Genomic DNA, 226,548 nt, shown 5'->3' with positions numbered 1-226,548 from the left:
AGGCCGAGTCGATCACATTGCCGATGGTCTACGTCCGGCTGCCCGAGATGTCGGTGGACGCGGCTACCGTCAGCTACACCAGCACCGGCGACCGCAGCCAGGGCATCAAGTTGCACTCGCCGGTCGCCAAGACAACGGTCACGGTGGACGCCGACGGGTTCATCGTGGACTACCCAGGCTTGGCAGAGCGGATCTGATCACACCGCCGGCTCGGCCCTCGGCGGCTAATTCTTCGCGCCAGTTCTCCGCGCCGATGAACACGGTGACGATATCCGGTCGCGAGAAGCTGTCGTAGCGGGTGCGCGCGGCGTGCCCGCCGTCGACAAGCTCGGCGACCGAGTTGTTGTTGGCCAGCGCATCGCGGGCGCGGGTCAGCAGTTGCAGGGCGCGGTCCAGCGTGGGCAGCAGGTGCTCGGAGTTGGCTTCGCACATCGCGCGCACCAGATCCGGTGCGCTGGCGGCGACCCTGGTGCCATCGCGGAAGGAGCCCGCGGCCAAGGCGAAGGCCAGCGGAACCTCCCCGGCGGTGACGGCGAGCGCCTCGGCAAGCAAGTGCGGCAGATGCGAGATGGCGGCCGCGGCGGCGTCGTGCTCGTCGGATTTCGCGGGTACCACGACCGATCCGCAGTCCAGCGCCAACGTCATCACCATCGACCACACCGCGGGGTCCACGTGGTCGTCCACGGCGATTACCCAGGGAGCGCCGGTGAACAGCCGGGCGTGCCCAGCGGCCCAACCGGAGTGCGCGGTTCCCGTCATCGGGTGCCCGCCCACGAACCGGGCCTGCAGGCCGGCCGCGGTGACTTCCTCGAGGACCGCGCTTTTGACGCTGGTGACATCGGTCAGCGGACAGTTGGGCGCGCACTCGCGGATGTGCGAGAGCATGCTCGGCAAGGCCGGCATCGGAACGGCCAGCACGATCAGCGCGTCGACGTCAGCCGCGCGTTTGAGGGCTTCGTTGATGTCGGTGGTGGCGTCGAAGCCGTCGAATCGTGCCGCCTGCACGCCCTCTACCGAGCGGTTGTAGCCGAACACCTCGTAGCCTGCGGCCGTGGCTGCCCGCATCAGCGATCCACCGATCAATCCGAGCCCCAGCACGCACATCGGTGTCTTCGCCACGATTCCAGGTTGGCACATTTTTTCGCTGGCGGTCCGACCCCGGCCAGCGCGGCCGAGGTGCTGCCGTTAGCTGGTCAAGCGACCGGCTCAGCGACTAGCGTATGCGCCCATGGGAGCACAACGGGCCTCCGCGCAGGACCCGTCTGCGGACACGCCGGACGGCTTCGGCGTCGCCGTTGTTCGCGAAGACGGCAAATGGCGTTGTTCTGCCATGCGCCCCAAAGTGCTGACCAGTTTGACTGCCGCCGAGACGGAACTTCGCGAATTGCGAAGCGCTGGAGCTGTTTTCGGGCTGATCGATGTCGACGACGAATTCTTCGTCATCGTGCGGCCGGCGCCGTCGGGAACCCGGCTGTTGTTGTCGGATGCCACCGCGGCGCTGGACTACGACATTGCCGCCGAGGTTCTGGAGAACCTGGACGCCGAAATCGATCCGGAAGATCTCGAGGACGCCGAACCGTTCGAGGAAGGCGATCTCGGGTTGCTCTCTGACATCGGCCTACCGGAGGCGGTGCTGGGCGTCATCCTTGACGAGACCGACTTGTACGCCGACGAGCAGTTGACGCGCATCGCGCAGGAGATGGGTTTCGCCGACGAGCTGTCGGCCGTGCTCGAGCGTCTCGGTCGGTGATCGCAAGCGCGGCGGAGCCGGGCGCAGCGGGTCGCCGCCATCAGTCCGAGTCGGTGATCGCAAGCGCGGCGGAGCCGGGCGCAGCGGGTCGCCGTCGGTGATCGCAGACGAGGACTTGATCCGAGCCGCGCTCGTGGTCGCCGCCACCGCGGGTCCGCGTGACGTCCCGGTCGGTGCGGTGATCATGGGCCCTGACGGAACGGAGCTGGCGCGCGCCGTCAACGCCCGCGAGGCACTCGGTGATCCGACGGCGCACGCCGAGATTCTGGCGATGCGGACCGCCGCCACTGTGCTCGGCGACGGTTGGCGATTGGAGGGCACCACGCTGGCCGTCACCGTCGAACCGTGCACGATGTGCGCCGGCGCCTTGGTGATGGCGCGGGTGGCGCGGCTGGTGTTCGGGGCATGGGAACCCAAAACCGGAGCGGTTGGCTCGCTGTGGGACGTGGTGCGGGATCGACGGCTCAACCATCGCCCGGAGGTGCGGGGCGGCGTGCTGGCCGACGAATGCGCGGCGCTGCTGGAGGCCTTCTTTGCCCGGCAGCGATTGGGGTGATCGGCTTCTTGTTGGGTAAGCTGCTCGGCGGTGGTGTGTCCGAGCGGCCTAAGGAGCACGCCTCGAAAGCGTGTGACGGGTAACCCCCGTCCGAGGGTTCAAATCCCTCCGCCACCGCCATTTTTATCTGCGCATCGCCTCAGTCAGGAGCTGCTTCAGCATGCGCATATGTGCTGGGGCCTGCACGGATTACTAACTGCGAGGCTGAGTAGCCGAGGTCCAGACCCGACCATCGAAGTAGCGCACCGAATTGGGGTGGTTCTGGTCGGGGTACCAGCCCGGCGCTAACCCGCTCGTCTGTATGGGTTGTTGCACGACAGGTTGATGGTGGACGACGGGTGGTTCGCTGGACGCTGGCGGGCCTTCCCTCGGCGCCACCAGCGCCCGCACCACCACCACGACCGCGGCAATAATGAGAATCAGGACCAGAAGCCAGACCAGCGAGTTCAGCGAGTTGAGGACGTTGGTCATCGCGGCACCTCTTTCTTACGTGGTCGGATGGCCCGGCACACCGCCGGAGCAGTGCGGTCTGGCGTTAACCGACGTGCGCGGCCGGATCGAGGCCAGGGTGCATTACTCCTACTGGCACCGACCCGCGATGCAGCGTCGTGGAAACGTCCGGCTCAGACGTTTGCTGGCCGGTCATCACGATTTCGGGGCGGCAGAAGAAGCACACATCCGGGCCGATCGTCGGGTAGCCGCACGCGGGACAGACGTCGACGGTCACGATCCCGCACCTCCTATGGGGCATGTGTTTAGTGCCGGCGAGATACCCCGGTCCCATGCCATCCAAACCGTCACACCGCCAAGGCTGGTGCGCCACGGTGGGCTACAGCTCTCCCTAACTCGAAGTGGTGCCACGTCACAGCTAATCGTCGGCGCGGCAACGGTTCCAAGCCGTAATCGCGAAGTTTATGGTCGACGGGGGAGGGGTATAATTGGCGGTTGTACCGCGGGGGAGTCAGCAAACTCTTGGAGGAGCGGTGGACATCGTAATGGGTGTGTCGATGGCACCTGAGAATGTCCGCATGGTGCTGGTTGAAGGGGAAAACGCCGACGGCGCCACCGTCGAGGAAGACACCATTCCGATCAGCACTGACGGAAATAACCAAGAGCCGGCAACCTTGACCGCGCCAAATCAGGTCGTGTCGGCGATCCTGGGCACCCGAGAAAGCGCAACCCAAGGCGGTCACCAGGTGACCTCCACTGGGGTGACATGGACCGATCCGGCAGAGGCGGCGGCACTGCGTGACCTGCTGGCCGCGCACAAGATGGAAAACGTCATGCTGGTCTCGGCCTTCCTGTCCGCGGCCGCGCTAACTCAAACGGTCGGCAACGCGGTCGGTTACGACCACACCGCGCTGCTTTTCGTGGAACCGGATACTGCGACCTTGGCGGTCGTCGACACGGCCGACGGGTCCGTCACTGATGTGCAGACACGGCAGTTGCCGGCTGATGACGAGGCCGCCGTAGCAGCGCTCACCGAGATGGTCGCCGGCGCAGAGGTGTTGGACTCCCGACCGGATGGGATTTTCGTGGTCGGCTCCGATGTCGATGTCGCCAAGATCAAGCCGCAGTTGGAGGCGGCGACCTCGCTTCTGGTGAATGCCCCCGACGAACCTGAGATGGCGCTGGCGCGCGGCGCGGCACTGGCCTCGGCGCACGCGCCTTTGTTCGAATCGTCCACCGCCGCACAGGCTTACGCGCAAGTTCCAGGCGCGGGCGTCGTCGAGCCCGGCGCGCCTGCTGAGGCCACGATGGCTGCTCCCGGATATGCGGCGTTTGTGGGCCAGGGTGACTATGACGCCACCGAAATGACGCAAGCCCTGGCCTACAGCGCCGATCCGGACAGTGCAGCCAACGCCTACACCGCTGTGGCGGGCGCGGAAGGCGCCGGACTGGCCGCCGCGGATGCGGCCGACGTCCACGAGGAAGAACGGCCGACACGCAAGCCTTTCGTGGTGGCGCTCGGCGTATTGACGATCTTTGTCGTCGGTGTTGCCGCGCTGGCGATCGCGTTGGCGCTTGATATCCGGCCGAAAGTCAACGACCGGCCCAACCTCGGACAGCGGATGGTGGTACCGACCAACCAAGCGCCGGCACCGCCGCAAGCGCCTGCGCCGACAGCGCCGGCTCCAGCAGCTCCGGCGCCTGCCCCCGCCGCGCCCGCACCTCCGGCGCCCGCTCCGGCAGCTCCGGCGCCGGCTCTCCCGGCACCTCCGCCGGTCGCGCCCGCACCTCCACCGGTCGCACCGCCGCCGGCTCCGGTTGCACCGCCACAGCTACCCGTGCCGGCCAATCCCATCCCTGCGCCGAACGTGCCCGGTCCCGGGATTCCTGGCCCGAACATCCCGGGCCCGCCCGTCCCGGGCATCGGCCACGGCGGCGGAGGCCCAGGCATTCCAGGGCTTGGTGGCGGCGGCATTCCCGGCATACCGCACTTCTAAAGTCTGAGGCGCGTGCCGAAACTCAGCGCAGGCCTGCTGCTCTATCGCGTGCAGGACGGCGTCGTCGAAGTTCTGATCGCCCACCCGGGCGGACCGTTTTGGGCCAAGAAGGACGACGCGGCATGGTCAATCCCCAAGGGCGAGTATGTCGAAGGTGACGATCCCTGGGTCGTCGCTCAGCGCGAGTTCGTCGAGGAAATCAGCCTTGATCCGCCTGCTGCGCCACGGGTCGAATTGGGAACGCTGAAGCAGCCCAGCGGCAAAGTGGTGATCGTGTTCGCCGTCCAGGGCGATCTGGATATCACCGATGCCCGCAGCAACACCTTTCAGCTGGAGTGGCCGAGAGGTTCGGGAGTCGTTCGCGAGTTCCCCGAGGTCGATCGCGTCGGCTGGTTTCCGGTGGCACACGCAAGGAACAAGCTGCTCAAAGGACAGCGCCCGTTCCTCGACCGCCTGATGGCTCATCCCTCGCTGGCGGGCTTGCGCGAAGACCGCTGAAACCGCCCGGTGCACCTGGCGTATGTTCACAGCCATGCAGACATTGCGAACGCCCGACGAGCGGTTTGCCGATATTCCTGAATTCCCTTACGCACCAAGGTATTCCGACATCGCAGGCGGTGACGGCGGGCAGCTGCGGGTGGCCTGGGTTCAAGACGGCCCGGACGACGCTGATCCCGTGCTCATGCTGCACGGCGAACCGTCGTGGTCGTTCCTGTACCGCAAAATGATCCCAGTCCTGTCCGCCGCCGGGTATCGCGTGGTGTGCCCGGACCTCGTCGGCTTCGGTCGCTCAGACAAGCCGGCCCAGCGCGAAGACCACACCTACGCGCGTCACGTCGAGTGGATGCGGGCGCTGGCGTTTGACGTCTTGGACCTGCAACGTGTGACGCTGGTCGGGCAAGACTGGGGCGGGCTGATCGGATTGCGGCTGGCCGCCGAGCATCCGGAACGGTTCAGCCGACTGGTCGTCGCCAACACGGGACTGCCAACCGGGGACCACCCGATGCCCGAGATCTGGTGGAAGTTCCGGGAGACCATCCAGACCAAGCCGTCGCTGGACATCGGCGGCTTCATACAGTCGGGTTGTCGACGCCCGCTCAGCGACGCGGCACGCGCGGCCTACAACGCTCCATTTCCCGACGACACCTACTGCGCCGGCCCGCGTGCCATGCCGGGCCTGGTCCCGACCGCGCCCGATGACCCCGCGACACCGGCTAACCGGTCGGCGTGGCAAAAGCTCTCTGGGAGTCCGACACCGATGCTGGTCGCATTCAGCGACGGCGACCCGATAACGGGCGCTATGGCGCCGATCTTCAAACGTGAAATGCGCGGCGCGCAGGGCATCGACCATCCCGTCGTGCGCGACGCCGGGCATTTCCTGCAAGAAGACGCCGGTGAAGAACTGGCCGACTACATCGTGGAGTTCTTACGCAGCTGAGCCCTTACGCGGCGTAGGCAGGCCCGTCGGGCAGCAGATGGTGGCGGACCAGTTTGCGCCAGCGCCGTTGCCGGTAGCGGTAGATGCCGACGGCGATCGCGGCGACCACCGCGGTGGCGCGCCCAGTATCGACCTAGAGGTGCTGCTGGACGGTTGTCTGCGCGGTGTAGCGGCAGGCGCGAGCTCGCCGGCATTCAACGGGGTGGCTGACGCGCCCAAATGAGCGGCCTTGGCCTGGCCGTTTCAAGATTCAATGATGCGGCAGATCGTGGCCGCCTCTCCGCGACGTTGATCACTGCGGGCTGACTGTAGGGCAGCGGCCAGGGTAGTGCGTAGGGCGCGCAAGTCGGCGATGGTGCGGTCGATGTCGCGAATGTGCTTGTCTAGCAGCGCAGTGACCTGCTCGCAGGGCGCCGTGCCGTGGCGATGCAAGTCGAGGATGACTTTGATCTCCGATAGCGTCAAGCCGAGGGTTCGGGCACGCAGAATGAAACGCAGGATCGCGATGTCGTCGTCGGTATATAGCCGGTAGCCGGCTCGGGTGCGCGCAGCCGGCGGGAGCAGCCCTTTGGCTTCCCAGATTCGGATGGCCTTGGCTGAGACGCCGACGGCTTTGGCGGCGTCACCGACGGTGTGCGTCACCAGGCTTCGCTCACGGATGGGTTCCGCCAGTGATGACGCTTTTCGAGCGGCAGCATTCATGCGTACCAATGCGAGTCCCGGATCCAAGCGCGCTGATCATTCGTTAGGGGCTTCGGTGCCAGCGTTGCAGGTCCGTTCCCCTTATCCTTTATAGCCCAACTACCGATGTTTCCGGCGATGCCTGACTCGATTGGACTCGCGACGGGCATCGCCGACGGTGATACTAACGTTGGAAATGGCCCTCGGGGCAAGGCCAAGCCGCCGCGGTCGGGCACACGAAAACCGGCTCAGTGTCCCTCGGCAGTGAATTTCGATGACAAATGCATGGCAGGCCAACGACGTTCGTCTAAACTTCGGGGGCTAGCCGCCTAAGTAGTTGCCTCGCAACATATTTCGTCACTGCGATGCGTTCGAATGATCAATGGTGCACTGAGGGAAGCGGCGAATTATCCCTGAATCCAGCTACTCGACCGCCGGAGTTGCCTAGCACTTGACCTTGCCCCTGGGGCAACCTCTTACGTTGACGGTTGTCGTTAGCTAAGGGGATACGCCGAGTCTCGCGTTGCAGAGCGCTGAGCGGTTTGACGCGAACGTTGAAGTCCAGCTGACGGGACCGGTCCGCACGGGTCAGCGACCAGTAGGTATCGACTTGACGACCACTCGAGCGTGATTCGCCGGACGAGGGGAAAGGAGCATTCGAGATGGCTTGGCATGGACTCGTGGGGAAGGCGGCGCCCAAGGTGGTGCCCCACCTGGTGGCTTTTGCGGCGTATGAGGCGCTACACCGGGTGGTGGCGAAGGTTCCGTGGCGGGAGGCGACGGTTAGCGCTCTCGCCTGTGGTGTCCGCGGTGTCCGCAAGGCCGAAGTGAGCACCGAGCGGGCTCGACTGACGGCCGCCGACATGTTCGCCGAGGCGATAGAGCGCAGCGGGGAGGGAGTTCCACCGTCAGCGGCGGCGGAGGAGAAGGTTTCACCCCGGAAGCGTGCTGCGAAGGCGAAGACCACCGATGCTGACCGTTGATGCTGACCGTGATGCCGGGCTGACCGTGGCATCGGCCGCGGCCGGCCGGATGCGTGTGCACACCAACGGGTTTCGTATCGACGGGGTCCGCTCCGCCGCGATCGAGGAGGCGGTCGGCAAGCTGACCGGTGTGCGCGCCGTGCGTGTCTATCCGCGAACGGCATCCGTTGTCATCAGGTATTCGCCCGCGGTCTGCGACACCGCTGCCATCTTGTCGGCGATCAGCGATGCAGAGCACACCCCTGCCGCGTCGGTGCCCGCGCGTGCCCCGGGCTCGACCGATACCGGCAGCGGCGGCATCGTGGGTAAAGTCATCGGCGGGATAGGGCAAGCGCTGCTAGGTCTAGGCCGTGACGTCCCAGACCATCCGCCGGAGATCGAGAGGCTGCGGGATGCACTCGCCAGTCTTGGCTGCCACGTCAAACCGGTAACCCCCGGCCAGTCGTCCCCGGGCGATGCAAATAGACGCGAGCGACGAAGGTGGCTGCGGCGGGTGTGGCTGGCCTGGCCGCTCGGGCTTGTGGTGTTTGGCGCGACAACGTTTTTCGGCGGTTATCCGTGGGCACGCTGGTTGGCCTTCGCTGCGACGGTGCCGGTGCAATTCGGTGCTGGCTGGCCATTTCTGAAGGGGGCCGCAGAGCGAGCGCGGAAGTTGACCGCGAATATGGACACGCTTATCGCCCTGGGCACGTTGACTGCCTTCACCTACTCCACGTTCCAGTTGTTCACCGGTGGACCGCTGTTCCTCGACACCTCCGCATTGATCATCGCGGCCGTGGTGCTGGGCCGCTATTTCGAGGCCCGAGCCCACGGCAAGGCACGGGAGGCGATCAGCAAGCTGCTGGAGATGGGCGCCAAGGAAGCGACGCTCCTCGTCGACGGCCAAGAGCTTCTAGTCCCGGTCGACCAGGTTCAAGTCGGCGATCTGGTGCGGGTGCGGCCTGGCGAGAAGATCCCAGTCGACGGCGAGGTCATCGACGGCCGCGCTGCCGTCGATGAGTCGATGCTGACAGGCGAGTCCGTCCCGGTCGAGAAAGCGGCGGGTGACCATGTCGCGGGGGCAACAGTCAACGTCGATGGGATGCTGACCGTGCGCGCCACCGCTGTCGGGGCAGACACCGCGCTGGCTCAGATTGTGCGCCTGGTGGAGCAGGCACAGGGCGGCAAGGCCCCGGTACAGCGTGTGGCGGACCGGGTCTCGGCGGTGTTCGTGCCGGCTGTCATCGGGTTTGCGATCATGACATTCGCGGGGTGGACGTTAATCGCAGGCAACCCGGTCGCCGGCATGACCGCGGCGGTGGCGGTGCTGATAATCGCGTGCCCGTGTGCACTCGGCCTGGCCACCCCCACGGCGATCATGGTCGGCACCGGCCGCGGCGCAGACCTGGGGATCCTGATCAAGGGCGGCGAGGTGCTGGAGGCCTCGAAGAAGATCGACACCGTGGTGTTCGACAAGACCGGCACTCTCACCCGCGCCCAGATGCAGCTCACCGATGTTATTGCCGGCAAGCGGCGCCATCCCGATCTGCTGCTGGGCATTGCCGCCGCGGCCGAGTCGGGCTCCGAACATCCCATCGGCGCGGCGATCGTCGCCGGTGCGCGCGAGCGGGGATTGGAGATTCCGGCCGCCACAGCGTTCACGAACCTTGCCGGGTACGGGGTGCGGGCCGAGGTGGAGGGCTGGCCCGTGTTCGTTGGGCGGCGCAAGCTAGTCGACGAGCATGATTTGGGTCTGCCTGACCACCTCGCTGCCGCGGCCGCGGAGCTGGAAGACCAAGGCCGCACCGCGGTGTTCGTCGCCCGGGATGGCCAGGTCGTGGGTGTGCTCGCAGTGGCTGACACGGTCAAGGACGACGCCCGCGACGTGGTCCGTCAGCTGCACGCCATGGGGCTGCAGGTTGCCGTGATCACTGGGGACAATGCCCGCACGGCTGCCGCCATCGCCAAGCAAGTCGGGATCGAGCGAGTGCTGGCCGAGGTGTTGCCGCAGGACAAGGTAACCGAGGTTCGGCGACTGCAGGACGAGGGCCGAGTGGTCGCAATGGTGGGCGATGGCGTCAACGACGCGCCGGCCCTCGTACAAGCCGATCTTGGCATTGCGATCGGCACCGGTACCGATGTGGCGATCGAGGCCTCCGATATCACGCTGATGTCGGACCGCCTCGACGGTGTCGTGCATGCCATCCAGCTATCGAGGCGCACCCTACGCACGATCCATCAGAACCTTGGCTGGGCTTTCGGCTATAACACCGCCGCGATCCCACTTGCTGCGCTCGGCGTGCTGAACCCCGTCATCGGAGGCGCGGTGATGGGGTTCTCGTCGGTCAGCGTGGTGACTAACTCGCTGCGGCTGCGCCGGTTTGGCCGGCATGTTCGAGGCGGTTTTCGATAATGCGATGTCTCAATCCTTGATCGACGGCCTCGCGCTGCCATTGGCGGTTACCGTCCTCTTCGGCGCCAGCTTCGCGACACACGTGTATATCCTTGTCGCGCAAGACGGTCCATGGACATCCACGGTCGAGCGCTTGTTGCACATAGTGATGTGCGCAGCGATGGTTGTAATGGCTTGGCCCGTCGGGATGGAACTCGCGCCACTTGGGCCGATAATCTTCTTCCTCGCCGCAACGGTCTGGTTCATGCTGGTGGCTGCCCTCGTATTTTCCGGCACCGCGGAGCGACTGATCAACGGGTACCACGCCATAATGATGGCGGCGGTGGCTTGGCTGTACGCGGTCATGAACGGAGGCCTGCCGGGCCAGCACAGTCATTCTCCTGACCACACGATGTCGAGCGCGCCGGGCGTGCAGATGCCCGGTATGAACATGTCCTTGTCCGAGACAGCCCAACCGGTGTGGGTCACCACGGTCAACTGGATTGCGACCGTCGGATACGCAACTGCGGCGGTGTATTGGCTGTACCGGTATTTCGCTCAGCGTAAAACCAACCCGGCCTTGCAACGCGCTAATCTCGCGGATCTAGGCCTGCCATGTCAGGCGTTCATGGCCGCCGGTATGGCCGTCATGTTCGGCGCAATGCTGTAGTACCCGGAGAAATGGCCCGCCCGCAGCGGGGGGTGCTCGTGGGAGACAGTGTTATCTCTAACGGCGTCACCGACTTGGCCCGCGCCTGATCTGCCCGGTCCAGGACCGCAGAGGGTCGTACGGCTTTATGGGCCGTTATCGCTCGGCGCCGGCACCTCAAATAATTACCCGCGATTCAAGGTATTTGGTTACCCGCGCCTTTCACGCAGCCCAGCGCGGCGAGGATCTACTCGGCGGTGGGCAGGTTCAACCGGCAGCAGGGGTTGTCCGCGAGCGGTGCGCCGGTGACGACGTCGACCCCGTCGATCAGCAGTGTCGGCGAGTGGCCGGGAGTAGTTCGGCGATGAGGGCGCGCACGTGATCGCCGATTTCGTCGCGGATCGCGCGAACGGCGTCGAGCGGTTGGCCGGCGGGGTCATCGAGCTCCCAGTCCCGGTAGGAGACTCCAGGAATATAGGGGCAGGTGTCGCCGCAGCCCATGGTGATCACGACGTCGCTCGACTGCACCGCATCGCCGGTGAGGATTTTCGGTGTGTTGGCAGTGATATCGATGCCGAGTTCAGCCATCGCTGCGATGGCGGTGGGGTTGAGCTGGTCGGCGGGTTCGGTTCCGGCGGAGCAGACCTCGATGCGGTCACCGGCGAGATGGGTGAGCAGTGCGGCGGCCATTTGGGAGCGGCCGGCGTTGTGGACGCATACGAAAAGGACGCTGGGTTTATCGGTCATAGCTGAGCGCTTCGTCGTCGACGGCGCGGCGAACCAGCCTGGGCCGCAAGGCTAGTGATACATAAACCAGGGCGACAAGAACGGGGACTTCGATAAGCGGTCCGACGACGCCGGCCAGCGCTTCCCCGGAGGTGACGCCGTAGGTGGCGATCGCCACGGCGATGGCCAGTTCGAAGTTGTTGCCGGCAGCAGTGAACGCCACCGTGGTCGTGCGTTCGTAGCCCAGCTTCAAGGCCGAGCCCAGCAAGAAGCCGCCGCCCCACATGATCCCGAAGTAGGCCAGCAGCGGGAGCGCAATGCGGGCAACGTCCCAAGGCCGGGTCGTGATCTGCTCGCCTTGCAGCGCGAAGAGGATCACGATGGTGAACAGCAGGCCGTACAGCGCCCAAGGCCCGACTTTGGGCAAGAACCGGTCCTCATACCAGTGACGCCCCTTGGCTTTTTGACCCCATCGTCGAGAGACGTATCCAGCAGCCAGGGGGATGCCCAGGAAGATCAGCACGGATTTGGCGATCTGCCACGGGGAGGTGGAGATGGTGGTTTGGGGCAGATGTAACCAGCCGGGCAGCACCGAAAGGTAGAACCAGCCCAGCGCGGCGAACATGACGACCTGGAAGATCGAGTTGAGCGCGACAAGGACTGCGGCGGCTTCTCGGTCACCGCCGGCCAGGTCATTCCACACGATGACCATGGCGATGCAGCGGGCCAGCCCGACAATGATTAGACCGGTGCGGTATTCGAGCAGATCCGGAAGCAGCAGCCAAGCCAGAGTGAACATCACCGCCGGCCCCAGCGCCCAGTTCAGCAGCAGCGAGCTGATCAGCAGTCGCCGGTCGGCGGTGACGGCGTCGAGCCGGTCGTAGCGAACCTTGGCCAGCACCGGATACATCATGATCAACAAGCCCGCGGCGATCGGCAGCGAGATCCCGTCGATCTGCACGCGCTGCAAGGCGGTATTCAGCCCGGGCGCCCAGCGTCCGAGCAGCAGCCCGGCGGCCATCGCTACCCCGATCCAGATCGGCAGCAGGCGATCCAGTGCGGAAAGCCTTGTCACCGCAGATGAGTCGGCGACGTTGGTGGTGTCGGTCATTGGTGTTCCGGTGATGGGCGTTGTCTCCATGGTCAGCAGCACGACCCCGTCGCCCCGCCGGCGGTGGCGGTCACACCACGGCACACACTCTCGTTCTGTGTGGTCTCGGGGCGATTGGGGCTGGTGCCGAAGGCGTCGGAGTCGCCCAGCACGGTGTAAACCTCCCAGCGCTCGCCGCCGGGTCCGGTGACCCAGACCTTGTCCTGAGTGGCGAAGCAGCAGGTGGTGCCGATCTCCTTCTCGGTGAACATGCCGGCCTCGGCCAGCCGGGCGATCTCGGTGTGCACGACCTCGCTGGAGTCGACCTCCACACCAAGGTGGTTAAGGGTGCCGCTCGAGCCGGGGCTTTCCAGCAGCACCAGCTTTAGCGGTGGATCGGCGATCGCGAAGTTGGCGTAGCCGGGCTTGCGTTTGGTGGGCTCGGTGTTAAACAGCTTGGAGTAGAACGTGATTGCCTCATCTAGGTCGTCGACATTAAGAGCGAGTTGAACACGCGGCATGGGAGCCGACCTCCAAGCTGTGAGACATATATCGAACTAGTGGCCAGCCCAAGCATGCCTACCTTTTCGATATATGTCAACACATGTGGCAGGATGGTGTAATGCCGAAAGCGTTGCCGGTCATCGACACGACCGCCCCAGTAGGTTGCGCCCCGGTGGCCTCGGGCCCGATGAGTGATGCCGATGCGTTGGCGGTTGCGTTGCGTTTGAAGGCCCTGGCTGATCCGGTGCGGGTCAAAATCGTGTCGTATCTGTTCAGTTCCTCGGCCGGCGAGGAGATCTCCGGGAAGCTGGCCGCGGTGCTGGACCTCAGCGAGTCAACGGTCAGCCATCACTTGAGCCAGCTGCGCAAGGCCGGTTTGGTGGTCTCAGAGCGTCGAGGAATGAATGTATTTCACAGGGTCCGGCCGGAAGCCTTGCAGGCGTTGTGCGCGGCGTTGGACCCCAACTGCTGCGCCTAGCGTGGGCTAAGACCGGGAACGATCTCGCCGACGCTGAACGTGATCGGACGCTCCAGCTGTTCATAAGTGCACGAGCGTGGGTCGCGGTCGGGGCGCCACCGGTTGAATTGCGCGGTGTGGCGGAACCGTTCGCCTTCCATGTAGTCGTAGCGCACCTCGACCACCCGCTCAGGTCGCAGCGGCACGAAGGAGAGGTCCTTACCGGCGTTCCACCGGGAGAACTCGTTCTTGCGCGGGGTGCGTTGACCTGCTTCGTGGGCGGCCCAGTTCCACGGATGGTTATCGAAGGTAGTGACAAGAGGCTGTAATTCGCTGAACAGCCGCCGTCGCTCGGCCATCGGGAGCGCGCCGATGACACCGACCGACGCCAGGGTCCCGTCGTCCTTGTAGAGCCCGAGCAGCAGCGAGCCGATCGCGTCGTCGCTGGACTTGTGTACCCGGTAGCCGGCGACCACACAGTCGGCGGTGCGCTCGTGTTTGATCTTGAACATGACGCGTTTGTCCGGTTGATAGGTGAGGGTCAGCGGCTTCGCGACGATCCCGTCGAGGCCCGCTCCCTCGAACTCCTCGAACCAGCGCTGTGCCGTCCCGAGGTCGGTGGTCGCCGGTGTGACGTGGATCGAGGGACCGGAGCCGGCCAACGCGTCGACGAGGGCGGCGCGGCGTTCGGCGAACGGTCGGCGGGTGTAGTCGTTCTCGCCGAGGGCCAGCAAGTCGAACGCAATGAAGGCGGCGGGCGTCTTCTCAGCGAGCATGTTGATGCGGCTGGCCGCTGGGTGGATGCGCTGTTGCAGCGCCTCGAAATCCAAGCCGTGCGCGGTGGCGATGACGATCTCTCCGTCGATCACGCAGCGTTCGGGCAACTCTGCTTTGCAGGCGGCGAGCAGCTCCGGGAAATAGCGTGTCATCGGCCGCTCGTTGCGGCTGCCCAGCTCCACCTCGTCGCCGTCGCGGAAACAGATCGACCGGAATCCATCCCACTTGGGCTCATACGACGCCCCGGGTGGGACTGTCGGAACCGATTTGGCCAGCATCGGCGAGACCGGCGGCATCACGGGAAGCTCCACCGGCTCATTGTGCCGTCTCGGCGATCAACTAGTTGCGTCCTACGCGCGTTGGCTTCTAGCGGCCAGGCCGAACGCGTAACTTCAAAGCGTGAGCGCACTGCAATCGGACGCCGCTCGGCGCGCCTGCGAGTACCGGACTGAGTCCGGCCGGCCCGACGTACCGGAATCGTAATGCCAAGCGCTGCAGAAGAACTCGACGTCGACGGGATCATGGTCCGGTTCACCAACCCGGACAAGGTGTATTTCCCGAAGCTCGGCTCGTCCGGCACCAAGCGCAGGCTCGTCGAGTATTACTTGGCCGTCGCTCGGGGACCGATGCTGACTGCGCTGCGCGATCGTCCCACCCATTTGCAACGCTTCCCCGACGGCATCGACGGCGAAGAGATCTACCAAAAGCGCGTACCGCCGCACCACCCCGACTACCTGCAGACCTGCCGGGTCACGTTCCCGTCCGGGCGGACCGCCGACGCCCTGAAGGTCACCCATCCGGCGGCGATCGTGTGGGCCGCGCAGATGGGGACCGTTACCCTGCACCCGTGGCAGGTGCGCTGCCCCGACACCGAACACCCCGACGAGCTGAGGGTTGACCTGGATCCGCAACCGGGCACGGGCTTCACCGAGGCCCGGACGATCGCCGTCGAGGTGCTCAAGCCGCTGCTCGACGAGCTGGGATTGATCGGCTATCCCAAGACGTCCGGTGGCCGCGGTGTCCATGTATTCGTGCGGATCGCAACCGACTGGGATTTCATCGCAGTGCGCCGCGCCGGGATCGCACTGGCCCGCGAGGTCGAACGGCGCGCACCGGATGCGGTCACCACCTCCTGGTGGAAGGAGGAGCGGGGGAAGCGGATCTTCGTCGACTACAACCAGAACGCACGTGATCGCACGTTCGCGTCGGCGTATTCGGTGCGGCGTACCGCGATCGCGACCGTGTCGACCCCTTTGACGTGGGATGAACTGGCCGTCGCCGATCCAGACGACTACACCATGGCCACGGTCCCCGACCTGGTGGCCCGGCGCGAAGATCCGTGGGCCGGGATGGACACGGTCAAGCAGTCGGTTGCTCCGCTGTTGGAGATGGTCAAGGCCGATGAAGAACGTGGTCTGGGTGACCTGCCCTATCCGCCGAATTACCCGAAGATGCCGGGGGAACCGAAGCGGGTGCAGCCGAGCAGGGATAGAGACTTGACCACGAGGAATAAGGGCTAGGGACGCCCAAGATCGAATCTGTGCGGTTGGCACTCGTCATAAAACCGTTGCATCATGCCGCTCTGCGAGACCCCGCGAAGTCGCCGGCCGCTGAATCGGACTTGCGTACGGTCTGGGGGAACGACTGCCTATACAAAACTATGAAGGAAGTCAAGTATGGCGTTTAGCCCGCTTCCCGGGGCTGGTCCGACGTCCATCGGCGTCAAAGCTGCTAGCCACCAGCGCGATGCCGAGCGTCACGCCGTTGACACTAGTCATGCGCCGCAAGCAAACACCCAGCCAAAACACATCTGGGTGTCAGCTTGACGGACCACAGTTTAAATTAGCCTGAAGTAGGGTTTAAATCAGCCTGAGTAAAACGCGCAAAAGGAGCGCTCCGTGAAACCGCGGCCACAAAGGTCGGTGGCTCACACGCCGGGGTTTGAGGAAAACGCCCAAGTCCTGAACGACGAGCACCACACACAGGTGACCCCGTTCGGCGGCTGGGTCCGCGACGAGCGCAGCGGCCGTCTCCGGCCCGTGGAGACCGCCCCGCATATCGGCGGTTTTGGCCCGCCGAACACCGGCAAGACACGCAAGTGGTTGTCCCAAAGCGCGGTGCTTTGGCCCGGCCCGGCGTTGGTGTCCTCCAGCAAGGATGACCTGATGCAGCTGGTCGCCTCACGCCGCTATGGGCGGGCGGCGCTGCTGGACTTGCGGCCGAACAGCAAATCGTATTACCCGGCCGAGTTCATTCGCTACCGCTTCGATCCCACAACCCTGATCAGCACACTCGAGGACGCCGAAGCTGTCGCCGAAACACTGCTGAGCATGTCGACGGTGGTGTTGAGAGGGGGCTCGCTTCGCAGCGCCGCCGATCCCCGGCCGTGGGATGAGTTGGCGTTCGCCCCGTTGACGTGCCTGTTGTTTGCGGCCAGTCCAGCTTGCACTGGTGGGGGGATTGAGTGGACGCTGGAGGCCGCCGAGGATGTGGCGAAACCCCGCAATGGGCTGGGCTACCAATGTACGACCCCGTCGTGGGCGTCCGCGGCAGCGTGGTGCGACAGCAGGTTGTTTGAGGCGCGGGTGCGCGGGGTTTTGGATATGGCGCCGCGCCTGCGTGATTCGGTGAAGATCACGGTGACCAAGGTATTGACGGCGTGGCTGCGCACCTGGTTGCGTGACCGCGAGCTGTCGAGTTTGGATCTGTCGTTCCTCGATGAGCACCACGCGACGGTGTACCTGCTGACTCCCGATGACGGCACCATGGCTGCGCAGGCGATCACGTTGATGGACCAAGTGATTAACCGCCAGCGGGTCAAAAGCGCTCAATGGGACGAATTCCCGCGGGTGGGCATGTTTTTGGATGACATCACCAACACGCCGCTGCCGCGGCTGCCGCGGTATCTGGCCGAAAGCCGCGGCTTGGGGGTATCGATATGTTTTGCGGCTCAGTCAACTTCGCAGCTCGACGCGATCTATGGGCCACTGCAGGGCCGCGCGATTCGCGATGCTCTGCCCGCGTCGCTGATCATGTACGGCGCCCCTGAAGACGACCTGATGGAGGCAGCGACGTTATGGGCGGCCAAAACCACCCGCAGCCAGCAGTCCCATAACCACAACGGCGACGACAAAACCACCCATCGGGTGATCAGCAACGAGCAGGAACCCGGAGAACTGGTTCCGCACAATGAGAATCAGGCCCGGCTGATCGTACGGGGAACAGCCGGGCGGATGGTGAACCTTTTGGAATGGAGCGAGTTCGTCGCCTACCTTGATGAGCTGCGCGGGGGCCGCCAGCGTCAAGCGCTCAAATCGGCAGTAGCGCGATTGCACAGCGAGTTCGCCGACACCTTCAATTCGGAGACCATTGAGCGGGTCCTGTACTCGTCCTACGACCAGCTCGCCATCTCCGCTACCGTTCAAGAATTTTTGGCGCTGCTCGCAGAGCGCTTCGCGCGGCAACGACTTCGCGCCCTGGCGAAGGTGGAAGGCAAATCAACCGACGACAAGCCGGTGGTGTTGTTCTTGTGCAACCACAACGCGGGCCGATCCCAAATGGCCATGGGTTTTTTCAGCCGTCTCATCGGGGACGCGGCCGTGGCGTGGTCTGGTGGTTCAGCGCCCCACGGCCAGATCAACCCAGCTGCCATCGCCGTGATGGCCGAGCACGGGATCGACATCGCCGACGAATACCCCAAACCGTGGAGCTACGAGATCATCCAAGCCGCCGACGTGATCATCAGCATGGGCTGCGGCGATGCTCCCCCAACGTTGCCCGGCCGCCGTTACGAAGACTGGGACCTCGACGACCCAGACGGTAAAGATGTGGCGGCAGTACGGCTCATCCGCGACGAAATTGAAGGCCGTGTTCGCCGGCTGGTCGCCGAACTAGCAATATCCCCACCCCAGCCTGAGCGCTGATGCTCGCGCCCTGAGCTCCCTCAGAAGCCTGTACCGGCTACTGGGCTTGCGCCCATTCCCTCTGACATACGGCGCAGTGCCGAATAATCGCCGCCCAACTCGGATCGGACTCGCTGGGTCTACGGGCCGGATGAACAGTCAAATCGCCGCAGCTTGGACACGCCGAAATCGCGCTAAATGGTTCCGGCGCTTGGGATGCCATGAACCAGCGGTTCTCCTCAGCCGTGAACGCCACCGTGGCCGGCGGTTCCAGCTCGGAATAGGGCAACGGCGAGGGACCCCACCAGACCCGGAGACAAAACACCGACGCCATCAACAGGAGGCCGGTGGCCATCGCCGCCACAGTTGTCGCCGAAGGGATCAACGCGGCCGTAATGCCAGCGACGACGGCCAGCCCAAAGCACGTGAAACTAAGGTGACGGGCCAGCCGGTGTCCGCCTCGATCCATTGCCTCCCAGTCGGCACTCGCCTCCTGGAGCTGGGCGAGGTCAACCATCGTAGGGTGCCTCCAGGCCCATGACGCGGCCACGCGGCATAGTTTAGTCCTGCCCTGTCAATTGCAAACACCCCGCAACATCGACAGGCCCATGGGACGGGCATTGCTGATCGGGTCTTCACCTCGGGGTGCTAATGGTTCGGACGAAATCGGCGTGTGGGGACCCTTCCTCTGCGCGTTTTCGCTGATGTTTGGGGCTCTGGCCCGCCGCATGCTGGCTAGCATGAGCGAGATCGATCCACGCGCGGACACGCCGCTGGTGGACTGGAGTGAGCTTGGCGTGAGCGGGCTTTTGCCGACGGGCACGGTGACGCTGCTGTTGGCTGACGTCGAAAACTCCACCGGGTTGTGGGAGAGCCGGCCCGAGCAGATGACGGCGGCGTTCGCGCGGCTCAGCCTTTTGTCGGCCGTGCGGTGGAAAACGCGGACTAGTGCCGGGCCGGATCGCATATTTGCGCTGGATGCGGTGCCAAACATGCGCGTTTCCGCTGATGTTTTACAGGTCGCAGTGACCCCATGCTGGCTAGCATGAGCGACATTGATCCACGCGCGGAGACGCCGCTGGTGGACTGGAGCGAACTAGGCGTGAGCGGGCTGCTGCCGACTGGCACCGTGACGTTGCTATTAGCTGACGTCGAAGGCTCCACGCGGCTGTGGGAGACCCAGCCGGAGGAGATGACCGCCGCGTTCGCACGGCTGGATCGCAAATTAACGGATCTGCTTGACGCCCATAGCGGGGTCCGGCCGGTGGAGCAAGGTGAAGGCGACAGTTTCGTCATTGCGTTCGCGCGGGCCAGCGACGCGGTGGCGTGCGCGCTTGACCTGCAGCGGGCACCATTGGCGCCGATCAGCTTGCGGATCGGCGTGCACACCGGCGAGGTCCAGTTGCGCGATGAGGGTAACTACATCGGTCCGACGATCAATCGCACAGCGCGGCTTCGGGATCTGGCCCACGGCGGGCAGACGGTGCTGTCGGGGGTGACCGAGGCATTAGTTGTCGACGCGCTTCCACCCGATGCGTGGCTGACCGATCTGGGGACCCACGAGTTGCGTGGTGTTCCGCGCCCCGAACGGGTCGTGCAGCTGTGCCATCCCGATCTCCGCAATGAGTTCCCACCGTTGCGAACGCCTAAAAGCATTGCTGCGCACAATATCCCGTCGCAGTTCACCAGCTTCGTCGGTCGCAGCGAACAGTTGACCGACGTGCGAAAGCTGTTGGCGCAGAGCCGGTTGGTAACGCTGACAGGCGCTGGCGGGGTGGGCAAGACGCGCCTGGCCATAGAAGTCGCGAACCAGTTGGCCGCCGAATACGCCGATGGGGTCTGGTACGTGGATTTGGCGCCGATCACCGATCACGCTGTGGTGTCGGTAACTGTGGCGCGCGCGCTGGGTCTAACCGACCAGCCCGGCCGCTCGACGATGGACATACTGCTTCGTTTCATTCGTGACCGCCACATGCTGGTGGTGTTGGACAACTGCGAGCATCTGCTCGATGCTTGCGCCGATCTGGTCGCCTCGCTGTTGGGTGCGGCGCCGGGGCTGACGCTCCTGGCGACCAGTCGGGAGCCAATCGGCGTGACGGGTGAGGTGACGTGGCGGGTGCCGTCACTGTCGACGGCCGACGAAGCGATCGAGTTGTTCGCCGACCGGGCTCGGCTGGCCCAGACCGGCTTCGCCATTACCGACGACAATGCCGCTACCGTCGCGGAAATCTGCCAGCGGTTGGATGGAATGCCCTTGGCGATCGAGCTCGCGGCCGCGCGGGTGCGGGCGCTGTCGGTGGCCGAGATCCTCCACAGCCTGCATGACCGGTTTCGCCTGTTGACCGGCGGCGCGCGCACCGCGGTTCGCCGCCAGCAGACGCTGCGCGCTTCGGTGGATTGGTCGCACGCGCTGCTCACCGAAACCGAACGCATCCTGCTCCGTCGAGTGGCCGTGTTCCTCGGCGGGTGCGACATCGACGCAGTCCAGGCTGTCGCAGGCGCCGACGGACTGCAGCGCTACCAAGTCCTCGATCAACTCACCCTACTAGTCGACAAATCGTTGGTAGTCGCCGAAAACACCCGAGGCCGAACGCGATACCGATTGCTCGAAACGGTCCGACAGTACGCCCTGGAAAAGCTCGGCGAGTCCGGCGAGGCCGACACCGTGCGCACCCGCCACCGCGATCATTACACCGCACTCGCGGCCCTACTCGATCAGCCATCCGACACCGACTACGAGCAGCGACTCGATCTGGCCCAAACCGAGATCGACAACCTGCGCGCCGCATTCGGGTGGAGCCTCGAACGTTCCGATCTCGAGTTGGCGTTGGCGCTGGCGTCCTCGCTGCAGCCGTTATGGCAAGCGCGTGGGCGCCTCCGGGAGGGGCTCGTGTGGTTCGACACCGCGCTGGCCGACCTCGACGCGCGGCACGACGACGTCGCCGCCTCGGTGCGGGCACGGGCACTCGCCGACAGGGCCATGCTGGCCATCTGGATGGGCGCCGCCGACAGCTTGGATCAGGCTCAGCAAGCCCTGGCGATCGCCCGCAAGGTCGGCGACCCGGCCCTGCTGGCGCGGGCGCTGGCCGCCTGCGGCTACATCGTCAGCGTCGTCAGCGCCGACTCGGCCCGGCCGTACTTCGCTGAGGCGCTCGGGCTGGCCCCAGCCTTGCAAGACCGGTGGCTGCTGAGCCAAATCCTAACCGCGCAGGCGGGCGCAGAGCTGAACGGCGGTGATCCGGCCGCTGCGTGCGCGCCCGCCGAACAAGGGCGCGACCTCGCCGTCGCGATCGGCGACCGATACGGCTCACACCGGTGCCGCTACATCCTCGGATGGGCACAGATGTATCTGGGCGAGCTGGCTGGCGCCGCCGCACAATTCGCCGAGCTGGCGACCGAGGCCAAGGCAGCTCACGACGAGCTCAGCGAGGCGCAAAGTCTCGCGTTGCACGCAGTCGTGCTGGCCTTCCAGGGTGACCCGGCTGCGATGAGGGCCGCGGCCGACGCGGCCACCGAAGCGGCCGCCGATGCGGGCGGGCTGTTCTCAGCGATGGGCTACGCGGCGGTGGTCGTCGGGGCCTTGGCCGCCGGGGATGCTGCGACGGCGCTGGGCGCGATCGAGGCCTGGCCGCACTTGCGTGCCCGGCAGCAGACGACGGGTGTGCAGCTGCTGTACAGTGCGGAAGCCGCGCTCGCGGGCGGGAACCTGCTCACAGCGCGTAGCCGGGCCAACGAAGCCGTTACCGCCGCGACTGGCTTTGTCTTGTCGCGGGCGCTAACGACCCGCGCCCGCATTGCGATCGCGCAGGGTGACCCGGAGCAGGCCGAGCGTGACGCCCGTGACGCGCTCACGCGTGCCGCTGAACTCGAGTTGCACCTGTTCATCCCAGACATCCTCGAATGCCTCGCCGTTCTGGCCGGCGAGGCCGATCGTCATCATGAAGCGGCGCGGCTGTTGGGCGCGGCGTACGCCATCCGGCAGCGCATGGGTTCAGTGCGCTTCAAGGTCTGGGATGCGGGCTACGAAGCGTCGGCCGTGTCGTTGCGGGACGCCTTGGGCGACAGCGAGTTTGATTCGGCTTGGGCGGAGGGCACGGCGTTGTCCACCAAGGATGCGATCACCTACGCCCAGCGTGGCCGCGGCCAACGCAAACGACCCAGTAGCGGCTGGGCCTCGCTTACCGCGACGGAACATCAAGTGGTGCAACTGGTCAGCGAAGGACTGGCCAACAACGACATCGCCACAAGGCTTTTCGTCTCACCCCGCACGGTGCAATCGCATCTGACCCATGTCTACACCAAACTCGGCCTGACCTCCCGTGTGCAGCTTGTCCAGGAAGCAGCCCGTCACGCCTGAATGTCAGCAGCCACTGTCGAATTCGAGCGGCACACTGATCGGGCCGACGATTCCGGTCATCGCCTTCCATTGCGCGGGCTGGGTACGGCGGGGGTTGGGCATGCGCTGGGTGATGATGCGCAGCGCCTCGGTGAGCTCGAGCCGGGCCAGGTGTGCGCCCAGGCAGTAGTGCGTTCCGCCGCCGAAGGTCAGCATGGCGGGCGGATCGTTGCGGGTGATGTCGAGGCGATCGGGTTCGTCGTAGACGGCGGGATCGCGGTTGGCCGAGGCGGTGTTGGCCAGCACCAGGGTGCCGGCGGGGATGGTGACCCCGGCCAATTCGATGTCTTCGGCGGCCTTACGGGGGACCCCGAAAACGATCGGGCAGTGGCGCATGAGCTCGTGAACGGCGTCGGTGGCCAGTTCGGGATGTGCTGCAAGCATTGACCATTGGTCGGGGTGGTCGGCCAGCACTTGTACCGCGGCGGCCAGCTGATTGCGGGTGGTGTCGGTGCCGCCGATCAGCAGGGTGCTGGCCAGCCTGACGAGTTCGACATGGGTGAGGCGGTCGCCGTCGTATTCGGCGCGGATCAGGTCCGAGATCAGGTCGTCGGTCAGGGTGTGGCGCCGGCGCTCGATCATGTCCTCGAGGTAGGCGTCGAGCTGCTCCCAGGCTGTCAGGATCACCGGCCCGTCATTGGCGACGTTCCAGTCGAAGACTTTTTTGATGTCGTCAGCCCAGGTGGAAAACAGCGGCCAGTCTTCGCGCGGCGTGCCCAGCAGGGCGCAAATGACCGGCGTTGGGTACCCGCGGGCGATGTCGCTGACCACGTCGCAGCGCCCGGCTCGGGTGAGCGGGTCGACGAGTTCGGTAATGACCTCGATGGCCAGCGCGCGCAGGCGTTCGGCGCCGCGCGGTGCGAACGACTTGGAGACGAGTCGGCGCAACCGGTGGTGCGCCTCGCCGTCGAGGCTCAGGATGCTGGTGATCGCCCGCTCCCACAGCGGGCCCGACGTGATGCCCTGCAGGTCAAGGCCGACTCCGCTGGCGGTGACGAAGCGCGGGTCGCGCAGCACGGCGCGCACCAGTCCATAACTCAATACTTCGGGTGCATAGCGTCCCATGGCGATCGGCGCCTGCTGGCGCGCCGCGGCGATCACGCGGTGCGCATCGAACGGGTCATGTAAGTGCAAGTAGTCAACCGAGGGCAGGCCCGCTTCGAAAACGCTCGGGCAGCGGGTCGACGTCTCGGTGTTCTTCTCGATGGTCTTCTCGATGGTCTTCTCGATGGTCACTGTGGCCTCCGTGGCTCGGTTCTGAGTCGACTATCGGCTGACGGCGGGCCCACGCCATCGGGCGAAATACGGAGATCCGCGCGCCCGGGGTCGGAAATGTCAGCGTGTAGCGCGGTGCACGCACCGATAAACCAACACGGTTGTGGCGGGTCGAATCACGCATTTGCGCTGCACAAGGTGTCGAAGATGCGCGTTTCCGCTGATGTTTTCTGCTTGCTGCGGCCGCACGCTGGCTAGCATGAGCCAGATCGATCCACGCGCGGACATACCGCTGGTGGACTGGAGTGAGCTTGGCGTGAGCGCGCTTTTGCCGACGGGCACGGTGACGCTGCTGTTGGCAGACGTCGAAGGCTCCACGCGGCTATGGGAAACCCAGCCCGAGGAGATGACCGCGGCGTTCACTCGGCTGGATCACGCGCTGTCCGATCTGCTCACGTCTTTTGGCGGGGCGCGCCCTGTGGAACAAGGCGAGGGTGACAGCTTTGTGGTGGCATTCGCGCGGGCTAGCGATGCGGTGGCATGTGCATTGGAATTGCAGCGGGCGCCGCTGGCCCCAATCAGGCTGCGGATCGGCGTACACACCGGCGAGGTCCAGTTGCGCGATGAGGGCAATTACATCGGCCCGACCATCAATCGGACGGCGCGGCTGCGGGATTTGGCTCATGGTGGCCAGACCGTGCTTTCGGGCACGACCGAGGATCTCGTCGTTGACGCGCTGCCCGCCGACGCTTGGCTGACCGGCCTGGGCACGCACGAGCTGCGTGGCGTCGCTCGCCCGGAACGGGTTGTGCAACTGTGCCATCCCGATCTGCGCAACGAATTTCCGCCGCTGCGCGTCGCCAAAGCCACGGTGTCACAGCATCTTCCGGCCCAGCTAACCAATTTCATTGGCCGACAAACCGAAAGCATCCGGTTGCGGCAGATCATCGCCGACAACCGGCTTGTCACCTTGACCGGGGCCGGTGGCGCCGGAAAGACGCGACTGGCCGTGCAGGTCACCGCCGGGCTCGTCGGCGAGTTTCCGGACGGCGTCTGGTTCATCGACCTGGCACCGGTCACCAATCCCGTCGCGGTGCCGTTGACCGTCGCCCGCACGCTTGGCCTACCCGATCAACCGGGCCGCTCGACCATGGAAATACTCCTGAGTTTCGTCGGCGACCGCAAAATGCTGCTGCTTCTTGACAACTGCGAGCACCTCCTCGACGCGTGCGGCCAGATGATCGGCGAGCTCTTCGATGCCTGCCCGCAACTGACAATTCTGACCACCAGCCGCGAACCGCTCGGCCTACCCGGTGAGCTGACCTGGCGCGTGCCATCGCTATCAGTGGACGAAGAGGCCATCGAGCTGTTCACCGACCGGGCCCGGCGAATCCGACCCGACTTTCGTGTCAGCGACGACAACGTCGGCCTCGTCACCGAGATCTGTCGGCGGCTCGATGGCATGCCGCTGGCCATCGAGCTCGCTGCGGCACGCACCCGTGCGTTGTCGCTGACGCAAATCGTCGACAGCCTCCACGATCGGTTCCGGTTACTGACCGGCGGAGCACGAACCGCCGTGCGGCGCCAGCAGACGTTGCGGGCTTCGGTGGATTGGTCGCATGCGCTGCTGACCGAGCCCGAACGGGTGTTGTTCCGCCGGCTGGCGGCGTTCATGGGCGGATTCGACCTGGATGCCGCCCAGACGGTCGGCGCCAGCAGCGATGTGGAGGGCTACCAAATCCTTGACCAACTGAGCCTGTTGGTCGACAAATCCCTGGTGGTCGCCGAGGAGGCCGGCGGCGGCATGCGGTACCGGTTGTTGGAGACGGTGCGCCAGTACGGGTTGGAGAAGCTCAGCGAATCCGGGGAAGCCGTCGATGTGCGCACCCGTCACCGCGACTACTACACGCAAGCCGCCGCCGCGCTGGAATCGCAGGTGCAGGCCGGCGATGAGCGGCTGGTGCAGTGGGCGGACGTCGAGATCGACAATCTGCGCGCCGCGTTCGCCTGGAGCCGGGAGAATTCCGATGTCGAGACGGCGTTGCGGCTGGTGTCGTCGCTGTATCCGTTCTGGGAACGGCGCGGACGTGTCCGGGAAGGATTGGCCGGGTTCGACGCCGTCTTAACCGATGAGCGCCACCCGGAGGTGGCGCCGGCCGTCTGGGTGCGCGCGGTCGCGGACAATAGCTTCCTCGCGGCGTCGACGGGCGTCGCCGCGAGCCTGGATCAGGCGCGGGAAGCCCTGGCCATCGCCCGTGAGCTCGACGACCCGGGATTGATCACTCGAGCCCTCATGGCGTGCGGGATGCTTGGTGCCTACACCGCCGAGGTGGCCACACCATACTTCGCCGAGGCGATCGACTTGGCCCGCGCGGCCGGTGATCGTTGGACGCTATGCGGAATCCTCCTGTGGATGGCGGGCACCGCTGGTATTGCCGGCGAGCCGACGGCAGCGCGCGCGGCCGCCGAGGAAGGACGAGACCTTGCCGACGCGCTGGGCGACCGGTTCCTGTCGGGGAACTGCCGCGCGTGGTTGGGCTTCGCGATGGCGGCGCAGGGAAATCTCGCTGACGCCAGCCGGGTTCTCCGTTCGTCAGCCGAGGATGCGCAGGCGGCTGGCCACCTGATCACGGCGGTCCTTGGTTATGTGAGCCAGGGCCTGGTGCTCGCATACCAAGGACACGCGGTCGCCGCGTACGCCGCGGCCCAATCCGCACTCGCCGTCTCGGATGCGATCGGCGGGGTCTACCGCGACGCGGTGTATGCAGTGTTCGCCCAAGCCGCCCTGGCCGGCGGCGACACTGCTGCCGCGAGGCAGGCCTGCGAGGTGGCCTGGCGGCACACCGTTCCGCAGCGCGAGGTCTTCATCCGGGGCGCCAACCCGCTGGCCGAGGCTGCCCTGGCGTGCGGTGATCTGGCCGCTGCTCGCCGGTGGGCTGACGACACCGTCGCGGTGGTACCGGGCTGGTACCAGATGGTCGCGCTGACGGCGCGCGCCTACGTGGCGATCGCCCAGGGTGAGCCGGAGCAGGCCGAGCGCGACGCGCATGAGGCCCTGGCGATCGCCGCCCGCACCCACGGATATCTGCGCCTGCCCGACACCGTGGAATGCCTGGCCCGGTTGGCCGCCGACGGCGCCAACCATCACAACGCGGCGCGGCTGTTCGGCGCGGCCGATGCCATCCGGCAGCGCACCGGGCAAGCCCACTTCCCGATGTATCAGGCAGGCTACGACGCCGCGGTGGCGGCAGTTCGGGACGCGTTGGGGCAGCAGGATTTTGACGTCGCCTGGGCCGAAGGTGCTGCCCTCTCGATGGAGGAAGCGATCGCGTATGCCCAACGCGGTCGCGGCGAGCGCCGACGCTCCACCAGTGGCTGGGGATCGCTGACTCCGACCGAGCGCGACGTCGTCCGATTGGTCGGCGAAGGGCTGCCCAACAAGGACATCGCCACAAGGCTTTTCGTCTCACCGCGGACCGTGCAATCCCACCTCACCCACGTCTACAGCAAACTCGGCCTCACCTCACGCGTGCAGCTCGTCCAAGAAGCAGCACGGCACTGAGCGTGTGTCTACACCAACGACTACTTGGGCGTCGAAGTTGTGACGTTCACGGCGAGATCAGCTCGAGGCGGCCAAAGAACGACCGATAGCGGCGGGGATCGCGCGTCAGTAGCGCACGTCCGGTCACCGCGGCGTGGGCACCAATGTAGAAATCCGGCAGCGGCGAGCGCTTCTGGCCTCCCCGTCGCCGATATTCGATGAAGCATTTGCCGGCCAGAAAGGCCGCTTCCCATGGCAAGGCCTCGCGTTGAAGCTCCACTGGCAATGCCTGCTCGAGTTCTTCGATCCGCTCAAAGCCGATTGAGACCTCGGCATAGACGATCGGATTGATCAGCGTTGCCCCACGGTCAAAGGCGTTGGCAAGCCGCACCTCAGACCAGTCACACCAGCGGGGGTCCTCGGTGAACAGATCGAGCAGCACGTTTGAGTCGACGAGCGTACCGGCCACCGGCGAGCTATTCGTCGCCGCGGGTGAGCGCCATGATCTCGTCGGTACTCATCGCGACCGTGCCGCGGCGGCGCATCCGACGGGCAATCGTCTTGCCCCGGGCGGTCTCGGCGCGCACTAGCCGGGCGCCACGCTCGTCGAGTTCAAACTCGACCTCGGAGCCCGGCTCGATCCCGAGCTTGCGCCGCACCACTAATGGAATCGTTACCTGGCCTTTACTCGTCACCCTCATATGAGCCAGCCTATCAAATGGTAATACCATGTGGTAATACCAAAGTTATCGAGGTGGGGGCCATAGTTTACAAAGCCGCGCTCTAGAACACACTTCTACGCGTTTTTGCCGATGTTTTGCGGCCCGTGGTGGCCGCATGGTGGCTAGCATGAGCGAACGCGCGGACACACCGCTGCTGAACTGGAGCGAGTTGGGCGTAAGCGGGCTTCTGCCCACCGGCACGGTGACGCTGCTGTTGGCAGACGTCGAAGGCTCCACGCGGCTGTGGGAGACGCAGCCTGAGGAAATGACGGACGCGATCGCGCGCTTCAACCAAGTCGTGTGCGATGTCGTCGCGGCTCATGAGGGGGTACGCCCGGTCGAGCAGGGCGAGGGCGACAGCTTCGTGGCGGCATTCGCCCGGGCCTCGGATGCGGTGGTTGCGGCGTTGGAGCTGCAACGTGCCCCGTTGGCGCCGATCCGGTTGCGCATCGGTGTGCATACCGGCGAGGTGCAGCTGCGCAATGAGGGCAACTACGCGGGCCCGACGATCAATCGGACGGCGCGGCTACGCAATCTAGCCCACGGCGGTCAGACCGTATTATCTGCGACCACAAGCGATCTGGTGGTGGATCGACTGCCGGACGGTGCATGGCTGACCGATCTGGGCACCCATCCGCTGCGAGACCTGCCGCGCCCCGAGCGGGTGGTGCAACTATGCCACCCTGACCTCCGCAACGACTTCCCACCGCTGCGTGTTACCAAGACCGTTGCTTCCCAGCATCTTCCCGTGCAGTTGAGCAGATTTGTCGGCCGCGATGCGGAGTTGGCTCAGGTGCGGGAATTGTTGGCGCACAACCGGCTGGTCACTTTGACGGGCACCGGAGGGGTGGGCAAAACCCGGTTGGCGGTGCAGATCGCGGCCCGGCTGGCCGAGGAGTTCGCCGACGGGATCTGGTATGTGGATCTGGCGCCGATCACCGATCCCGACGTGGTGCCTATTGCGGTGGCCCGCGCATTGGAGTTACCCGATCAACCGGGCCGCTCCACGATGGACACCCTCACCCGTTTCGTCGCCGACCGGCAGATGCTATTGGTGTTGGACAACTGCGAGCATCTACTGGATGCCAGCGCGGCAATGGTCGTTGCTCTGCTGGGCGCAGGTCCCGACGTGACGGTGTTGGCTACCAGCCGTGAGGCGATCGGGGTTGCCGGTGAAGTCGGTTGGCGGATGCCGTCATTGTCGCTGGCCGATGAAGCCGTCGAGTTATTTGAGGACCGGGCTCGACGTGTTCGGCCCGACTTCGCTGTCTGCGATGACAATGCCGCGACGGTCAAGGAGATCTGCACACGCCTCGATGGCTTACCTCTGGCGATCGAGCTTGCTGCGGCACGTGTGCGCGCCCTATCGCTGGATGAGATCCTCGACAGCCTGCACGACCGATTCCGGCTGCTGACCGGTGGTGCGCGGACCGCGGTGCGCCGCCAACAGACCTTGCGCGCCTCGGTGGATTGGTCGCACGCGCTCTTGACCGAACCTGAGCGGGTGCTCTTCCGTCGACTGGCAGTTTTTATGGGTGGATTCGATCTCGACGCCGCCCAAGCGGTAGCCGGATCCGGTGATGTGGAGCGCTTCCAGGTTCTGGACCTGCTCACCCTGCTGGTAGACAAGTCCCTTGTCGTGGCTGAACACGCCAGTGGCGCAACGCGATTCCTTTTGCTGGAAACGGTGCGCCAGTACGCCCAGGAAAAACTCGTAGAGTCCGGCGAGGCCGACACCGTGCGGACGCGTCACCGTGATTACTACACGGCGATGGCCGCCCCGCTTGACGCGCCAGCAGGCAGTGATTACGAACAGCGCCTTGAGCAAGCCGAAACCGAGATCGATAACCTGCGCGCTGCGTTCGCCTGGAGTCTGGAGAACCACGACATCGAGCCGGCGTTGGCGTTGGCGTCGTCGCTGCAGCCACTATGGCAAGCGCGGGGTCGCGTCCGGGAAGGGCTGGCCTGGTTCGACGCCGCGCTTAGCGATCTCGACGTCCAGCGCGCGGAGGTGGTGCTCGCGGTGCGGGCGCGGGCACTCGCCGACAGGGCCGTGCTCGGCGTCTGGTTGGGCGATGCCGACAGCCCGGATCAGGCCCAGCAGGCCCTGACGATCGCGCGCGAGATCGATGACGCGGCGCTGCTGGTACGGGCGCTGACCGCCTGCGGCATTGTCGCCGCCCTCAGCGCCGAGGCGGCCGGGCCGTACTTCGCCGAGGCGATCGGCCTGGCCCGAGATTTGGGCGACCGATGGCGGCTTAGCCAGATTCTCGCCGGGCAGGCACGCGCAGCGAACCACGCCGCTGACCCGCTCGCGACGCGCGCGCCCGCCGAAGAAGGACGCGACCTCGCCGATGCCATCGGCGACCGGTACAACTCGCGCATATGCCGCTACTGTCTCGCTTGGGCACAGATACATCAGGGCGAACTCGCCAGCGCGGCCACACAACTCGCCGACCTGCTGGCCGACGCCCGCGCCGCCCACGATGGGCTCATGGAGCTGCAATGCCTCGGGGGCCAGGGCGTCGTGCTGGCGTTGCAAGGTGAAGTGGCCGCGGCCCGAGCCGCCGCCGAGGCGGCCGTCAACGCTGCCGCCGAGGTTGGCGGGGCGTACGCAGCCTACGGATACGCGGCGCTGAGTTTCTCGGCCATGGCCGGCGGCGATGCAGCGGCGCTGCAGGACGCGGCCGACGCCTGGCCGCAAGTGACTACCCTGCCGCAGATGGCGGCGCTGCAGCGCACGTACAGTGCTGCGGCCGCGCTGGCGGGCGGGGATCTGGTCGCGGCCCGCCGCTGGGCCGACGCTGCCGTGTCGACCTCCTGGGGCGGCTTCCAGGCGGCGGCGCTGTTGATGCGCGCCCGCGTTGCGATCGCAGCGGGTGAGTTTGAGCAGGGCGAACGTGATTCACACGAGGCTCTCTCGCTCGCGGCGAGCACCGGTGCGCACCTGAACGTTCCTGACATCCTCGAATCTCTCGCCGCTCTCGCCGGCGAGGCCGGCAGCCACCCCGAAGCGGCGCGGCTTTTCGGCGCAGCACAGGCAATCCGGCAGCGTATGGGCTCGGTGCGCTTCAAGATCTACGACTTCGCCGACGAAGCCACGGTGGCACTGCGAAATACCATGGGCGACAATGACTTTGAAGCCGCCTGGTCAGAGGGTGCGGCATTGTCCACCGAGGAGGCGATCGCTTACGCGCAGCGCCGCCACGGTGAACGCAAACGGCCCGCCAGCGGCTGGGCCTCGCTCACCCCGACCGAACGTGACGTCGTACGACTGGTCAGCGAAGGACTGGCCAATAACGATATCGCCACAAGGCTTTTCGTCTCTCCACGTACCGTGCAGTCCCATCTCACCCACGTCTACACCAAGCTCGGCCTGAGCTCCCGCGTGCAGCTCGCCCAAGAAGCGGCCAGGCACGTCTAGGGTTGGTCCAACAACCGCAGCGGATGCAAGCCGTCGACCGCGCCGACGAACGGCGGATGGATGCTGTAGCCCAGCATGCGGCGAATGTCGTCGGACACCGCTCGAGCGATCTCGCGTGATACCGACAGCGTGAAGGCCTCCATCGGTCGCAGCCACGGCTGGCAGTATTGCGCGGTGACGGCGAGGCGGTCGCGCGCAGTAGTGTTAGCCCCTCCGCCATGCCACAACGTGCCGACGAAGAACACGCACGAACCGGCGGGCATCACGACAGGTAACGCGGGATCGTCTGGGCCCGGCCGCCGCTTGCCCCAACGGTGGCTGCCCGGGTAGAGAACTGTGGCCCCGTTGTCCGCGGTGAAGTCGTCGATCGCCCAGATCGTCGCGGCGGCCAACGGCTCCCGGGGACGGGGGATCGGGTAGAACCCGTCGTCGTGGTGAGCCAGCTGCGCGGACTCGCCCGGTTGAATGTTGATGGCCTGCAACGCGGAAAGTAGGTAGTTGGGCATCAGCAACCGGTCGAGCACGGCCAGCACCCGCGGATGATCGACAAGCCGGTCGCACAGCCGGGTCCGGCTCAGCACGCTGTAGACGCGCTGAGTGCGCTTGCCCTCGAACGAGTTCCGCCCGGTGTGCCCCAGCCAGGGCCGCACAACGTCACGAATCTCCCGGCAGTCTCCGGCGCTGAGTAGGTTCTCCCAAATCACGTAGCCGTCGCGGTCCAAGGCCGCCATGTCGGCATCAACAACCGATGGGTCGACGGAGGCCCCGCTGCTCGGTGTCCACTTGTACCGTTGCGCCAGATCGCCTCTGAGGTCCTCCAGCGTTGTCACGGATTCGTCGTCGACGTTCATCTGTGCTCGTCCTATCCCGCTGGCACATCGACGGTACCACCGTGGCCCGCTTCAGCGGGTCGTGGTCTTTCAGTCAGCGGTCTGATTGCTCGATCTCGTCAAGCTGCCTGTCGATGTCTGCCAACTCCTTCGCCAGGCGGCGCATCTCGCGTGCGACTGCTGCGCGACGCTGCTCAAGCTGTGCGCGGCGCTCTTCGCGCCCCGTGTCGTTGTGCGCGTCTGCCTGCATGGTGTCGCCCCCTGGTCCGGCTCTGAGGTTGCCGACTACCCGCAGTGTGTACTGACTGCACCCAGGTGGCCACCTCGCGTCGAGGCTGAGAGCACAACTGACGACCAACTGACACCTGTCTGTGACCGGCTATCACACAGCGGTATCGACTGCTTCTGGATCGAGCGTGTCGGCTAAGACTGGTGCCACGCGCGAGACAGTAAATAAAGCGCGACCGGGACACACCCCAGTCACGGAAAGGAACGAGAAAGCTGGCTCTCAGTTTCAACGACGTCATCCAATCCAAGTACCTGCTCTTGACGACGTTCACCAAGGATGGACGCCCCAAGCCCACACCCATCTGGGGCGTGCCGGACGGCGACCGGCTCCTCGTCATACCGACGATTACTCGTGGAAAGTCAAGCGAATTCGCAACGCTCCTAGAGTGACGATCGCCAAGAGTACGGCGTTGGGCAAACCCAAGGGCGAACCGGTCGAAGCGATCGCCCGGGTCCTACCGAAGTCGGAAACCCGCCACATCTACAACGCCGTACTCAAGCGGTACTGGTATCACGCATGGTGGTTTTACGCGCACTCGATCGTGCGCGGCGGCATCGACAGGGTGCACGTCGGCATCGAGGTCAAAGCGGCCGGGAGTTAGCGCCCGGCTGTCACCATGGGTGATATGGCCACCGCGATTATGGTGACGCTCGCGCTGGTGGGGCTTGGCATCGCGATCGATCAGCTGGCTCGGCTGAGGAAGTGGTTGAACAAGCCGTCCTCTGACGGACAAGAAGTCCCAAAGCCTCCTGAGCGGACCGACTGAGCGGCTGCAGCGGAGAACCCGCACGCCGTGTGCCGAGGCGTGGGGCCGGGTACCCGCAAGCCATGCCCAACATGCGCCGGCTTCAGGGCCGCAAAATTGCCATCCTCGCCGCTGACGGTTTCGAGAAGATCGAGCTCGTCGTTCCGTTGCGGGCTCTGCAGTTGGCGGGCGCCAAGGTCGACGTCGTCTCGTTGCGCCACGGGCGGATACGTGGTGTCAATCTGCATATGCCGGCCACCCGGGTCGGCGTCGACAAGACCGTCAGCGAAGCCCATTCCGGCAACTACGACGGGCTGCTGTTGCCCGGTGGCTTCATCAACCCCGACCTGTTGCGGCAGTCAGCGCAGGCGCGGGAGTTCGTGCGCGGGTTCGCCGAAAGCGGCAAGCCGATTGTCACGTTGTGCCACGGGCCCTGGGTGTTGGCGTCGGCGGGAATTCTCAACGGGCGGACTCTGACCTCCTGGCCGGGAATCCGCGACGATTTGGTGAATGCCGGCGCCACGTGGCTCGATCACGAGGTCGTTCGCGACGGAAATCTGGTCACCAGTAGAGGCCCGCAGGACATGGCGGCGTTCGTCCCCGCGATGCTGGACACCTTTGACGCCAAGACCCCGCTGCAGCCGGCGGCCTCCGGTGGGCAGGGCGAGTCCGATCCGCAGCTCAGCGCTCCGCCCGCCGTGGCGGTGGCCGCGCTGAGATGGCTGCCCAAGCCGTCTGCCGTCGCGGCGCTCACCGGCGTCGGTGTGGCCACCTACGTGGGGCTCGCCCTCAACTCGCCATTGGTGAAGATGTTGTCCGCTGTGCCGCGAGCGTTAACCGGACGGAGGCGCGACGCAAGGGCCTGAGGCCACGAACGGCCACTCTCACGCGACGTTACAAGGCAGCCACTACGGGGAACACATGTTGAACAAGGCGCTGGATCCAGGCGCCGTTACGACAGGAGCTGCAATGATCGGAGCAATAATTCTCGCCATCATCGTGGGCGCCATTATCGGTGTGGTGGCACGTCTCATCATGCCGGGCAGGCAGAGCATCGGCATGATCATGACGGTGCTGATCGGTGCCGTGGGTGGCTTGATCGGCTCGGCGGTGGCCAGTGCGTTCGGCTATCACAACGCCAATGGGGGCATCGCCTGGATCCCGCTGATCATCGGGGTCGTCGTCGCCATCATCCTCATCGCGGCTTACGAGGCAGTCACGGGCCGTCGCCGTGGCGGAACGCCTCTTGGTGGGTCGCGCAGGCTTTAACGCGAACGTCTAGCCACATGGACCGGCCCGTCATCCGAATGGATGACGGGCCGAATCCGTGGGCGCAGCTCCTAGCCGGCCACCACCTGCTTCTTGCCGTACACCCGCTCCATCATTGCCGTGTCGGTGTGCACCTGCGCCCGCACCACTTTGTCATCGCGCAGCGTGAACACATCGGCGTCTTGGCCACTTTCCGCGCCAACGGTGATGTCGGTAAGGGCGACGACCAGATCGCCGTCAGCCAAAAAACGGCGTGGCGTGACCCGCAACGACTTCTCGGCGAACCGGGCCAGCAGTTGGCCGAGTTCGCCTTTGCCGTGGTGGGTCCCGCTGATCGCGCTTTCGCCCGGCTGGATCCACTCGAGGTTGTCGTCGAATAGGTTCATCAGCGTTTCGACGTCGCCTGCCGCGAATGCGGCATAGCCGTTTTTGACCAGCTCGATGTTGTGCTCTTGCGCTGACATGTCCAGACTCCCTTCGTGCACACTGCGTTGTTGAGGCCGCGCTCGGCTTGGCCGGTCGGGGGAGTCGCAGCACAGCTCTCGGATCAGTCATACCGTTCGCCGCCGCACTGAATGTAGGCCTGCGCGCATCGGTTTACCAATGATCCGCACGAATGGGGTAGTCGACTACTCGCCCGGTCAACCACTATGTCGATGACGGCTGCAGCCGACTGGCAACAAATGTGGCGGCTTGGTCTGGCATTCCGGACTGGACATACATCAGGTGGGGGACCATGTTTCCGCCTTCGGCGCAGATGATGTCGTCGGGAATGCACAAGTCGATGGTCTTGGGGCGATACGCGGAGTTGACCGCCGGGATTTGACCGTTCGTCAGCGAATTCGCGTAGCTACTCGACGGGTTACCGAAGAGAGCGACTGCAGCGACATGATCGGCCGGCTGGGGCGGCAGCTGGTTGCTGACCAGGTCCATCACGCCCGCGCCCTGCGAATAGCCACCAAGCACCACTTTGGTGTTGGGACAAGTCGCCACGGTGTTCTGAACATGAGCGCTGGCGTCGCTGGCACCGGCCAACGCGCTGTTGACGTAGTCGTTTGTCGCCGGGTAGTTGACCGGGTAGACGCCGATGGATTGCCCCGGGAGTTGGGACTGGAGCGAGTCGACGAACGCTTGGCCCACCCCACCAAGTCCGGGGGGCTCGCCGGTGCCACGAGCGAACACCACCTCACTGTTGGGGCATTGGTCCGCTTGAGCGGGCGGCATGGTGGCGCTGACCAGTGCCCCAGCTGTCACCACAGAAGCAGCGAGCATGCGAGCGATTTCGCGGACAGTCATCTCTGCATGCTGACACACCCGTGGTGTTCGCCGTGACCCGATGGCTGGTAAGACATGGACGCCGACAAAAGTAACCGCCTTAGCGGTCAGAGCCGACCAGCGGCGAACGAAGCGGCCTCGTTGGTCATGCCCGATTGGATGTACGCGACGTGCGCAGCGGGATTTCTGCCCTCCGAACAGATCGGGTCGTCGGCGACGCACAAGGCGATGGTCTTGGGCCGGTACAGGGGGCTGATGGTGGGGAGCCGGCCGCCGCCCAGCGTCCTGGCGAACGTGCTTTCCGGATTGCCGAACAGCGCCACCGCGGCGACGTGGTCGGCCACCTGGGGCGGCATGGAGTCGGTCGCCAAGTCGATGACACCCGCCCCTTGCGAATATCCGCCCAGCACCATTCGAGTGGCGGGACAGCTCGCAGCCATGTTTTCGATATGACCCCGTGCGTCACCGGCACCGGCGTACGAGCTGCTGACGAACGCGTCGGTCGCCGGGTAGTTGACCGCGTAGACGCCGATTGACCGCCCACGTGCTTGCGACCTCAGTGAGTCGATGAACGCCTGGCCGACCGCGCCGACGCCGGGAGGCTCGTTGGTGCCGCGCGCGAACACCACCTCACTGTCTGGGCAGGGATCGGCTACCGCACCAGTCGCGGTGGTCAGCAGCGCGCCAGCCGTCACCGCGGCAGCCGCAACGAGGCACGCGATGATCCGCGCACTCATTTCTCGATGCTGGCATACCGCCAGCGCTTGTCGGGCCTGGTTGGCAGGACCTGGTGGTCGGGTACTATCGCCTGACCGATTCCCCGAGACAGCGCAAAGGGCTTTGTCCGGGCGTTATAGTAAACGGCATGCGTCGCTATTACCGGAAACCCGTTCTCTGCGCGGGCGCGGCTGTGCTCGCCCTCGGCCTCGCCGCGACGGCCCTACCGGGGCGCGCCGCAGCGGACTCCACAGATGACTACCCGATACCTCGGAGAATGATCAACACTACGTGCACGGCCGAGCAAATACTGGCGGCCGCCAGAGACTACGCTCCGGTTTATTACGAGCGGTACATGAACGACTACCACAATCACCAGAATTTCCAGCAGGCGGTCCAAGACAAGGCGCACTGGTTCTTCTCATTGTCGCCCGCGGAGCGCAGGCAGTACTCGGACCACTTGTACGAACCGGGTGTGCGCGATCCTATGTCGATCCAGTGGGTTAACAACTTCAAGATTTTCTTCAACAATAAGGGCGTTGTCGCGAAAGAAACCGACCACTGCGCCGAGTATCCACCGGGTGACATGTCGGTGTGGGACTGGTAGCGGAGTCGCCAGTTTATCCGCAGATCGCCGGCGGCTCAGCTATTAAGCTCTAGTGAGCGGTAACCTACCGGCCCTAGGGGATTCCGCTTGACGCTGTTTTGCGGTTGGCTGTGTTGAAGAAGTATTTAGCGGCCGGGATAGAAGGCGTTGGCGCGGTTATTCTCCGGGGGAGATGAATTTCTGTCGGCGGTGACCGGCGGTGATGAGTGTCCCGCACGCAGGAGAAGGGGCGGCCATGGATAAATTGGCGCTCGATCCGAAAGCGGCGAATCCTTTGCCCCACCGTAAGTTTCGCGGCAGAGGGTTCGACGTCGCGGTCACGATCCCGGCATGATCCGGCGTGCAAGGCGACCGCTGCGACCGGTCATCTAAACCCTAAACAGAACCTCCGGTCCCCGGAGCGGTCAGAACAGCCGCGCCAGGAGATCACCGTCGGCCTCGAAACGCACCCGCGAGGCGGTTCGGGTAGTCGACACTAGCTCCCGAGCGGTAGCGCAACGGCTGCTGTCATAGCGCAACGGCTGCTGTCACGGCGCATCCGCCAGAAGCTGGCGTACCACCGGACGCGGTGGGTATGGCCGAAGCAACTGGCTGGCCGGCCGAACGCGGACCCGTTGCGGCCACCAGAACCAGCGGCCGAGCAGCGCGGCGATGGACGGCGTCATGAAGGAGCGCACCACCAGCGTGTCGAACAGCAGACCAAGGCCGATGGTGGTGCCGACCTGGCCGATGACACGCAGGTCGCTGATCACCATGGACATCATGGTAAAGGCGAACACGAGGCCGGCCGACGTGACAACAGAGCCGCTACCGCCCATCGCGCGGATGATGCCGGTCTTCAGGCCCGCGTGGATCTCTTCTTTGAACCGCGCCACCAGCAGCAGGTTGTAGTCCGAACCCACCGCCAACAGGATGATGATCGACATCGCCAGCACCATCCAGTGCAGATCGAGGCCCACGATGTGCTGCCAGATCAGCACCGACAGCCCGACCGCACTGCCCAACGACAGCACCACGGTGCCGACGATGACGGCCGCCGCGATGATGCTGCGCGTGACGACCAGCATGACGATGAAAATCAAACACAGGGAGGCTACCCCGGCGATGATCAAGTCGTATATGGCGCCGGTGGACAGGTCCTTATACATCGGTGCGGTCCCACCGAGGTAAACTTTCGATCCCTCCAATGGTGTGCCCTTGATGGCTTCGTGCACGGCGTGTTTCATCGGTTCGACGGTCGAGATACCTTCGGGCGACGCGGGATCACCCTCATGGAAGATGATCATCCGGACCGCGTGGCCGTCGGGCGACAGGAACATCTTGATCCCGCGCTTGAAATCGGGGTTGGTGAAGGCTTCCGGCGGCAGATAGAAGCTGTCGTCGTTTTTGGCATCGTCGAACGCGTGGCCCATCGCCTGCTGATCTTTCATCATCTCTGCCATCTGATCCTGCATGCCGCCCATGGTTTGCTGCATGGTTAGCTGCATGACACGCATGTTCTTCATCGTGGCGATCATTGGCGGCATGATCGTGAGCATCTGTGGAATCAGCGTGTCCAGGCGGTCCAAGTCCGGCATCAGATTCTGAATGTCATCGGTCAACGTGTCGATGCCGTCGAGCGCGTCGAATATGGATCGAAGCGACCAACAAATCGGGATGTCGTAGCAGTGTTTCTCCCAGTAGAAATAGCTACGGATAGGCCGCCAGAAATCGTCGAAATTCGAGATTTGATCTCGCAATTCCTGCACGTCGCCGACCATACCGTGAAATTTGGTGACCATGCTGTGCGTGGTTTCCGACATCTGTCTGGTGATGTCGAGCATCTTCTCCATGCTGTTGATCGTGATCTGCATTTCCTCACCCATCCGCAGCATGTCTTTCATGCGGTCCTGCATGTACTTCATGTTCAGCTGCTGGGTGGTGCCCTGCATGCTGATCGCGAACGGGATCGACGTGTGGTTGATCGGGGTCCCCAGCGGTCTGGTGATGGCCTGTACGCGTCCTATGCCGGATGTCCGGAAGACCGCTTTGGCCACTTTGTCGATGACGAGAAAATCGGCCGGATTGCGCATGTCGTGGTCGGTTTCGATCAGCAGCATGTCTGGGTTCATTCTCGCCTGCGAGAAATGCCGGTCGGCTGCCGCGTAGCCCAGGTTCGCCGGGATGTCGCTGGGCATGTAAATGCGGTTGTCGAAGCCTGCTCGGTAGCTGGGCAACATCACCAGGCCGACCAACGCGACCGCCACTGCCGCCGCCAGGACGGGTCCGGGCCAGCGCACGATGGTGGCACCGATCTTTCGCCAGCCGCGGATCCGCATCGCCCGTTTCGGTTCTAATAGACCGAAATGACTCGCCACGACGACGACCGCGGCTCCCAGGGTGAGCGCGGCGAAGACCACGACGAGCATGCCGATCGCGAGCGGGACGCCAAGTGTCTGGAAGTACGGCAGCCGGGTGAAGCGCAGGCAGAAGGTGGCGCCGGCAATCGTCAGGCCCGACCCGAGGATCACGTGGCTCGTCCCACGGTACATCGTGTAGAACGCCGTCTCTCGATCCTCGCCGAGGGTGCGGGCTTCCTGGTAGCGGCCGAACAGAAAAATCGCGTAGTCAGTGGCGGCGGCGATGGCTAACATCACCAGCAGGTTGGTGGCGAACGTCGATAGCCCGATGAGCTTGTAATAGCCGAGGAACGCCACCACACCGCGGGCCGCTGCCAGCTCGACGAAGACCATCGCCAGCACCAGCAACACGGTGACGATCGACCGGTAAACGCCCAGCAACATGACGATGATCACCAGGAAGGTGAGCGCAGTGATCATTTTCAGGCTTCGGTCGCCGGCTATGTGCTGATCGGCAAGAAGTGGGGCTGCCCCGGTGACGTAGGCCTTCACCCCCGGCGGTGCCGGAGTATTCTTGATGATGCTCTGCACCGTCTCGACGGATTCGTTAGCAAGACTCTCGCCCTGATTCCCGGCCAGGTATACCTGGACGTAGGCAGCCTTCCCGTCGGGGCTCTGCGAGCCCGCTGCTGTCAGTGGGTCGCTCCAGAAGTCTTGGACGTTCTCGACGTGTTTCTTGTCCGCCCGCAGTTTGGCGACCAGTCCGTCGTAGAACTTGTGGGCCGCGTCGCCGAGTGGTTGCTGGCCTTCCAGCACGATCATGGCCGAACTGTCCGATTTGAACTCACGGAAGTCGCTGCCCACGCGCTTGATGGCGATCATCGACGGCGCGTCCTTGGGGCTCATCGACACCGAGCGCATCTGGCCAACCGTATCGAGCTGCGGCACAACCACATTCAGGATGACGGTGACCCCGACCCAGACGAGGATCAGCGGTACTGCCAGCCGACGGATCCACTGCGCCAGACGCGACTTAGCCGCTTCGACAGGGGCCGGCAAGACATCGGTCGGTTGCTCGGTTGCGTCGGCGCTCATGCGGACTTCACTATGCAGAAGGTTTCGGCGTTCACGCCGTTTCGGATCCTTTCGTCCTTGACCACACCGTCGACGGTGATACGGCAGCCGATGGTGTCGCTATGGCCTTGCGCCACAATGTTGGGGCTCACAGCAGGGTCGGTTGTCTTTAGCGTGAGCGACCACGGCAGGGGTGCTGAGTCCACCCGCTTGGGGTCGGCACTGAGGTCCAGGTAGTTGATGTCGGCCACCGTGCCGTCGGGGCTGAAGATCTCGTAGACCACCACCTTGGGGTGGAACGGCTTAGTGTCCTGGAATTCGTTGCTGGGGCCGCCGAACGTGCCGTGTGCACCGAAGTACCCGTGGACCCGGTACACCGTGAATCCGCCGACGGCGATGACTACCACGATGAGCAACGGCAGCCATACACGTTTGAGAAAGCTAAACATCGGAACTGTCGCCCCTCTCGTCGCTAGCCTCAATGGCCAACGCTGACGCCCGTGCCGCAGATGTTCCCAGCGCCTCTTGAGCCGTTCGGCGACACCGTGGCGCCATCAGTGCCCAACAGATCCTCCGGCGCACCAGTAGGCCTGCCGACATGCGCGGCTGCCACGGAAATACGACCTCAGCAGCCGAGTCGGCCATGGTTCCCTAACCGCAGCGCCAGGCCTCGTGCCATGTCGAGTGCCCTCCTTACTGACGACATAGATTAGTCGGCCTAATGTACCGATATCATAGGTTAGCGAGGCTAATGTCCCCCATAATGGGACAGGTGGGTAACGACGCTTCGAATCACCGTACGACGCAGGCGGCTACGACGACTCTGAAGGTGTCGTCGATTAGGGACCGGCGGTCTTGCCGCATGCGACGGCATTACGGGTCGAATGCGGAGCGTACGATCCAGCGCATGAAGGCAACCAGGCTGGCGTTCGTCGCCCTCGCCGCCGCGGCCATCGCTTTGGCTGCGCCGGCACACGCGGACGTCGACACTGATTTCGACAACCAGCTGCAGACCTACGGCATCTACGGCCCGCACGACTACAACCCGTACTTGGCCAAGATCGCCTGTCGGCGCCTCGGTGACCATGTGGATCCCGACGCTGCCGCATCGTCTCGTTTCTTGATGCACAACCTGCCGCGGGGCACCACCCAGGTTCAGGCGTACCAGTTCCTCGGCACTGCCATCGGTTATTACTGCCCCGACCTGGCAGGGGTCATGCAGAACATTCCACCCGCGCAAACTTGATCACCTCTATACCCCGCCGCTAGACGGCTGGCCGGCAAGCCGGCGCAACGACGCCGTGCGGCAGCGTCAACGGCAGGTCGTTATATGTGGCGATGCCCGGCGCCGCGGCGACGATGGCGGGGATCGCGTTGATGGTGGGCATCGCCGTCATGATGTGCCCGAGCGTCATGAAGTCGGCGATCGTCTCGGCCTGGAAGTCCGGTGGCGGCAAGAACCCGACGGTGGTTTTCACCGTTGGCCGCCCGTCGATGTGGATGACCCAGCCGTCTTGGTCGATTTTCCAGTCCGGCTCGAGGGTCTGGCCCTTTCGCCACCGGACGTTGAGCTCGACGACGGTTTTGCCGCCCACGATTCCCTGCCAGCTCGCGTAGACCCCGGCGACGCATCCGGCCGCGATGGTCCAGGAACCGAGGTCGAGGTCGGCAGTGGTTTGCGCATACTCCGCCTCGCAGCGCGCCTCGTCGAGCTCGATCCCGAGCGCGTCGCCGACCAGCCGCACCGCCTCACCGAATACCGCCGTGCCTTGCGCCGTCATTGCCGGAAGCTCTGGGTGGTCGATCGGCTTGCCGAACCCGACCGGCAGTTCGGTGGCCGGCGAATCGTAGAACGTGGTGTCGGCGGCCTCGTTGACCGTGACCTTGTCCACCCGGTCGCACACCATGGCCGACACGATTGCCAGCAGCTCGGCGAATCCGGGACTCACCCCGGAGCCGAAGATCGTCGATCCGCCTTTGCGGCAGGCTTCGGCGATACGCTCGCGGCCCGGGCCTAAGTTGTGCCCAGTGATGAACGAGGCCGTCGTCACCACGTTGACGCCCGCGGACAAGATGCGTACCAGCTCGCCGACGTCGATCCACATCGGGTTGTAGACGACGCAGTCGGGTTTCAGCGCCAGCAGTGCGTCGACGTCGTCGGTGGCGGCGACGCCTACTCGGTCGATGCCGCACAACTCTCCGACGTCGCGGCCAACCTTGTCGGGTGAGTAGGCATAGCAGCCGACGAGTTCGAATGCCGGGTTCGCGGCGATCGCCGCCACGGAGCTTTTGCCGACATTGCCGGTGGTCCACTGAAGCACGCGATAGCTGTTTGGCACTCGCTCAGCATAGGCCTACTAGCGGTTGCCGGAGTCGGCGGAACTAATCTTCGACGGCAACTCCGCCGCGCGAGCGTCGGCGCCGGCGCGACGACGATTTACCCGCGGGGCGCCGGTTGCGCAAACCGCCTCTGGGCGCCTCCGCCGCGACGGTGTCCTCAGCGCTTGGGAGTTCGTCGGCTGCGGAATCCTCGGCGGCCGGCTCAGATTCGTCAGCGTCGGTTTGGGCCTGGACAGTTTCGCAGGTCTCGGCGACCTCGGTGGCGTCGGCTTCCTCGGTGGCCTCGGCTTCCTCGCTCTCGGCCGCCCCTGCCTCGGCCTCGCCCGCCTCGGCTTCTTCGTCCTTGCGGCGCTTCTTGCGACGACCCCGCCGCTTGGCTTCCTTCGGCTTGATGGGCTTGGGCGGCGGTGGGGGCAGCTCGGCGACGAACGACAGGTAGAAGGAGAAGATGCCCAGCAACGCGATGGCCGCGGCGGCTCCGTAGATCGCGAACAAATATTGACCGGCGGCGTCCAGGCTGAGCCAGATTTCGCTGATCGCGGTGCCGACGATCAGCACCCCGGCCAGCACGTGTGCCACGATCGACCAGGTCCGCAAGGACAGCGCGAGCTGTGGGGTGCCGTACTCCGGTTTGCGGGTACGCAACAAGGTGAACACCACCGGCAGCGCGGTCAGCCCGATCAACACACCACAGCCGATGCGTGCTGCCGTGCCGAGGGCGTGGGGCGTCTTGCCCATGAGCTCGTACCAGCGAGGGATGGCGAAGAAGAAGTAGAGTGCGCCGGCAGCGATCCAAGACGACGCGTGCCACAGCACGGCTACTTTGCGCCCCATACCCCTCCTCAAGCTGAACCCGGTCCAAGGGCGGCCAAACGCCGACCCATCGTGCCTGGCCGCACCTCGGACCGCGTGCGCGGAGGATGCGGGATTTGAACCCGCGAGGGCTGTTAACCCAACCCGCGTTCCAGGCGAGCGCCATAGGCCACTAGGCGAATCCTCCTCGGTCATGGTAGCTGCCTGGCGGCAATTACCACGGCTTCGGGGTACTACACTCGCGGTGGACCCCGCGCGGCGTCTATCCTGTGAACTCCCCCAGGGCCGGAAGGCAGCAAGGGTCAACGGGCTCTGGCGGGTGCGCGGGGTCCCCCCAGGTCGGTCTCGACCGCTCGGCCCGACCCAGCACCGATCCCACTGGCCCACGGCATTCGACGGTGAAAGGCGTACGGTGTCGTTCCATTCGCTCAGCCGTGAGGAGCTGACGGCTCTGCACGCTCGCCACCAGCAGGACTATGCCGAACTGCAGGCGAAGAAGCTCGCCTTAGATCTCACGCGCGGCAAGCCATCGGGCGAGCAGCTCGATTTGTCCAATGCGCTGCTGAGCCTGCCGGGAGACGACTACCGCGACGAAGAGGGTACCGACACCCGCAACTACGGCGGCCAGCACGGCCTGCCGGGACTGCGGGCCATTTTCAGCGAGCTGCTCGGCATCCCGGTGCCCAATCTGATCGCCGGCAACAACGCCAGCCTGGAGATGATGCACGACGTCATCGTGTTCTCGATGCTGCATGGCGGCGTCGATTCGCCGCGGCCCTGGAAAGACGAACCGACGGTCAAGTTCTTCTGCCCGGTCCCCGGATACGACCGACACTTCGCGATCACCGAGACCATGGGCATCGAGATGATCCCGATCCCGATGCGCGAGGACGGCCCGGACGTCGACCTGATCGAGGAACTCGTCGCCGTCGATCCCGCCATCAAGGGAATGTGGGCGGTGCCGGTGTTCTCCAACCCCACCGGCATCACCTACTCGTGGGAAATAGTTCGCCGTTTGGTCCAAATGCGCACGGCAGCAAGCGATTTCCGGCTGTTTTGGGACAACGCCTATGCGTTGCACACCCTGACCCTGGACTTTCCGCGCCAGGTCGACGTCCTGGGCCTGGCCACTGCCGCCGGTAACCCCAACCGGCCGTACGTCTTCGCATCCACGTCGAAGATCACCTTCGCCGGCGCCGGTGTGAGCTTCTTCGGCGGCTCACTGGGCAACATCGCCTGGTATCTGCAGTACGCGGGCAAGAAGTCGATCGGCCCTGACAAGGTCAACCAGCTGCGCCACCTTCGCTTCTTTGGCGACGCCGACGGGGTCCGCCTGCAGATGCTGCGCCACCAGCAGCTTTTGGCGCCGAAATTCGCGCTGGTGCTCGAAATCCTGGACAAGCGGCTGCGAGACTCCAAGATCGCCTCGTGGACCGAGCCCAAGGGCGGTTACTTCATCAGCCTCGACGTGTTACCCGGTACAGCGCGACGCGCGGTGGCGCTGGCCAAGGACGCCGGTATCGCGGTCACCGAGGCGGGCGCGTCGTTCCCGTATCGAAAAGACCCGGACGACAAGAACATTCGGATCGCGCCGACATTCCCGCCGATTCCAGATCTGCGCGACGCCGTCGACGGGTTGGCGACATGCGCGCTGCTGGCCGGCACCGAAGCCCTGTTGAGCCGCAGCTAGCGCAAAATCGGCAGAAATCGCGCCCCGTGCATTCGCACTCGACGCGCTGGATGCACACTCGACGCCCGCCTAGACCCAATGGGGCCTCACCGTCGTCGGACGGCTCGGTTTGATGGCCCGCCTCCTCCTCGGACACTCTCGGGTCCGCATCGTCAGCGGGCCTAGGTAGCCTGCTGACCGTGGCCCTCTACCGCAAGTACCGCCCGGCAACCTTCGCCGAGGTGGTGGGCCAGGAGCATGTCACCGAGCCGCTGTCGACTGCGCTGGCCGCCGGGCGGATCCATCATGCGTATTTGTTTTCCGGGCCGCGCGGCTGCGGCAAAACATCGTCGGCCCGCATCCTGGCCCGCTCGTTGAATTGTGCGCAGGGACCGACGGCCAAGCCTTGCGGCGTCTGCGAATCCTGCGTCGCGCTGGCGCCCAACGGGCCGGGCAGCATCGACGTCGTCGAACTCGACGCGGCCAGCCACGGCGGCGTCGACGACACCCGTGAGCTGAGGGACCGGGCTTTCTACGCACCGGCCCAGTCGCGCTACCGAGTCTTCATCGTCGACGAAGCGCATATGGTGACCACCGCCGGGTTCAACGCGTTGCTCAAGATCGTGGAGGAGCCGCCCGAGCACCTCATCTTCGTCTTCGCCACCACCGAGCCGGAAAAGGTACTGCCGACGATCCGGTCGCGCACTCATCACTATCCGTTCCGGCTGCTGCCACCGCGCACCATGCGAGCTCTCCTCGAGCGGATCTGTCAGCAGGAAGGGGTGACGATCGACGACGCGGTGTACCCGCTGGTGATCCGGGCGGGTGGCGGCTCACCGCGCGACACGCTCTCGGTGCTCGACCAGTTGCTCGCTGGCGCCGACAGCAACCGGGTGACATACCAGCGTGCGCTGGGATTGCTCGGAGCCACCGACGTCGCGCTGATCGACGAGGCGGTGGACGCGCTGGCCGCCGAGGACGCCGCGGCGCTGTTCGGTGCGGTCGAAGCGGTGATCGACGCCGGCCACGATCCGCGGCGGTTCGCCACCGATCTATTGGAGCGGTTCCGCGATCTCATTGTGCTGCAATCGGTTCCGGACGCCGCCGCTCGCGGGGTGGTCGACGCGCCCGAAGACGTGCTGGACCGGATGCGTGATCAAGCGGCGCGGATCGGGACGGCCACGCTGACTCGCTTCGCGGAGGTGGTGCAGGCCGGGCTCGGTGAGATGCGCGGCGCGACGGCACCCCGGCTGCTGCTGGAAGTGATCTGCGCGCGGCTGCTGCTGCCGTCGGCCAGCGACACCGAGTCGGCGCTGCTGCAACGCCTAGAGCGGGTCGAGAACCGGCTGGAAATCTCGATTCCTACCAGCGAATCACCCAAGCCGTCTGGGCGGCCACGCGAGGCGCCTCAGGTGCGTACCCCGCCCCAACCCAAGCGCAGGGCGCCGGAATCCGTGCACAAGCCGCCGGAACCGGTGCAGGCTGCGCCGGCGACAACTCCGGGCGAACCGGGCGCGGCCGCGGTCCGGACCATGTGGCCGACTGTGCGCGACAAGGTGCGTCAACGCAGCCGCACCACAGAAGTGATGCTGGCAGGCGCCACCGTCCGCGCGGTCGAGGGCAACACGCTGGTGCTGACCCACGAATCGGCGCCGCTGGCTAAGCGGTTGTGCGAGCAACGCAACGCCGACGTCATCGCCGAAGCGCTCAAAGACGCGCTGGGCGTGGATTGGCGGGTGCGCTGTGAGACGGGCAGCGCGACCCTGACAGAAACACCGGCTGCCGAGCCGGATCCGGCTCAGCGCGCCGAAGAAGAGAGCATGCTCGCCGAGGCCGGCCGCGAAAGCGCACCGGAACGCCGCGATCCGGAAGAGGCCGCGCTGGAGCTACTGCAAAACGAACTGGGCGCCCGCCGCATCGACAACGGCTAGGGCTGGATTGCCCGGCTAGGGCTGCCACCACGGTCGCAGCGGCAGGCCGCCGTCATGACCGTATCGGTCGGGCTTGACCGCCAGCACATGGTGCAGCTGAATCTTGTTCTGCTCGAACCCGACTCGCGACGCAGCCATGTACAAACCCCAGATTTTCGCGATGGGCAGTCCGACCTCGGCCACGGCCTCGTCCCAGTGCGCGACGAGGTTACGGCACCAGTCACGAAGCGTCATCGCGTAGTGGTTGCGGAAGTTCTCGTTGTGCAGCACCTCGAAGCCGACCTCTTGGATCTCGGTGATGATGCGGCCCGAGCCGGTCAGTTCCCCGTCAGGGAAGACGTAGCGGTCGGTGAAGCCGCCGCCTCGGAAGGTCGATCTGTTGGAGTGCCGGGTGATGCAGTGGTTGAGCAGCAACCCGCCAGTGCGCAGCTTCTCCTTGAGGAACCCGAAATACGCCGGGTAGTTGTTGACGCCGATGTGCTCGGTCAGCCCGATCGACGAGACGGCGTCGAAACCGCTTTCGCGGACATCGCGGTAGTCGGAGTGCCGCACCTCGGCCAGCTCGCCCAGGCCCTCTTCGTCGATCTTGCGTTGCGCCCACTTCGCCTGCTCGGCCGACAGCGTGGCACCGATGGCGCGCACGCCGCGACGGGCGGCGTAGCGGACCATGCCGCCCCAGCCGCAGCCGACATCGAGCAGCCGGTCACCCGGTTGCAGCCGCAGCTTGTCGAAGATCAGCCGGTACTTGTTCTCCTGTGCTTCTTCGAGTGTCGCGTCCGGGCGGGGGTACACCGCGCAGGTGTAGGTCATCGACGGACCCAGCACCCACTCGTAGAAGGTGTTCGAGACGTCGTAGTGATGGTGGATGGCCTCGGCATCGCGGGTTTTGCTGTGCCGCAGCCCCTCAGCGAGCCGGCGCCAGCGAGGGAGTGCTTCCTGCGGCGGCGGCGCGACGGGCACCAAGCGTTCGACCCCTATCGAGCGGACGATGTTGGCCAGCAACCGCGGCGAGGGCCGCTTGAAGTCGAGCTTTTCCGCCATCGTTTTGAGCAGCTCATACGGGTCCCCGGGGTGAACACCGTGCAGCTCGAGGTCGCCGGAGACATAGGCGCGGGCCAAACCCAGCTCACCAGGAGCGGTGGCCAGATAGGTGGTGCCGCGGGGCGTCAACAGATCGAGGCCCAGTGTGGCGTCGTCGGGTCCGGCGCTGCTGCCGTCGTAGGCGGTGAATTTCAAGTGGCTGCCCTCGGTCAGGATCGCCAAGATCTGGGCCAGGGTCAGCTTGCCATTGACGGGAGCGTGTGCCCCTGCCTCTTTGGTCTCCCTAATTGCTGTCATCGTCGTTGCACCGCCTTCGCATAGAGGTCGAGGAGACGCGAATCGGGGTCGTAGGTCTTCTTTACCGTCTTGTAGGCCTCGCCGCCGTAGAGTTCGTCGAATTCCTCGCGCGTGTAATAGGAGTCCGAATACAGCGATTTGTGTCCGTCCAGCTCGCCGACTTTGGCCTCGATCAGTCGATTCGTGGCGCCTTCGGTCGCGCCCGCCGGCACCGACGACCAGAAGCCGACGTTGACGTAGGTGCGGCCCGGCCGGATCGGATACAGCGGCCAGCCTTCCTGGTCGCGTAACCGCAACGGGCACAGCCAAACCGGCGTGATCGGCACATTTTCGAGGAACCACGCCAAGAACTCCTCGGTCCGCTCGATCGGCACCTCAATGTCTTGCACCACCCGCTCGCGCGGCGGGTGACCTTTGCGCTTCTCGATCCGGTCGGCGATCCCGACCCGCCGGTCGAGGGCCACCAACTTCCAGTAGAAGCTGCTGCGCCGGTAGCGCCGCGGCCACCAGCGTCGCACCCGTGGATTCTGCGCGCCGAATGAGCGTGAGCACCAGAACCAGTCGGTGTCCCAACGCCAGAAGTAGTCGTGAATCGTCAGCCGGTCCTCTTTGATGCCGGCATCGTGCTGGATTGAGCGGTAGTAGATCTGCTGTCCGGTGTAGTCGCTGACGGGTCCCGGTGTGGTTGTCCGCACGCCGACACACAGGTAGCTCTCGTCGGCGGTGAACACCACACCGTCGAGATAATCCACGGGGACACCGTCAAATCCGCCGGTGTCGATGATCCGGTCCATCGCTGCCACCAGCTCGGCCAGCGAATGGAATCGGACGTGGCGCAGCGCCACGAACGGCTTGACCGGCTCCAACTCGATCCGCAGCCTGGTCGAATACCCAAGTGTCCCATAGGAATTCGGGAAGGCACGGTAGAGGTCGGCGTGCTCGTGTGCCGACACCGTGAGCAATTCACCGGCGCCGGTGAGGATGTCCATCTCCAGCACCGACTCGTGGGGCAGACCGTTGCGGAACGACGCCGATTCGATACCCAAGCCGGTGACCGCCCCGCCCAGCGTGATGGTCTTCAGTTGCGGCACGACCAGCGGCGACAAGCCGTACGGCAGCGTGGCCGCAACCAGATCCTCGTACGTGCACATGCCTGCCACGTCGGCGGTGCGGGCATCCGGATCGACCCCGATGACGCCGGTCAGCCCTGACGTGTCGAGGCCCGGTGCGTCGCGTTTGACGCGTGCACGGAACAGATTCGACGTGGGCTTGGCGAGTCGGACGGACGCCGTAGCGGGGATGGAGCGATAGCTCGCCAACAACCGCTCGACCCCCGCCCTGTGAGCCTCCAGTGCGGCTTCGGGAACAGGCACCACATATACCCTAGTCCCCGACAGCGGTCGTCGCAGCGTCACACGCGTAGTGTCAGCACATCCACAGCAGAGGAGTCTTGCCTGATGGGACAGGTCAGCGCCGCCAGCACCGTCTTGATCAACGCCAAGCCGGAAGAGGTCCTCACCGCCGTTGCCGACTACAAGAACGTCCGCCCGAAAATCTTGTCCTCGCACTACCGCGACTACCAGGTGCTGCAGGGCGGTCAGGGGCAGGGCACGGTCGCCAAGTGGAAGCTGCAGGCCACCAAGTCCCGGGTACGTGACGTGCAAGCCAGCGTCGACGTCGCCGGCCACGCCGTCATCGAAAAAGATGCCAACTCGTCGATGGTCACCAACTGGACGGTGGCTCCGGCAGGGCCGGGATCCAGCGTCACCATCAAGACCACCTGGACCGGCGCCGGTGGCGTGAAGGGGTTTTTCGAGAAGACGTTCGCACCGTTGGGGCTCAAGAAGATTCAAGCCGAGGTGCTGGCCAACCTGAAGCGGGAGCTCGAAGGCTAGCCGGCCTTGCCCTGGCTGGCCAGAAAACCTGCGATGCCCTTCACGACGGCGTCGGCGTACTTCTGCCTGCCGGAGGGGGATTCGATGAGCACGGAGTCGGCCGGATTTTTCATGTTGCCCAACTCGACGAGCACTGCCGGATATTGCGCCAGGTTCAGCCCGGCGAGATCCGAACGCCCGTAGAGCCCGTTTTGGCCGATGTAGTTGGCCGGCGGAATTCCGGAGCTTTGCAGTTGGTCGCGCATGATCTGCGCTAACTGCACCGACGGGCCGGCCTGGGCCTGGTTGAGCGGCGGCGCCGAATAGTTGACGTGGAAGCCGCGCCCGGTCGGCGGACCGCCGTCGGCGTGGATGCTGACGATGGCGTTGGGGTGCAATGCGTTGGCCATCTCGGCGCGTTGGTCGACGCATGGGCCGACCGAGGTGTCGTCGCCGCGCGACATGGCGGTTCGCGCCCCCAATGCGTTGAGCGCGGCGCGGATCCGCAGGGTGGTGTCCCAGGTGAAGGTGTGCTCGGGATAGCCGCTGTTGGTCGACGTTCCGCTGGCTTGGCAGTCTTTGGTGCCGCCGCGGCCGTTGGATACCTGACGGCTGATGGAGGCGTCGTTGGCTCCGTTGTGGCCGGGGTCGAGGAACACGATCATGCCGGCGATGTTTGCGGGGACCGCCGTCGCCGCCGGAATCCTCAATGCCGAGAGGATGAGCAGTACACCGCTGGTGATCGCAAACCCGACACGCAGGCAAACTCGTATGCGCACCGCGCCACGGTAGCCCGCAGCCGTCTAGGCTTGGAGTTTCGAACCGCCCAGCAGCGGCAGGCGAGACCAAGTCGAAATCAAGACGCAAGGGGACTGTCATGCAACCTGGAGGCCAGCCCGACATGTCGGCGTTGCTTGCCCAGGCTCAGCAGATGCAGCAACAGCTACTGGAAGCCCAGCAACAGCTCGTCAACTCCGAGGTGCGCGGCCAGGCCGGTGGGGGATTGGTGCAGGTGACCGTGCGAGGCAGCGGCGAGGTGGTGGCCGTCAATATCGACCCCAAGGTCGTCGACCCTGATGACGTCGAGACGCTGCAGGACCTGATCGTCGGCGCGCTGGCCGATGCCTCCCAACAGGTCACCGCCATGGCGCAGCAAAAGCTGGGGCCGCTGGCTGGGGGGATGAGCAGCGCGCTGGGTCTGCCGGAGACCTGATTTGTTCGAGGGACCGGTCCAGGATCTGATCGATGAGCTCGGCAAGCTGCCGGGTATCGGGCCGAAAAGCGCGCAGCGCATCGCCTTTTATTTGTTGTCGGTCGAGCCGGCCGATATCGACCGGCTGACCGCGGTGCTGGCGAAGGTCCGCGACGGCGTGCGGTTCTGTGCGGTCTGCGGCAATGTGTCCGACGACGAGCGGTGCCGCATCTGTGCGGATCCGCGCCGTGACGCCTCGTTGGTGTGCGTGGTCGAGGAGCCCAAGGATGTCCAGGCCGTCGAGCGCACCCGCGAGTTCCGCGGCCGCTACCACGTATTGGGCGGGGCGCTCGATCCGCTGTCCGGCATCGGACCGGAGCAGCTGCGGATCCGCGAGCTGCTGAATCGGATCGGCGAGCGCGTCGACGGCGTCGACGTGACCGAGGTGATCATTGCCACCGATCCCAATACCGAGGGCGAGGCGACCGCCACGTACCTCATGCGGATGCTGCGCGACATTCCCGGGCTGAGCGTGACGCGGATTGCGTCGGGGCTGCCGATGGGCGGCGATCTGGAGTTCGCCGACGAGCTGACCCTCGGTCGTGCGTTGGCGGGTCGCCGCGCCATGGCTTGAGTTTGTCGGTTTCGCCCGGTTCATTCCGCGACACTTAAACGTTTGCGAAGACACGCCGCGCGGCGTCGCAACGGTTTAAGTCTCGCGAACATGTCGGTCGGCCATGACAACGTGCATCCATGAATGACGTGTTCGTGGGCAGCGAGTCGGTACGTGGTGGAAGGGTGAGCCCATATCAGCTGCGGTCAGGGTTTCGCGCTATTTATCCCAACGTCTACGTGACGGACCCCGCTGCGGCGTCCGTTCGAACGCGTGCGGTGGCGGCGTGGCTGTGGTCTGGGAGACGCGGAGTTTTGTCCGGGCTCACCGCCGCGGCGTTGCATGGCTCGAACTGGGTTGACGACGATGAGCCGATCGAGTTGATCTGGCGCAATCCCCATCCACCGGCAGGCGTAGTCACCCGCAATCAGCGAGTCGAGAATGACGAGGTCACGCGCGTTGGCGGTCTCCCCGTCACCACGGTCGCACGCGCCGCATACGACCTAGGGCGGCATTTGCCGCGGGAGCAGGCGGTGGCACGGCTGGACTCCCTGATGCACGCGACGCCGTTCTCGGTCGAGGATGTGCTGTTGCTGGCCAAGCGCTATCCGGGTGCCCGCGGCTTACGGCGATTGCGGGCAGCACTGCCCCTTGTCGACGGCGGCGCTGAATCCCCTTGTCGACGGCGGCGCTGAATCGCCCAAGGAGACGTGGCTTCGGCTGCTGTTGATCGACGCCGGCCTGCCTGCTCCGACGACGCAGATCCCGGTGCTCGACGGCTACTGGCCTGTCGCCTACGTCGACATGGGGTGGGAGAAGTACAAGGTGGCGGTCGAGTACGACGGCGACCAACATCGCAGCGACCGCCGCCGCTACGTCAAGGACCAGCGGCGGCTGCGCAAGCTCGAAGCGATGGGCTGGATCATCCTCCGGGTGATCGCCGAGGACAAGCCCGACGACGTTGTGCGGCGGGTGCGTGCTGCGCTGATTACCAGAGGCTGGCGGCCTTAGGCGCGCAACCGCTCGCGTCGCAGTAGCTCCACCTCCGGCAGCTCCAGGGGCGGCAGCTCACCGACCACCCGACTGAGCAGCAGATCGGCGAGCTCCGGGTTGCGAGCCAGACACGGCCCATGCATGTAGGTGGCGACGACGCTGCCCTGGACCGCGCCGTCGAAGCCGTCGCCCAAGCGGTTGCCCGCACCTTTCCTTACGGCCCCCAACGGCGACGCCGCGGGGCCGAGCACGGTGCCGCCGCGATGGTTCTCGAAGCCAGTCAGCGGCGCTGTCAGACCGGGCAGTAGCGGCGTGCTGACCAGCTCACCGATGGTGCGCTTGGACTGCGGCGACGTGGTCGCATCCAGGAGGCCCACGCCGTCGACGCGCTCGCCCGCCGACGTCTCGTACCAGTGCCCGAGCACCTGGATGGCCGCGCAAATCGCCAGCACCGGCGCGCCGCGTGCCGCGGCGCGCTGCAGGCCCGGGTGCTTGACGAGATGCCTGGTCGCCAGCCGCTGCGCGTAGTCTTCGGCCCCGCCCAACGTGTAGAGGTCCAGGCTCTCCGGCACCGGGTCGGCCAGCGTGATCTCGACGATCTCCGCGGGGATGCCCCGCAGCCGCAGCCGTTGGCGCAGTACTACTGCGTTGCCGCCGTCGCCGTAGGTGCCCATGACGTCGGGCAGCACCAGCCCGATCCGCACGGTCGAGTCAGCCATAGCGCGCCAGCTTTCGCTGCAGCTGCAGGAATGCGGTGTAGTTGGCGACGACCTCGACCCGTCCGGGCGGGCATGACGCGATGGCCGCCATTGTGTCGTGGGCCAGGGTGTGTTGCACGCCCGCATACCCCAACCGCACCGCCAGATCGGTGCCTCGCTCCCCGGCCGCCACGACTGCCGCGTCTTCGAAGTGTTCGAAGCGCACATCCCACAGCCAGGACAGGTCTTCGCCGTCGGGCACCTGGCCGTTGACGGCGATGACCACGCCGGCCGCACGCTTGTCGACCATCGACAGCGCTTCCTGCCAGCCGGCCGGGTTCTTGGCCAGCAGCACCCGCACATCGTGATTGCCGACGCGCACCGTGCGGTAGCGCCCGGCGACCTCGTCGACCCGGGACACGGCGGCCACCGCGGACGACGGGTCCGCGCCCAACGCGACAGCGGCCGCGACGGCCTGCGCGGCATTGCCGCGGTTCACTGCACCCGGGAGGCTCAGCCGCATGGGTATGGCCAACCCGTCTGGCCCGTAGAGAGTGTCCTCGTCGAACCACCAGTGCGGGCTGGGCCGCTTGAAGTCGGTTCCGGTGGAGTACCAGTGCGCCTTGTCTCGGACGATCACCTCGCCGCTGCGCGGGCAGCTGACCGAATCGGCGGCCCATGCGCCGCCGGCCGCCACCCATACCACATTGGCGCAGTCATAGGCAGCCGAGGTCATCAGGACGTCGTCGCAGTTGGCGACCACAACGGTCGACGGGTGCCGGGCCAGGCCGGCGCGCAGCGTGCGTTCGATCACGTTGATCTCGCCGACGCGGTCGAGCTGGTCGCGCGACAGGTTCAACAGGACGACGACCGCGGGCGCGACAGCGTCGGCAACGTGCGGCACATGCATCTCGTCGACTTCCAGCGCCGCGAGTTGGGCGTGCCGGTCGGCGGCCAGCGCGGCGATCAGCCCGGCGTCCATGTTGGCGCCTTCGGCGTTGGTGGCCACCCCAGATCCGAGTGTGGCCAGCGCGGCCGCGGTCATGCGGGTGGTGGTCGACTTGCCGTTGGTCCCGGTGACGATCACCGTGCGCCGACCCGCGCCGAGCTGACGCAGGATCGAGCGGTCCAGAGTCATCGCGACCAGACCGCCGATCATCGCCCCGGCCCCGCGGCCGCTTACCCGCGACGCCCACCGCGCGCCCGCTCCGGCGGCGAGCGCGAGGCGTCCACGGGTGGTGACCACCTTCGGGAGTTTAAGGGCGATCACAAGCGCGGCGCTTTGCGCCGGGCGCAGCGGGTCGCCCTCATCGAACCAACTTGACGACACGAACGGCAGCGACCCGGCGATGTCGGTCCGACATGACATTCTCCATTCATGCAGACCACGTGGGGTCGGCCAGCCGGCGAAGCCGGAGCAGGATGGGCCGTCGTCGACGTAGAAACCTCCGGCTTTCGACCTGGGCCGGCCCGAATCCTCAGCTTGGCCGCGCTGGCGCTCGACGCCGAGGGCCGAGTGGAGCAGTCTGTCGTCAGCCTGCTCAACCCCGGAGTCGACCCGGGCCCGACCCATGTGCACGGCCTGACTGCGGCGATGCTCGAAGACCAGCCGCAGTTCGCCGACCTTGTCGGGGACCTCGTTGAACTGCTGCGGGGCCGCACGCTGGTCGCCCACAACGTCGCCTTCGACTACGCCTTCCTTGCCGCCGAGGCTGAATTCGCCAACGCGGAGCTGCCCATCGACACAGTCATGTGCACGGTCGAACTGACGCGTCGCCTGGAACTCGGAGTGGACAACCTGCGCCTGGAGACCCTCGCAGCGCATTGGGGCGTGACGCGGGAGCGGCCGCACGACGCGTTCGACGACGCGCTGGTGCTGAGTCGCGTGTTGCCTGCGGCTCTTGAGCGGGCCCGCCAGCGCGACGTGTGGTTACCCGTACGCCCGGTCACTCGTCGCCGCTGGCCGAATGGCCGCGTTACCCATGAGGAGCTGCGACCGCTGAAGATGCTGGCATCGCGGATGCCCTGCCCCTATCTCAACCCGGGACCCTACGTTCAGGGCCGCCCACTGGTCCAGGGCATGCGCGTCGCGCTGGCTGCCGAATGCCGCCGCACCCACGACGAACTCGTCGAGCGCATCCTGCACGCCGGGCTGGCCTACAGCGACGCAGTGGACCGGGAAACCTCGCTGGTGGTCTGCAACCTGCCGCGGCCCGAACAAGGCAAGGGGTATCTCGCCCTCGAGCTGGGCGTGCCGCTGATCTCCGACGCGCAGTTCATCAACAGTGTGGGCACCGTCATCCGCGGGACCAGCATTGAGGAATTCACCGATGCCACCGACGCAGACCAGCAACTGGTTTTGTTCTAACCACCTCAGCGACGCGATGCGCGGTTCACCGCCGAGACCACCGCACGCAGCGACGCTGTCGTGATTGATGACGCGATCCCCACGCCCCAGACGGTCTTCCCGTCAACCGAGCCTGATGGGTGCCGACCCGCTTCGCCGGGCTGCGCCGCGCTCGCGATCGTCACCGATGCCTCGACGTACGCCGCGGCCTGCGCTTCCTCGCCCGCGGACATCGCGTGCTCGGAGTAATCCAGCACGTGGACGTGGATGCCGACGTGGCTCAGCGCGTCGACGAACGCGGCCAACGGACCGTTGCCAGCGCCGCTGATCTCGGTCTCCACTCCGTCGATCTTGACGACAGCCTCGATGCGGTCGGTGCCGCCGTCGACCTCCGAGGCGATCACCCGCTGGCGCATCCGCTCCAGCGGGCGCACCGGCGCCAGGTACTCCTCGGCGAAGGCGTCCCACATCTCCTTCGGCGACACCTCACCGCCCTCGCCGTCGGCGATCTTCTGGATCACTTGGCTGAACTCGATCTGCAGCCGCCGCGGCAGCACCAGCCCGTGGTCGGTCTTCATGATGTAGGCCACGCCGCCCTTGCCGGACTGTGAGTTGACCCGGATCACCGCCTCGTAGGTACGCCCCACGTCGCGCGGGTCGATGGGCAGGTACGGCACTTGCCAGAGCATGTCGTCGACATCGCAACCGGCTTCGTCGGCTGCGATCTTCATCGCATCCAGACCCTTGTTGATCGCGTCCTGGTGGCTGCCGGAGAACGCGGTGTAGACCAGGTCGCCGCCGTAAGGATGACGCTCGGGCACCGGCAACTGGTTGCAGTACTCGACGGTGCGCCGGATCTCGTCGATGTTGGAAAAGTCGATCTGCGGGTCGACGCCGCGGGAGAACAGGTTCAGCCCCAGTGTCACCAGGCACACGTTGCCGGTGCGCTCGCCGTTGCCGAACAGGCAGCCCTCGATGCGGTCGGCCCCGGCCTGATACCCCAATTCGGCTGCGGCAACGGCAGTTCCGCGGTCGTTGTGTGGGTGCAAGCTCAATATCACGGAATCGCGGAGTCTCAGATTCCGGCTCATCCACTCGATCGAGTCGGCGTAGATGTTGGGCGTTGCCATTTCGACGGTGGCCGGCAGGTTGAAGATGATCGGGTTGTCCGGGGTCGGCTGGATGACGTCGCCGACGGCGTCGCACACTTGCTTGGCGTACTCCAGCTCCGTGCCGGTGTAGGACTCCGGCGAGTACTCGAACCGCCACTGCGTGCCCGGGTATTTGGCCGCCTGTTCGACGCACTTGCGCGCGCCGTCGACCGCGATCTCTTGTACGGCGGCTCGGTCAGCACGAAAAACCACGCGGCGCTGCAGGATTGACGTCGAGTTGTAGAAGTGCACGATCGCCCGCGGGGCACCTTCGCACGCCTGGAACGTGCGCTCGATCAGCTCAGGGCGGCACTGCGTCAGTACCTGGATGGTGACGTCGTCGGGGATCGCGTCGTGCTCGATGATCTCGCGGATGAAGTCGAAGTCGGTCTGGCTGGCCGACGGGAACCCGACCTCGATCTCCTTGTAGCCCATCCGTACCAGCAGGTCGAACATGCGCCGCTTGCGGGCGGGGCTCATCGGGTCGATCAGCGCCTGGTTGCCGTCGCGCAAGTCGACCGCACACCACATCGGCGCTTTGTCGATGACGCGGTCGGGCCAGGTGCGGTCGGGCAGGCTGATCGGTTCGACTTCTTCGGCGAAGCTGCGGTACCGGTTGATCGGCATCGACGATCCGCGCTGGGTGTTCCAGGCCGGCTGACCGGGATTCGGCGGGCCTGCGGGTTTGGTGATCGCACGCATGGACGTAAATGCGTCGGGGGTGTCGTCCGAAGGACGGGAAACGGTAGTCACGGTGATTGCTCCGGAAGTGAACGAGGGACCTCAGACCGGCGCATCGCGAACGCCCGCGACGGGAAGCCGGTCTGGATCAGACCCCGTCGCGGCGTCCGAGGAGGAGCACCCGCTGCACGGGGACCACTGTACTCCCGGTGGCCCCGCTACCAAAACCGCAGGCAGGACGGGCTCAGGACTGGCCATGCGGCACCTGCTGGACTGCTAATATCGGCGACCGTGGCACGTAACCAGCCCCCGGGTCCGGGAGACGAGCCGACGGCGCGTATCGACCGTGACTACGGGGGACCCGCTGGGCCGCCGCCCACTCCCTGGTATCGCAAGCCCTTGGTGTGGTTGGGCATTGTTTTGGCGATCCTGATCGTCCTGATCATTTGGGGCATCGTCGCGTTGTTCAGCGGCAACCAGGGTGGCGCTCCCTCGGTGACGACCACGACGGTGTCGCCGACGACAACCACCTCGGCGCCGACAACCACCCCCACGACGTCGGGTCGGTTCCATCTGCCCTCGACGATCACCCTTCCGTCGCTTCCGTCGCTCCCGTCGATTACCTTGCCGTCGACGATCACGCTGCCGTCGCTGCCGTAGCCGGCGCGGAGACGCCGCAAGAGGGCAGCCAACCGCACGTATTCTGTCTTCGACCCAAATCCCGAAACCGAAAGGGCAACGATGGCGCTCGTCGTGCAGAAGTACGGCGGATCGTCCGTCGCCGACGCCGAGCGGATTCGCCGGGTCGCCGAGCGCATCGTCGAGACCAAAAAGCAGGGCAACGACGTCGTCGTGGTGGTCTCGGCCATGGGCGACACCACTGACGGCCTACTCGAGCTGGCGCAGCAGGTCTGCCCGGCGCCGCCGCCGCGCGAGCTGGACATGCTGCTGACCGCCGGGGAGCGGATCTCCAACGCGCTGGTGGCCATGGCCATCGAATCGCTGGGCGCGCAGGCCCGCTCGTTCACGGGCTCGCAGGCCGGCGTCATCACCACGAGCACCCACGGCAACGCGAAGATCATCGACGTCACGCCAAGCCGGCTTCAGGACGCGCTCAACCAAGGAAAGATCGTGCTGGTCGCCGGCTTTCAAGGCGTCAGCCAGGACACCAGGGACGTCACCACGCTGGGTCGCGGCGGCTCGGACACCACCGCGGTGGCGCTGGCCGCAGCGTTGGGCGCCGATGTCTGCGAGATCTACACCGACGTCGACGGCATCTTCACAGCCGACCCGCGGATCGTGCCCAACGCCCGCCACCTGGAGAGGGTCACGTTCGAGGAGATGCTCGAGATGGCGGCCTGCGGCGCCAAGGTACTGATGCTGCGGTGCGTGGAATACGCCCGCCGCTACAACATTCCCGTCCACGTCCGGTCGTCGTACTCGGACAAGCCGGGCACCATCGTCACCGGATCGATCAAGGACAAGCCCATGGAAGACCCCATCCTGACCGGAGTCGCGCACGACCGCAGCGAGGCCAAGGTGACCGTCGTCGGGTTGCCCGACATCCCCGGTTACGCGGCAAGGGTTTTTCGCGCGGTCGCCGACGTCGAGGTGAACATCGACATGGTGTTGCAGAACATCTCCAAGGTCGAAAACGGCAAAACCGACATCACGTTCACGTGTTCTCGCGACAGCGGGCCCACCGCGGTGGCCAAGCTCGACTCGCTCAAAGACGAAATCGGTTTCACCCAAGTGCTCTACGACGACCACATCGGCAAGGTGTCGCTGATCGGCGCCGGCATGCGCAGCCACCCCGGGGTGACCGCGACATTCTGCGAGGCGCTGGCCGCCGTCGGCGTCAACATCGATCTGATCTCTACCTCCGAGATCAGGATCTCGGTGTTGATCCGCGACACCGAGGTGGACAAAGCGGTGCTCGCGCTGCACGATGCGTTCGGGTTCGGCGGTTCGGAACCGGCCACCGTCTATGCGGGAACGGGACGCTAAATGGTTGCCATCGGAGTAGTGGGTGCCACCGGGCAGGTGGGCCAGGTGATGCGCACACTGCTGGAAGAACGCAACTTCCCCGCGACATCCGTGCGGTTTTTCGCGTCCGCGCGCTCACAGGGCCGCAAGTTGGCGTTCCGCGGCCAAGAGATCGAAGTCGAAGACGCCGAGACCGCCGATCCGGCCGGTCTGGACATCGCGCTGTTCTCCGCCGGGGCGACGATGTCGCGGGTGCAGGCGCCGCGGTTCGCCTCAGCCGGGGTGACGGTGATCGACAACTCGTCGGCGTGGCGCAAGGACCCCGGCGTGCCGCTGGTGGTCTCGGAGGTCAACTTCGCGGACGCTCGTCGGCGGCCCAAGGGCATCATCGCCAACCCGAACTGCACCACGATGGCCGCGATGCCGGTGCTCAAAGTGCTGCACGACGAGGCGCAGCTGCTGCGCCTGGTCGCCTCGACGTATCAGGCGGTTTCGGGCAGCGGTCTGGCCGGGGTTGCCGAGCTGGCTGAGCAGACCCGCGCGGTGGCAGACGATGCGGAACAACTCGTCTATGACGGCAATGCGGTCGAGTTCCCCGCGCCGAAAACCTATGTCGCGCCGATTGCGTTCAATGTGGTGCCGCTGGCCGGCTCGCTGGTCGACGACGGCTCCGGTGAGACCAACGAGGATCAGAAGTTGCGGGATGAAAGCCGCAAAATCCTCGGTATCCCAGATCTTTTGGTCAGTGGCACCTGTGTGCGGGTTCCGGTGTTCACTGGGCACTCGCTGTCGATCAACGCCGAGTTCGCCCAGCCACTTTCGCCTGAGCGGGCCCGCGAGCTGCTCGACGGTGCGCCGGGTGTGAAGGTAGTCGATGTACCCACGCCGCTGGCCGCCGCCGGTGTCGACGAGTCCCTGGTCGGCCGGATCCGGCGCGACCCCGGTGTGCCCGACGGGCGCGGCCTGGCGCTGTTCGTCTCCAGCGACAACTTGCGTAAAGGCGCGGCGCTCAACACTATCCAGATTGCCGAGCTGCTGGCCGCCGAGCTGTGATCGCCGGGTGAGTTTGGCCCACGCCCGCCGGCTCACTCGATGCTCGGCTGCGTTTGTTGCGAGCCTCCTTGTCCCGCAAGGTATTTGGTCCGCGCATGCCGATCCGCCCGCTCCGCTGCCGGAACCTGTGCTGCAGCCGCTGGCTCCCGGTGAAGTGATACGGATCGGCCCGACTGCCGGCACCGGCACCCCCACCCGCGACTACGGTATCGGCGCCACCGATTTGTGCGTGTTCATGGAGTTTCCCAGCGGTGTGCTGCAGGTCTGCGGCGACAGTTTCCCGGGACAGGGGGTTGGCTTCGGACCTGGGTTCGCGCCGGTCGCGTTGCACGTCGACACCTCATCCGTCGACGACCCGGCCGGCGTGCACTACTTCGGTGTCATGGGTGTGTGGGAGCCGCTGCTGGCCGACCCCACGCCGCCCGGCGCGTCGCAGCTGCCGGCCGGAGTGGTGCAGATCAACCGGCAGAACTACCTGCTGGTGACCACGGCCGCCAACCTGGTGCCGCAAACCTCGCGGCTGGTGAAAGCCGATCCGGTGCAAGCGAATTGGCTGACAGTGCCGGGATCTGTCCGCGACGCCGGCTACCAGGAGGGTCGGCAGTCCCAAATCAGCGGCTACTACGACCCGGTCCCGACAGCCGATTCACCAAGCGGCTGGGTCTACATCGTGGCCGACAGCTTCGACCGCAGCCAGCCGGTGGTCCTCTACCGGGCAACACCCGAGACGTTCACGGACCGGTCGCGATGGCAAGGATGGGCCGCCGGAGCAGACGGCGGCTGGAACAAGCCGCCCACACCGTTGTGGGCCGACCAGGTCGGTGAGATGAGCTTCCGGCAAATCGAGGGCAAAGCGGTGTTGTCGTATTTCAACGCCAGCACCGGCAACATGGAGGTCCGGGTGGCCGAGGATCCGACGTCGTTGGGCGCCGCGCCGGTGACCACGGTGGTGCAACACGACGAGTGGCCGGATCCCGCAGAAAGCCTGCCGCCGCCGTATGACAATCGGCTCGCCCAACCCTATGGGGGGTACATTTCGCCGGGGTCGACGCTCGACGAATTGCGGGTGTTCGTCAGCCAGTGGAACAACGCCGATCCGAGCGCGCGCGCCCCGTATCGGGTCATTCAGTTCGCCGTCAACCCGTATAAGCCGGACGAATAGGCGAGAAGCACTCATAGCTATTTCATAGCTGGAACCTAGCTGCGGCTATTGCTTGCTCACGATATTCGAGGCATGACTGAAACACCTGACACTCCAACCAGACGGACCGCCGTCGCCGCCACGCCAGCCGCCGAGCCTGTCAAACCGTATTGGCTCTACCGGTTGGCGGCATGGGTGGTGATTGTGGCCGGCATCCTGTTCATCGTGACGACCATTTTCTTCGCCGGCTTCCGGATCGCCGGCCACGGTCATCACCGACACCACCACCACGGTCACCACGCCGCCATGTTCCACCAGCGCGGACCTGGCGGTCCGGGCGGACCGGGGGCGGTACGGCCCGGAAGGCCAGGCGGTGCGGGCGGAACCAGCCCCAGTCCTGGGCCGGGCCAGCCGCCGCAGTCCATTGCTCCCTCCACCGCTCCGGCAACCCCGTAGCGTTGGAGTAGCAACCGTAGTGGCTGCAAAACCCTTGTAAGCCTTCGGAAGTCAACGGCTTCCACGGCACTTGTCCATTACCAGAGCCCGGCGCCCCGGGGGGCGCCGGGCTCCGACCTGTAAGGAACTGTCCGTTGCTGATTCGCCGAGCGACTCGCGGATTGAGCTACGGCTCACAGCAATTTCATGGCGCGAACGCCACTGCGGCTCTCGTCGCGCTAGGGCATGATTCGAGACATGGCTGAAACACCTGCACCCCCGGTCACGCAACCGCGCGCAAAGCCGGAACGGCTCTTTCAGATCGCGGCATGGGTCGCGATCGTCGCCGGGGTCGTGTTCATCATCGCGACCGTCCTGCTTTTCATTTGCGCGTTCGTCTGCTGCCGCTAGGCGCACACCCGGCAGGACCGGAATTTCATGTCCCGAACCGTGCACGGCCCTTTGTGGGATGGGCATGATTTAGGGCATGACCGACACACCTGAACCGCCGACCCCCTCGCCGTCTGCAGCGGCGCCGCCGCCACCGCCTGCCGGTCCCCCATCCCGTCCGGCACCGCCGCCGTCCTTGGCCCAGCCGAGCCGGCTTTACCAAGTCGCGGCGTGGGTAGTGATCGTCGCCGGAATCGTTTTCGTGGTGGCGGTCATCTTCTTCTCGGGCGCCGCAGTCGCGGGCCATCGCCACTGCCATCGCCACCATCACCACGGCATGTTCGTCCCCGGCGGGCCGCCGCCCGGCCCCGGGGGATGGGTCATCGTCCCCGGCGGACCCGGGACACCCGGCGCCCCGCCTCCCGGACCCGGCGCCCCGCCTCCCGGACCCGGCGCCCCGCCTCCCGGACCCGGCGGTCCGGGAATGATGCCGGGGCCGGGCATGGTTCCCGGCGGTCCGGGCGGCCCTGGCATGGGTCCAGGTATGCGACCAGGCGGTCCGGGCCAGACACCGCCGCCGTCGCCGCCGCCACCACGAGCGTAGCTGACGGTGCCGAACCGACGGCTACGCGGCACTAAGCCCTTGTGGCTCAGTAACATTCAGTAAGCGCATCCAGATCGCCCGGCGCGCAACGTGATTGGCTGGCCCGCCGGTGGGTCCGGTTGGCGCGACCGGAGCGCTAGTCGACCGGTCTTCTGTTTCGTATGTCTAGTTGGCATGATCGAGCCCTATGAGCATCGAAGCCATCTACACCGCAGAGTCCACTGCCACCGGAGGGGGCCGCGACGGGCACGTGAAGTCGTCTGACGGTCGCCTTGACCTCGAGACACGTCCGCCCAAGCCGATGGGCGGCAGCGGCGACGGCACGAACCCGGAGCAACTGTTCTCCGCCGGCTACGCCTCATGCTTCCTCGGCGCGCTGCGGCTGGTGGCAGGCAGAAACAAGGTCACGCTTCCCGACAACACCGAGGTGACCGTCAAGATCGGCATCGGCCGCACGCCGGAGGGCGGTTTCGGGCTGACGGGCAACATCGTCGGCACCCTGCCCGGGCTCGACCAAAAGGACGCCGACGACCTGATGCACCAGGCCCATCAGGTCTGTCCGTACTCCAATGCCACTCGTGGGAACGTCGACATCGACGTCTCGGCCAAGGTTTAGCCCGGTGCGCGTCGCCGTCGCGGCGCTGGGCGTGGCGTTAGCGATCTCGGCAGCGGCCCCGCTCGCCAACGCGCGTCCCTCCGAACCGGGAGTGGTGAACTACGCGGTGCTGGGCAAGGGCTCGGTCGGCAACATCGTCGGCGGCCCGATGCGCTGGGAGTCGATGTCCACCGATCCCTACCAGGGGTATTGGGTCGACGATCCGGTGTGCAACAACTGGGCGGACATCGGCTTGCCGGAGGTCTACAACGACCCGGACCTCGCGTCGTTCAACAGCGCGGTCACCCAGACGTCGGCCACCGACCAGACCCATTTCGTCAAGCAGGCGGTGGGAGTGTTCGCCACCGGCGACGCCGCGGGTCGCGCATTCCACCGCGTGGTCGACCGCACGGTCGGCTGCTCCGGGCAGACCACCGCGATGCACCTGGACAACGGCACCACCGAGGTGTGGTCGTTCGACGGCGGCCCGGCGACCGGCACCGACGCGGCCTGGACCAAACAGGAAGCCGGCACCGATCGCCGCTGCTTCAACCAGACACGGTTGCGGGAGAACGTCCTGCTGCAGGCCAAGGTGTGCCAATCCGGCAACGGAGGACCGGCGGTCAACGCACTGGCAGGCGCCATGCAGAACACGCTGGGCCAGTAACCGGCCGGTCTGATGGTGGCGACCTGCTGCGCCCGGCTCCGCCGCGCTTGCGACCGCCACGCCGGTCTGATGGTGGCGACCCGCTGCGCCCGGCTGCGCCGCACTTGCGATCGCCACGCCGGTTTGATGGTGGCGACCCGCTGCGCCCGGCTGCGCCGCGCTTGCGATCGCCACGCCGGTCTGATGGTGGCGACCCGCTGCGCCCGGCTGCGCCGCGCTTGCGATCGCCACGCCGGTCTGATGGTGGCGACCTGCTGCGCCCGGCTCCGCCGCGCTTGCGATCGCACGCCGGTCTGATGGTGGCGACCCGCTGCGCCCGGCTGCGCCGCGCTTGCGATCGCCACTACCGACTGCCGGGAATATGTCGGTGCTGTCTGCAAGATGGACTGTGGGTGGCTATCGTCCGGGATAACCGCGCGCAACCACGCTCCGACGACGCACCGTGTTGGGGCCGGGAGGAAACGGTGGATATGGCGGTCGCGTCGCAGCTGGGTGGCACTCGGTTGGCAGAGGCCGAACTGGCCAGCTCCTCGGCCGCCGCACAATGCATCACCGACACCTGCTTATCGGACGGCCCGCTGGGGCGGGTCGGTCTGGAAATCGAGGCGCACTGCTACGACCCGGCCAATCCCCACCGCAGGCCGAGCTGGAAAGAAATCAGCGACGTCTTGGCGGAGCTTCCGGCGCTGCCCGGCGGCAGTGCGGTCAGCGTCGAACCCGGCGGTGCCGTCGAACTTTCCAGCCCGCCGCTGGACGGCGCCCTCCCGGCGATCGATGCGATAACCAGCGACCAGGACATGCTGCGGTCGGCCTTCGCCCGCGCCGGCCTGGGTCTGGTGTCGTTGGGCGCGGACCCGCTGCGCCCGGCCATGCGCGTCAACCCGGGCGCGCGCTACCGCGCCATGGAGCAGTTCTTCGCTGCCAGCCACACCGGCGCGGCGGGCGCGGCGATGATGACCTCGACGGCGTCGATCCAGGTCAACCTGGACGCGGGCCCCAAAGCCGGGTGGGCGGACCGGGTACGGCTCGCGCACGCGCTGGGGCCGACGATGATCGCGATCGCCGCCAATTCTCCGCTACTGGGCGGACAGTTCTCCGGATGGCAGTCGACCCGCCAGCGGGTGTGGGGTCAGCTGGACTCCGCGCGCTGCGGGCCGGTGTTGACGGCAAGCGCCGACGATCCCGGCACTGACTGGGCACGCTACGCGCTGAAGGCCCCGGTGATGCTGGTGCTCAACCCCGACGCAGTGCCGGTCGCACACTATGTGCCGTTCACCGACTGGGCTGATGGCCGGATGCTGCTCGGCGGACGACGCCCGACAGTCGCCGACCTCGACTACCACCTCACCACGCTGTTCCCGCCGGTGCGCCCGCGCCGATGGCTGGAGATCCGCTATCTCGACAGCGTCCCCGACGACACGTGGCCCGCCGTCGTCTTCACGCTGGTGGCGCTGCTGGACGACCCGGCTGCCGCCGATATCGCCGCCGAGGCCGTCGAACCGGTGGCGACCGCCTGGGACACCGCCGCCCGGATCGGATTGGGCGACCGCCGGCTCTACGCGGCGGCCAACCGGTGTGTGGCCGCTGCCGCGGAACGGGTACCAGCCAACCTGGGCGAGGCAATGCAGCGGCTGGTCCAGGCTGTCGAGCAGGGTCGGTGTCCGGCCGACGACTTCTCCGACCAGGTGATCGGCCACGGCATCGCGCCCACGGTCGCACGTCTGGCGCAAGGGGAGTTGTGACGGTACGGGAACAGCTGGCCAGCGACCTGGCGCGGGCGCGCGAGCGCACGCTGCGACTGGTCGATTTCGACGATGCTGAACTGTGCCGCCAGTACGACCCGCTGATGAGTCCGCTGGTGTGGGACCTGGCGCACATCGGCCAGCAAGAAGAACTGTGGCTGCTGCGCGGCGGCGATCTCGACCGCCCGGGCATCCTGCCCGCCGACGTCGAGGGCCTCTACGACGCGTTCGTGCATTCTCGGGCCAGCCGGGTGGTCCTGCCGCTGCTCTCCCCGGGGCAGGCGCGGGCGTATTGCCACACCATCCGCTCGGCTGCGCTGGACGCCCTGGATCGCTCACCCGACGAGCCCGACGCGAACTTCGTGTTCGGGATGGCGGTCAGCCACGAACACCAGCACGACGAAACCATGCTGCAGGCGCTGAACTTGCGCACCGGCCCGGCCCTGCTGAACACGGGCGCCACGCTGCCGGAAGGGCGCCCAGGCATCGCCGGAACATCGGTGCTGGTGCCCGGCGGCCCCTTCGTGCTAGGTGTGGAAGCCGCCAGCGAACCGTTCTCGCTGGACAATGAACGCCCCGCCCACGTCGTCGATATCCCGTCGTTCCGCATCGGGCGGGTCCCGGTCACCAACGGCGAATGGCGCCAGTTCATCGACGACGGCGGCTACCGCGAGCCGCGATGGTGGTCGGCGCGCGGCTGGCAGCACCGTCAGCAGGCCGGGCTGACCGCGCCGCAATTTTGGGACCCGGACGGGCAGATCCGCACCCGTTTCGGTCACGTCGAGCAGATCCCCGCCGACGAACCGGTCCAGCACGTCACCTACTTCGAGGCCGAGGCCTATGCCGCGTGGGCCGGCGCCCGGCTGCCCACCGAAATCGAATGGGAGAAGGCGTGCGCCTGGGATCCGGTGGCCAACGCGCGGCGCCGCTACCCCTGGGGAGCCGACGAGCCGTCCGCCGAGCGTGCCAACCTCGGCGGCGATGCCCTGCGCCCGGCGCCGGTCGGCGCGTACCCGGCCGGGGCGTCGGCCTACGGGGTCGAGCAGATGCTGGGCGACGTCTGGGAGTGGACCAGCTCGCCGCTGCAGCCCTGGCCGGGATTCGTGCCGATGATCTACCGGCGTTATTCGCAGCCTTTCTTCGGCGGCGACTATCGGGTGCTGCGCGGCGGATCATGGGCGGTGGAACCGGGAATCCTGCGGCCCAGCTTCCGCAATTGGGACCACCCCTACCGCCGGCAGATCTTCGCCGGTGTCCGGCTGGCTTGGGACCCCGCCGACTGATGTGCCGTCATTTGGGATGGCTGGGTCGCGACGTCGCGATCTCCACGCTGGTGCTGGATCCGCCGCACAGTCTGCGGGTGCAGTCCTATGCGCCGCGCCGCCAGAAGCACGGCATGATGAACGCCGACGGTTGGGGTGTGGGCTTTTTCGACCGCGCCACCCCGCGACGCTGGCGCAGCACAACACCGCTGTGGGGCGACGTATCGTTCGATTCGGTGGCGCCCGCGCTGCGCAGCCACTGCGTGGTCGCATCGGTGCGTTCGGCGACCATCGGCATGCCGATCGAACTCAGCGCGACCGCGCCGTTCACCGACGGCCGCTGGCTGCTGGCACACAACGGTGTCGTCGACCGCGCCGTGTTGCCGGCCACCGCGTCGGCCGAACCCATTTGCGACAGCACGCTTTTAGCGGCGCTGATCTTCTCCCGCGGCCTCGACGCCCTGGACGAGGTGATCCTGCAACTCGGGGCCGACGACCCGAACGCCCGGCTGAACATCTTGGCGGCCAACGGTTCCCGGATGCTGGCCACCACGTGGGGAGACACCCTGTCGGTGCTGCGTCGCGCCGACGGCGTGGTATTGGCCAGCGAGCCGTACGACGACGACCCGAACTGGCAGGACATTCCGGACCGCCACCTCGTCGACGTCACCCCGGACGGGGTCACGATAACCGCACTGAGAGGATCTCGATGACCCTGTCGCTGTCGAACCACCTGGCCGCGGACTCCGCGTATCACGCACTGCGACAAGATGTGCTCGACGGACTGCGCCGTTCGCCAAAGGAATTGCCGCCCAAGTGGTTCTACGACTCGGTGGGCAGCGAGCTGTTCGACCAGATCACCCGGCTGCCCGAGTACTACCCGACCCGAGCCGAGGCCGAGATTCTCTCCGCCCGCTCGGCGGAGGTCGCCTTGCTGACCGGCGCAGACACCCTGGTCGAATTGGGCAGCGGCACCTCGGAGAAGACGCGCATGCTGCTGGCCGCGCTGCGCGAGCATGGTTCCCTGCGCAGGTTCGTCCCGTTCGACGTCGACGCCAGCGTGCTGCAAGCAGCCGCCACGGGCATCCAGCACGACTATCCGGGCCTCGAGATCGCAGCTGTCTGTGGTGATTTCGAGGAGCATCTGGCGGAGATTCCCGGCGGCGGACGGCGGCTGTTCGTGTTCTTGGGGTCGACGATTGGCAACCTCACCCCCGGACCTCGCGCGCAGTTCCTGGCGTCGCTGGCCGCTGTGCTGCAGCCCGGCGACAGCCTGCTGCTGGGCACCGATCTGGTCAAGGACACCGACCGGCTGGTCCGCGCCTACGACGACGCAGCGGGAGTGACAGCGCGGTTCAACCGAAATGTGCTTGCGGTGATCAACCGCGAACTCGACGCCGATTTCGATATCGACGCCTACGCCCACGTCGCCCGCTGGAATGGGGAAGCCGAGCGCATCGAGATGTGGTTGCGCGCCGACGGGGCACAGCGGGTGCGCATCGAAGCCTTGGATCTGACAGTCGAATTCGCCGCCGACGAGGAGATGCTCACCGAGGTGTCGTGCAAGTTTCGTATCGAGGCGGTCGCCGCCGAACTGGCGGCGGCGGGCCTGCGACGGACCCGGTGGTGGACCGACGACGCCAGCGACTTCGCGTTGTCGCTGGCTGTCAAGTGACCCTGGCCGAGAGGTGGCGCGCGGCGCGGCCACCGGTAGCCGGCCTGCACCTCGACAGTGCGGCATGTTCGCGGCAGAGCTTCGCCGCTCTGGATGCCGCGGCCCGGCACGCGCGGCACGAGGCCGAGGTCGGCGGATACGTTGCGGCACAAGCGGCCACACCGGTTTTGGAGGCTGGGCGCGCCGCGGTGGCCGCGCTCGGCGGCATGTCCGACGCCGAGGTGGTGTTCACCACCGGGTCGTTGCATGCACTCGACCTGCTGCTGGGTAGCTGGCCGCCGGGCGGACGCACGCTGGCCTGCCTGCCCGGCGAGTACGGGCCGAATCTGGCGCTGATGGCTGTGCACGGCTTCGCCCGGCGCCCGCTACCCGTCGACGATGTCGGCCGGGTAGATGTCGACGAAGCTGCGGCTGGCCTGGCCGCCGACCCGCCCGAACTGGTGCACCTGACCGCGGTGGCCAGCCATCGCGGTGTGGTCCAGCTGCTGGCGGCGATAAGGCAGCTCTGCGCTGAGCTCGGGCTGCCGCTGGTGGTCGACGCCGCCCAAGCGCTCGGCCATGTCGACTGCGCCGTCGGCGCCGACGCGATGTACGCGTCGTCTCGCAAATGGATCGCGGGCCCGCGCGGGGTCGGGGCGCTGGCCGTTCGTCCGACGCTGATGCAGCGGCTGCGTCCGCGGCTGCCGCCGCCGGACTGGGTGTCGCCGCTGTCGGTGGCCCAACGGCTCGAACTCGGCGAGGCGAATATTGCTGCGCGAATCGGGTTTTCGGTGGCATTGGGTGAGCATCTGGCCTCTGATCCGCCGCAGATGCGGGCGCGTCTGGCCGACGTCGGCCGAGCCACCCGAACCGTTCTGGCCGAGGTGCCGGGGTGGAGCGTGGTCGAAGCGGTCGACGAGCCGAGCGCTATCACCACACTGGCCCCGACGGACGGGGCGGATCCGAATACGGTGCGCGCTTGGCTGATCGCCGAACGGCGCATCGTCACCACGGCCGCCGGGGTCGAGCGGGCGCCGCTGGAACTGACCGGCCCGGTGCTGCGAATTTCACCGCACGTGGACGCGACCACCGACGATTTGGCGATGTTCGCCGCGGCATTGGCCGACGCGACCGCGGCCGCGTGACAGTACAGCGCTAGCCGGCTTTGTGCGAGGTCAGCAGATAGGCCGGGAACTTCATCCGGCCCTTCTCGTCTCGCTCGTGCGGCGGCATCTCGATCTGTGCGCCAGGCACTTTCGGCACATTGGCATGGATGTGCGCCAGGCCGATCTCGTCGATCTGCCAGTACTTGCTCACCGCGGCGCGCAATTCGTCTTCGTCGACTTCGTTTGGCTTGGTTTCCATTTCGCTCGGGAAGGCGCCCTTGGCGAACACCAGCACGTAGTAGCTCGCGCCGGGAGCCGCCGCGCGGTGCACCGAGCGCAGGTAGTCGTCGCGCTTCTCGACCGGCAGTGAGTGAAACAGCGTGGAGTCGACCACTGCGTTGAAGCGGGCGTCATAGCCGGTTAACGACGTGATATCGGCTTGCACGAAGCTTGCGTTGCTCAACCCGCGTTCCTGCGCCGCCTTGGTGGCGGCCGCGACAGCGGTGGGCGTGATGTCGACGCCGACCACGGTGTAGCCCTCGGCGGCCAGCGCCAGCGATTCCGGCACGAGTTCGTCGGCGGCACAACTAAACCGGTGTGATCTAGCTGGGCACCTCCCACGTGTGCACCGGCTCGTTGCTGTGCATGTGCTGGCAGTACCGCCGCAACATCTCGGCCAGCGCGGCAGGGCGCGGCATGCCGCGCTGTTGCAGCGCCTGCACGGTGGACACCTGCCAGCCCGCGCCGTTGCGGCCGGTCTTAGCGCGGCCCTCGATGACGCCGAGGAAGCGGTCGCGGACCTCCACGGACACATTCCAGCGCCGCAGACCCTCCTCAGCCAGGGGCAGCAAGTGGCGCAAAACCAATTCGTCGGGTGCGACGTCACCCAAGCCCGGCCAGTACAGCCGAGCGTCCATCCCGTGCCGGGCGGCTTCCAGGAAGTTCGCATGAGCCGTAGCAAAACTCAGCTTGGTCCACAACGGGCGATCTTCCTCTGACAGGGTGCGCAGCATGCCGTAGTAGAACGCCGAATTCGCCAGCATGTCCACGACGGTCGGTCCGGCGGGCAACACCCGGTTTTCCACCCGCAGATGCGGACGGCCGACCCCGTTTACTTCCACGACGTCGTAGACCGGCCGATTCCACCGGTACACCGTGCCGTTGTGCAGGCGCAGCTCGGAGAGTTGGGGAGTGCGCCCGGCGGCCAACTCGGCGACCGGGTCCTCGTCGGACACTTCAGGCAGCAACGACGGGAAGTAGCGGACGTTCTCCTCGAACAGGTCGAAGATCGACGTGATCCAGCGTTCGCCGAACCACACCCGCGGCCGCACACCTTGGGCTTTGAGTTCGTCCGGGCGGGTGTCGGTGGCCTGAGCGAACAGCTCGATGCGGGTTTCGGCCCACAGTTGGTGACCGAAGAAGTACGGCGAGTTGGCGCCGAGCGCCAGTTGCGGTCCGGCCAGCACCTGGGCGGCGTTCCAGTTGTCGGCGAAGTCCTCAGGAGAGACCTGAAGGTGCAATTGCGTGCTGGTGCAAGCGGATTCCGGTGCGATCGACGGGTAGTGCAGGCTCAGCGGTTCCGGCCCGCTGATATCGATCTGGATGTCCTCGCCGCGAGCGTTGAAGATGGAGTCATTGAGCGCCGCATACCGTGTCGATTCGCTCATCCAGTCGGTGGTCAGGTGTTCGGGCATCAGCGTGGGCAGGATGCCGATCATGACGATGTGAGCGCCGCCCGCGCTGGCTTTGGTTTCGGCGGCGTTCAAGCTGGCCCGCACGTCGGTCTCCAGATCGAGGTGGGCGCGTCCGGTCAGCGGGCGGGGCGGCACGTTGAATTCGATGTTGTAGGCGCCTAATTCGGTCTGATAAGCCGGGTCGGCGATAGCAGCCAGGACGTCCTGGTTCGACATCGCCGGCTGATAGTCGCCGTCGACAAGGTTGCACTCGATCTCGATACCGGTGAGCGGCTGGTCGAACTCGAAGCTGGATTGGGAGAGCATGGTTTCGAAGACGTCCAGACACAACTGCACCTTGCGCCGATACTCCTGCCGGTGCGCGCTGGTGTAGGTGGTGCGCTTGACCTCTTCTCCCACACCGACGATGCAACCTGCTCAATGACGCTTGCGCAACTGACGCCCGCGCCATGATGCCACGACGACCTGCGGGCGTGGAACCAGCGGGCTGTTGAACGCGCCTCCGCTGCGCAGTTCGACCTCGATCGCCGGGTCGGCGTGGCGGGCCAATGCCACCAGCGCCGACGGACTGTAGGCGCGCAGCGAGCTGATGAACCCGTCGTGCGCGAACGGCACGAGCGGGACCAATGGCAGCATCGCCACCAGCCGTGCGATGTGCAATGGTGCCGGCGGCCGCGGCAGATCGATGATCAGCAGCTTGTCTGCGGCCCGGGTGCCCTCGGCGAAAACCTGGGCCGCCAATGCCGGCGGCAGATGATGAAACGACATCGCGAACACCGCGAGGTCGAAATACCCGTCGGGCGCGTCGATATGGGTGGCGTCCATCTCGCGCACGGTGGCACGCGGATGGTCGCCGAGGTCACCGGCGGCGATGGCGGCCACCGATGTGGGCTCGACGTCGGTCACGGTGACCTGGGCGGTGGGATGCAGGCTCAGCAACGCCCGTGACAGCCCGCCGTGACCCGAGCCCAGTTCGAGGATCTTGGGATCGGGTACGTCGGCGACGTCGTCCAGCGCGAGGCGCGCGAAACGCTCGTGGTGTCCGAAAAAGCGCCCGAATCGGTCCAGCGACCGGACCACGGCACGTTTCCGGTGCTCGACGTCGTCACGGTCCAGATACTCCAGCCGCCGCGTCTGTAACCGACGATCCAGCCACGATGCGTCCGGTCCGCCGCTAGGCATGCTTTCGATGTCGGTGATCTGCGTGCCCATGTAGACCATCATGGACGATGGCCCGTAGTGGGTGCCGTCACGCCGAGGAGGGCAAGTGACCGAGTTCGTTGCGTCGATCGACCAGGGCACCACCAGCACCCGCTGCATGATCTTCGACCACGACGGCACCGAGGTCGCCCGCCACCAGCTCGAGCACGAACAAATTCTGCCGCGCGCCGGCTGGGTGGAGCATAACCCGGTCGAGATCTGGGAGCGCACCGCATCCGTGCTGGTATCGGCGCTCAACACCCGCAACCTGGCACCGAAAGACCTTGCGGCACTTGGGATCAGCAATCAGCGGGAGACAACGCTGGTGTGGAACCGCCGAACCGGCCGGCCGTACTACAACGCGATCGTCTGGCAGGATACCCGCACCGACCGCATCGCCTCGGCGCTCGACCGCAGCGGGCATGGCGATGTGATCCGCCGCAAGGCGGGGTTGCCGCCGGCGACCTATTTCGCGGGCGGCAAATTGCAGTGGATTCTGGAAAACGTCGATGGCGTGCGGGAAGCGGCCGAATGTGGCGACGCGATTTTCGGCACACCCGACACCTGGGTGGTGTGGAATCTGACCGGCGGTCCGCGCGGCGGCGTGCACGTCACCGATGTCACCAACGCCAGCAGAACCATGCTGATGGATCTCGAGACGCTGGACTGGGATGACGAGCTGTTGTCATTTTTCTCGATTCCCCGGGCCATGTTGCCGGCGATCGCGCCGTCGTCGTCCGAGCAGCCGTACGGCGTTACCGCGGAAACCGGGCCTGTCGGGGGCGAAGTGCCGATCACCGGAATCCTCGGCGACCAGCATGCGGCGATGGTCGGTCAGGTGTGTCTGGCCGAAGGAGAAGCGAAAAACACCTACGGCACCGGCAATTTCCTGCTTCTTAACACCGGCGAGAAAATCGTGCGCTCGGCAAACGGACTGCTGACCACCGTGTGCTATCAATTCGGCAACGCCAAACCCGTTTACGCCCTGGAAGGTTCGATCGCGGTCACCGGTTCGGCTGTGCAGTGGCTGCGTGACCAGCTGGGCATCATCAGCGGCGCAGCCCAGAGCGAGGCGCTGGCGCGCCAGGTGAAGGACAACGGCGGTGTCTACTTCGTCCCGGCGTTTTCCGGGTTGTTCGCTCCGTACTGGCGATCCGATGCCCGTGGCGCGATCGTCGGGTTGTCGCGGTACAACACCAATGCACACCTGGCCCGCGCGACGCTGGAGGCGATCTGCTACCAAAGCCGGGACGTAGTCGACGCGATGGAGGCCGATTCCGGTGTGCACCTTGAAGTTTTGAAGGTCGACGGGGGTATCACCGCGAACGACTTGTGCATGCAGATTCAGGCCGACGTACTCGGCGTAGACGTCGTGCGACCCGTGGTCGCCGAGACCACCGCGCTGGGCGCGGCCTACGCCGCAGGCCTTGCGGTCAGGTTCTGGGCCGATCCCGACGACCTGCGGGCCAACTGGCACGAGGACAAGCGGTGGACCCCGGCGTGGAGCGACGACGAGCGCGCCGCCGGTTACGAGGGTTGGCGCAAAGCGGTGCAGCGCAGCCTGAACTGGGTTGAGGTGTCGTGATGCGGCCCATCAACGGCCGGCGCGCTACTCGCTTTCGCCGAGAATGCTGTAAATGTCGCGGCGTGCGTTGTTGACGATGTCGGCGATGCGCGCCTGTTGTTCGGCGGTCGCGATGGCCGTGGATTGCGCGACGGCAGCGGCCAATTGCGCAAAGGCAGAGTTCAGGTCGAGCTGAAACGGCTCGATGCCATCCGCGATCTGCTCCCACGGCGGGGTCTCGGCCTTGTCGGCCGCCGCGCGCCCGTCGTCGGTCAGCTCGAAAAGCTTTTTGTTGCCGTTACTTTCGGTGGCGGCGATCAGACCTTCGTCCACCAGCAGCTGCAACGTCGGGTATACCGACCCCGGGCTCGGACGCCACAGTCCGTTGCTGCGTTCGGCGATCTGCTGGATCATCTCGTAGCCGTGCATCGGCCGCTCGGCCAGCAGCAGCAGGATGGCCGTGCGGACGTCTCCGCGACGTCCTCGGCCGCGCCCGCCGCGGCGCCACACCCGCACGCCGATCCCCGGCCCGAATGTCGGGCCGAAGCCGGGGCCGAACCCGGCGGCGAAGCCGAACGGGAAGTCATGGCGGCCTGCCTGGTCACGTAGCTGCTCTTGGAACTCCTGTCGGGCCTGGCGCCTGGACTCATGAAATGCGCGCCGTTGTTCGGGGCCGAATCCGAATCCTGGCCGACCCGGGAATGGCCCCCCAGGGGTGTCGAATGGGTTGCTCATCGGTGTGGTCCTTCGCTATCGCCTCATCGTGGAGGGGGACGGCGTCGATCGCAATACCGGTCCGTTAGGGCGTTACTGCCCCTTCTCCTCCAAGCCGATCAGGGTCTTGTCGATCAGGTCAAGTATCTCTTGCATCGTGCGTCCAGGGGCATCGTTGAAGGCGGGAAGGCGGGAGCCGGGATGGGCCTCGAAGGAGCGGATAACGACGCCGCTCGGGTACATCTCGGCAATCTTGCCCTCCAGCGCTGTCAGCGCTGCCGACATGGCCGGGCAGCGTTCTGGGCTCCACACTGCTGCCGCAGCGCCTAGCAGGCATCTGCGGCCCGGTGCGTCTAGATAGCAATTCTGGGTCCAGCCGCGCGACTCTAAAACGCCGCGCATCTCTACCAGAACTTCACTCGGTTTCATCCCTTCTCCGTCGCCCGTCAATTCACGATACGTAAACGATATATCGCAATCTATCCCAGATGCAACGTGTTATCTGGGCGTGTTGGCTATCGCCCTGATCAGGTGGATGCGCCGGCGGGTTTGTATCCGGTCGCTGTTGGGTAGCAGTCGTGTGATGAACGAGCATGTTAAGACCGAGAGCACGGTCTCGGCCGACGCCACACCGCCGCCGGCCGGGGAACGTGGTGGACGTCTGAGGTTGTGGGTCAACTGGGTGTTGACACTGTTGACCGTGCCGGCCGCTGCGGCCGTGCTCTTGTTCGGGCTCGGGGCGGTGATGAGCACGGCGGGCTGTAGCGACAAGCAGTGTCCGAATCTGGGCCCAGGCGGTATCGGCTTCGGGGTGTTGTTCTACGGCGCGCCGATCGTGGCACTAGTGGCCATCGTCGCGTCGATTTTCACCGCGAAGCGCCGGTGGGGCGTCGTTGTTCCGCTCTGCGCGCTGGCGTTGTTGATCGCCGACCTCATCGTGCTTGCGGTCACGTTCCGGCAATAGTCGCGGCGTTACCGCGGCGGGCTCCACGATGGCGGCGGCCCGGGTGGCCATGGGCCTGGTCCAGCACCCGGTGGAGGACCTGGTCGTAATCGCGCCAGCTCGCGGCGATGGCGCTCGGCCAGCACCGCAGCCAGCACGAGCTGCGGCGGGGTGCCCGGCGGTGGCGGCGGCGCGATGCGGGACACCACGTCACCGGCTATCCGATAGGCCATCTGCTCACGCAACCGCGGCTCTAGCTGCGGTGCGCGCGAAAGGAATTGGCGGGCAAGCTGGGCTTGGTCCGCGCCCAGCCCGGATAGCTGTAGCGACGACGCCCACCAAGCCAGTGACGGCGGCATCGCCGGCGGCGGCCCGAGCTTCGGCCCCCGCTCGCTGACCACCACTGTGCCGGCGAAGATGTCGCCGATGCGTTTGGCCTTCGGCGACAGCATGCTGCAGATGATCGCGGGGCTGCCCAACAGCATCCAGATCTCTACCACTGATGCCAAAGCTCGAAATAGGGCCTGGCGGAACCGTTCCGGGCCGCCGTCGTCGGACACCACGCGCAGGCCCATCACGATCTTGCCCAGCGAACGACCCCGTGTTGCTGTTTCGAAGACGAGTGGATATCCGACCAGCACCAAGACGGTGAAGATCACCAGCATCGCGGCCGTCGCCGCATCGTCGAACTGTGTCTGGGTGGCCGCCCAAAGCATCAGGGCCAGCAGGTAACCGACGAACACCACCGTGATGTCGATCAGCGCACCGACCGCGCGGACTGGCAGCTGGGCGATCTGCACATCGAGCACCACAGCGTCGCCGGTCACCACCTCCGCCATAATGCGAACGCTACTCGAATTGTCGGGTGGCGACCCGCTGCACTCGGCTTCGCCGAGTTTGCGATCGCCACGTAGCCTGATCGGGGTGGACGTCGACGCTTTCGTGCTGGCGCACCGCGGCACCTGGGACCGGCTCGAGAGGTTGGTCAAGAATCGGCGCCGACTGACCGGTGCCGAAGTCGACGAACTCGTCGAGCTCTATCAACGCGTCTCCACTCACTTGTCGATGGTGCGCTCGGCCTCGTCGGATTCGGCGCTGGTCGGCCGGCTCTCGTCGCTGGTCGCGCGTGCGCGGTCGGTGGTCACCGGCGAGCATGCCCCGCTCGGCCGCGAGTTCGCCCGGTTCTGGACGGTGTCGTTCCCCGTGGTTGCCTACCGTGCCTGGCGCTGGTGGTTGGCGACGGGCGTCGCGTTCTTCGCTGTTGCGGTGGTCATTGCATATTGGGTGGCCGGTAGCCCCGAGGTGCAATCCACCATCGGAACCCCCAGTGAGATAGACGAATTGGTGAACCACGAATTCGCGTCGTATTACCGTGACCATCCAGCCGGCTCGTTCGCGCTCGAGGTCTGGACGAACAACGCCTGGATCGCCGCAAAGTGCATCGCTTTCGCTGTCCTGTTGGGCGTGCCGATCCCGTTTCTGCTGTTCCAGAACGCCGCCAACCTCGGAGTGGCGGCCGGGCTGATGTTTCCAGCCGGAAAGGGTGCCATTCTGCTGGGTTTGTTGCTGCCGCACGGGCTGCTGGAGTTGACGGCGGTGCTGCTGGCAGCCGCCGTTGGTATGCGGCTGGGGTGGTCGGTGATCTCGCCGGGGCATCGGCCGCGCGGACAGGTGCTCGCCGAGCAGGGCCGCGCTGTCGTGGCGGTGGCCGTGGGGTTGGTGTTGGTGTTGCTGGTCTCCGGCCTGATCGAAGCACTGGTCACGCCGTCGCCGTTGCCGACGTTCCTGCGCATCGGCATCGGGATCGCCGCGGAGGCAGCGTTTTTGGTTTACATTGTGCACTTCGGCCGACGAGCCGCACGCGCCGGTGAGACCGGGGACATCGCCGACGCGCCCGATGTCCTCCCGACCGGGTAAACCCGAAAGGGAAGTTATGGCACGCAAATTCGCGAAATATGTGCGTCAAGTGGCCGCTCGACGAGCCGGTCACAGCCGCCCGGTCGCTTTCATCGCCAGATAGCAATCGGCCAGTGCGGGAGCCAGTTCTTCGGGCTCCGCGTCGACGACCTCCACCCCGCCACGGCGCAGCCGGGCCGCGATCGCACGCCGGTCGTTGCGGGCTCGTTCCGCTGCGGCCGCGTCGTACACGGCTGCGGCATCGACTCGCCCACTGGCCATCTGGTCGACGCGCGGGTCGGCGACCGCTGCCAAGATCACCTGGTGCCTTCCCGACAACTGCGGCAGGACCGGCAGCAGCCCCTCGTCGAGAGCAGTCGCATTGAGGTCGGTCAACAGCACGACCAGTGCCCGGCGCCGGGCACGGCGAAGGATCGCGGCAACCATTGCAGCCCAATCGGATTCGAGCAGGGCTGGCTGCAGGGGAGTTATCGCGTCGACCAGTTGCGCGAGCACCTCTGTGCGCGACGCACCGAATACGGCGGCCCTGGTTACCCGGTCGTGGGCGAGGAAGTCGACGTGGTCGCCGGCTCGCGAGGCGAGCGCTGCTAGCAGCAGCGCGGCGTCCATCGACCAGTCCAGCCGCGGCCACCCGCTGGGCTGGCTGACGGTCGGGTCGAACCCGACGCGGCCCGCTGCAGTGCGACCGGTGTCGAGCACGATGACGACGCGCCGGTCGCGTTCGGGTCGCCACGTGCGGACCACCACGTCGGCGCGGCGGGCGGTGGCGCGCCAGTCGATCGAGCGGACGTCGTCGCCGACGACGTATTCGCGCAGCGAATCGAATTCGGTGCCCTGCCCGCGGATCAGGGTCGGCAGCATCCCGTCGATCTCGCGGAGCTTGGCCAGCCGCGACGGTAGATGCTTGCGCGACAAGAACGGTGGCAAGATGCGGACCTGACCGGGTACCTGTTGCGAGCGTTGCCGCCCCGCCAGCCCCAGCGGCCCGATCGAGCGTGCGGTGACCGCGGCCGATCGCTGCTCGCCGCGCCGCGCCGGCCGCAGCTGCGTCTGCACGCGACCGGTGTGTCCGGCCGCGAGGTCGACGGGATGGGCGTGCAGCGTGGCGCGCGCACTGGGCGCCCAGGCGTCGCGCACCTGGCCACGAAACCGTCGGCGCCCGTCGTTGCTGATCACCAACCCGGCGTCGACTGGCTCGCCGAGACGGGCCGACGCCGACCCGAATCGGTCAAACCGCAACGCGCGGGGGCTGGCCGCCCATCCGGCATCGAACGCTACCGCCACCGCCAAGGCCGTCAGCAACACGGCGAAAGATGTTGCAGGCCAGGGAGACAGCGCTACCGGCAGCACGCATATCAGCGCCACCAGTCCGGCGCGTCCGGTCAGGATCACTAGCGGGGCACCGGAACTGAGGCCAGGATTCCGTCGAGCACACCGTCGGGTGTGGCGCCTTCGAGCTCCGCTTCTGGGCGTAGCGACACCCGGTGGCGCAGCGTCGGTCGCGCCATGGCCTTCACATCGTCGGGGGTCACGTAGTTGCGGCCCGATAGCCAGGACCACGCCCGCGCGGTGCCCAGCAGCGCCGTCGCACCGCGGGGCGAAACGCCCAGTCGCAGCGCGGGGGAGCTCCGGGTTGCCGCGACGATGTCGACGATGTAGCCGAGCACCTCGTCGGCAACCCGCACTTGACGGACCGCGTCGCGCCCGGCCGCCAGCTGGTCGGGCCGCGCCACCGGCGTGATCGCGGAGAGGTCGCGCGGATCGAACCCGTGGGCATGCCGGCCCAGGATCGCGATTTCGGCGTCGCGCGGCGGCACCGGCACATTGAGCTTGAGCAGGAAGCGGTCGAGTTGAGCTTCCGGCAGCTGGTAGGTGCCCTCGTATTCGATCGGGTTTTGGGTCGCGGCGACGATGAAGGGGTCAGGCAGTGACTTCGGTTCGCCGTCCACGCTGACCTGACGTTCTTCCATGGCCTCCAGCAGGGCGGCCTGCGTCTTGGGGGGAGTGCGGTTGATCTCGTCGGCCAACATGAGGTTGGTGAACACCGGGCCGGCACGAAACACGAACGCGGCGGTGCGTGCGTCGTAGATCAGCGAGCCGGTGACGTCGCCGGGCATCAGATCCGGTGTGAACTGCACGCGTTTGAACTCCAACTGCAACGCCGCGGCCAGCGCACGTACCAGCAGCGTTTTCGCCACGCCCGGAACACCTTCGAGCAGCACGTGACCGCGGCACAGCAACGCGATCACCAGGCCGCTGACCACCGCGTCCTGCCCGACAACTGCCTTGGCGATCTCGGTGCGCACCGCCAGCAGGGCCTGCCGTGCCTGTTCAGTCATCGCTGTGCGACCTGCCTTTCGATGTCGTCAAGCGCCTGGGCCAGATGTACCAGGTCGGAGTCGGTGACCGGTGGGGGACCGAACAGTATGTGCCCCACAAACTCTGGGCTGGCCGCACTGCGCTGGGCGACGGCCGTCACGACAGCAGCCGCCGGCGCGTTGACGGCGAGTCCGATGCGGGGCAGCAGCCGCTGCAACGTCGCTGTGCGCAGCGCCTCGGCGGCGCGATCCCGCGCCCGCCGGGACCGATACAGCCGGCCACGACCCTCGACCGTCTCGGAAGCCCGAACCACGACCGGCAAGTCCTCCGCGACCACCGGGCCAAGTCGTCGGCCTTGCCACACTGCGAGCAGTACCACCACCACCGCGAGCTGCAATACGATCCAGTCGACTTTGCCCGGGATCGCGTCGAAGATCGTTGCCGACGACGACCTTTCGCCTTCGATGTGCTGAGGTGCGTACCAGATGAGGCGGGGTCGCTGGCCGGCGAGGTTCATCGCCAACGCGGCATTGCCGGCCCGCAACAGGTCGCCGTTGGTCATGAAGCCGGCATTGCCGACGACCGTGACTGTGCGAGCGCCGTCCCGGTAGCGCACCAGCACGCCGTCGTAGCAGCTGGTCAACGGTTGGTCGGCAGTGTAGGTGTTGGTCGGGCCGAACTGCACCGTGCCGGCTCGATTAGCCTCGCGCAGAGCGCAATCGGGCTCGTGGTCGAACGTGCTGGCGCCGCCGATGCGAAGGCCGGGGGTCAACGCGGCACGGGCGCGCGAGGTGGGCTCGACCAGCAGCCGATCGCCCGGGACTTGTGCCAACCGGTCCAGCAGCGCGTCGTCGACCAGGTGTTGCGTTTGCGCGAACAACAGCAGCGTGTCGGGCCGTGCGGCGCGTTCGACGTCGGCGACGCTGCCGGCAACGACGACTTCGACGCCGTGCTCACGCAACAACGCCACCAGCGCGTGCGCACCGTGGCGGCCAGTGGATGCCGGGTCCATCACGCCACCGGGCCGCGGGGCGGTCAGGTACGTGCCGAGGGCGGCGATTGCGGCGAGGGCCACCAGCGTCAGTGCAACCCAAAGCCACGTCCGCGCTCGCGGCGGCCCGGCAAGCGGACGGGTCCGCGGCTCGTCGACGGTCACCGGACCTGGGCCCGGGAACCCGACCGCAGCTGCTCATCGAGGTCGGCGATCATTCGGTAGGCGGCCGGCGTACCGGGGCGCCCACCGTAGGTGACGTCGTTGAAAGCATTTGCGGCCTGCGACATCTCCGATGCGAGATGCGGCAGGCGAACACCGGCGTCATGTGCCAATTCGTTTGCCGTGCGGCCTGGCATCGGACTGATCACACCGCTGTCCTGCAGGCTGCGTGCCACCGCACGCAGCCGGTGTCTGATCGCAGCGGCCCAATCACCTTGAGCGGCAAACTCTTCCGCAGTTGCACGATGCTGGGCAGCGCTGAGCTGGCCGCCGTCGAACACCGGGTGATCGCCGCCGCGGCTGGTGCGCAAGGTGCGTCGGGCAATGTGGATGGTGACGCCCACCCCGACAGCCACCAAGATCAGCAGCACCGAGACGGTGAACCACCCACCGGGCATCGATGCGCCCGCATGCAGCACGCGGTACACCAGATCGTCGAGCCAGTCGTGAAGCCGTTGGATCGGCGACTCTTTGGGATAGATCGCCTTGGCCAATTCGCGTTGGGCAGCTTGGTGTGCGGCATCGCGGTCGATGTCGATGGCGGGCATCCTCAGCCACTCCTCACAGCGGCCGGATGAGCCATAGGCCGTCGGTGGATGCTGTTGCGAAAGGCCCGGCGGCGGCGCCGCTTTGCAATACGAGATCGAACGCCTCGGCGCGAATCCGGCGGTCGGTGTACAACAAAACGAGGACTCCGGCGCTGAACGGGGTAGTGACGATCTGGCCGATCGCTGCGCCGATGGTAGCCACCGTGGCACCGATCAGGGCCGGACCGGTGGAATGCGTCGACGCCATCAACTGCCCAAAGAACGTGAACGGCGCCGCGATCGCGTCAGCGATCACGAGCACCACGACGGCGGTCAGAGCCCGAATACCCAGCACCCGCCAGAAGCTGTTGCGCACCAGCGCAAAGGATCTGCCGATCGCCCGCATCACGGTGAGCCTTTCCAGCACAATCAGCACCGGGGAGAACGACAACATGGTGTAGAGAAAGACCAGGGTCGCGATCAGCGCGAGTACCAGCGGGATACCGAAGATGATCGCGGCTGCGCCGTTGCCGATCGAGCCGACCACAGCCAGGACCACTATCACCAAGCCGACGAGCACAACCACCCCAGCGGCCTCCAACGCCGCCAACCCGATCAACGCCAGCAGCCGCCCGCGAACCTTGTCCCACGCCTCGCCGATGGTGATGGTCGATCCGAATACCGCGCGGCCGACGATTACGGTGAGGATCCCGCTGAGCAGAATGCTGCCCAGCCAGGTGACCAGGCTGCTGACCGCGATCGACAGTGTCCACGCGGCGGTTTCGCCCGATGTCGCTTCGGCGGCAGGGCCGCCGCCCGCCTGGCTGGCAGCCGTCAGCGGTCCGGCTTTGGCGATCAGTGCGACGAGCTGCATGACCACGACGACGACCGCGGTCAGTCCGAGGGTGGTCTTCGGATTGGCCCGGATGTAGCCGACGGCGCCGTTGAAGATCTCGCTCAGGCTCAACGGTCGAAGCGGGATGATCCCGGGCTTGAGTGCCCCCGGCGGCAGTGGTGGCATTCCGCCGTAGGGCGGCGCCATGCCGTAGCCAGGCGTCATGCCGTAGCCAGGCGTCATGCCGTACCCAGGCGTCATGCCGTAGCCAGGTGGCGGGCCGTACCCAGGTGGGGGACCGTAGCCCGGTGGCGGGCCGTACGGCGGACCGTAGCCGGGCGGGCCCGGCGGTGGCGGGCCGCCGTAGCCCGGGGGCGGCGGCCAGTAAGCCTGCGGGCCAGGGCCGTAACCCGGCGGTGGACCGTAGCCCAGCGGCGGGTACCCCGGCGCGGCATACCCGGGGCTGCCGTAACCGGGTGGCGGGTAATCGGGCGCGGGATAGTCCGGGTACTCGGGCGGCGGCGTGCTCACCTGGTGGCGCCGCCGTCGTCGTCGATCATGGTTCCCATCCTGTCGGCCAGCAGTGCAATTCTCAATCTTCTCAAGTGTCTCGCCGGTACCCGAAGTGGCTGCGGCGCGTAGCGTCTTGGTTCATGGCGGAACTGAAGTCGCGATTGCGCGCGGACCTCACCGACGCAATGAAGACCCAGGACAAGTTGCGCACTGCGACCCTGCGGATGCTGCTGGCCGCGATCCAGACCGAAGAAGTCTCCGGCAAGCAATCGCGGGAGCTCTCCGACGACGAGGTGATCAAGGTGCTGGCCAGGGAGTCGCGCAAGCGCGGCGAAGCCGCCGAGATCTACACCCAGAACGGCCGCGGCGAACTCGCGGCGAACGAGCACGCAGAAGCGCGGATCATCGACGAGTACCTGCCGACGCCGCTCACCGAGGGCGAGCTGGCCGACGTCGTCGACACCGCGATCGCCCAGGTGGCCGAGCAACTCGGCGAGCGGCCCGGCATCAAGCAGATGGGCTTGGTGATGAAAGCGGCGACCGCGATCGCCGCGGGCAAGGCCGACGGCGCCCGGCTGGCCGCCGCGGCCAAAGAGCGGCTCTAGAGCCACAGCCGTTTGCGTCCGTCGCACCGGGGTACCCGTGTGCGTATGACCCGATTTGGCTACACGTTGATGACGGAGCAGAGCGGCCCGAAAGACCTTGTGCAGTACGCGATCTCGGCCGAAGAGCGGGGTTTCGACTTCGAGGTCTGCAGTGACCACTACTCGCCGTGGCTGGCGTCGCAAGGACACGCACCTAACGCCTGGACGGTGTTGGGTGCGGTCGCACACGCCACCGAACGAGTCGACCTCTACACGTATGTCACCTGCCCCACGATCCGGTATCACCCCGCGATCGTCGCCCAGCAGGCGGCAACCCTGCAGATCCTCGCCGACGGGCGGTTCACCCTCGGCCTGGGCAGCGGCGAGAACCTCAACGAGCACGTCGTCGGCAAGGGCTGGCCGACGGTTGTGCGCCGCCAGGAGATGCTGCTGGAAGCCATCCAGATCATTCGCGCCCTGCTCAGCGGCGTGATGGTCAACTGGCGCGGCGACTACTACCAAGTGGATTCGGCGCGACTGTGGGATCTGCCCGAGGTGCCGGTCGGCATCGGGGTGGCGATGGGCGGCAAGAAGGCCATCGAGAAACTCGCCACCCACGCCGAGCATCTGATCGCGGTGGAGCCCAACGGTGAACTCGTCGACGAGTGGCATGCTGCGCGGCAGTCCACAGGTCTGGCCGGCGGCGGTCGCGTGGTCGGCCAGATACCGGTGTGCTGGGATCCCGACCGCGACGCCGCGGTGCAGCGCGCCCACGACCAGTTCCGCTGGTTCGGCGGCGGCTGGAACGTCAACGCCGACCTGCCGACGACGGCAGGTTTCGCCGGCGCGACGCAGTTCGTGCGACCCGAGGACGTCGCTGAGAGCATCCCGTGCGGGCCCGATCTCGACACCATCGTCGACGCGGTCCGGCCCTACTGGGAAGCCGGGTTCACCGACGTCGCCCTGGTCCAGATCGGCGGCGAATCCCAGGACCTCTTCCTCAAGGAAGCCGCCGAACCGTTGCTGCAAGCACTGCGCGCTGCCTCCGGCAAGGGTGGTGGCAATGAGTGACGAGCCGTCGGCCCTGGTCAAGGGCCTGGGCGGGGCCAGCTTGGTTCTTGGCGTCACCGAGGTCATGTTGCCGGGCAAGGTCGCTGCGCTCGCGGGGGTGCAGGACAGCGGCCCGGTCCGGCCGGTGATCCGGCTGCTGGGTGTGCGCGAGTGCGGCCACGCTGCCGCGCTGCTGTTCGGGCCCAGCAAGCTGGTGTGGACGAGGGTGGCCGGCGACGCCTTGGACCTGGCACTGCTGGTCGCCGGGCTGGCGACCCGCGCTCGAGGACGGCGCGGGCGCGGCATACTTACGGCCGTTGCCTTGGCCGGGATAGGCGGCGCCGATCTCTACGCCGCGCTGCGCACCACCGGCAATGGCAGCTCCGGTCGGCATGGCAACGCGCCGCGTCATCGGATCCTGCGTGCCGCTGTCACTGTGTGGCGTTCTCCGGAGGAGGTCTATCGGTTCTGGCGGGACCTGGAGAACCTGCCCACGTTCATGTACCACCTCAAGTCGGTCACCGTGGACGCCGACGATCGCTCGCATTGGGTCGCCAACGCGCCGATCGGCCAGTCCGTCCAGTGGGATGCGCAGATCACCGAGGACGAGCCGAACAAACGCATCGTCTGGCAGTCGCTGCCGGGTGCGTTGGTCGAGAACGGCGGCAGCGTCGAATTCGCGCCGACCCCGGACGGCTCGGGCACCGAGGTCCGGGTCACCATGAGCTATCACATCCCGGGCGGCGTGCTGGGCAAGGCGGCCGCAACAGTGTTCGGCGAGTCGCCTGAGCAGCAAGTCAACGACGATCTGCGCCGATTCAAACAGCTGCTGGAGACCGGTCAGGTCATGCGTTCGGACGGTTCCCCGGAAGGGGCCGTCGCCGCCAGACAGATGCACCAGCGGACCGCACAGCCGCACGGAGGCGACCGATGAAGGCCACGATCTGGGCTGGACGCAACAACGTTGAGGTGCACACAGTCCCCGATCCGAAGATCCTCAACGACCGCGACGCGATCGTGCGGATCACCTCGACCGCGATCTGCGGATCGGACCTGCACATCTACGACGGCTACATCCCCACGGTCAAGCGCGGCGACGTGCTGGGCCACGAGTTCATGGGCGAGGTCGTCGAGGTGGGCAAGGCGGTGCCTAACCTGGCCGTCGGCGACCGGGTCGTGGTGCCGTTCCCGATCGCGTGCGGGGCCTGCGCGGCCTGCGAACGCGAGCTGTATTCGTTGTGCGAGAACTCCAACCCCAACGCGGGCATCGTCGAGAAGCTGATGGGTCATTCGCCGGCTGGGCTGTTCGGTTACTCGCACATGTTGGGTGGGTTCGCCGGCGGCCAAGCCGAATTCGCGCGCGTGCCGTTCGCCGACGTCGGGCCGCTGAAGATCGAGGACGACCTCACCGACGAGCAGGTGCTGTTCCTCTCCGACATCCTGCCCACCGGCTACATGGGCGCCGAGATGTGCAACATCCGCCCGGGCGACGTCGTCGCCGTCTGGGGAGTGGGTCCGGTCGGCCTGTTTTCGGTCGTGAGCGCCTATCTCCTCGGCGCGTCGAAAGTCATCGCGATCGACCGCGTGGCCTACCGGCTGGCGCTGGCGGAGCAACAAGGCGCTGTGCCGATCAACTTCGCCGAAACCTCGGTGCTCGAGGCGCTGGCCGACATCACTGCGGGGCGCGGGCCCGACCACTGCATCGACGCGGCCGGAATGGAGGCCCGCAACAGCTCGACCGTCGTGGACGCCTATGACCGGGTCAAGCAAGCGGCGCGGCTGGAAACCGAACGGCCACATGCATTGCGGGAAGCGATCATGAGCTGCCGCAACGGCGGCACGATTTCGATTGTCGGGGTGTACGGCGGGCTGATGGACAAATTCCCGATCGGCGCGGTGATGAACCGGTCACTGATCATCAAAACCGGCCAATGCCATGTGCAGCACTACATGCGGCCGCTGCTGGACCGGATCCGCAACGGCGACATCGACCCGACGTTCGTCATCAGCCACCACTTGAGTCTTGATGACGCACCGCACGGATACGAGATCTTCAAGCACAAACAGGACAACTGCACCAAGGTCATCCTCAAACCCTAAGGAGTACAACATGTCCCATCAGTTGCAGGGTAAGCGAATTGCGTTTCTGGCCGCGGACGGCGTGGAGAAAGTTGAATACGAGCAACCGCGTGCAGCGCTGGAAGAGGCGGGTGCACAAACCGAGCTTTTGTCGCTGAAAACCGGTGAAATCGAAGCTCGCAACCACGATTTGGAGCCGGCGGGAACGTTTCCCGTCGACCGCGCGGTATCCGATGTGTCGGTCGACGAGTTCGACGCGCTGGTGCTGCCCGGCGGCACAGTGAATCCCGACAAGCTGCGCATGGACGATACGGCTGTTGCGTTCGTGCGCGACTTCGTCGGCTCGGGGAAGCCGGTCGCCGCGATCTGCCACGGACCGTGGACGCTTGTGGAAGCCGGTGTGGCGGCAGGACGCACGCTGACGTCGTATCAGAGCATCCGAACCGATCTGCGCAACGCCGGCGCCAATGTTGTCGACGAAGAAGTGGTCGTCGACGGCAATATCATCACCAGCCGCTCACCGCGTGATCTGGAGGCGTTCTGCTCGACGATTGTCGACAAATTCGCGCACGCGCCGACCGGCGCGTAATCGCTGGCGGTCGGTTTTAACGCCGCGTTTTGCGGGCATAGTCACGCGAGAAGCCGTGACCGCCGCGGCGACGTGTCGAAAGGCCCCTGTGACCACCATTTACGCCGCCCCCGGCGATCCGCTGACCGCTGAAGGGGTGTATCCGCCGCAAGACGACTCGCTTCTGCTCATCGACACGATGGCGCGCAGCACACTGGTGCCCGGTCGGCGGGTGCTGGACCTGTGCACCGGCACCGGTGTGGTCGCTATCGCTGCAGCCGAGCTCGGTGCGGCCAGCGTCACTGCGTTCGACATCTGCCCGCGTGCGGTGCGGTGTTCTCGGGGCAACGCCGTGCACGCCGGCGTCGACGTCGACGTCCGCGAAGGGTCTTGGACCGGCGCGCTGGGCTACGGGCCGTTTGACCTGATCGTGTCCAACCCGCCCTATGTGCCCACCCCGCCTGTGGATGACAGCGACGAGATCGCTTCGGCGGCCGGCCCGTCGTGGGCGTGGAATGCCGGTCCTGACGGGCGGCTCGTCTTGGATCCACTGTGCGAATCGGCGTCGTACCTGTTGTGCGACGGTGGTTCCCTGCTGTTGGTTCAGTCGGTGATCGCCGATGCTCAACGCTCGCTGCACATCTTGCAGTCGAACGGTCTGAGCGCAGACGTTGTTGCCACTCGATGGATTCCGTTTGGTCCGGTGCTTTCTGCCCGGGCACGCTGGCTGACCGACACTGGTCGGTTGCCGCGTGGCTCCCGGGAAGAGGAACTGGTCGTGATTCGCGCGGACAAGCCATGACCACCGCGAAATCCACTGTGGTGCGGGTTATTCCGAATGGCCCCCTGCTGATCTCCGGACCGGTGCGCATCGAGATGCCCGAGGGCGCCGTCGTAGAGTCCGATCGATTCATGGTGGCCGTCTGCACCTGCCGGCGCAGCAAGAACTATCCGCTGTGCGACACCAGCCACCGGCGATGCCGGCGCGCGGTCTCAGTCCAGCGGTCGTCGTAGCGACGTCTGCCCGGCCTTCCAGGCCCCAATCATGATGTCCGCCAAGCGATCTTCGACGACACCGAACGCCCGCATCCCGAACACCACGTCGCGGTCCAAATGCGGATCCCGGGCCACCACGTCGCCGACGACGTCGATGCGCACCACCTGTTCGTGCACCGCGTCGGCCTCGACGTGCTCGCGGTAGAACGCGATGCATTCGTCCGGCGCGCCGAGCCGCTGCAGAGCCTCCACCAGTCGCCGCGAGCCGGGCGGCGAGGTGATCTCCGTCGCCGCGAAGTGCCCGATGGCCGCCCCGCGCAGCCAACGGTGCAGCCCGAACATCGACATCAGGTTCACCACCGCCAGCGACTCGGCCGGAACCGCGTCGAGATAACCGAGATACGTCGAATCCAGCCCGGCCGCCTCCATCAGATCCGCGAATAGCTGCTGATGCAGGTGTGCGCCACGGCCGCCGCCGTACTCATCGAACTCCACGGCGACGAACGACGCCTTGGCTTGCCCGGTGAGCCGGGGAATCGCCCACGCGTGCGGGTCGCCCTCCTTGAGGTGATACAGCGAGCGATGCACGAAGTACTCGCGCATCTGCTCCCAGGTTCCGGTGTCCCGCAAGTAGTATGACGGGCCCTCGCCGTTGGCGGGTTCCATTGAAAGCGCGTCCATTTCGGCGACGGCAGTGTGGTCCGGTTCGATCGGACCAACGTCTCGACGCACGCCCGCCAGGAAGGCACGCTCCAGTTGGGCGCGCAGATGCAGCAGTGCCGGGCTCCACTCCCACGTCGGGTCGACGCCGGCGAAGCCCCGGTAGTGCAGCTCGTAGCACATGTACAGCGCCAGCTGTAGGTCAAGGCCATACGGGTCCGAATCACTGACCGAGGCACCGATTCGCGTGAGCTGCTCTCGAGGAGCTGGTTCGGTCAGGCAGCGGCGAACCGCCATGGAGAGCGGTCCATGCGCCGCCGGAAGCCGAGGTTCGATTGCTGCCCGAGTCACGCGGGTGTGTACCCGTAATTCGCCATCGGTCAAACGAGGCGAGCTACGGCAGCTCCGTATGCATCAGCATCACGTCGTACGCGGACCACAGCGACAGATTGAAGTACAGGTCTTTGCCCGTCGACCACGGATGCAGCATCGGCGCGTAGATGCCGCCGGGCATCTGGAACGACGACACGAGCACCTGCTCTGGACTCCACGGTCCTTGAGGGGCGGGCGCAGTTCGTGCGACGACGTCGTTGCTGCCACCGTTGGTGTACAGCACCACATATTGCTTTAAGTAGTTGTTGTACTGGCCTGACATTTCGCCGACCGGGCCGGGGAAAATCGGCGTCGCCGCACCTGGATTGTTGGGGACCCATGCGTTGTGGTCGCCGTTCCAGTATTGGTACTTGGTTACGTCCGGCAGGAAATTCGGTGGGACGCGCGACAGGAAGGCCGGACCGCCTCGTCCGGAAGGGGTCCCGAACGAGTAGATGTAACCGTCGTTGCCCCGCATGAACGCGCCCATTTGGAAGTTCTCATTTCCGGGGACGTAGTGGGCGCCCGGGACGCTGTCGGGACTGGACGCGCGCACGGTTCCGGGGTAGATGCCCCAGTTTTGGCCGTTGTCCGGGGACATCGCGATTGCCGAGTAGTTCGTCGACCACTCGCCGTCGCGGCCCCACTGCTTGATGGACATGAAGTTCATGTACTGGGTTCTGCCGATCGAGATGCCGGCCGTCGGGATCATCCCCTCCTGCTGCGCCCACTTGATGCCGGGAATGACCTGCTTGGAAAAGTTCGCTTGTTGCACCGGGGATCCGGAGTATCTGTCGTTAGGAACGCCGGGCGGCACAGTGATTCCGTCGGCCAGATTCTGGTCGCTGCTGCGGAACAGCACGTTATACCGCCATTGCTGGCCTTGGAGCTTGCAGTAGCCGAAGGTGTCGCCGAACGCCATGAGCACTTGACGGGCGCCGGGATCGCCGTTGTCCCAAAGGATCCCGAGGTCGGTACCGGAGATGCCGAAGCGATCGAGGGTTTTGTTGGGGCCGTTCGGCCCCGTCACCCATTCCACCAGCGATGTCGGAGCTCCCGCGATCGAGGCAGGCTCCGGCTGGGGTGCGGCCGCGTCCGGATTCAGCTGCCCCGCATTCGGGGACGGTTGGTTGCCTGCGCCCGGCGGGTTAGGTCCCGGAGGTATCACCGCGGCTTGTTGTCGCACCGGTGCTCGTGGGTGGAGCAAGGAAGAAATGAGCGGGCCCAACTTGGGCAGTGGTGCACGCTCGTTGGCACCGCGTGGCCGGCGCCCTGTCGGTGGGCGGACGACCGGCGCGGGTGGCGGGGCCACCGGTGTCGCGGCAGGAGGGTCGACGTTCGCTTCGGGTGCGCTGCAGGGAAGTGCGGCCGCTGGCGGCGCAGGGACGATGGCAACGACGAGCCCGATCGCGGCCGCCGACACCGCCGATACCGACAAGATTCGAGGGACCGGCGACACGTCACACCTTTCAGCGGGGCAGGACGTCCCAATTGACGTCGGCAGGTAGCTGATGTGACGATAGTGATCGATGTTCTTGTTGTGACCGCTGATGCGTCAAACGGTACGAATCCGTGACCGTGTCGCAACCGGGAATTTCGCCGGGAGTCGGTCATCATGCAGTGCGGCTGAGGCGGGCTTGTTCCCCCGGCGGAGTCAGTTTTGGGGGTTCTTGAGCCGCCGTCGGCCTTTTACACTGAAACGGAAATGGGCGCCTACCAGACCCTGGTGGTCGGCACCGATGGTTCGGATTCGTCGCTGCGTGCAGTGGACCACGCAGCGGCGTTCGCCGCGGAGAATAGGGCGAAGTTGATCATCGCGATGGCGCACCTGCCTCATCCGGACAAGGGAGGTTGGGCGAGACCAGCCCGGCCGGACCGTGTGATTGATCCGCGCGCCGAGTACACCCTTGGAGGCGAGGGGGCCTACAAGATGCACGGGTCGGCCCCCGTCTACGCCATCCTGCGGGAGGCCCACAACCGGGCGAAGATCGCGGGCGCTCAAGACATCGAAGAGCGGGCGGTCGTCGGCGCGCCAGCGCCTGCGCTAGTGAAACTGGCCAAGGAAGTCAACGCCGACCTACTGGTCATCGGCGACGTAGGGCTCAACGTCGCGGGAGGGCAGCTGCTGGGATCGGTCCCAGCCAACGTCTGCCGCAAGGCCAAGACCGACGTGCTGATCGTCCACACAGCCGACTGAGCTCATCGCTGACTCAACTTCAGCGACGAGGACCGGGCCCGCCGCCGTGGGTTGAGCCTGGGCAAACAAGACATCGACGGGATGAGCCCGATCCGGGGCTGGCTGACCCCCCAAGCCCGCGCAACGGTGGAAGCGGTGCTGGCCAAGCTGGCCGCTCCCGGCATGGCCAATCCCGCCGAGGAGGCGCCGTGCGTCGACGGTGCACCCAGTCAACAGGCCATCGACGCCGACACCCGCTCGGCGGCGCAGCGCAACCATGATGCGCTCAACGCCGCCCTGCGCGCCCTGCTGGCCAGCGGAGAACTCGGCCGACACAACGGACTACCGGCGACCATCATCGTCACCACCACGCTGGTCGAGTTGGAAGCCGGTGCGGGTACCGGGCTCACTGGTGGCGGCAGCATCTTGCCGATGAGCGATGTGGGCCGTCTGGCCCGCCACGCGCACCATTACTTGGCGATCTTCGACAAGGGCAAAGCGCTGGCGCTGTATCACACCAAACGGCTGGCGTCACCGGGTCAGCGGATCGTGTTGTACGCCAAGGATCGTGGCTGCACCGCCCCGTATTGTGATGTGCCCGCCTACTTCACCGAGGTGCACCACGTCACTGGCTACGCCACATGCCGCACCACCGACGTCAACGACCTGACCCTGGCCTGCGGCACCAACCACCGCATCGTCCAACCCGGCGGCTGGCAAACCCGCAAACGCCGCGACGGTGCCACCGAATGGATCCCACCACCGCACCTAGATTCGCGGCCAGCCCCGCGTCGACCTCTTCCACCACCCCAAAAAACTTCTCCGCGACGGAGAAGACGACGACGAAGACGATGATGTGGCATAGCTATCGAAATAGCCTGCGGGTCAAGGCCTTATCGTTAGTCGTCAGGTGCGGCTCTTGTCGCGATGCGGCATAAACTCCTGCGCCTTGATCTTGATGCCTTCCTTCATGATGCCGAACGCGTCCTCGTCGCCCTTGAGTACGGACATCGCGGCGGCCTTCATTTGATCGAAGGTGGCGTGCGGCGGCACCGGCGGAATGTTCGGGTCGCAGTGCACGTCGAGCACCGTGGGTCGATCAGCGCGCAGCGCCTGATCCCACGCCGACGCGATCTGGTCCGGCTCGGTCAACGTCGCCGAACCCAGACCCAAGCTCGCGGCGAAGGCAGCGAAGTCGACGCTCGGAAGAGTTTGCGACTCAGGGAATTTCGGCGCGCCAGCCATCGCCCGCATCTCCCACGTCACCTGGTTGAGGTCGTTGTTGTGCAGAACAGCGACCACCAACCGGGGGTCGGCCCACTCCTTCCAGTAGTGCGCGATAGTGATCAGCTCGGCCATCCCGTTCATCTGCATCGCGCCGTCGCCGGCGAACACGATCACCGGGCGGTCGGGATTGGCGAACTTGCCGCCGATGCCGTAGGGCACACCCGGCCCCATCGTGGCGAGATTTCCCGACAGCGAGCCGCGCATGTCGCCGCGGAACTTGAGTTGGCGCGCATACCAATTCGCTGCCGAGCCGGAGTCCGCGGTCACGATCGCGTTGTCGGGCAGCCTCGGCGACAGCTCGGCGAACAGCTTCATCGGGTTGATCGGATCGGCGGCGACGTCGGCTTCCATCGCCATGGTTTCCCACCACCGCTGCACGTTCTTCTCGATGGTTTCACGCCAAGAACGGTCGGACTTGCGCTGGATCATCGGTATCAGCGCGCGCAGCGTCGCGGCGGCGTCGCCCACCAGGTTGACCTCGTTGGGATAGCGCATCCCGATCAACGCCGGGTCGATGTCGATCTGCACGCCACGCGCTTGTCCGAACGGTGGCAGGAACTGGGTGTAGGGGAAACTCGAGCCGACGGTGAGCAGGGTGTCGCAGTCGCGCATCATCTCATAGCTAGGGCGCGTGCCCAGCAGCCCGATCGCGCCGGTCACCCATGGCAGTTCGTCGGAGAGCACGTCCTTGCCCAGCAACGGTTTGGCGGCGCCGGCGCCGAGTAGGTCGGCGATCTCGGTGACCTCCTTGATCGCACCGCGGGCACCGCAGCCCACAAGCATCGCGACGCGTTCTCCCGCGTTGAGCACGTCGGCCGCCTTCTGCAGCCCCGTCTTCGACGGCTCGACGTCGGGCCACTCGAAACCGAGGCTGGAGGGCACATATTTGAATTCGTGCGGCGGCGGCGAGTATTCGAGCTCCTGCACGTCGGCCGGGATGATCACGGCTGTCGGTGCCCGTCTGGTCAGCGCGGTACGGATGGCCCGGTCCAGCACATTGGGTAGCTGCTCGGGCACGGTCACCATCTGGATGTAGTCGCTCGCCACGTCCTTGTAGAGGCTCATCAAATCGACTTCTTGCTGGTAAGAACCGCCCATCGCGCTGCGGTTGGTTTGCCCGACGATCGCGAGCACCGGTACCCGGTCGAGCTTGGCGTCATACAGTCCGTTGAGCAGGTGGATCGCTCCAGGACCGGACGTCGCGGCGCACACCCCGATCCGGTTGCTGAACTTCGCGTAACCGACTGCCTCGAACGCGGACATTTCCTCGTGGCGAGCCTGCACGAACTTCGGCTTATTGCCGGCGCGGCCCCAGGCGGCCAGCAGGCCGTTGATCCCGTCACCCGCGTAGGCGAAAACCTTCTCGACTCCCCAATCGCGCAGCCGTTCCAACACGTAGTCGGCAACCAGAGCGCTTGCCATCGCACACCTCTTCCTAAGTCACAGCCGGACATCCAGGAGAGGTATTACCCACCACTTGGTGGTCTTAGACGGCGAGTCGGGGTGGCGGGATTTGAACCCACGGCCTCTTCGTCCCGAACGAAGCGCGCTACCAAGCTGCGCCACACCCCGCATGAAGCCACGACAGCCTATCGCACCACTCGGTCGGCTGGCCAAACCGCAACTTGAAGTCGGTTCGATGTGGCAGGCGACGGGTACCCGATCTCAGAGGCCGGACCGTTGCGTGCCCTGGATCACACCAGGCGCGGCCGAGGATATGCCCCACATTCCGGCGTGGAACAGACGATTTGTCGGCGACGTTTAGGACACTAACGACAGGCCAAGGGAAGCGAGAACGTCATGACCGTCTTAGGCGCCGTGGTATTCGGTGGCTTGCTCGGGCTTGCGGTGCTGTGGTTGCTACTGACCGCGCCCGAGAGCGAAGTCGACGACGTATGGGATCACTCCCAGCGGCAGGAGCGTTCGAACTCCGACAGCGTCGCCGCTGGCTCGGTCGGGTCCAGGCCCTGCGCGGTCACCCACTCGTCGCAGAAGTAAGTGTCGGTATAGCGGTCACCGCTGTCGGCGAGGAGCGTGACCACCGAGCCGCTGCGCCCGGCAGCGACCATCTCCGCAAGTAGGCCGAAAGCGCCCCACAGGTTCGTCCCGGTCGACGCACCGACCCGGCGGCCCAAAACTGCGCTGGCATGGCGGGCCGCCGCGATCGAAGCGGCATCCGGTACCGACACCATCCGGTCCACCACTTCCGGCAGAAACGACGGCTCCACGCGCGGGCGCCCGATCCCTTCAATGCGCGACGAGGCGGTGACTACAGCGTCATAGCGGCATTCGGCGTAGGCAGGAAAGAACGCGGAATTCTCCGGGTCCACGACGCACAACCGGGTGGCGTGGCGCCGGTAGCGGATGTAGCGGCCGATCGTCGCGCTGGTTCCCCCGGTGCCCGCTCCGACCACGATCCATTCCGGCACGGGGTGTTTTTCCTCCCGCATCTGGACATAGATCGACTCGGCGATGTTGTTGTTGCCCCGCCAGTCCGTCGCGCGCTCGGCGTTGGTGAACTGGTCGAGATAATGTCCGCCGGTGTCGTTGGCGACGCGCTCGGCCTCGGCATAGATCTCGCCCCCGTGCTCGACGAAATGGCAACGGCCACCTTGGGATTGGATCAACGCCACTTTCGCGGCGCTGGTGGATGCGGGCATCACCGCGATAAACGGCAAACCCAGCAGCGCGGCGAAGTATGCCTCCGAGACCGCCGTGGAGCCTGACGACGCCTCGACCACTGTGGTGTTCTCGCCGATCCACCCGTTGCACAGCGCATAGAGGAACAGCGACCGCGCCAGCCGATGTTTGAGGCTGCCGGTGATGTGCGTGGTCTCGTCCTTGAGATAGAGCTCGACATCGACGTCGCCAGCCCACGACGTCGGCAGCGGATACCGCAGGAGGTGGGTGTCGGCACTGCGACGGGCGTCGGCCTCGATCAGCCGGATCGCATCGTCGGTCCAGTCGCGTGACCCGCCGCGGACCGCGACACGGGTCTGTGGCGTCAATGCACCGAAGCGGTCGGCTGCGAGCGGCCGCGGGTGCGACTCGAGTCGCGGCCACCCGTCGGCGTCGCAATCAATGTCAGCAGCGTGGCCTCCGGCCGGCAGCAGAACCGCAGCGGCGCATACGGCGAGGTACCGATCCCTGCCGATACATGCAGCCGCATGCTTGCACCCCAGCGCGACGCCCCCTTCACCCGCGAGCGGTCCAAACCACAGTTGGTGACGACGGCCCCGTAGAACGGCAGGCACACCTGCCCGCCGTGTGTGTGCCCAGCCATCACCAGCTGGTAGCCGTCGGCGGCGAAGCGGTCCAAGACACGCGGCTCCGGCGAATGCGTGAGCCCCAGCCGCAGATTCGCCGCCGGGCTGGCCGGACCGGCGATCGTCTCGTAGCGGTCGCGGTCGATGTGCGGGTCGTCGACCCCGGCGGCCGCAATGTGCAGGCCGGCCACCTCGAACTCGCGGCGGTTGTGGGTGAGGTCGAGCCACCCGCGCTCGGTGAACGCCGCCCGCAAGTCCTGCCAGGGCAGGGGCTCGCCGTGGGTTCGGTGGCCCGGGTTAGTCAGGTAGTTCAGCGGGTTCTTCGGCCGCGGCCCGAAGTAGTCGTTGCTGCCGAAGACGAACACGCCCGGCAGCGACAACAGGTCGCCGAGCGTTTGCACGACCGCGGGCACCGCCTTGGGGTGCGCCAGGTTGTCGCCGGTGTTGACGACCAGATCGGGCTCCCAGGCGGCCAGTTCACGCAGCCACACCTGCTTGCGACGCTGGTGGGGGCGCATGTGGATGTCGCTGATGTGCAGCACCCGCAGCGGCGACGAGCCGGGCGTCAACACCGGCATGGTCAGCTCACGCAGCACGAAGGCGTTGCGCTCGACGATCGATCCGTAACCGACGCCGGCGACGGCGGAGCCGAGCACGACGGCACCGGTAGTTTTCCACGCGGCAGGCATGCAGGCAGCCTACTGCCGTTCGGCAGTGCGCAGCGCCCCGAGCCTCGCGTGAACGCTATGGCGGTGGCGGCGGCTCGCCGGGCGGCGGCGGCGGACCCAGCAGGGGGATGGTGATCGGCGGCAAGCCCGGAATCTCCACAGTGGTCGAGCCGACGGGCGCCGGACCGCCTTCCGGTGGCGGAGGCGGGGCCGGCGGGATGCCGTTGCTTGTCTCGATCGTGATCACCGAACCGGGGATGGTCTGCCCGCTCGGCGAGGTGCCGACCACTTCGCCGTACTTGGCACTGCTGTTGACGGGGGTGGGCTGGTCGGCGACCTGGAACCCGGCCTCTTTCAGACGCTGGCGTGCCTCGTTTACGTCCAGCCCCGCGACACTGGGTACCCGTGAGCCGGGCCCGCCGTCGACGTAGCGGGGATCGATCGGCGGCAGTTTCACGTCGCCGAATTTGGTGGCGATCGGCTTCATCGCGGTGAACCAGGTGCGGGCCGGCTCGTTGCCGCCGAACAGATCACCGCTGCCGCAGCGTCGCAGCGGGAAGGAGCACAGGTCCGACGGCGAACTCGAATCGTCGTAGATGTAGTTGGCCGCCGCGTATTGATTCGTGAAGCCGACGAAGCCCGACGACCGGTGGGCCTCGGTAGTGCCGGTCTTGCCGGACATCGGTAGGTTCCAGCCCGCCGCAGCGGCCGAACCCGCCGCCGTGCCCCCGCCCTGGCTGTCCTTGCTCAGCGCGTTGGCCAGCGTGTTGGCCAGCCCCTCCGGCACCACCTGATCGCAGGGCTCGGTGTTGACGGCGACCTCGTTGCCGTCACGGTCGATGAGCTTGTCGATCGGGTTCGGGGGGCACCAGACGCCGCCCGACGCCAGCGTCGCAGCGACGTTCGAAAGCTCCAACGCGTTGAGCTCGAACGGGCCTAGCGTGAACGAGCCGATGTTCTGCCGCTTGATGAAGTCGGCGAGGCTTTCGTTGCTGTCGGGATCGTAGTCGCGCGCGGTGCCCGGGTCGGCGTAGGAGCGCAGCCCGAGCCGGACCGCCATGTCGACCGCGCGCGGCACCCCGATCTGCGAGATGAGCTTGGCGAACGCGGTGTTGGGCGAGGTGGCGAGCGCGTCGGTCACGTTCATCGAGCCGCGGTATTTGCCCGCGTTGACCACACACCAGGTTTCCTTCGGGCAGCCCTTGGCGCCGCCGCTTCCCAAGCCCTTCGCCTGGAAGCTGCCCGGGACCTCGAGCTGGGTGTTGATGCCCATGCCCATCTCCATCGCCGCGGCGGTGGTGAAGATCTTGAAGATCGATCCGGCGCCGTCGCCGACGAGCGAGAACGGCTGGGGCCGCATGGTTTCACCGGCCTCAGTGTTGAGCCCGTATCTGCGGTTGCTGGCCATCGCCAGCACCTTGTGCGAGTTCTTCCCGGGCCTGATCACGCTCATCACGCTGGCGATACCGTCCAGATCCGGGCTGGCGATGCTGTCGATCGCCTGCTTGACCGGAGCCTGCACGTCGGGGTCGAGCGTGGTGCGAATCAGATAGCCACCCCTGGCGACCTGCTCCTTGCTGATCCCGGCCCGCGCCAGATACGCCTGCACGTAGTCGCAGAAGAAGGCGCGGTCGCCCGCAGCGATGCAGCCTCGGGGCAGCTCGTTGGGTTGCGGCAAGATTCCTAGCGGCTGCGCCTTGGCGGCGCGCAACGCGTCAGCCTCTTGCGGCAGGTTCTCGATCATGGTGTCCAACACCAGGTTTCGACGAGCCAGCGCCCCTTCTGGGTTGGTGTAGGGATTGAGTGCGCTCGTGGACTGCACCAGCCCGGCCAGCAGCGCCGCCTGCTGCCAGTTCAGCTCGGAGGCGTTGACACCGAAATAGGTCTGGGCGGCGTCTTGGACACCGAACGCTCCGTTGCCGAACGAGACCAGGTTCAGATACCGGGTCAAGATCTCCGGCTTGGAAAACGTCTTGTCCAACGTCAGCGCCATCCGGATTTCGCGCAGCTTGCGCGCCGGCGTGGTCTCGACGGCCGCGCGCTTCTCGGCGTCGGTCTGGGCGAGCACCAACAACTGGTAGTTCTTGACGTACTGCTGCTCGATCGTCGAGCCACCGCGGGTGTCGACGTCGCCGGAGGCATAACCTGCCAGCCCCGTCAGCGTGCCCTTCCAGTCCACACCGTTGTGTTCGGCAAACCGCTTGTCCTCGATCGAGACGATTGCCAGCTTCATCGTGTTGGCGATTTTGTCGGTGGGCACCTCGAACCGGCGCTGCGAATACAGCCACGCGATGGTATTGCCCTTCGCGTCGACCATGGTGGTCACTGCGGGCACGTCGCCCTGGACAAGCTGGGCGGAGCCGTTGGCGACGACCTCGGAAGCCCGGTTGGACATCAGCCCGATGCCACCGGCGATCGGGAACAGCAGAGCCGCGACAACCACGGCGGCCAATAGACAGCATCCGGCCAGCTTGAGGACCGTGATGCCGGTCGAAGAGCGCTCCGACATGGGTACTACAGTAGCGACGGTTCCGGGTATCTCCGCCAGTACCGGCTCACGGCCGGGCTGCCGGCGGTTTCGCCGATATTGTCCCCCGGCATCATGGGTCGGCTCAAGATCGGCCTGTCCACGAGTCCTTCGTAATCGTTTCGTGATCGGACGGCACGGTCGTCCCAAAAAAGGTGATATTGAACTGTTGCGCAAATGACATCTGACCACCTAACTTAGACGCACGGTGAGATACAGGTAACACCGACGTAGATAGTGTGGCGTAGATCGCAGTCTGGCCGCACCGGTGGTGGGGGTCGTCAAGGAGCGGCGGCCTGAGGGAAGGGAGCGCTGGTGTCAGCTACACGATCCGCTGCGCGCAAGACGAGCACAGCACCCGCACATAACACTGTCCGCCACACTGATGCCGAGTCCCGTATCGCCTGGGTATCCAAGGCTTTGTGTCGTGCGGCTGACCCCGACGAACTGTTTGTCCGCGGTGCCGCCCAGCGCAAGGCGGCGGTGATCTGCCGCCACTGTCCGGTGATGTTGGAGTGTGGGGCCGACGCGCTGGACAACCGTGTGGAGTTTGGGGTGTGGGGCGGGATGACCGAGCGTCAGCGCCGTGCCCTCCTCAAGCAACACCCCGAGGTGGTGTCGTGGGCAGAGTTCTTCGCTGCTCAACGCAAGCACCGCAACGCTGGCTAAGTCTGGACTAGCCCGCCGTCCGCTCCGCATCGACCGAAGTCATCTGGTCGGCGAGTGCGCGCAGCGCTTCCAGGTCTGAAACCTCGAACGGCAGCGACGGCACGCCGATGATCGGCACGTGCGGATGGGCCCCGGTGAATCGGGACAACAGCCGGATCTCGCGTTTGGCGATCCCCGCCCGCTCGGCGTGGATTCGCAGCACCGCGGTGGCCAGCGCAGTGGAGTCGTCGGGTTCGGCCCCCTCCAACATTTCGGTGCCGTCGACCGCGCGCTCGGCGGGTAGCGTACTCAACATGGGGTGGGTGCGGTTCAAGATGAGCCCAGCCAGCGGCATCTGTTCCCGCGACAGCCGGTCGACGAAGAATGCCGCTTCACGCAGTGCGTCCGGTTCGGCCGCCGACACCACCACGAACTGGGTGCCCCGGCGCTTCAACAGCGCATAGGTGCGGTCCGCCTTCTCCCGAAAGCCGCCGAAGGTTGCGTCCAACGATTGAACGAAAGCTGCTGCATCCGAAAGCATTTGGGATCCGAGGATGGTGGACATGGCTTTCATCGCAAGGCCCACGACACCGGTGACCAGTCTTCCGATCCCCCGTCCGGGTGCGAGCAGCAGCCGCCACAGTCGGCTATCCATGAAGCTGCCCAACCGTTTTGGCGCGTCCAGGAAGTCCAGCGCATTGCGCGACGGGGGAGTGTCGACCACCACCAAGTCCCAACGGTCCTGGCTCAGCAACTGACCGAGCTTCTCCATCGCCATGTACTCCTGGGTCCCGGCAAGCGACGTGGCGACGGTCTGGTAGAACTGGTTGTCCAGAATCGCTTGTGCCCGTTCAGGTCCGGAATACTGGACCACCATCTCGTCGAAGGTGCGGCGCATGTCGAGCATCATCGCGTACAGCTCGCCGGGCACTTCTGGTGCCAGCGGGACACGTTGCGGTGAATTGCCGAGATCCTGGATCCCCAGCGCTTGTGCCAAACGCTTGGCGGGATCGATGGTCAGCACCACGACGGTTCGGCCGTACTCAGCGGCCCGCAGCGCCATCGACGCGGCGGTGGTGGTCTTGCCGACACCGCCGGCGCCGCAGCAGACAACGACCCGATTGGTGGTGTCGGCCAGAATGGCGCCGACATCCAAGGTGGGCGGCTTAACGCTCATCGAACCCCCTGTCTGGCAAGGCTTTCCGACAGTTCGTACAGACTGCCGAGATCGACCCCGTCGGCGATGGTGGGCAACTCCAACCGGGGCACGTTGAGTTCGTCGAGTTGCTCTGCGCTTTCGGCGCGCGCGGTGATCCGGATGGCATGCTGGATGGTTTCGGTGAGCAAGCCGGCGAAGTCGGCGTCGTTCAAATGGATTCCGGCTCGGGCCAAACCGGTGCGTACCGCGTCGGCGTCGATAACGCCCTCGGCCGCCTTGGCCAGGTCGTCGGGCTCGAGGTAGGACGGAATGTTGCGGTTGACGATCACGCTGCCGATGGGCAAGTTCAGTGCGCTCAGTTCGTCGATCGCCTCCAACGTTTCCTGGATCGGCAGCGCTTCGAGCAATGTCACCAGATGGATCGCGGTCTGATCGGAGTGCAGCAGCCGCACCACACCCTCACTTTGCGAATACACCGGGCCGCCTTTGGCGAGATCGGCGACGGCCTTGGTGACGTCGAGGAATCGCGCGATGCGCCCGGTGGGCGGCGAGTCGACGACGACCGCGTCATAGACCGGCTGGCGATTCTTGTCGACCCGAACCACCGACTCCTTGATCTTGCCGGTGAGCAGCACGTCGCGCAGACCGGGCGCGATCGTCGTCGCGAACTCGATGGCCCCGATGCGTCGCATCGCCCGGCCGGCGATGCCGAGGTTGTAGAACATGTCGAGGTATTCCAGGAACGCGGCCTCGATGTCGATCGCGAGCGCGTTGACTTGGCCGCCGTGTTCGGCGGTCGCGATCTTGACCTCCTGGTAAGGCAGCGGCGGAACGTCGAACAGTTGCGCAATGCCTTGCCGCCCTTCGACTTCCACCAAAAGAACCTTGCGCCCGCCGGAAGCCAGCGTCAACGCCAGCGCCGCGGCAATCGTCGACTTGCCCGTACCGCCCTTACCGGTCACGAAGTGCAATCGCGCCCTCTCCAGCCGCGATGGCCAGCCGAGTGAACGCCCGCCGCTTGGTGTGCTCGCCACCACCGCATGCTAGCCCGCGGCGGCAACAACCCGACCGATAAGCTCGATCTATGACGCAACCGACCGCATGGGAGTACGTCACCGTTCCACTGCTGACACACGCCACCAAACAAATCCTCGACCAGTGGGGCGCCGACGGGTGGGAGCTGGTGTCGGTGCTGCCCGGGCCGACCGGCGAGCAGCACGTCGCCTATCTGAAGCGCCCTAAGTGACCGCCTCCGCCCGGCTCCAAGAGCTCGGCGTCACGCTCCCGGAAGTGGCGCGGCCGTTGGCTTCATATGTCCCGGCGGTGCGCACCGGCAACCTGGTCTTCACGGCAGGGCAGCTGCCGATGCAGGCCGGAAAACTGGCGGCGACCGGCAAGGTCGGCGTCCAGGTCAGCCCCGAGCAAGCCGACGCGCTGGCACGGATCTCTGCGCTCAACGCGCTGGCGGCAATACATTCGCTGGTCGGCATCGACGCGGTGACCCGAGTGGTCAAGCTGGTCGGGTTCGTCGCGTCGGCGCCCGGATTCCATGGCCAACCCGGCGTGGTCAACGGCGCTTCGGAGCTGCTGTGCGAAGTCTTCGGTGATAACGGCGCGCACGCGCGCTCGGCGGTCGGCGTCTCGGAGCTGCCGCTAGACGCGCCGGTGGAAATCGAGTTGGTGGTCGAGGTCGGGTGACGGCGGTGACCGTCGATGCGCTGACCCACCCCGCCTACGGCCGGCTGCGGCCGGTCACCGAGACGGCGTCGGTGCTGCTGGCCGACAACCCCGGACTGCTGACGCTGGAAGGCACCAACACCTGGGTGCTGCGCGGTCCGGGCAGCGACGAGTTGGTGATCGTCGATCCCGGTCCCGACGACGACGAGCACATCGCCCGGGTGGCCGCGCTGGGCCGCATTGCGCTGGTGCTGATCAGCCATCGCCATGGCGATCACACCGACGGCATCGACAAGCTGGTCGACGCGACTGGCGCCGTGGTGCGCGCGGTGGGCAGCGGGTTTCTGCGCGGGCTCGGCGGGCGTTTGACCGACGGCGACGTGATCGATGCCGCCGGGCTGACGATCACGGTGATGTCCACACCGGGACATACCGCCGATTCGCTGTCGTTCGTGCTCGACGACGCCGTGCTGACCGGTGACACCGTGCTGGGCCGCGGCACCACCGTCATCGACACCGAAGACGGCGACCTCGGTGACTATCTCGAGTCTTTACAGCGGCTGCAGGCGCTGGGGCGGCGTACCGTGCTGCCGGGTCACGGGCACGAGCTGCCCGACCTGGCCTCCGTCGCATCGGAATACCTGGCCCACCGCGAACAGCGATTGGACCAGGTTCGTTCGGCGCTAGCCGATCTCGGCGACGACGCCACCGCGCGTCAGATCGTCGAACACGTCTATACCGACGTCAGCGAGGAACTCTGGGACGCCGCCGAATGGTCCGTCCAAGCGCAGCTGAACTACTTGCGGACTCAGTAGCGCGAGCAGCTGCCAGGGGGGCTTCGCCCCGCGGTGGAAGATGAAAATTAGCACTGGCCGTTCGGCTGGGTGGGTGGTTGCTTCGCGGGCCGGTGCGGGTTGACGCTTTAGGGGTGTTTCGGTGACCCCGTTGCGTCTGTGTTGCCGGTGAGCACGGCGAGCAGCTTGGTGGCTGGAGGGCACCCCCTGGTGGTTGTGCGGGGGCGGTGGATTGTTGCCTGTGAGCACGTGAGTGAGACTCCTGTTTTGTTTTCGCCCTCTCCGAAACACGCTCCAACACAAGATATCTGGACGGAAAGGGTGTGATCGGCCATGGAGGTGATCCATCCGCGGTGCGCGGGCATTGATGTGTCGAAGAAAGACGCGAAGGTCTGCGTTCGGGTTCAGGGCCGAGGGCGGCGTGGCACGTCGACAACGGTCAGTACGTGGGGGTCGACCACCGGCGAGATCCTGGCGTTACGCGAGCATCTGCTCGCTGAGCGGGTCTCCTGTGTGGTGATCGAATCCACCTCCGATTACTGGAAGCCGTTTTACTACCTACTCGAAGGCCAGCTGAACGTGATGCTGGTCAATGCCAAGGCGGCGCGCAATGTGCCCGGGCGCAAGACCGATGTCTCGGATGCGGCGTGGCTGGCCGATCTGGGCGCCCACGGGCTGCTGCGCGCCTCGTTTGTGCCGCCGGAGCCGATTCGGGTGTTACGCGATCTGACCCGGGCTCGCACCACCATCACCCGGGCGCGCACCAAAGAGATTCAGCGGCTGGAGAAGCTGCTCGAAGACACCGGAATCAAACTCTCCGCGGTGGCCTCCAACATCGTCGGAGTCTCCGGGCGGGCAATGCTAGAAGCGCTGATCGCCGGCCAACGCGATTCGGTGGTCCTCGCTGATCTGGCCAAACAACGGATGCGTCAAAAGATCCCAGCGCTCACCGAGGCGCTGCGCGGACGGTTCACCGAGCATCACGCCTTTATGGTGCGGTTGTATTTGGATCGCATCGATGCCCACACCGCCGATATCGCCCGCCTGGATGCACGCATCGAGGAGGCGATCGCTCCCTTTCGACCCATCCGGGAGTTGCTGATGAGCATCCCGGGCTGGTCGCGGCTGGTGGCCGATGTGTTCATCGCCGAAACCGGTGCGGACATGAGCGTATTTCCCACCGCCGCGCACCTGGCGTCGTGGGCCGGGGTGGTGCCGGGCTGCGACGAGTCAGCAGGCCGGGTCAAATCGGGCGCCACCCGCCCGGGCAACCGTCACCTTAAAGCCGCGCTCGGCGTGGCAGCCCTGTCGGCCGCTCGCACCAAAGACACCTACTACAGCATCCGCTACCGGCGCATCGCCGGCCGGCGCCGGGCCGCCCAATCGCGCAGAGACAAAACCGCCGGTATGTCGATCGCCGGCCAGATCGCCCTAGTCTCCATCGAACACAAGATGCTCACCGACGCCTGGAACATGCTGACCAACGGCGCCTTCTACCGCGATCCCGGCCCCGACTACTACACCCGACACCAGCCCGGCAAAGCCAAGGCACGAGCCATCAAGCAATTGGAGAGCCTGGGATACAAAGTCACCCTCGAGCCACCCACCCAAGCCGCCTAACACCTAATGCCAGCGACTCATCAGCAAGGGGTCGCCTCATTTTCGAGTGAGTGAGACGCGAAAGCCCCTATCTTCTCGGCGTGTCGGGTGCTTTTGCGTCTGCTCGGCCGGAGGACTTACCTCGCTCGGCGGGCCAGTCTCTCCGAGTCGGAGATCAGCACACTCTTGCCCTCCAGGCGAATCCAGCCGCGGTGGGCGAAATCGGCCAGCGCCTTGTTCACGGTCTCGCGTGAGGCGCCCACCAGCTGGGCGATCTCCTCCTGGGTCAGGTCGTGGGTGACCCGCATCGCCCCGCCTTCCTGCGTGCCGAACCGCTGGGCCAGCTGCAGCAGCTGCTTGGCGACGCGGCCCGGCACATCGGTGAAGATCAGGTCGGCCAGGTTGTTGTTGGTGCGCCGCAGCCGCCGGGCCAGCACCCGCAGCAGCTGTTCGGCGATCTCGGGGCGATCGGCGATCCAGGACCGCAGCGCGTCGCGGTCCATCGACACTGCCCGCACCTCGGTGATGGTGGTCGCGCTGGAGGTCCGTGGCCCGGGGTCGAAGATCGACAATTCGCCGAACATGTCCGACGGGCCCATGATCGTCAGCAGATTCTCCCGGCCGTCGGGTGAGCGCCGGCCGATTTTCACCTTTCCGGAAATGATGATGTACAGCCGATCGCCCGGCTCCCCCTCCGCGAAAATCGTGTGTCCGCGGGGGAAGTCAACAGGCTGCAGTTGTTTGGTCAGCGCGGCGACGGCGCTGGGTTCGACCCCCTGGAAGATTCCGGCCCTCGCCAGGATCTCGTCCACGTTGCCCCTTAAGCTCTTTTCAATGTCATTGGCGGTCTTTGGCACAGATCGAATGCCCGGCTTCGCCTCGCGCCGCTAACGGCCCGCATTGTCGCCAGGCTGGCCAACCTCTAACCGGTTAATGAGACTTCAGTCTAAGGTAGGCCATTTGTTCGACGTGCCAACGCTACACAGGATTGGCATGCCGAGTCGGACTAAATTGCGGATTCGCTCGCGAATGCCTATGCCGGCGCGTCGGCAAGCCCGGTTCGTCAGCGACAGCAAACGCCGCCCGGTAGAAGGGGTCGGCGTGGTGCTTGTTTCGGCTGACCGATGCAACCGGTTCATCGGCGATACGTTCACCGCGGCGACGGTGTAAGTGGTTCAAAGCCTCCGGCATGCCTTCTCGGGCCAACGTGCTCATGTCGTCGGCTTCGGCCTGCTCGAGAAACTCAGCGACATCCTTCGCGGTCACCGTGTCGTTGGCCAAGCTCGCTTCCAGCCGCCCCAGCCCGAACGTCGCCAGCATCATCAATGCCGGGACAAAGGCCACGAGCAACCAAGACACAAGGTGCAAGTAAACACCGCGAAGATCTCAGCGAGATTACAAATCAGTACTCTGTCGAAGGTGACCGCGGGTAAGACTTCTCGGCGCTCCGCACCAAGAGTTGCCGCGCCGGCCGCCGCCTCCGACCGACGCTGGGCCGCGGAGAGCCGCACCGCTTTGGTGCGACGGGCTCGCCGGATGAATCGCAAACTGGCAGAAGCGTTTCCGCATGTGTATTGCGAATTGGATTTCACCACACCGCTTGAGCTGACCGTAGCCACGATCTTGTCCGCCCAGAGCACCGACAAGCGGGTGAACCTGACGACGCCGGCGCTGTTCAAGAAATACCGAGCCGCGCTGGACTACGCGCAAGCGGATCGCGAAGAACTGGAAAACCTCATCCGCCCCACTGGTTTCTACCGCAACAAAGCGTCGTCGCTGATCCGGCTCGGCCAAGAGCTGGTCGAGCGGTTCGACGGCGAGGTCCCGGCCACCATGGAGGAGCTGGTGTCGCTACCGGGCATCGGCCGCAAAACCGCGAACGTGATCCTGGGCAACGCGTTCGGCGTCCCCGGGATCACCGTCGACACCCACTTCCTGCGGTTGACGCGACGGTGGCGCTGGACCACCGAAACCGATCCGGTCAAGGTCGAGCACGCCGTCGGCGAGCTCATCGAGCGCCGCGAGTGGACCGACCTGAGTCACCGGGTGATCTTTCACGGCCGCCGGGTGTGCCACGCCCGCAAACCCGCGTGCGGAGTTTGCGTGCTGGCCACGGACTGTCCGTCGTACGGGACCGGGCCCACCGAGCCACCGGTAGCGGCCGCGCTGGTCCAAGGCCCCGAAAAAGAGCATCTATTGGCGCTCGCGGGCCTGTAGACCCGGCCGTGATGCGCGCGCTTGCCGACCGGAGCACCCGCTGGACCATCGCGATCCTCGTGGTGGTGGCGGCGCTGATCGCGGCCCTGGTGCTCGCGCTGCGCCACAGCTCGTCACCGCCCGAGAGCTTTTCGCCGGCCTCTGGACCGCCGAGCGTCGGCCGCGAACACCGTGACGCCGACACTCCGGAGGCGCTGGCCGGGCCTCGGCAGCGCGCCGCGCTGCCGCCGTGCCCTACCGGCACCGGCGATCCGGGAGCGGTTCCGTTGCACGGGGTGGTGGTGGAATGCGCAGCGGACGGCTCCGTCGTCGATGCCGTGCGAGCGCTCACCGGGCGCCGGGTCGTGTTGAACCTGTGGGCGTACTGGTGTGGTCCCTGCGCGACCGAACTGCCTGCCATGGCCGAATACCAACATCGAGTCGGATCGGCTGTGACGGTGGTGACGGTGCATCAGGACGAGAACGAGACGGCCGCGTTGCTGCGCTTGGCTGAGCTGGGTGTGCGGCTGCCGACGTTCCAGGACGGCCGCCGCCGGGTCGCTGCGGCGCTGCGGGTTCCAAACGTGATGCCCGCGACGGTGGTACTGCGCCCGGACGGTAGCGTTGCGCAGACGCTGCCGCGAGCCTTCTCCAGTGCCGACGAGATCGCGGCTGCGGTCGGAGCGACGTGAGGGAGGCGCCGGTGAGCGCAGCGGTTTCGCTGACGCCTGACGTCGGCCCGGCCTGGCTGCGCCCGCTAGTCGACAACATCGATCACGTTCCGGCAGCGGCTCGGCGCCGGCTGCCCGCCGACGTGCTGGCCATGGTGACCGCCGCCAAGGCGACGGCGAAGCTGCGCGGCGACGGCCGCGACGCGGCGGTGCTGGTGCTGTTCTCCGGGCCGGAGTCTGGACCGGCCGACGGCGGTGTTCCCGACGACGCCGACCTGCTGTTGACGGTGCGTGCCTCCACCTTGCGCCACCACGCGGGCCAGGCGGCATTCCCCGGCGGCGCATCCGATCCCGGTGACGACGGGCCGGTCGCGACCGCCCTGCGGGAGGCGCGGGAAGAGACCGGTATCGACACCAGCCGGCTTCATCCGCTGGCGACGATGGAGAAGACCTTTATCGCGCCGTCGGGTTTCCACGTCGTCCCCGTGTTGGCCTACTCACCGGATCCGGGACCGGTGGCCGTGGTGAACGAGGCCGAAACCGCGGTTGTGGCACGGGTTCCGGTGCGCGCCTTCATCAACCCGGCCAACCGGCTCATGGTCTATCGCAGTTCCTTGCACCGCCGCTTCGCCGGACCGGCGTTTCTGTTGAACGAGATGCTGGTTTGGGGATTCACTGGCCAGGTGATTTCGGCGATGCTCGACGTGGCGGGCTGGGCGCAGCCGTGGGACACCACCGATGTGCGGGAGCTGGACGAGGCGATGGCGTTGGTCGGTGGTGAAGACGGGGCAGTGCGATGACCTCGATGACGCCGTCGCAGTGGCTGGACATCGCCGTGCTGGCGGTCGCGTTCATCGCCGCCGTCTCGGGCTGGCGCTCGGGTGCGTTGGGCTCGCTGCTGTCGTTCGTCGGCGTCATGCTGGGCGCGGTCGCCGGTGTGCTGCTGGCCCCGCACATCGTCGCGCATATCAGCGCCCCACGCGCCAAGCTGTTCGCCGCGCTGTTTTTGATCCTGGCCTTGGTCGTGGTCGGCGAGATTGCCGGTGTGGTGCTGGGCCGCGCGGTGCGCGGCGCCATCCGCAGCCGCCCGATCCGGTTCTTCGACTCCGTCGTGGGAGTGGCGCTGCAGCTGGTGGTGGTGCTGGTCGCGGCCTGGCTGCTGGCCACACCGCTGACCCAGTCGAAGGACCAGCCCGCCTTGGCCGCCGCGGTCCGCGGTTCGCGGGTGCTGGCTCAGGTCAACCAAGTCGCACCCAACTGGCTCAAGACGGTGCCCAAGCGGATGTCGTCGCTGCTCAACACCTCCGGGCTGCCCGCGGTGCTGGAACCGTTCAGCCGCACCCCGGTCGTCGCGGTCGCGACACCGGACGCCGCACTGGCCAACAACCCGGTGGTCGCCGCCACCCAGCCAAGTGTGGTCAAGGTGCGCGCCATCGCGCCGAGCTGCCAGAAAGTGTTGGAGGGCAGCGGGTTTGTGCTTTCTCCACAGCGAGTGATGACCAACGCTCACGTGGTGGCCGGCGCGAACAACGTCACCATCAACGCCAACGGCACCCCCTATGACGCCACCGTGGTGTCCTATGACCCGTCGGTCGACATCGCGATCCTCGCCGTGCCCAACCTGCCGGCCGGGCCGTTGGCGTTCGCCGACGGCGCCGCGAAAACCGGTACCGACGCGGTGGTGATGGGTTATCCCGGGGGCGGTGACTTCGTGGCAACCCCGGCCAGGATCCGGGAAGTCATCGAGCTCAGCGGTCCCGACATCTACCGCAACGCGACAGTCACTCGCCAGGTGTACACAATCAGAGCCAGTGTGGAGCAAGGGAATTCGGGTGGACCGCTGATTGACCTCAACGGCAACGTGCTCGGCGTCGTTTTCGGCGCCGCTGTCGACGACCCCGACACCGGTTTTGTGTTGACGGCCAAAGAGGTGGCAGGCCAACTCGCCAGGATCGGCGACACTCAGGCGGTCGGCACCGGCTCCTGCGTCACCTGACCCGGGGTCCGTGCACCTGCTCGAGAAACCGCATCAGGTGCCGGTTGACTTCCTCCGGTGCCTCTTCATGACCGAAATGCCCTACGCTGCCGACAGATACGTAACGGCCATGCGGGACGTAGCGCTGTGTGCGTTCCACCGGGTCGGCCAGCACGTAAGGATCGGCGTCGCCGCGCAGGTGCAAGATAGGGATGCCGGCCGGCCGTTTCATCGACCTCATGAACCGCCTGCCCTCGTCGCGCAGCTGGCTGCGCACCGCCCAGCGCTGATATTCCAGCGCCGAGTGCGCCGCAGACGGAATCTGGATCGCCAGCCGCAGATGGCCGATTGTCTCGGAAAAGTCTTCTGAGGCAAGCCATTTAGCGCAGGCCCGGCTGCGGACCAGCCGTTCCACTTCGTCGGCGTTGTGTCGTGTCAGCGCACGCTCGGGCCATATCGGCACCTGGTAGCGCAGCAGTGTCGGCAACAGGGCAAGAGCCTGATCCCGGTCGGTCAGCACCGATCTGCGCAGCGCCGCGGGATGCGGTGAGCTGACTACCGCGATGGCACGCACCAGCCGCGGATGCAGCACCGAGGTCGCCCAGCACACCAGTCCTCCGTCAGCGTGACCGACCAGTGTCGCCGACGAATGCCCGAGCGCGCGGATCAGTCCCGCGGTGTCGCCGGCGAGCGTCCAGCCGTCATAGCCGCGAGGCGGCTTGTCGCTGCCCCCGTAGCCGCGCAGGTCGACCGCGACGATGCGCGCTCCGCTCAACCCGCGCAGCTGATGACGCCAGGACCACCAGAACGACGCGAACCCGTGCAGCAGGATGACCAGTGGCCGCGCCGACGGCGGCGTAGTCGGATCGGAATCAGTCGGGGTTGCCTCGACAACGTGGAACCGGATGCCGTTGGCGTGCACGTCGAGATGGCGCCATGGCCCGTCGATACGGGTTACCGACGGATCCGGTGGCGCCATCTACCAACCCGATGGATCGGCGGGCGTCCCGCCTTGGGGCGCATTCAACGCCCGGGGCTCGGCTTTGTCGTGGCCGGGCGTCAAAGCGGTGCGCGTCTCCTTGACCGATTCGATTGTCTGGCGCGGCCCGCGAATGCGACGGACCTTCAGGTACCCGAACAGCGCGAGCACTGCGGTGACGACGACCATGATCCCGAACACGATCAGATAGGAAAGCCACCGCCACAGCCAGGTGTTGAGCAGCTCAGCAACGAAGAAGAAGAAAAAGAAGGTCGAGTAAAACAGCACCACCAGTGCCGAGATGAAAAAGACGCTTCCGGTGAGGCCCTTTTTGACGTCGCGGGTGATCTCGGCCCGGGCCAGCTCGATCTCAGCGCGAACCAGCGTCGACACCTGGGTGGTCGCCTCTTTTACGAGGTTGCCGATCGATGGCTCGCCGGCGCTGGCGTGTGGATCCGTCAAGGGAATCGTGGTCAGCGTGCTCGGCACCCCACCCTTACGCTGACCATCGGTCCCGGAGTTCTTACGATCGCCCTTGCTCACACGCGGTCCTCCCGGTTCGCTGCTGTCGCGGTTCATGTTGCCATGCGGTGCAATATCAGACGAGCCCAGTCGAACAGCGGATGAAATCCGCAGACGGCACGGTGCGCGTGATGGTCACGCTAGACTGGCGCAGCGTTCGGGATTCGGGCCCGAACTCATCGACGGGAGTGTTGCTTTGCACAGCGCGCACCGCCGTGTCATGGCGGCGATGGTGGCCATGGCCCTGCTACTGTTGGCCGCCCCGGCCGCGACAAGCAGAGCTGCAGACGACAGGGTTCCGCTCGGCGGGGGCGCGCCTATTGTCGTCAACGGCGATTCGATGTGCACTCTGACCGCCATCGGCACCGACAACACCGGCGCACTGACCGGCTTCACCTCCGCGCACTGCGGCGGGCCCGGCGCCGTGGTCGCCGCCGAGGCGGCCCAGGATCGCGGCACGCTGGGCACCATGGTGGCCGGCAACGACAACCTCGACTACGCGGTCATCCATTTCGATCCGGCGAAGGTGGCGCCGGTGGCGAACTTCAACAACTTTCCGATCAACGGCATAGGACCGGATCCGGCGGCTGGTCAGGTCGTCTGCAAACAGGGCCGCACCACGGGCGAATCATGCGGTGTCACGTTCGGCCCGGGCCAAGATCCCGGCACCATCGTGGCCCAGCTATGCGGCCAGCCCGGCGACTCAGGCGGACCGGTCACAGCCAACGGCATGCTGGTCGGGATGATCCACGGTGCGTTCAGCGAAAACCTGCCGGGCTGCATCACCAAATACATTCCGCTGCATACTCCGGCCGTCGTGGTGTCGATCAACGCGGTGCTGGCCGATCTTGCCGCCAAGGGCCGGCCGGGCGCCGGTTTCGTCCCAGTCGGGACCGCTTCTGCTACTTAGCCCGGCTCCTCAGCGGGCGGTTTACGCCCGCATCGGTCGCCGGGCGCGCTACCTAGCAGCGCGGATCGCCTCGAACACGCCCGGGTCCAGCAGCGTCGAGGTGTCGCCGAGCTCGCGGTTCTCGGCGATGTCGCGCAGCAATCGGCGCATGATCTTGCCGCTGCGTGTCTTCGGCAGCTCGGGCACCACATGAATTTCGCGCGGCTTGGCGATCGGGGAGATCTCTCGGGCCACTTGGGTGCGCAGCTCGTCGATGATCTCTTCGCCCAGCTCCTCGGGTTGGTCGACCTGCAAGACCACGAACGCGCAGATGGCCTGGCCGGTGGTGTCGTCGGTGGCGCCGACCACCGCGGCCTCGGCCACTCCGGAGTGCCCGACCAGTGCCGACTCCACCTCGGCGGTGGAGATCCGGTGCCCGGACACGTTCATCACGTCGTCGATGCGGCCCACCACCCAGATCGCGCCGTCGGCGTCGTAGCGGGCGCTGTCGCCGGCGAAATACCAGCCTTGGTCGGCGAACCGGGACCAGTAGGTTTCGCGGTAGCGGTCCGGGTCGCCCCAGATGCCGCGCAGCATGGCCGGCCACGGCTGGTCCACCACCAGGTAGCCGGTGACATGCTCACCCTCGTCGGGCCCGGGCTCGAGTTGGTTGCCCTGGTCGTCGACGATCTTGGCCGAGATCCCGGGCAGCGGGCGCATCGCCGAACCGGGTTTGGCCGCAGCGACTCCCGGCAGCGGTGAGATCATCGCCGCCCCGGTCTCGGTCTGCCACCAGGTGTCGACGACCGGGGTTCGGCCGCCGCCTATGACGTTGCGATACCAACGCCAGGCCTCCGGGTTGATCGGCTCACCGACCGATCCGAGCAGGCGCAAGCTGGACAGGTCATGGGCGCCGGGAATCTCGCGGCCCCACTTCATGAAGTTGCGGATCAGCGTCGGCGCGGCGTAATAGGTTGTCACGCCGTACTTTTCGATGATCTCGAAATGTCGGTGCTGGTTGGGGGTGTCGGGCGTGCCCTCGTAGATGACTTGCGAGATACCGTTGGACAGCGGGCCGTAGACGCCGTAAGTGTGCCCGGTGACCCAGCCGATATCGGCGGTGCACCAGAACACGTCGGTCTCCGGCTTGATGTCGAAGACGCTGTAGTGGGTGTAGGACGCCTGGGTGAGAAACCCGCCGCTGGTATGCATGATGCCTTTGGGCTTCCCGGTAGTGCCCGACGTGTACAGCAAAAACAGCGGCTGCTCGGCGTCGAACGGCTCGGGGCTGTGCTCGGGTGCCGCGGCGTCGACGACGTCGTGCCACCACAGGTCGCGGCCCTGCGTCCACGGGACGTCGATACCGGTGCGCCGCACCACGAGGACGTGTTCGATCGGGGTATCGGGCTGCCCGACCGCTTCGTCGGCGGATTCTTTCAGCGGTGCCGGTTTGCCGCGACGGAACTGCCCGTCGGCGGTAATCAGCAACTTGGCTTCGGCATCGGCGAGCCGTGCTTGTAACGCCTTCGCGGTAAAGCCCGCGAACACGACGCTGTGCATGATGCCCAGCCGCGCGCAGGCCAGCATCGCGACGATCGCCTCGGGGATCATCGGCATGTAGATGGCGACCCGGTCACCGGCCACCAGGCCGAGATCGGTGAGCGCGTTCGCGGCTTTGCCCACCTCGGTGAGCAAGTCGGAATAGGTCAGGGTGCGGCTGTCGTCGACTGGCTCGCCTTCCCAATGGATGGCGACGCGGTCGCCGTGGCCGGCCTCGACGTGGCGGTCGACGCAGTTGTAGGCGACGTTGAGCTTGCCGCCGACGAACCACTTGGCGAACGGGGCCGCCGACCAGTCCAGCACCTGCTCGAACGGCGTCGCCCAGGAAAGTCGGTTGGCTTGCTTGGCCCAAAACGCCAGTCGGTCTTGCTCGGCTTCGCGGTAGACGTCGTCGGTCACGTTGGCCTGCTCGGCGAACTCCGGGGGCGGCGGATACGACGACGTTGACGGGGCGTGCGTCTCGGTCACGTTTCGAGCCTAATCGGGTAAACGACGTCGACGCAGCCGGAGGACTTAGGGTCGGGCTCATGAATCGGATGCGTGTCGCGGTGGCAATGACCGCCGCTGCGATGCTGGCGCTCACCGGCTGCGGGGGCGGTGGGGTCAGCCCCGACGTGGTCGTCGTCAACGCCGGCGAACCGCAGAACCCGCTGATTCCGACCGACACCAACGACAGCAACGGTGGCCGCATCCTGGATCGACTGTTTGCCGGTCTGATGTCCTATGACCCCAACGGCACACCGTCGCTGGAGGTCGCGCAGTCGATCGACACCACCGACAACGTCAACTACCGGATCGTGCTCAAACCGGGGTGGGCCTTCAGCGACGGAACACCAGTGACGGCGCAGTCGTTCGTCGACGCCTGGAACTACGGCGCCCTGGCCACCAATGCCCAACTGCAACAGAGCTTTTTCAGCCCGATCGCCGGGTTCGACGAGCTGGCCGCATCGAAGCCGACCGCGACCACCATGTCCGGCCTCAAGGTGGTCAACGATCGCGAGTTCACTGTGCGGCTCAAGGCGCCGGCAATCGACTTCAAACTACGACTTGGGTTTTCGCCGTTCTATCCGCTGCCAGCGGCGGCGTTCAAGGACATGGCCACGTTCGGGCAGCGCCCCATCGGCAACGGCCCGTACAAGCTCGCCGCGGGTGACGCCTGGCAGCACAACGTCAAAATCGACCTGGTGCCCAATCCCGGTTACCACGGCAACCGCACACCGCAGAACAAGGGCCTGCGTTTCACGTTCTACGCCAACCTCGACACCGCCTACGCCGATCTGCTCTCGGCCAATCTCGATGTGCTAGACACGATTCCGACCAGCGTGCTGCCGGTCTACCGCAAAGACCTCGGCGAGCGGGCTGTCACCGCGCCCGCGGCGGTCAACCAGACGCTCGACACGCCGCTGCGGCTGCCGCACTTCGGTGGGGAAGAAGGCCGGCTGCGCCGGCTGGCCCTGTCGGCGGCGATCAACCGCGACCAGATCTGCCGGCAGATCTTCGCCGGATCCCGCACGCCCGCCCGCGAGTTCACCGCCAGCTCACTGCCCGGATACGACCCGCACATCCAAGGCAGCGACGCTCTGGACTTCTACCCCGACCGGGCGCGGCGACTCTGGGCGCAGGCCGACGCGATCTCGAAATGGACTGGCCGTTACGCGATCGCCTACAACGCCGACGGCAGCCACCAGGAATGGGTCGACGCGGTGGCCAACAGCATCAAGAACAACTTGGGCATCGACGCGGTCGGCGCGCCGCAGCCGACGTTCGCCGGATTCCGCACCCAGATCACCGGCCGCAGCATCACTACCGCGTTTCGCGCCGGCTGGCAAGGCGACTATCCGTCGATGCTGGAATTCCTTGCGCCGCTGTTCGTCACGAGGGCCAGCGCCAACGATGTCGGCTACTCCAACCTGGATTTCGACGCGGCGCTGGCGAAAGCCGAGGCCGCGCCCAGCCTGGCGGAGTCGTATGCGCTGAGCAACCGCGCTCAACGAATCCTCTTGCACGACATGCCTGTCGTGCCGCTGTGGTACACCGTCACAGCGGCCGGGCACTCGCCTGCGGTGAGCAACGTGAACCTCACCTGGAATGGCCTGCCCGACTACGAACACATCGTCAAGACCTGACATGGGCGCCTATTTCGTCCGCCGCATCGTGGTGATGGTTCCCGTTTTCCTCGGCGCCACGCTGCTCATCTACGGCATGGTTTTCCTGCTGCCCGGCGATCCGCTGGCCGCATTGAGCGGGGACCGGCCGCTCAGTCCCGCGGTGGCAGCACAACTGCGCGCCCAATACCACCTCAATGACCCCTTCTGGCTGCAGTATGTGCACTACCTCGGCGGCATCCTGCACGGCGACTTCGGCCGCGCCTACTCGGGGTTACCGGTCAGTGCTGTGTTGGCCCAAGCATTTCCGGTGACGATTCGGCTGGCGCTGATCGCGCTGGCGGTCGAGGCGATCCTCGGCATCGGCTTCGGCGTCATCGCCGGTTTACGTCAGGGCGGCATCTTTGATGCCGGGGTGCTAATCGCTAGTCTGGTCATCATCGCGGTCCCGATCTTCGTGTTGGGCTTCTTGGCGCAGTTCGTGTTCGGTGTCCGGCTCGGGATCGCCCCCGTCACGGTGGGGGATCAAACGACGTTCGCGCGACTGCTGCTACCTGGCATCGTGCTGGGCTCGGTGTCGTTTGCCTACGTGGTGCGGTTGACCCGCTCGGCGGTGGCGGCCAATGCCCATGCCGACTATGTGCGCACCGCCACCGCCAAGGGACTATCCCGACCGCGAGTCGTCGCCGTGCACATTCTGCGCAACTCGCTGATTCCGGTGGTGACGTTTCTCGGTGCGGATCTCGGGGCGCTGATGGGCGGGGCGATCGTGACCGAGGGCATCTTCAACATCCACGGCGTCGGCGGTGTGCTCTATCAGGCGGTCACTCGTCAGGAGGCGCCGACCGTGGTGTCGATCGTGACGGTGCTCGTCGTCGTTTACCTCGTCACCAATCTGCTGGTTGATCTGCTCTATGCGGCGTTGGACCCCCGGATCCGCTATGGCTGAACGCGTTGCAACCCATGGCTTTTGGCGCGGTATCTGCCACGGTCTGCGCCGAAATCCAAAGTTTCTCGTCGCCGCAGCGCTAATCGTGCTCATCGGGTGGGTGGCCGCGTTCCCGTGGCTGTTCACCAGCATCGATCCCACCTACGCCGATCCCAACCAGAGCCTGCTGAATCCGTCGGCAGCGCACTGGTTCGGCACGGACCTGCAAGGCCATGACATCTACGCGCGCACCGTCTACGGAGCGCGGGCTTCCGTCACCGTCGGATTGGGCGCAACACTTGCGGTGTTCGTTGTCGGCGGCGCGCTGGGCGCGCTGGCCGGTTTCTACGGCGGCTGGCTCGACGCGGCGGTGTCCCGGGCCGCCGACGTCTTTTTCGGGATACCACTGTTACTGGCCGCCATCGTGCTGATGCAGGTCATGCACCATCGCACCGTGTGGACGGTGATCGCGATCCTGGCCTTGTTCGGCTGGCCACAGATCGCCCGCATTGCCCGCAGCGCGGTCATCGAGGTGCGAGGCAGCGACTATGTGCTGGCCGCGCAGGCCATGGGACTCAGCAGGTTTCGGATTTTGCTGCGCCACGCGCTGCCCAACGCCATCGGCCCGGTGATCGCGGTCGCCACCATCGCGCTCGGGGTTTTCATCGTCACCGAAGCCACGTTGTCCTACCTCGGAGTTGGGCTGCCGCCGTCGGTGGTGTCCTGGGGCGGCGACATCAACGTCGCGCAGGTCCGGCTGCGGGCCGGCTCGCCGATCTTGTTCTATCCCGCCGGCGCACTGGCGATCACCGTGCTGGCCTTCATGGCGATGGGCGACGCGCTGCGCGACGCCTTGGATTCGCGGTCATGACCGGCCCGGAATCGCCGCTGCTGGCGGTCGAGGACTTGGAAGTCAGGTTCGGCACCGACGATGCCGTGGTTCGCGGTGTGCAGCTCACGGTCCACCACGGACAGACCGTCGCCGTGGTCGGTGAGTCCGGCTCAGGAAAGTCGACCACCGCTGCCGCGATCCTCGGCTTGCTGCCCGCCGGTGGCCGAATAACCCGAGGGCGCATCGTTTTCGACGGCCTGGACCTAGCCGCGGCCGGTCCGCGGGTGTTGTGCTCGGTGCGGGGCCGGGCGATCGGCTTCGTCCCGCAAGATCCAATGACGAACCTGAACCCGGTATGGAAGGTCGGCTTTCAGGTGCGAGAGGCGTTGCGCGCCAACAACATCAGTGATGCTCAGGCTGTGGACCTGCTCGCTGAGGCCGGTATGCCGGATCCGCTGGCTCAGGCCCGGCGCTATCCGCACCAGCTCTCCGGCGGCCTGTGCCAGCGAGCCCTGATCGCCATCGGGTTGGCCGGACGACCGCGCCTGCTGATCGCCGACGAGCCGACCTCCGCGCTGGACGTGACTGTTCAACGGAAGGTGCTCGACCATCTGCAGCGCCTTGCCCACGAGCGCGGTACCGCGGTATTGCTGATCACCCATGATCTGGCACTGGCCGCCGAACGCGCCGAGCACCTCGTCGTCATGCACCGCGGTCTCGTTGTGGAATCCGGTGCTGCACACGATATTCTGGCGAACCCGCAACACGACTACACTCGACGGCTGCTGGCCGCTGCACCGGCGCTGACGCCGCGCACGACGTCCGCGGCGCAAACCCGTCAGCGCGTCGTGTACGAAGCGGCAGAACACGCCGGTCGGCCGGGCGACGAACTGGTCGTCGCTACGGAGTTGACCAAGGTTTACCGGGTATCCCGGGGAACTCCGTGGCGGCATGCCGAGTTCTGTGCTGTTGACGCGGTGTCGTTCAGGCTGCGGCGCGCTACCACGCTGGGGATTGCCGGCGAATCCGGCTCGGGCAAGTCCACTTTGGCGCGAATGGTGCTTGGCCTGCTGCCTGCGACGTCGGGCACAGTGCTTTTCGACGGTCAGGACATCAGCGCCCTCGACCGACGCCAGACGTTGATGTTTCGTCGACGCATGCAGCCGGTGTTTCAAAACCCTTACAGCAGTTTGGATCCCATGTACTCGGTGTTCCGGGCCATCGAGGAACCGTTGCGTATCCACCGCATCGGTGACCGTCGGCAGCGCGCCGCGACCGTGCGTGAGCTGGCCGACCAGGTGGCGTTGCCGTCGTCGCTTCTGGGCCGGTTGCCGCGCGAGCTGTCGGGCGGTCAACGCCAGCGGGTCGCCATCGCCCGGGCGCTGGCGCTGCGCCCCGAGGTGCTGGTCTGCGACGAGGCTGTGTCCGCTCTCGACGTGGTGGTGCAGGCTCAGATACTGGATCTGCTCGCCGACCTGCAGGCCCGACTCGGCCTGACCTACCTGTTCATCAGCCATGATCTGGCGGTGATCCGGCAGATAGCCGACGAGGTTTTGGTGATGCGCGCCGGGCGGGTGGTCGAGCACGCTGCCACCGAAGACGTATTCACCCGACCTCGCCACGACTACACCCGCGAGCTGCTGGCCGCGATCCCCGCGGTACCGGCGCGCTAGGTCAAATGGCGGCGACCCGCTGCACCCGGCTTCGCCGCGCTTGCGATCGCCGCTAGGTTGGCATCCCGTGACCACTGACCCGCTGGCTCCCCTGCTGGAGCTGCCCGGTGTCGCTGCGGCTGCCGATCAGGCACGCGAGGCGCTGGGCCGGGCGCACCGGCACCGGGCCAACCTGCGGCGCTGGCCGGTGACCGCGGCGGAGGCGGCGCTGCGGGCGGCGCGGGCCTCGTCGGTACTCGACGGCGGACCGTTGAAGATGGACGACTCCGCGGCCGCCGACCCGGTATTCGCGGGGGCGCTGCGGGTGGCTCAAGCGCTGGAGGGCGGCGAGACCAGCCTGGTGGCGGTGTGGCAGCGGGCGCCGCTACAGGCGCTGGCCCGGCTGCACATGTTGGCGGCCGCCGGTCGGGTCCACGACGAACGGTTGGGCCGGCCCCGCGCCGACGCGCACATCGCGCCGCGTCTCGAGCTGCTCGCGGAGGTGGTCAGTGGCGGCACCCAAGCCCCGGCGCCGGTGGTAGCAGCCGTCGCGCATGGTGAGCTGTTGACGCTGGCCCCGTTCGGCAGCGCGGACGGCGTGGTGGCCCGTGCGGTGTCGCGGCTGGTGACCATCGCGAGCGGTCTCGATCCCCACGGGCTGGGGGTGCCTGAGGTGTATTGGATGCGCCGCGCCGCGAACTATCGCCAGGCGGCAGAGGGCTTTGCGACCAGCACATCCGAAGGGATCACGCGCTGGTTGGTGTTGTGTTGCCGCGCACTGCAGGACGGCGCACGCGAGGCATTGGCGATCGCCGACATGTTGTCGGGTCGTTAGCCGGGGAGGCCACGAAAAAGCCCTCAACATATGTGAAGCGGGCGACGATCCGAAGGTCTTCGGCGCGCCGCCCGCTAGCACGGAACTCGGTTACCAAGCGTGCAACTCTGGGCTGCGTGGGTTGGCCTCGGCGATCTTGCAAAGCGATCGGCGGCAGCCCCACCCAAAGGGCCGTCGAAACCGTTCACTCTTCGCAATTACGCAGGCCCGCAACACTTCTGCCATTATCGCGGCTGTGGCTCCGCGTGGGTGCCGGTATCCGTGCTGGGCCGCCCGGCTCGGGAGATCGATTCTTCTCTTCCGAATCGACCTTGGCCTCACCGGGCTTCCGTGACTCCTTTGTACTACGTGACCCCCATCACATCAAGAGCCAAATGTCGCCGCCCAGCCGCAGCGGCACCGCCAGTGTTTGCTGGCGGCTAGAAGGCGAAGCGGCGAAGCAGCGAATAGGTGAGTGCTCCGGCGGCCAGCGCGCTCACGCCCACCGCGGCGGTCGCGGCGACCGCGGCGCTCGATGGCGCGGGGATGCGGTCGCGCAGGGACACCGGCCGCGAGAACGTCAGCACCGGCCAGCCGCGGGCGATCGCCTCTTTGCGCAGCGCTCGGTCTGGGTTGACCACACTCGGGTGCCCGACCACCTCGAGCATGGGCAGATCGGTGATCGAGTCGGAGTAGGCGTAGCAGTGCTCGAGCGGGTATCCCTCCCGCGCGGCAAGCTCCCGGATCGCTTGCACCTTGCCTTCGCCGTAGCAGTAGAACGCGATCTCGCCGGTGTACTTGCCGTCTTCGACCACCATCCGGGTTGCCATCGCGTGCGTCGCGCCCAGCGCACGGGCGATGGGTGCCACCAGCTCCTCGCCGGAAGCCGATACCACGACCACGTCACGGCCGCACAGTTTGTGGCCGGCGATGAGATCGGCTGCTTCGGCAAAGACCAGCGGGCTGACGATGTCGTGCAGCGTCTCGTTGACAATCGACTTGACCTGCTCGACATCCCAGCCGGCGCACATGTTGGTCAGGTGCACACGCATCCGGTCCATCTGGTCATGGTCGGCGCCTGACAGCAGGTAGATGAACTGGGCGTAGCTGGACTTGAGCACCGCGCGGCGGTTGATCAGACCTTGATCGAAGAAGGCTTTACTGAACGCCAGCGTGCTGGACTTGGCGATGACCGTCTTGTCGAGGTCGAAAAAAGCGGCGGTGCGCGGCTGCGAGTCAGGCTGCGCCGGTACGTGCGGGGAGGTTTGCTGCGGTGCGGCCGAATTGGCGACGGTCACCGGCCCAGCATAGGGTGATCGTGCGACAGGCCGCGAAGGGTGTGGATAAAGACCGGCTCGAACGCTGCTGCGGGCGCCTGTGGGTGGCACCGATTCCGCGCCTGAAATTACTAGGGTGTTCTGCTTTCTCTTGCAAGCAGCACTTGCGCCCGCGGGGACTGTCGCGTGTATAGTAAGCATTACTCGGCCTGTGCCGAGGGTGTATCAGCCCGACCCCCCGGGGCTGATACACGACGACCCTCGCCTCCTCCCCCCCTGGCGGGGGTCGTCCCCTTTCCGGGGTTAATCCTTCCGCCAGTGGCGTTCTCGAGCCGCGTCGGCCATCGCGTAATTAGTTCTTCGTGTCTTCTCCGAATTGGTGATCTGCGAGCGGAGTTATGCACAGATCAGCCGTTGTCCACAAATTGCGCTGGGGGACTGGCGGTTCCGGGCGACGGCCGCCAGGGTAGGTGAGTGAGCTCCACTCGAAATCTGATGGGACCGCCCGGCGGAGCCGGCGTGTTGGCCATCGTCGGCCAACCGGCATTGCGCGACGAAATCGATCGCGTCGCCGCAGCAGTCGGTGTGCGGGTGGTTCACGTGAGCGGTACGGCGGCGCTGAACAAAAAGACTTGGTCGGCGGCCGCCGCGGTGGTGCTCGACGATACGGCGGCCGGCCGCTGTCAGCAGCAGGCGCTGCCACGGCGCTCCCATGTCGTCGTGGTCACCGGCACCGAACCTGAGGCGGCGACCTGGGCTGCCGGAATTGCGGTCGGCGCCCAGCATGTGCTGGCGCTGCCCGCGCAGGAGCACGCGTTGGTCCGTGAACTTGCCGACGCCGCAGAGTCGACGCACGACCAACAGCTGCGCGGCGGCGTGGTTGCCGTTATCGGCGGACGAGGCGGAGGCGGCGCATCGGTGTTCGCCGCGGCGCTGGCGCTGACTTCCGACAACGCGCTGCTGGTCGATCTCGATCCCTGGAGCGGCGGCATAGATCTGCTGCTGGGCTGTGAAGACGCACCGGGCTTGCGCTGGCCCGACTTGACCGTCCAGGGCGGGCGGCTGGACTGGTCAGCGCTTCGCGAGGCCCTACCGCGACGCCGGCGCATCAGCACGCTCTCGGGCACCCGCAGCGGATATGAACTGGATCCCGGGACGGTGGAGGCCGTCGTCGACGCCGGCCGCCGCGGCGGCGTAACCGTGATCTGTGATGTTGGGCGCAGGTTAACTGACGCATGCGAAACCGCTTTACAGTCAGCCGATCTGGTGGTCGTCATCAGCCCATGCGATGTACCGGCATGCGCAGCCACCGCGACGATCGCCCCGGTGCTATCCACGATCAACCCCAACGTAGGGCTGGTCGCGCGTGGGCCGTCTCCGGGCGGGCTGCGCGCGGCGGAAGTCGCCGCTGTCGCCGCCGTGCCGTTGTTGGCGTCGATGAGAGCCGAACCGCGAATCGCTGAGCAACTCGAACACGGCGGGCTTCGGTTGCGCCGCCGATCGGCGTTGGCGGGTGCGGCCCGCCGGGTACTTGCCGTGTTGCCCAGCCGACCGGCCGAGCCGGAAGGCGGGGCAGCGTGAGCGGTTCCCTCATCGAACGCGTGCGTGAGCGGTTGGCGGCGGAACCCGTGCCGCTGCGGCCGAATGTGGTGGCAGCCGCTATTCGGGCCGAATCCGGTGGGGTGCTTGGTGATACCGAGGTGCTGTCCAATCTGCGGGTGTTGCAGACCGAGCTCACCGGCGCCGGCATCCTCGAGCCGCTGCTGTGCGCCGACGGGACCACCGACGTCCTGGTGACTGCGCCGGATGCGGTCTGGGTCGACGACGGAAACGGCCTGCAGCGCAGCGAGATTCGATTTGCCGACGAGGCCGCGGTGCGGCGCTTGGCGCAGCGGTTGGCGCTGGCCGCCGGCCGTCGCCTCGACGACGCGCAGCCTTGGGTGGACGGCCGGTTGACCGGTCTGGGTTCCGGGGGTTTCGCCGTGCGGCTGCATGCGGTCCTGCCGCCGATCGCCGCTAAAGGGACTTGCCTGTCGTTGCGGGTGCTGCGCCCGGCTACCCAGGATTTGGCGGCGCTGAGCGAGGCGGGCGCGATCGCGCCGCAGGCCGCTGAGCTGCTCGCCGAGATCCTCGCCGCCCGATTGGCGTTTCTGGTCTCGGGCGGTACGGGCGCGGGGAAAACGACTCTGCTGGCGGCGATGTTGGGCGCGGTGCCCCCCGGCGAACGGATCGTCTGTGTCGAGGATGCCGCCGAGCTGGCGCCCCGCCATCCGCATCTGGTGAAGCTGGTGGCACGGTGCGCCAACGTCGAAGGTGTGGGCGAAGTGACCGTACGCCAACTCGTGCGGCAGGCCTTACGCATGCGGCCCGACCGGATTGTGGTCGGCGAGGTCAGAGGCGCCGAAGTGGTGGATCTGCTGGCGGCGCTGAACACCGGCCACGACGGAGGCGCCGGCACAGTGCACGCCAACAGCCCCGGCGAGGTTCCGGCCCGGTTGGAAGCCTTGGCCGCTTTGGGCGGCCTCGATCGGGGCGCGCTACACAGCCAGCTCGCCGCAGCGGTGCAGGTGCTGTTGCACGTCGGTCGCGACCGGGCCGGCCGGCGCCTGCTGGCCGAGATCGCGATGCTGCGCCAAACTCACAGCGGGCGTGTCGAAGTCGTGACTGTGTGGCACGCCGACCGCGGATTAACCGAGGGGGCAAAGGACTTACGCTGCTTGCTGGACCGCCGGATGTCGGCATGAGCGGCCCGGCTGTCGCTGCGTTGATGCTCGCGCTTGCGTTGGGGGTGTTGCCCTCGTCGCGGCGCCGGCTCACAGCCGCTGGTCCGACTGCGCGGCCGGTGGCGCGTGCAAGCTGGGTCGGCTGGGTTCCACCATGCGCTGCGGTTGTGGCAGCCCTATTGCTGCCGTTGACAACGGTTCTCGCCGCCGCGGTGCTGGTGGCAACGATGGGATTGCGATGGCGGCGGCGCCGGCGTAGCCGGCGCGCTGTAGCGGAGAGTCGGTCGCTAAAAGCCGCGATCGATGTTCTGGTCGGCGAATTACGCTCCGGTGCCCACCCGGTGCGCGCGTTCGCTGTCGCCGCCAACGAAACCGACGGCACGGTTGCTGACCGTTTCCGCACGGTCGCGGCGCGCGCCCGCTTGGGTGCCGACGTCGCCGCCGGTCTGCGCAGCGCTGCCGGGTCCTCGGCGATGCCGGCGCACTGGGAGCGCCTTGCGGTGTGCTGGCAGCTGGCTGCCGAGCACGGACTGGCGATGTCGGCGTTGGTGCGGGCAGCGCAGCGGGATATCGCTGAGCGGCAGCGGTTTTCGGCGCGCGTGCTAGCGAGGATGGCCGGGGCGCGCGCCACCGCGGTGATATTGGCCGCTCTGCCGGTGCTTGGGATGCTGCTGGGTCAACTGATCGGCGCGCAACCGCTGCGTTTCTTGCTGGACGGCCATGCCGGTGGCTGGCTGCTGGTGACCGGGATGGTGCTGGTCTGTGGCGGGCTGCTGTGGTCGGAGCGGATCACCGACCGGGTGGCGCCATGAGCACCGCAGCGGTGTTGTTGGCCCTCGCGGTGTTGACCGGCGCGGGGCCCTCCATCATGCGTGCACGCGCCGGGATCGGTATCCGGTCGGCTGGGCCGGCGCGGCAAACAGCACGTGGCTCAGACCCGCTCGCGGTCGCCTCCAGCCTGGATGTGTTCGCGGTGTGCTTGGCGGCGGGCATGGCCGTGCCGACCGCCGCCGCGGCGACGGCGGCATCGGCGCCGCCGCGGCTGGCCCGCATCCTGCGCCGCGCCGCCGACCTGCTCACGCTAGGCGCGGACCCGGCGACCGCATGGTCGCCACCACCGGACCTGCCGGCGAGTTCGCTCGACAGCCACACCCATGCCTTGCTGCGGCTGGCACGGCGGTCGGCGAGTTCCGGTGCCGCGCTTGCCGACGGGCTCGCCGAGCTCGCCACGCAGTCCCGCCACGACGCCGCGCACACCGCCGAGGCGACCGCCGAGCGCGCCGCTGTGCTGATCGCCGGTCCATTGGGCCTGTGCTTTCTACCGGCGTTCGTCTGCCTGGGCATTGTCCCCGTGGTGGCTGGGCTGGCCGGCGACGTTCTGCGTTCAGGTGTGCTGTGACGCTGTTCATCAAAGGAAGGAAAATCATTAATGCGCAAACTGTTTCGCGCGCTGCAAGCACGGATGACCCTGCTGGCGGTCGACGAGTCAGGAATGTCCACAGTCGAATACTCGGCGGTGTAGGGTTTACACCCATGCCTAGAGCATTGATCGTCGTCCGCCTCTCCCGAGTCACCGACGCTACTACCTCACCGGAACGCCAGCTCGACACTTGCCGTGACCTGTGCGACCAGCGCGGCTACGAGGTCGTTGGCATCGCGGAAGACCTAGATGTATCCGCCGGGTCCACCTCGCCGTTTGGCCGGCCGCAGCTCGGAGACTGGCTGTCGAATCGCCTCGGCGAGTTCGACGTGCTCGTGTTCTATCGGGCTGACCGCATCGTCCGCAGGTTGTTCGACCTGGCCGACCTCATCCGGTGGGCGCGTGAACACTCTGTCACGCTGGTATCGGCAACGGAGACGTATTTCGACCTCTCCACCGATTTCGGTGACATCATCGCCTTGTTGGTGGCGAAGGTTGCCGAGATGGAACTGTCGGCCATCTCCGAGCGCAACGCCTCAGCGTTCCGGCACAACTTCAAGGCCGGCAAGTACCGCGGCGGCATACCGCCGTGGGGTTACCTGCCTCAGCAGGACGAGTCCGGTATGTGGCGACTCGTCCAAGATCCGGTACAGGTCGAGGTAATCAACGAGGTTGCCCGTCGTGTGCTGGATGGGGAGCCACTGCGAGCGATTGCCCACGACTTGTCCGCTCGCGGTGTGCTCACTCCGAAGGATCGCTTCGCACAGACTCAGGGACGTGAGGTCAAGGGCTACGAGTGGCACTCCAGCCCGCTTAAACGCTCTCTCACGTCTCCGACGCTGCTCGGGTACGTGGTGACTAGGGAACCGCTCACCGACGCTCAGGGCCGCGTACAGCGTGACACCAAGGGACGGAAGGCGTTCGGACCCGAGAAGGTCGTCCGCAACGATGACGGCTCGCCCGTGGTCCGGGCTCACCCGATCATCACCCGAGAGATATTCGATCGGCTCGGCGCAGAGCTGGCCGACCGGGAGAATCGCAAGGAGCCGACCAAGCGCAGCAGCGCGCTACTACTCCAAGTCATCTACTGCGGCGTGTGCGGGAAGCCCGCATACCGGCTCAAGGGCGGCACCGGGCGTAAGCCCCGGTACCGCTGTGCGTCGGCTCAGTACAAGACGACGTGCGGGAACAAGTCGGTACCGCTGGACTACGCGGACAAGCGCGTCGAGACCGTCATCCTGGGATTGCTCGGTGGCTCCGAACGTCTTGAGCGTGAATGGGAATCAGGCTCGGATTACTCATCCGAGCTGGCCGAAGTTGACGCAACGCTTGCCGACCTAGTGGACCTGCTCGGTACGGGTGAGTTCAAGGCAGGGACTCCCCAGCGAGTTCGGCTCAACCACCGGATCACCGAGCTTGCCGCCCGCCAAGAGAAGCTGTCCAAGGAGACCGTGAAGCCGGCCGGGTGGACGTGGAAGCCCACCGGCGAGAAGTTCGGCGATTGGTGGGCGCGTCAGGACATCACAGGTCGTAACGTCTGGCTCCGTTCGATGAATGTCCGCCTTGAGTTCGACCACGAAGGAGTGAATCTCATCTTGGGCGACGTGTACAAGCTGACGGAGCAGATGAACGCCAGTGGTCAGCCTGTGGCCGGCTGGCAAGAACTGCTAACCGCGATGCGGGATAACGGCATTGCTGGAATGGAAGTCAACGGCGATGACATCGTGTTCCATCATGCGTCGGGCCTTACGGTGTCGGCTGATGAGCTGCACACGGTGTGAGCCGGTTCTTACCGGCGGAGAAGCAGATCAGGGACGCGCTGGCTCACGGTCGCGGCGCGACGCTGACGGCGCAGGGTTGGTTTTCGGCGCAGTGAGCGGCTTATAACGCACCGCAGTCTAGAAACCGCATAAGAACCCCGGCGTGTTGCCGTGTCGTTGCGAAGGATTGTCGGTCCCGTGTGCCACCGTTGATGCCGAGGGACGTGAACCCACGCCCTGGAAACAACCGACCTCGGAATTGCAACGACATGACCAACGACAACAACAACCTGAAATCGCACGTGTTCGGCCTACTAGGCACCTTGCACGAGCTGCCGTCAAAGTTATCGCTTCTTCAGCGAAGCCCACGGCTTGAGAATGTGGCAGGTTCCGACGAGTTCCAGCGCATCGAACGCTGGGCCATCGAACTCAAGACGTTCATCGACCAGACGTTCTCGGAGCTCTACCGACGGATAGCTATGCACACCGATGCCATCGTGCAACTGACAGACGATCGACGGGTGGCGGTACCCGTAAAGAAGCTCGGGAAGTTGACGATGGCGGAGTACGCCGACTTGCGAGAGTGCGCGGGGCAGATAGAGAACGTTTCCGATGTTGGTGACTTTCTCACTTGGGCGCTTAAGTGGGGTGATGGTGCGGCGAAGGCAATACAGGTTCGTCGTGCACAAATTCTCGCCGCAACAGCGGAGCTGGAGACCTACTTCTCTTCGGCTGCATAAACCTTCCACGCTTCGGCGGGGGTCAGTCCCTCCACGGCGTACTTATCCGCGTACAGGTTGCCGAATGCCTTTCGCTCAGCCTCGGTGGAACTGGGCTTACTCTTGGCCGCTTGGTGGTAGCCCATGGCGTACAGAGCGTTCGGTCAGCATGTTCCTGTTCGGTCGTCATTTGTCATTCCGTCCTTCCGTTCGTTGTCAGATTTCGGCAAAGGATGACCGGTGGCCGACTACATGAACCTACGTCGGCGCTTGAACGCCGCTACGTCAGCCTTGGACAGCAGGAACCACTCGCCGTTTCGGCGACGGTCCTTGAATCGGTCGTGCCAGTAGCGTTCGATGCCGGCGGGGTCGTCCGTCTCGAACGAGTGGACCAGGACGTACTTCTCGGGCAACTGAAGCCCTATCTCGTACGACCGCCGACCGACGTGGTTTGACCGTCCAATCTTGTGGAATCGCCCGGATTTGATCAGATAGACAACGCCATTGGGGTGTGTCGAAATCGACGATTGAGAGGGTTCCGGCTCATCATCCGCGACGTTCGTTGCTAATAGTTCATTTACGTCTGCGAGATCGGGTTCGGTCTCTGTGAAGATGCGAAGCCGCGCGAGCTGTGCGGACTTGTCGCCCAGCCGCGCCCGGATGCTACCGCAGCTCGGGAAACTATCGTCAGACCGGCGTTCCAACCTCAGATGCGCCTCGGTGGGGAATCGACCGAGCTTCCGAGCAAGCAGAGCCATGCGTCGCAAGATGTATTCGTCTTCGTGTCGGCGGCTCTGCATCGAGTTTGGCTGAAGGCCTGCCTCAGCGATGGCATCGCTCCAAGAGACCCAGTAGCGCCCGCGCCAATCGCTCTCTTTGATCCCGGTTTCAGCCATGAACCGTTGGCGGCCCAGCGGGACACCGCCGTTCTCAGCGGCGCATCGTCGAATCTCTTCGAGGATTTCCTCCTTAGCGACCGGCATAGGCAGGGATCATAGTGAGGCAGTCGACCTGTCTGGAGACCGTTCGTTGTCAAGTTTCGGACGTGACGTTTCTACCGCTGGGGGGCATAAGCGCAGCACGGGCCTTATCGGTGATCTGCCCACCACGCCGCCCCGGCGTGCGGATCAGGAAGCCATTACGGCTTGCGTGCCACAGGTGACTCTTGATCGCGGCCGGTGACTTGCCGGTGATCTCGGCAAGGTATTCGACCGGCCCACTGTCGGGCTTCTCTTGGCTGGCGGCGCAGTAAACGAACGAGAGCCACACGAGGTACTCATCGGTAAGACCGCGAGCCGAAAGCTCCCGCAGCTCGCCGCCTACGGTCGCGAAGTCGATCACCATCTCCAGGTCCGGGTGTTGTTCGATCTTTCGCACAGCATCTACCGCCGCCGCGAAGTCCACTTCACGCAGGACCGTCGATGACAATCCGCCTGCCGGGCGCTTGTCGGGGTCGGTTGGCCGAATCACTACCTGACTCGGTCCGCGCCGGTCGTCGTCGTACCAGGTCATCTCCGCCGTCCATTCGCCTTGTGGGCCGATCTCCTCGGACAACGTCACCCTCGGTTCCATGTCAAGCAGCATAACATGCCCACCCGCTGGTCTAACCTCTTGAAAACCGGTTAGACGACATGCTTCACTGCAAGTGTCGATCACAACGGCGTGGTCGGAAGACGTGAGGCCGGACGACCGGCACCAGAAGCCCGTCAACGGCAGTCGGGCGACAAGCGAACTGGAGCCCGTCACTCGCACCCTCGGGACTAAGCAGGCCCTGGAATACGCGCAGATCAGCAACAGGCCCGAATTGGGCGACCCAGGGCAGCGGGGAATCGCTGCCACCGAACAAACAGGAGATAACGCAATGAGGATCAACGATCCGAAGGCTAGATATTCCCAAGTCTCGGGCGTCTTTCTGGACACCGATCAAGCCCAAGATCACCGACTGCTGGTGATGGCGAAGATGGGATCTCTCAAAGTGGTGGATGGGATGGTCACCTTCAAGGCCATGGTCCCTGAATCGGCAATTGAGTCGCTGTACGTGCCGCCCAGCGAAAGACTGAGAAACCGATGACCGGGATCAAGGGGGCGGGTAACACCGCCCCCAACCTTCCGACCATCGACATATTGAACGGCGATGCGGTCACGATGGGCATCTGCGAGCCGTGCTGGTTGTACGTCGGCCGGATCACCGAGCTTGAAGGCGAATTGACTAGCTGGCAGTTCGTCTACCGCAGCCCGCTACTTCGGGCCTCGCATCCGATGTACGAGCGGATGCTCGACCACATCGGCGGCGCCATCCAGATCGACTCGCAGGTGATCCCCGACCATCACATGATGTTCGGCGAGGCTGAATTGGCGCTCTACGAGCCGCGCTACGGGACGCCGGAATGACCCGCCACGAGTTCGAGTCCCGCGAAGCACGGCACCCGGAGACCGGGATCGTCAACGCCGATCACGTACTGACCGCTGGTCGCAAGATCGACAAGCGCGAGCGCGATTGGGGCGAGGACGACGACCTCACCGAACAGTCCCGCGTCCGGCGACAGCCGGATTGGTACTACGGCAGCAAGAGACCGCTCAAACGCGGCGACGCGGAGAAGGTTCATCGGCTGCCGCAGCCGCATGACGAGGGCGAGACGTGGCATGTCGGGGCGATCCATGAGGGCCGGGATTGGACGAGCGTCCGGCTTACGTGGCTGAACCGGGAGCGGGACGAGGAGGCGACCCGGATCACCGGGATACCGGCAGCGGTACCCGAGGGGCGGTGGTCGATGGTGCAGCTTCGCTGCTCGATCTGCTGGGAGGTCTTGATCAAGCGGGGCATCAACGACGACGAAGGCGGGCTGCCTGCACTCCCGGACAAGGCCCGGTACTGCGGCGCGACGTGTAGGCGTCGAGCTGACGCTGACCGGAAGGCCCGGAAACGTCGCCTTGCTGACGGCGTCAGGAAGTATCCGCGTGATCCCCACAGCATGGTCATCCACGAACCGTGGCCGACGTTGGTCCCAGCGGGGCCGGACGGGCTGGGCGGTTTGAACATCAAGCATCCGGTCATGGTGGCCCGGCGGTACGAGAACGTCGAGTACATCACCCCGACGAAGACATGGCTCATCGGTGGCGCCGAGCCACCGGCCCGCCGGGACGGACTCAACGCGGCCCGGTATCCGGGCCGCTATGTCCGGCCAGTGGATCGACCAACGCAACGGCGACCTAGGAAACGCAAGGCCAGTCGTGAGCTGGAAGTGCGGCACGGGATCATGCGTGGGTTCTCCACGTCGTGGTGCGTCAACGCCGTGTATCCGGCGAGACCTACGCCACGATCGGTGCGCCGCTTCCATCCGGGTCAAAGGTGGCGGCAATCGGTGGTGCATGGCCGTCCGGCGATGGTTCCGACCCCGGCGCGGTGGACGGATACCCTAAAAAGTATCCTGACCTGCTGATGTCCGGTTTTCTCCATAAGTGTGGGAGGGCACGGCAAAACGGCCGTCATTTTCGGCCACCAATGACGACGGTACGCCAACCGCGTGACCGTTGTCAACCCACACACACACCGAAACAGGCCCCGCCCTCGGGGCCGGCTCTTTTTTCAACCAACCCATCCGCACGGATAAGCACAGGAGGGCCACATGGCGAACCACACCGCCACACACTGCCCACACGGGCATCCGACACCGACAGCGACAGCCCGCACCGCCCAGGGGTTCTGCCGCAAGTGCAAACGGCTGAATGACGCCCGGCGTCACCACCGTAACCGTGAGGCCGTCGAGCTGGTCCGCGCTCTGGAGGCCATCACCCCCGAGGAGCTGGCCGAGCGCATCAAGGCTCTCGGCTAAGCGCACATAGACCGGGACGCCCCTGCTCCGGGTGGGGTCGTCCCCTCAGGCCAGCTCCGGGCTGGCCTACCCCGAGGCCCCCGGCTCGTCCTTGCCTCTCCTCTTGGGCGGGTCGGGGGTTTCTCGCGTAGCGAGTGCCCAAAAGCGTCGAGGACCGTAGGCCCTCAAGCAGGTGCCCTCGCGGACCCTCAGACGCCCGTAGGCGTCTCCCGATACTCGGAACACCGCCCGGTGTCCGTTAGGCCCTCAGCGTCGAGCTGAGAGCTGACGCAACCACCCGAAGGTGGTTGTGACACAACACAATGAAAAGAATGGAGTAAAACAAGATGAATCTGGTCAAGGACCCTTCAAAGGTCAAAACCGTCACGACTCGCAAAGGGTGGGTTTACCGGGTGATTCCCGGCACTTTCCAAGAGGGTTCGGTATTTACGGGCGCTGCTGAGCACGAGGACGGCTATGTGCCGTGCGTGTCCTTCGAGGCGCAGGGCCGTGGGTTTATGGACCGAGAGCGCGTCAGTCTGCAAACGGCTGAGGTCGCTTCGGTGGTCGAGGACATCTCCGAATGACCGAGATGTTCGACCGGGTTCAGCAGTACGCCGCGCTGGGCTACTGCTGCACACCGGCCAGCGTCGAGTTGGACGGCAACGGCAAGAAACGAGTGAGCTACCCGAGCGACTGGTCCCGGCGGGTGTTCGAAGATCCCGCCGATTGGGCCGGGTGGGATGCCATCGCCATCAACACCGGCTTGAGCGGGCTTGTCGTCGTCGACATCGACACCAGCCACGGCAAGAACGGTTTCGAGTCGCTGGAAGCCGCCGGGGTCGAGCTGCCGTCCACGCCCCTGGTGATCGCCACCCAATCGGGTGGCCGGCACTTCTATTACCGGGCGCCCGAGGACACCGAAGTCCGCAGCGGTGCCAACGTCTTGGGCATGGTGGGTGTTGATATTCGGGCGTCCGGCGGCAACGTGTTCGCGCCGGGCACCGTCCTTCCCGGTGGCGGTGCGTACCGGCAGGCGGACGGTTCGCGGGGAGTATCTGTTTGGGAACTGCCCGAGTTTCCCGCCGAGCTGGCGAAGCGTCTGGTCGGCACCAGCACTCGCACTCGTGACGACGTGGCCGTCGTCGCGGAGCCGGCGGACGTGACGCCAGAACAGCGTGAAGCTGGCGAGCGGATCATCGCAGAGAAATTGGCGGTGATTGCAGCGGCCGGTGCGGGTGAGCGCAACGCAGCGGGGCGGCAGACGCTTCGGATTGTCGGTATCGCCAAGACGCTGGGATTCGACGCCGAGACGATCAACGGCAAGATCACAGCCGCCTACGACGAGTCGGGCGGCGATGATCCCCAGCAGATCGAGAACTGGATTCGGTCGGCATGGAAGCGCGCCGAACCGGAGAACCCGTTGTACTGGACGGCAGAGGGCAGGCTCAGCACGTTCTGGGATGCACGGCCCGAGCTGGCGCATATCCGGCAGGCGGCACACGCCGAGCTGGCCTCGCCGTGGGCGGTGCTGGGCGCGTTGTTGGTGCGGGTGCTGGCCGACGTGCCGCCCAGCGTGCGGCTCGACACCGGAGTGAACGGCCCTTACTCGGGTGGCCTGAACTTCTACGCCGTGCTGGCAGCCAGGTCGGGAGGCGGCAAAGGTATCGCCAACCGAGCGGCGCAACACCTGTGGCCTAGTTCCGTGCACACCACCGAAGTCGCTTCCGGCGAAGCGATTCCGAGGTTGTTCGCCTCGCGGGTCAAAGAGGAAGGTGAATACGTCGACAGGTGGATTCGTGACGCGGCCGTGGTCTACGCCGATGAGCTGGGATCGCTGAAGGCGTCGGCGAGCCGCACCGGCTCGACGCTGATGCAACGGCTGTGCACAGCGTTCACCGATGGCGCGCTGGGGTTTACAACGGTCGATGAGTCGAAGAACGTCACCGTCGAGGCAGGGTCGTACCGGCTGTGCGCGCTGGCGTCGGTGCAGTACGACAACGCGCACTTGCTTTTGTCGTCGGAGTCGGTGTCCACCGGGCAGGCGCAGCGGTTCGTGTGGTTCCCGGCCAACGACACTCCGCCGGATACCGAGCCGGATCATCCCGGCGCACTGGGCCGGACCGTTGTTCCCGTGATGCTCAGAGTCGAGGTCTGCGGCGCGGCGAAGCGGGCGATGCGGGAGGCCCGCAAGCGCGGGATGCGTGGGGATGCCGACGCCCTGGACGGGCACCGGCTCTACGCACAGGTGAAGGTGGCCTACGCCCTAGCGGTGCTGAACGGTCATCACGAATCGGTCAGGGAGTCCGATTGGAACCTGGCCGGTGTGGTGATGGCGATGTCCGATCGCACACGCGAGGCTGCCCAGCGGGCGATAGCTGAGCGCAGCAGGGCGACGGCGAAGCTGGCCGGCGAGGATCAGGGTCTACGCGCCGAAGCCGCTGCCGAAGCAGAGGACGCCGCACGCCTTCAGCGCCAGGTCGACGTGCTGCGGCGCAAGCTGCACCGGCATCCGACCGGCATCACACGCAGCGATCTGCGGCGGGCGTTAAAGTCACAGTGGAGAGCTGACTACTTCGAGCTGGCGCTCGACTACCTGATCGAGTCCGGCGAAGTCGTCGGTACAGGTGACGACTGGTACCGGCTCACCCAAGGGGTGGACGCCGGGACGGTCAAAGTGGACGGGTAAAACACTGCCTGACCTGGGGTGGACGGGTGGACGCCCGTCCACTGGTCGGCGCGGGGACGGCGTCTCGCGGGCGGTATTAGGACGCAGTTCGCTTTCGCAGCGGGTATAAAATAGTTAGTATATTTACTTATATATAACTAGCTGCGAATACACACTCAATGTGATATCCGCCGCCCGGCGGAGTTTGTTCGCTCGTTCGCCAGTCTGGGTGGACGCCCGTCCACCCGTCCACTCCTGGTCAGAGCCACTTTCAGGCGTCCACCAAGCGGTCCACCGTCCACCCCGGATATCTACACCACCACTATCCCGTCAGCACCCGCTGGCGGGTTCTTTCAACGCGACCGGCACATCCGCCGGCGCGTTAACAACCGAAGGAGATATCTAAACATGTTCGATCCCATCTACATCGCCAATTCCGTAGCGGGATGGACGGCGCTTGGCGTGAAGCTACCGAAAGAACTTGCCCGCGCCGTCGAAGTGCTCGACGCGATCCGCCTCGTTGAGACCGGACACCCGGTCGTGTTCGGCATTACGGACGTGACACCCGACAACGTCGAAGAGAAGATCCGCGAGTTAGCCAATCAGCTTTTGCCGACGATGGGAATTGCGACCCGCGTCGGTGCCACCGACTTGTCTGCGCTGGAAACTGCCAAACGGCAGGCGTTGAACCTTGCGGCCCGCGACGTGCTCACCAAGGCGGGAGCAGCCGTGCCCGGCATCATCAAGCAACTGGAACCACGATTCGACGCGGCCGTTGCCGAGTTCACCGAGGCCGTCCTGGCACTGCCCGACGACCTCTCCGACGCCGCGATCGTCCGGGGCGGTCCGGCTGTGCTGGCCGAGTATCAGCGCGCCGCGCGGGCGCAAGCGGTCATCGCCTCTTGCGACGGATGGATTGCCTCGCTGCGAGAGCTGCCCGGTATCGCCGGGCGGGTCGATGCGTTCACCCGCGTGCTGCGCCCGGTCGACCTCGACCAGCTCGACAAGCTGGAGAACGCGGGCACTAAGCGGTACGAGCACTACGGCCAGCTCAACCCGCTGTTCGTCGTCGCCGTCCGTGAAAACGTCGAGTGGGGACTGAACACACCCGCTGAAGGCGCCGCGATCCGGCAGGCCATCGAAGCACAGCGCGTGCTGTCCGCCCGGTAGCGGGCTACACCTCCGTCTGGAATGGCCCTCAGCTCAACGCTGTGGGCCGTTTCCGGCCCCACCCTCACATCCCCACCGCGACAGAAGGAACCACCGCGAGATGACCACAGGATCAGCCCGCAAGCTGGCGGCGCAGCTCGCCGCCACCCAACCCGAGTACGACAACGCAGACGAGGCAGCGGCGATCGCATTCACCAAGCGACTACAGGAGCGGGGCATAGTCGGCGACGTTGCCGGGATGCCCGACCCGGTAGACCCCGATCGGGAATGGCGAGAGCGTGTGCTGGCTTACTTCCGCGATATGCAGGAGCTTGAGCGCCGGGCCGGGGAACTCCGCAAGGCTGAAGCCAGCCCGGCACCGCAGACCGCAGCCGGTCTCCTCGCTGCGGCTCTGGCTCAGGCGAACCAGGCACCGTCCCAGCACATGCCGCTCAACGGCGCCGCTGTGCTCCGAGCTGCCCTGGCCGGCGGCAGCGGAACCATCAAGGCGAGCGGATGACGATCTAGACCGATACGAAGTTGCGCCTCATCGACATCCGCGCCGTGTTCCCGTCACTGGTTATGCCGCCACAAGCTGGTGCGCCTTGGCGCTGGCGGTGGCCTGCCAATAGCGGCTGCCGACAACTCGCTGTACGAGGCCCTTGCCCGACAGGTAATTGAGGCTGGCGCTAACTGTGCCCGGGCTCACGTGAAGCTTCTCGGCCATCTGGTTTCGTGTCATCATGCCCCTCTTGACCAGAAGCATCGCGATCGGGAGATGTTTGGCGAGCACCTCGATCGGATCGAACTCCCGGACCGGACGGCGCTTGATCGGCTCGACAACGGCGGGTTGGTTGCGGGCCTCCACCTCGGCGGCGGTGGGGGCCTCAACCTCGGCGGCGGCGAACTCATAGGTGGGATCCAACTCACCGCACACCACGCAGATGCCCTCCCGATCACTGTCGGGACCATAGACCCGAGGATGTATGCACGCCTCGGCTTCCTCCTCGTCCTCCTCCTCCTCCTGCTCCTCCTCCTCATCGATCACGTCCACCTGTGTGTCGATGAAGTCGATGAACGCCAGAAGCTGACGCCGGTCTTCGAGCCATTCGTCGTTTGAGGTGCCCAGCTGCATTCGCAGACCGGAAACCTCGAGCGTGAGATCAATCATTGCTTCTCACTTGACCTTTCACTGCACTAGATAAATCAACACAACGGCTTCTGGAAGTGGTGTCGCCGTTGACCTTCACTCTACGCCCAAAGACTACGTTTGGGACCCGAGACCACCTGGTGAACTCGGCGGCCTTGACCTGGGCCTTTGGCCACAGCCGGTCCCTACCCCCAGGGGCTCAGACAGGGCCGGCAGGTGCCGGGGCCCTCCAGGTGCCCAGTGGCAGAGGCACAGGACAGGGGCAGGCAGGGCAGGCTAGGACGGGAAGGGACAGGGTGCTTCTGGGGTAGGAGCAGGACGCGGGGTATGGCAGGGACACCGGGCAGGCGTGTCCTTCGGGTAGCGGGTGCCGGGGTCGGTGGGGTGTAGGGCACGGGGCAAGCAGCCCTGGGCACCGCACTAGGCAGAGGCCAGCACCCGCATACCGGCACGTCGCCGCCGGGTAGCCACAGGTCCGCGCACCCCAGGCGGTTGCCCCTGCCCGCCCGCGTTTGGACCGGACGGTAATGCTGTCGCCTGCCTATGCGGCGGCATCGCCCGCGTTTTTGCCCCGGCGCAGCAAACGTCGCCCACGTCCGCGCCCGAACACCCCAGCAACGATTCAACAACCACGGAAGGAACACGAAACATGACACATCCGCTCATTCCGAAGGCCCCGAAGGGCCTAAAGACACGCGGTAGGCAGCTCTGGCGGGAGCTGCACACCACATACGACTTCACCGACTGCCCAGAGAAGCTCATCATCTTGGAGCAAGCCGCCCGCACCGCCGATGTCGTCGCGCGGCTCCAGAGCATCGTGGATGCAGCCGACGACCTGAGGGTTAAAGGTTCGCAGGGGCAGCCGGTCGCCGCCCCCGAGGTTGCAGAACTGCGGCAGTACCGCGCTCTACTCACGTCGCTGCTGAAGTCGCTGACGTTGCCCGACGAGGAGGAGACCGCCGGCAGCGGGAAGATGACCCGCAGCCAGCTCGGACGCCTTGGAGCACAAGCCCGTTGGGGCGGGGTGACTCGATAGTGGGGCGACCGAAGCGGAGGCGAGGGCCTCAGGTCCAGTCGATCGAGACCTTGGCGAACGCGCTGCCGGACGAGTTGCGAGACCCGGACATGGAACCGAGGGATCGGCTCCCCGCCATCGGAGCGTGGCTCCGCGCACATATGGTGGACCCTGCCCTGGCGCTCGACGTTGCCAACGCGGCGGGCTTGGGCATCGCGGAGTGGTTCCGCCGCCGTCTGACCGCCCCTGGCGCAGCCAACGAGCACCGGGTCTACCGCAGCCTGGGCGATCTTCCCGAGCCCCCACCGAGGGAGACGAGGCCGGACTTACGTGTCGTGCATTAGGCGTTCAAATGGAAAGACGGCACCCCCGCAGAGAGAGCGCCGCCTTCCCTTTGGAACTTCTACGATGCGGCGGGCTAAGCCACCTGGACCGCAGCCCGCCCACTGCCCGCGTACCCGCCGTAGTCGACGACAACGAACCAGTGGCCATCGTTCGGCACCTGCAGCACCACCGGAGACCGGTTGTAGTGCCCGCCCAAGTAGCGGTGCTGCTCGCCACGCTCAAACGAGCGATAGTTGGAGCTGTCCATCAGCCGCACATTGGCCGCGTTGCCTTCGAGCGTCACGCGGACGACAGCGCCAGCTGATTGATTACCGAGGTCCCAGAAGTTGTAGTTCACCGAGGGCCTCCCTTCTATCCATGCTGAAAGAAGGAAACGCGGAGCCCGCCATTCTGGTGCGAAATTGCAACACCAGACCTGCCTCGGTGTAGCGTGTCGTCTGCAAGGCCAATTGCTCGACACGGACCCTCAACTGGCGGGACTCAACCCCCGGTTGAGGGTTTGCGTCTTTCAGCAGTCAGAACACTACACCTAGTGGGTGACATTCAGAAGAGATACCACATCTTGTAATAACACTTGTGGAATTCTTAGCTCGAATCGTGTGTCGATCCCGCAGTACCAGCCCGTTTTGGTGTATCGGCAGACCGCTGGGGCATGCGGTGTAATACTAGACAGTCGAGTACGCCATCGGCACCATCGCGGCCGCAGCCTTCGGCGCGATCCTCTACACGGTCGTCACCGGCGATTCCATCGTCGGCGCGTTGAGCAACATCATCGCTCGCGCGCTGAACACCAAGGTTTAGTCGACGATGCCGGCGCGAGCAGCGTCGAGGCGGCTTTGGCGATCGCCTCACTGGTCGCGGTACTGGTGCTCTGCGTTGCCGGCCTCACCGCGGTGTCGATGCAGGTGCGTTGCATCGACGCCGCACGGGAGGCCGCGCGACTTGCCGCCCGCGGTGATAAGCGGGCCGCGCTCGACGTCGCTCATCGCATCGCACCACACGCGGCGCTGGTGCAGGTGCATCGCGACGGCGAATTCGTCGTCGCAACTGTCACCGCACGGTCGAAACTACTGCCTGCCTTGGCGATTGGTGCCGAAGGGATTTCAGCGGCGGAGGCGGCGGGCTGAGGACGGCGCCGCGACCGTGTTGGCGGCGGCGATGGTCGCTGTCTTGTTGTGCGTTACCGGCGGCGGGGTGTACCTCGGCTCAGCGGTGGTGGCGCGCCACCGCGCGCAAGCAGCGGCCGACCTGGCCGCGCTGAGTGCCGCAGCCCGGGTGCCGGCCGGAGTCGAGGCGGCATGCGCGCGGGCAAGCCTGCTCGTCCGAAGGATGCGAGCCGACCAAATCGATTGCTGGGTACAGGGTTTAGATGTCGTCGTCACCGTCGAAGTGGCGGTGGGCAAAGTCGGCAGGGCCACGGCAGCGGCTCGCGCAGGGCCCGTCGACATGCCCGGACGAAGCGCGCGGCCGGTGCTGTCAGCTGCTGCGCTTGCCGAAGCGGGATAGCCCCGTTTCGGCCAACTCGCGGTCGGTGGGCAATCGCAGCGAGATCAGCCCGGCGAACGTCTTTTCCTCGATTTCGACCCGGTTGACGGTCACATGCACCGGCACCCAGTTGCTGCTATGTCCCGGCAGACGCAACACCCGCGCGGTGGCGCCGTGAGCGAATTCGGTTGTCATCGAAGCCATTACCTGCTCGTCGTCGGGATGCACCCGCGGGGAGCTGGCCGTGCTGCGCCAATCGTAGAACGGGCAGGGCTCGTCGAGCCATTTGAGCAAAGTCCAGTTCTTCAGGTCGAACAGGGCGCGATGAACTCCCGGCTGCGCCAGCCCCTGCAAGATCTGCTGCGCGAGGTGGTCGCCGGACTCTGCGCCGCTTTCGGGGTCGGCACGCCAGTTCATCCCGCGAGCGATCAGGTGGTCGTGGCCGTCGGCCGCGGCTTCCAGCGCATTGCGTGCCACGAAGCCCACCCTGATCGGATTGCCCTGCCAATCGGTGCCTTCCCAGACGTTGCACAACGTCTGGCCCGCTCGTGCTTTGACCGCCAGCGCGAGAACCTTGCTCTCGTTGGGTTTGAGATCTCGCGACGGCCAATTCTCCGCGAACGTCCGGCCATGCGTCGGCTCGACGTCCGGGTTCTTGCCGATGTTGGTCAGCGACTCACGGGTGTCGGTGGCCACACCCAAAGTGAGGTCCCATTTCAGCGGGCCGGGGATCGGCCGCTCGGGTGGTTCAGCGTCGGTAGGGCCGCTCCAGACGTGCACACCGTGAACGCGGCCATCCGACATCACCACCGGCTCGGTGCGGATCACGCGGTTGCTCTTGGGCGTGATACTGGCCAGACGCTCGGCGCTTTGCACTGATTCGGCGATCGCTGTGCGGATCGCAGCGATGTGAGGATTGCGGCGCAAAAAAGCGGTAATCGGCACAAGATTTCTCAGGTGCGATCCCTGCGCGACGACGGCCGGTTCGTTGCCCAGTGTCTCAACGAGCAGCCAGTCCCTGGCCATATCGACGACTGTACCGCTGGTAGACAGCGGTATCGCACATCGTTGACGTCAGTCTAATGACTTTCCGGGTGCGGGATCCGGCCAGTGACTTGCGTATAGCGTGCCGGAAGGGTAGGTTCCTGCTGCACCCGAGCCGTCGGGATTGGGAACGGATCGCGTTGTCCGACCGTTCGTCCGCCGTGTCGCATGTTCGGCATGTCCGCAACCAGTGACGAAAGCGTTTGCTCACGGCTACCGCCATGCCCGTGGAAGTCGACCGTCGAGGGGTCGGTCGTCATCGCGAGTCAACGCGGCGACCACCAACCGCAACACGCGGATCGCACCCGGCTTGTCCAGCGGTTGGTTGCCGCTGCCGCATTTCGGCGACTGCACGCACGACGGGCAGCCGCTAGGGCATTCACACGCCTCGATAGCCTCGGCGGTCGCGCTGAGCCATGTGCTCGCTTGGCGAAAGCCCCGTTCGGCGAACCCGGCCCCGCCCGGATAGCCGTCGTAGACAAAAACACTGGGCAGCCCGGCCCACGGGTCGGGACCCACCGCGGCGGACAGCCCGCCGATGTCGCCTCGGTCGCAGCTGGCCACCAGCGGCAGCAGCCCGATCGCTGCGTGCTCGGCCGCGTGTAACGCGCCCGGGATACGCGGGCCATCGATGCCGTTGCGCGCCAAGGCCTCTGGGGTGATCGTGTACATCACCGCGGTCGTGGGCAGGGTGTGTGCGGGCATGTCGAGGTCGATGAAGTCGATGACTTCCCCGTTGAGCCGGCGGCGCAGGTAACCCACGACCTGGTTGGTGACCGTCACCGGCACCAACCCGAGCGTGACCGGCCCGAAGGTCATGCGCTCACCCTGACCGGTGACCGCGATGTCGGTGACTTCCCGCGCGAACGTCGCATATCCCGGGTCTTCGGCGTGGACGAAGGCGATCCCGCCCTCGACTTCGAGCGAATCGACGACGTAACTGTCGCCCTGGTGCAGATATACCGCTCCTGGATGCACCGACGCCGGGGCCTGACTGGTACCCGCGGTGCCGAGCAACCGCCCGGTGTCCGCCTCGACGATGACGACCTGGCCGTCCGTCGGCCCACGGATGTCGACCGCAGCGTGCGGGTCCAGTCCCGGCGCGGGGAAGTACTTGCCGTAGCGGTGCCGCAGCGTTCCGTCGTCGACGAGCTTGTCGGCCACCGTTTGGGCACCCAGCGCGCGGACTTCGCTTTCCTCTAGCGGTAGTTCGGTTGCTGCGCAAAGCAATTGGGAGCTGAGAATATACGGGTTGGCCGGATCGATCACCACCCGTTCGATCGGCTTGTCCAGCAGCGCCGACGGGTGGTGCACCAGGTACGTATCCAGCGGATCATCGCGGGCGACCAGCACGATCAGCGCGCCCTGGCCACGCCGTCCGGAGCGTCCGGCCTGCTGCCAGAAAGAGGCGACGGTGCCCGGGAAGCCGGCGAGCACCACCGCGTCGAGGCCCGCGATATCGATGCCCAACTCCAGCGCGTTGGTGGTGGCCATGCCGCGTAACCGGCCGGCGGCCAGCGCCTGCTCGAGCGCGCTGCGGTCCTCGGCGAGATAACCCGCCCGGTAGGACGCCACTTTCTCAGCCAGATCCGGGGCAATGTCTGCGAGCCGGGCCCGGGCGGCCAGGGCTGTCAATTCCGCCCCACGGCGCGATCGCACGAACGTCAGCGTCCGCGCCCCTTCGGCGACCAGGTCAGCCATGAGCCGCGCCGCCTCCGCGCCGGCGGAGCGGCGCACCGGGGCGCCGTTCTCACCGGTCAAATCGGGGCGCAACGCGGGTTCCCACAGCGCCACCGTGCGTGCCCCCTGAGGGGAGCCGTCGTCGGTGATCTCCTCGACCGGTTGGCCGATGAGCTCGGCGGCCGTCGCGCCGGGCGAAGCCGTCGTCGCGCTGGCGAAGATAAAGGTCGGCGCCGATCCGGAATGCGCGGAGTAGCGGGCACACAACCGCAGCAGGCGGCGCAACACCATCGCCACGTTGGAGCCGAAAATGCCGCGGTAGTAATGACATTCGTCAACCACCACGAACCGGAGCCCGCGCAGCAACACCGCCCAGCGGGCGTGGTTGCGCAATATCGACAAGTGAACCATGTCGGGGTTGGAAAACAGCCATCGTGAGCGCTCCCGTGCGAAGCGGCGCACCTCCGCGGGACTGTCGCCGTCGTAGGCGGTAGGAGCGACGTCATCCAATCGCTGGATCGCCCCGGTCAATGCGTGCGCGGCACGCAACTGGTCGTGGCCGAGCGCTTTCGTCGGCGACAGGTACAGCACCCGAGCTCGTGGGTCGCTCAACAGCGCGTTGAGGATGGGAAGCTGATAGGCCAGCGATTTGCCGGAGGCGGTGCCAGTGCTGACCACCACGTGGCGGCCCGCGTGCGCCAGTTCCGCGGCGCGATACTGGTGCGCCCACGGCACGCTGATGCCGCGATCGTTGAACGCGCGAATCACGTCCGGCTGCGCCCATGCCGGCCAGCTGTGAGGTAGGCCGCTCTGAGCTGGTAGCTCGGCGACATGGCGCAGCGGGTGCTCGCCCGGCTCGACGCCGGCGACTACGGCGGCGAGCAGTTCGCTGCCGAACGTCACGTGTTTCTCCTCGGACTACGTCTCAACAGCATTGTTCACCACCCGGTTGGGCGAATTGATCAACAGAAGCTGTCGCTGGAGCGACGAACATGGTTGACTGTTGGCGGTCGCAGCTTCTGTGTACGTGTCAAACATTCGCAGGATCGACGTTGCGGCCGCGGTTCCTGCGAGGGTGTAGGTCGGGTGAAGTTCCGAGCGACTCCGAGAGGTATGGCGGTCACAGCAGGCCACGGGACACCGAAAAACGGTGTACCGCACCCAAGAAGAGAAGGAAAGATCAAGAAATGCCACAGGGAACTGTGAAGTGGTTCAACGCGGAGAAGGGATTCGGCTTCATTGCCCCCGAGGACGGTTCGGCCGACGTGTTCGTCCACTACACGGAAATCCAGGGAACGGGCTTCCGGACGCTTGAGGAGAATCAGCGAGTCGAATTCGAGGTCGGCCAAAGCCCCAAGGGGCCGCAAGCCACCGGCGTCCGCTCCATCTAAGGGAAAGTTCTCGCAGACCCCCGGCCAAGTCCGCTAACCGGACGTAGCCGGGGGTTTCTCGCTGCCCGCGCGGTGCTGGGCCTTATCTGGCCCGCAATTCGCATGCGACGCATTGCGCTGCTGCGGCGCTCGTCGTCGCCGGACGGCTTACTGTCGGTGACGTGAGCCAGCTGTCCTTCTTCTCGGCGGAGTCGGTGCCCCCTGCGGTCGCCGACCTCACCGGGGTGCTGGCAGCTTCGGGTCAGATCGTGGTGGTCGGCTCCGGTGCGCGGCTGTCGGTCGTGGTGGACCAACTCTGGCGTGCGGTCGCGCTGGCCGAGATGATCGACGAAGCCGGCTTGGCGGCGGAAATCACCCGCACCGACGAGGACACCCCGCTGGTGCGGACGGCAGTCGACCCGCGCCTGCGGGCCATCGCCGCTGACTGGACCCGCGGGGCAGTCAAGACCGTGCCGCCGGTGTGGTTGCCCGGACCCCGGGAGCTGCGGGCATGGACGCTGGCGGCCGGCAGCCCGGAGGCTGACCGCTACCTGCTCGGACTGGACCCGCACGCGCCCGACACCCATTCGCCACTCGCGTCGGCGCTGATGCGGGTCGGAATCGCGCCGACACTGATCGGAACCCGCGGCAGCCGGCCGGCGTTGCGGATCACTGGCCGGCGGCGGCTATCGCGGCTTGTGGAAAACGTCGGGGAACCGCCTGACGACCCCCAGGCGTTGTCGCATTGGCCTCGCATTTAGCCAGCGGCATCGGGAGCCGCTCAGCGGCCTGTGGGGGAGCCGGGCAAAAGGGGGTATACGGGTAGGCCAAAGCACCAGCGCCGGGGAGTCGGTTTGCGTCCGCTGGCCGCGGGTGCCACATTGTCAGTTGTCCTAAGGGTTGAGGGACAGGTTCCCACGACGGCCGACTGCTCGATCTGCAGGACCAGGAACGACAGATGGAGCGTAAGCACAGTTGGCTAATGGCGGCCGTAGCAACGGCAGAAATGGAAGCGCGCGGCGACTCGTCATCGTGGAGTCGCCCACCAAAGCGCGCAAACTAGCCGGCTACCTGGGCTCCGACTACATCGTCGAGTCCTCTCGGGGTCATATCCGCGACCTGCCGCGCGCCGCCGCGGACGTGCCCGCAAAGTACAAATCCGAGCCGTGGGCGCGGCTGGGCGTCAACGTCGATGCCGACTTCGAACCGCTGTACATCATCAGTCCCGACAAGAAGAGCACCGTCAACGAGCTCAAGGCCCGGCTCAAAGACGCCGACGAGCTGTATCTGGCCACCGACGGCGACCGCGAAGGCGAAGCCATCGCCTGGCACCTGCTGGAAACGCTGAAGCCGCGCATACCGGTCAAACGGATGGTGTTCCACGAGATCACCGAACCTGCCATCCGCGCCGCCGCCGAACACCCGCGCGACTTGGACAACGACTTGGTCGACGCCCAGGAGACCCGCCGCATCCTCGACCGGCTGTACGGCTACGAAGTCAGCCCGGTGCTTTGGAAGAAGGTCGCGCCCAAGCTGTCGGCGGGTCGCGTGCAGTCGGTGGCCACCCGCATCATCGTGCAGCGCGAACGCGAGCGGATGGCGTTCCGCAGCGCCGAATACTGGGACGTCATCGCCGAGCTGGACGCCAGCGTCTCCGACCCCAGGGCGGCCCCGCCTACCTTCACCGCCCGGCTGACCAGCGTCGACAGCCTGCGCGTTGCCACCGGACGTGATTTCGACTCGCTGGGCGCGCTGCGCAAACCCGACGAAGTGCTCGTCCTGAACCAGACCAGCGCCGGCGCGATCGCCGACGGGTTGCGCGGCGGGCAGCTGACCGTAGCGTCGGTGGAGGAGAAGCCCTACACCCGCAAACCGTATCCGCCGTTCATGACCTCGACGCTGCAGCAGGAGGCGGGCCGCAAGCTGCGGTTCTCCGCAGAACGGACGATGAGCGTCGCACAGCGGCTCTACGAGAACGGCTACATCACTTATATGCGTACCGACTCCACCACGCTGTCGGAGTCGGCGATCAACGCCGCACGCACCCAGGCACGGCAGCTCTACGGCGAGGAGTACGTCTCGCCGTCACCGCGGCAGTACACCCGCAAGGTCAAAAACGCCCAGGAGGCGCACGAGGCGATCCGACCCGCCGGTGAGACGTTCGCCACACCGGACGCGGTGCGTCGTGAGCTCAACGGTGACGACTTCCGGCTCTACGAGCTGATCTGGCAGCGCACGGTGGCGTCGCAGATGGCCGACGCGCGGGGCACCACGCTGAGCCTGCGCATCACCGGCCACTCGGGCGATCGGCAGGTGGTGTTCTCGGCGAGCGGGCGAACCATTACCTTCCCCGGCTTCTTGAAGGCCTACGTGGAAACGGTCGACGAGCTGGCCGGCGGTGAGGCCGACGACGCCGAGAGGCGGCTGCCGCACCTCTCCGAAGGCCAGCGGCTCGACGCCACCGAGGTGACCCCGGATCAGCACGCCACCAACCCGCCTCCCCGCTACACCGAGGCGTCGCTGGTGCGAGCGCTCGAAGAGCTGGGCATCGGGCGCCCGTCGACGTATTCGTCGATCATCAAGACCATCCAGGACCGCGGATACGTGCACAAGAAGGGCAGCGCGCTGGTCCCGTCGTGGGTCGCGTTCGCCGTCACCGGTCTACTGGAACAGCATTTCAGCCGGCTCGTCGACTACGACTTCACCGCGGCCATGGAAGACGAGCTCGACGCGATCGCGTCCGGCAACGAGCAGCGCACCACCTGGCTCAACCACTTCTACTTCGGCGGCGACCACGGTGTGCCGGAATCGGTAGCGCGTTCCGGCGGGCTGAAGAAGCTCGTCGGCGTCAACCTCGAAGGCATCGACGCGCGAGAAGTCAACTCGATCAAGTTGTTCGACGATGCGCAAGGCCGTCCCATCTCCGTGCGGGTGGGTAAGAACGGGGCCTACCTGGAACGCATGGTGGTCGGTGAGGACGGTGAGCTCACCCCGCAGCGGGCCAACCTCAACGGCACCCTGACCCCCGACGAGCTGACCCTCGAGAAGGCCGAGGAGCTGTTCGCGACTCCTCAAGAGGGCCGGGTGCTGGGTGTGGATCCGCAGACCGGTCATGAGATCGTCGCCAAGGACGGCCGGTACGGGCCTTACGTCACCGAGATTTTGCCCGAGCCGCCCGACGACGACGGTGCTGGGGCCAAAAAGGGCCGCAAACCCACCGGTCCCAAGCCGCGGACCGCTTCGCTGCTGCGCAGCATGGATTTGCAGACCGTGACCCTCGAGGACGCGCTGAAACTGCTGTCGCTGCCAAGGGTGGTCGGTGTCGACCCACAGACGGGCGAGGAGATCACCGCACAGAACGGCCGCTACGGCCCATACCTCAAGCGCGGCAACGACTCTCGCTCGCTGGCGACGGAAGATCAGATTTTCACCATCACGCTGGACGAAGCGCTGAAAATCTACGCCGAGCCCAAACGCCGTGGCCGCCAAAGCGCTTCGGCGCCGCCGCTGCGCGAACTGGGAACCGACCCCGCGTCGGGCCGGCAGATGGTGGTCAAGGACGGTCGGTTCGGGCCATATGTCACCGACGGCGAGACCAACGCCAGCCTGCGCAAGGGCGACGACGTGTTGTCGCTCACCGACGAGCGCGCCGCCGAGCTGCTCGCCGACCGGCGGGCCCGCGGGCCGGTGAAGCGGACAGCCAAGCGGACCACCCGCAAGGCCCCGGCGAAGAAAGCGGCCAAGCGATAGCTCGCTTCTGAGCGGGTGTTGATGCGTCTTTGCCCGGCTACCACGATGGAGCTGTGCCGTTTCAAGTCAGCGCCGAGGACCATGGCAACGCCGTCTGCGTGCACGTCACTGGTGACCTCGACGAGACCACCGCGCCCCAACCGTCGGCGGCGGTTGCTGAGCTGCTGGCTACTCGCCGGCCCGAGTTGCCTACCCCACCGTGGCGGCGGCGTTGGCTTCCAGCTCCGGAAGCGAGGACGTCGGGCAGTTGCGCGAGGAGATCGCGCAGTTGCGCGAGCAGCTCGTCCAGCGCCAGCAGCAGTTGGAGGGTATGCGGGTGATCGAAGAGGCCAAGGGCATGCTGATGCAGGACTTCGATCTGAACGCCGAGCAGGCGTTCGGTGTCCTGAAGAAGCTGTCAGCAGACCAATGTCAAGTTGCGTGAGCTGGCCATCCGCATCGTGAGCCAACTGTCTGGCACCGTCTCCGCGGAAACCGCAGAAGCCAGCTATGCCACCATTACGGCGCTGCGCGACCAGCTGCGCGAGGGCTTCGATTCGGACGGGCAGGCCCGGCCCACGTCATTGCCTCCCCAGCAGCAGTGGCCGGCTTGACCGACAGTGGTCCGTTCAGCGGGTTAGCCGCTGTGCAGCGAGGTTTCCTCGCTGGAAACCTCTTCGGGCGCAGCGAGGTTCATCGGCCGGGCGAGTTGGGTGGGCGCGGTGCGTCCGCGCAACTCGACCACCTCGCCGACATCCCAGCACAAGGCTTCGGCGTCCAGGGCGCCGCTGACGGCGATCGCCGACGCCAGCACGTGACCCTCCTCGAGCTTCGCCAGCTCGGTGAGCCGGGCTGCCTCGTTGACCGGGTCGCCAATCACGGTGTATTCGAAGCGGGCCTGCGCGCCGATGTGGCCGGCGATGGCCCGGCCGGCCGACACCCCGATGCCGAATTCCAGCGAACCCAGCACCGGCAGCAGCGCGTCGTGCAGTTCGCGGGCGGCTGCCAGCGCCCCGCCGGATGCGTCGGGGTGCTCGATCGGGGCGCCGAAGATCGCCAGCGCCGCGTCACCCTGGAACTTGTTGACGAAACCGCCGTGGCGGCCGACGGTTTCGACGACCACCCGGAAGAACTCGTTGAGCAGGTTGACGACTTCGCTCGGCGGGCGGGTGGCGGCCAGGTGCGTCGAGCCGACCATGTCGACGAACAGCACGGCGACGTCGCGTTCCTGGCCGCCCAGCTCGGTGCCGCGCTCCAAAGCGCGGCGGGCGACGTCTTCGCCGACGTAGCGGCCGAACAGGTCGCGCAGCCGTTGCCGTTCGGCCAGGTCGCGCACCATGTCGTTGAACCCGGCCTGCAGCATGCCCAGCTCGCTGGCGTCGTAGATCTGCATGTGCGCGTTGTAGTTACCGCGCTGCACCTCGCCGAGCGCCCAGCGCAGCTGACGCAGCGGATCAGCGATCGACATGGCCACCAGCAAGGTGCTGGCCGCTCCGATGAACAACGCGAGCAACGCCATCAGCAGGATCGGGTTGAGCAGCTTTTCGGGTGGCCCATGTAGGAAGGCGGCTTTGTCGGCCACCACCGCCAGCACGATCGCCAGCAGCGGTACCCCGGTGGACAGCGCCCACGTCAGTAATTGCCGCAGGATCACGCCGGGTGCCCGCACGTTCTCCGGTAGGCCGCCGCGCAGCGCGGCCACCGCCACCGGTCGCAGCACCCGCTCGGCCTGCAGGTAGCCGATGATCGCGGTGGCGGCAGCGCCCAGGGCGACGGCGACGCCCACCACCGGTGCGAGGTGGCTGGTCTTTCGCCAGCTGGCGACGATGAACACCACACCGCCGACGCACCAGTAGCACATGCTGATCAGCACGCGGTAGAACGGCATTTGCAGCGCGCGGCGGCGGGCAAGTTCGGTAGCGGCAGGGTCGTCCTCGGCGAGCAGGCCGTCGCGGCGCTGCCAGCGGAAAACCGGGACCAGCAGTCGCACACTCACCGAAAACCCGGTTCCGACGAGCAGGACCAGTGCGATTGCGAAGAGCAGCAAATTGGTGCGGGGCAGGTCTTGCAGCTCGATGCGGTCCTCGGGCGGCAAGCCGTAGCGCAGGAACCCGAGCACGAGCAGCGCCCCGATGATGTCGGCCTGCAGCATACTCAGCGTGAGCAGCGGCCACGGCGTACGCGCCAGCCAGCGGATGAACGCGCTGATCCGCCCGCGCTGTGCCAATGCTGTGCTCACGGACCAACCGTATCCGGCGGTGGGGTCTTAGCGGCAACCGAAAAACACGTCGCGTCGCGGGTGGTGTCGGCGGTGACCAGTACTGTTGCCGGTGATGCCCGGGGTTTTTGCGCGGTTGGTGGGCCAGCAGGCCGTGGAAGCCGAGCTGGTGGCCGCCGCTGAGGCAGCGCGCGGTGATTCGGCTCACAAGGCGGCCATGTCGCACGCCTGGCTCATCACCGGCCCGCCCGGCTCGGGGCGTTCGGTGGCGGCGCTGTGCTTCGCGGCCGCGCTGCAGTGCACCTCCGACGGTGTTCCGGGCTGCGGACAGTGCCGGGCATGCACGACGACGATGGCCGGCACCCACGCCGACGTGCGGCGCGTGATCCCCGAAGGCCTGTCGATCGGCGTGGACGAGATGCGGGCCATCGTGCAGATCGCCTCGCGGCGCCCCAGCACCGGGCGATGGCAGATCGTGCTGATCGAAGACGCCGACCGGCTGACCGAAGGGGCGGCCAACGCGCTGCTGAAGGTGGTCGAGGAGCCGCCGCCGTCGACGGTGTTTCTGCTGTGCGCGCCGTCGGTGGATCCCGAGGACATCGCGATCACGCTGCGTTCCCGGTGCCGTCACGTCGCGCTGGTGACCCCGTCGGCCGAGGCGATCGCGCGGGTGCTGGTGAACGGCGACGGGCTGGACGCCGACACCGCCACCTGGGCGGCGTCGGTCAGCGGCGGCCATGTGGGGCGCGCGCGCCGACTGGCCACCGATCCGGAGGCGCGGCAACGGCGGCAGCGCGCGCTGGAGCTGGCCCGCGACGCGGCGACGCCATCGCGGGCCTACGCCGCCGCCGAAGAGCTGGTGGCCGCCGCCGAAGCCGAGGCCTACGAGCTGACCGCCGGGCGCGCCGAGGCGGAGACCGAGGAGCTGCGGACCGCGCTGGGCGCGGGAGGCACCGGCAAAGGCACCGCGGCCGCCTTGCGGGGCGCGACGGGTGCGATCAGAGACCTTGAGCGACGCCAGAAATCACGCCAAACCCGAGCGTCGCGAGATGCGCTGGACCGGGCGCTGATCGACCTGGCGACGTACTTCCGGGACGCGCTGATGGTTGCCGCCGGCGCGGAGAGCGTGCGGGCCAACCACCCTGACATGGCCGACCGGGCTGCCGCGATGGCCGCGCACGCATCCCCTGAGCGGCTGCTGCGTTGCATCGAGGCGGTGCTCGAATGCCGCGAAGCCTTGGCGGTCAACGTCAAACCCAAATTTGCCGTCGACGCCATGGTCGCCACGATCGGGCAGCAGTTGGGCCGATCCGCAGCCCTGCCGTAGACTCGTGCCGCCCGGCAGGGCATGCCACCTTAGCTCAGTCGGCAGAGCGGCTCACTCGTAATGAGCAGGTCAGGAGTTCGATTCTCCTAGGTGGCTCCGTTATCGCGGCACCACGTAGCCCACCGGCCCGGCTGCAATGCACACCGCCAGCGCAGCGGTGTCGGCCCGCGCGGTGATCGCATTACCCGCGCCCGGCAGCCGGACGTAGACCCGGTTCAGCCCCGGATGCACAGGCACCTTGACGTCGGGGCCCTCCGACAGCGACAAAGTGAGCGAGCCGTCGCTGTTGGCCAGGTAGTTGATCTCAGTGGTCCACTCCGCGGGCAGCAACGGCCCGTCGAGAGCCAGGTGCGCCGGCCGGTCGGGCTGCGCGAAGTATCCGCACTGCGGCATCGGCCCCGGCACGATAGTCCGCACCCACGCCACCCGCGCGTCGACCAGCCGCCCGGAGCTGTCGAGCATCCGCAATTGCGTTGTTGCCGAGGCGAACTCGGGGCGATCCCGCAGCAACGCGAACATGTGGCTGGCCAAATTCTCCGGCCAGGCCACCCGCTGCAACACCAACGGATCGACCTCTTGGTCGAGCAGCGGCGCGGACGACGCCGCACGCGCAGCGGCCAAACTGACGCGCGCATGCTCCAGATACGGCTGAGCGGGATTGTCGCGCCAGGAGCGCAGGAACGTCGTCGTGGAATACAGGCTGCTGGCAACGAATGCGGCCGCCAAACCCGTCGCCACCACGGCGCGCGCCGGTGAGGCATCCAGCCACCGAGACGACGGTCGATTCGGCGCGCAGAACCCGACGGCGGCCAGCAGTGCCAGCACGACAACCAGGTCGGGGAAGTAGCGCAGCGTCTGGGCCAGCTCCAAGGCGGTGAAGCGCGACGAGCGCATCAGATAGATCGGCACCTGGCACGCCACCGCGTAGCCGGCCGCGGTCAGCCACACCAGCCCGATGCGCTGCTTGCGCAGCAGCGACACCACCAGCGCGCCGAGCAGTACCAGCCAGCCAAGCACCCGTACCGCCAGCGGCGGCGTGGCCCACGGCGAGGCTGGGGCCCAGCGGTCCCAGTGCCACGGCCCACCGGCCAGACCGGGCACGATGCCATGTGTGATCGAGCGACGCAGCAGATCACCGGTCATCGACAGGTCGGTGCTCCACCGCTTCTGGTCCACCACAGCCAGGTACATCAGGACCCAGGCGGCGGTCAGCGACAGCGCTGCCGTCCACAACCGAAAACCGTTGCGCCACACCGTCGCCATCGGGACCTTCTGACCCTGCACGTTGCACAGCAGCGCGGCGACCGCGAACGCGACGAACGGGATCACCGCGGCTTTCTCGAAGAACAGCAGGCCGGCGAAATAGACCACCACACCGGTGACCGCGTAACGCTGATTGTCGGTGCGTATCAGCAGGATCGCGTCGGCGCACACCCACGCCAGCGCGGCCAGCATCGGCAAGGAGTTCAGCGCCGCGGCCCACCACGCGAAACCGGGAACCCCGAGCGGAGTGAACAGCGCGAAAGTCAGCGGGATCAGCAGCACCGGCCGCCAGCCGAGGATCACATGCAGCGCACGCAGCAACGCCAGGAAGGCCAGCAGTTGTAGGACCACCAGGCTGATCGCCGGCCCGATCCAGTTCAGCGGCGCCAGCCGGGTGATCGCTCCGGCTATCAGGTACGCACCCGGCATGACGTGGCCGTCGTGGTCGTCGAACAGATACGACGACGCCAGCAGATTATGGGTGCCTGCCCGGCCGACGAGAATCAGGTCGTCCCAGTAGAAGTAGCCACCGAATGCCAGCACCGCGCGGATCGCCAGCGCAATGGCTATCAGCGCGGCGGCGGCCAGCGCGACCCGGGGTGCCCGTCGGTATGGTGGGCCGGTGCGTGCACTGGTCACCGGGGCGGCCGGATTCATCGGCTCGACGCTAGTCGACTGCCTGATAGCCGACGGCCACACAGTGGTCGGGCTGGACAATTTCGCCACCGGCCGCGCGACCAACATCGAACACTTGGCGGGCATTGCCGAGTTCGTCTTCGTCGAGGCCGACATCGTCACCGCGGACTTGCACGCCATCTTCGACGAGCATCGCCCCGAGGTGGTGTTCCACCTGGCGGCGCAGATCGACGTGCGGCATTCGGTGGCCAACCCGGAGTTCGACGCCTCGGTCAACGTCCTCGGGACCATCCGGCTCGCCGAAGCGGCGCGGCGCACCGGCGTTCGCAAGATCGTCAATACCTCCTCGGGCGGATCGATCTACGGGACTCCGCCGATCTACCCGACCAGCGAAGAGGTGCCCACGGACCCGGCGTCGCCGTATGCCGCGGGCAAGGTGGCCGCGGAGATCTACCTCAACACGTTCCGGAACCTCTACGGCCTGGAGTGCTCGCATATCGCGCCGACGAATGTGTATGGGCCGCGCCAGGATCCGCACGGGGAGGCCGGCGTCGTCGCGATCTTCGCGGAGGCGCTGCTGTGCGGTAAGCCCACCAAGGTCTTCGGCGACGGCAGCAACACCCGTGACTATGTCTACGTCGACGACGTGGTGGATGCGTTCGTCAAAGCGGCCGGACCGGTGGGCGGCGGCATGCGATTCAACGTCGGCACCAGCGTGGAAACCTCGGACCGCCAACTACATTCGGCAGTCGCGGCAGCGGTCGGTGGACCCGATGAACCGGAGTTTCACCCTCCGCGGCTGGGCGACTTACGACGCTCGTGCCTCGATATCGGTAGGGCCCAAAAGGTTTTGGACTGGTCTCCGCAAGTTGAACTGCAGGAGGGCGTGCGCCGCACCGTCGAGTACTTCCGGAAAGTACACGGCGTCTAGCGCTGCTTGCCTACCAACGTGTCGCCGTCGGATCGTCGAACAGGTCGTACTTACCCGTTGCTTTCCACTGGTCAAGCGCATTGTGCGCAGTTCCAAACCAGCGGACGTATGGCACTACCTCGGCCGCGGGACGCGCTCCGTCAGTAATGTGCCCAGTCGGGACTTCTTCTACCGTCAGCGGTTTACTAAGAAACGGATTCAGTACCCGAACTCCAAACAAGACCAGATCGTAGGTTCCCGGTAGCGCGGCGGATGGCACGATCATCGCGGTTGCTCCGCTGTCTCTGACGATTTCGGCCAACTCCTGCGTCGGGGTGTAATCGTCGCCCACAAGCTCGTCAGGGGTCAGGCCATAGTGGTGGCACTCGTCGAAGTCGACCCGAACCACGTCGTCGAGATCGACGAGCGCGGTCCATAGGTTCAAGACGATGTCGTCTGGATCACCCGTCGGGCCGATGTCGTGCTGAAGCATTTCGGCGGCCGGGCCGAGCGGGTGCAGACTCAGATACTGGACGGTGTCGCTTCTGGCGCGGTGGAAACGCCCGGAACGCGAGCTCGGAAATGCCCACCACGGCGAGTCGTAGGACGCATGCCGAAATCCAATCAGCCTCATGCCGTCATAGCACGAGTCGCCACCGCAGCGTCGAGGAGCGCGGGGTAGGACAGCGGGTCGTCAAGCATGTCAACCGGGCGCTGTCTGAGTGCTGGATGCTCGCGGTTGAACCAGGCGACGACTCCGGGTCCCGTCAATGAGTGGCGCAACTGGTTCACAACTTGCCCGACAATGCGGATACGCGCGGAGTCACCCGCCGTCGGCTCTGGCCCGTCCGGAGCAAGCCAGCGCTGTAGCTGGCGAACCGAAACCCCGATCAGGCCTGCCAGTGACTTCTGCGGAGCAGCAAGGATATCGGCGGTTCTGGCAAGCACGTCGCGCACCGGGGCGTCATCATTGTACGGCCGATTTTCGACGATATCACGCAATGCGTGCCGGAATTGCTCGAGCGACATGCGCACATCGCGGCGCCGCTGTGCGTCGTTGTCATGACGGAGCGCTTTCTCAGCGCGAAAAGCCGCTGCCCACAAGGTCGTGGTGAGGTAGGGGTCAGCCTTCAGACGCAGTGGCGCCGCGGCGCCGAGTGTCGCCTCGAAGCTATCGATGAGGTGGATAACCTCGTTGGGAACCGTTGTGGACCGCTGCAACAGCTTCGTCGCGTCATTCACCCGGTGAAGGAGCGCGTCAAGCTCAGTAACTGTCGTAGACATGTCATCATCCTACGACGTATTCGCGACACACGGCGCGTCTAGCTAGTGCTCTTCAGGCGCACGGGCGCCCTCCAGCGCGATGGCGCGGGCCAGGCGCGCGTAGCGCAATTCCAGGTCCTTGAAGCGCAGGTAGGTGCTCAGCGTGGTGAAACTGAACGCCATGATCAGTGCATACAGCATCAGGTCGGTGCCGCGGGCCACCCCGACCCAGTGCGCCACCACCGTGGTGTCGTTGGGCCGCAGCACGGCGTAGACCGCCGCGAACACGAATACGACGTAGCCGACTTTGACCCAGGCCCGCGACTGCGCGCTGCGCCGGGAGCGCAGCAGATAGACCAACAGCGCAATGATCGAGAAAATCAGCAGCAGCTGAATCCAGTTCATCGCGGCAACCTCCCTCGCAAAAACCCGTCGAAGACGATGTTGACGCCGTTGAGCAGCGGCTGGCCCTTGGATTTCGAGTAGTCGGTGTAGAGCACTTCGACGGGTTCTTCGGCGACGCGCCAACCGTTTTCGGTGATCAGCATGATGAACTCGGTGGCGTGGCTCATTCCGCTCATCGTGATGTCGAGCTTGTCGGCGACTTTCTTGTTGAAGACCCGAAGCCCATTGTTGGTGTCAGTCAGCCCTAGTCGGCGCCCGCGCGGGCTCAACCACGCCGCGGTGCGCAGCACGATGCGTTTCAGCAGCGGTGGCCGGTTGCCGCCCGGGCGGCCGAAGCGGGTGCCGATGACGATGTCGACGTCGCCGGCGCCCAACCGATCGACCATCGTGACCACGTCCTTGACGCGGTGCTGGCCGTCGCCGTCGAACGTGACGAATACCTGCGCGCCCGGCTGGCGGCGGGCGTACTCCACGCCGGTCTGGATGGCAGCCCCCTGCCCGAGGTTGACCGGATGACGCACCAGATGCGCCCCTGCCCGCAGCGCGATCTCGCCGGTGCCGTCGCTGCTGCCGTCGTCGACGCAGACGACGTTGTCGAAGACCGAGCGGACATCGGCGATCACCTCGCCGATGACGGGGGCTTCGTTGAAGGCTGGAACCACGATCCAGACGTCGGGGTAACCCATTTCGAATCCACAACTTACTCGTAGATCAACCACACGCTGATCAACCACTCGGACGGGCAAGTGCCGCTAGGTGCACGGCGATGCCCACCAGCGGACCGCACAGCAGGGCGATCACCGTGCGGGTTTGCAACGGCAGCGGCAGCAGCAGCAACAACGTCGACGCCACGGTCGCAGCCACCCAGCCCAGCGCGTAGGCCCGGTGCAACGCCGCGGCAACGGTGGCCGCGCCGGTGAGCGTCAGCATGGCGATCGCCACCGCCGCAGCCGTCAACCCCGCCAGCAGCGCGCTGCCGGCCTGGTAACCGGACCCGAACCCGACCCGCAGCAACCACGGCCCCACGAGGCCGGCGGCCACGACACCGACACCGCCGATCCCGCCGACCACGGCCGCCGGCGCGATCAAAGCCCGAAGCCGCTCGGTGCGCTCGTCGACGAAATGCGCGATCAAGTTGCCTTGCATCGCGGTCAGCGGCACCAGCAGCGGCGCGCGGGTCAATGTGACCGCCAAGATCACCACACCGCCTTCTGCGCCCAGCTGAGCCGACGTCGCCTTCAGCAGTACCGGAAACCCCATCACCAGAATCGCGCTGGCACCGGCCGCGGTGACGGAATGAGCAACCCCGCGCAGGAACGTGGTGCTGCCCCCCGGTGTGAGCAGCCGGGCCGCGGCACGCGTGGTCGGCGAGGTGATGAGCATGATCAGCCACGCCACCGCGCCGGCGACAGTGGCCCACAAGAATCCGAGCAGGCCCCAGCCGATCACGAACGTGGCGACGGCGACCGCGACCCGGATCGCCGCGTCGATCACCATCAGCGCCCCGTATTGGGTCCAGTAGTTGGCGCCGGCCAGCATGCCCAGCAACGTGGCGTGCGCGCAGAAGCCGGCCAGGCCCACACTGAGCAGGCCCACGGAAAGCCAGCGCGCGTCGACGAAAACCTGCCCGCTCCATAGTGGCGAGCTGCCCGCGATCACCACCGCCGCGGCCACCCCGACCAGCCCGGCCATCCGCAACGGATGGGTACGTGCCCCGGGCACGATGTCGGTGTAGCGCACCGAGCGGACCTCCCGGGTGGTCTCCTGCAAAAGCCCATTGGCGGCACCGGTGACCAGACCGAATGCGCCCCAGAACACCGCGAACACCGAAAAGCCTGCGGGTGCCAAGTCGCGGGCGGCCAGATAGATCACCGCATAGCCGCACAGGGCGCTCAGCGCGGTCGCCGCGGCGACCCGGGCCACGCTGCTACGTGTGATCGGCCCCGAGGCTCCGCCAAAAGCAGGGGAAGCCGAAGCACCGCCGACCTCAGTCACAGCGACGACAACTGACGAGCGGGAAGCTCCGGTATCGACACAGTTTGAAAATACTAAGAACCGGCCCAGCCGCCGCAGACGCTGCGCTGCGACACCTGACAGACTGGCGGAGGAGGGGAGTATTCCCGCACCGCGCCGTCGTCATCACGTCGCCCAGCAATCGGCCGACCGGCGCCGCGGACCGTTATGCGACGGTGGAAGAGACCTCTGGGTTAGCTCGAGGCCGGAGGTCACCTGTTGCACGTGTCGATGCTCGAATGGTTCCTTACCTTGGGCGCGACCACCGCAGTTCTACTGTTCGACGTCGTCGTCGTCGCGCGCCGACCCCGCCGACCGGCAACACCGGAAAGCGCGACGGCGCTGGCGATCTACGTGGGGCTTGCCGTGCTCTTCGGGATCTGGGTTTGGTTCTTTCACGGCCACCAGTTCGGCCTGGAGTTCTTCGCCGGATGGCTCACCGAATACAGCTTGTCGATCGACAACCTGTTCCTGTTCATCGTCATCATGGCGAGTTTCAACGTGCCGAAGGTCTACCAGCAGCAAGCACTGTTCGTCGGGATCGTGATCGCCCTGATCCTGCGCGGCGTGTTCATTGCGCTGGGCGCGGTGGCCATCCAGAAGTTCTCCTGGGTCTTCTATCTGTTCGGCGTGTTTCTCGTGTACATAGCGGTCAAACTGGCCCGCGATCACGACCGCAAACGCGACGTGGAGAACGGCGTCGTCCGGTTCGCGCGCAGGCACGTGAACATCACCGTCACCTGGGACGGTGTCAAGCTCTACGTCAAAAAGGGCTCAGGGCGGCTTTCCAAGCGAGCAATGACACCGATGTTTCTCGTCATTCTCGCGCTGGGCGCCGCCGACCTGGTTTTCGCGTTGGACTCCATTCCGGCCATCTACGGGCTTACCCGCGAGCCGTACCTGGTGCTAGCCGCCAACGTGTTCGCGTTGATGGGGCTGCGCCAGCTGTACTTCCTGCTCGGCGGACTGTTGAAGCGAATGGTCTATCTGTCCCGCGGCCTGGCCGTGATCCTGTTCTTCATCGGGGTGAAGCTGGTGCTGCATGCACTTCGCGAGAACGAGGTTCCGTTCATCAACGGCGGCCAGCACATCGACGTGCCCGAGATCCCGACGCTGCTCAGTCTCGCGGTCATTATTGCGACGCTTGTCGTCACCGCGCTGGCCAGCTTGTTCGCCACCCGTGTTCTCGACCCCGATTAGTTGGGTACCCGGCCGCTATGGCTTTCGCCGAATACCAAAACGAGCTGTATCAGCAAGGCCAGGCCGGGCGCCAGCCGCCATATCCCATCCTCTTCGCCGACCTGGAGGCCAAGGCCTGCGCGGCGCTGCCGCCCAAGGTGTGGGGCTACGTCGCCGGCGGTGCCGGCGACGAGCACACGCAGCGGGCAAACTGCGAAGCCTTCCAGCGCTGGGGCTTGTTCCCACGCATGGGGGTCGCGCCGACCGAACGCGACTTGTCCGTCGAGTTGTTCGGGGTGACGTTGCCGGCTCCGGTGTTCATGGCGCCGATCGGGGTCATCGGGGTGTGCGCGCAGGACGGCCACGGGGACTTGGCGGCAGCACGCGCGGCCGCACGCACGGCTGTGCCGTTCTTCGTCGGAACGCTATCGGCCGACCCGATGGAAGACGTCGCGCCCGCGCTCGGTGATACGCCGGGCTTCTTTCAGCTGTACACGCCGCCGGACCGCGAGATGGCAACCAGCCTGGTGCGTCGTGCCGAGGCGGTGGGATTCAGGGGCATCGCGGTCACACTCGACACCTGGGTCACCGGATGGCGGCCACGCGATCTGAGCGCCGGAAACTATCCGCAGGTGCCCAGCGGGTGCCTCGCCAACTACACCAGCGACCCGGTGTTTCGCGCCGGCCTGCAACCCGGTGAAGACGCCACCGAGGCAGCGGTGCGCAAGTTGCCCATCTTCGGTGGACCGGTCACCTGGGACGACGTCGAATGGCTGCGCTCGCAGACCAGCCTGCCGCTGATGGTCAAGGGCATCTGCCACCCCGACGATGTTCGCCGCGCCAAAGACCTTGGCGTCGACGGCATTTACTGCTCGAACCATGGCGGCCGGCAAGCCAACGGCGGGCTGGCCGCATTGGACTGCCTGCCCGCAGTGCTCGAAGCGGCCGACGGGCTGCCGGTGTTGTTCGACTCGGGCATTCGCAGCGGCGCCGACATCATCAAGGCGCTTGCGATGGGAGCGACCGCAGTCGGGATCGGCCGGCCCTACGCCTACGGTCTGGCGCTCGGCGGTGTGGACGGCATCGTGCACGTGCTGCGATCCCTGTTGGCCGAAGCCGATCTGATCATGGCTGTCGACGGCTATCCGTCGCGCAAGGATTTGACGCCCGAGGCGTTGCAGCGCGTCGGATAAAACGTCCGGTTCACGCCTCGATCGCGCCGGCGATCCGCTGTTCTATGCTCGCGCGCGCAGGGGCCGGCAGCACGACAAGGCCTTCGAGTTCCTTGCTCGCCCGGGCGTAGGCGTTCTCCCGTTCCTGCGGGGTTGCGGCTTCGTCTTGCGCCAGGTGCAGAAGGTGCTGGGCGCGCGCCATCCGTTGTTGGTCGTCGGTTGAGAAATCGCTGCGACGGCGCCGAATTGCCTCGGCCTCAGCGATTTCGAACGCCGCGACGTACTCGTGTACGGCATCTCGGTAGTCCAGTTGAGCATTGCGGTCGTCAAGGAGATCCTCGGGACGCTCCGGGCGCAGCAGATCGGCGTGCCGCTTGGCTTTGTGGAACTCGATCGTCAACGGGTTGCGCATGTCGGTCATCATTGGAAAGTCGAGCAGCTTTGCGATATCGACCTCGTAGTCGAACCATCGCGCATTGGTCCGGTCGTGTTCCTCGATGAGTTTGGTGAGCTCACGCCGGTAGCTCGCCTTGGTGTTCCGCGTCCGACCCGATGCTTCGGCGGCGGCGATCTTGGCCTGTTGCTTCAGCCGATACCGTTCAAGCCGTCGTTCGGCCCGTCGCTCGTTGGCCGCGGCGATCGCCCGCAACCCCCCGCCGATCGCGCCCCCGAACGGGAAGACAAGCCACCAGAAGTTCGCGGCGAAATGCCAAATCGGGTTCACACATGCCAGGATGCCACTCGCCGCTGGCGGTCGAGTGCTTGCGAGTTCAGTGCCCGCTGGTCTTGAACCGATCGATCGAGCGCTGCACCTCGGCTTCGGCCTCGGCGCGGCCCACCCAGTCGGCCGTCTTAACGAACTTGCCCGGCTCTAAGGCTTTGTATTGGGAAAAGAAGTGCTTGATGACGTCCAATTCGAACGCCGGCACGTCGTCGATGTCCTTGATGTGATCCCATCTGACGTCGCCAGCCGGAACGCAGAGCACCTTGTCATCGCCGCCGGCCTCGTCGGTCATCTTGAACATCCCGACCGGCCGCGACTTGACCAGCACTCCCGGATACACCGGCTCGGGCAGCAGCACCATCGCGTCGAGCGGGTCGCCGTCCTCGCCGAGGGTGTCGTCGATGAAGCCGTAGTCGGTCGGATAGACCATCGATGTGTAGAGGTAACGGTCCAGATAGATCCGCCCTGAGTCGTGGTCGATCTGGTATTTGTTGCGCTGGCCCTTCGGGATTTCGATGATCACGTCGAATTGCACCGTGTCGGCTCCTTCGTAGAGGGTGGCTGATCGTCGGCTGACGTCGCGGTTCTTGGATCAGATCAAACCCTAATGGAGCGATACCGAGTATCGAACAGCCGCCAACGCGGCATCGGCCGGTGATCGGTTCGGCACAATTGGGACAAGACAGTCAGGAGAGTCATGCGTCCCATTCGGTGGCGGCGGTCGACCCACGCGATTATCGGGGTAGCCGTGCTCGCGGTGGTTGCTGCCGTGGTAGCGGCAGCGGCCTGGTTCACTGCGGGTGGGCACGAGACCAAGGACCCGCAGCTCCCGCCGGAGCCGCATACCCCCGCAGTAGCCCCGGGAGTGGTGCCGGTCCCGGCGAGTGCCCCGATGCCCACGGAAGCTGGGCTGGCCGCAACGCTGGCGCCGCAAGTGGCGGACCCGAATCTGGGCAAGCTGGGCGGTCGGATTACCGACGCGATGACCGGCAAAGAACTCTGGCACCAGCTCGACGATGTGCCGCTGCACCCCGCGTCGACCAACAAAGCGCTGACCGCGGCCGCGGCGCTGCTGACGCTCGACCACGAGGCCACGATCACCACCCGAGTCGTCGAGGATCAGCGGCCCGGGGTCGTCGTGCTGGTAGGCGGCGGTGACCCGACCTTGTCGGCCGTGCCGCCTGGCGGGGAAACGTGGTATCACGACGCGGCGCGCATCAGCGACCTGGCCGATCAGGTTCGCCGCAGGGGGGTGATGCCTACCGCCGTCAAGGTGGATGCCTCGGCGTTCACCGGTCCGGAGACAGCGCCGGGTTGGGATCCGGGCGACATCGACGGCGGCGACGTCGCACCGATCGAGTCGGTGATGCTCGACGCCGGGCGCGTGCAGCCCGCCACCGATGAATCCACCCGCTCGCACACTCCGGCACTCGACGCCGGCCGAGCGCTGGCAAGCGCACTTGGCGTCAACCCCGCGGCGGTGACGCTGGGCTCGGCCCCGCCGGATGCGCGCGAGCTGGCCGCCGTCCGATCGGCGCCGCTGATCGAGCGGTTGGGCGACATGATGGACGCCTCCGACAATGTGATGGCCGAATGCATCGGCCGCGAGGTGGCCGCGGCCACCCATCGGCCGCGCAGCTTCGCGGGGGCTGTCGACGCGGTGACCAGTCAACTGGCCTCCGCACAGGTCGCCGTCTCCGGGGCTGTCCTTGTGGATTCCAGCGGGTTATCGCTCGACGACCTGTTGACCGCCAAGACACTCGACTCGGTAGTGCAAGCGGCCGCCGGGCCGGACCAGCCGGCGCTGCGACCGCTGCTGGATCTGCTACCGATCGCCGGCGGCAGCGGCACGTTGTCCAACCGCTTCATCAACCCGGCCGCCGACGGAATCGCGGCCGGCTGGCTGCGGGCCAAGACCGGCTCGCTGACCGCCGTCAACTCCCTGGCCGGGGTGATCACAGACAACAGCGGGCGTGTGTTGACCTTCGCATTCATCTCCAACGACGCCGGGCCGACCGGCCGCCTCGCTATCGACGCCCTGGCCGCCAGGCTGCGCACGTGCGGATGCACGACATGACCGGCGCCACCGAGCTGACAGTCGGGCGTGCCATCGACTGGCGGTTTGCCGCTGATGTCGGCGAACGGCTAGCCCGCCCGGGCCCGCCGGCGACGGAATACACCCGCCGCAAGGCGATCGACGAGCTGACCACCGCGGCGAAGGAGGCCGAACCGCCGGTGCGCGAGGTCACCGGTCTGGAGATCGACCGGCCCGTCCCGGACGCGCGTGTCGTCGACCGGCCGCAGTGGATCCGGGCGGCCGCGGAGTCGATGCGGGTGATGACGGGTGGGACCGACAAGCCTCGCGGCTTTTTCACCGGGCGGATCACCGGCGCGCAGACCGGCGCAGTGCTGGCTTTCGTGTCCTCGGGGATTCTCGGCCAGTACGACCCCTTCGCCGCGGGCGACGGGGGCTGCCTGCTGCTGGTGTACCCCAACGTCATCGCGGTGGAGCGCCAACTGCGGGTAGACCCTTCGGATTTCCGGTTGTGGGTGTGTCTGCACGAGGTGACGCACCGGGTGCAGTTCACGGTCAACCCGTGGCTGTCGGGCTACATGTCGCAGGCGTTGGCGGTGTTGACGCGGGAAAGCGGCGAGGACGTCAACCAGGTGCTGGGCAGGCTCGCCGACTTCGTCCGCGGCCGCGGTGACGCCTCGCAAGCGAACCCGGACGGCAACTCACCTGGAGTGCTGGGCCTGCTGCGCGCCGTGCAGTCCGAGCCGCAACGGGAGGCGCTGGATCAACTGCTGGTTCTCGGCACCTTGCTGGAGGGCCACGCCGATCATGTGATGGATGCTGTCGGGCCCATGGTGGTGCCGTCGGTGGCGACGATCCGCAGCCGGTTCGACGAGCGCCGCCACCGCAAGCAACCGCCGTTGCAGCGGTTGTTGCGTGCGTTGCTGGGCATCGACACCAAGCTCAAGCAGTACACCCGCGGCAAGGCGTTCGTCGACCACGTCGTCAGCCGGGTCGGTATGGAGCGGTTCAACACGATCTGGTCCGGGCCGGAAACGCTGCCGCTCCCCGCCGAGATCGAAAACCCGCAACGATGGATCGACAGAGTGCTGTAGGGCAGCTCTCCGCAGCTGTCGAGGCGTTCGCCGACACCTACCTGGCCGGCACCGAGCGGTGGTGCGTCGGGCTGTCCGGTGGGCCCGACTCGTTGGCGCTTACCGCAGTCGCGACCCGGATGCGGGCCACCACAGCGCTGGTCGTCGACCACGGCCTGCAAGCGGGCTCCGCTGACGTCGCAGCCACCGCACGGGCCCATGCTCTTGCTCTGGGATGTGTTGCGGCGCAAGTGCTTTGCGTGCAGGTGGGCGTGGACGGCGGCCCTGAAGCGGCGGCGCGCAGCGCGCGCTATCAGGCGTTGGACGGCGCCCGCGGGGACCAGCCGGTGCTGTTGGCGCACACCCTCGACGACCAGGCCGAAACCGTGCTGCTCGGTTTGGGCCGCGGGTCCGGCGCCCGCTCAATCGCGGGGATGCGCCCGCACGACCCGCCGTGGTGCCGACCGCTGTTGGGCGTGCGCCGCGCTGTGACGCACGCCGCGTGCGACGAGTTGGGCCTGACCGCGTGGCAAGATCCGCACAACACCGATCGCCGCTTTACCCGCGCCCGGTTGCGCCAGGAGGTGCTGCCGGTGCTGGAGGAGGTGCTGGGCGGTGGGGTCGCCGAGGCGCTGGCCCGCACCGCGACGGCGTTGCGAGAAGACGGTGAGCTGATCGACTCGCTTGCCGCGCAGGCGCTGACGACCGCCGCGCGGGGCGAGGGACTCGACACTACGGCGTTGGCGGTGCTGCCCGACCCGGTTCGTCGGCGGGTCATCCGCCGCTGGCTGCTGGACCGGGGCGCTATTGGGTTGACCGACAAGCAGATTCGGGGGATCGACGGGCTCGTCACAGCGTGGCGGGGGCAGGGTGGAGTGGCGGTGGGCTCGACACTGCGCGGTCAACGGTTGGTGGCCGGCCGACGCAACGGGGTCCTGAGCTTGCGGCGCGAGCCGGTCTGACGGGGCTCCGTTGGTGGCTGGCCGGGCGGCATGGCACGCTGTGGACGTGGCAGCGCAATCGGGCGAACTGTACCCAGGCGACATCAAATCGGTGCTGCTGACCGGAGACCAGATCCAGACCCGCACCGCTGAGCTCGGCGCGATGATCGGCGACGACTACCGCGGCGTGACCGATGCTCCCGGTGCTCAGGATCTGCTGTTGATCACCGTGCTCAAGGGCGCGGTCATGTTCGTGACCGACCTGGCCCGCGCGATTCCGCTCCCGACGCAGTTCGAGTTCATGGCCGTCAGCTCCTACGGGTCCTCGACGTCGTCGTCGGGCGTGGTGCGCATCCTCAAAGACCTCGACCGCGATATCAACGACCGCGACGTGCTGATCGTCGAGGACGTCGTTGACTCCGGGCTGACCCTGTCGTGGTTGCTGCGCAACCTCGCCACCCGCCGTCCGCGTTCGCTTCGGGTGTGCACGCTGCTGCGCAAGCCTGACGCGATGCGCGCGAACGTGGACATCGCGTATGTGGGCTTCGATATCCCCAACGAGTTCGTGGTCGGCTACGGCCTGGACTACGACGAGCGCTACCGCGACCTGCCATACATCGGCACCCTGGACCCGCGCGTCTACCAGGACTAGTGGCGATCGCAAACGCGGCGGAGCCGGGTGCAGCGGGTCGCCACCAGGGACTAGCGCAGCTCCCACACTGCGGTCACGGTGAAGCTGACGGTCTGCTGGCCCGGTTCGAGCGGAACATCGGTGGCGGCCATCGGCGCCCGGGGCATCGGCGTCGGCGTCGGGGCGCCGGAGGTCTCCCAAATCGAGATCACCTCGCCCAACTGAAGTTCCGACAGCTGCGCGTATTGCTGGGCCCGATTCTTGGCGTCGTCGAAGGCGCGGGCCCGCGCGTCACGGACCAACTGCGAGTCGTCCTCGATGGAGTACCGCACGGAGTTGATCCGGGTGGCATCGCCGCCGGCACTGACGATGACCGACAGCACATGAGACGCCGAATCCAGCTTGCGGACCTTGACCCGGATCGAGTTGTTGGCGCGATAACCGGTGATGGCGCCTTCGCCGTACTGCGGTTGCACGCTGACGTCGGTGGTGGTGATATCCGGTTTACTCACACCGGCGTCGGTCAGCGCGGTGATGACCGCTTGCTCGCGCTCGTTGGTCCGGTTCATCGCTGTTGTGACGTCCGGGGCCGTGAACTCGACGCTCGCGTCGACGTTCAGCATGTCCGGGACACCCTGAACCTTTCCAAGCCCGGTGACGGTCACTTGGGGGGGATTGTCCGCGACCGGATCTGCGCCGGAATCGCAAGCGGACACCGCAGCCGCGATGAACCCCAACGCGACTACCGCCAACGCAGAGCGCAGTGACAGTTTCCCGCTTCCGGCGATCGGCATGACTGGCACCATATCGGTCGTCAGAACGGGGGATCGTCGGGCAGGGGTTCTTGTGGAGGCGGGCGCCAATCCAGCGGCAGTTCTTCGGGTTCTCGCGGATCGTTGACCCAGGTGCAAAACGGGCTGGTGCTCGGTCGACCCTTGAACAGAAACAGCATGTCGCGCATATGGTTTCGGAACTTGCGGGCAGCTACCTCCTTTTTTCGTGCTTCCTCGAGTGCACGGCGCGCTTCGTTGATGGGCCGTTGCTCACGATTATGCTTGCGGGCCCGGGCGATTCGGTCGGCGCGCTGTTTGGAGCGGCTGCGCCGGCTGGGCGTGGGTGCTGAGCACGCCGGCGCGCGCGGTGTTCCGAAGAGGTCTGCTCCCGCCGGTGCCGTTCGATAGGTTTGGCCGGTCGGTGCGGTCCAGATGACGGTGCCATCTGCTAGTTGTCTGTCATGCCATCCGCCGAAGGTCTTCAGCCGATGATGTTGGCGGCAAAGGCATTTCAGATTTCACGGCACAGTCAACCCGCCGGCTTTCGGGTTCGCGTGGTTGAACGGAATCGTATGGTCGACGTCGCAAACCATCGCCGGACGGCTGCAGCCGGGAAAGCGGCACGTCAAATCCCGGCAGCGAATCGCGCGCTCCAACGCCGCCGACGGCTGATAGCGCAATGCCTCTTCAGGTGTGCTCTTTAATTGTGCGAGCCTTACCGACGCTGCCGCCGCGAGCTCGCGAACCTGCTCGGCGTCGATGACCCCGTAGCCTTCCAGATAACCCGGCTGGGAGCTGTCGCCGTAGACCGTCTGGACGCTGGCCACCACGTTGATGACGACTTGTGCACCGCCCGAATCGTGGTCCGGCGCAGTGACGTTGCGAGTCGGACACTCGGGCTTCCCGCAGGTGCATGCCAAGCGTCGTCCTTCGGTCAGCGCGGCCAACGCGTCGGCGCGGCGCTGATCCCGCGTTCGCGGATCCGCGGGGCACACCTGCTTGGCCAACTCCGACAGCCGCCGGTCGAACGCCGTGGCCGTCGACGCCGCGACGATGCCGTAGATCTCGGCCATCCCGTGCTCGGTGGCGGTGGTGGCGATGTAGCGGTCATCCTCGACGCGCTCACGCCGTTCACGGGCGGCATCAGGATCGGTGACGCGCACTGCGGCATCTACGGCGTTGACGATTCGCTGCCGCGACCAGCTGTGCCACTTGCCGATCCGCGCCGCCAGCGACTGATCCAGCTTGGCGATCAGCTCCGGGTCGGTCACCAGGTCGGTTCGGCTGATGATCAGTCGGACTGTGCGCCAATCGGTTCGGCCCTCAGCTAACAGCGCGGCCACCTTAGGCAGGCGGGTATCGAGCGTATGGGCATGCGACACCAGGTAGCTGGCTGCCATCGGGGACAGGTTCATCGCCGCCGCCACTTCAGCCGTGGTCTGCTCGAACCCGTCAACCACCGCGTACCCGCGCGTGTCATCGGGGCTTTCGGCCGCTGCCGTCCGAAGCCGCAGCAACGCCGCCACCGCTGCCAGCCGGCGAGCGACCAGCATCGACTCCAACCGGTGCGTGGACTCCACCGCCGCCACCAAGGCCGCCGCATCCAGCCCACCCATGTCGGCGGCACCGACGCCAGCGGCGTCCAGCGCGTCGACGACGGTATCGAACATGCGTGCGAGTATGCCACTGGGGTACGACATTGAGGGCGGCCGAGCTTCTCGACACCCGAGTTGTCCACAGCGCGGCATTCATCCACAGAAGCCGGTTGTCCACCACCCAATTCGTGCTGTCCGCGCTCGACGCGCCGGGTACGTCGGCACCCCGCGTTCTCGGCCCGGAGTCTGTGATAAGAGATCGGAATGAGTCTGGCCAGGCCCGAAGCGGGGGCACCCGACCTCGGATACGAACGCGGCCTCTCGGCCCGGACTGTCCAGATGCTCGCAATCGGCGGCGCGATCGGCACCGGGCTGTTCTACGGGGCCGGTGGTGCCATCGAGCAGGCCGGCCCAGCAGTGATCCTGGCGTACTTGGTGGCCGGACTGGCGATCTTCATCATCATGCGTGCCTTCGGCGAGCTGCTCGTGTACCGACCGGTGTCGGGCAGCATGTCCGAATACGCCGAGGAGTTCCTAGGCCAATTCGCCGGTTTCGCCAACGGCTGGACCTATTGGGCGGTGTGGACCACCACCTGCATGGCTGAGATCACCGTCGGCGGAAAGTACGTGAAGTTCTGGTGGCCGGCAATTCCCGAATGGGTTACGGCACTGGTTGTGCTGCTTGTTCTCTTCGCCGCGAACCTCATCTCGGTGAAGATCTTCGGTGAGGCGGAGTTCTGGTTCTCGATGATCAAAGTGGTGGCCATCGTCGGCATGATTGTCGTGGGTATCGGTGTGCTGCTGCCCATTCCGGCATTAGGGCCGGCAATCGGGCCGACGATCGCCAACTTGTGGAATGACGGCGGCGTCTTCCCGACGGGGTTGAGTCAAGCGTTGCTGAGCCTGCAGGTCGGGGTGTTCGCCTATGTGGGCGTGGAACTCGTCGGCGTCACCGCCGGCGAGGCGGAGAACCCCAAAGTGACGTTGCGCAAGGCGATTAACACCCTGCCGTTCCGGATCGGGCTGTTCTACGTCGGGGCGCTGTTCGTCATCTTGTCGGTTCGCGGCTGGCGGAGCTTCCACGACGGCCAGAGTCCATTCGTCGCGGTGTTCCAATACATCAACATCCCGGCTGCCGCCGGCATCGTCAACTTCATCTTGCTGACCGCGGCCCTGTCGTCATGTAATGCCGGCATCTATTCGACGGGCCGTATGGTGCGCAGCCTGTCGCAGCGGGGTGAAGCACCAGCCCACCTGCAGGCGTTGAGCGCCCGTCACGTACCGCTAGTGGCCACCACCTTCTCTGTTTTGGTGATGAGCCTGGGCGTATTCGTCAACTGGCTCTCCCCGGACAAGGCGTTCGCTTACATCACGTCGGTGTCCACCATCGGAATCATTTTCGTGTGGGCCTCAATCTTGCTGTCGCACCTGGTTTATCGCCGCCGAGTCGCAGCCAGAATATTACCGGCCTCGCACTATCGGCTTCCGGGTGCACCGGCGACGACTGCGCTGGCTCTGGCATTCCTCGCTTTGGTGGTGGTGCTGCTGTTTTTTACCGCACATGGCCGCACCGCGATCGTGGTGGGCGTTATCTGGTTCGGGCTCGTCGCAATTGGATATGTGGTGCACCGCGCTGAGACGGCGGCCGTGGCTCACTTGGACAGCGACTGCTGAATCTGCGCGGCCACCATTCCGACGTCATCGTTGGCTTGCTGCAGGCCGGTCAGCACGTCAGGGTAGGTGGCGCCGCTCATCGACAGGTCGAAAACCAGATGTCGGCCTTTGTCGGTGGTCATGTAGCCCGCGAGACTCTGTACGTTGACCAGCGCCCGACCGGTCGCGGGGTCGGTCACCGCCACGGTCCCGGTCTTCGCCTGCACCTTGCCTTTTGCGGGGCTGTTGCGGCCGACGGGCGCTAGGGTGCCGGTCGCGGCCAAAACGGGCTGCCCGGAGACGAACGCCGATCCCCACCGCTGCCGGGCCGCCCACCTGTTCCAGGCCGCCATCTGTTTCGGCGTCGACGAGGCCGGGTAAGCCCCTTCGCCATCGGTGAGCACCACAGAGTCGGACCGCAATCCGGCCTTCTCCACGGCGGCCCGAATGGCTCGCAACCCGTCGGTGCAATCGGTGGAACCGGACTTGGTTGCCAGCAAGCACAGCATCGCGTTGGCACCGGCGTTGTAGCTGGTGCGCAGGGTCATCGAGCCGAATGCCTGCAGCGGTGGCGATTGCAGCGACGCCAGCCGGCGGCGAGGTGAATAACTGTTGGGCGCCGGGAGCCGGGACTGGTCGTTGGGACCGAGAGCCGGAGTGCACACCGTAATGCCCGCCCGGCCAAGAGCTTCGATGAACAAGGTACGCGCCCACGTGTCAGCATCGGGCACGCGGTAGATCGTGAGCTGCGGCTTGCCTTGCGGGATCAGTCCGTTGACCACAATGTTGCGCGGATTGGTTGGGTCGGCGCTCACCTCGAGGCTCGACGGGTTATTGGACTTAACCGTCGAGACTTTCGACTGCACGGTGAATGCGGTTGTGCCCGGGGTTGTTCGGACGGTGGCCGGTTGGCCGACGGCACCCGGTGTCACCTCGATATCCAATAGGTTGTCGTTGACGAAGATGGGTGGCACGGCACCCTTACGTCCAGGGGATGACTGCCAGATCCGGGTGTCGACGAGGACGTCGCCGTCGATGGTCTTGACACCTTTCGCGGCGACTTGGTGGGCCAGGTCGTTTAGGCCGGCCAGGGGATCGTCGTTGACCTTGCGGGCGTTGGGAGCGATGTCGCCGTAGACGTGGTCGATACTGGTGGCGTCGAACGCGTCGTCGACGCGGCCGTGCATTGCACCGCGACCACCCAAGGTGAGATCGCCTGAGGCGACCAGGATTACGTCGCCGTGCAGCACTCCGTTGTCCACCGGTGCAGTGGCATACACCGGTGTGGTCAGCCGGGTGTTGGGTCCGATGCTGTCGTACACCGTCCCGATCGTGAATTGCTTTGCGGTCGAGCCGGTGAGCACCAGCTCGTCAGGACGCTGGCTCAACAGAACTTCGCCGGAGTCTCGATCGGCTACGTAATAGAGCCATCGCGCGGTCGCATACGCCGGTTTCGCCAGGATCGTCAGCGCGCCTGCAGGCAGCTGTCCGCGTGCCCGGTCACTGCTCTTCTCGGAATTGCAGGCGGCGATCAGGGCAACCACCAGCGTGACAGCGCCAAGCAGCCGCATCGCGCTACGCATCATGCTCACCTTTCGTCACCTGTAGTACATCAGGTGCGGCGGCGACGGTTTAACAGCGCACTATGACGCTGTGGCATACGCGGCCCAAACAACACTGCGGTGTTGCAATTTGGCGCGGTTTGCGATGACGCCTGGTTCAGGCGATAGAAAAAACCCCGCCGAGCAGGCCGACATCTCGAGCCTGCTCGGCGAGGCAACGGTTCACTGGCCAGGTGGCGGGTTGGTCGTGCTTGAGGGCGAACTGCTTGTGCTTGTCGGTGTTGTGGTCCCGCTCGTAGGCGTGGCGGTCGCCCCTGCGGGCGGGTTGTTGCATGCCGACTTGAGGACTGTGCTGCCCGGGCTTTGGTTCATTGCGTTTTGTTCTGCTTCTTGCTGCGTGGCGCCGCTGTCGCCGAAATACTGGTCACCGTTTCTGACGACGGCACCGCAGTCGGGGTACTTGAAGGTAATCAGCACGTTGCAGGTGGGGTTGTTTTGGTGACAGTCAGAGGTTGCGCCTATGTTGGCCTGGTACTCGTTTGGCTTGTCCGTCGCTACGCCCACGGCCTTCCCGTCCGGAGAAACGGCAATCGCGCCCCAGGCTTCGTCATCGGCGTGCGCGGCGGGGACCACGGCAAAGGCTAACGCGGCTGCCGCTGTGGCGCCCGCCGCGGAGATCACAGCGCGGGTTCGAAAACTACTCACTGTCACGGTGATTCCTTTCCAGCCGTTTCATCGGCCACTGTTGAAAATTGTTTGGATCGATCTGGCGCACAATCAGCACATCGAAGCAGCAACAGTGTGCTTGCTAAGCGTCCTTTGACACCTCCTTTCTAAGCGCATGGCCAAACAATTCACCCTAAACACCGCGAGTTGGCCCTGGAACCGCTTTTTGGAAAAAACAGGTGCCGCTTGTCGTCGAACCATTGTTATGCACGGCTTTTGCGCGCTGGTCAACACCGGCGCAGGCAGCCTATGGCGTGACCAAAACTTTGCAGTGCCGTTCCGGGTCGGCCAGGTCGTCGAACGCCGCCCCAACCCCGTCGAGACCGACTTCACCGGTGATCACCGGGGCGACGTCGATATCCCCCTCGGCGATCGCACGCAGCGACTCGGCGAATTCGTTTGGGTCGTAAGCGAGCACAAACTGCACGTTGATCTCTTTGGCAATCGCGAAGAACGGATGCACCGTGTCGGGCTGCATGCACACCCCGGCGACGACCAGCCGGGTACCCGGCCGGGCCCGCAGAATGATGTCGTCGATGAGGCCCGGAACCCCGACAGCCTCGAACACCACAGCCGGCGTGACCGTATCGAACGGCGACCCTTGTGCGGGGTCTAAAGTCTGATGCGCGCCCATGGCGGTGGCCACCTCGCGTCGCTTCGGTGAATAGTCAGACGCCACAATAGTTTCCACGCCTCGCGCCCGCAATGCGGCGATAATTGCAATTCCGATCGGGCCGCAACCGATGACCAGCGCGACCTCTCCTCGCTCAATCCTGGATTTGTTGACCGCATGCAGGCCCACTGCCATCGGCTCGGTCAACGCGGCCTGCCTGGGGTCCAAGCCGTTGGGAATCGGCAGCAGCAGCGGTGCCGAAAGCAGCATCCGTTCCGCATAGCCGCCGACCGTGCGGTTGGAGTAGACGATCGGTTCGACACTATTGCCCGACAGCAGAACCGGTATCGACGTCACCAGCGTGCCCGGCGGATGCGTGTCGGTGCTAGGACCGGCTTCGAGGACCTCGGCGCTGAATTCGTGACCCATGAACACGTCACGGTTCAAATCGACACCCATGTCGCCGAAACCGCCCTTGGCGCCCAGCGCGAGCACCTCCTCGCCGTGGGCGGCGAAATGCAGGTCCGAGCCGCAGATTCCGCACGCCCGCACGGCGACCAGCACCTGTCCGGGCCCAGGCACCGGGTCGGGCACGTCGTCGCGACACACCATGCGCCCGTCGCGCAGGACCGCGGCGCGCATCAGCTCTGCTCGCTTTCCAGCTTGAGTTCGTCGGTGTGCTCGCTGATGGCTTTGACCACCGCCTCACCGGCGCGGCCAAGCAGTTGATCCCGCATACCGCGAGCCCACTCGTGCGACGCGCGTGGCGCGCCCAGTTGTCCCTTGAAGTGGGGAATCACCTTGCGGGCAAACAACTCGTAGGAGTGATAGGTCGCTTCGGGTGGGGCCCAGTCGTGGCCGAGCATCAAAAAGGTGCCGAAACCCCCGGAGCGGTCGAGCAGGTCTTGGATGTAGCCGATCGCGTCGTCGGGCGTCCCGATGCAGCAATTGCCCTTGGCCGCATAGTCTTCGACGAACTCGCGGGGCGACTGTGCGCCCTCCACCAGATTGGCCAACGGTACGAATCCCGCTGCGCCGAAGTATTTGGCGAAATCCTGCAGACCGTAGGTGCAGTCGTCGATCGCCTGGTCGCGGCTGTCGGCGAGATGCATGATGCCCAGCACCCGCCAACCCGCGCGGTCCGGTTCGTCGCGTCCGGTCTTCCCTGCTTGGTCGCACACCACTTCCCACGCGTTTTCCAGCGCCGCATATCCGCCCGGCACCGACATCGACAGCGACAGCAGCGATGTGCCCAGCGCTCCGGCCAGCCGCGGGCCGGACGGCGAAATCATTGCTGCGGTGGCAATCTCGGGATACGGCCAGGTATAGGGCCGAATATGCAGCTGCGCGTCACGCAAGGTGAACCAATCGGAGTGCCGGCTGATCCGCTCACCGGGTGCGGCGCGGAACAGCGCCAGAATCGCTTCCAGCGACTCGTGCATCATCCGGCGCTGCTCGACCGGATCGATGCCCATCATGTAGGCGTCCGAGGGCAGCGCTCCGGGGCCGGTGCCGAACATCACCCTGCCGCGGGTCAAATGGTCCAGCAGCACCCAGCGGTCGGCGACCATCAGCGGATGGTGGTACGGCAGCGAAACCACTCCGGTGCCGAGCCGAATGTGTTTGGTCCGCTCGGCCGCTGCGGCGATGAACACCTCCGGGCAGGCGATCAGCTCGTAGCCGCCGGAGTGGTGCTCGCCGAACCATGCTTCGTCGAACCCGAGGCGGTCGAGTGCGACGACGCGCTCCATGTCGTATTCGATTGCCACCGTGGGAGACTGGCCGGTGGGGTGAAACGGCGTGATGAAGGCGCCGAAACGCAGCGGACCACTCATCGCAACTCCAATCCCTCGAGGAAATCTAGCAACGCCGCATTGACCTCGTCGGGCCTTTCCTGCTGCAGCCAGTGCCCTGCACCGTCGATCATCACCTCGCGGTAGGGACCGGTGACCACTTCGCTGGCGCGGTCGCGACGCATGAACCCCAAGACGGGATCGGCTGTCCCAGCCATGAACAGTGCCGGCACCGTGATCGTCGCGCTCACCGGATCGGCCAGGATCTCCCAGTTGCGGTCCAGGTTGCGATACCAGTTCAGCCCGCCGGTGAATCCCGTGCGGCTGAATTCGCCGACGTAGTGGTCGAGTTCGTCCGCGCTGATCCAACCCGGCAGGCCGTTGGGCTCCGGCAGACGTTCGACGAAGCCCTCCGGCCCCGGTCGGGCCATCCGCACTGCGGCGGCTCGGTCGTCACTGCCGCGCAGCCCGCCGATCATCCGTCGGATGACCTTGGCCGGATCTGCGTTGAGCTCGGCGTCGGCCACGCCGGGCTGCTGAAAATAGAGCATGTAGAAGAAGTGGTCGCCAAAGATGTTGCGGAACGCCTGCGTCGGCGGCACTTGGGAGCGCGGTGTCGGTGGGACGCTCAAACCCGCGGCAGCCGCGACACGGTCGGGATGGAGCTGCGCTGCGCCCCACACCACCGGGGCACCCCAGTCGTGACCCACCCACACCGCCCGCTCGGCGCCGACGTCGTCGAGCAGGCCGACGATGTCGGCGGTCAAGGCCTTTATGTCATAGGCCTCGACGGCTTCTGGGCGAGACGACCCGCCGTACCCGCGCTGATCGGGGGCCAGCACGTGATAGCCCGCTGCGGCGAGCGCCGGAATCTGGTGCCGCCACGAGTAGGCCAGTTCAGGGAATCCGTGCGCCAGCACCACTACCGGCGCTCCACGTTCGCCTGCCTCGACAACCCGCACCCGCACACCGTTGGTGTCAACTAACCGTTCGGTGGGTGCGCGCACGGTCTCACCAAAGCACAACAGCAACCGGCTGAGAAGGGGTCACAGGTTTGTCGGCATCCGACTGGCCACCCGTTTCGCTGGCAGCAGAGGATCAGCCGGGAACCGCCGGCGGTTGCGCGATCGTTGCAATAGACGGCGCTTGATGCGGCCGCGAAAGTGGCCCGCTGACGAGCCGGGCAATTAGCTCGGAAGGATGGTGGCGACCCGCTGCGCCCGGCTCCGCCGAGCTGGCGATCGCCACTTGGCTGCATGGTGGCGACCCGCTGCGCCCGGCTCCGCCGAGCTGGCGATCGCCACTTGGCTGCATGGTGGCGACCCGCTGCGCCCGGCTCCGCCGAGCTGGCGATCGCCACGTAGCGGTAGCCTGGACTATTCCAGCTGCGTGTATCGGGGAAGGACCTGGCCCAACACGGCCGATGCTTGATGAACCGGAAAAACGTGATCCGCACACTCACGGCGATCGCCGTCGTGTTGCTGCTCGGCTGGTCGTTTTTTTATTTCAGCGACGACACCCGCGGCTACAAGCCCGTCGACACCTCGGTGGCGATGGCGCAGATCAAAGCCGACAACGTCAAAAGCGCCCAGATCGACGACCGCGAACAGCAGCTGCGGTTGACGCTGAAAAGCGCTAACAGCGACACCGCCGGCTCCGACAAAGTCATCACCAAGTACCCGACCGGCTACGCGGTCCCGCTGTTCGATGCGTTGAGCAGTAAGAACGCACAAGTCAGCACGGTCGTCAACCAGGGCAACATCCTGGGATCGCTACTGATCTACGTGTTGCCGCTGCTGTTGTTGGTCGGGTTGTTCGTGATGTTCTCGCGCATGCAGGGCGGCGCGCGGATGGGCTTCGGCTTCGGCAAGGCCCGCGCCAAGCAGCTCTCCAAGGACATGCCCAAGACCACCTTCGCCGACGTCGCCGGCGTCGACGAGGCGGTCGAGGAGCTTTACGAGATCAAAGACTTCCTGCAGAACCCGGGCCGCTATCAGGCGCTGGGGGCCAAGATCCCCAAGGGTGTGCTTCTCTACGGCCCGCCTGGAACCGGCAAGACGCTGCTGGCCCGCGCCGTAGCAGGAGAAGCCGGCGTTCCCTTTTTCACGATCTCCGGCTCGGACTTCGTCGAGATGTTCGTCGGCGTCGGCGCCTCGCGCGTGCGCGACCTGTTCGAGCAGGCCAAGCAGAACAGCCCGTGCATCATCTTCGTCGACGAGATCGACGCGGTCGGCCGCCAGCGCGGCGCCGGGCTCGGCGGTGGCCACGACGAACGCGAGCAAACGCTGAACCAGCTGCTGGTCGAGATGGACGGCTTCGACCCGCGCGCCGGCGTCATCCTGATCGCCGCGACCAACCGGCCCGACATCCTCGACCCGGCGCTGCTGCGGCCCGGCCGCTTCGACCGCCAGATCCCGGTGACCAACCCAGATTTGAACGGCCGCAAGGCGATTCTGCGGGTGCACGCCAAGGGCAAGCCGCTGGCCCCCGACGCCGACCTCGACGGGCTGGCCAAGCGGACCGTCGGCATGACCGGCGCCGACCTCGCCAACGTCATCAACGAGGCGGCGCTGCTGACCGCCCGCGAGAACGGCACGGTCATCACCGGTGCCGCGCTGGAAGAGGCGGTGGACCGGGTGATCGGCGGGCCGCGCCGCAAGGGCCGCGTCATCAGCGAGCAGGAGAAGAAGATCACCGCCTACCACGAGGGCGGGCACGCGCTGGCGGCCTGGGCGATGCCGGATATCGAGCCGATTTATAAGGTGACGATTCTGGCCCGCGGCCGTACCGGCGGGCACGCGGTGGCGGTGCCGGAAGAGGACAAAGGCCTGCGCACCCGTTCGGAAATGATCTCGCAATTGGTTTTCGCGATGGGCGGACGCGCCGCCGAGGAACTCGTATTCCGGGAGCCGACCACGGGCGCGGTGTCCGACATCGAGCAGGCCACCAAAATCGCGCGGGCGATGGTCACTGAATTCGGCATGAGCACCAGGCTCGGTGCGGTCAAGTACGGCACCGAACACGGCGACCCGTTCCTCGGCCGGACCATGGGCACCCAACCGGACTACTCCCACGAGGTGGCCCGCGACATCGACGAGGAAATCCGCAAGCTGATCGAGGCCGCACACACCGAGGCTTGGGAGATCCTCACCGCATACCGCGACGTGCTTGACACGCTGGCCGGGCAGCTCCTGGAAAAGGAGACCCTGCACCGACCCGAGCTGGAGGCGATCTTCGCCGACGTCGAAAAACGGCCGCGGCTAACCATGTTCGACGACTTCGGTGGACGCATCCCGTCGGACAAGCCGCCGATCAAGACACCTGGCGAGCTGGCGAAAGAGCGCGGCGAGCCATGGCCGCAGCCAGAGCCCGAACCGGCGTTCAAAGCTGCGATCGCGCGGGCCAGCGCCGAAGCCGCAGAGGCCGAGCGCAACCGAAACCCCAACGGCCCCAACGGCAATCACGGCACGCCGGTAGGCCAGGGCGCCGGCGGCCGCGGTGCACCACCGCGCCGGCCCACCCAACCGGACTACGGCGCACCTGCCGGTTGGCGCGCACCGGGGTGGCCGCCGCAGCAGCCCAACTACTGGTACCCGCCGCCGCCATCACCGCCCCAGTCGCCGTACTGGCCGCACCCGCCACAGAACTATCCGCGTCAGCCCTACCCGCCGAGTCCGCCGCCCGGTGAGTCCCCACCGGCCGACCAGTCACCGGACCAGCAGGGCGAGCACGCGAGCCGGCCCAACCCGCCGGCCCACGGCTGACGAACGGAGGCTTCGATGGCGCAGCCGAATCCCCGCACCAGGGCCCTACGCATGGCGGTGTTCGACCAAGCACGCGCCGAGGCCGCGATCCGCGAATTGCTGTGCGCGATCGGCGAGGATCCAGACCGCCATGGGCTAGAAGACACACCGGCCCGGGTCGCCCGCACCTACCGCGAAATGTTCGCCGGCCTCTACACCGACCCCGACAGCGTGTTGAACACGACGTTCGACGAGCAACACGACGAGTTGGTGATGGTCAAGGAGATCCCGCTGTACTCCACGTGCGAACACCATCTGGTGGCGTTTCACGGGGTGGCGCATGTGGGCTACATTCCCGGCGACGACGGGCGAGTGACCGGTCTGTCGAAGATCGCGCGGCTGGTGGACCTCTATGCCAGGCGGCCTCAGGTGCAGGAACGGCTCACCGGCCAGATCGCCGACGCCCTGATGCGCAAACTCGACCCGCGCGGCGTCATCGTCGTGGTCGAAGCCGAACATCTGTGCATGGCGATGCGCGGCGTGCGCAAACCCGGCGCGATCACCACGACTTCGGCGGTGCGCGGACAGTTCAAGACCGACGCCGCGTCTCGAGCCGAAGCGCTCGAACTCATCTTGCGCAAGTGACTACGACACACGTGCAGGTCATGGGCGTGGTGAACGTCACCGAGGACTCGTTCTCCGATGGCGGGCGCTATCTGGATCCCGACCGCGCCGTCGAACACGGCCTGGCATTGGCCGCCGAGGGCGCGGCGATCGTCGACGTCGGCGGCGAGTCCACCCGGCCCGGTGCGGTCCGCATCGACCCACAGGTGGAAACCGCCCGCGTCGTTCCTGTCGTCAAACAGCTTGCCGCCCGAGGTATTACGGTCAGCATCGACACCATCCACGCCGGTGTCGCACAAGCCGCGCTGGAAAGCGGCGCCCGAATCGTCAACGACGTCTCCGGCGGACGCGCCGACCCCGCGATGGCGCCGCTGCTGGCCGAGGCGGCAGTGCCGTGGGTCCTGATGCACTGGCGTTCGGTGACGGATGCCCGCCCGCACCAGGTGCCGCCGTACCGCGATGTGGTAGCCGAAGTGCGTGCCGAGCTGCTCGCCAGCGTCGACGACGCGGTCGCCGCCGGGGTCGACGCAGCCAACCTGATCATCGACCCCGGTCTGGGATTCGCCAAGACGGCACAACACAATTGGGCGCTGCTGCATGCGCTGCCGCAGTTCGTCGCAACCGGTATTCGCGTGCTTGTCGGAGCATCCCGGAAACGTTTCCTCGGCAGCCTGCTGGCCGACGCTGACGGGACACTGCGCCCACCGGATGGACGCGAGACGGCCACCGCGGTGATCTCCGCGCTGGCCGCCCTGCACGGGGTGTGGGGTGTGCGGGTGCACGACGTGCGGGCTACTGTTGACGCGCTCAAGGTCGTCGAGGCGTGGAGCCGGGGAGCGCCCGATGGCTGATCGAATCGAGTTGCGCGGCTTGACTGTTCGCGGCCGACACGGTGTGTACGAGCAGGAGCGCGCCGACGGACAGGACTTCGTCGTCGACATCACCGTGTGGATCGACCTGGCCGACGCCGCCGCCAGCGACGATTTGTCCGACACCTACGACTACGGGGTGTTGGCCCAGCGGGCGGCCGACATCGTGGCCGGCCCGCCGCGCAAGCTGATCGAGACCGTCGCCGGCGAGATCGCCGACGACGTCATGAACGATTCACGGGTGCACGCCGTCGAGGTGGTCGTCCACAAGCCAGCCGCCCCCATCCCGCAGACCTTCGCCGACGTGGCGGTGGTGGCACGGCGATCACGCCGCGGCGGCCGCGGTTCCGTGGTGCCGGCAGGAGGTACCGCGTGACTCGCGTGGTCCTGTCGATCGGGTCCAACCTGGGTGACCGTTTGGCCCGGCTGCAGTCGGTGGTCGACGGGCTGGGCGGGTCGGTGCAAGCCGTGTCGCCGGTGTACGAAACCGAGCCGTGGGGCGGCGTGGACCAGGGACCGTTTCTCAACGCGGTGCTGATCGCCGATGACCCGGCGTGCGACGCACACGCGTGGTTGCGGCGCGCCCAGGGATTTGAGCGGGCAGCCGATCGGGTGCGTGGACAGCGGTGGGGACCGCGCAGCCTCGACGTGGATTTGGTCGCCTGCTACGACGAGGGCACCGAGCTGTTCTCCCGTGACAACGGCCTGACGCTGCCGCACCCGCTGGCTCACCTGCGGGCTTTTGTGATGGTGCCGTGGCTGGCTATCGATCCGGACGCCGAGCTGACGGTGGCCGGAGGAAAGCGGTCCGTTGCCCGGTTGTTGGGCGAGCTGGAGCCCGCCGATCGTGCCGGCGTGCGTCGAACCGACTTGGTCCTCACCCCGCGTACGTCAGGAAACTGATGGGCCCCACCCGAAAACGTGACCTGACGGGCGCGGTGATCGGCGCTGCGGTGGTCGGCTATTTGCTGGTGGTGCTGCTCTACCGGTGGTTTCCGCCTATCACGGTGTGGACGGGCGGGTCGCTGCTGGCCGTGGCCGCGGCCGAGGCGCTGTGGGGCCGGTATGTGCGTACGAAGATCAGCGACGGCGAGATCGGCGACGGACCTGGCTGGCTACATCCGCTAGCGGTGGCGCGAAGCGTGGTCATCGCTAAGGCCTCGGCGTGGGTGGGCGCCGTGGTGCTGGGTTGGTGGATCGGAGTGCTGGTGTACCTGCTCCCGCGGCGTTCCACGCTGCGGGTCGCCGGCGAAGACACCACCGGCTCGGTGGTCGCGGCAGCTTGTGCCCTGGCTCTGATGGTTGCCGCACTGTGGCTGCAGCATTGCTGCAAATCACCGAGCGATCCCACCGAACGCGGCAACGGCACCGAAACCTGAGAATCGCCGGAATGCGGCGACACGTGCATTGACCTCGGCCCGGTACAGTCAGCCCATGACCGTTCTGTCCCGCGGCGCCCGGGTCCGGCGCGGCGGCCGCAGGCCGGGTTGGCTGCTGTTGACGGCGTTGCTGGTCCTCGCCATCGGGGCCAGTTCCGCACTGGTGTTCACCAATCGGGTGGAACTCCTCAAGCTCGCGGTGATCCTGGCGCTGTGGGCCGCCGTCGTCGCAGCATTCGCGTCGGTGATCTATCGCCGGCAAAGCGACGTGGACCAGGCGCGGGTGCGGGATCTCAAACTCGTTTACGATTTGCAGCTTGATCGAGAGATATCGGCCCGCCGCGAATACGAGCTCACCGTGGAATCCCAGCTGCGCCGCGAGCTGGCGTCCGAACTGCGCGCCCAGGCGGCCGACGAGGTGGCGGCGCTGCGGGCCGAATTGGCCGCGCTGCGAACCAACCTCGAGATCTTGTTCGACGCCGAGCTAAGCCAGCGGCCTGCCCTGGAAACCGAGCGCACCACCGTGCGCGGTTACAGCGAGTGGGATCGCGAGGACGAGAGCCCGCGCGATCGAATCAATCGGGTGGCCTCGGTGCGGGCAGAAGAAGCGGCCAACCAGACCGAAGACAGCTCGATCATCGACGTGCCCGAGGAACCGCTGCTCCCGCCCCGACCGGCTGAGCCGGAACCCGCGCCCGAGACGTATCCAGCGGCTGAGGCATATCGGACGCCCGAGACCCGTGCGCCGGCTCCCGAGGCCTATCCCGCCGAGGGATATCGCGGTTCCCATTGGCGGCCAACAGAAGACAGCGCTTGGTCGCCGCGAGCGCGACAACCCGATCAGCCCGACTGGTCACGAGCCGGGCAGTCCGACGAGCGCGGCTGGGCTGCGCAAGAGCGCTTCGCATCGCAGCCGCAGCGCCACCCTGAGCCTGAACATGACGTCCCGACGCCACCATCGCAGCCGCGGTTCGAACCCCGGCACGTGGCGCCGCAGCCAGAAGCCGCGCCGCCACCCCGTGATTGGTATGCCCCGCCCAACGAGGCTCCGCAGCGTCGCGAACCGGCCAACGAATGGCAGCCCGTCGGCTCCGAGGGCCAATGGCTGCCGCCGGGAGCACCGGGAAGCAACTGGGTCTCCGAGCAACCCGACAGTCGAGGTGTTCCTGGCACCATGGCCAACGGGTCGTCGACCGTCAGCCAGCCCGTCCCCGACGCGCCGCGGGGTCGACACGCCGGCCGAGCCGAGCCACCGGTTCGCCCGCCGGGCGCTACCGCGGCCAGCTGGGGCAACAGCCGGCGGCCGCGCCATTCGGCCGGTTACGAGGGGTACGGGACCGGTAGTTCAGCGCCGCCCGAGCCGTCGGAGCCCCCGGCGCCCGAGCCCCCGCGCCGGCGCCGCAGCCTGGAGGACTCTCCGGAGGGTCCATCCTCCGGTGGTCAATCGGTCGCCGAGCTGCTGGCGCGGTTGCAGGCCCAGCCCACCGGCGGCCGGCGTCGTCGCCGCGAAGAGTGAGCAAAGCCACTTCGCGGCTCCTGTCGTCGCCACGGTAAAGTCTTAACGACCGTCCGGTACCCGCGCCGCGGGACTGGAACGAACCAAGAGACTTGCGAGGCTTCGTCTGCGATGGTGCAGTTCGATGGGCTGCGTCCAGCCCGGCTGAAGGTGGGCATCATTTCCGCCGGTCGGGTAGGCACCGCCCTGGGTGTGGCGCTGGAACGCGTCGACCATGTCGTGGTCGCGTGCAGCGCGGTGTCCGAGGCATCGCGGCGACGGGCCGAGCGCTGGTTGCCCGACACCCCGATAGCCCCCGCCCAGGACGTCGCGGGCAGCGCCGAGCTTTTGCTATTGGCAGTGCCGGACACAGAATTGCCGGGGCTGGTGTCCGGGCTGTCCGCCACATCGGCGGTGCGGCCGGGCACGATCGTCGCGCACACATCAGGCCCCAACGGCATCGGCGTGCTGGCGCCGCTGAGCGACTGCATTCCGTTGGCCATCCACCCCGCGATGACATTCACCGGCTCCGACGAAGACGTCGCCCGCCTGGCGGACACCTGCTTCGGCATCACCGCCGCCGACGACGTCGGCTACGCGGTCGCGCAGTCACTGGTCCTCGAGATCGGTGGCGAGCCGTTCCGAATCCGTGAAGACGCCCGTGAGCTCTACCACGCTGCGCTGGCCCATGCGAGCAACCACATCGTCACCGTGGTCGCCGACGCAGTGGACGCGCTGCGGGCCGCATTGCCCGGAGAACTGGGTCTCGACGACCCCGACGGCGTCGCCGAACGAATCATCGGGCCACTGGCCCGGGCCGCGCTGGAGAACACGCTGGAACACGGCCAGGCCGCGCTCACCGGTCCCGTCGCGCGCGGCGATGCCGCCACCGTCGCAAGCCATCTCGCCGCACTGGCCGACGTCGCGCCCGCGCTGGCCCAGGTCTACCGCGACAACGCGCTGCGCACAGCGCAGCGCGCGCATGCTCCCGACGCCGTCTTCGAGGTGCTGGCGCGGTGAAGCCCAACAGCCCGGCCAAGTTCAACGCCGGCGAACTCAACGTGTACTCGGCGCCTGCCGACGTCGCACAGGCCAGCCGGGCGCTACGGCACACCGGTCGGCGCGTGATGTTGGTGCCCACCATGGGCGCGCTGCACGACGGACACCTCGCCTTGATCCGTGCGGCCAAGCGGGTGCCGGGCTCGGTCGTGGTGGTCTCGATCTTCGTCAACCCGTTGCAGTTCGGCGCCGACGAAGACCTCGACGCCTACCCCCGCACCCTCGACGACGACCTGGCGCTGCTGCGAGACGAAGGCGTCGAGGTGGCGTTCACCCCGACCGTCGCGGCCATGTACCCCGACGGCCCGCGCACCGCAGTGCATCCGGGTCCGCTGGGCTCCGACCTCGAAGGAGCCGCTCGGCCAACGCATTTCGCCGGCATGCTGACCGTGGTGCTCAAGCTGCTGCAGATTGTGCACCCTGATCGAGTGTTCTTCGGCGAGAAGGACTATCAGCAGTTGGTGCTGGTACGGCAGATGGTGGCAGACCTGAATCTCGACGTCAGAGTTGTCGGGGTGCCGATCATCCGCGAACACGACGGGCTGGCCATATCGTCACGCAACCGCTACCTCGACCCGGCGCAGCGGGAAGCAGCCGCCGCGCTGTCGGCGGCGATGGTGGCCGGCAGGCACGCCGCCTCCACCGGCGCGAGAGCCGCGCTTGCCGCCGCTCGCGCCGTGCTCGACGCGGTGCCCTCGATCGAGGTCGACTACCTGCAGGTGCGCGACAACGGGCTGGGCCCGGCACCCACCCACGGGCCGGCTCGGCTGCTGGTCGCGGCCCGGCTCGGCACGACCAGGCTTCTCGACAACATCGCCCTGGAAATCGGGGCAATAGGTACTCACGCCGAGGGCAACGGGCACGCGCCCGCCGGCAATCGGACCTGCGAAACACCTTGGAGGAACTGATGATACGGACCATGCTGAAGTCGAAGATCCACCGCGCGACGGTCACTCAAGCCGACCTGCACTATGTCGGCTCGGTGACCATTGACGCCGACCTGATGGATGCGGCCGACTTGCTCGAGGGCGAGCAGGTCACGATTGTCGACATCGACAACGGTGCCCGGCTCGTCACCTACGCCATCACCGGGGAACGGGGCAGCGGCGTGATCGGGATCAACGGTGCGGCGGCGCATCTGGTGCACCCCGGCGATCTGGTGATCCTCATCGCGTACGCGACCATGGACGACGCTGAGGCCCGTAGCTATCAGCCGCGGATCGTCTTCGTCGACAAGCACAACCGGCCGATCGACCTCGGCCATGATCCGGCTTTCGTGCCCGCCGACGCGTCCGAACTCCTTTCCCCGCGGTAGTCGTGCTCCTCGCAATCGACGTCCGAAACATGCATACCGTGGTCGGACTGATCTCCGGGTCCAAAGACCACGCACAAGTGGTGCAGCAGTGGCGGATTCGCACCGAGTCGGAGGTCACGGCCGACGAATTGGCGCTGACCATCGACGGGCTGATCGGCGAAGACTCCGAGCGGCTCACCGGCGCGGCCGGCCTGTCGACTGTTCCTTCGGTGCTTCACGAGCTGCGGATCATGCTCGACCAGTACTGGCCGTCGGTGCCCCATGTGCTGATCGAGCCTGGGGTGCGCACCGGCATCCCGCTGCTGGTCGACAACCCGAAAGAAGTCGGCGCTGACCGAATCGTTAACTGCCTGGCTGCTTTTCACAAGTTCGGAACCGCGGCGATCGTGGTCGATTTCGGGTCGTCGATCTGTGTCGACGTGGTATCGGCCAAAGGCGAGTTCCTGGGCGGCGCGATCGCTCCCGGGGTGCAGGTGTCCTCGGATGCCGCCGCCGCCCGATCCGCCGCGCTGCGCCGAGTCGAACTGGCCCGGCCACGTTCGGTGGTGGGCAAGAACACTGTCGAGTGCATGCAAGCCGGAGCGGTGTTCGGCTTCGCCGGCTTGGTCGACGGCTTGGTACAGCGCATTCGCGAAGACGTCGACGGTTTCGCCGCCGGTGAAGTCGCGGTGGTCGCGACCGGGCACACTGCGCCGCTGCTGCTGCCGGAACTGCACACCGTCGACCAGTACGACCAGCACCTGACCCTGCACGGCTTGCGGCTGGTCTTCGAACGCAACCGCGACAGCCAGCGCGGCCGCCTCAAGACGGCCCGCTAATCGGCTTGTAGTTTCTTGGCTTTGACCGCGCATCCGACGCGGCATGCGCTCCTTTAAGCTGGCACGTCGTGAACTCCGCCGACGAGGACCGTCCTCAAGACCTCCCCGAGCAGTTCCGGATCCGCCGGGACAAGCGCGCTCGGCTATTTGCGGAGGGACATGACCCTTACCCGGTCGCCGTCGAACGGACCCACACTCTGGCCCAGCTTCGGGCGGCCTATCCCGATCTGCCCGCCGACAGCGCGACCGGTGACATCGTCGGCGTCGCAGGCCGAGTGATCTTCATCCGCAACTCCGGCAAATTGTGCTTTGCGACACTGCAGGAGGGCGACGGCACAAAGCTGCAGGCAATGATCAGCTTGGGGAAGGTCGGTCAGGACGCGCTGGATGCGTGGAAGGCCAATGTCGACATCGGCGACATCGTCTACGTGCACGGGGAAGTGATCAGTTCGCGTCGCGGCGAATTGTCGGTACTTGCCGACTCTTGGCAGATGGCGTCGAAGTCGTTGCGGCCGCTGCCGGTGGCGTACAAGGAGATGAACGAAGAGTCGCGAGTGCGGCAGCGTTACGTCGACCTCATCGTGCGTCCGCAGGCGCGGGCAGTAGCGCGGCTACGGATCGCCGTCGTCCGCGCGCTGCGGGCCGGTCTGGAATCTCGCGGCTTTCTCGAGGTGGAAACGCCGATGTTGCAGACTTTGGCCGGCGGCGCTGCGGCCAGGCCTTTCGCGACCCACTCCAATGCCCTCGACATCGATCTATACCTGCGCATTGCCCCCGAACTGTTCCTGAAGCGGTGTGTCGTCGGCGGGTTCGACAAGGTGTTTGAACTAAATCGCGTGTTCCGAAACGAAGGAGCAGATTCGACTCATTCGCCTGAATTTTCCATGCTGGAGACCTACCAGGCCTATGGAACCTATGAGGATTCGGCGGTAGTCACCCGCGAGCTTATTCAACAGGTGGCCGACGAGGCGATCGGTACCAGAGAACTACCGATGCCGGACGGCAGTGTCTATGACATCGACGGAGAATGGGCATCGATACAAATGTATCCGTCGTTGTCGACCGCGCTCGGAGAAGAGATCACGCCCGACACGACAGTCGAGCACTTGCGCAGCATTGCCGAACGGCTTGGCGTTGAGATCCATCCCAGCTACGGGCACGGCAAGTTGGTCGAGGAATTGTGGGAGCACTCCGTCGGTGCAGGTCTTAGTGCGCCCACATTCGTCAAGGATTTCCCGGTCGAGACGACGCCTTTGACCCGCCAGCATCGCAGTATTGCGGGCGTCACCGAGAAGTGGGATCTCTACCTGCGCGGAATCGAACTGGCCACGGGATACTCCGAATTGATCGACCCGCTAGTGCAGCGCGAGCGGTTCGCCGCGCAGGCTCGCGCCGCGGCCGCCGGGGACGACGAAGCGATGAGCCTCGATGAGGATTTTCTCGCGGCGCTGGAGTATGCGATGCCGCCATGCACCGGAACCGGAATGGGCGTCGACCGGTTGTTGATGGCTTTGACCGGCCTGTCAATTAGGGAGACAGTTTTGTTCCCTATTGTTCGACCGCTCAGCAACTGAACCCTACGACGGCGATAACTCTTGGGATTGAATATATCGCCTTGTTATGGCAGATTAGTGCAACGGGGACACAATCAACTTGCACAGTAAGTGCTCAGGAAGATGCGGTAGAGGGTGAACTAATGGCGAAGAAAGTGACCGTCACGTTGATCGATGATTTTGACGGTGAGGCTCCCGCCGACGAAACGGTCGAATTCGGGCTCGACGGGGTGACCTATGAGATTGACCTTTCGAGTAAGAATGCGGCGAAACTGCGCAGCGACCTGAAGCAATGGGTGCAAGCCGGTCGCCGGGTCGGCGGTCGGCGACGTGGGCGCGCCAGCTCGGGCCGTGGCCGCGGCACAATCGACCGGGAGCAGAGCGCCGCGATCCGGGAATGGGCTCGCCGCAACGGGCACAACGTGTCCTCCCGAGGCCGCATCCCGGCCGACATCATCGACGCTTTCCACGCGGCGACCTGACATTGCCGCCGGCGCCGGGCTTGACCCCAGCGCCGGCACATTTTTCGCTGGTGGCGAACTGATCACCCCTTGGCGCGGGAAAGGTTTTCAGGGTTTTCCGCGTTGGTCTGTTGCGTTCGTGTTTCAAGCGTGAGACGTGCGCTCGGGTCAGTGGCGCATAGGTAGGAACCTCGGGCAGCGGCCCATTACAGTGGATGGCAGGTACGCGTGCCGACCGCTGTACCGATGGTGAGGGAGAGCAGGTAACCACCGATGTTTGAACGATTTACCGACCGAGCCCGCAGGGTCGTCGTCCTGGCGCAAGAAGAGGCCCGGATGCTCAACCACAACTACATCGGGACCGAGCACATCCTGTTGGGCCTCATCCACGAGGGCGAAGGCGTAGCCGCAAAGTCGCTGGAGTCGCTGGGAATTTCGCTGGAGGGCGTTCGCAGCCAGGTCGAGGAGATCATCGGCCAGGGCCAGCAGGCGCCGTCGGGACACATCCCGTTTACTCCGCGTGCCAAGAAGGTGCTGGAACTTTCCCTGCGCGAGGCGCTGCAGCTGGGCCACAACTACATCGGCACCGAGCACATTCTGCTCGGCCTGATCCGTGAGGGCGAAGGCGTTGCCGCGCAGGTGCTGGTCAAGCTGGGCGCCGAGTTGACCAGGGTGCGTCAGCAGGTGATTCAGCTGCTGTCCGGCTACCAGGGCAAGGAGACCGCCGAAGCGGGCACCGGTGGCCGTGGCGGCGAGTCGGGCAGCCCGTCGACGTCGTTGGTGCTCGACCAGTTCGGCCGCAACCTGACCGCGGCCGCGATTGAAGGCAAGCTCGACCCGGTCATCGGCCGCGAGAAGGAAATCGAGCGGGTCATGCAGGTATTGAGCCGGCGCACTAAGAACAACCCCGTGCTAATCGGCGAGCCGGGTGTCGGCAAGACCGCGGTCGTCGAGGGCCTGGCCCAAAAAATCGTGCACGGCGACGTTCCGGAGACGCTGAAGGACAAGCAGCTCTACACGCTGGACCTGGGTTCGCTGGTGGCCGGCTCGCGGTACCGCGGTGACTTCGAAGAGCGCCTGAAGAAGGTGCTGAAAGAGATCAACACCCGCGGCGACATCATCTTGTTCATCGACGAGCTGCACACGCTGGTCGGTGCCGGCGCCGCCGAGGGCGCGATCGACGCCGCGTCGATCCTGAAGCCCAAGCTGGCCCGCGGTGAGCTGCAGACGATCGGTGCCACCACGCTCGACGAGTACCGCAAGTACATCGAGAAGGACGCTGCGCTGGAGCGCCGCTTCCAGCCGGTGCAGGTGGGCGAGCCGACGGTCGAGCACACCATCGAGATCCTGAAGGGTCTGCGCGACCGCTACGAGGCCCACCACCGGGTGTCGATCACCGACGGTGCGATGGTGGCGGCCGCCACGCTGGCCGACCGCTACATCAACGACCGGTTCCTGCCGGACAAGGCGATCGACCTGATCGACGAGGCCGGGGCGCGGATGCGGATCCGCCGGATGACGGCTCCGCCTGACTTGCGCGAGTTCGACGAGAAGATCGCCGAGGCGCGCCGCGAGAAGGAGTCGGCGATCGACGCGCAGGACTTCGAGAAGGCCGCCGCGCTGCGCGATCGCGAGAAGCAACTGGTGGCTCAGCGCGCTGAGCGCGAAAAGCAATGGCGCTCAGGCGATCTGGATGTGGTCGCTGAGGTCGACGACGAGCAGATCGCCGAGGTGCTGGGTAACTGGACCGGCATCCCGGTGTTCAAGCTGACCGAGGCCGAGACCACCCGGCTGCTGCGCATGGAAGAGGAGCTGCACAAGCGGATCATCGGCCAGGAGGACGCGGTAAAGGCCGTCTCCAAGGCGATCCGCCGCACCCGCGCCGGGTTGAAGGACCCCAAGCGCCCGTCCGGTTCGTTCATCTTCGCCGGCCCGTCCGGTGTGGGTAAGACCGAGTTGTCCAAGGCGCTGGCGGAGTTCTTGTTCGGCGACGACGACGCGCTCATCCAGATCGACATGGGCGAGTTCCACGACCGGTTCACCGCGTCGCGGTTGTTCGGCGCCCCGCCCGGATACGTCGGCTACGAGGAGGGCGGCCAGCTCACCGAGAAGGTGCGGCGCAAGCCGTTCTCGGTGGTGTTGTTCGACGAGATCGAAAAGGCGCACCAGGAGATCTACAACAGCCTGTTGCAGGTGCTCGAGGATGGCCGGCTCACCGACGGGCAGGGCCGCACGGTGGACTTCAAGAACACCGTGCTGATCTTCACGTCCAACCTCGGTACCGCCGACATCTCCAAGGCGGTCGGCCTCGGCTTCTCCCCAGGCGGTGGTGAGAACAACTACGAGCGGATGAAGCAGAAGGTCAACGACGAGCTCAAGAAGCACTTCCGCCCTGAGTTCCTCAACCGCATCGACGACATCATCGTGTTCCACCAGCTGACCCGCGAGGAGATCATCCGGATGGTCGAGCTGATGATCGGGCGGGTGGAAAAGCAGCTGAAGAGCAAGGACATGTCGCTGGTGCTGACCGATAAGGCCAAGGCGCTGCTGGCCAAACGCGGCTTCGATCCGGTGCTGGGCGCCCGTCCGCTGCGGCGCACCATCCAGCGTGAGATCGAGGATGCGCTCTCCGAGAAGATCCTCTTCGAGGAGGTCGGTCCGGGCCAGCTCGTCACCGTCGACGTGGACAACTGGGACGGTGAGGGTCCCGGCGAGGATGCGGTGTTCACGTTCACCGGCACACCCAAGCCGGCAACGCCGCCCGAGCCGGATCTGGCCAAGGCCGGTGCCCACAGTGCCGGCGGCCCGACCCAGCAGTAGGGTCTGGCGACCAGACGTAAAAGCCCCCGCACGCGCGGCGTGTCGGGGGCTTTTACGTCTGCTCGTCCGCTGGCTGCCAGCGTTGTTCGATGTTGGCCAGCTTCCAGTAGGCGATGGCGCCAAGCCACGTGACGGCGAACAGGCCGACGACCGCCAGGCCGGCATTGTTCAAGTCGATCGAGCTGATCCAATTGGTGACCGGATCCACCCACCGCAGATCGTCGTGCAATATCGACACCAGCTCGATCGACCCGATCAACAACGCGACCGCGATCGATAGCGCGGTGATGGTGAAGTTGTAGTAGACCTTGCGGACCGGCTGCATAAAGGCCCAGTCGTAGGCCGCTGTCATGAGCAAGCCGTCCAGCGTGTCCATCAGACTCATCCCGGCCGCGAACAGTACCGGCAGCGTCAGCACCGCGTACCACGGCAGCCCTGTCGCAGCGCCGGTACCGGCGAGGGCCAGCAGCGCGACTTCGGTGGCGGTGTCGAAGCCAAGGCCGAACAGCATGCCGACCGGATAGATCTGCACCGGGCGTGTGATGCGGTTCATGATCGGCCGGAGCAGACGTGCCAGAAATCCGCGGTCATCGAGCGCCGCTTGGAGTTCCTCCTCGGAGTAGGAGCCGCACCGCAGTTTGGTGAACGCACGGGTTATCCCGACCAGCGCGACGATGTTGATGACCGCGATGAGGTACAGAAACAGGCCGGACGCCGTGGCCCTGGCGATGTCGAGCGCATGTCGGGCCGGGGAGTCCTCATCGGCCAGCGTGCCTACTGCACGAGCACCGACGACGACCAGCACGGCCATGATCAACACGATGGTGGAATGGCCCATGGCAAACCAGAATCCAACCGATTTCGGTTTGGCGCGGGCATCACCATCTGATATGAGCTTTCGCGTGGTGTTGTCGATGGCGGCGATGTGGTCTGCGTCGAACGCATGCCGTAGGCCGAACAGATAAGCGGTGAAGCCCAGTCCGACACCGAAGGTCTCGGTTCCGACGCGGTAGCGGTGCGGCGCGATGCCCAGCACCAACGTCGCGAAGCCTGCGGCGTGCATCAGCGCGATCACACCGAACAGCACGGCGATCCCGATGCGGTCACGGCGGTCCCAGGTCGACGTCACGGTGCGGATACGTCCGCGAAAACCAGCCGGCTCAGCAGACGAATGCCCTACAGACATCGACGTGACCGCCTTCCGGGATTGCGCGTCCCATCTGCGATGTGTGCACGGGAAGGTCTGGCTTCCAACGCCGAAACGCTGGTCACAGTGGCGCGACCGCACCGGAATATGCACCGGTTTCCTCGCCGTTCACACGGTTACCGCGACTGAGGCTATATCGCCAGGACAGTCGCGGCGAAGCTGGGTCCACGGTTTTAGCGTTGTGCAACCAGCAGCGCGAAGGCCTGCTTGGCGATCTTCAGCATCCAGCCGGTCACCGTGGGACCGTGGTCACGCGGCCAGTTCAGCTGAAAGCTCACCACCCACGGCTGCCCGGTCTTGTCGACGGCATACCAGCTGAACGTCAGATCACCAGGCAGGCCACCGGCTTTGGCTCCGACGTACGGCCACTTATGCGGGTCGAGATCGATACCAGGGGCAGCTGCCAAGATCTGCCTGACGAGTGCGGCCTTGCCGACAGCGGCGGCTTGAAGTGCCGTGTGCACTCGACAGATATCTTCGGCGTTGCCGTACCATTCCGCGCCGTAACCTGAGGCCGGGGTGTGAGCGCGGTTCGGATCCGGTTGGTAGACACGAGAATTCGCCTGCTGCAGCAGTTGTGCGCGCACTTGGGGAGTAGCCTGCTTCCACTGCCGGCGCAGATCCGGCTTGCCCCAGCCGACCGAGAACAGTTCATACATCGTCGGGAACGGTGTCATTGCGGCCGGATCGTGATGGCCGGCGTCGGCCAGCGCTTTTTCGACAGCGTGGGTGCCGACTTTCCCGATCAGCATGTCGGTGGCCATGTTGTCGCTGGTCGCGATCATCTTCTCGGCGGCCTTGCGCACCGAAACCTGTGCTCCCACCGGCAGTTCCAATCCCGACGATCCGACCGCCTTGCCTTTTTCGGTGACGGTCATCTGGTCATCCCAGGACACCGTTCCGGCCTTGACCGCCTCGGCCACGGCGTAGAGCACGTACAACTTGAATATCGACGCCAGTGGTAGGGATTGCGTGGTGTTGGTGCCGGCTATCCGCTCACAGCGGCCGTCGTTGACTTTGGCGGCCTGGTAGGAGTACCGGGCCCCGCTCTTGCTCAACGTCGCATCGATGTCACGCCACGAGGAGATCGTCGGAGTCTGCGTCACCACATTGAAGCGGTCAACCAGGGTGGCGTCATTGGTGTGTATCTCGATGTTCTGTCGCGCGCCGTACGAGCTGACCAGATGCAGTGTGGCCGCACCGGCAGTGATGTCGACGCCGTCGACCTTGAACGGGCGATCCCACCACAACGACTCCATGCTGCTCTCGACAGAGTCCACCATGTCGGGTGCGGCGAGGGTACGAACCCCGACCGGACCGATGGGCCAGTCCGAGTTGAGCATGTCCACCGTTTGCTGCGCGCGCATACCGGGCGGGGTCCTGATATCGATGCGAACTCCGGCGTCCGCGGCGTTCGCTCGCGGAGCGGGAGGCGGGGTACATCCGGGGGCCAAAGCGGCGACTAGCACAGCCGCGGCGCTCACCGCCGCGACGCGGTGCCTCGCTCGGCTGGCGCTACGCCGTCGGGCGGTTTGCGGCAACGTCTAGCACAACCTCGAATTCCAGCAGTGACGCGCCGGTTGCTACCGGGTTTGCCCGGTGGCCGGCATGTGCTTCGATGGCGGGCCCCGTCGCCCACGCCTGGAAGGCCTCGTCGGATTCCCAATGGGTCACCACGAAATAGCGGTCTTCCCCCTTGACCGGACGCAGTAGCTGGAAGCCGAGGAAGCCCGGTTGGTTCTCCACTGCGTGCGCGCGGTGCGCGAACCGCTTCTCCAGTTCGGGGCCCGCGTTCGGGGGCACCTCGATTGCGTTGATCTTCACCACTGGCATGCCGCTAGGCTACCGTGCCCGACGTGCCGACCGACCTGCTGACCCGCCACTGCGGACACGGCCCACCCGTGGTTCTGGTGCACGGCTTGATGGGCCGGGGCAGCACCTGGTCGCGACAGCTACCGTGGCTGACCCGGCTCGGCACCGTCTATACCTACGACGCGCCGTGGCACCGCGGCCGCGACGTCGCCGACCCCTACCCGATTAGCACCGAACGCTTCGTGGCCGAGCTACGCGACGCAGTAGCCGCATTAGGAGCGCCCGCGCGGCTGATCGGGCACTCGATGGGCGCACTGCACTCGTGGTGTCTGGCGGCAGAAGATCCCGAAATGGTTTCGGCGTTGGTAGTGGAGGACATGGCCCCCGATTTCCGTGGCCGCACCACCGGGCCGTGGGAGCCGTGGCTGCATGCCCTTCCCGTCGAATTCGACACTGCTGAAAAGGTATCCGCGGAATTCGGGCCCGTCGCCGGGCAGTACTTCCTGGACGCTTTCGACCGGACCGCGACCGGTTGGCGCCTGCACGGCCACGTCGAACGCTGGATCGAGATCGCCGCCGAATGGGGCACCCGCGACTACTGGGAACAGTGGCAGGCGGTGCGCGCGCCGGCGCTGCTGATCGAGGCAGGTGACTCCGTCACGCCGCCGGGCCAGATGCGGAAGATGCACGAAACCGGTTACTGCACAAGGTATTTGCATGTACCGCAAGCGGGCCACCTGGTGCATGACGAGGCGCCGCAGGTGTACCGGCAGGCGGTCGAGTCGTTCTTAATGGGCGTCACCCACTAACGCATACCGGCCGTCGGCGGTTCGCGTGACCAGCCCGTCGGCGAGCAGCGAATCCAGGGCGCGCTCACGCTGCTGGATGTCGCTCAACCACGCCACGTCCAGCTCGGCCTTGGCGACAGGACAATCCTTGCCGCGCAATACGTCGAGCAGGCATCCGCGAACCTGACGGTCGGTTCCCGCGTAGGTTTGCACCTTCCGTCCCGGCCCGAGGGCGGGTGGATAGCCGGCTCGCCGCCATGCGCACTCGGTGAGCGGACACAACCCGCAGCGCGGGCTGCGTGCGGTGCACACCGTGGCCCCCAACTCCATCAGCGCCGCCGAAAACCGATGTGCCCGTTCGTCATCGGGCAGCAGCGCCGCCACGTCGGCGTGATCGCGGACCCCGGACGATGAAACGGCGTCGGCACGCCCGTGCACCGCGCGCGCAACCACCCGGCGCACATTGGTGTCCACCACCGGCACCGGCTGACGGTAGGCGAAGCACGCCACCGCCCGCGCGGTATAGCCGCCCACACCGGGCAGTGCCAGCAGCGTGTCGACATCGTGAGGAACCACGTCGTCGTGGTCGCGGGCGATCACGGTGGCGCACTCGTGCAGTCGCTTGGCGCGGCGCGGGTAGCCCAGCTTCCCCCAGGCGCGCAGCAGGTCAGCCGGGCTGGCCGCCGCGGTCGCCGAGGGGGTGGGCCAGCGTGCCACCCAGTCCTGCCAGACCGGCACGACCCGGGCCACCGGCGTCTGCTGCAGCATGAACTCGCTGACCAGGATCTGCCACGGGGTGACATCCGGTCGCCGCCAAGGCAGGTCGCGCCTCGCCCCCTCGTACCAGCCGAGCAGTTCGGTCGGCGGGATGTTCATCGGCGGGTACGGCAGAATATGCGCCATGCCCAATACCAATCCCGTAGCCGCGTGGAAGGCACTCAAGGAGGGTAACGAGCGATTCGTCGCCGGCAAGCCCCAACACCCCAGCCAGAGCGCCGAGCACCGGGCCAGCCTCGCCGCCGGGCAGAGCCCCACCGCCGTGGTGTTCGGCTGCGGCGACAGTCGGGTAGCCGCCGAGATCATCTTCGACCAGGGTCTCGGTGACACGTTCGTGGTGCGCACCGCGGGCCACGTCATCGACTCCGCCGTGCTGGGCTCGATCGAGTACGCGGTGTCGGTGCTCAACGTTCCGCTGATCGTCGTCCTGGGCCACGATAGCTGTGGCGCCGTCAAGGCCACCCTCGCAGCGCTCGACGACGGCGCGGTACCCAATGGCTATGTCCGGGATTTGGTGGAGCGGGTGACGCCGTCGATCCTGCTTGGGCGTCGCGACGGGCTGACATCGGTGGACGACTTCGAGGCACGCCATGTCCGCGAGACAGCCGCGCAGCTTCTGGCCCGTTCCACTGCCATCGCCGAGCGGGTGACTGCCGGCACGCTGGCAATCGCCTGCGTCACCTACCGGCTGGCCGAGGGCTGGGCGGTGCTGCGGGATCACATCGGCAATATCGGTGAGGAGCCGCAGGGCTGAGCGCTCAATCGCGGCGTGAGCGACCTCTGACGTCGCGGCGACCGGCCTCACCATCGGGGTGGGCTTGTTGCTGGACACGTTGATCGTCCGGACATTTTTGATGCCCTCAATGGTGGCGTTGCTTGGGCGCTGGTTCTGGTGGCCGCGGCGTATTACCACACCACGGGCCCGGCCGGTCGCGGTTGTTAGCACAGCGACACGCCGAGTGCGGTCGCTCGCATCAGCGTGACCTGGGCTTACGGTGTGAATGTGCTGGATCTAGAGCCGCATGGCCCGCTACCGCCAGAAATTTACTGGCGACGCAGGGGACTGGCGCTGGGCATTGCGGTCGTCGTGATCGGGATCGTGGTCGCGATCGTCGTCGCTGTGATGAGCAGCAGTGCCGGCGCCAACACCACCGCGTCCGAAAAGCCGACCGCCGCGCCGCCTGCAAAGTCCCCGATCGTGCAGCCTCAAAGCCAGCCACCGGCTGCGCCGCCGCCAGCCCCGAACGCGGGCGCGCCTGAGACGCCGACCGCTGCGGTGCAGCCGCCGCCGGTGCTCAAGGAGGGCGACGACTGCCCCGACTCGACGCTGGCCGTCAAAGGCCTGACCAACCAACCCCAGTACGTGATCGGCGACCAGCCGAAATTCACCATGGTCGTCACCAACATCGGGTTGGTGTCCTGCAAGCGCGATGTGGGAGCCGCGGTGCTGGCGGCCTACGTCTACTCGTTGGACGGCAAGCGGCTGTGGTCGAACCTCGACTGTGCACCGTCGAACGAGACGCTGGTCAAGACGTTCGCGCCCGGCGAGCAGGTGACCACCGCGGTGACTTGGACGGGCATGGGCTCCGCTCCGCATTGCCCACTGCCGCGGCCACCGATCGGACCCGGTACGTACAACCTCGTCGTGCAGCTGGGCAACCTGCGCTCGGCTCCGGTTCCGTTCATCTTGGCTCAGCCACCGGCGCCAGGTGCCCCGCCGCCCGGTGCCGCTCCGCCCCTAGGCGGCCCGCCGCCCGCCGCGCCCCCGCAGGCTGGCCCCGCGCCTGCGGCGCCACCCCCGCCGCCCGCCAACTGAGCTCGCGCTGGGCGCTTCAGCTGAGCGGATCGGCGATGGTCGACTCGGCCAATTGCGACAGGCCTTCGCGGACATGACGCGCCCACATCGCGCCGATCCCGTCCACTGACTGCAGATCTATAGCGCTGGCGGCCAGCAGGTCCTGCAGCGAACCGAACGTGCGAACCAGCAGATCGACGTGCGCGAACTGCAGACGCGGGATACCGGCCATCGCGCGGTAGCCGCGTGCGCTCATCGCCGAGTCCTGCGCCTCGGCTGTCGACGGGTAACCGAAAACCTTTGCCAGCACGGTGAAGTCAAGCAGCTCGGTGTCCGAGAGAGCGTCCAGCTCGTCGAGGGTGGCGGCCACCTGAGCCTTCGACGGCGGTTCGGGGTTGGCGTGATAGTCGCGCACGATGAGCTCTCGCGAGGTGTCGTTGCCGCCCAGCAATTCCTCGAGCTGCAACCGCAATTGACGCCCGTCGGTGCCCAGCTCGACCGCGTCGTTCTCGATCACCAAACCGATCCGGCGCACCAACTCCAGCCGTTGCACCACCGTCATGACGTCGCGCAGCGTTACGAAGTCCTCGATCTCGGCCCGCGACAGCTGCCTGCTGACCTCGTCGAGCCGGGCCTTGTACCGTTCCAGGGTCGCGATGGCCTGGTTGGCGCGGGACAGGATGGTGGCCGAGTCGGCCAACACGTGACGCTCCCCGCCGACATAGACCGTGACGATGTTCATCGAGTGGCTGACCGAGATCACCGGGTAGCCGGTCTGGATCGCGGCCCGCTCCGCGGAGCGGTGCCGGGTGCCGGATTCGTCGGTGGGTATCGACGGGTCGGGCACCAGTTGGACGTTGGCACGCACGATGCGACCACCGTCGGTGGACAGCACGACCGCGCCGTCCATCTTCGACAGTTCCCGCAGTCGAGTCGGCGCGTAGCGCACATCGAGGGAGAAGCCGCCGTCGCAGATGGCCTCGACGCTGTCGTCATAACCCAACACGATCAGCGCGCCCGTGCGGCCGCGCAGAATGCGCTCCAACCCGTCCCGTAACCCAGTGCCCGGCGCCAGGCGGCTGACAGCCTCACGCAGCGTGGGACGCGGTACCGGCGTGCTGCCGTTCCTGGTGAGTTCGCCCGGATTCATCACCACTCATTGTGCTCTGCGGCCGGATCGCCCGGAGGCAGGTCCAGCTGATGCAGCGGCTCGGGCGTGTCACGGCGGTACTCGGCGATATCGACCATGTGGTGCAACGCTGCGACGATGGTGGGCGCCTCCAGCGCATGCAGCCCCTTCGGCGTCGCGCCACATCCGGGCGGGATCAGCGCTGTGGTGAACCCCTGCCGGACGGCTTCAGCAAGGCGCCGTTCCATCCCGGCGACCCGGCGCAGGTCACCCGCCAGACCCACCTCACCGACGACCACCGCGGTGGTGGGCAGCGGCAGATTGGCATAGGCGGACGCCAGCGCGATCGCCACCGCGAGATCCGACGACGGGTCGGTCAGCCGCATGCCCCCGACAGTCGACAAAAAGATGTCGCTGACGGCGAGCGGTAGCCGGGCGTGCGTTTGCAGCACCGCGGTGATCATTGCGGCCCGGGCATGGTCGATGCCGCTGACCGCCCGCCGCGGTGACCCGCCCGATGGTGGGGCCAGCAACGCCTGCACCTCGCCGATCAGGGGCCGCTTTCCGTCCAGCGCGACCGTGATCGCCGTGCCCGGCACGGGCTCGCAGCGCTGGTCCAGAAATAGGCCGGACGGGTCGTTCACACCTTCAATGCCTTTGTCCTCCAAAAGGAAACAACCAACCTCGTCGGTGGCGCCGAACCGGTTTTTGACTCCACGCACAATGCGCAAGGCGGAATTGCGGTCGCCTTCGAAATGCAGCACCACGTCGACGAGATGCTCGAGGGACCGCGGCCCGGCGATGGCGCCGTCCTTGGTGACATGGCCGACGAGCATCAGGGCGACTCCGGCGGACTTAGCGGCGGCGGTCAGCGCGGCGGTGACCGCGCGCACCTGGGTAACCCCGCCGGCCGCGCCGTCGGCCTCGCTGGTCGACAGCGTCTGGACCGAGTCCACGACAACCAATGTGGGCGCTACGACATCGATGTGGCCCAGCACCGCGTGCAGGTCGGACTCTGCAGCCAGATAGACCTGGTTGTGGCTGCAACCCGTGCGGTCTGCTCTCATCCGGATCTGACCGGCGGATTCCTCACCGGAGACGTACAACGCCCGCCGCCCCGACTGCGCCCAGCGGTGGGCGACCGTGAGCAGCAGCGTCGACTTGCCCACCCCGGGATCGCCCGCCAGCAGCGTCACCGAATCGGGCACCACGCCGCCGCCGAGCACCCGATCGAGTTCGCCGACCCCGGTAGGGCAGTGCCGGGTGTGGTGCGGCTCGATGGCGCTGATCGGGACAGCGCGCGAAATCGGCGCTGACGAGCGACGCGCAGCGCCGCCGACCGCGCTAAGCAGTGCAACTTCGTCGACGCTGCCCCAGCTACCGCATTCCAGGCAGCGACCCACCCACTTGGCGGTGACATGGTGGCATTCCGAGCAGCGGTACTGCGAACGCGCCTTGGTCACGCCGTGACCGTATAGGGCAGGTATGACAATCCCGGGTCTGCGAACGGTTCAGCCAGGTCCGCAGCGTCGCCGAGCCGGCGGTTACGGGTGTTGCGCCGGGGCCGGGGGATTCTCCGATGGGGGCGGGCCGCCTGCAATCGGGACCGTCACCTTCACGCTTCCGGCCTTCTCGAAATCGAAGGTGAACTTGTAGTTGAGGCCGCTGGAAATGGGCTTGGCCAGCGCCACGGTCGCCTTGGCGGTGCCCGCGGGCTCCACAGCATCCAGAGCCTTGACGGCCTGGCCGTCAGGCGTGCCGACCAGCAGTTTGCCGCCGGCGGGCAACCGAGTGTCACCCGTAAGGGCCACCGTGCCGATGTCGGTCGTGATGCCGACCAACCTGTCGCTGACATCCGGCGACTGGTTGGTTGCGACGAACACCAGCGGCACCGTTTGGCCGGGCCGCAGGAAGTCGCCGGTCTGCGCCGCGCTGAGGTAGACGTTGCGCAGCGCTACGTACTTGAGGTCACCTTGGCCGCCGTTGACGGCGGACTGCTCTTCTGAAGTCTGTGCGATCTGGCCGCTGCTGCAGCCGGCGAGAGCGGCAGCGGCGATCAGCCCAGCAGCGACCAGCACGGCGGTCTTGAAGCGGTTCACTGGAAAGCCTCCCGTTCGGCCGGCGCGGTTCGACTATGCACAGTAGTAGCACGGTCTGCCCCGCGGTAGCGCAGGGCAACGCAGGCGCATGCGAGCAGCCCAGCTGCGCCGACCAGCCCAGCACCGGTTCGGGGTGGGTTTGCCGAGAAGCCGTCTGCTTGCACGATTTTGGCGATCTGTCAAGCCCCACTTCTCACCTGCGGTGCCCCTGACCTGCACCGTTGTTCCGCGCGCGTCGGAGGCACGTGTTAGCATGAAGTAACGAAAGGGGCTCGAATCAGATGATTTTTAAGGTCGGAGACACCGTTGTCTATCCACACCACGGTGCTGCGTTGATCGAGGCGATTGAAACCCGAACCATCAAAGGGGAACAAAAGGAATATCTCGTCTTGAAGGTGGCGCAGGGAGACCTCACGGTTCGGGTGCCCGCCGAGAATGCCGAATACGTCGGCGTCCGCGATGTGGTCGGGCAGGAGGGCCTCGACAAGGTTTTCCAGGTGCTACGCGCCCCCCACACCGAGGAGCCGACGAACTGGTCGCGCCGCTACAAGGCCAATCTGGAGAAACTCGCCTCCGGCGATGTCAACAAGGTCGCCGAGGTGGTGCGCGACCTTTGGCGCCGCGACCAAGAGCGCGGTCTTTCGGCCGGCGAAAAGCGCATGCTCGCCAAGGCGCGGCAAATTCTGGTCGGTGAACTGGCCCTGGCCGAGAACACCGACGACGCCAAGGCGGAGACCATTCTGGACGAGGTGCTGGCCGCCGCCTCCTAAACGTCCCCGAGGGCAGCGGTGACGGGCACGGTAGTCGCGGTGGTCCCCGCTGCGGGTGCGGGGGAGCGGCTAGCCGCCGGTGTCCCGAAGGCTTTCTTTCACCTTGACGGGCGCACTTTGGTGGAGCGGGCTGTGGTCGGCTTGCTTGAGTCCGAGGTCGTCGACCGAGTGGTGGTGGCGGTGCCACCCGACCGCACCGACCAGGGCAAATTGATCTTGGCCCACCTGGCCACCGTCGTGGCCGGAGGCGCTAACCGCAGTCAATCGGTGAACATGGCGCTGGCTGCCGCCGGTGAGCCGGATTATGTCCTCGTGCACGACGCCGCCCGGGCGCTGACACCGCCGGAGCTGGTGGTGCGGGTGGTCGAGGCGTTGCGTGCCGGTCATCCCGCGGTCGTGCCCGCATTGCCGGTGTCGGACACGATCAAAGCCGTCGACGCCAACGGGGTGGTGCTGGGAACGCCGGAGCGAGCCGGCCTGCGGGCGGTCCAGACCCCACAGGGGTTCGCTACCGAGCTGCTGTTGCGCGCCTACGAACATGCGGAGTCGGGCGACTTCACCGACGACGCCTCTGTCGTCGAACACGTCGGCGCGCAGGTGCAGGTCGTCGACGGTGACCCGCTGGCGTTCAAGATCACCACCCGCCTGGACCTGTTGCTGGCCCAAGCGATCGTGAACCAGTGAACAGGCCACCGCGAATCGGGTTGGGTACCGATGTGCATCCGATTGAGCGGGGACGGCCATGTTGGCTGCTCGGGCTGCTGTTTCCCGACGACGACGGCTGCGCCGGGCATTCCGACGGCGACGTCGCCGCGCATGCGCTCTGTGACGCTTTGCTGTCGGCGGCCGGCCTGGGCGATATCGGTGAAGTGTTCGGAGTCGATGACCCGCGCTGGCGCGGTGTCAGCGGTGCCGGCATGCTCGGCCACGTCCGCGACCTGCTCACGGCCAACGGCTATCGGGTCGGCAACGCCGCCGTCCAGGTGATCGGCAACCGACCCAAGGTCGGGCCCCGGCGTGCCGAGGCTCAGCAGCTGCTGTCCGGGCTGCTGGGTGCGCCGGTGTCGGTGTCGGCCACCACCACCGACGGACTTGGCCTGACCGGGCGCGGGGAAGGGCTGGCGGCCATCGCCACCGCGCTGGTGGTTGAGGCTTCCGGGCGAGCAGACGCATAATCCCCCGTTTCATGAGCAAAAGGCGGCCCTTTGCGTCTGGTGGCGCGGGCGTGTCGAATAGCCCGGTAAGCTGGCACGTCGTGACCGATCGCGGCCAGCTGCGGCTCCATGACACGGCGACTGGCGCCGTGCGTGATTTCGTTCCGCTGCGGCCATGGCACGTCTCCATTTACCTGTGCGGCGCGACCGTCCAAGGTCTGCCGCACATCGGGCACGTGCGCAGCGCGGTGGCCTTCGACATCCTGCGCCGCTGGCTGCTCGCCCGCGGCTACGACGTCGCGTTCATTCGCAACGTGACCGATATCGACGACAAGATCCTCAACAAGGCCGCGGCGGCGGGCCGGCCGTGGTGGGAGTGGGCGGCCACCTACGAGCGCGAGTTCACCGCCGCCTACGACGCGCTGGGCGTACTGCCCCCGTCCGCCGAACCCCGCGCGACCGGGCACATCACCCAGATGGTCGAGGTCATCGAGCGGCTGATCGACACCGGCCACGCCTACACCGGCAACGGCGACGTCTATTTCGACGTGCTCAGCTACCCCGAATACGGCCAACTGTCCGGGCACCGGATCGACGACGTCCATCAAGGCGAGGGAGTTGCCACCGGCAAACGCGACCAGCGTGACTTCACCCTGTGGAAGGGCGCCAAGCCCGGGGAGCCGTCCTGGCCCACGCCATGGGGCCGCGGGCGTCCCGGCTGGCACACCGAATGCGTGGCGATGGCGCACGAGTATCTGGGGCCAGAGTTCGACATCCATTGCGGCGGAATGGATTTGGTGTTCCCACATCACGAGAACGAGATCGCGCAGGCCCGCGCCGCCGGCGACGGGTTCGCCCGCTACTGGCTGCACAACGGCTGGGTCACCATGGGCGGGGAGAAGATGAGCAAGTCGCTGGGCAACGTGTTGTCCATCCCCGCGATGCTGGAGCGGGTCCGGCCGGCCGAACTGCGCTACTACCTGGGCAGCGCGCACTACCGCTCGATGTTGGAGTTCTCCGAAAGCGCACTGCACGACGCGGTCAACGCCTACGTCGGAATCGAGGACTTCCTGCATCGGGTACGACGCCGGGTCGGCACGGTGGTTCCCGGCTGCTGGACCCGCCCGTTCGCCGAAGCGCTCGACGACGACCTGTCGGTTCCGAAAGCGCTGGCCGAGATCCACCATGCGCGCGCCGAAGGCAACCGCGCTCTGGATGCCGGGGACCACGATGCCGCCCTGGCCAACGCCAGCGCGATCCGGGCGATGATGGGCATCCTCGGCTGTGACCCGCTCGACGAACGCTGGGAGTCCCACGACGAGACGTCGGCAGCGCTGACGGCTCTTGATGTGCTGGTGCAGGCCGAACTGCAGCGCCGAGAAAGGGCCCGCGAACAACGAAACTGGGCGCTGGCCGACGAGATTCGCGACCGGCTGAAAGAAGCCGGCATCGAGGTGACCGACACCGCCGACGGCCCACAGTGGTCGTTGGTCGGCGATGACGACAAGTAATGGCCGGTAACTCGCGGCGCCGCGGGGCAGTACGCAAACCCGGCACCAAGAAGGGGCCCGCGGTCGGCTCGGGCGGGCAACGCCGCCGCGGCTTGGAGGGACGCGGTCCCACGCCGCCGGCGCATATGCGTCCCCATCACCCGGCCGCCAAGAAAGCCAAGCCGCAACCGCGTAAGCCGGCCAAACGCAGCGACGACACCGAGGTGGTGCTCGGCCGCAACCCGGTGCTGGAATGCCTGCGCGCCGGGGTGCCCGCGACCGCGTTGTACGTCGCGCTCGGCACTGAAGCCGACGAGCGGCTCACCGAATCAGTCAGGCGGGCAGCCGATTCCGGGATCGCAATCCTGGAGGTCCCGCGAACCGACCTGGACCGCATCACCACCAACGGCCTGCATCAGGGCATTGCCCTACAGGTCCCGCCGTATGACTATGCCCATCCCGACGACCTGCTCGCCGCCGCCACGGAGTTACCGCCGGCGCTGCTGGTCGCATTGGACAACATCTCCGATCCGCGTAACCTGGGCGCGATCGTGCGCTCGGTGGCCGCGTTCGCCGGACACGGTGTGCTGATCCCGCAGCGACGCTCCGCGGCGGTGACGGCGGTGGCCTGGCGGACGAGTGCCGGGGCGGCGGCCAGGGTTCCGGTGGCTCGCGCTCCCAATCTGACGCGGACACTGAAGGATTGGGCGAACCGCGGGCTGCAGGTGATCGGCCTCGACGCCGATGGCGACACCACGCTCGACGACCTCGACGGCACCGACCCGTTGGTGGTGGTCGTGGGTTCGGAAGGCAAGGGCCTGTCCCGGCTGGTGCGGGAGAACTGCGACGCGGTGGTGTCGATCCCGATGGCCGGGCCGGCCGAATCGCTGAACGCGTCGGTGGCCGCTGGGGTGGTGCTTGCCGAGATCGCCCGCCAGCGCAGGAAGTAACGCGCGCGTGGGTCGTCTGGGTCGTCGCCTCGGCACCCTGCTGGCGATTCTGCTTGCGCTCTTGGGTCCGCTGCCGAGTGCGGCCGCACAACCAACGACGTTCGACCTGGTGGCGCACCGCGGCGGAAGCGGCGAGACGACCGAGGAATCGCTGCGCGCATTCGCCAAAGCACTCCAAGTAGGCGTCACCACACTGGAATTCGACATCGGAATCACCAAGGACCATCAACCGGTCGTCTGGCACGACCTGACCATCGACCCGGCAAAGTGCGCCGACACCGGGCCAGCTTTCGCCGGCGACCCGCAATATCCATACGTCGGAAAGCTGGTGCACGACCTCACCGTCGCGCAAATCCGTACGCTTGACTGCGGCAAGCTGCTTGCCGAATTTCCGCATGCAGAAGTCGTGCGCGGCAACAAGATCGCCACCCTGCCTGAGGTGTTCGCGCTGACCGACTCTTACCGGGCCGAGGTGCGCTACGACATCGAAACCAAGGTGGACGCCGCCAATCCGGCCACGTCGGCATCGCCTGAAGAATTCGTCGACGTCATCCTGGGCGCGGTCAGGTCCGCGGATAAGGTCGACCGAGTCGAAATCGAGAGCTTCGACTGGCGGCCGCTGCCGATGGTGCGGCAAGCCGAGCCGCGAATTCCACTGGTGGCGTTATGGAACGAGGCGACGTGGACACCGGATTCGCCATGGCTGGCGGGGCTCAACCCGGCCTTCGTCAGCGATCCGCTCGTTGGCGCCAAGATGGTTGGCGCCGACATCGTCTCACCCAGCTACACACTGGTCGACGATGCGTTCGTCGATCGGGCACATGCATTGGGGCTCAAAGTGTTTCCATGGACGGTCGACGACGCAGCGACCATGCGAGCACAGATCGCCGCCGGTGTCGACGGCATCATCACCAACTATCCCACCCAGCTGCGCACGGTAATGGCCGAACTCGGAATGCCGCTGCCACCGGCATACCAGCCGGCTACAGGCCCAGCAGTCGCGCACTGACCCACAGCGCCACCACCGAGGTCAGCAGCGCTGTGGGCACGGTGCACAAGCCCAGCCGCGTGTACTCGCCGACGCTGGCGGGCACGTCATAGCGGCGAAGAACCCGGCGCCACAATAGATTCGACAGTGAACCGGCATAGGTCAGATTCGGGCCGATGTTCACCCCCAGCAGCACCGCCAGGATCGCGGCGGGCCCGCTCGCCGCCACCAGCGGCACCAAAACCAGTGTCGCGGGCAAGTTGTTGACTATGTTGGCCAGCACGGCGGCCACCGCCGCGATACCGAGCAGTGCGAGCAACCCGCGGCCGGCCGGAATCAGCGCGCACATGTGGGTGGCCAGGCCGTTGAGCATGACTGCCTGCACCACCACACCCAGCGCCAGCACGAACACCAAGAACGGCACGTTGACCGAGCGCACGATCTCCACTGCTGACGTGCGGCGATGGCTGAGGCTTCGCACAGCCAGCGCCAAGGCCCCCGCCAGCGCCGCCCAGGCCGGTGACACGCCGGCAGCCTCGGCGATCGCGAATCCGGCCAACGTCAGCGCCACCACCACCAACGCGAACAGCGGCAGCTGCGGCGGTGGACCGACTTCGTGGCGGTCCGGCACCACGCGCAGATCAGCGGCGAAAAACCAGCGAAACACGAGATACACGGTGGCCACCGCGGCCACCCACGGCAACGCCATCACCAGCGTGAACTTAACGAACGACAGGTCGGCGACGTGAAAGGCCAGCAGGTTGGTCAAATTCGAGACGGGAAGCAGCAGCGAGGCGGCGTTGGCCAGATGTGCGCTGGCGTAGGCGTGCGGCCGTACCGGCGCACGCAACCAGCGCACCGTGGTCAGCACCACCGGCGTCAACAACACCACGGTGGCGTCCAAACTCAGCACCGCGGTGATAACGGCGGCGATCGCGAACACCTGCCGCAGGAGGTGCCGCGACGGCCCGGCATGGGCCCGTGCCATCGCAGCCCCGGCGGCCTCGAATAGCCCCTCTTCGTCGCACAGCTTCGCCAGCACCAACACCGCGCCCAAGAACGCGACGACGCGCAGCAGCCGAGCTGCTTCCGCCGCCGCGTCGTGCACCGAGATCGCACCGACCACGATCAGAAGCGCGGCCGCAGGGACCGCCGCGAACGCCTCAGGCCAGCCGCGCGGGCGCGCGACTGCGAAGCCCAGTACGACAGCAAGCAGCACCAGGGCGAGGACAAGTGTCAACGGTCAGATCCACGGATCTTCGCGCCGCCACAGCGTCGGCATGTGTAGCGCGATGTCGTCCTGGGCGGCCAGCTCATCCAGGATGCGCAGGGACGCATCCAGGTCGTCGGCCGCATACGGCAAGGCCCGCAACGGTTTTGACAGCGGGCGGAAGAAGTCGTCCCAGTGGATCAGCACCACTCGTCGCGCACCCACCGCGCGCACCGTCTCGGTCCAGTAGTCCAGCAGATATGACCGCGGCAGCAGACCCAGCTGGCCCACACCGAGATACACCACCTCGGCCTGTTGACCGGCGAGCGCACCTTGCACAAACCCGGCGCTGCCCTGAATCAGCAGCCGCCTGCCCGAGGGCCGGTGATGGATCAGCGCCGACCACGCCTCACCACACCGGTAGGCCGACACCTTCACCGGCGGCCGTACGGGCGCGGTGATCGCGCCGGAAAACCGGTCCGGTGGAGAATGCCGCGACTCGATCAGCGTTACGTCGAATGCTCCCAACCTGATTGGCTCACCCGGTACCGCGACGACCAGCCGGTCATCGGACAAGCCGTGGCCGCGACCGACGTTGGCCGCCGACTCCCCACCGACCAGACGTGCGCCGGTGGCTTCGGCGACCAGCGCGGAGTCCAGCGCGTGATCGATGTGGGTGTGCACCGGGATGACTGCTTCCAACCGGGACACCTTGGCCCGGGCCAGGCAGCCGTAGACCCGGGCCTGCGACGGCGACACTTTGCGCAGCACCACCATGGGCAGGCTGGGACGGGAGAAATAGCCGTCTGTCATCAACGCGGACGACCCGTCATCGAGAAGCAGGGTCGTCACGCCAAGCCAGGTAACCGACAGCGGGGCAACGTCTTTTGCTGCGGGCACGTCGAACCGGTCGGCGTATCGGCGGATATCGGGACGCCCGGGCTTGAGCCGCATCAGCAAAACGCCTTCACGTCGACACCGCCGGATTTCAGGTGATCCCTTACCGCCGAAGCGATCTGCACCGCACCCGGCGAATCACCATGCACGCAAACCGATTCGACGCTGATGTGAATCTGCGACCCGTCGACCGCTGTGACGTGCCCAGAAGTCACCATGGTCAGCACCCCTTCGGCGATGGCGGCCGGATCGTGGAGAACCGCGCCGGGTTCCCGCCGCGACACCAACTGGCCGTCGGGTCGATACGCGCGATCGGCGAAAGCCTCCGGCACAGTGCGCAGGCCGCGCGCCTGCGCTTCGTCGAAAAACACCGAACCGGCCAAGCCCAGCACCGGAAGCCCGGCGTCCACCACGCGCACCGCCTCGGCGACCGCCGCAGCCTGGTCGCGGTGAGTCACGATCGTGTTGTACAGCGCGCCATGGGGTTTCACATAGGACACGGCCGAGCCAGCCACACGTGCGAGTGCCTGCAGCGCGCCGATCTGATAGATGACGTCGGCGACCAGATCCTGGGCGGCGACGTCGATGAACCGTCTGCCGAAGCCGGCCAGGTCGCGGTAACCGACTTGTGCGCCGATCCGCACGCCCCGCTCGGCTGCAGCGCGGCATACCCGCAGCAGCCCGGCCGGGTCGCCGGCGTGGAAACCACAGGCGATGTTGGCGCTGGTGACGATGGCGAGCATGGCGTCGTCGTCACCGAGCCGCCAGACGCCGAAGCCCTCGCCCAAGTCGGCGTTAAGGTCTACCGCCACCACGGTTGGAAAGCCTAGTTACTCCCTGCCGCCGCCGCCCGAGCAGCCAGCACACCACGTAGATCAGGAACGAGAACGTGGCGACGAAAACCGACACCGGCACACCCGGTGCCAATGACAGCAGAAGACCGCCCACCGCGGAGACTTCGGCGAAAACCACCGACGCGACGATCGTCGCAGCCGGCGAGGCGAACACGCGAGCGGCTGCGGCCGCCGGCGTAATCAGCAACGACATCACCAGCAGCGCCCCGACAATCTGCACGCCCTGAGCGGCCACCACGCCGACCAGCGCTGCGAACACTATGCCGAGTGCGCGCACCGGCACACCGCGCGCCGCCCCGACCTCAGGATCAACCGTGGCGAACAACAGCGGTCGGTAGCACACCGCCAGCACGGCGACGACCAGGACGCTGACCACAGCCAGGATCGCCAGCCCCGAGTAGCCCACCCCGACGATCTGCCCGGTCAGCAACGCAAAACTGCTGCCGGTCTGTCCTTCTGGATAGAGATGGATGAAAAGCACCGCCAGGCCTAGCCCAAACGCCAACACCACGCCGATCGCGGAGTCGCGTTCTCGGGCTCGCTGCCCCAGCAGGCCGAACAACGCCGCCGCCACCGCGCTGCCGACCAGCGCACCCGCGCCCACCTGCAATCCGACCAGCAGCGCGAAAGCCGCACCGGTCAGCGACAATTCGCTGGAGCCATGCACCGCGAACGACATCTGTCGCATGACGATGAACGGTCCGATCAGCCCGGCGATCAGGCCCAGCAGCGCGGCCGCTACCAGGGCCTGCTGCACGAAGTCGTGGTGCAGCAGGTGCGCGGTGATGTCGAAGGAAAACAGGTGATCCAACAGGTCGGTGAGCTTGTCATTCATCAGGCGGGCCCGTCACACATGTTCGTTGTCATGTGTTCGGCGCCCGGCTCCCCGACCACGACATAGCGGCCCTTGACCTTCAGGACCTGAATGTCGGTGCGGTACAGCGCCGACAACGTCTCGCTAGTCATGACCTGCTCGACGCTGCCGATCCGGAATCGACCGTCGACCAGATAGAGCACCCGGTCGACGTAGGGCAGGATCGGATTGACCTCATGGGTGACAAACACCACCGCCATGTCCGACTCCCGGCGGCAGCGGTCGATCAGCGCCGAGACGAGCCTGGCGTTGGCCGGGTCCAACGTCAGCAGCGGCTCGTCGCACAGCAGCAGCATCGGGTCGTTGGCCAGCGCCTGGGCGACGCGCACCCGCTGCAGTTCGCCGCCCGACATCACCCCCACCGGCACGTCGGCCAGATGTTCGGCGTTGACCTGGTGCAGGGCGCGTCGCACTGCCTCGCGACGGCGCACCCGATCGGCACGACGCAACGGTGTGACTCCCCACCGGTGCCCGTCGACGCCCAGGCTCACGAGGTCGCGCCCGCGCAGCAGCAGGCCTCGGTCCATTGGGCGGTGCTGCGGCACATAGCCGATGCGCTCGGCGCGTGACGCTACCGGCTGCCCGCCCACCAGCAACGTCCCGGCGCTCAGCGGCAGTTGTCCGAGCAACACCTTGAGCAGCGACGTCTTTCCGGTTCCGTTTGGGCCGAGCACCGCGAGGAACTCGCCGGGGGACACCGCTAAGTCGAGGTGATCCCACAGCACGCGGTCACCGAACGCCAACCGGGCGCCACTGAGCGAGATGGCGCTGGGGCGGCGGTCGACGACGTGGTCGACGTCGTGGGTCACGAGCTTTCGCCTCGGCCGAGCGCGGCGGCGAGACTATTGACGGTATCGCGTTGCCACGCTAGGTAATCCCTGTCGCTGGGCAACATTTCGGGCACTTCGCTCACCGGCAGGCCCGCGCGGTGGGCGGCGGTTTGGACATCGCTGGTGGCGGCGGTGGAGGTCTGGGGATTGACCAGTAACGCCGAGACCTGATGATTGCCGATCAGGTCCAGCACGTATGCCATGTCGGCCGGTGACGGGTCGTCGTCGTTCTCGGTGGCGGCGGTGAAGCTTTCCGGAGCCCGGTTGACCAGGTCGCACGCCGCCAGCAGGTAATTGGCGACGGGCTCAGTGGCGATCACGGGAGTCTGCGGATGCGCGGTGGCGATGGCGTGTTCAATGTTGGCAATCGCGTCCGCGCCGCGGCCGAACCTGGCGGCGTTGGCGCGGTAGTCAGCCGCGTTGCGGGAGTCGATCATCGCGAGTTTGTCGGCGATCTTGGCGGCGACCGACTTGGCGACGTTCAAGTCGTAGAACACGTGCTCGTTGCGGCGGCCGCTGTGATCCGATTCTGGGAGAAGCAGCGAGTACGCGTTCACCGATTCGATCGCCGGGTGAGCGGTCAGTACCCGCTCGGCCCAAGGGTCGTAGCCGCCGCCGTTGTAGACCACCAACGCGGCGTCGGCGATGGCAGCGTCGTCCACGGGCGTCACTTCATACGTGTGCGGGTCGACTTCAGGACTCGTCAGGATGGACTTCACGCTGACGTGCTGGCCCGCAATTGCCCGCGCTACGCTGCCCCACACGCCGGTGGATGCCACCACGGTGGCCGCACGCGGATGCGCTGAATTGCCGCAGCCGGTAACGCAACTGCCCACGACGACCATTGCCGACAGACCGGCCGCAACGCCGACCGCCGACCTGCGCACCGTCGGTTTTCCTCTCACCGGCCGGCCCCCGACTACGCAAACTAATGAAAATCGTTTCCATCGGACTGTAGCGCAGGCGACTGCCCGCCGCGACAGGGTTAGCTGGCGCGGCTCGTCCTCACTCCGCTACGCGGTAGCCTCACGGAGCATGAGCCCCCCGCCTCGTCGCCGGGCAGGGTCTGACGACCCGGCGGTTGTGCGGGCAGCTCAGGGCCCGCCTCGTCGCCGGGCCACCCTGGCGTCCCTGGCGGCCGAGCTCAAGGTCTCGCGGACCACGATCTCCAATGCCTACAACCGGCCCGATCAACTCTCGGCTGAGCTACGGGAGCGGGTTCTGGCCGCCGCGAAGCGCATGGGTTATCCCGGCCCCGATCCGGTGGCGCGATCGCTTCGCACCCGCAAGGCCGGTGTGGTCGGTCTGGTGATGGCCGAGCAGCTGACCTACTCGTTCAGCGACCCTGCGGCGTTGAATTTCGTTGGGGGACTGGCGGAATCGTGCGAGGCGGTGGGCCAGGGCCTGCTGCTGTTGGCGGTCGGCCCGAACCGCAGTGTGGCCGACGGTACGGCGGCCGTGCTCGGCGCGGGGGTCGACGGCTTCGTGGTCTATTCGGTGTCCGAGGATGACCCCTACCTTCAGGTGGTTATGCAGCGCCGTCTGCCGGCTGTAGTGGTCGACCAGCCCAAAGATGTCTCCGGCGTGTCCCGCGTCGGCATCGACGACCGTGCGGCAATGCGCGAGCTCGCCGAGTACGTGCTCGAACTCGGCCACCGCGAGATAGGGCTGCTGACCATGCGGCTGAGCCGGGAGCCTCACCAGGGCGTGGTCGATCCGCAGCGGCTGCGCTCACCGACTTTTCATGTGCAAGCCGATCGCATCTACGGGGTTCGCGACGCGATGGCCGCCGCGGGCCTCGACCCGGATTCGCTGACGGTGGTGGAAAGCCATGAGCATCAACCCACTTCGGGGGGAACCGCCGCCGCGGCGGCGCTGCAAGCCAATCCACGGATCACTGCGCTGATGTGCACGGCCGATGTGCTGGCGCTCTCGGCGATGGACCACCTTCGCGCCCGCGGCATTTACGCGCCGGGTCAGATAACCGTCACCGGATTCGACGGCGTGCCCGAGGCGATCCGGCGCGGTCTGACCACTGTGGCGCAGCCAAGCCTGGCGAAGGGCCGTCGCGCCGGCGAGTTGGTGTTGACGCCGCCGCGCTCAGGGCTGCCGGCCGTCGAGGTGCTGGATACCGAATTGATCCGGGGACGCACCGCCGGCCCGCCGTAGTGGCGATCGCCCTAGGTAATGGGGCTGACCCGCTGCGCCCGGCGTTCGCCGCGCTTGCGATCAGCCCGAGCTCTTGGCGTTCTCCTGGTCGCCGATCAACAGTCGCACAGCCAGGTCCAGCCGCTTACTGACGTCGGTGGCCGAGGCCCGCCGGGTCAGCCAGGCCAGCAGGTTCGACGTCCAGACATTCGAGAGCACTCGAGCGATGTGGTACTGCTCTTCGGTCGGCTCGCCGTCGGCCATCGCGCGGGCGAACATCGAATCGATCACCCTCTCAACGTGGTCGACCTCACTGGCCGCGGAGGCGTCGGCGAACACGTACGCCCGGGTCATCGCCTCGGTCAGCAACGGGTTGCGCTGCATGGCGCGGTTGAGCCTATTGACCATGAAGTTCAACCGCTGGTACGGGGTGCCGCCGGTCAGTGTGGAGCGGTCGGTCTTGGCATCGATACGTTCGAACTCTCGGCCCAGCGCCGAGACCAGCAGATGGACCTTCGACGGGAAATAGCGGTACAGCGTGCCCACCGCGACATCTGCCCGGTCGGCCACCGCGCGCATCTGAACTGCCTCGTAGCCGCCCTTCGACGCGATGGCCATCGTCGCGTCCAGGATGCGCTTACGGCGCTCGCGCTGCGCCTCTGAGCCCAGCTCCGATTCAGCAAGGACCGCCACGTTCATGACCTCGCGAGGTTGCGCGCTCGACGCGCGACCCGAGGTGGTGTTCGCTGACCCCGATGTGTCAGTGGACATGGGACGGGCAGCTCCTTCTTGTGGCGGTCTCGCTGAAAACGATACGCATGCGAAGCGTCGATTGCTCACCTCCGGGCGGCTGGTGCACCGTCGTGTGCTGCTGCGATGGCGGTCGACTTGACGGTTGATCGCTGGCACTATTAGAACACGTTCTAGTCAACTGAGGAGCCTCAACGTGCCATCCACCATGACCGACGAACAGTTCGCGGCGCGTGAGTTGGTGCGCGACTGGGCTGCCGGCGCGGGTACGACCGACGTTATCCGCGACATCAAGCAGGGCAAGCCGGAGGCCTGGCGGCCCGGGTACGACGGTTTGGCCGAGCTGGGATTGTTCGGTGTCGCGGTGCCCGAGGACTGCGGCGGTGCCGGCGGGAGCATCGAGGACCTGTGCGCGATGGTCGAGGAGGCCGCGAGGGCTTTGGTGCCGGGCCCGGTCGCGACGACGGCTCTGGCCACCCTGGTGGTCACCGACCCCGAAACGCGTGGCCTGCTGGCATCTGGCGAAAGGGCCGCCGGGATGGCCCTGAGCGGCGACGTGCACCTCGACACCGCTTCGCGCGCATCGGGCACCGTGCCGTGGGCGCTCGGTGCGACGGACGGCGGCCTGCTGCTGGTGACGAGCGACGACAAGTGGGTACTGGTCGACGCCGCCGACGACGGCGTCACGGTCGAGCCGCTGACGCCGACCGACTTCTCCCGCCCGTTGGCTCGTGTGGTGCTGACTTCCGCACCGGCGACGGTGCTTGACGTGTCCCCGGAGCGGATCGAGGACCTCGCCGCCACCGTGCTGGCCGCCGAGGCGGCCGGGGTGACGCGGTGGGCGCTGGACACCGCCGTCGAATACGCCAAAGTGCGCGAGCAGTTCGGCAAGCCGATCGGCAGCTTCCAGGCTATCAAGCACATCTGCGCCGAAATGCTTTGCCGCGCAGAACAAGTCGCGGTGGCCGCCGCCGACGCCGCGCACGCCGCCGCCGACCCCGACCCGGGGCAGTTGTCGGTCGCAGCGGCCATTGCCGCCAGCATTGGTATCGACGCCGCCAAAGCCAACGTCAAAGACTGCATCCAGGTGCTCGGCGGCATCGGCATCACCTGGGAACACGACGCGCACCTCTATCTGCGCCGGGCCTACGGCATCGGCCAGTTCCTGGGCGGCTCGCCGCGGTGGCTGCGCCGCACCGCCGCCCTGACCCAGGCCGGCGTCCGCCGCCAGCTGAGCATCGATCTCAGCGGCGTCGCACACCTGCGACCGCAGATCGCTGCGACGGTCGCCGAGATCGCCGCACTTCCCAATGAGAAACGGCAGGTTGCCCTGGCCGATGCGGGCCTGCTGGCGCCGCACTGGCCGGCGCCCTACGGGCGCGACGCCTCACCGGCCGAGCAGTTGCTGATCGACCAGGAAATGTCGGCGGCCGGTGTCGAACGGCCGGACCTGGTAATCGGTTGGTGGGCGGTACCGACGATCCTCGAACACGGGACTCCTGAGCAGATCGAGCGCTTCGTGCCCGCGACGCTGCGCGGTGAAATCTTTTGGTGCCAACTGTTTTCCGAGCCCGGGGCCGGCTCAGATCTGGCGTCGCTGCGGACCAAGGCGGTGCGTGCCGAGGGTGGCTGGAAGCTGACCGGGCAAAAGGTGTGGACGTCGTCGGCGCACAAAGCGCAATGGGGAGTGTGCCTGGCCCGCACCGACCCCGACGCGCCGAAACACAAGGGCATCACCTACTTCCTGGTCGACATGAGCTCGCCGGGCATCGTGATCCGACCGCTGCGCGAAATCACCGGCGACGCCCTGTTCAACGAGGTCTTCCTCGAGGACGTCTTCGTCCCCGACGAGATGGTCGTCGGCGCGGTCAACGACGGCTGGCGACTGGCCCGCACCACCTTGGCCAACGAGCGGGTCGCGATGGCCACCGGCACCGCGCTGGGCAACCCGATGGAAGAGCTGCTTGCCGCGGTGGCCGACCTGGACCTTGACGCCGCCCGCCAACACCAGCTGGCGCTGCTGATCGTCGCCGCTCAAACCGGTGCGCTGCTCGACCAGCGCATCGCTGAGCTTGCGGTCGGCGGCAAGGACCCGGGCGCAGAGTCCAGCGTCCGCAAGCTGATCGGCGTGCGCTATCGGCAGGCGCTGGCCGAGTACCGGATGGACGTCTCCGAGGGCGCCGGCGTGGTTGAAGACCCAGTGGTGCACGACTTCCTCAACACCCGCTGCCTGACGATCGCCGGCGGCACCGAGCAGATCCTGCTCACGCTGGCCGCCGAACGGCTGCTCGGCCTGCCGCGCGGGTAAGCCTCTTTCGCGAAATTGCACTGAGGGTCGTGGTTTTCGCCGAATAGCAACCGTGGGCGCAATCTCGATGCAGAACCGCTCAGGAAAAACGGGCCTGCGCGCAGGTGCTCGGCGAGGTGATGTTGACCCCGCTGTAGACCACCTGGATGTGCGTGCACATGATGACCTTCTCGTCGGTGCGCGGTTGCCCGGTGCGCCAGTCCGTCGAGTCGATCCGGCCGGTGGTCTGATACTTCTCCGGCGGGCCTTCGCCTAAGTAGATCGTGGTGACTTCGTCCCTACCGCCCTCTTTGTGGACCCGGTCGAACTGCGCACTGGCGTGGACGTCCAGGTAGGCCAGCCGGTCGGTCGGCCGGACCTCGGTGCTTTGCCGCGACCACAAATCTGACGGAAATCCGGTCACTCCGTCGGCTGTCCGGCGGTCGCAGTCGAGTCGGGCGAACGTCTGCAGCTGTGTGCCGTCGTCGAGCGGAAACAATGTGGTGGCAGTGTTGCTTGCCGCCGGACACCCTGCCGGCGGCGCGACCGCCAGCAACAGACCGGCGCCCGCCAATGCCGCCACCAGCCGCTTCATCGCGCTGCCGTTCCCTTCTCGTTCCGCCGACCCCTGCAGAATTTAACGCCCGCGGCTACTCGTCGTAGGTGACTTCGACTGAATCCGTCTCCGGGTGCGACTGGCAGGCCAAGATGAGCCCTTCGTCGAGATCTTGCTGCTCGAGCACGTCGTTGACTTCCATGGTCACCTTGCCGCTGCGCAACGTGCAGGCGCAGGCCCCGCAGTGGCCTTCCCGGCACGAAAACGGCGCGTCCAGCCCGCGGTCCAGCAACACGTCGAGCAGCTTCGCGCTGCGCGGCCACGACACGGTGTGCGTCTCACCGTCGAGGTGCACCACCGCCGTGGCCGGCGGTTCGTCACCGGAGTCTTCGATCGTCACCGCGGCGAACGGATCGGTGTCCAGCGACCGGAACACCTCCAGGTGGATGCGCTGCGCGGGCACCTTCAGTGATTCCAGGGCGTCGCGGACCGCCTGCATGAACGGGCCCGGCCCGCAGATGAACGCCTCGCGATCGGTGTAGGGGGCGGCCAGCTTCGCCAGCGCCGCCGCGCTGGGCAGCCCCTGCAACGACTCCAGCCAATGCACCACGGTCAGCCGGTCCGGATACTGGGCGGCCAACTCCCGCAAAGCATCGCCGAAGATCACCGAGCGGTCGTCGCGGTTGGCGTAGACCAGCACCACCTGTCCGCTGCCCTCGGACAGCGCGGACTTGCAGATCGACATGATCGGCGTGATCCCGCTGCCCGCGGCCAGCAGCAGGAAGTCGCCGTCGAGCGTCTTGGGCACGAAGTTGCCCGACGGCGCCAGCACGTGGATTCGCATGCCCGGGTGGGCGTGGTCGCACAGCCAGTTCGACGCATAGCCGTCCTTGTCCCGCTTGACCGTGACGGTCAACGCGTCGTCGGTGAACGGCGAGCTGCACAGCGAGTAACAGCGGGCCACCGATCCGGTGCGGTCGCTTGGGATGCGCAGGGTCAGGAATTGGCCGGGCGCATAGCGCAGCCGCTCCGCCGGAATGTCCGCACCGTCGGGCACGGCGAACACCAGCGAACGCGCCTCGTCCGTCTCGGCGATCACGTCGGCGACCTGCAGCTCCAGCACGTGGCTGCCGAGCGGCTCGTCGGGAACGTCGTCGGCCACGGCCCCGGCTTTCTCCTCTGACATAACTAGAACAGGTTACAGAAAACTGGATTGCTAGCGCTACCAGCCGCAGGAATACCCTGCTCGACACAAATCGGAACGTGTTCTAGTCTCTGTCCTAGGTCCTATTGCTCGGCTCCTCCTCGGGCCGAACGGCCCGCATCGGTCGCCGAGCGAAGTCCGCACTCATGGAGGAACCCAGTGACGTCCATTGAACAACGTGACGCCCAGTCGGTCCTAGACGGCATCGACGAACTTCTGCCGAAGCTCCGGCAGCGGGCCCAAGAGACCGAAGACCTGCGCCGGTTGCCTGACGCGACCGTGAGCGAGCTTGCCGAAATCGGGTTCTTCCGGTTGCTGCAACCCAAGCAGTGGGATGGCCTGGAATGCGACCCGACGCTGTTCTACGAGGCGGCTCGCCGGCTGGCCAGCGCCTGCGGGTCCACCGGTTGGGTCGGCTCGATCGTTGGCGTGCACAATTGGCACCTCGCGCTGTTCGACCAGAAGGCCCAGGAGGAGGTCTGGGGCGAGGACACCAATGTGCGGATCTCGTCGTCGTATGCGCCGATGGGCGCGGGCACCGTGGTCGACGGTGGGTACATCGTGAACGGTTCGTGGAACTGGTCGTCGGGATGTGACCACGCGAGCTGGACGTTCGTCGGCGGCCCGGTGATCAAAGACGGCCGGCCGGTGGACTTCGGCAGCTTTTTGATCCCGCGCAGCGAATACGAGATCGAGGATGTCTGGCATGTCGTCGGGCTGCGCGGAACGGGCAGCAACACCCTTCACGTCAAGGACGTCTTCGTGCCGCGGCACCGGTTCTTGTCATACAAGGCGATGAACGACCACACCGCCGGCGGGCTTGTGACCAACACCGCGCCTGTGTACAAGATGCCTTGGGGCACAATGCATCCCACCACTATCACCGCGCCTATCGTCGGCATGGCGTACGGCGCCTACGAGGCGCATGTGGAGCATCAGGGCAAGCGGGTGCGTGCGGCGTTCGCCGGTGAGAAGGCCAAGGACGACCCGTTCGCCAAGGTGCGCATCGCCGAGGCGGCCAGCGACATCGACGCGGCATGGCGCCAGCTGATCGGCAACGTCGGCGACGAGTACGCGCTGCTGGCGGCGGGCAAGGAGATCCCGTTCGCGCTGCGGGCCCGTGCCCGCCGCGACCAGGTGCGCGCGACCGGCCGCGCGATCGCCTCGATCGACCGCCTCTTCGAGGCCTCCGGTGCCACCGCGCTGGCCAACACCGCTCCCATTCAACGGTTCTGGCGCGACGCCCACGCCGGGCGGGTGCACGCGGCCAACGACCCGGAGCGGGCCTACGTCATCTTCGGAAACCACGAGTTCGGGCTCCCCCCCGGCGACACGATGGTCTGATGACCATCACCGAGGAGCTGACGTTCGAGTCCACCTCGCGCTACGTCGAGGTCGACGTCGACGGACCGCTGAAGCTGCACTACCACGAGGCGGGCGCCGGTCAGACGATCGTGCTGCTGCACGGTGGTGGACCCGGCGCGTCGAGCTGGACGAACTTTTCGCGCAACATCGCGGTGCTGGCTCAGTACTTCCACGTGCTGGCGGTCGACCAGCCCGGCTACGGCCACTCGGACAAGCGTGCCGAGCACGGCCAGTTCAACCGCTATGCGGCGCGAGCTTTGAAGGGCCTGTTCGACGAGTTGGGCCTGGGACGTATTCCGCTGGTCGGCAATTCGCTCGGTGGCGGTACCGCGGTCCGCTTCGCGCTCGACTACCCCGATCGGGCCGGACGGCTGGTGCTGATGGGTCCGGGGGGATTAAGCGTCAACCTGTTCGCCCCCGACCCCACCGAGGGGGTCAAGCGGCTCGGGAAGTTTTCCATCGAGCCGACCCGGGAAAACCTCGAGGCGTTCCTACGGGTCATGGTCTACGACCAGAAGCTGATCACCCCGGAGCTGGTCGACCAGCGTTTCGCCTTGGCAAGCACGCCAGAATCGCTGGCAGCGACGGCGGCGATGGGAAAGTCGTTCGCGGGTGCCGATTTCGAAGCCGGCATGATGTGGCGCGAGGTCTACAAGCTGCGCCAACCGGTGTTGCTGATCTGGGGGCGTGAAGACCGGGTCAATCCGCTCGACGGTGCCCTTGTGGCGTTGAAGACGATTCCGCGCGCACAACTGCACGTCTTCGGGCAGTGTGGACATTGGGCGCAGGTGGAGAAATTCGACGAGTTCAACAAGCTGACGATTGACTTCCTCGGAGGTGCGAGATGAGCATCCGGTCATTGGGCTATCTGCGCATCGAGGCCACCGACGTGGCGGCGTGGCGGGAGTACGGCCTGAAAGTCCTCGGCATGGTCGAGGGCAAGGGCAGCACCGAGGGCGCGCTCTATCTGCGGATAGACGACTTTCCGGCCCGCTTGGTGATCGTTCCCGGCGAGCACGACCGGCTCTCGGTGGCCGGCTGGGAATGCGCAAATGCCGAAGGGCTGCAGGAGATCCGGCATCGGCTCGACGTCGAAGGTGTGCCGTATAAGGAAGCCACCGCCGCCGAGCTGGCGGAGCGGCGCGTCGACGAGATGATCCAATTCTCCGACCCGTCCGGTAACTGCCTCGAGGTCTTTCACGGCGCCGCGCTCGAGCACCGCCGGGTGGTCAGTCCGTACGGCCACAAGTTCGTCACCGGCGAGCAGGGGCTGGGCCATGTGGTGCTGTCCACCCGCGACGACACGGAGGCGTTGCACTTCTACCGCGACGTGCTCGGCTTCAAGCTGCGTGACTCGATGCGGCTACCGCCGCAGCTGGTGGGCCGCCCCGCTGACGGGCCGCCGGCCTGGCTGCGCTTCTTCGGCTGCAACCCGCGCCACCACAGCCTGGCATTCATGCCGGCGCCGACCCCCAGCGGCATCGTCCATCTGATGGTCGAAGTCGAAAACGCCGACGACGTCGGGCTGTGCCTGGACCGGGCGCTGCGGCGCAAGGTGCCGATGTCAGCCACGTTGGGCCGCCACGTCAACGACCTGATGTTGTCCTTCTATATGAAGACACCCGGCGGATTCGACGTCGAATTCGGTTGCGAGGGAAGACAAGTCGACGACCACGACTGGATCGCCCGGGAGAGCACGGCGGTCAGCCTGTGGGGACACGACTTCACGGTCGGCGCGCGCGGGCAGTAATGACGGCCGCGCCGATTGATTCGCGCACCTTCCGGCAGGTGCTCGGTCAGTTCTGCACCGGCATCACGATCATCACCACCATGCACGAGGACGCCCCCGCGGGCTTCGCGTGCCAATCCTTCGCCGCCCTGTCGCTGGATCCGCCGCTGGTGTTGTTCTGCCCGACCAAGGTGTCCCGTACCTGGCAGGCCATCGAGGCCAGTGGGAAATTCTGCGTCAACATCCTGCATGAGAAGCAGCAGCACGTCTCGGCGCGGTTCGGCTCGAAGGAGCCGGACAAGTTCACCGGAATCGACTGGCACCCTTCCGAACTGGGTTCACCCGTCATCGAGGGCACACTCGCGCACATCGACTGCACGGTTGCATCGGTGCACGACGGCGGTGACCATTTCGTGGTGTTCGGCGCGGTGCATTCGCTCTCTGAGGTGCCGAGGACCAAGCCGCGGCCGCTGCTGTTCTACCGCGGCGAGTACACCGGCATCGAGCCGGACAAGAACACGCCCGCGCAATGGCGCGACGACCTCGAGGCGTTTCTCACCACCACCACCCAGGACACCTGGCTCTAGTTCCTGCAGCGGGGCCCGACTCGCCGATCAGATGTCAGGCTCGTCGGTGTCGGGGCGCCAACTGCTTGGCATCATCGGCATGGTCGGGCCGCCGACCGAATCGCCGCTCAGCGTGGCCAGCCCGGCCGCTTGTCCCGCACCAGGCTGGTGGGCTGTTCCAGCGAATCCCTGGATGCCCGCGCCCTGATCCGAGGCCGTCACCGGGGCGACTCGGTCGTCGGTGTCTGCCGAAGCGTCGGGCTCGTCATCCGATTCCGGCTCGAGATATTCATAGCGGTGCCCTCGGTCGATCAGTCCAGAGCGCCTGCGCCGGCGCCACTCTGCCTTTGCCCTGTCAGACGCGGCACCCGCCGCCACTGTGGCATCGGGCTGCGGAGACTCCTCCTTGGCGTCGGCGCCGGTGCTCATCGTCGAACCCAGCCCGACACCGGGCGGACCCACCACGTAGGGAGGCGTAAAGCTCTCGCCTCCGCTGGCGGGCGGTGCGGGCGGCGCCGACGGCGGCGCGGTGCTGGGAACAGAGGCCGCGGTGGAGGTGGGCGACGGCGCCGGGGCAGTCACCGAGGCCACGCTGGGTGCGGCAGCCGGCGGAGCCATCCCGACGGCCGGTCCGATCGCGGACGGTGCCGGCGCGGCGACTTCAGGGACGGCGGGTGCTGTGGCGGCTGGCTGAGTCAAGCCGCCCAGCCCGGCCAGGCCCGCGGACGCCGCCATCGGCAGCGCCGGGGCGATCAGGCCCACCGAGAGCTGGGTTAACTGCGTCAGCTGCGGAGCGAACGTGAGGTAGACCTCGCCCTCCCAGCGGGGAATCCAGTAGGTGAGAATCGTGTAGAGCGTCTCGGCGTTCGTCGGATTCGGATTGAGCAACTCATTCTCAAAGGCGCTGAAGATTTTGCCCAAGCGCTCTGTCCACCAGCTCGGATCGGTAGGGCCCGGCCCCTCGTCTTGGCTTCCGCTGCTGGAGCTGCTGTTGGTCTTCTGGATCTGCGGTGGCGGGTCGGTCTGCGGCGTCGAGGCCACCGCCGTGCTCGACACCGTGTGATAGGTCGCCATCGTGGTGGCCGCCTGAACCCACATCCTTGCGTAGTCGGCCTCGTTGAGCGCGATCGGTATCGTGTTGATGCCAAAGAAATTGGTCGCCACCAACACGGCATGGGTCGCATGGTTGGCGGCCAACTCGGCGAGCGTCGGCATGGCCGCCAATGCGGCGGTATACGCCGCGGCCGCCGTCTCATGCTGGGTGGCCGCTGCCGCGCTGACGGCGCTGGCCTGCATCAGCCAGGCCAGGTACGGCACATTGGCTGCGACATACGACTCCGCGCTGGGACCCTGCCACACGCCGGTCTGTACCCCTGCGAGCAACGTGCTGAGCTCCTCAGCAACCGAGGCGTATTCCGCGCTCAACGAGTTCCACGCGCCCGCCGCGGCCAGTAACGACCCGGGCCCTGGACCGCTGGAGAGCAACGCCGAATGCACCTCAGGCGGCGACGCCATCCAGATCGGCGTGGTCATCCCACCGGCAACCTCCTCCTGTTAGCCGCAGACGCGGAGCTGTCCGGACTATTGCCCCGCAAAGGCGATGTTAATCAACCGTTTCGCCCGCGTCGGCATAACCACGGTACGATTCGGGCGTCGCCGTGGTCAGTCGCCGGGCAGCCGAACCAGGAATCCGGTCGTGATCAGCATTCGGGCCAACTCCGTCTGCTGGGCAGCGGTTAGCCCGGGCAGGTCGCCAACGCGGAACGGCTCGGTGTTCTTCGAGACGAACAGCAATGCGGCTTCGTGATCGGAACCGGTCCTGATCAGCAATTGAGCGAACTGCAGTGCGACACCGCCGGGAATGGAGATCACCCGCGAATACAACGGCTGGTATTTCACCACCCGTGTCTGCCCGTCGATTCCGACGGCGTTCGACATCTGGCCGACCGGTGGGCATCTGCCGCGCCGGGCCAGGACGTCCTCCATTGCGCCGAGGCCGTCGGCCAGTGCGCTCGGGTCTTCGACGATTCGAGCGGCCTCGCGCACGACGTCGGCCAGACTGGCGCGCACGTCCGCGTCATCGAGGTGTCGCGGTGGCAGCCTGGTGTGGATGCGGTCGTCGCGCAGACTCAGCGCATGCAGCATGTGGGTGAGAAGCGTGAGCGCGGTGGGCGCGTGCAGCCCGACGGTCAGGTGGACCGATGGTGCCGAAGTTGTCTCGGCCCCATGGATTTTCCCACGCGGCAGATAGAGCACGTCGCCGGCTTCCAGGCGCAGGTCGGTTCGTGACGTAAGCGCGGCCGAGTCGACCTCTTTGCGGCAGTGGATCTCGTGAGGCGGCACGACGGGTTGGTCGGACAGATGCCAGACCTTGGATCCCTGGATCTGCAGGACCAAGACGTCGTGAGGGTCGTAGTGCGGGACGAAACCCGTCGACTCCGGTGGCGTGACGTAGCCGTTGACCCGCGTCGGGAAATTCAGCTCGACCTCGATGGCGTGCGACAGCGTGCCAATCGTGCGCACATACTGCTCGATCGCGTTCAGGATGATCGTGTAGCCATCGGCCAAGCCGCTGCGGACGCGGGCAAGGTCGAGGCTGCCATCAGCCCGTCGGTAGGTGTCTGGGTCCTTATCCTCGCCGTGGCGCACCAGGCGTACCGCCGACGGGTCGAGCCGCACATGCTCGAGAAGTTCGTCAACCGCCGACGCCCCGGGCAGCAGCCGGTCGAAGTAGTCGGCGCGCCCCCGCTTGACGTGGTAATACGTCGACCCCCATATTTCGTCGAGAAAGGTCTGCACCGTCAGCGGTTGAAGCAGCCAGGCTAGCGAGAACTCGACGGTATTCCTCCCTCACACTTCGCGCTGGCGACGCCAGCAGGCTGCCCTGCCGTGTCAGTGCGTCACCCGCGCGTTTGTGAACATGGCCTGGTAAGCATCGCATCAGACCGGCGAGGCGTCGACGCAAAGGCGCCGCTTTCAAAGACCCCGGGCTGCGACAACACTGTCTTGTATCTGCGGCGGACCGTCCGTGGCGGTGTCCGGTGTGAGGAGGAAGCTGGCATGCACGAATCGCGGTTGATGCGCGGTGCGCGTCGGGCCTTGGTCGTCGTCGGTGCGGTGTTCGGTGTCGCGCTGTTAAGCGCCGGTCTGGCGGGTGCCACCGACCCGGTTCAGCTGAAGAGCCGACTGGGCAATTGGTGTCTGGACAACCCGAATGGGAAAAACACTGCGACAGTGGTCAACCCCTGCAATGGGTCCACGTCGCAGCTCTGGAACTTCAACTCTGCCGGTCAGATTGAAAGTGTCGCCTTCGCCGGCAGTTGCCTGAGCATAGGCAACGCGACGGACAATACCCCGGTGGTCCTCTCGGCGTGTCAAACCAATGCCGACGGCGCGCGTTGGAATCTGCAAGCCAATGGTCGAATCACGAGTGCCCTCGGTCCTTGCCTCAACGTTTTCGGCGGTGTGGCGCAGCCCGGAACTCCGGTGATCGCCTACCATTGCATCCCCGACGTTGCCGACGAGCAGTGGGACAGCGTGTCGTGACCGCTACAAACCGCCCTTCTGACCGGCCAGCCACGGGCCAATCCGGCGCAGCGCTTCCTCGATGTCGGAGGTTGGTCCCGCGAATGAAACCCGCACGAACGAGCCACCACGGACGGTGTCGAAGTCGATGCCGGGGGCGATCGCCACCCCCGTATCGGCCAACAACTTCTCGCAAAACTGCAGCGAGTCCGCGGTGTAGTCCGATACATCGGCGTAGACGTAAAACGCGCCGTCGGTAGGAGCAAGCCGGTCAATCCCGATCTCCCGCAAGCCATCCAACAACAGCCGACGATTGACCGCGTACTCATGTAGATGACCGTCGGCTTCGGCGATCGACTCCGGGGTGAACGCCGCAACTGCTGCATACTGCGCCAGCACGGGAGGACAGATGGTGAAGTTGCCGGTCAGACAGTCCACCGCACGGCGCAGCTCCGGTGGCACCAACAGCCAACCCAACCGCCACCCCGTCATCGCGAAGTACTTCGAAAAGCTGTTGACCACCACCGCTTTTCGCGACGTCTGCCAGGCGCAACTGCTCTCCGGCGCGCCTTCGTACACCAAGCCGTGGTACACCTCGTCGCTGATCAACTGCACACCGGAGTCCTCGCACCACGATGCGATCGCCGAGAGCTCGGCTGGCGGGATGACGGTACCGGTGGGGTTGGCCGGGCTGGCCACGACCACACCGCGCGGGCGCGGGTTCAGCGCCGCCAACATGTCTACGGTCGGCTGGAAACGCGTATCGGGACCGCATGGCACGTCCACCACCTCGCAACTTAAGGCGGAGAGGATGTTTCGGTAGCACGGGTAGCCGGGACTGGTGACTACGACGCGGTCGCCGACGTCGAAGCACGCCAGGAACGCCAGCAGAAAGCCGCCCGACGAGCCGGTGGTAATAATGACGTCGTCAGGCTCGACGGTGATGCCATAACGCGGCATGTACCTCTCGGCGATCGCCGTACGGAGTTCCGGAATACCGAGCGCCACCGTGTAACCCAGCGGGCTGCTGTCTAACGCCGCTTTGGCGGCTGCGCGCACCGGCGCCGGTGCTCCCGCGCTCGGTTG

At 66.3% G+C, this 226,548-nt stretch carries 217 protein-coding genes, 4 tRNA genes, 1 other RNA gene and 11 pseudogenes (2 of these 233 running past the window's edge); 140 read left to right on the top strand and 93 right to left on the bottom strand.

Annotation, left to right across the window (positions count from 1 at the left end; translation table 11 throughout):
- Positions 1-197, top strand: partial view of a putative glycolipid-binding domain-containing protein gene (locus G6N15_RS07325; RefSeq protein ID WP_083088957.1) — the 3' end only. The gene continues 361 nt to the left of window position 1, outside the view; the window shows 197 of its 558 coding nt (coding positions 362-558); the start codon falls outside the window, past its left edge; its stop codon occupies positions 195-197.
- On the opposite strand, the gene G6N15_RS07320 is transcribed toward G6N15_RS07325, so the two are convergent.
- A complete protein-coding gene (locus tag G6N15_RS07320) occupies positions 160-1,104 on the bottom strand; it encodes a prephenate dehydrogenase (protein ID WP_083088956.1) in 945 nt (314 codons plus the stop codon). The two genes, G6N15_RS07325 and G6N15_RS07320, sit on opposite strands and share 38 nt — an antisense overlap.
- Before the next feature lie 124 nt (positions 1,105-1,228).
- Here G6N15_RS07320 and G6N15_RS07315 point away from each other — a divergent pair, with 124 nt between their 5' ends.
- The 3 genes from G6N15_RS07315 (at position 1,229) to G6N15_RS07305 (ending at position 2,426) form a co-directional block, all read left to right on the top strand.
- Positions 1,229-1,750, top strand: a complete 522-nt coding sequence (locus G6N15_RS07315) for a tRNA adenosine deaminase-associated protein (protein WP_083088955.1) — start codon at positions 1,229-1,231, stop codon at positions 1,748-1,750.
- A 97-nt stretch (positions 1,751-1,847) separates the two neighbouring features.
- Positions 1,848-2,306: a nucleoside deaminase gene (locus G6N15_RS07310; RefSeq protein WP_083088954.1), complete on the top strand. Its 459-nt coding sequence runs from the start codon at positions 1,848-1,850 to the stop codon at positions 2,304-2,306.
- A gap of 29 nt (positions 2,307-2,335) precedes the next feature.
- Positions 2,336-2,426, top strand: a tRNA-Ser gene (locus tag G6N15_RS07305).
- Positions 2,427-2,498: 72 nt separating this feature from the next.
- Here the strand turns inward: G6N15_RS07305 and G6N15_RS07300 are convergent.
- Positions 2,499-2,777 carry a DUF2510 domain-containing protein gene (locus tag G6N15_RS07300; protein WP_083088953.1) on the bottom strand — a complete coding sequence of 93 codons (279 nt, stop codon included), beginning with the start codon at positions 2,775-2,777 and terminating at the stop codon, positions 2,499-2,501.
- Positions 2,778-2,841: 64 nt separating this feature from the next.
- Positions 2,842-3,033 carry a hypothetical protein gene (locus tag G6N15_RS07295; RefSeq protein WP_139797931.1) on the bottom strand — a complete coding sequence of 64 codons (192 nt, stop codon included), beginning with the start codon at positions 3,031-3,033 and terminating at the stop codon, positions 2,842-2,844.
- 256 nt (positions 3,034-3,289) lie between these two features.
- Between G6N15_RS07295 and G6N15_RS07290 the strand changes: the two genes are divergently transcribed.
- Genes G6N15_RS07290 through G6N15_RS07275 form a run of 4 tightly spaced genes read left to right on the top strand, consistent with a single transcriptional unit; the run spans position 3,290 to position 6,414 of the window.
- Positions 3,290-4,753: a DUF7159 family protein gene (locus G6N15_RS07290; RefSeq protein ID WP_179961790.1), complete on the top strand. Its 1,464-nt coding sequence runs from the start codon at positions 3,290-3,292 to the stop codon at positions 4,751-4,753.
- 12 nt (positions 4,754-4,765) lie between these two features.
- Complete coding sequence (locus tag G6N15_RS07285) at positions 4,766-5,251, top strand: NUDIX domain-containing protein (protein WP_083088952.1); 486 nt, start codon at positions 4,766-4,768, stop codon at positions 5,249-5,251.
- A gap of 34 nt (positions 5,252-5,285) precedes the next feature.
- A complete protein-coding gene (locus G6N15_RS07280; protein ID WP_083088967.1) occupies positions 5,286-6,191 on the top strand; it encodes a haloalkane dehalogenase in 906 nt (301 codons plus the stop codon).
- A gap of 40 nt (positions 6,192-6,231) precedes the next feature.
- The gene (locus tag G6N15_RS07275) at positions 6,232-6,414 is read left to right on the top strand and encodes a hypothetical protein (protein ID WP_139797930.1); all 183 of its coding nucleotides are present in this window, start codon (positions 6,232-6,234) and stop codon (positions 6,412-6,414) included.
- A 20-nt stretch (positions 6,415-6,434) separates the two neighbouring features.
- On the opposite strand, the gene G6N15_RS07270 is transcribed toward G6N15_RS07275, so the two are convergent.
- Positions 6,435-6,833, bottom strand: coding sequence for a heavy metal-responsive transcriptional regulator (locus G6N15_RS07270; RefSeq protein ID WP_139797929.1), 399 nt, complete (start codon positions 6,831-6,833; stop codon positions 6,435-6,437).
- 701 nt (positions 6,834-7,534) lie between these two features.
- On the opposite strand from G6N15_RS07270, the gene G6N15_RS07265 reads away from it, so the two are divergent.
- From G6N15_RS07265 to G6N15_RS07255, 3 genes are read left to right on the top strand one after another with little or no spacing between them, the layout of a single operon-like run.
- The gene (locus G6N15_RS07265) at positions 7,535-7,855 is read left to right on the top strand and encodes a DUF1490 family protein (protein ID WP_083088950.1); all 321 of its coding nucleotides are present in this window, start codon (positions 7,535-7,537) and stop codon (positions 7,853-7,855) included.
- 49 nt (positions 7,856-7,904) lie between these two features.
- On the top strand, positions 7,905-10,247 hold the full coding sequence (locus G6N15_RS07260; RefSeq protein WP_139797933.1) for a heavy metal translocating P-type ATPase: 2,343 nt from the start codon (positions 7,905-7,907) through the stop codon (positions 10,245-10,247).
- A complete protein-coding gene (locus tag G6N15_RS07255; protein WP_139797928.1) occupies positions 10,225-10,896 on the top strand; it encodes a DUF5134 domain-containing protein in 672 nt (223 codons plus the stop codon). Before G6N15_RS07260 ends, G6N15_RS07255 begins: the two co-directional genes overlap by 23 nt.
- A gap of 306 nt (positions 10,897-11,202) precedes the next feature.
- On the opposite strand, the pseudogene arsB reads toward G6N15_RS07255, so the two are convergent.
- Positions 11,203-12,712 (bottom strand): annotated as a pseudogene (arsB, locus tag G6N15_RS07245) (ACR3 family arsenite efflux transporter).
- 32 nt (positions 12,713-12,744) lie between these two features.
- On the bottom strand, positions 12,745-13,212 hold the full coding sequence (locus tag G6N15_RS07240) for an ArsI/CadI family heavy metal resistance metalloenzyme (protein ID WP_083088947.1): 468 nt from the start codon (positions 13,210-13,212) through the stop codon (positions 12,745-12,747).
- Positions 13,213-13,313: 101 nt separating this feature from the next.
- Between G6N15_RS07240 and G6N15_RS07235 the strand changes: the two genes are divergently transcribed.
- Positions 13,314-13,673, top strand: a complete 360-nt coding sequence (locus tag G6N15_RS07235) for an Rv2640c family ArsR-like transcriptional regulator (protein ID WP_083088946.1) — start codon at positions 13,314-13,316, stop codon at positions 13,671-13,673.
- On the opposite strand, the gene G6N15_RS07230 is transcribed toward G6N15_RS07235, so the two are convergent.
- Positions 13,670-14,740, bottom strand: coding sequence for an ATP-dependent DNA ligase (locus tag G6N15_RS07230; protein WP_083088945.1), 1,071 nt, complete (start codon positions 14,738-14,740; stop codon positions 13,670-13,672). The genes G6N15_RS07235 and G6N15_RS07230 overlap by 4 nt on opposite strands.
- 171 nt (positions 14,741-14,911) lie before the next feature.
- On the opposite strand from G6N15_RS07230, the gene G6N15_RS07225 reads away from it, so the two are divergent.
- The 5 genes and pseudogenes from G6N15_RS07225 to G6N15_RS07210 all read left to right on the top strand — a co-directional run bounded on the left by G6N15_RS07225 (position 14,912) and on the right by G6N15_RS07210 (position 22,688).
- The gene (locus G6N15_RS07225) at positions 14,912-15,949 is read left to right on the top strand and encodes a DNA polymerase domain-containing protein (protein WP_083088944.1); all 1,038 of its coding nucleotides are present in this window, start codon (positions 14,912-14,914) and stop codon (positions 15,947-15,949) included.
- A gap of 645 nt (positions 15,950-16,594) precedes the next feature.
- A pseudogene (locus tag G6N15_RS23120) lies at positions 16,595-17,605 on the top strand (TraM recognition domain-containing protein); the annotation flags it as partial.
- Between the two features lie 69 nt (positions 17,606-17,674).
- On the top strand, positions 17,675-18,352 hold the full coding sequence (locus G6N15_RS23115) for an arsenate reductase ArsC (protein WP_232070428.1): 678 nt from the start codon (positions 17,675-17,677) through the stop codon (positions 18,350-18,352).
- A gap of 776 nt (positions 18,353-19,128) precedes the next feature.
- Positions 19,129-19,242, top strand: a pseudogene (locus G6N15_RS23745) (hypothetical protein); the annotation flags it as partial.
- Positions 19,243-19,433: 191 nt separating this feature from the next.
- On the top strand, positions 19,434-22,688 hold the full coding sequence (locus tag G6N15_RS07210) for a helix-turn-helix transcriptional regulator (protein ID WP_232070427.1): 3,255 nt from the start codon (positions 19,434-19,436) through the stop codon (positions 22,686-22,688).
- 3 nt (positions 22,689-22,691) lie between these two features.
- Here G6N15_RS07210 and G6N15_RS07205 read toward each other — a convergent pair whose 3' ends face one another.
- Entirely contained in the window at positions 22,692-23,957 is a 1,266-nt protein-coding gene (locus tag G6N15_RS07205) for a cytochrome P450 (RefSeq protein ID WP_232070426.1), read from the bottom strand.
- Between the two features lie 244 nt (positions 23,958-24,201).
- On the opposite strand from G6N15_RS07205, the gene G6N15_RS07200 reads away from it, so the two are divergent.
- Positions 24,202-27,504 carry a helix-turn-helix transcriptional regulator gene (locus tag G6N15_RS07200; protein ID WP_083088940.1) on the top strand — a complete coding sequence of 1,101 codons (3,303 nt, stop codon included), beginning with the start codon at positions 24,202-24,204 and terminating at the stop codon, positions 27,502-27,504.
- A gap of 46 nt (positions 27,505-27,550) precedes the next feature.
- On the opposite strand, the gene G6N15_RS07195 is transcribed toward G6N15_RS07200, so the two are convergent.
- Both G6N15_RS07195 and G6N15_RS07190 read right to left on the bottom strand, forming a co-directional pair.
- A complete protein-coding gene (locus G6N15_RS07195; RefSeq protein WP_083088939.1) occupies positions 27,551-27,952 on the bottom strand; it encodes a type II toxin-antitoxin system VapC family toxin in 402 nt (133 codons plus the stop codon).
- A gap of 7 nt (positions 27,953-27,959) precedes the next feature.
- The gene (locus G6N15_RS07190) at positions 27,960-28,184 is read right to left on the bottom strand and encodes an AbrB/MazE/SpoVT family DNA-binding domain-containing protein (protein WP_083088938.1); all 225 of its coding nucleotides are present in this window, start codon (positions 28,182-28,184) and stop codon (positions 27,960-27,962) included.
- Positions 28,185-28,320: 136 nt separating this feature from the next.
- Between G6N15_RS07190 and G6N15_RS07185 the strand changes: the two genes are divergently transcribed.
- Positions 28,321-31,629 (top strand): helix-turn-helix transcriptional regulator, encoded by a 3,309-nt coding sequence (locus G6N15_RS07185; RefSeq protein ID WP_083088937.1) that lies wholly within the window; start codon positions 28,321-28,323, stop codon positions 31,627-31,629.
- Here the strand turns inward: G6N15_RS07185 and G6N15_RS07180 are convergent.
- Both G6N15_RS07180 and G6N15_RS07175 read right to left on the bottom strand, forming a co-directional pair.
- Positions 31,626-32,480: a phytanoyl-CoA dioxygenase family protein gene (locus G6N15_RS07180; RefSeq protein WP_083088936.1), complete on the bottom strand. Its 855-nt coding sequence runs from the start codon at positions 32,478-32,480 to the stop codon at positions 31,626-31,628. The genes G6N15_RS07185 and G6N15_RS07180 overlap by 4 nt on opposite strands.
- A 73-nt stretch (positions 32,481-32,553) precedes the next feature.
- Positions 32,554-32,709, bottom strand: coding sequence for a hypothetical protein (locus tag G6N15_RS07175; protein ID WP_163747976.1), 156 nt, complete (start codon positions 32,707-32,709; stop codon positions 32,554-32,556).
- A 251-nt stretch (positions 32,710-32,960) separates the two neighbouring features.
- Here G6N15_RS07175 and G6N15_RS07170 point away from each other — a divergent pair.
- From G6N15_RS07170 to G6N15_RS07155, 4 genes and pseudogenes are all read left to right on the top strand, one after another.
- A pseudogene (locus G6N15_RS07170) lies at positions 32,961-33,349 on the top strand (PPOX class F420-dependent oxidoreductase).
- Positions 33,350-33,373: 24 nt separating this feature from the next.
- The gene (locus G6N15_RS07165; protein ID WP_163747862.1) at positions 33,374-33,514 is read left to right on the top strand and encodes a hypothetical protein; all 141 of its coding nucleotides are present in this window, start codon (positions 33,374-33,376) and stop codon (positions 33,512-33,514) included.
- A 62-nt stretch (positions 33,515-33,576) separates the two neighbouring features.
- A pseudogene (locus G6N15_RS07160) lies at positions 33,577-34,125 on the top strand (type 1 glutamine amidotransferase domain-containing protein); the annotation flags it as partial.
- A gap of 337 nt (positions 34,126-34,462) precedes the next feature.
- Entirely contained in the window at positions 34,463-34,762 is a 300-nt protein-coding gene (locus G6N15_RS07155; RefSeq protein ID WP_083088934.1) for a GlsB/YeaQ/YmgE family stress response membrane protein, read from the top strand.
- 71 nt (positions 34,763-34,833) lie between these two features.
- On the opposite strand, the gene G6N15_RS07150 is transcribed toward G6N15_RS07155, so the two are convergent.
- From G6N15_RS07150 to G6N15_RS07140, 3 genes are all read right to left on the bottom strand, one after another.
- Positions 34,834-35,226 carry a nuclear transport factor 2 family protein gene (locus G6N15_RS07150; protein ID WP_083088933.1) on the bottom strand — a complete coding sequence of 131 codons (393 nt, stop codon included), beginning with the start codon at positions 35,224-35,226 and terminating at the stop codon, positions 34,834-34,836.
- A gap of 184 nt (positions 35,227-35,410) precedes the next feature.
- The gene (locus tag G6N15_RS07145) at positions 35,411-36,058 is read right to left on the bottom strand and encodes a cutinase family protein (protein WP_083088932.1); all 648 of its coding nucleotides are present in this window, start codon (positions 36,056-36,058) and stop codon (positions 35,411-35,413) included.
- An 86-nt stretch (positions 36,059-36,144) separates the two neighbouring features.
- Positions 36,145-36,774: a cutinase family protein gene (locus G6N15_RS07140; protein ID WP_083088931.1), complete on the bottom strand. Its 630-nt coding sequence runs from the start codon at positions 36,772-36,774 to the stop codon at positions 36,145-36,147.
- A 128-nt stretch (positions 36,775-36,902) separates the two neighbouring features.
- On the opposite strand from G6N15_RS07140, the gene G6N15_RS07135 reads away from it, so the two are divergent.
- Positions 36,903-37,361: a DUF5078 domain-containing protein gene (locus G6N15_RS07135; RefSeq protein ID WP_083088930.1), complete on the top strand. Its 459-nt coding sequence runs from the start codon at positions 36,903-36,905 to the stop codon at positions 37,359-37,361.
- A gap of 527 nt (positions 37,362-37,888) precedes the next feature.
- Here the strand turns inward: G6N15_RS07135 and G6N15_RS07130 are convergent.
- The gene (locus G6N15_RS07130; RefSeq protein WP_083088929.1) at positions 37,889-40,795 is read right to left on the bottom strand and encodes an MMPL/RND family transporter; all 2,907 of its coding nucleotides are present in this window, start codon (positions 40,793-40,795) and stop codon (positions 37,889-37,891) included.
- Complete coding sequence (locus tag G6N15_RS07125) at positions 40,792-41,223, bottom strand: MmpS family protein (protein WP_083088928.1); 432 nt, start codon at positions 41,221-41,223, stop codon at positions 40,792-40,794. Before G6N15_RS07125 ends, G6N15_RS07130 begins: the two co-directional genes overlap by 4 nt.
- Before the next feature lie 458 nt (positions 41,224-41,681).
- Between G6N15_RS07125 and G6N15_RS07120 the strand changes: the two genes are divergently transcribed.
- Positions 41,682-42,020, top strand: coding sequence for a DUF732 domain-containing protein (locus tag G6N15_RS07120; protein ID WP_083088927.1), 339 nt, complete (start codon positions 41,682-41,684; stop codon positions 42,018-42,020).
- Positions 42,021-42,039: 19 nt separating this feature from the next.
- Here the strand turns inward: G6N15_RS07120 and G6N15_RS07115 are convergent, their stop codons facing one another.
- From G6N15_RS07115 to G6N15_RS07105, 3 genes are all read right to left on the bottom strand, one after another.
- Entirely contained in the window at positions 42,040-43,113 is a 1,074-nt protein-coding gene (locus tag G6N15_RS07115; protein WP_083089823.1) for an NAD(P)H-dependent amine dehydrogenase family protein, read from the bottom strand.
- A 43-nt stretch (positions 43,114-43,156) separates the two neighbouring features.
- Positions 43,157-43,948, bottom strand: coding sequence for a hypothetical protein (locus G6N15_RS07110; RefSeq protein WP_083089822.1), 792 nt, complete (start codon positions 43,946-43,948; stop codon positions 43,157-43,159).
- A gap of 80 nt (positions 43,949-44,028) precedes the next feature.
- Positions 44,029-44,114 (bottom strand) — tRNA-Ser (locus tag G6N15_RS07105).
- A 56-nt stretch (positions 44,115-44,170) separates the two neighbouring features.
- Between G6N15_RS07105 and ffs the strand changes: the two genes are divergently transcribed.
- The 3 genes from ffs (at position 44,171) to G6N15_RS07090 (ending at position 47,527) form a co-directional block, all read left to right on the top strand.
- An RNA gene (gene ffs / locus G6N15_RS07100) (signal recognition particle sRNA small type) lies at positions 44,171-44,265 on the top strand.
- A 74-nt stretch (positions 44,266-44,339) separates the two neighbouring features.
- Positions 44,340-45,617, top strand: coding sequence for an aminotransferase class I/II-fold pyridoxal phosphate-dependent enzyme (locus G6N15_RS07095; RefSeq protein ID WP_083089821.1), 1,278 nt, complete (start codon positions 44,340-44,342; stop codon positions 45,615-45,617).
- 179 nt (positions 45,618-45,796) lie between these two features.
- Positions 45,797-47,527 carry a DNA polymerase III subunits gamma/tau gene (locus tag G6N15_RS07090; RefSeq protein WP_083089820.1) on the top strand — a complete coding sequence of 577 codons (1,731 nt, stop codon included), beginning with the start codon at positions 45,797-45,799 and terminating at the stop codon, positions 47,525-47,527.
- Between the two features lie 15 nt (positions 47,528-47,542).
- Here G6N15_RS07090 and G6N15_RS07085 read toward each other — a convergent pair whose 3' ends face one another.
- Complete coding sequence (locus G6N15_RS07085) at positions 47,543-48,865, bottom strand: class I SAM-dependent methyltransferase (protein ID WP_083089819.1); 1,323 nt, start codon at positions 48,863-48,865, stop codon at positions 47,543-47,545.
- Positions 48,862-50,241 (bottom strand): FAD-binding oxidoreductase, encoded by a 1,380-nt coding sequence (locus tag G6N15_RS07080; RefSeq protein ID WP_083089818.1) that lies wholly within the window; start codon positions 50,239-50,241, stop codon positions 48,862-48,864. Before G6N15_RS07080 ends, G6N15_RS07085 begins: the two co-directional genes overlap by 4 nt.
- Positions 50,242-50,322: 81 nt before the next feature.
- Here G6N15_RS07080 and G6N15_RS07075 point away from each other — a divergent pair, with 81 nt between their 5' ends.
- On the top strand, positions 50,323-50,760 hold the full coding sequence (locus G6N15_RS07075) for an SRPBCC family protein (protein ID WP_083089817.1): 438 nt from the start codon (positions 50,323-50,325) through the stop codon (positions 50,758-50,760).
- Here the strand turns inward: G6N15_RS07075 and G6N15_RS07070 are convergent.
- Positions 50,757-51,518 carry an Rv3717 family N-acetylmuramoyl-L-alanine amidase gene (locus tag G6N15_RS07070; protein WP_083089816.1) on the bottom strand — a complete coding sequence of 254 codons (762 nt, stop codon included), beginning with the start codon at positions 51,516-51,518 and terminating at the stop codon, positions 50,757-50,759. The genes G6N15_RS07075 and G6N15_RS07070 overlap by 4 nt on opposite strands.
- A gap of 98 nt (positions 51,519-51,616) precedes the next feature.
- Here G6N15_RS07070 and G6N15_RS07065 point away from each other — a divergent pair, with 98 nt between their 5' ends.
- The 3 genes and pseudogenes from G6N15_RS07065 to G6N15_RS07055 all read left to right on the top strand — a co-directional run bounded on the left by G6N15_RS07065 (position 51,617) and on the right by G6N15_RS07055 (position 53,555).
- Positions 51,617-51,952, top strand: coding sequence for a YbaB/EbfC family nucleoid-associated protein (locus G6N15_RS07065; RefSeq protein WP_083089815.1), 336 nt, complete (start codon positions 51,617-51,619; stop codon positions 51,950-51,952).
- A gap of 1 nt (position 51,953) precedes the next feature.
- Entirely contained in the window at positions 51,954-52,565 is a 612-nt protein-coding gene (gene recR / locus G6N15_RS07060) for a recombination mediator RecR (protein WP_083089814.1), read from the top strand.
- A gap of 119 nt (positions 52,566-52,684) precedes the next feature.
- A pseudogene (locus tag G6N15_RS07055) lies at positions 52,685-53,555 on the top strand (DUF559 domain-containing protein).
- Here the strand turns inward: G6N15_RS07055 and G6N15_RS07050 are convergent.
- Both G6N15_RS07050 and G6N15_RS07045 read right to left on the bottom strand, forming a co-directional pair.
- Entirely contained in the window at positions 53,552-54,256 is a 705-nt protein-coding gene (locus G6N15_RS07050; RefSeq protein ID WP_083089813.1) for a type 1 glutamine amidotransferase, read from the bottom strand. The pseudogene G6N15_RS07055 and the gene G6N15_RS07050 sit on opposite strands and share 4 nt — an antisense overlap.
- A complete protein-coding gene (locus G6N15_RS07045) occupies positions 54,249-55,481 on the bottom strand; it encodes a Mur ligase family protein (RefSeq protein WP_083089824.1) in 1,233 nt (410 codons plus the stop codon). Before G6N15_RS07045 ends, G6N15_RS07050 begins: the two co-directional genes overlap by 8 nt.
- A gap of 132 nt (positions 55,482-55,613) precedes the next feature.
- Between G6N15_RS07045 and G6N15_RS07040 the strand changes: the two genes are divergently transcribed.
- Entirely contained in the window at positions 55,614-56,603 is a 990-nt protein-coding gene (locus tag G6N15_RS07040; protein ID WP_083089812.1) for a DEDDh family exonuclease, read from the top strand.
- 5 nt (positions 56,604-56,608) lie between these two features.
- On the opposite strand, the gene leuA is transcribed toward G6N15_RS07040, so the two are convergent.
- Positions 56,609-58,435, bottom strand: coding sequence for a 2-isopropylmalate synthase (gene leuA / locus G6N15_RS07035; RefSeq protein ID WP_083089811.1), 1,827 nt, complete (start codon positions 58,433-58,435; stop codon positions 56,609-56,611).
- 270 nt (positions 58,436-58,705) lie between these two features.
- Between leuA and G6N15_RS07030 the strand changes: the two genes are divergently transcribed.
- From G6N15_RS07030 to egtE, 14 genes are all read left to right on the top strand, one after another.
- Positions 58,706-59,074 carry a hypothetical protein gene (locus tag G6N15_RS07030; RefSeq protein ID WP_232070366.1) on the top strand — a complete coding sequence of 123 codons (369 nt, stop codon included), beginning with the start codon at positions 58,706-58,708 and terminating at the stop codon, positions 59,072-59,074.
- Between the two features lie 81 nt (positions 59,075-59,155).
- Positions 59,156-60,421, top strand: a complete 1,266-nt coding sequence (locus tag G6N15_RS07025; protein WP_083089809.1) for an aspartate kinase — start codon at positions 59,156-59,158, stop codon at positions 60,419-60,421.
- Entirely contained in the window at positions 60,422-61,453 is a 1,032-nt protein-coding gene (locus tag G6N15_RS07020) for an aspartate-semialdehyde dehydrogenase (RefSeq protein WP_083089808.1), read from the top strand.
- Positions 61,454-61,460: 7 nt separating this feature from the next.
- The gene (locus tag G6N15_RS07015; RefSeq protein ID WP_083089807.1) at positions 61,461-62,615 is read left to right on the top strand and encodes a DUF4185 domain-containing protein; all 1,155 of its coding nucleotides are present in this window, start codon (positions 61,461-61,463) and stop codon (positions 62,613-62,615) included.
- Between the two features lie 72 nt (positions 62,616-62,687).
- Positions 62,688-63,050 (top strand): hypothetical protein, encoded by a 363-nt coding sequence (locus tag G6N15_RS07010; RefSeq protein WP_083089806.1) that lies wholly within the window; start codon positions 62,688-62,690, stop codon positions 63,048-63,050.
- A 237-nt stretch (positions 63,051-63,287) separates the two neighbouring features.
- Entirely contained in the window at positions 63,288-63,440 is a 153-nt protein-coding gene (locus G6N15_RS07005; protein ID WP_163747974.1) for a hypothetical protein, read from the top strand.
- 76 nt (positions 63,441-63,516) lie between these two features.
- Positions 63,517-64,023 (top strand): hypothetical protein, encoded by a 507-nt coding sequence (locus tag G6N15_RS07000; RefSeq protein WP_163747972.1) that lies wholly within the window; start codon positions 63,517-63,519, stop codon positions 64,021-64,023.
- 187 nt (positions 64,024-64,210) lie between these two features.
- Positions 64,211-64,639 (top strand): organic hydroperoxide resistance protein, encoded by a 429-nt coding sequence (locus G6N15_RS06995; protein ID WP_083089096.1) that lies wholly within the window; start codon positions 64,211-64,213, stop codon positions 64,637-64,639.
- Positions 64,593-65,285: a sensor domain-containing protein gene (locus G6N15_RS06990; RefSeq protein WP_083089097.1), complete on the top strand. Its 693-nt coding sequence runs from the start codon at positions 64,593-64,595 to the stop codon at positions 65,283-65,285. The genes G6N15_RS06995 and G6N15_RS06990 overlap by 47 nt, the downstream gene beginning before the upstream one ends.
- A gap of 470 nt (positions 65,286-65,755) precedes the next feature.
- On the top strand, positions 65,756-67,027 hold the full coding sequence (gene egtA / locus G6N15_RS06980) for an ergothioneine biosynthesis glutamate--cysteine ligase EgtA (RefSeq protein ID WP_083089098.1): 1,272 nt from the start codon (positions 65,756-65,758) through the stop codon (positions 67,025-67,027).
- Positions 67,024-68,310, top strand: a complete 1,287-nt coding sequence (gene egtB / locus G6N15_RS06975) for an ergothioneine biosynthesis protein EgtB (protein ID WP_083089099.1) — start codon at positions 67,024-67,026, stop codon at positions 68,308-68,310. The genes egtA and egtB overlap by 4 nt, the downstream gene beginning before the upstream one ends.
- Positions 68,310-69,002 carry an ergothioneine biosynthesis protein EgtC gene (gene egtC / locus G6N15_RS06970; protein ID WP_083089100.1) on the top strand — a complete coding sequence of 231 codons (693 nt, stop codon included), beginning with the start codon at positions 68,310-68,312 and terminating at the stop codon, positions 69,000-69,002. Before egtB ends, egtC begins: the two co-directional genes overlap by 1 nt.
- Entirely contained in the window at positions 68,999-69,964 is a 966-nt protein-coding gene (gene egtD, locus G6N15_RS06965) for an L-histidine N(alpha)-methyltransferase (RefSeq protein WP_083089101.1), read from the top strand. Before egtC ends, egtD begins: the two co-directional genes overlap by 4 nt.
- A complete protein-coding gene (gene egtE, locus G6N15_RS06960; RefSeq protein WP_372506547.1) occupies positions 69,850-71,088 on the top strand; it encodes an ergothioneine biosynthesis PLP-dependent enzyme EgtE in 1,239 nt (412 codons plus the stop codon). The genes egtD and egtE overlap by 115 nt, the downstream gene beginning before the upstream one ends.
- A 10-nt stretch (positions 71,089-71,098) precedes the next feature.
- Here egtE and G6N15_RS06955 read toward each other — a convergent pair.
- The 3 genes and pseudogenes from G6N15_RS06955 to G6N15_RS06945 all read right to left on the bottom strand — a co-directional run.
- Positions 71,099-71,608: pseudogene (locus G6N15_RS06955) on the bottom strand (class I SAM-dependent methyltransferase); the annotation flags it as partial.
- Positions 71,609-71,651: 43 nt separating this feature from the next.
- Positions 71,652-73,142 carry a glutamate--cysteine ligase gene (locus G6N15_RS06950; protein ID WP_083089103.1) on the bottom strand — a complete coding sequence of 497 codons (1,491 nt, stop codon included), beginning with the start codon at positions 73,140-73,142 and terminating at the stop codon, positions 71,652-71,654.
- 18 nt (positions 73,143-73,160) lie between these two features.
- Positions 73,161-73,964, bottom strand: a complete 804-nt coding sequence (locus G6N15_RS06945; RefSeq protein WP_083089133.1) for a class I SAM-dependent methyltransferase — start codon at positions 73,962-73,964, stop codon at positions 73,161-73,163.
- Between the two features lie 22 nt (positions 73,965-73,986).
- Here G6N15_RS06945 and glpK point away from each other — a divergent pair, with 22 nt between their 5' ends.
- Positions 73,987-75,528 carry a glycerol kinase GlpK gene (gene glpK, locus G6N15_RS06940; RefSeq protein WP_139797950.1) on the top strand — a complete coding sequence of 514 codons (1,542 nt, stop codon included), beginning with the start codon at positions 73,987-73,989 and terminating at the stop codon, positions 75,526-75,528.
- 24 nt (positions 75,529-75,552) lie between these two features.
- Here glpK and G6N15_RS06935 read toward each other — a convergent pair whose 3' ends face one another.
- A complete protein-coding gene (locus G6N15_RS06935; protein ID WP_083089105.1) occupies positions 75,553-76,242 on the bottom strand; it encodes a PadR family transcriptional regulator in 690 nt (229 codons plus the stop codon).
- Positions 76,243-76,314: 72 nt separating this feature from the next.
- Positions 76,315-76,650, bottom strand: coding sequence for a DUF6197 family protein (locus tag G6N15_RS23915; protein ID WP_169922534.1), 336 nt, complete (start codon positions 76,648-76,650; stop codon positions 76,315-76,317).
- Positions 76,651-76,804: 154 nt separating this feature from the next.
- Here G6N15_RS23915 and G6N15_RS06925 point away from each other — a divergent pair, with 154 nt between their 5' ends.
- Positions 76,805-77,185, top strand: a complete 381-nt coding sequence (locus tag G6N15_RS06925) for a hypothetical protein (RefSeq protein ID WP_083089107.1) — start codon at positions 76,805-76,807, stop codon at positions 77,183-77,185.
- An 8-nt stretch (positions 77,186-77,193) separates the two neighbouring features.
- On the opposite strand, the gene G6N15_RS06920 is transcribed toward G6N15_RS06925, so the two are convergent.
- The gene (locus G6N15_RS06920; protein ID WP_083089108.1) at positions 77,194-78,003 is read right to left on the bottom strand and encodes an RDD family protein; all 810 of its coding nucleotides are present in this window, start codon (positions 78,001-78,003) and stop codon (positions 77,194-77,196) included.
- 85 nt (positions 78,004-78,088) lie between these two features.
- On the opposite strand from G6N15_RS06920, the gene G6N15_RS06915 reads away from it, so the two are divergent.
- Positions 78,089-79,081 (top strand): stage II sporulation protein M, encoded by a 993-nt coding sequence (locus G6N15_RS06915; RefSeq protein ID WP_083089134.1) that lies wholly within the window; start codon positions 78,089-78,091, stop codon positions 79,079-79,081.
- A gap of 69 nt (positions 79,082-79,150) precedes the next feature.
- On the opposite strand, the gene G6N15_RS06910 is transcribed toward G6N15_RS06915, so the two are convergent.
- Genes G6N15_RS06910 through G6N15_RS06890 form a run of 5 tightly spaced genes read right to left on the bottom strand, consistent with a single transcriptional unit; the run spans position 79,151 to position 84,572 of the window.
- On the bottom strand, positions 79,151-80,473 hold the full coding sequence (locus tag G6N15_RS06910) for a DUF58 domain-containing protein (RefSeq protein ID WP_083089109.1): 1,323 nt from the start codon (positions 80,471-80,473) through the stop codon (positions 79,151-79,153).
- Positions 80,473-81,420, bottom strand: a complete 948-nt coding sequence (locus G6N15_RS06905) for an AAA family ATPase (protein WP_083089110.1) — start codon at positions 81,418-81,420, stop codon at positions 80,473-80,475. The genes G6N15_RS06910 and G6N15_RS06905 overlap by 1 nt, the downstream gene beginning before the upstream one ends.
- The gene (locus tag G6N15_RS06900; RefSeq protein ID WP_083089111.1) at positions 81,417-82,556 is read right to left on the bottom strand and encodes a DUF4350 domain-containing protein; all 1,140 of its coding nucleotides are present in this window, start codon (positions 82,554-82,556) and stop codon (positions 81,417-81,419) included. The genes G6N15_RS06905 and G6N15_RS06900 overlap by 4 nt, the downstream gene beginning before the upstream one ends.
- Positions 82,553-83,161, bottom strand: a complete 609-nt coding sequence (locus tag G6N15_RS06895; RefSeq protein WP_083089112.1) for a DUF4129 domain-containing protein — start codon at positions 83,159-83,161, stop codon at positions 82,553-82,555. The genes G6N15_RS06900 and G6N15_RS06895 overlap by 4 nt, the downstream gene beginning before the upstream one ends.
- Before the next feature lie 13 nt (positions 83,162-83,174).
- Entirely contained in the window at positions 83,175-84,572 is a 1,398-nt protein-coding gene (locus tag G6N15_RS06890; protein WP_139797951.1) for a hypothetical protein, read from the bottom strand.
- Between the two features lie 56 nt (positions 84,573-84,628).
- On the opposite strand from G6N15_RS06890, the gene G6N15_RS06885 reads away from it, so the two are divergent.
- The 7 genes from G6N15_RS06885 to G6N15_RS06855 all read left to right on the top strand — a co-directional run bounded on the left by G6N15_RS06885 (position 84,629) and on the right by G6N15_RS06855 (position 89,783).
- Positions 84,629-85,093: a GatB/YqeY domain-containing protein gene (locus G6N15_RS06885; RefSeq protein ID WP_083089114.1), complete on the top strand. Its 465-nt coding sequence runs from the start codon at positions 84,629-84,631 to the stop codon at positions 85,091-85,093.
- A 45-nt stretch (positions 85,094-85,138) separates the two neighbouring features.
- A complete protein-coding gene (locus tag G6N15_RS06880) occupies positions 85,139-86,143 on the top strand; it encodes an LLM class F420-dependent oxidoreductase (protein WP_083089115.1) in 1,005 nt (334 codons plus the stop codon).
- Positions 86,136-87,056, top strand: a complete 921-nt coding sequence (locus G6N15_RS06875; protein WP_083089116.1) for an SRPBCC family protein — start codon at positions 86,136-86,138, stop codon at positions 87,054-87,056. The genes G6N15_RS06880 and G6N15_RS06875 overlap by 8 nt, the downstream gene beginning before the upstream one ends.
- Positions 87,053-88,222, top strand: coding sequence for a zinc-dependent alcohol dehydrogenase (locus tag G6N15_RS06870; RefSeq protein WP_083089117.1), 1,170 nt, complete (start codon positions 87,053-87,055; stop codon positions 88,220-88,222). Before G6N15_RS06875 ends, G6N15_RS06870 begins: the two co-directional genes overlap by 4 nt.
- 10 nt (positions 88,223-88,232) lie before the next feature.
- The gene (locus G6N15_RS06865) at positions 88,233-88,790 is read left to right on the top strand and encodes a type 1 glutamine amidotransferase domain-containing protein (protein ID WP_083089118.1); all 558 of its coding nucleotides are present in this window, start codon (positions 88,233-88,235) and stop codon (positions 88,788-88,790) included.
- An 88-nt stretch (positions 88,791-88,878) separates the two neighbouring features.
- Positions 88,879-89,571, top strand: coding sequence for a HemK2/MTQ2 family protein methyltransferase (locus tag G6N15_RS06860; RefSeq protein WP_083089119.1), 693 nt, complete (start codon positions 88,879-88,881; stop codon positions 89,569-89,571).
- Positions 89,568-89,783 (top strand): CDGSH iron-sulfur domain-containing protein, encoded by a 216-nt coding sequence (locus G6N15_RS06855; protein ID WP_083089120.1) that lies wholly within the window; start codon positions 89,568-89,570, stop codon positions 89,781-89,783. The genes G6N15_RS06860 and G6N15_RS06855 overlap by 4 nt, the downstream gene beginning before the upstream one ends.
- On the opposite strand, the gene G6N15_RS06850 is transcribed toward G6N15_RS06855, so the two are convergent.
- Entirely contained in the window at positions 89,763-90,722 is a 960-nt protein-coding gene (locus G6N15_RS06850; RefSeq protein ID WP_275998838.1) for an iron-containing redox enzyme family protein, read from the bottom strand. The two genes, G6N15_RS06855 and G6N15_RS06850, sit on opposite strands and share 21 nt — an antisense overlap.
- A 97-nt stretch (positions 90,723-90,819) precedes the next feature.
- Positions 90,820-92,328: a DUF4185 domain-containing protein gene (locus G6N15_RS06845; protein ID WP_232070422.1), complete on the bottom strand. Its 1,509-nt coding sequence runs from the start codon at positions 92,326-92,328 to the stop codon at positions 90,820-90,822.
- A 174-nt stretch (positions 92,329-92,502) separates the two neighbouring features.
- Here G6N15_RS06845 and G6N15_RS06840 point away from each other — a divergent pair, with 174 nt between their 5' ends.
- Both G6N15_RS06840 and G6N15_RS06835 read left to right on the top strand, forming a co-directional pair.
- Positions 92,503-92,994, top strand: coding sequence for a universal stress protein (locus G6N15_RS06840; protein WP_083089123.1), 492 nt, complete (start codon positions 92,503-92,505; stop codon positions 92,992-92,994).
- Positions 92,995-93,012: 18 nt separating this feature from the next.
- Positions 93,013-93,838: pseudogene (locus G6N15_RS06835) on the top strand (DUF222 domain-containing protein); the annotation flags it as partial.
- Between the two features lie 41 nt (positions 93,839-93,879).
- Here G6N15_RS06835 and G6N15_RS06830 read toward each other — a convergent pair.
- From G6N15_RS06830 to ponA2, 5 genes are all read right to left on the bottom strand, one after another.
- Positions 93,880-95,682: a thiamine pyrophosphate-requiring protein gene (locus G6N15_RS06830; protein WP_083089124.1), complete on the bottom strand. Its 1,803-nt coding sequence runs from the start codon at positions 95,680-95,682 to the stop codon at positions 93,880-93,882.
- Positions 95,683-95,758: 76 nt separating this feature from the next.
- Positions 95,759-95,832, bottom strand: a tRNA-Pro gene (locus tag G6N15_RS06825).
- 329 nt (positions 95,833-96,161) lie between these two features.
- On the bottom strand, positions 96,162-97,268 hold the full coding sequence (gene cds1 / locus G6N15_RS06820; RefSeq protein ID WP_083089125.1) for an L-cysteine desulfhydrase Cds1: 1,107 nt from the start codon (positions 97,266-97,268) through the stop codon (positions 96,162-96,164).
- On the bottom strand, positions 97,265-98,215 hold the full coding sequence (locus G6N15_RS06815) for a metallophosphoesterase (RefSeq protein ID WP_083089126.1): 951 nt from the start codon (positions 98,213-98,215) through the stop codon (positions 97,265-97,267). The genes cds1 and G6N15_RS06815 overlap by 4 nt, the downstream gene beginning before the upstream one ends.
- Positions 98,216-98,270: 55 nt before the next feature.
- Positions 98,271-100,703 carry a transglycosylase/D,D-transpeptidase PonA2 gene (gene ponA2 / locus G6N15_RS06810; RefSeq protein ID WP_083089127.1) on the bottom strand — a complete coding sequence of 811 codons (2,433 nt, stop codon included), beginning with the start codon at positions 100,701-100,703 and terminating at the stop codon, positions 98,271-98,273.
- A 333-nt stretch (positions 100,704-101,036) separates the two neighbouring features.
- Between ponA2 and G6N15_RS06805 the strand changes: the two genes are divergently transcribed.
- A complete protein-coding gene (locus tag G6N15_RS06805) occupies positions 101,037-101,390 on the top strand; it encodes a WhiB family transcriptional regulator (RefSeq protein ID WP_083089128.1) in 354 nt (117 codons plus the stop codon).
- A gap of 7 nt (positions 101,391-101,397) precedes the next feature.
- On the opposite strand, the gene G6N15_RS06800 is transcribed toward G6N15_RS06805, so the two are convergent.
- Entirely contained in the window at positions 101,398-102,546 is a 1,149-nt protein-coding gene (locus G6N15_RS06800; RefSeq protein ID WP_083089129.1) for an ArsA family ATPase, read from the bottom strand.
- Entirely contained in the window at positions 102,543-103,565 is a 1,023-nt protein-coding gene (locus G6N15_RS06795) for an ArsA-related P-loop ATPase (RefSeq protein ID WP_139797952.1), read from the bottom strand. Before G6N15_RS06795 ends, G6N15_RS06800 begins: the two co-directional genes overlap by 4 nt.
- Positions 103,566-103,612: 47 nt before the next feature.
- Here G6N15_RS06795 and G6N15_RS06790 point away from each other — a divergent pair, with 47 nt between their 5' ends.
- From G6N15_RS06790 to G6N15_RS06775, 4 genes are all read left to right on the top strand, one after another.
- Positions 103,613-103,774: a DUF4177 domain-containing protein gene (locus tag G6N15_RS06790; RefSeq protein ID WP_139797953.1), complete on the top strand. Its 162-nt coding sequence runs from the start codon at positions 103,613-103,615 to the stop codon at positions 103,772-103,774.
- A complete protein-coding gene (locus G6N15_RS06785) occupies positions 103,771-104,226 on the top strand; it encodes a RidA family protein (protein ID WP_083089130.1) in 456 nt (151 codons plus the stop codon). Before G6N15_RS06790 ends, G6N15_RS06785 begins: the two co-directional genes overlap by 4 nt.
- Positions 104,227-104,231: 5 nt before the next feature.
- The gene (locus G6N15_RS06780; RefSeq protein ID WP_372506548.1) at positions 104,232-105,020 is read left to right on the top strand and encodes an MBL fold metallo-hydrolase; all 789 of its coding nucleotides are present in this window, start codon (positions 104,232-104,234) and stop codon (positions 105,018-105,020) included.
- A gap of 312 nt (positions 105,021-105,332) precedes the next feature.
- Positions 105,333-106,619, top strand: coding sequence for an IS110 family RNA-guided transposase (locus G6N15_RS06775; protein ID WP_083090141.1), 1,287 nt, complete (start codon positions 105,333-105,335; stop codon positions 106,617-106,619).
- Between the two features lie 116 nt (positions 106,620-106,735).
- Here G6N15_RS06775 and crp read toward each other — a convergent pair whose 3' ends face one another.
- Together crp and G6N15_RS06765 are read right to left on the bottom strand one after the other, a co-directional pair.
- Entirely contained in the window at positions 106,736-107,410 is a 675-nt protein-coding gene (gene crp / locus G6N15_RS06770) for a cAMP-activated global transcriptional regulator CRP (RefSeq protein WP_083090133.1), read from the bottom strand.
- A 166-nt stretch (positions 107,411-107,576) separates the two neighbouring features.
- Positions 107,577-107,921: a hypothetical protein gene (locus G6N15_RS06765; protein ID WP_275998662.1), complete on the bottom strand. Its 345-nt coding sequence runs from the start codon at positions 107,919-107,921 to the stop codon at positions 107,577-107,579.
- Positions 107,922-108,134: 213 nt separating this feature from the next.
- Here G6N15_RS06765 and nth point away from each other — a divergent pair, with 213 nt between their 5' ends.
- From nth to marP, 4 genes are read left to right on the top strand one after another with little or no spacing between them, the layout of a single operon-like run.
- Positions 108,135-108,815, top strand: a complete 681-nt coding sequence (gene nth / locus G6N15_RS06760) for an endonuclease III (RefSeq protein ID WP_163748277.1) — start codon at positions 108,135-108,137, stop codon at positions 108,813-108,815.
- 11 nt (positions 108,816-108,826) lie between these two features.
- The gene (locus G6N15_RS06755; RefSeq protein ID WP_163747968.1) at positions 108,827-109,486 is read left to right on the top strand and encodes a TlpA family protein disulfide reductase; all 660 of its coding nucleotides are present in this window, start codon (positions 108,827-108,829) and stop codon (positions 109,484-109,486) included.
- A complete protein-coding gene (locus G6N15_RS06750; protein WP_179961788.1) occupies positions 109,483-110,265 on the top strand; it encodes an NUDIX hydrolase in 783 nt (260 codons plus the stop codon). Before G6N15_RS06755 ends, G6N15_RS06750 begins: the two co-directional genes overlap by 4 nt.
- 5 nt (positions 110,266-110,270) lie before the next feature.
- Positions 110,271-111,461, top strand: a complete 1,191-nt coding sequence (gene marP, locus G6N15_RS06745) for an acid resistance serine protease MarP (protein WP_139797977.1) — start codon at positions 110,271-110,273, stop codon at positions 111,459-111,461.
- Here marP and G6N15_RS06740 read toward each other — a convergent pair.
- The gene (locus tag G6N15_RS06740) at positions 111,454-112,419 is read right to left on the bottom strand and encodes an alpha/beta fold hydrolase (RefSeq protein ID WP_083089283.1); all 966 of its coding nucleotides are present in this window, start codon (positions 112,417-112,419) and stop codon (positions 111,454-111,456) included. The two genes, marP and G6N15_RS06740, sit on opposite strands and share 8 nt — an antisense overlap.
- The gene (locus tag G6N15_RS06735; protein WP_083089287.1) at positions 112,420-112,962 is read right to left on the bottom strand and encodes a phage holin family protein; all 543 of its coding nucleotides are present in this window, start codon (positions 112,960-112,962) and stop codon (positions 112,420-112,422) included.
- 175 nt (positions 112,963-113,137) lie between these two features.
- Here G6N15_RS06735 and G6N15_RS06730 point away from each other — a divergent pair, with 175 nt between their 5' ends.
- A complete protein-coding gene (locus tag G6N15_RS06730; RefSeq protein ID WP_083089282.1) occupies positions 113,138-113,851 on the top strand; it encodes a S1 family peptidase in 714 nt (237 codons plus the stop codon).
- Between the two features lie 48 nt (positions 113,852-113,899).
- Here the strand turns inward: G6N15_RS06730 and acs are convergent, their stop codons facing one another.
- Positions 113,900-115,858 (bottom strand): acetate--CoA ligase, encoded by a 1,959-nt coding sequence (gene acs / locus G6N15_RS06725; RefSeq protein WP_083089281.1) that lies wholly within the window; start codon positions 115,856-115,858, stop codon positions 113,900-113,902.
- A gap of 59 nt (positions 115,859-115,917) precedes the next feature.
- Here acs and G6N15_RS06720 point away from each other — a divergent pair, with 59 nt between their 5' ends.
- The 5 genes from G6N15_RS06720 (at position 115,918) to G6N15_RS06700 (ending at position 121,742) form a co-directional block, all read left to right on the top strand.
- Positions 115,918-117,516, top strand: a complete 1,599-nt coding sequence (locus G6N15_RS06720; protein WP_083089280.1) for a peptide ABC transporter substrate-binding protein — start codon at positions 115,918-115,920, stop codon at positions 117,514-117,516.
- Position 117,517: 1 nt separating this feature from the next.
- On the top strand, positions 117,518-118,444 hold the full coding sequence (locus G6N15_RS06715) for an ABC transporter permease (RefSeq protein ID WP_083089279.1): 927 nt from the start codon (positions 117,518-117,520) through the stop codon (positions 118,442-118,444).
- Complete coding sequence (locus G6N15_RS06710) at positions 118,437-119,294, top strand: ABC transporter permease (RefSeq protein ID WP_083089278.1); 858 nt, start codon at positions 118,437-118,439, stop codon at positions 119,292-119,294. The genes G6N15_RS06715 and G6N15_RS06710 overlap by 8 nt, the downstream gene beginning before the upstream one ends.
- Entirely contained in the window at positions 119,291-120,928 is a 1,638-nt protein-coding gene (locus G6N15_RS06705) for a dipeptide ABC transporter ATP-binding protein (protein ID WP_083089277.1), read from the top strand. Before G6N15_RS06710 ends, G6N15_RS06705 begins: the two co-directional genes overlap by 4 nt.
- Before the next feature lie 67 nt (positions 120,929-120,995).
- Positions 120,996-121,742, top strand: coding sequence for a Fic family protein (locus tag G6N15_RS06700; protein WP_083089276.1), 747 nt, complete (start codon positions 120,996-120,998; stop codon positions 121,740-121,742).
- 419 nt (positions 121,743-122,161) lie between these two features.
- Here the strand turns inward: G6N15_RS06700 and G6N15_RS06695 are convergent, their stop codons facing one another.
- Positions 122,162-123,019: an HAD-IB family hydrolase gene (locus tag G6N15_RS06695; RefSeq protein ID WP_083089275.1), complete on the bottom strand. Its 858-nt coding sequence runs from the start codon at positions 123,017-123,019 to the stop codon at positions 122,162-122,164.
- 474 nt (positions 123,020-123,493) lie between these two features.
- Here G6N15_RS06695 and ssd point away from each other — a divergent pair, with 474 nt between their 5' ends.
- The 7 genes and pseudogenes from ssd (at position 123,494) to G6N15_RS06660 (ending at position 129,641) form a co-directional block, all read left to right on the top strand.
- Positions 123,494-124,579, top strand: coding sequence for a septum site-determining protein Ssd (gene ssd / locus G6N15_RS06690; RefSeq protein ID WP_083089273.1), 1,086 nt, complete (start codon positions 123,494-123,496; stop codon positions 124,577-124,579).
- Entirely contained in the window at positions 124,576-125,742 is a 1,167-nt protein-coding gene (locus G6N15_RS06685; protein ID WP_083089272.1) for a TadA family conjugal transfer-associated ATPase, read from the top strand. Before ssd ends, G6N15_RS06685 begins: the two co-directional genes overlap by 4 nt.
- Complete coding sequence (locus G6N15_RS06680; RefSeq protein ID WP_083089271.1) at positions 125,739-126,533, top strand: type II secretion system F family protein; 795 nt, start codon at positions 125,739-125,741, stop codon at positions 126,531-126,533. The genes G6N15_RS06685 and G6N15_RS06680 overlap by 4 nt, the downstream gene beginning before the upstream one ends.
- On the top strand, positions 126,530-127,120 hold the full coding sequence (locus G6N15_RS06675; RefSeq protein ID WP_179961787.1) for a type II secretion system F family protein: 591 nt from the start codon (positions 126,530-126,532) through the stop codon (positions 127,118-127,120). The genes G6N15_RS06680 and G6N15_RS06675 overlap by 4 nt, the downstream gene beginning before the upstream one ends.
- Before the next feature lie 30 nt (positions 127,121-127,150).
- Positions 127,151-127,234, top strand: a pseudogene (locus G6N15_RS06670) (DUF4244 domain-containing protein); the annotation flags it as partial.
- Between the two features lie 20 nt (positions 127,235-127,254).
- Positions 127,255-128,922: a recombinase family protein gene (locus tag G6N15_RS06665; RefSeq protein WP_083089270.1), complete on the top strand. Its 1,668-nt coding sequence runs from the start codon at positions 127,255-127,257 to the stop codon at positions 128,920-128,922.
- A 248-nt stretch (positions 128,923-129,170) separates the two neighbouring features.
- Positions 129,171-129,641 carry a hypothetical protein gene (locus G6N15_RS06660; RefSeq protein ID WP_083089269.1) on the top strand — a complete coding sequence of 157 codons (471 nt, stop codon included), beginning with the start codon at positions 129,171-129,173 and terminating at the stop codon, positions 129,639-129,641.
- Between the two features lie 227 nt (positions 129,642-129,868).
- Here the strand turns inward: G6N15_RS06660 and G6N15_RS06655 are convergent, their stop codons facing one another.
- Positions 129,869-130,516 carry a GIY-YIG nuclease family protein gene (locus G6N15_RS06655; RefSeq protein WP_163747965.1) on the bottom strand — a complete coding sequence of 216 codons (648 nt, stop codon included), beginning with the start codon at positions 130,514-130,516 and terminating at the stop codon, positions 129,869-129,871.
- A gap of 136 nt (positions 130,517-130,652) precedes the next feature.
- A complete protein-coding gene (locus tag G6N15_RS06650) occupies positions 130,653-131,192 on the bottom strand; it encodes a hypothetical protein (RefSeq protein WP_232070365.1) in 540 nt (179 codons plus the stop codon).
- A gap of 73 nt (positions 131,193-131,265) precedes the next feature.
- Here G6N15_RS06650 and G6N15_RS06645 point away from each other — a divergent pair, with 73 nt between their 5' ends.
- The 8 genes from G6N15_RS06645 to G6N15_RS06610 all read left to right on the top strand — a co-directional run bounded on the left by G6N15_RS06645 (position 131,266) and on the right by G6N15_RS06610 (position 137,769).
- Positions 131,266-131,691: a hypothetical protein gene (locus tag G6N15_RS06645; protein WP_139797974.1), complete on the top strand. Its 426-nt coding sequence runs from the start codon at positions 131,266-131,268 to the stop codon at positions 131,689-131,691.
- Entirely contained in the window at positions 131,688-132,011 is a 324-nt protein-coding gene (locus G6N15_RS06640; RefSeq protein WP_083089265.1) for a hypothetical protein, read from the top strand. Before G6N15_RS06645 ends, G6N15_RS06640 begins: the two co-directional genes overlap by 4 nt.
- Entirely contained in the window at positions 132,008-133,060 is a 1,053-nt protein-coding gene (locus G6N15_RS06635; RefSeq protein WP_083089264.1) for a hypothetical protein, read from the top strand. The genes G6N15_RS06640 and G6N15_RS06635 overlap by 4 nt, the downstream gene beginning before the upstream one ends.
- 186 nt (positions 133,061-133,246) lie before the next feature.
- Entirely contained in the window at positions 133,247-133,453 is a 207-nt protein-coding gene (locus G6N15_RS06630; protein WP_083089263.1) for a hypothetical protein, read from the top strand.
- Positions 133,454-133,779: 326 nt separating this feature from the next.
- Complete coding sequence (locus G6N15_RS06625; RefSeq protein WP_083089262.1) at positions 133,780-134,019, top strand: hypothetical protein; 240 nt, start codon at positions 133,780-133,782, stop codon at positions 134,017-134,019.
- A complete protein-coding gene (locus tag G6N15_RS06620) occupies positions 134,016-136,121 on the top strand; it encodes a bifunctional DNA primase/polymerase (RefSeq protein WP_083089261.1) in 2,106 nt (701 codons plus the stop codon). The genes G6N15_RS06625 and G6N15_RS06620 overlap by 4 nt, the downstream gene beginning before the upstream one ends.
- A gap of 387 nt (positions 136,122-136,508) precedes the next feature.
- Positions 136,509-137,270 (top strand): hypothetical protein, encoded by a 762-nt coding sequence (locus tag G6N15_RS06615; protein WP_083089260.1) that lies wholly within the window; start codon positions 136,509-136,511, stop codon positions 137,268-137,270.
- 100 nt (positions 137,271-137,370) lie between these two features.
- On the top strand, positions 137,371-137,769 hold the full coding sequence (locus tag G6N15_RS06610) for a hypothetical protein (RefSeq protein WP_083089259.1): 399 nt from the start codon (positions 137,371-137,373) through the stop codon (positions 137,767-137,769).
- A 60-nt stretch (positions 137,770-137,829) separates the two neighbouring features.
- On the opposite strand, the gene G6N15_RS06605 is transcribed toward G6N15_RS06610, so the two are convergent.
- A complete protein-coding gene (locus G6N15_RS06605; protein ID WP_232070364.1) occupies positions 137,830-138,384 on the bottom strand; it encodes a DeoR family transcriptional regulator in 555 nt (184 codons plus the stop codon).
- A 664-nt stretch (positions 138,385-139,048) separates the two neighbouring features.
- Here G6N15_RS06605 and G6N15_RS06600 point away from each other — a divergent pair.
- Both G6N15_RS06600 and G6N15_RS06595 read left to right on the top strand, forming a co-directional pair.
- Positions 139,049-139,435 carry a hypothetical protein gene (locus G6N15_RS06600; RefSeq protein ID WP_083089257.1) on the top strand — a complete coding sequence of 129 codons (387 nt, stop codon included), beginning with the start codon at positions 139,049-139,051 and terminating at the stop codon, positions 139,433-139,435.
- 140 nt (positions 139,436-139,575) lie between these two features.
- The gene (locus tag G6N15_RS06595; protein WP_139797973.1) at positions 139,576-139,758 is read left to right on the top strand and encodes a hypothetical protein; all 183 of its coding nucleotides are present in this window, start codon (positions 139,576-139,578) and stop codon (positions 139,756-139,758) included.
- A gap of 74 nt (positions 139,759-139,832) precedes the next feature.
- Here the strand turns inward: G6N15_RS06595 and G6N15_RS06590 are convergent, their stop codons facing one another.
- Positions 139,833-140,096 carry a DUF1883 domain-containing protein gene (locus tag G6N15_RS06590; protein ID WP_163747962.1) on the bottom strand — a complete coding sequence of 88 codons (264 nt, stop codon included), beginning with the start codon at positions 140,094-140,096 and terminating at the stop codon, positions 139,833-139,835.
- 347 nt (positions 140,097-140,443) lie between these two features.
- On the opposite strand from G6N15_RS06590, the gene G6N15_RS06585 reads away from it, so the two are divergent.
- The 3 genes from G6N15_RS06585 to G6N15_RS23100 are packed head-to-tail and all read left to right on the top strand — an operon-like array spanning position 140,444 to position 141,265.
- The gene (locus G6N15_RS06585; RefSeq protein WP_163748275.1) at positions 140,444-140,560 is read left to right on the top strand and encodes a DUF4244 domain-containing protein; all 117 of its coding nucleotides are present in this window, start codon (positions 140,444-140,446) and stop codon (positions 140,558-140,560) included.
- Between the two features lie 35 nt (positions 140,561-140,595).
- Complete coding sequence (locus tag G6N15_RS23105; protein WP_269473744.1) at positions 140,596-140,886, top strand: TadE family type IV pilus minor pilin; 291 nt, start codon at positions 140,596-140,598, stop codon at positions 140,884-140,886.
- On the top strand, positions 140,849-141,265 hold the full coding sequence (locus G6N15_RS23100; protein WP_308203551.1) for an Rv3654c family TadE-like protein: 417 nt from the start codon (positions 140,849-140,851) through the stop codon (positions 141,263-141,265). The genes G6N15_RS23105 and G6N15_RS23100 overlap by 38 nt, the downstream gene beginning before the upstream one ends.
- Here G6N15_RS23100 and G6N15_RS06575 read toward each other — a convergent pair.
- Positions 141,236-142,270 carry a PAS domain-containing protein gene (locus G6N15_RS06575; RefSeq protein ID WP_083089253.1) on the bottom strand — a complete coding sequence of 345 codons (1,035 nt, stop codon included), beginning with the start codon at positions 142,268-142,270 and terminating at the stop codon, positions 141,236-141,238. The two genes, G6N15_RS23100 and G6N15_RS06575, sit on opposite strands and share 30 nt — an antisense overlap.
- A gap of 231 nt (positions 142,271-142,501) precedes the next feature.
- Positions 142,502-144,871 carry a DEAD/DEAH box helicase gene (locus G6N15_RS06570; protein WP_163747960.1) on the bottom strand — a complete coding sequence of 790 codons (2,370 nt, stop codon included), beginning with the start codon at positions 144,869-144,871 and terminating at the stop codon, positions 142,502-142,504.
- Between the two features lie 284 nt (positions 144,872-145,155).
- On the opposite strand from G6N15_RS06570, the gene cspA reads away from it, so the two are divergent.
- The 5 genes from cspA (at position 145,156) to G6N15_RS06545 (ending at position 149,681) form a co-directional block, all read left to right on the top strand.
- Positions 145,156-145,359 carry a cold shock protein CspA gene (gene cspA, locus G6N15_RS06565; protein ID WP_083088599.1) on the top strand — a complete coding sequence of 68 codons (204 nt, stop codon included), beginning with the start codon at positions 145,156-145,158 and terminating at the stop codon, positions 145,357-145,359.
- A 161-nt stretch (positions 145,360-145,520) separates the two neighbouring features.
- The gene (locus tag G6N15_RS06560; protein WP_083088598.1) at positions 145,521-146,099 is read left to right on the top strand and encodes a hypothetical protein; all 579 of its coding nucleotides are present in this window, start codon (positions 145,521-145,523) and stop codon (positions 146,097-146,099) included.
- A 214-nt stretch (positions 146,100-146,313) separates the two neighbouring features.
- The gene (gene topA / locus G6N15_RS06555; RefSeq protein WP_083088597.1) at positions 146,314-149,088 is read left to right on the top strand and encodes a type I DNA topoisomerase; all 2,775 of its coding nucleotides are present in this window, start codon (positions 146,314-146,316) and stop codon (positions 149,086-149,088) included.
- A 199-nt stretch (positions 149,089-149,287) separates the two neighbouring features.
- Positions 149,288-149,512 carry an ANTAR domain-containing protein gene (locus G6N15_RS06550; RefSeq protein ID WP_083088596.1) on the top strand — a complete coding sequence of 75 codons (225 nt, stop codon included), beginning with the start codon at positions 149,288-149,290 and terminating at the stop codon, positions 149,510-149,512.
- Between the two features lie 16 nt (positions 149,513-149,528).
- Complete coding sequence (locus G6N15_RS06545) at positions 149,529-149,681, top strand: hypothetical protein (RefSeq protein WP_163747958.1); 153 nt, start codon at positions 149,529-149,531, stop codon at positions 149,679-149,681.
- A 23-nt stretch (positions 149,682-149,704) separates the two neighbouring features.
- On the opposite strand, the gene G6N15_RS06540 is transcribed toward G6N15_RS06545, so the two are convergent.
- The gene (locus G6N15_RS06540) at positions 149,705-151,306 is read right to left on the bottom strand and encodes an adenylate/guanylate cyclase domain-containing protein (protein WP_179961786.1); all 1,602 of its coding nucleotides are present in this window, start codon (positions 151,304-151,306) and stop codon (positions 149,705-149,707) included.
- Positions 151,307-151,400: 94 nt separating this feature from the next.
- Between G6N15_RS06540 and G6N15_RS06535 the strand changes: the two genes are divergently transcribed.
- Positions 151,401-152,612, top strand: coding sequence for a DNA polymerase III subunit delta' (locus G6N15_RS06535; protein WP_139797902.1), 1,212 nt, complete (start codon positions 151,401-151,403; stop codon positions 152,610-152,612).
- A gap of 23 nt (positions 152,613-152,635) precedes the next feature.
- A tRNA-Thr gene (locus G6N15_RS06530) sits at positions 152,636-152,708 on the top strand.
- Positions 152,709-152,711: 3 nt separating this feature from the next.
- Here G6N15_RS06530 and G6N15_RS06525 read toward each other — a convergent pair.
- Positions 152,712-154,532, bottom strand: coding sequence for a hypothetical protein (locus G6N15_RS06525; protein ID WP_169922528.1), 1,821 nt, complete (start codon positions 154,530-154,532; stop codon positions 152,712-152,714).
- On the opposite strand from G6N15_RS06525, the gene G6N15_RS06520 reads away from it, so the two are divergent.
- Positions 154,498-155,442, top strand: coding sequence for an NAD-dependent epimerase/dehydratase family protein (locus G6N15_RS06520; protein WP_083088594.1), 945 nt, complete (start codon positions 154,498-154,500; stop codon positions 155,440-155,442). The genes G6N15_RS06525 and G6N15_RS06520 overlap by 35 nt on opposite strands.
- Positions 155,443-155,452: 10 nt before the next feature.
- Here G6N15_RS06520 and G6N15_RS06515 read toward each other — a convergent pair whose 3' ends face one another.
- Genes G6N15_RS06515 through G6N15_RS06495 form a run of 5 tightly spaced genes read right to left on the bottom strand, consistent with a single transcriptional unit; the run spans position 155,453 to position 159,084 of the window.
- The gene (locus G6N15_RS06515) at positions 155,453-156,055 is read right to left on the bottom strand and encodes an RES family NAD+ phosphorylase (protein WP_083088593.1); all 603 of its coding nucleotides are present in this window, start codon (positions 156,053-156,055) and stop codon (positions 155,453-155,455) included.
- Positions 156,052-156,705: a hypothetical protein gene (locus G6N15_RS06510; protein WP_139797901.1), complete on the bottom strand. Its 654-nt coding sequence runs from the start codon at positions 156,703-156,705 to the stop codon at positions 156,052-156,054. The genes G6N15_RS06515 and G6N15_RS06510 overlap by 4 nt, the downstream gene beginning before the upstream one ends.
- 42 nt (positions 156,706-156,747) lie before the next feature.
- On the bottom strand, positions 156,748-157,089 hold the full coding sequence (locus tag G6N15_RS06505) for a DUF2304 domain-containing protein (protein WP_083088591.1): 342 nt from the start codon (positions 157,087-157,089) through the stop codon (positions 156,748-156,750).
- Positions 157,086-157,775, bottom strand: a complete 690-nt coding sequence (locus G6N15_RS06500; RefSeq protein WP_083088590.1) for a glycosyltransferase family 2 protein — start codon at positions 157,773-157,775, stop codon at positions 157,086-157,088. Before G6N15_RS06500 ends, G6N15_RS06505 begins: the two co-directional genes overlap by 4 nt.
- Positions 157,776-157,815: 40 nt before the next feature.
- Entirely contained in the window at positions 157,816-159,084 is a 1,269-nt protein-coding gene (locus G6N15_RS06495) for a hypothetical protein (RefSeq protein ID WP_083088589.1), read from the bottom strand.
- Between the two features lie 237 nt (positions 159,085-159,321).
- On the opposite strand from G6N15_RS06495, the gene G6N15_RS06490 reads away from it, so the two are divergent.
- A complete protein-coding gene (locus G6N15_RS06490; RefSeq protein ID WP_083088588.1) occupies positions 159,322-160,302 on the top strand; it encodes a TerC/Alx family metal homeostasis membrane protein in 981 nt (326 codons plus the stop codon).
- A 17-nt stretch (positions 160,303-160,319) separates the two neighbouring features.
- Positions 160,320-161,474, top strand: a complete 1,155-nt coding sequence (locus G6N15_RS06485) for an alpha-hydroxy-acid oxidizing protein (RefSeq protein WP_083088587.1) — start codon at positions 160,320-160,322, stop codon at positions 161,472-161,474.
- 10 nt (positions 161,475-161,484) lie between these two features.
- On the opposite strand, the gene G6N15_RS06480 is transcribed toward G6N15_RS06485, so the two are convergent.
- Together G6N15_RS06480 and G6N15_RS06475 are read right to left on the bottom strand one after the other, a co-directional pair.
- Complete coding sequence (locus G6N15_RS06480) at positions 161,485-162,177, bottom strand: hypothetical protein (RefSeq protein ID WP_083088586.1); 693 nt, start codon at positions 162,175-162,177, stop codon at positions 161,485-161,487.
- Positions 162,178-162,223: 46 nt separating this feature from the next.
- Positions 162,224-162,712 (bottom strand): inorganic diphosphatase, encoded by a 489-nt coding sequence (locus G6N15_RS06475; protein ID WP_083088585.1) that lies wholly within the window; start codon positions 162,710-162,712, stop codon positions 162,224-162,226.
- 162 nt (positions 162,713-162,874) lie between these two features.
- On the opposite strand from G6N15_RS06475, the gene dacB (G6N15_RS06470) reads away from it, so the two are divergent.
- The 4 genes from dacB (G6N15_RS06470) to hpt are packed head-to-tail and all read left to right on the top strand — an operon-like array spanning position 162,875 to position 166,878.
- Entirely contained in the window at positions 162,875-164,254 is a 1,380-nt protein-coding gene (gene dacB / locus G6N15_RS06470) for a D-alanyl-D-alanine carboxypeptidase/D-alanyl-D-alanine endopeptidase (protein WP_083088584.1), read from the top strand.
- Entirely contained in the window at positions 164,251-165,306 is a 1,056-nt protein-coding gene (locus tag G6N15_RS06465) for a zinc-dependent metalloprotease (protein WP_083088605.1), read from the top strand. The genes dacB (G6N15_RS06470) and G6N15_RS06465 overlap by 4 nt, the downstream gene beginning before the upstream one ends.
- The gene (tilS, locus tag G6N15_RS06460) at positions 165,285-166,247 is read left to right on the top strand and encodes a tRNA lysidine(34) synthetase TilS (RefSeq protein WP_083088583.1); all 963 of its coding nucleotides are present in this window, start codon (positions 165,285-165,287) and stop codon (positions 166,245-166,247) included. The genes G6N15_RS06465 and tilS overlap by 22 nt, the downstream gene beginning before the upstream one ends.
- Positions 166,248-166,257: 10 nt before the next feature.
- A complete protein-coding gene (gene hpt, locus G6N15_RS06455) occupies positions 166,258-166,878 on the top strand; it encodes a hypoxanthine phosphoribosyltransferase (RefSeq protein ID WP_083088582.1) in 621 nt (206 codons plus the stop codon).
- A gap of 50 nt (positions 166,879-166,928) precedes the next feature.
- On the opposite strand, the gene G6N15_RS06450 is transcribed toward hpt, so the two are convergent.
- Together G6N15_RS06450 and G6N15_RS06445 are read right to left on the bottom strand one after the other, a co-directional pair.
- On the bottom strand, positions 166,929-167,651 hold the full coding sequence (locus tag G6N15_RS06450; protein WP_083088604.1) for an SIMPL domain-containing protein: 723 nt from the start codon (positions 167,649-167,651) through the stop codon (positions 166,929-166,931).
- 20 nt (positions 167,652-167,671) lie between these two features.
- Positions 167,672-169,246: pseudogene (locus G6N15_RS06445) on the bottom strand (HNH endonuclease signature motif containing protein).
- Positions 169,247-169,489: 243 nt separating this feature from the next.
- Here G6N15_RS06445 and G6N15_RS06440 point away from each other — a divergent pair.
- Complete coding sequence (locus G6N15_RS06440) at positions 169,490-170,899, top strand: amino acid permease (RefSeq protein ID WP_083088581.1); 1,410 nt, start codon at positions 169,490-169,492, stop codon at positions 170,897-170,899.
- Here the strand turns inward: G6N15_RS06440 and dacB (G6N15_RS06435) are convergent.
- The 5 genes from dacB (G6N15_RS06435) to G6N15_RS06415 all read right to left on the bottom strand — a co-directional run bounded on the left by dacB (G6N15_RS06435) (position 170,878) and on the right by G6N15_RS06415 (position 176,579).
- Entirely contained in the window at positions 170,878-172,461 is a 1,584-nt protein-coding gene (gene dacB / locus G6N15_RS06435; RefSeq protein ID WP_169922527.1) for a D-alanyl-D-alanine carboxypeptidase/D-alanyl-D-alanine endopeptidase, read from the bottom strand. The two genes, G6N15_RS06440 and dacB (G6N15_RS06435), sit on opposite strands and share 22 nt — an antisense overlap.
- 201 nt (positions 172,462-172,662) lie before the next feature.
- Positions 172,663-173,151: a DUF4189 domain-containing protein gene (locus G6N15_RS06430; RefSeq protein ID WP_163747955.1), complete on the bottom strand. Its 489-nt coding sequence runs from the start codon at positions 173,149-173,151 to the stop codon at positions 172,663-172,665.
- A gap of 262 nt (positions 173,152-173,413) precedes the next feature.
- A complete protein-coding gene (locus tag G6N15_RS06425) occupies positions 173,414-174,421 on the bottom strand; it encodes a zinc-binding dehydrogenase (RefSeq protein ID WP_083088579.1) in 1,008 nt (335 codons plus the stop codon).
- Complete coding sequence (locus tag G6N15_RS06420; RefSeq protein WP_083088578.1) at positions 174,421-175,614, bottom strand: LLM class flavin-dependent oxidoreductase; 1,194 nt, start codon at positions 175,612-175,614, stop codon at positions 174,421-174,423. Before G6N15_RS06420 ends, G6N15_RS06425 begins: the two co-directional genes overlap by 1 nt.
- Entirely contained in the window at positions 175,611-176,579 is a 969-nt protein-coding gene (locus G6N15_RS06415) for an alpha/beta fold hydrolase (RefSeq protein ID WP_083088602.1), read from the bottom strand. The genes G6N15_RS06420 and G6N15_RS06415 overlap by 4 nt, the downstream gene beginning before the upstream one ends.
- 423 nt (positions 176,580-177,002) lie before the next feature.
- Here G6N15_RS06415 and ftsH point away from each other — a divergent pair, with 423 nt between their 5' ends.
- The 14 genes from ftsH (at position 177,003) to clpC1 (ending at position 191,708) form a co-directional block, all read left to right on the top strand.
- Positions 177,003-179,336 carry an ATP-dependent zinc metalloprotease FtsH gene (ftsH, locus tag G6N15_RS06410; RefSeq protein ID WP_083088577.1) on the top strand — a complete coding sequence of 778 codons (2,334 nt, stop codon included), beginning with the start codon at positions 177,003-177,005 and terminating at the stop codon, positions 179,334-179,336.
- A 15-nt stretch (positions 179,337-179,351) separates the two neighbouring features.
- Positions 179,352-179,960: a GTP cyclohydrolase I FolE gene (gene folE, locus G6N15_RS06405; RefSeq protein WP_083088576.1), complete on the top strand. Its 609-nt coding sequence runs from the start codon at positions 179,352-179,354 to the stop codon at positions 179,958-179,960.
- 20 nt (positions 179,961-179,980) lie between these two features.
- The gene (gene folP, locus G6N15_RS06400; protein ID WP_275998673.1) at positions 179,981-180,790 is read left to right on the top strand and encodes a dihydropteroate synthase; all 810 of its coding nucleotides are present in this window, start codon (positions 179,981-179,983) and stop codon (positions 180,788-180,790) included.
- A complete protein-coding gene (gene folB, locus G6N15_RS06395) occupies positions 180,783-181,184 on the top strand; it encodes a dihydroneopterin aldolase (protein ID WP_083088575.1) in 402 nt (133 codons plus the stop codon). Before folP ends, folB begins: the two co-directional genes overlap by 8 nt.
- Positions 181,181-181,711 carry a 2-amino-4-hydroxy-6-hydroxymethyldihydropteridine diphosphokinase gene (gene folK / locus G6N15_RS06390; RefSeq protein ID WP_083088574.1) on the top strand — a complete coding sequence of 177 codons (531 nt, stop codon included), beginning with the start codon at positions 181,181-181,183 and terminating at the stop codon, positions 181,709-181,711. Before folB ends, folK begins: the two co-directional genes overlap by 4 nt.
- Positions 181,711-182,187 carry a DUF3180 domain-containing protein gene (locus tag G6N15_RS06385; RefSeq protein WP_083088573.1) on the top strand — a complete coding sequence of 159 codons (477 nt, stop codon included), beginning with the start codon at positions 181,711-181,713 and terminating at the stop codon, positions 182,185-182,187. Before folK ends, G6N15_RS06385 begins: the two co-directional genes overlap by 1 nt.
- 55 nt (positions 182,188-182,242) lie before the next feature.
- Positions 182,243-183,703, top strand: a complete 1,461-nt coding sequence (locus tag G6N15_RS06380; RefSeq protein WP_083088572.1) for a DUF6779 domain-containing protein — start codon at positions 182,243-182,245, stop codon at positions 183,701-183,703.
- Between the two features lie 111 nt (positions 183,704-183,814).
- Positions 183,815-184,702: a Rossmann-like and DUF2520 domain-containing protein gene (locus tag G6N15_RS06375; RefSeq protein ID WP_083088571.1), complete on the top strand. Its 888-nt coding sequence runs from the start codon at positions 183,815-183,817 to the stop codon at positions 184,700-184,702.
- Entirely contained in the window at positions 184,699-185,649 is a 951-nt protein-coding gene (gene panC / locus G6N15_RS06370; protein WP_083088570.1) for a pantoate--beta-alanine ligase, read from the top strand. Before G6N15_RS06375 ends, panC begins: the two co-directional genes overlap by 4 nt.
- A complete protein-coding gene (gene panD, locus G6N15_RS06365) occupies positions 185,649-186,056 on the top strand; it encodes an aspartate 1-decarboxylase (RefSeq protein WP_083088569.1) in 408 nt (135 codons plus the stop codon). The genes panC and panD overlap by 1 nt, the downstream gene beginning before the upstream one ends.
- Positions 186,057-186,058: 2 nt before the next feature.
- Complete coding sequence (locus G6N15_RS06360) at positions 186,059-186,874, top strand: type III pantothenate kinase (protein WP_083088568.1); 816 nt, start codon at positions 186,059-186,061, stop codon at positions 186,872-186,874.
- Positions 186,875-186,942: 68 nt separating this feature from the next.
- Positions 186,943-188,448 (top strand): lysine--tRNA ligase, encoded by a 1,506-nt coding sequence (gene lysS, locus G6N15_RS06355; RefSeq protein WP_083088567.1) that lies wholly within the window; start codon positions 186,943-186,945, stop codon positions 188,446-188,448.
- Between the two features lie 122 nt (positions 188,449-188,570).
- The gene (gene lsr2 / locus G6N15_RS06350) at positions 188,571-188,909 is read left to right on the top strand and encodes a histone-like nucleoid-structuring protein Lsr2 (RefSeq protein ID WP_083088566.1); all 339 of its coding nucleotides are present in this window, start codon (positions 188,571-188,573) and stop codon (positions 188,907-188,909) included.
- Between the two features lie 252 nt (positions 188,910-189,161).
- Complete coding sequence (gene clpC1, locus G6N15_RS06345) at positions 189,162-191,708, top strand: ATP-dependent protease ATP-binding subunit ClpC (protein ID WP_083088565.1); 2,547 nt, start codon at positions 189,162-189,164, stop codon at positions 191,706-191,708.
- A 52-nt stretch (positions 191,709-191,760) separates the two neighbouring features.
- Here clpC1 and nicT read toward each other — a convergent pair whose 3' ends face one another.
- From nicT to mhuD, 3 genes are all read right to left on the bottom strand, one after another.
- Positions 191,761-192,894: a Nickel transporter NicT gene (gene nicT, locus G6N15_RS06340; protein ID WP_083088564.1), complete on the bottom strand. Its 1,134-nt coding sequence runs from the start codon at positions 192,892-192,894 to the stop codon at positions 191,761-191,763.
- A 194-nt stretch (positions 192,895-193,088) separates the two neighbouring features.
- Complete coding sequence (locus G6N15_RS06335; RefSeq protein ID WP_083088563.1) at positions 193,089-194,456, bottom strand: serine hydrolase; 1,368 nt, start codon at positions 194,454-194,456, stop codon at positions 193,089-193,091.
- On the bottom strand, positions 194,431-194,748 hold the full coding sequence (mhuD, locus tag G6N15_RS06330; protein WP_048891088.1) for a mycobilin-forming heme oxygenase MhuD: 318 nt from the start codon (positions 194,746-194,748) through the stop codon (positions 194,431-194,433). Before mhuD ends, G6N15_RS06335 begins: the two co-directional genes overlap by 26 nt.
- Positions 194,749-194,771: 23 nt before the next feature.
- On the opposite strand from mhuD, the gene G6N15_RS06325 reads away from it, so the two are divergent.
- Positions 194,772-195,536, top strand: coding sequence for an alpha/beta fold hydrolase (locus G6N15_RS06325; RefSeq protein WP_083088600.1), 765 nt, complete (start codon positions 194,772-194,774; stop codon positions 195,534-195,536).
- Here the strand turns inward: G6N15_RS06325 and G6N15_RS06320 are convergent.
- Positions 195,516-196,418: an HhH-GPD family protein gene (locus tag G6N15_RS06320; RefSeq protein WP_083088562.1), complete on the bottom strand. Its 903-nt coding sequence runs from the start codon at positions 196,416-196,418 to the stop codon at positions 195,516-195,518. The two genes, G6N15_RS06325 and G6N15_RS06320, sit on opposite strands and share 21 nt — an antisense overlap.
- Here G6N15_RS06320 and G6N15_RS06315 point away from each other — a divergent pair.
- From G6N15_RS06315 to G6N15_RS06305, 3 genes and pseudogenes are all read left to right on the top strand, one after another.
- Positions 196,417-197,046 carry a carbonic anhydrase gene (locus G6N15_RS06315; RefSeq protein ID WP_083088561.1) on the top strand — a complete coding sequence of 210 codons (630 nt, stop codon included), beginning with the start codon at positions 196,417-196,419 and terminating at the stop codon, positions 197,044-197,046. The two genes, G6N15_RS06320 and G6N15_RS06315, sit on opposite strands and share 2 nt — an antisense overlap.
- A gap of 46 nt (positions 197,047-197,092) precedes the next feature.
- Positions 197,093-197,275 (top strand): annotated as a pseudogene (locus G6N15_RS06310) (MMPL family transporter); the annotation flags it as partial.
- Positions 197,276-197,295: 20 nt separating this feature from the next.
- Complete coding sequence (locus G6N15_RS06305) at positions 197,296-198,108, top strand: hypothetical protein (RefSeq protein WP_179961785.1); 813 nt, start codon at positions 197,296-197,298, stop codon at positions 198,106-198,108.
- A gap of 16 nt (positions 198,109-198,124) precedes the next feature.
- Here G6N15_RS06305 and disA read toward each other — a convergent pair whose 3' ends face one another.
- The 3 genes from disA to G6N15_RS06290 form a co-directional block, all read right to left on the bottom strand.
- The gene (gene disA / locus G6N15_RS06300) at positions 198,125-199,237 is read right to left on the bottom strand and encodes a DNA integrity scanning diadenylate cyclase DisA (RefSeq protein ID WP_083090134.1); all 1,113 of its coding nucleotides are present in this window, start codon (positions 199,235-199,237) and stop codon (positions 198,125-198,127) included.
- Positions 199,237-200,679 (bottom strand): DNA repair protein RadA, encoded by a 1,443-nt coding sequence (gene radA, locus G6N15_RS06295; protein ID WP_083090135.1) that lies wholly within the window; start codon positions 200,677-200,679, stop codon positions 199,237-199,239. Before radA ends, disA begins: the two co-directional genes overlap by 1 nt.
- Positions 200,680-200,760: 81 nt before the next feature.
- Positions 200,761-201,315, bottom strand: a complete 555-nt coding sequence (locus G6N15_RS06290) for a hypothetical protein (protein ID WP_163747949.1) — start codon at positions 201,313-201,315, stop codon at positions 200,761-200,763.
- A gap of 281 nt (positions 201,316-201,596) precedes the next feature.
- On the opposite strand from G6N15_RS06290, the gene carD reads away from it, so the two are divergent.
- The 6 genes from carD to G6N15_RS06260 all read left to right on the top strand — a co-directional run bounded on the left by carD (position 201,597) and on the right by G6N15_RS06260 (position 206,688).
- A complete protein-coding gene (carD, locus tag G6N15_RS06285; RefSeq protein ID WP_003921720.1) occupies positions 201,597-202,085 on the top strand; it encodes an RNA polymerase-binding transcription factor CarD in 489 nt (162 codons plus the stop codon).
- Between the two features lie 18 nt (positions 202,086-202,103).
- A complete protein-coding gene (gene ispD, locus G6N15_RS06280; protein ID WP_083085551.1) occupies positions 202,104-202,769 on the top strand; it encodes a 2-C-methyl-D-erythritol 4-phosphate cytidylyltransferase in 666 nt (221 codons plus the stop codon).
- A complete protein-coding gene (gene ispF, locus G6N15_RS06275) occupies positions 202,766-203,260 on the top strand; it encodes a 2-C-methyl-D-erythritol 2,4-cyclodiphosphate synthase (RefSeq protein ID WP_083085548.1) in 495 nt (164 codons plus the stop codon). The genes ispD and ispF overlap by 4 nt, the downstream gene beginning before the upstream one ends.
- 80 nt (positions 203,261-203,340) lie before the next feature.
- The gene (gene cysS, locus G6N15_RS06270; RefSeq protein WP_083085546.1) at positions 203,341-204,750 is read left to right on the top strand and encodes a cysteine--tRNA ligase; all 1,410 of its coding nucleotides are present in this window, start codon (positions 203,341-203,343) and stop codon (positions 204,748-204,750) included.
- Positions 204,750-205,679, top strand: a complete 930-nt coding sequence (gene rlmB, locus G6N15_RS06265; RefSeq protein ID WP_083085545.1) for a 23S rRNA (guanosine(2251)-2'-O)-methyltransferase RlmB — start codon at positions 204,750-204,752, stop codon at positions 205,677-205,679. Before cysS ends, rlmB begins: the two co-directional genes overlap by 1 nt.
- Positions 205,680-205,695: 16 nt before the next feature.
- Positions 205,696-206,688 carry a glycerophosphodiester phosphodiesterase family protein gene (locus G6N15_RS06260; RefSeq protein ID WP_139797714.1) on the top strand — a complete coding sequence of 331 codons (993 nt, stop codon included), beginning with the start codon at positions 205,696-205,698 and terminating at the stop codon, positions 206,686-206,688.
- Here G6N15_RS06260 and G6N15_RS06255 read toward each other — a convergent pair.
- From G6N15_RS06255 to G6N15_RS06230, 6 genes are read right to left on the bottom strand one after another with little or no spacing between them, the layout of a single operon-like run.
- Positions 206,663-207,907 (bottom strand): SLC13 family permease, encoded by a 1,245-nt coding sequence (locus G6N15_RS06255; RefSeq protein ID WP_083085544.1) that lies wholly within the window; start codon positions 207,905-207,907, stop codon positions 206,663-206,665. The genes G6N15_RS06260 and G6N15_RS06255 overlap by 26 nt on opposite strands.
- A gap of 3 nt (positions 207,908-207,910) precedes the next feature.
- Positions 207,911-208,831 (bottom strand): MBL fold metallo-hydrolase, encoded by a 921-nt coding sequence (locus G6N15_RS06250; RefSeq protein ID WP_083085543.1) that lies wholly within the window; start codon positions 208,829-208,831, stop codon positions 207,911-207,913.
- Entirely contained in the window at positions 208,831-209,589 is a 759-nt protein-coding gene (locus G6N15_RS06245) for a LamB/YcsF family protein (protein ID WP_083085542.1), read from the bottom strand. Before G6N15_RS06245 ends, G6N15_RS06250 begins: the two co-directional genes overlap by 1 nt.
- Positions 209,570-210,463, bottom strand: coding sequence for a metal ABC transporter permease (locus G6N15_RS06240; RefSeq protein WP_083085541.1), 894 nt, complete (start codon positions 210,461-210,463; stop codon positions 209,570-209,572). Before G6N15_RS06240 ends, G6N15_RS06245 begins: the two co-directional genes overlap by 20 nt.
- Positions 210,463-211,311 (bottom strand): metal ABC transporter ATP-binding protein, encoded by an 849-nt coding sequence (locus G6N15_RS06235; protein WP_083085539.1) that lies wholly within the window; start codon positions 211,309-211,311, stop codon positions 210,463-210,465. The genes G6N15_RS06240 and G6N15_RS06235 overlap by 1 nt, the downstream gene beginning before the upstream one ends.
- Entirely contained in the window at positions 211,308-212,177 is an 870-nt protein-coding gene (locus G6N15_RS06230) for a metal ABC transporter solute-binding protein, Zn/Mn family (RefSeq protein WP_083085616.1), read from the bottom strand. Before G6N15_RS06230 ends, G6N15_RS06235 begins: the two co-directional genes overlap by 4 nt.
- Before the next feature lie 190 nt (positions 212,178-212,367).
- Between G6N15_RS06230 and G6N15_RS06225 the strand changes: the two genes are divergently transcribed.
- Positions 212,368-213,501, top strand: a complete 1,134-nt coding sequence (locus G6N15_RS06225; protein ID WP_083085536.1) for a LacI family DNA-binding transcriptional regulator — start codon at positions 212,368-212,370, stop codon at positions 213,499-213,501.
- 60 nt (positions 213,502-213,561) lie between these two features.
- On the opposite strand, the gene kstR is transcribed toward G6N15_RS06225, so the two are convergent.
- Complete coding sequence (gene kstR / locus G6N15_RS06220; RefSeq protein WP_163748269.1) at positions 213,562-214,173, bottom strand: cholesterol catabolism transcriptional regulator KstR; 612 nt, start codon at positions 214,171-214,173, stop codon at positions 213,562-213,564.
- Positions 214,174-214,426: 253 nt separating this feature from the next.
- Here kstR and G6N15_RS06215 point away from each other — a divergent pair, with 253 nt between their 5' ends.
- A complete protein-coding gene (locus tag G6N15_RS06215; protein ID WP_083085533.1) occupies positions 214,427-216,538 on the top strand; it encodes an acyl-CoA dehydrogenase in 2,112 nt (703 codons plus the stop codon).
- A 79-nt stretch (positions 216,539-216,617) separates the two neighbouring features.
- On the opposite strand, the gene G6N15_RS06210 is transcribed toward G6N15_RS06215, so the two are convergent.
- Complete coding sequence (locus G6N15_RS06210) at positions 216,618-217,112, bottom strand: hypothetical protein (RefSeq protein WP_083085532.1); 495 nt, start codon at positions 217,110-217,112, stop codon at positions 216,618-216,620.
- Positions 217,113-217,167: 55 nt separating this feature from the next.
- On the bottom strand, positions 217,168-218,259 hold the full coding sequence (locus G6N15_RS06205; protein ID WP_083085531.1) for a ferredoxin--NADP reductase: 1,092 nt from the start codon (positions 218,257-218,259) through the stop codon (positions 217,168-217,170).
- Between the two features lie 177 nt (positions 218,260-218,436).
- Between G6N15_RS06205 and hsaA the strand changes: the two genes are divergently transcribed.
- From hsaA to hsaB, 4 genes are read left to right on the top strand one after another with little or no spacing between them, the layout of a single operon-like run.
- Positions 218,437-219,621: a 3-hydroxy-9,10-secoandrosta-1,3,5(10)-triene-9,17-dione monooxygenase oxygenase subunit gene (hsaA, locus tag G6N15_RS06200; RefSeq protein ID WP_083085530.1), complete on the top strand. Its 1,185-nt coding sequence runs from the start codon at positions 218,437-218,439 to the stop codon at positions 219,619-219,621.
- Positions 219,621-220,490, top strand: a complete 870-nt coding sequence (gene hsaD / locus G6N15_RS06195; RefSeq protein ID WP_083085529.1) for a 4,5:9,10-diseco-3-hydroxy-5,9,17-trioxoandrosta-1(10),2-diene-4-oate hydrolase — start codon at positions 219,621-219,623, stop codon at positions 220,488-220,490. The genes hsaA and hsaD overlap by 1 nt, the downstream gene beginning before the upstream one ends.
- Complete coding sequence (gene hsaC / locus G6N15_RS06190) at positions 220,487-221,392, top strand: iron-dependent extradiol dioxygenase HsaC (protein WP_083085528.1); 906 nt, start codon at positions 220,487-220,489, stop codon at positions 221,390-221,392. The genes hsaD and hsaC overlap by 4 nt, the downstream gene beginning before the upstream one ends.
- Positions 221,392-221,958, top strand: a complete 567-nt coding sequence (gene hsaB / locus G6N15_RS06185; RefSeq protein ID WP_083085525.1) for a 3-hydroxy-9,10-secoandrosta-1,3,5(10)-triene-9,17-dione monooxygenase reductase subunit — start codon at positions 221,392-221,394, stop codon at positions 221,956-221,958. The genes hsaC and hsaB overlap by 1 nt, the downstream gene beginning before the upstream one ends.
- Before the next feature lie 27 nt (positions 221,959-221,985).
- Here the strand turns inward: hsaB and G6N15_RS06180 are convergent, their stop codons facing one another.
- Both G6N15_RS06180 and G6N15_RS06175 read right to left on the bottom strand, forming a co-directional pair.
- A complete protein-coding gene (locus tag G6N15_RS06180; RefSeq protein ID WP_083085523.1) occupies positions 221,986-223,470 on the bottom strand; it encodes a PPE family protein in 1,485 nt (494 codons plus the stop codon).
- A gap of 129 nt (positions 223,471-223,599) precedes the next feature.
- Positions 223,600-224,736: a cupin domain-containing protein gene (locus G6N15_RS06175; RefSeq protein ID WP_232070362.1), complete on the bottom strand. Its 1,137-nt coding sequence runs from the start codon at positions 224,734-224,736 to the stop codon at positions 223,600-223,602.
- Between the two features lie 261 nt (positions 224,737-224,997).
- On the opposite strand from G6N15_RS06175, the gene G6N15_RS06170 reads away from it, so the two are divergent.
- Positions 224,998-225,483 (top strand): Rv1419 family lectin, encoded by a 486-nt coding sequence (locus G6N15_RS06170; protein ID WP_083085516.1) that lies wholly within the window; start codon positions 224,998-225,000, stop codon positions 225,481-225,483.
- A 3-nt stretch (positions 225,484-225,486) separates the two neighbouring features.
- On the opposite strand, the gene G6N15_RS06165 is transcribed toward G6N15_RS06170, so the two are convergent.
- Positions 225,487-226,548 carry the 3' portion of a pyridoxal phosphate-dependent aminotransferase gene (locus G6N15_RS06165; RefSeq protein WP_139797706.1) on the bottom strand. The gene runs 117 nt beyond the window's last position, so only the last 1,062 of its 1,179 coding nucleotides appear in the window; its start codon lies off the right edge, out of view; it ends in the stop codon at positions 225,487-225,489.

Origin of the sequence: Mycobacterium noviomagense (genome assembly GCF_010731635.1) — a bacterium.
GTDB classification, from domain to species: Bacteria; Actinomycetota; Actinomycetes; order Mycobacteriales; family Mycobacteriaceae; genus Mycobacterium; species Mycobacterium noviomagense.
This window is presented reverse-complemented; position numbering and strand designations above follow the sequence as displayed.

What these genes read in the sequence shown, in the direction of transcription:
- G6N15_RS07320 (WP_083088956.1), bottom strand. Translation starts at nt 1,104, where the DNA reads ATGTGCGTGCTGGGGCTCGGATTGATCGGTGGATCGCTGATGCGGGCA.
- G6N15_RS07315 (WP_083088955.1), top strand. Translation starts at nt 1,229, where the DNA reads ATGGGAGCACAACGGGCCTCCGCGCAGGACCCGTCTGCGGACACGCCG.
- G6N15_RS07300 (WP_083088953.1), bottom strand. Translation starts at nt 2,777, where the DNA reads ATGACCAACGTCCTCAACTCGCTGAACTCGCTGGTCTGGCTTCTGGTC.
- G6N15_RS07280 (WP_083088967.1), top strand. Translation starts at nt 5,286, where the DNA reads ATGCAGACATTGCGAACGCCCGACGAGCGGTTTGCCGATATTCCTGAA.
- G6N15_RS07265 (WP_083088950.1), top strand. Translation starts at nt 7,535, where the DNA reads ATGGCTTGGCATGGACTCGTGGGGAAGGCGGCGCCCAAGGTGGTGCCC.
- G6N15_RS07260 (WP_139797933.1), top strand. Translation starts at nt 7,905, where the DNA reads ATGCGTGTGCACACCAACGGGTTTCGTATCGACGGGGTCCGCTCCGCC.
- G6N15_RS07255 (WP_139797928.1), top strand. Translation starts at nt 10,225, where the DNA reads ATGTTCGAGGCGGTTTTCGATAATGCGATGTCTCAATCCTTGATCGAC.
- G6N15_RS07240 (WP_083088947.1), bottom strand. Translation starts at nt 13,212, where the DNA reads ATGCCGCGTGTTCAACTCGCTCTTAATGTCGACGACCTAGATGAGGCA.
- G6N15_RS07235 (WP_083088946.1), top strand. Translation starts at nt 13,314, where the DNA reads ATGCCGAAAGCGTTGCCGGTCATCGACACGACCGCCCCAGTAGGTTGC.
- G6N15_RS07225 (WP_083088944.1), top strand. Translation starts at nt 14,912, where the DNA reads ATGCCAAGCGCTGCAGAAGAACTCGACGTCGACGGGATCATGGTCCGG.
- G6N15_RS07200 (WP_083088940.1), top strand. Translation starts at nt 24,202, where the DNA reads ATGAGCCAGATCGATCCACGCGCGGACATACCGCTGGTGGACTGGAGT.
- G6N15_RS07190 (WP_083088938.1), bottom strand. Translation starts at nt 28,184, where the DNA reads ATGAGGGTGACGAGTAAAGGCCAGGTAACGATTCCATTAGTGGTGCGG.
- G6N15_RS07185 (WP_083088937.1), top strand. Translation starts at nt 28,321, where the DNA reads ATGGTGGCTAGCATGAGCGAACGCGCGGACACACCGCTGCTGAACTGG.
- G6N15_RS07180 (WP_083088936.1), bottom strand. Translation starts at nt 32,480, where the DNA reads ATGAACGTCGACGACGAATCCGTGACAACGCTGGAGGACCTCAGAGGC.
- G6N15_RS07175 (WP_163747976.1), bottom strand. Translation starts at nt 32,709, where the DNA reads ATGCAGGCAGACGCGCACAACGACACGGGGCGCGAAGAGCGCCGCGCA.
- G6N15_RS07165 (WP_163747862.1), top strand. Translation starts at nt 33,374, where the DNA reads ATGGCCACCGCGATTATGGTGACGCTCGCGCTGGTGGGGCTTGGCATC.
- G6N15_RS07155 (WP_083088934.1), top strand. Translation starts at nt 34,463, where the DNA reads ATGATCGGAGCAATAATTCTCGCCATCATCGTGGGCGCCATTATCGGT.
- G6N15_RS07150 (WP_083088933.1), bottom strand. Translation starts at nt 35,226, where the DNA reads ATGTCAGCGCAAGAGCACAACATCGAGCTGGTCAAAAACGGCTATGCC.
- G6N15_RS07145 (WP_083088932.1), bottom strand. Translation starts at nt 36,058, where the DNA reads ATGACTGTCCGCGAAATCGCTCGCATGCTCGCTGCTTCTGTGGTGACA.
- G6N15_RS07140 (WP_083088931.1), bottom strand. Translation starts at nt 36,774, where the DNA reads ATGAGTGCGCGGATCATCGCGTGCCTCGTTGCGGCTGCCGCGGTGACG.
- G6N15_RS07135 (WP_083088930.1), top strand. Translation starts at nt 36,903, where the DNA reads ATGCGTCGCTATTACCGGAAACCCGTTCTCTGCGCGGGCGCGGCTGTG.
- G6N15_RS07130 (WP_083088929.1), bottom strand. Translation starts at nt 40,795, where the DNA reads ATGAGCGCCGACGCAACCGAGCAACCGACCGATGTCTTGCCGGCCCCT.
- G6N15_RS07125 (WP_083088928.1), bottom strand. Translation starts at nt 41,223, where the DNA reads ATGTTTAGCTTTCTCAAACGTGTATGGCTGCCGTTGCTCATCGTGGTA.
- G6N15_RS07120 (WP_083088927.1), top strand. Translation starts at nt 41,682, where the DNA reads ATGAAGGCAACCAGGCTGGCGTTCGTCGCCCTCGCCGCCGCGGCCATC.
- G6N15_RS07110 (WP_083089822.1), bottom strand. Translation starts at nt 43,948, where the DNA reads ATGGGGCGCAAAGTAGCCGTGCTGTGGCACGCGTCGTCTTGGATCGCT.
- G6N15_RS07085 (WP_083089819.1), bottom strand. Translation starts at nt 48,865, where the DNA reads ATGACAGCAATTAGGGAGACCAAAGAGGCAGGGGCACACGCTCCCGTC.
- G6N15_RS07075 (WP_083089817.1), top strand. Translation starts at nt 50,323, where the DNA reads ATGGGACAGGTCAGCGCCGCCAGCACCGTCTTGATCAACGCCAAGCCG.
- G6N15_RS07065 (WP_083089815.1), top strand. Translation starts at nt 51,617, where the DNA reads ATGCAACCTGGAGGCCAGCCCGACATGTCGGCGTTGCTTGCCCAGGCT.
- G6N15_RS07050 (WP_083089813.1), bottom strand. Translation starts at nt 54,256, where the DNA reads ATGGCTGACTCGACCGTGCGGATCGGGCTGGTGCTGCCCGACGTCATG.
- G6N15_RS07040 (WP_083089812.1), top strand. Translation starts at nt 55,614, where the DNA reads ATGCAGACCACGTGGGGTCGGCCAGCCGGCGAAGCCGGAGCAGGATGG.
- leuA (WP_083089811.1), bottom strand. Translation starts at nt 58,435, where the DNA reads ATGCGTGCGATCACCAAACCCGCAGGCCCGCCGAATCCCGGTCAGCCG.
- G6N15_RS07025 (WP_083089809.1), top strand. Translation starts at nt 59,156, where the DNA reads ATGGCGCTCGTCGTGCAGAAGTACGGCGGATCGTCCGTCGCCGACGCC.
- G6N15_RS07020 (WP_083089808.1), top strand. Translation starts at nt 60,422, where the DNA reads ATGGTTGCCATCGGAGTAGTGGGTGCCACCGGGCAGGTGGGCCAGGTG.
- G6N15_RS07010 (WP_083089806.1), top strand. Translation starts at nt 62,688, where the DNA reads ATGACTGAAACACCTGACACTCCAACCAGACGGACCGCCGTCGCCGCC.
- G6N15_RS07005 (WP_163747974.1), top strand. Translation starts at nt 63,288, where the DNA reads ATGGCTGAAACACCTGCACCCCCGGTCACGCAACCGCGCGCAAAGCCG.
- G6N15_RS07000 (WP_163747972.1), top strand. Translation starts at nt 63,517, where the DNA reads ATGACCGACACACCTGAACCGCCGACCCCCTCGCCGTCTGCAGCGGCG.
- G6N15_RS06995 (WP_083089096.1), top strand. Translation starts at nt 64,211, where the DNA reads ATGAGCATCGAAGCCATCTACACCGCAGAGTCCACTGCCACCGGAGGG.
- G6N15_RS06990 (WP_083089097.1), top strand. Translation starts at nt 64,593, where the DNA reads ATGCCACTCGTGGGAACGTCGACATCGACGTCTCGGCCAAGGTTTAGC.
- egtA (WP_083089098.1), top strand. Translation starts at nt 65,756, where the DNA reads ATGGCGGTCGCGTCGCAGCTGGGTGGCACTCGGTTGGCAGAGGCCGAA.
- egtC (WP_083089100.1), top strand. Translation starts at nt 68,310, where the DNA reads ATGTGCCGTCATTTGGGATGGCTGGGTCGCGACGTCGCGATCTCCACG.
- egtD (WP_083089101.1), top strand. Translation starts at nt 68,999, where the DNA reads ATGACCCTGTCGCTGTCGAACCACCTGGCCGCGGACTCCGCGTATCAC.
- G6N15_RS06945 (WP_083089133.1), bottom strand. Translation starts at nt 73,964, where the DNA reads ATGGTCTACATGGGCACGCAGATCACCGACATCGAAAGCATGCCTAGC.
- G6N15_RS06935 (WP_083089105.1), bottom strand. Translation starts at nt 76,242, where the DNA reads ATGAGCAACCCATTCGACACCCCTGGGGGGCCATTCCCGGGTCGGCCA.
- G6N15_RS23915 (WP_169922534.1), bottom strand. Translation starts at nt 76,650, where the DNA reads ATGAAACCGAGTGAAGTTCTGGTAGAGATGCGCGGCGTTTTAGAGTCG.
- G6N15_RS06925 (WP_083089107.1), top strand. Translation starts at nt 76,805, where the DNA reads ATGAACGAGCATGTTAAGACCGAGAGCACGGTCTCGGCCGACGCCACA.
- G6N15_RS06920 (WP_083089108.1), bottom strand. Translation starts at nt 78,003, where the DNA reads ATGGCGGAGGTGGTGACCGGCGACGCTGTGGTGCTCGATGTGCAGATC.
- G6N15_RS06905 (WP_083089110.1), bottom strand. Translation starts at nt 81,420, where the DNA reads ATGACTGAACAGGCACGGCAGGCCCTGCTGGCGGTGCGCACCGAGATC.
- G6N15_RS06895 (WP_083089112.1), bottom strand. Translation starts at nt 83,161, where the DNA reads ATGCCCGCCATCGACATCGACCGCGATGCCGCACACCAAGCTGCCCAA.
- G6N15_RS06885 (WP_083089114.1), top strand. Translation starts at nt 84,629, where the DNA reads ATGGCGGAACTGAAGTCGCGATTGCGCGCGGACCTCACCGACGCAATG.
- G6N15_RS06880 (WP_083089115.1), top strand. Translation starts at nt 85,139, where the DNA reads ATGACCCGATTTGGCTACACGTTGATGACGGAGCAGAGCGGCCCGAAA.
- G6N15_RS06875 (WP_083089116.1), top strand. Translation starts at nt 86,136, where the DNA reads ATGAGTGACGAGCCGTCGGCCCTGGTCAAGGGCCTGGGCGGGGCCAGC.
- G6N15_RS06870 (WP_083089117.1), top strand. Translation starts at nt 87,053, where the DNA reads ATGAAGGCCACGATCTGGGCTGGACGCAACAACGTTGAGGTGCACACA.
- G6N15_RS06865 (WP_083089118.1), top strand. Translation starts at nt 88,233, where the DNA reads ATGTCCCATCAGTTGCAGGGTAAGCGAATTGCGTTTCTGGCCGCGGAC.
- G6N15_RS06855 (WP_083089120.1), top strand. Translation starts at nt 89,568, where the DNA reads ATGACCACCGCGAAATCCACTGTGGTGCGGGTTATTCCGAATGGCCCC.
- G6N15_RS06850 (WP_275998838.1), bottom strand. Translation starts at nt 90,722, where the DNA reads ATGGCGGTTCGCCGCTGCCTGACCGAACCAGCTCCTCGAGAGCAGCTC.
- G6N15_RS06840 (WP_083089123.1), top strand. Translation starts at nt 92,503, where the DNA reads ATGGGCGCCTACCAGACCCTGGTGGTCGGCACCGATGGTTCGGATTCG.
- G6N15_RS06830 (WP_083089124.1), bottom strand. Translation starts at nt 95,682, where the DNA reads ATGGCAAGCGCTCTGGTTGCCGACTACGTGTTGGAACGGCTGCGCGAT.
- G6N15_RS06815 (WP_083089126.1), bottom strand. Translation starts at nt 98,215, where the DNA reads ATGCCTGCCGCGTGGAAAACTACCGGTGCCGTCGTGCTCGGCTCCGCC.
- ponA2 (WP_083089127.1), bottom strand. Translation starts at nt 100,703, where the DNA reads ATGTCGGAGCGCTCTTCGACCGGCATCACGGTCCTCAAGCTGGCCGGA.
- G6N15_RS06800 (WP_083089129.1), bottom strand. Translation starts at nt 102,546, where the DNA reads ATGAGCGTTAAGCCGCCCACCTTGGATGTCGGCGCCATTCTGGCCGAC.
- G6N15_RS06790 (WP_139797953.1), top strand. Translation starts at nt 103,613, where the DNA reads ATGACGCAACCGACCGCATGGGAGTACGTCACCGTTCCACTGCTGACA.
- G6N15_RS06775 (WP_083090141.1), top strand. Translation starts at nt 105,333, where the DNA reads ATGGAGGTGATCCATCCGCGGTGCGCGGGCATTGATGTGTCGAAGAAA.
- G6N15_RS06765 (WP_275998662.1), bottom strand. Translation starts at nt 107,921, where the DNA reads ATGATGCTGGCGACGTTCGGGCTGGGGCGGCTGGAAGCGAGCTTGGCC.
- nth (WP_163748277.1), top strand. Translation starts at nt 108,135, where the DNA reads ATGAATCGCAAACTGGCAGAAGCGTTTCCGCATGTGTATTGCGAATTG.
- G6N15_RS06755 (WP_163747968.1), top strand. Translation starts at nt 108,827, where the DNA reads ATGCGCGCGCTTGCCGACCGGAGCACCCGCTGGACCATCGCGATCCTC.
- marP (WP_139797977.1), top strand. Translation starts at nt 110,271, where the DNA reads ATGACGCCGTCGCAGTGGCTGGACATCGCCGTGCTGGCGGTCGCGTTC.
- G6N15_RS06740 (WP_083089283.1), bottom strand. Translation starts at nt 112,419, where the DNA reads ATGGCGCCACCGGATCCGTCGGTAACCCGTATCGACGGGCCATGGCGC.
- G6N15_RS06720 (WP_083089280.1), top strand. Translation starts at nt 115,918, where the DNA reads ATGAATCGGATGCGTGTCGCGGTGGCAATGACCGCCGCTGCGATGCTG.
- G6N15_RS06715 (WP_083089279.1), top strand. Translation starts at nt 117,518, where the DNA reads ATGGGCGCCTATTTCGTCCGCCGCATCGTGGTGATGGTTCCCGTTTTC.
- G6N15_RS06710 (WP_083089278.1), top strand. Translation starts at nt 118,437, where the DNA reads ATGGCTGAACGCGTTGCAACCCATGGCTTTTGGCGCGGTATCTGCCAC.
- G6N15_RS06705 (WP_083089277.1), top strand. Translation starts at nt 119,291, where the DNA reads ATGACCGGCCCGGAATCGCCGCTGCTGGCGGTCGAGGACTTGGAAGTC.
- ssd (WP_083089273.1), top strand. Translation starts at nt 123,494, where the DNA reads ATGGGACCGCCCGGCGGAGCCGGCGTGTTGGCCATCGTCGGCCAACCG.
- G6N15_RS06680 (WP_083089271.1), top strand. Translation starts at nt 125,739, where the DNA reads ATGAGCGGCCCGGCTGTCGCTGCGTTGATGCTCGCGCTTGCGTTGGGG.
- G6N15_RS06675 (WP_179961787.1), top strand. Translation starts at nt 126,530, where the DNA reads ATGAGCACCGCAGCGGTGTTGTTGGCCCTCGCGGTGTTGACCGGCGCG.
- G6N15_RS06665 (WP_083089270.1), top strand. Translation starts at nt 127,255, where the DNA reads ATGCCTAGAGCATTGATCGTCGTCCGCCTCTCCCGAGTCACCGACGCT.
- G6N15_RS06660 (WP_083089269.1), top strand. Translation starts at nt 129,171, where the DNA reads ATGACCAACGACAACAACAACCTGAAATCGCACGTGTTCGGCCTACTA.
- G6N15_RS06655 (WP_163747965.1), bottom strand. Translation starts at nt 130,516, where the DNA reads ATGGCTGAAACCGGGATCAAAGAGAGCGATTGGCGCGGGCGCTACTGG.
- G6N15_RS06650 (WP_232070365.1), bottom strand. Translation starts at nt 131,192, where the DNA reads ATGGAACCGAGGGTGACGTTGTCCGAGGAGATCGGCCCACAAGGCGAA.
- G6N15_RS06640 (WP_083089265.1), top strand. Translation starts at nt 131,688, where the DNA reads ATGACCGGGATCAAGGGGGCGGGTAACACCGCCCCCAACCTTCCGACC.
- G6N15_RS06635 (WP_083089264.1), top strand. Translation starts at nt 132,008, where the DNA reads ATGACCCGCCACGAGTTCGAGTCCCGCGAAGCACGGCACCCGGAGACC.
- G6N15_RS06630 (WP_083089263.1), top strand. Translation starts at nt 133,247, where the DNA reads ATGGCGAACCACACCGCCACACACTGCCCACACGGGCATCCGACACCG.
- G6N15_RS06625 (WP_083089262.1), top strand. Translation starts at nt 133,780, where the DNA reads ATGAATCTGGTCAAGGACCCTTCAAAGGTCAAAACCGTCACGACTCGC.
- G6N15_RS06620 (WP_083089261.1), top strand. Translation starts at nt 134,016, where the DNA reads ATGACCGAGATGTTCGACCGGGTTCAGCAGTACGCCGCGCTGGGCTAC.
- G6N15_RS06615 (WP_083089260.1), top strand. Translation starts at nt 136,509, where the DNA reads ATGTTCGATCCCATCTACATCGCCAATTCCGTAGCGGGATGGACGGCG.
- G6N15_RS06610 (WP_083089259.1), top strand. Translation starts at nt 137,371, where the DNA reads ATGACCACAGGATCAGCCCGCAAGCTGGCGGCGCAGCTCGCCGCCACC.
- G6N15_RS06605 (WP_232070364.1), bottom strand. Translation starts at nt 138,384, where the DNA reads ATGCAGCTGGGCACCTCAAACGACGAATGGCTCGAAGACCGGCGTCAG.
- G6N15_RS06600 (WP_083089257.1), top strand. Translation starts at nt 139,049, where the DNA reads ATGACACATCCGCTCATTCCGAAGGCCCCGAAGGGCCTAAAGACACGC.
- G6N15_RS06595 (WP_139797973.1), top strand. Translation starts at nt 139,576, where the DNA reads ATGGTGGACCCTGCCCTGGCGCTCGACGTTGCCAACGCGGCGGGCTTG.
- G6N15_RS06575 (WP_083089253.1), bottom strand. Translation starts at nt 142,270, where the DNA reads ATGGCCAGGGACTGGCTGCTCGTTGAGACACTGGGCAACGAACCGGCC.
- cspA (WP_083088599.1), top strand. Translation starts at nt 145,156, where the DNA reads ATGCCACAGGGAACTGTGAAGTGGTTCAACGCGGAGAAGGGATTCGGC.
- G6N15_RS06535 (WP_139797902.1), top strand. Translation starts at nt 151,401, where the DNA reads ATGCCCGGGGTTTTTGCGCGGTTGGTGGGCCAGCAGGCCGTGGAAGCC.
- G6N15_RS06525 (WP_169922528.1), bottom strand. Translation starts at nt 154,532, where the DNA reads ATGAATCCGGCCGCCCCGGTGACCAGTGCACGCACCGGCCCACCATAC.
- G6N15_RS06515 (WP_083088593.1), bottom strand. Translation starts at nt 156,055, where the DNA reads ATGAGGCTGATTGGATTTCGGCATGCGTCCTACGACTCGCCGTGGTGG.
- G6N15_RS06510 (WP_139797901.1), bottom strand. Translation starts at nt 156,705, where the DNA reads ATGTCTACGACAGTTACTGAGCTTGACGCGCTCCTTCACCGGGTGAAT.
- G6N15_RS06505 (WP_083088591.1), bottom strand. Translation starts at nt 157,089, where the DNA reads ATGAACTGGATTCAGCTGCTGCTGATTTTCTCGATCATTGCGCTGTTG.
- G6N15_RS06500 (WP_083088590.1), bottom strand. Translation starts at nt 157,775, where the DNA reads ATGGGTTACCCCGACGTCTGGATCGTGGTTCCAGCCTTCAACGAAGCC.
- G6N15_RS06485 (WP_083088587.1), top strand. Translation starts at nt 160,320, where the DNA reads ATGGCTTTCGCCGAATACCAAAACGAGCTGTATCAGCAAGGCCAGGCC.
- dacB (WP_083088584.1), top strand. Translation starts at nt 162,875, where the DNA reads ATGCGTCCCATTCGGTGGCGGCGGTCGACCCACGCGATTATCGGGGTA.
- G6N15_RS06465 (WP_083088605.1), top strand. Translation starts at nt 164,251, where the DNA reads ATGACCGGCGCCACCGAGCTGACAGTCGGGCGTGCCATCGACTGGCGG.
- tilS (WP_083088583.1), top strand. Translation starts at nt 165,285, where the DNA reads ATGGATCGACAGAGTGCTGTAGGGCAGCTCTCCGCAGCTGTCGAGGCG.
- G6N15_RS06450 (WP_083088604.1), bottom strand. Translation starts at nt 167,651, where the DNA reads ATGCCGATCGCCGGAAGCGGGAAACTGTCACTGCGCTCTGCGTTGGCG.
- G6N15_RS06440 (WP_083088581.1), top strand. Translation starts at nt 169,490, where the DNA reads ATGAGTCTGGCCAGGCCCGAAGCGGGGGCACCCGACCTCGGATACGAA.
- dacB (WP_169922527.1), bottom strand. Translation starts at nt 172,461, where the DNA reads ATGCGTAGCGCGATGCGGCTGCTTGGCGCTGTCACGCTGGTGGTTGCC.
- G6N15_RS06425 (WP_083088579.1), bottom strand. Translation starts at nt 174,421, where the DNA reads ATGCGCGCCGCGGTCCTGCGCGACGGGCGCATGGTGTGTCGCGACGAC.
- G6N15_RS06420 (WP_083088578.1), bottom strand. Translation starts at nt 175,614, where the DNA reads ATGAGTGGTCCGCTGCGTTTCGGCGCCTTCATCACGCCGTTTCACCCC.
- ftsH (WP_083088577.1), top strand. Translation starts at nt 177,003, where the DNA reads ATGAACCGGAAAAACGTGATCCGCACACTCACGGCGATCGCCGTCGTG.
- folE (WP_083088576.1), top strand. Translation starts at nt 179,352, where the DNA reads ATGGCGCAGCCGAATCCCCGCACCAGGGCCCTACGCATGGCGGTGTTC.
- folP (WP_275998673.1), top strand. Translation starts at nt 179,981, where the DNA reads ATGGGCGTGGTGAACGTCACCGAGGACTCGTTCTCCGATGGCGGGCGC.
- folB (WP_083088575.1), top strand. Translation starts at nt 180,783, where the DNA reads ATGGCTGATCGAATCGAGTTGCGCGGCTTGACTGTTCGCGGCCGACAC.
- G6N15_RS06385 (WP_083088573.1), top strand. Translation starts at nt 181,711, where the DNA reads ATGGGCCCCACCCGAAAACGTGACCTGACGGGCGCGGTGATCGGCGCT.
- G6N15_RS06380 (WP_083088572.1), top strand. Translation starts at nt 182,243, where the DNA reads ATGACCGTTCTGTCCCGCGGCGCCCGGGTCCGGCGCGGCGGCCGCAGG.
- G6N15_RS06375 (WP_083088571.1), top strand. Translation starts at nt 183,815, where the DNA reads ATGGTGCAGTTCGATGGGCTGCGTCCAGCCCGGCTGAAGGTGGGCATC.
- panD (WP_083088569.1), top strand. Translation starts at nt 185,649, where the DNA reads ATGATACGGACCATGCTGAAGTCGAAGATCCACCGCGCGACGGTCACT.
- lsr2 (WP_083088566.1), top strand. Translation starts at nt 188,571, where the DNA reads ATGGCGAAGAAAGTGACCGTCACGTTGATCGATGATTTTGACGGTGAG.
- clpC1 (WP_083088565.1), top strand. Translation starts at nt 189,162, where the DNA reads ATGTTTGAACGATTTACCGACCGAGCCCGCAGGGTCGTCGTCCTGGCG.
- nicT (WP_083088564.1), bottom strand. Translation starts at nt 192,894, where the DNA reads ATGTCTGTAGGGCATTCGTCTGCTGAGCCGGCTGGTTTTCGCGGACGT.
- mhuD (WP_048891088.1), bottom strand. Translation starts at nt 194,748, where the DNA reads ATGCCAGTGGTGAAGATCAACGCAATCGAGGTGCCCCCGAACGCGGGC.
- G6N15_RS06315 (WP_083088561.1), top strand. Translation starts at nt 196,417, where the DNA reads ATGCCCAATACCAATCCCGTAGCCGCGTGGAAGGCACTCAAGGAGGGT.
- G6N15_RS06320 (WP_083088562.1), bottom strand. Translation starts at nt 196,418, where the DNA reads ATGGCGCATATTCTGCCGTACCCGCCGATGAACATCCCGCCGACCGAA.
- disA (WP_083090134.1), bottom strand. Translation starts at nt 199,237, where the DNA reads ATGAATCCGGGCGAACTCACCAGGAACGGCAGCACGCCGGTACCGCGT.
- carD (WP_003921720.1), top strand. Translation starts at nt 201,597, where the DNA reads ATGATTTTTAAGGTCGGAGACACCGTTGTCTATCCACACCACGGTGCT.
- rlmB (WP_083085545.1), top strand. Translation starts at nt 204,750, where the DNA reads ATGGCCGGTAACTCGCGGCGCCGCGGGGCAGTACGCAAACCCGGCACC.
- G6N15_RS06250 (WP_083085543.1), bottom strand. Translation starts at nt 208,831, where the DNA reads ATGCGGCTCAAGCCCGGGCGTCCCGATATCCGCCGATACGCCGACCGG.
- G6N15_RS06240 (WP_083085541.1), bottom strand. Translation starts at nt 210,463, where the DNA reads ATGAATGACAAGCTCACCGACCTGTTGGATCACCTGTTTTCCTTCGAC.
- G6N15_RS06230 (WP_083085616.1), bottom strand. Translation starts at nt 212,177, where the DNA reads ATGGTCGTCGTGGGCAGTTGCGTTACCGGCTGCGGCAATTCAGCGCAT.
- G6N15_RS06225 (WP_083085536.1), top strand. Translation starts at nt 212,368, where the DNA reads ATGAGCCCCCCGCCTCGTCGCCGGGCAGGGTCTGACGACCCGGCGGTT.
- G6N15_RS06210 (WP_083085532.1), bottom strand. Translation starts at nt 217,112, where the DNA reads ATGAAGCGGCTGGTGGCGGCATTGGCGGGCGCCGGTCTGTTGCTGGCG.
- G6N15_RS06205 (WP_083085531.1), bottom strand. Translation starts at nt 218,259, where the DNA reads ATGTCAGAGGAGAAAGCCGGGGCCGTGGCCGACGACGTTCCCGACGAG.
- hsaD (WP_083085529.1), top strand. Translation starts at nt 219,621, where the DNA reads ATGACCATCACCGAGGAGCTGACGTTCGAGTCCACCTCGCGCTACGTC.
- hsaC (WP_083085528.1), top strand. Translation starts at nt 220,487, where the DNA reads ATGAGCATCCGGTCATTGGGCTATCTGCGCATCGAGGCCACCGACGTG.
- hsaB (WP_083085525.1), top strand. Translation starts at nt 221,392, where the DNA reads ATGACGGCCGCGCCGATTGATTCGCGCACCTTCCGGCAGGTGCTCGGT.
- G6N15_RS06180 (WP_083085523.1), bottom strand. Translation starts at nt 223,470, where the DNA reads ATGACCACGCCGATCTGGATGGCGTCGCCGCCTGAGGTGCATTCGGCG.
- G6N15_RS06170 (WP_083085516.1), top strand. Translation starts at nt 224,998, where the DNA reads ATGCACGAATCGCGGTTGATGCGCGGTGCGCGTCGGGCCTTGGTCGTC.